Here is a 224,455-nt window from a genome sequence, read left to right as displayed (position 1 = left end):
GTTCGGAAAACTGGTGCAGAAACCCTTCCTGTGGCGAGGTCGTCACCACCGAGCGGCCGTCGCCCAAAAAGATCGGCTGGCGAAGCTGCCAGTTCCATTTGCGAAACGTCAGCTTCTGGCCCTTGAAAGCGGCGATGGAGAATTTGTCGTCGCGGATGAACGCCTCGATCTTGGCTGGATCTCCGCCCTGGGTGCGGGTGGCGGCGTCGCCGATGATGCGCGCCGCCGTCCACGCGGCCATGTCCTTCGACAGCATGCGCCGGCCGCTGGCCTTGGCAAAACGGTTCTGGATCTGCGAGCCGCCCCATTGTTCGCTGGCCGGGTGCCAGCCGGAAGGTGTGAGCCCCGCCGTGCCGGCGACCGGCCGCGGGATCCAGGTGCGGAAGGGGACGTAGGTGCCGAACACCTCGCTCTCGTCGGCGACAAGCACGACGTCATGGTCGGGCAGGTCCTGCATGAAGACGGGCAATTGACGCTGGATCTGTACCACGCCGGAATCGGTGCGCCGCGCCGTGCCGGTGTCCTTGAATTCCTTTTCCGCCACGATCTCGCCGCCGAAGCGGGTGGCGGCGCGGCGCAGCGCGTCTGCAAAAAGCTGGTCGCGCTCGTGCGAACCATAGACCAGCACCCATTTGCGCCATTGCTTCCAGATCAGGTACTGCGCCAGCCCGTCGGCCAGCATGCTGCGGGTTGGCGCGGTGTGGAAGACGTTCACCCGGCACTCTTCCTCGCGCAGACTGTCGTCGGTGGCGCCGACATTGAACAGCAGCACGCCATTGTCGCGGGCGATGTCGGCGATCGACAGAAGCTGTTTTGCCGAAAGATCGGTCAGCACGTAGCGATCGCCCTTGGCGACCATCTCGTTGAACACCGGAACGACGTCGGCGTCGGGCTTCACCTCGGTCACGTCAAGCGTAAACTTCTGGTTGAGGAACTTTCCGGTCGTGTTGTTGTCGGCGATCGCCACGTTGGCACCGGCCACGCCCTCGTCGCGCGGCGCGATGTCGAGCACCGACAGCGCCAGTTGCGGCTCGTAGGCTCTGAGATAGCCGAGCTTTATGTCGACCGCCGGTTTTTCGGGCTTCTTCGCCGGTGCTTCCGCCTTGGGCTGCGGCGCGGTTTCCTGGGCGACAACCGCGCATACGTTGACGCTCGCCAAAAAAAGTCCGATGAAGATGGCAAGAGTATTCGGCACCATGCTCTTCATATCCAAATGCCTCGCCGCCCCGCCTAAGCGGGGCAAAACGCTACGAAATTCCGGTGCCATGATGAGCTTAGCCAAGCTTCATACAATCGCAACCCCTATAAGTTCACTTTTTGCGGCAGCTTTCGGCATCTGCGTTTTGACGGGTGCGGCGGCCGCGGGGCAGAAGGTCGCGGTGTTCCCCTTCGAACTGGCGCAGGGCGATGTCGTGCCCGGCACGCCGGACAAGCATGTGGCCGAGCAGAAGCGGCTGGACGAGGTGACGCGGGATTTGCGCGATTCTCTGGCCAAGTCGGGCTTCGAGGTGATCGACACCGCGCCCGTCGCGGCAAAGGTTGCCGCCGCCAATCTGCAATCCTGCGGCGATTGCACCGACGATTTTGCGCGCGAACTCGGCGCTGACTATGCGGTGACCGGTGTCGTCTACAAGGTCTCCGAACTTGTGCTCAGCATGAATGTCCGGGTGCGTGACGCCGCGACGTCCACGCCGCTGACCAGTGCGGTGGTGGACATGCGCGGGAACACCGACGAATCCTGGCGGCGCGCCATCAGCTATCTCTATCGCAACGTGCTGTCCGCAAGGCTGGAGAAGTTCAAGAAATGACCAAGATGCTGGCCAGCGTCACCGGCGTCGCCGAAGCCGAGATCGCGATTTCCGGCGGCGCGGACATCATTGACTTGAAAGACCCGAAGGCGGGCGCGCTCGGCGCCGTGGCGACGGATGTGATCCGCGAGACGGTTTCAGCCGTGGGCATGCGCGCCGAGACGAGCGCCGTCTGCGGCGACCTGCCGATGCATCCCTATACGATCCGCACCAAGGCAGAGGAGATCGCGGCGACCGGCGTCGGCTACGTCAAGGTCGGGTTCTTCCCGTCCGACGAGGCGGCGGCCTGTTCCCGCACGCTGGCGCCGCTCGCCCGGCGCACGAAACTGGTCGCCGTGCTGTTCGCTGACCGGAAACCCGATTTCAACCTGCTGCCGGTGTTTGCGCAAAGCGGCTTCCATGCCGCGATGGTCGATACGGCCGACAAGGCAAACGGCCGGCTGCTCGACCATATGCCGCCGGAGCGCATGCCGGCTTTCGTGGCGAAAGTGCGCGAGCTTGGCATGAAGGTCGGCCTCGCCGGCTCGCTTGAAGCGCCGGACATTCCGAGGCTGCTGCCGTTCTCGCCGGATTTCCTCGGTTTTCGCGGCGCGCTCTGCGGCCAGTCGGGGCGGTCAGCCGCAATCGACGCGGAGGCGGTGGCCGGTATCCGCTCGCTGATTCCGGAAGAGCGGCAGCTCGACCAGTCGGCGACCGTGGACTACCGGCTGCTGGCGGCGCGCGGCTATTCGCCGGGCGCCAGCGATCCGGCGCTCGGCACCGACAAGATATTCGTGCGCGATTTCGTCCTGCCGGTGCAGATCGGCGCCTACAGTTTCGAGCACGGCCACACTCAAAAAGTGCGGTTCGACGTGTCCGCCGACGTGCAGCGCATGACCAGCAATCCCGAGGACATGCGCCACATCGTCTCCTACGACATCATCACCGACGGCATCCGCACCATCGTGGCGCGCGGCCATGTCGAGTTGAGCGAGACGCTGGCCGAACAGGTCGCGGCTGTCGTGCTGGAGGACCCGCGTGTCATGCGGGTGACGGTCAGCGTGCAGAAGCTGGAGCTCGGACCGGGCGGCGTCGGCGTCGAGATCGAACGCAAGCGCGCCAAGCAGCAATCGTCCAGCCTGTCGTCCGGCGGAACGTCGGGCGGCATTGCCGGCGACGACAAGACGTTCTCAGGCTTCGGCCAGAAGGGCATCGGTTCGTGAAGCCAACTGTCGTCAAGCTCGGCGGCAGCACGGCGCGTACGGCGGAACTGGACGCCTGGATTGCCGCGCTGATGGAAAGCGCCGCGCCGCTGGTCGTCGTGCCCGGCGGCGGTCCATTCGCTGACACGGTCCGGGATGCACAGCGCTCCATGGGCTTTTCCGATGCGGCTGCGCATAAAATGGCGATCCTTGCCATGGAGCAGTTTGGGCAGGTCATCCTCGACCGTCATCCGCGTTTCGTTCCGGCCCCCTCGGTCGATGATATCGAGGCGGCGTCGGCGACCGGCCGCATCCCGGTCTGGATGCCGTCGGAGATGGCCGTGTCGGCGCCGGAAATCCCGGTTTCATGGGACGTGACCTCGGATTCGCTCGCCGCCTGGCTCGCCGGCCGGCTTGAGGCGGAGACGCTGCTTCTGATCAAGCAGACGGACGGTTTTTCCGCTTCGGACGATGTTGCCAGCCTTTCGGCGCGCGGCGTGGTCGACGCGGCGCTGCCGTCGATGATGCCGGAAAACGTGGCGCTTCGTCTTGCCGGTCCGCGCGATGCGGCGACTGCCGCGGCGGATCTCGCGTCGGGAAAATTGCCCGGCACTTTGGTCGCTCTTGCATCCGGCCGGCTTCGCAGGACAGCTTAGGCCATGACCAAACTGCATACCCCGCGCTGGGCCTGGGTGCTGACCGGCTCCGGCCACTTTTTCACCGAGAGCTTCCAGATGATCCGCGATCTGGAGCATTGCGACGTGTTCGTGTCGCAGGCCGCGAACGAAGTCCTGCGCATGTACAAACTGAAGCTCGATTTTCCCGAGACGATGCGGGTGCTGCACGACAAGACGGCGAGCGCCATTCCCGTCGGCGAGTTCTATCACGGCGTCTACCACACGGTGGTCATAGCGCCAGCGAGTTCCAACACGGTCGCGAAATGTGTCTGGGGCATTTCCGATACGCTCGCCACCAACGTTTTCGCGCAGGCCGGAAAATGCCGCGTGCCGTCGATCGTCTTTGCCTGCGACACCGCGCCGGAACTGGAGACCATGGCCCCGCACGGGCTGGTAAAGGTCTATCCGCGCAAGATCGACCTCGACAACACCGAGCGGCTGAAAGCGTTCGAGCGCACGCAGGTGGTGGAATCGCTGGCCGAATTGCGGGCGGCGGTGGAGCGGCGCAGGGCGGAGCTGGAAGCCGATGGTTAGGCGACGCTCGGTGCTGGGGGACAGTTTACTTTTTTCCGCCCGAGCTAGCCTTGAAGCGGCCGCGCCTTTCTGCGGAAAGAAAGTAAACTGTCCCCGGCGCTTTTCCTCTCCAAACACCCATGCCTGAGCGGCTTGTCTTCCTCACCGGCCATCTCGCCAAAGCGCGGCTGGAGCGGCTTCTTTCCGGCCTCGGCGAAACGGCGTTCGCGTGGGAGATCGTCGACATCGGCGTGAAGGTGGCCGCGCTGATGACGGAAGAGATCATAAAACGCCGTCTGAAACTGCCGGAGGGCGCCGACCGTGTCATCCTGCCAGGCCGCTATCGCGGCGATCTCGACAAACTGTCCGCGCATTTCGGCGTGCCTTTCGTGCGCGGCCCGGACGAGATCGCCGACCTGCCGGCCTATCTGGGCCGCGCCGGCCAGCCGCCGGACCTGTCTCGGCACGCCATGCGCATCTTCGCCGAGATCGTCGACGCATCGGGGCTTTCGCTCGACGCCCTGTTGATCCGTGCGCGACAACTTGCCGCCGCCGGTGCGGACGTGATCGACATCGGTTGCCTGCCGGAAACGCCGTTCCCGCAGCTTGGCGAGGCCGTGCGTATGCTGAAGGCCGAGGGTCTTTCGGTCAGCGTCGATTCGGCTGATATCGAGGAACTGCGCACCGGCGCCGAGGTGGGCGCGGATTTCCTGCTCAGTCTGGATGAGAACACATTGCCGCTCGCCTTCGAGCATCCGGTCACGCCGGTGCTGATCCCGGCGGTTCCCGGCGACCTTGATTCGCTCGGCCGCGCCATCGAGGCGGCACAGAAGGCCGGCATAAAATTCATCGCCGACCCGGTGCTCGATCCGATCCATTTCGGTTTCGCCGACTCGCTCGGCCGCTTCATCGAGGCGCGCCGGCGCTGGCCGGAGGCCGATCTGATGATGGGCACCGGCAATTTGACCGAACTGACCGACGCCGACACGTCCGGTATCACGGCGGTGCTGGCGGGCATCTGCTCCGAGCTCGACATCGGCAACGTTCTGACCGTGCACGTCAGCCCGCACACGGTGCGCACCGTCGAGGAGCACGATCTCGCCCGCCGCATCCTGTTCGCGTCGCGGAGCGACGGTGCGCTGCCGCGCAGCTACCATCCCGGCCTGTTGCAGGTGCACGACCGAAAGCCGTTTCCGGCCACCATCGCCGACATCGAGGCGCTGGCCGCCGACGTGCGCGACGCCAATTTCCGCATTCTCACCGCTGAGGACGGCATCCACATCTTCAACAAGAACGGCCATGCAGTCGCCAGAGACGCCTTCGAATTGTTCGCTGGTCTTGGCGTCGAGGCGGACGGCGCGCATGCCTTTTATCTCGGTGCGGAACTGATGAAGGCCGAGATCGCCTGGCGGCTGGGAAAACGCTACGTGCAGGACGAGCCGCTGGCCTGGGGCGTCGCCGCGTCCGCGCCGCAGGAAGACCGCACGCGCCTAGCCGAGGCCGGCCATACGCTGAAGGCGAAGAAGGAGCGTTAGTTTTGCCTTACATTCGCGAGTCGATCGTCACCACCGTCGATGCGGCCGGCAAGGTCCACATCGCGCCGATCGGTATCATCGCCGAGCGCGACGGCTGGGTCATCGCTCCGTTCCGCCCCTCGATGACCCTCGACAATCTCGCAGCCGTACCTTTCGCGGTCGCCAGCTACACGGACGACGTGCGCATCTTCGCCGGTTGCCTGATCGGGCGTCGCGATTGGCCGACCGTCCCGGTCGAAAACTGCCCGGTGCCGCGCCTGGAAACTGCTCTCGCTCATTCGGTTCTCAAGGTCGAGAACGTCTCGGATGATCCACTACGGCCCCGGCATTTCTGCCGCGTCGTGAGCGAAGGGGTACATGCCCCGTTCACCGGCTTCAACCGCGCAAAAGCCGCGGTGCTGGAACTGGCGATCCTGGTCAGCCGGCTGACCATGCTTTCGCGTGAAAAAATCGAGGCCGAGATCGGCTACCTGACCATTAGCATCGACAAGACTGCGGGGCCGGAGGAACGAGAGGCGTGGGGCTGGCTGATGCAGCGCGTCGACGAGCATTTCGTCAACGAGGCGGGGAACAGCTAAGCGACTTGGCACAAGCAGTTGGGCGGCAGCTACCCACCCGACTTCAGGAAATCGACGATCACCTTCCTCTGCGCGGCATCGCTTATGCCGCCATAGGGTTTCATCGTGTTGCCGTTCACCACCTGCTCGGGATTGGCAATGAACTTGTCGAGATTGGCCTCGTCCCAAATGATTCCGGACTGCTTCATCGACGGCGAATAGTTGAAGCCCGGCTGCGATCCCGCCTTCCGGCCGAACACGCCAGCAAGGCTGGGGCCCTGGCGGTTGTCGTCCTCCTTCATGGTGTGGCACATGCGGCAGTTGGTGTTGAAGGCGGTCTGGCCTTCGTTCTGGGCGAACGCCGGAGCAGCCGTCGCGGCCAGCAGCAGGGCGACAAGGGAACGCATCATGCGAAGTCCTCCCGGAGTTCGGGGATGAACGCCCGGCCGCGAAGCCCGTTCCGCTTTTATGACACGGCACCCGCCAAAAGCGCGATGGCGGTTGCCGGACCGGCATTGCTCGCCTCGCCGCGAACCGCGTCGCCGGCCGGGATGATGTCGGCGAGGTCGAAGAAGCGGCGCCCCATACGTGCCGCCAGCCGTTTGATCTGCCGGCGGCCGGTGCCGGCGGCGACGATGGGCGCGTCTTCGGGCAGGGTTCCGGCCACCCGGAACGCCGCGTCATGCACCATGCGCAATTGCTGCTCGCTGAACCACGCTGCGATGTCGCGCCATTCGCGCGGCGAAAGATCGGCCGCGTCGCGCCCCACCATGCGCGCCAGCCTGGCGGTCGAGCCGGCAACCGTCTTCTCCCGGCCGTCGGCCGAAGTAAGCTTGTCGTCGGCTTCGTCGAGCACCCCGAGGATGCGGTGCGCGTCGGCGATCGAGGCGAAATATTCGTTCATCAACGGCGTCATCTGGCCGCGCACCGGCGCCGACGAGGCCACGCCGAACAGGAAGGTGCGGGTGAAGCCGGTATAGACGAGTTCTCCCGTCGAGAGCCGCTCGGCGTCGGTGTAGCCTTGGCTGGCGACGGCGCCGTCGCGCACCGGGATGATGTCGGTGGTGGTCGAGCCCATGTCGACGAACAGCGCGTTGCCGGCAAGCCGTGCGGCCAGCGAGGCGGTGGCATGCCAGTTGGCCGAGGCGACGTCGCCCGGCAGCGCCGCGGCGCGATTGACGCCGACGAAGCCGGAACGCCCGGCATAGATCAGTTTTTCGCCATCCGGAAAATGCGATGAGATCTGGCCGAGCAGCGCCGCCACGCCTTCGTCGCGCGACGGGAAGATGTCCGCCAATTCGCCTGTCATGGTGAAGGCGTTGAGGTCGCTGCCGGCATAGAGCGATGCGGTCTCGCGCAAGGCAGCGTCGAGCTTGTCGAGCCCCTGCCAAAGCGGCATGGCGACGGAGGCGGCGGCCACGACGCGGCCGTTCTCGACGCGGGCCACCTTGAGATGCGCGCCGCCGATATCGAAGCCGGCGATGATGGTCTTTCCGTTTGGCAAGCTTCAGGCTTTCATGACAAGGGTGGACGAATGGCAGCGTTGCGTATCATTCCGGTTCTGGACTTGAAAGGCGGGGTCGTCGTCCGCGCCGTGCGCGGCCGGCGGGAGGACTACAGGCCGATCGTCACGCCGCTCAGCGCCAGCCCGGACCCGGTGGCGGTCGCCAACGGGCTGCGGACGCTGCATCCGTTTTCCACTTTCTACATCGCCGATCTCGACGCCATAGAGGGCCGCCCGGCCAACGAGGCCGCGCTGACCGGGCTGCGCGCCATGCGGGAGCCGCCCGAACTCTGGGTCGACGCCGGTATCGCCGGCGAAGGCGAGCTTGCCTTGGCTTTGGCGATGCCGGGAAAATACGTGGTGCTCGGCTCCGAATCGCAGCGTGACGAAACCCTGCTGCGGCGCTTCTGCGACCGCCAAAACCTGATCCTGTCGCTGGATTTCTTCGCCGATGGATTTCGCGGTCCGCCATCCATTCTCGGCGATCCGGCACTGTGGCCGGACCGCGTGATCGTCATGACGCTGGCGAAGGTCGGAACCGCCGGCGGGCCGGATATGGCGCGGCTTGCGGAGATCAAGGCGAAGGCAGGCGAACGAGAGATCATAGCCGCCGGCGGCGTGCGCAACATGGGCGACATCAAGGCGCTGGCGTCGCTCGGGGTGACCGCTGCGCTGGTTGCTACGTCGCTGCACGACAACACTCTCACCGCCCAGCAACTGGCGTCGCTGGGCGAGGGGTAGCCACAACTCCAGCCGCCCAAAGGCCGCGGGGCCTTCGGGAGGGAAAGCCCCGAATGTCGCCATTCGAGGCCCGGTATCAGAGACCCAAGAGCTTTTTCAACCGGCGCAGCAGACCCTCCGGCTCCGCTGGGGGTTTTACCTGTGCGGGGTTGTCTCTTGTCTAGGCGCCGAACGGATGCTTCACCTTGTCCCGCTGGGCAGTCGCCTCGGCGGCGGTCGGCGTGCCGCTCACGGCGCGCTGGATCGCTTCCTTGGTGGCGCGATAGTTGAAGTCCTGGATCTTGGCGTCGTCGTTGGCTTCCCAGTGGATGAACACGCCGACGCAGATGAACACGTCGTCGGCTTCCTCGGCGGGAATGGTGCCGTCCGCGACGCTGTCCTGCACCGCCTTGGCGACCGCGAACTGCGCCGGGCCGAACATCTGCACCGCCTGCTTGGCGCCCTTGATCGTCACCTTGTTGAACATCACGGTGTTGGGCTTGCACTGCAGATTGGGTGCGATCACCGCGAGGAGGGAGGTAAAGCCGTCCTTGTTGTTGGTCAGCGCGTTGCAGAACGCCGATTCGACCGCGCTCCCCCGCGGGCCGATCAGAAGGTCGATATGGGCGACTTCATTGCCGTCGCCGATAAGCGACTCGCCGACCAGAACTTTAGAGATCTTTGCCATGCCAGTTTTCCTCCGAGACACAATTTATGGAGTCCAAGACGCCGCAACCGAGCGGACGCTCGATGGACGACTATCCTTGTTGGCAGCATCCGGATTTTTGCCCGGACCGGTTGGCTAGATAGCCGCGAGGTACTGTCCCTCGCTGCCAAAATTCAATCATCAACCACCCGATTGCGCAAGTTGATGAAGGAGGATGTGGACTAAAAGACAAGCCACCGTCAGGTCGGCCGAGGTGCCTGGATTGATGCCGCGCACCTTGAGATCGCGGTCGAAATCCGACAACAGCGTGACCCGCTCCACCTCGTCGGTTGCCGCATCGAGCGCGGCGCGGACGGCCTGCGCTTCCTCCAGCACCTTTTGGGCGATTTCGCTGCCATGCTTGCGGGTGACGTGGCTGTCAGGGAAGCTTGTCAGGAAGGCCATGTAGACGGCAATCGTCGGCCACATGCCGGTCTCGCCGCGCTCCAGCGACGCCTGCAGCGCCGGCACGCCGAGTTCGAAAATATCGTCGAAACCATTGGCATATTGACGGGCGATCAGGTCGCGTCCGGCAGCCTCTCGCATTGCCTCGACCAGCGTCACTTTCGGCGCCTCGCGCACGTCACTGCCGTCTGTCGAGCCCAGGCCACCGGGAGAAGCGGCGACGATCGCCTCGAACACCGCCCCGGTGTCGTCGAGGTCGATGGCATCGAGCACGGCCCGGAGGTTTTCGCGCAGGTTTCGGATTTCGGGAGAGCTATCGGATGTGGTAGACCAGAAGGCAGTGCCGCGCGGCGCACCCCCACCCCTAACCCCTCCCCACAAGGGGGAGGGGGACTTCGGTGTCGCACTGCCATGTAAGTTGGTTGACGATTGACGGTTGTCGAAGGGGTAACCCGGTCCCCCTCCTCCTTGTGGCGAGGGGTTAGGGGTGATCTCGCATGCGATAGTCCCGTCCATTTCAGCAGCGCGGATCAGAGGCGCGCAGAGCAGAATGATGCCGAGATTGGTGTTGGTGCCGACCGCCTGCCGGGTGGCGCGCACCGCCTCCAGCATGCGACGGCCTACGGGCAATGCCGGATCGGTCAGCGGCGGCGACGAGACGCGCGCACTCTCCAGGAACTGCGCGGCCGACATGCGGTGGCCGTCGGCGAAGACATGCACGTTGCCGGGCTTCAGCGCTTCGATCTCCAGACGGCAGGCGTCTTCGTAGGCGCCTGGCAGAACGTCGCGCGAAAGCATGTCAGGAATTCGCCGGCGCGGCGAAACGGTATGGGCGTGGCGTCGCCATGTGTTCGGCGCAGTCGGCGAGGAACTTCAGCAGCGCGGCGGCAATAGCGTCGGCGATGTCGACGCTGACCACTGATTGCAGCCCTGACCAGGCCGGCATGCTGTTGACCTCCAGCACCGTCAACTGCCCGTCGGCGGCGCGCATGACGTCGACGCCGGCAAAATCCGCGCCGACGGCGGCTGTAGCCGCGACCGCCAGGTCAGTCAGTTCCGCCTCGTCCGATCCGGCAAACGGCTCGGGGGTAGCTCCCCGGTTGACGTTGGTGATCCAGTCGCCGCCGCGCCGGCTCATCATCGCCACGGACTCGCCGCCGCAGACGAAAACGCGAAAATCGCGGAAGGGGGGGCCGGGGCGCGGCACGTAATGCTGGAGATAAAAGACGTCGCCGACTTCTTCCGAAGCAGGCAGGTCGGAAAGCTCTCGGATCAATTTTATGCCGCGCCCCTGCGCGCCGAACAGCGGCTTCAGCACCAGCGGACCGTTCGGCAGTTCACGTTCCGCGACCATTTGCGCGGCAGCCAGCCCCTCGACCGCGAAAGTTTTCGGCGTCGGCAGGCCGGCATTCTTGAGCAGGAACGTCGTCATCGACTTGTCGACGCAGCGCTCGATGGCCTGCGCCGAATTCCAGACAGGCACTCCGAGTTTTGCGAAGGCATGCAGCACGCCCAGCCGCCGCGTCACCGCCTCGAACGAGCCGCCTTCAATCGAGCGAACCAGCACGGCATGCGGCAACGCGCCGCCAAAGGCTGGAATGGCAAGCCCGGCCGGCGCCTGCGTGTCGAAGCCGATCGCGGCCAGCGGCACGCTCCGCACGATAGCACCGCGCTTGCGCAGCCACGAGGCGAGGCTTTTGGAGCGTGGGCCGGAGCGGTCGTTGACGATGAGGATGCGCGGGATCATGGGGTGGATGCTATGAGTGGAATGCGAGGTCGGCGTTTCGTCGCGCCCCCCTCTGTCCTGCCGGACATCTCCCCCGCAAGGGGGGAGATTGGCAGCGTTGGCCTTACCGCTCTTCCTTCAACGTCGCTGATTGGCGAAACCCTAGCGGCCGGCCAATCTCCCCCCTCGCGGGGGAGATGTCCGGTAGGACAGAGGGGGGCAACGTAGAGTGCCGACAATGAGATTTCTGCCTGCACCACCCTACCCAAGACTCCGTTCCAGCATCTCCGCATCGATCCGACCGGCGCGAAACGTCTCGCCGCTGTCGAGCGCCGCGACGATCGCCCGCGCCGGGCTGAACAGCAGCGGGTCGATGGCGTAAAAATCGCCCTTGAACTGCTTGAAGATATCCTTGAACGGTTTTCCGTGGTCGCGCGACGTATGGCTGGGCAGGCGTTCGGCGAGCGCCCGCGCCTCGTTCGCCGGTCCACGCACGAAAAGTTGCACGCTGCCGCCATAGATGATGGCGTCGTTGGTGCGGCCCATGGCGGTCAGAAAATCCGGGTGCGGTGCGGGCAGGGGGGCGGCGGCGATGCCGTCGACGATGTTGTCCAGCGGGAATTTCAGGTCGTTGGCCTTGTGCAGGGCGACCTCCAGCGAGCGCGCCACGATCTGCACCGTGCCGGAGAGACTCTGTGTCGGCGCGTAGAGGAAGGTCAGTTTATCCGTTGGCAGGCCGGTCGCCTTGGCGACCTTCTCGACGACCGGCGGCGGCGGCGGCGACGCCGTCTCCAGGATCAGCACGGCGGACGACGCGGTGTCACGGTAGGCCAGCGTCTCGTAGAGCGGTTCGACCCGCGCAAGCGCCCGCGCCGGGCCGGAGCCCATGGCGAAATAGCCGTCGCCGGAGAGGTTCCATCCCGCATATTGGGCGCCGAGGCAGGCGATCACCGGCTGCGACGAGCGCACTTCGATCGTATACGGCCATTTTTCCGACGCGCGGTCGAGCATAGCCGAGATCGTACCGAGCCCGCCCATCGACGCTTCCGCCATGCGCAATCCGGCCTCGATGCTGCCCTCGACCTTCGCACCGGCGTCGATCAGCGTCTCGCCGAGCGGCCCTTTTGCCACCGTGACCCGCAACCGCTCGGCATCGCGAATCATGCCGTCGGCGATGCGCTGGGCGTTGTCGTTGAGGAAAGCCGATCCGTTTTTCATGTCCGCTCTCCTTCCCATTGGCTCTGCAACTGCCTTGCCTGCGCCTGCGCTGCCCGCCGTGTTGCGCCGGCGCTGTCCCCGCGCGCGAAAACGGTGCAGATCGGGTCGCCGGCGGCAAGCGTGCTGCCGGCCGGCTGGCGGTCCGCCGTCCAGTCCGGCCAGGCGATTTTCGGAAACCGTTCGACCGGCCGCGAGGCATAGGTGACGAGCGCCGCCATGCAGTCGTCGAAACGCGGCACGCGGAATGGCTTTCCGCGACAGGCGTCGATATGCGCCCTCAAGAGGGGCGCCTCGGCGCTGTCGAAAATGTCGAGCGTCGCGCCGGGCCGGGGATTGATCTCGACCAGATGGTAGCCGCCGTCGCCGCGAATGAAATCGGCGCTGCACAGGCCGGTGAGCCCGGCGCGAAGCGTCAGCCCGGACAGCCAGCGGCCGATCTTGGCGGAGTCGTTCCGGTCGAAGCGGCGCAATCGCACCGCGCCGCCGTAACGATACGGCGCGCCGGGGGCGGGTGAGGTCCACTGCCGGCTGAAGCCGACGATGTCAGCCGTCCGCCCATCGGCTATGAACAGCACCGAGACGCTTTTGCCTCGCACGAAGAGCTGGAAATAGCGGCCGGGCTTCACGGCTGCGCCATTCGCCCGGGCGACATGGCCGCCGCCGGCGCCGCCCGCCGTCTTCACCAGCCAGTTTTCCGGGTCGGACGGCGTCTCCCAGCGGAATTTGGGGTGCGGGATGCCGAGTGCGGCGCAGTCATCCGCGAGCTTCCGCGGATCCTTCACATGGTCGATTGCAGCGGCGTTGTTGCCGGCCAGCGGAAAATGCCGTGCGAGATCATCGACGATTGCCGGCTCGCGCTCGAACCCCGAGCCGACCACCAGCGCCTCGACCGGTTCGCCGGCCGCCAGGTCCAGCAAGGCGTCGGGCAGCCGCTTGTGGTCGATGCCATGGGCGAGATCGCCGGGCAGCATGATTGCGCGCTCCGAAAGCGCCACTGTGTCGGTGTCGCGAAAAAGGTCGGCGACGAGCGGGCGATAACCGGCGCGCCTTGCGGCGGCGGCCAGCGCCCGTCCCGAGATCGCGGCGATCATGACGGCGCCGGCGCTATTTGGCGAACTCGCGGGCAAGGGAGAATGCATCCTGGAAATCGTAGGTGACGGTCTTGTCGGCTTCTATCATTCTTTTGAACAGGCCGGCCTCCACCTTGTATTTTACATTGCCGATAGCAAGCGGGCCGATGCCGACGGCGCTGCTGCCGTCGATCGGCTCGCCATTGGCATGCACGCCAAGCCCCTCGACGCCGGCCGGCGGCACGGCGTTGACGTCGGCGGCGATCAGCAATGTGCCGGCGGCCGCGAGTTGCGCTTTCGAGATTACCTGCACGCCTGCCTTGGCGGCAGTCAGGATCACCTCGGCGGCTTCCGCCAGCGCCGTCTTCTTCGCCTCGGACGAACCGTCTTCCGCCTCCACCGCGACCCCGAAGCGGCGCTTCATCTCGGCGGCAACCTTTTTCACACGCTCTGCACCATCGTGCCCGACGATGGTGACTTTCGCGCCCTCCCTGGCGGCGATCACCGCCGTGCAGAAGCCGACCACCCCGGTGGCTCCGAAGATGGTGATCCGCGTATCCTTCAGGGTCCGTTCGAATTTTTTCGCCAGCGCCTTCTCGACCTTGGCCACCATCGCCGCGGCGGTAGTGAACGAGCCGGCCGGGTCGGCGAACACCGAGACCTGGAACGGCGGCACCATGGATTTTTTCGCAGCGTCGAACATGTCGAGTGCCAGAGAAACATCCTTGCCGGCGATGAAGATGCCGGTGTCGGCGCCGGCGTCCGGCGGGCGCGAAAAAATCGCGTCCTGCACCAGGCCGGTCACCTCGTCGAGGCCGACGCCGACATAGGGAACGACCGCATCGAAGCCGGCATCGAGCGCCATGTTCACGTCGAACGGGCTCATATGCTTGAGCGGCGTGATCATATGAAGAATGTGTTTTCGCGCCATGTTCTTCTCCCTGACTGCGGGATGGACCGTCAACTACCGACGAGGTTCAGGCCGGTCGTGCTGATCGTTGCGCCGGCGTTCCTGCCGCGCACGATCCTCATCTCGATGCCGTCGCCGGCTGCCGGAGCGGCCGCCGCGACCATCTGTTCGGCGGCGGCCTGCGACGGGGCGAAGGCGAAGCCCGTCGGCCCCCACGAACTCTGGCCGATGCCGACTGCGCCGGCCTTCGCCAGCGCCTGCATGACGGCCTCGACGCGCTTCGAGGTGAAGACGCCGCCCTGTGCCGGCGCGAAATGATTGCCGACCAGGTGCTGGATCGCCGAAATGCCTGCGCCAAAACCCTGCATATCGTGCTCGACCAGCGCGGGCATCACCTCCGTCAATACCTGCCGGCAGATCTCGCCGGTGCCGGAGACGGGGAAGGGCGGCAGCGTGCGGAACGCCTGCATCTCTTCGTCGCCATGCAGCCCGTCGAGCGCGTCGTCGAGCACGAGGATGGCCCGCCAGACCTCCGGAAACGGCAGCCGCGCCACCACCGGCGGCGGCCGGCCGCTGCCGTCATTGCCGGCGTCGACGATCAGCCCGCCGCTGTCGAAGCTGGCGATGCCGATGCCCGACCGCCCGCCGCGCGCCAGGAGCGTGGCGTCGTCGTCGATGTCGAGCGGCATGCCGTGCAATGTCCTGAGCGCGGCGGCGACGGCCAGCGCGATCTGCGTGCCGGAGCCGAGGCCGGCATGGCGCGGAATGGCGTCCATGATCGTCAGCCGGTGCTGGGCGCGGATGCCGAGCCGTTTGGTCAGCGCCGCCAGATGCGAGGCAGCACGTTCGCTTTCGGGACCGATCACCACAGTCTCGGCGGCGCGCGACAGCGTCAGCACGGTTTCGGGCTCGCTCAGCGGCAGGCCAATGCTGCCGAACCGCCGCCCACCGTTGCCGCTGGGGTCGAGGAAGCCAAGATGAAGGCGGGCAGGCACTCGTATGGTAACAGAATTCGACATCCACCCCTCGATGGGTGCATGATGCATGCATCACGGTAGTTCAGGTGCCTGGCGGTCATGATAACCGCTTTCGACCGGGGAGCAAGCGGCGCAGACCGTTTCTGCTTCCTCTACTTTGGTGCCGGTTGAATCAGGCACGTAAGCGAACAGGGAGGCGGAAATGAGCGAAACGTCGAAAGAACGGGTCTATTCGGAGGCCGAGATCGCCGAGCGGCTTGAAAAGGAACTGCCGAAATGGCGCTACGAAAACGGCTGGATCAGGCGAAAGTACAAGACGCATAGCTGGAAGGGCACGCTGATGGTGATCAACACCGTCGGCCACCTGGCCGAGGCAGCCTGGCACCATCCCGACATCGCCGCATCCTACGCCTTCGTTGAGGTCAAGCTGCAGAACCATGCGGCCAAGGGCATCACCGACAAGGATTTCGAGCTGGCGAAGAAGATCGACGAGGTGGTGTTGTGGCAGCCGGCGAAGGACGGCGGGGCGCTGGAAGGCACACCGCCGACCGACCAGAGGTTTGCGTATATCAAGTACGATTGAGGGGTTGGTTTGAAGCCGCGTACGCCACGCCGCAAACCGGATTAGAGTTTTGGGCGAGAATTAAACACGGGCTCACACATCCGTCCTACATTGCCAAAATGATAATGTGGATCGGGTTCTGGGCCACGGTCGGCAGCGTGGCTTTTTTGGTTCTCGATTACCGGGTTGGTAAACAATCCGGCCGGCCTTTGCTGTCCAAGGGTTCGACCACGAGACTATACTACTATGCTCTCGTTGGCGGGGCATCCGGTGCCCTGCTGGCGGCCATTCCGGTCATGGTGTTTGATTTCGGAAAGGCCATCGTCGGCCTTGTCATTGATCCGCCGCCGCCCCGTTTGCTGCTGGGTTTGCCGCCTATCGCTGCCGGCGTTGCCGCAGGTTTTGTTCTGGTCACCGCAGCCAAAAAGAGATGGCAAACAGGTATTCGTGATCTTCGATCGGACAGCGCTGCCCAAGGAATCGGAAATCTGACGTTGGCGGTGTGTCTCTTTGCCCTCACGATGTTGGCCATATGGCTAGGCACCTTCATGGGCTTCCATATCGTGCGGGATGGGTGACAAATCGTAACTGTCCGAGATCGAAGCGGGGCCACGTCGCAGCCCGGCAAGTTCGCGCTCGCCGCCCCGCGACGGGTTTCGGCATCCTTTTTGACGGCGGGGGTTTTCGGCTCGGCGGCTTTCGTTTAGGCTATAGCCGGCACCAGAAAGTAGCGTAGTGAATGGCGGTTGCGTGGATAGGCAACCGGGAAGCGCCTTTGCAGCGCGCGGTGGAAGAAGCCGCGGCGCTTTTGCGATCGAGCCGGTGCCCGGTTTTCAGCTTCGATACGGATGTGCATGGCACGCGGGCGGCGATAGCGCTCGCCGAGCGCGTTGGCGCAGCCTACGACCATGTCGACGGCGTGGCGCTGGCGCATGAGACGGCGCTGCTGACCGACCGGGGCGGCACGACGGTCGCGCCCGGCGAGGCGCGCCGGCGCGCCGATGTCGTGGTGATCGTCGGCGAATTGCCGGAGGCGCACCGCCGTCTCCTTCTTGAATTCGCCGTGACCCAACCGGACCTGCCCGCCGCCGCCGAGCGCGCGTTCTTTTCAGTTGGCAACACCGCGGCGGCGCTCGACGGCAAGCGCAAGGCGACGCCGCTCACCTGCGAGGGCGACGGGCTTTCAGCCACGCTCGCCGGGCTCCGTGCCCAATGCGCCGGTCGCCAAGTCACCGCGCCGGTGAAAAATTTCGACCGTTTCGCCGCCGCACTTGCCAAGGCACGCTATCCGGTCTTCCTGTATTCCGGCCATTCCGCCGATGCGCTCGCGCTGGAAATGCTGCAGGGGTTGATCTCCGACCTCAACGCTTCCGGCCGCGCGTCCGGCCTGCTGCTGGCCGCCAGCGAAAGCGGCTGGGGCGCGGCTCTGGCCTCCGGCTGGATGACCGGTTTTCCGCCGCGCACCGGCTTTTCGCGCGGCTTTCCCGAATTCGATCCCTGGCGGTTTGACGTGGCGCGCATGATTGCCGACGGCGAGGCGGATTGCCATCTGTGGATTTCCGGCGATCCGGAGCGGCCGCCGCCAAAGGCCAGGAATGACCTGCCGCTCATCGTGTGCGCCCGGACGGATGGACCCGCTGCCGGCGCCGCCGTCACCATCGGCATCGGCCAGGCCGGTCTCGATCATGACGGCGTGGTTTATTCTGCGCAGGTCGGCACGTTGATCGCCGCCGGTGCCCGGTCGCGGTCGGAGCGTTCGGCGGCCGCCGACATCCTCCGCGCCATCGCAACTGCAATTCCCGCCGGAGCGGTGCTGCCATGCTGACGAGAATCGCCGGCGGCGACATCATCGATCCGGTCAACGGCCGCTCCGGAAAAGGCGACCTCTGGATCCGCGACGAGCAGATCGTCGAGCCGCCGGCGGGCGGCAAGGCCGACAAAACCTTCGACGCGTCGGGTTGCGTCGTCATGGCCGGAGCCATCGACATCCATTCCCATATCGGCGGCGGCAATGTGAACACGGCGCGGCTGCTGCTGCCCGAACAGCATGCGGCGCACCTTGCCCGGCCGGCTGAGACGCCGCTTTCCAATGCCGGCTGGTCGACCTTCGAGACCGGCTGCCTCTACGCAAAAATGGGTTTCACCACGGTGGTCGAGCCGGCGATGAATCCGGGTGCGGCGCTGCACACACATCTCGAACTCGCCGACATCCCGATCATCGACAAGGCGACGCTGGCGATCCTCGGCAATGATGATTTCCTGCTGTCGCTGATCCGCGACGGCGCCTCGGAGCAGGCGATCGACGACTATGTCGCCTGGACGGTGGGCACGACCCGCGCGCTCGGCGTGAAGGTCATCAATGCGGGGGCGGCTGCCGCCTTCAAGGAGAACGTCCGCAATTTTTCGCTGGACGATGTCGTGCCGTCCTACGGGGTGAGTTCACGCAACATCGTCAAGGCCTTGCAGGCCTCGGTCGGGCGGCTTGGCGTGCCGCATCCGCTGCATGTCCATTGCAACAATCTGGGCGCCGCCGGCGCGGCCGACACCGCCGCCGCGACCATCGCTGCCGCGGAAGGCCTTCCGCTGCACCTCGCGCATCTGCAGTTCTACGGCTACGGCACGGAGGGCAAGCGAAAATTCTCGTCGGAGGCGGCGCGCCTCGCCGAACTGGTGAACGCCACGCCGGAGGTCACCATCGACATCGGCCAGGTGATGTTCGGCCAGACCGTCACGGTCTCCTCCGACGTGATGCGGCAGTTCTCGGCGCGGGGCACCGCGCATCCCAAAAAATGGGTGATCTGGGACGGCGACGGCAATGGCGGCGGCATCGTGCCCTATCGCTACCGCGAGGATTTTTACGGCACGCTGCAATGGGCGATCGGGCTGGAACTGTTCCTGCTGATCACCGATCCGTGGCGCGTCTTCTTCACCACCGACCATCCCAACGGCGCGCCCTTCACCGCCTATCCAAAGCTGTTCGAACTGCTGATGCGCCGCGACGCGCGCACCGCCATGGCGTCGGGGCTGTCGAAATCAGCGATGGCGCTGTCGACGCTGGCCTCGATCGACCGCGAGTACACCTTTGACGAGATCGCCATCATGACGCGGGCGGCGCCGGCAAAACTGCTGGGGTTGAAGGATCGCGGCCATCTCGGCGCCGGCGCGCTGGCCGATGTGGCGGTCTACCGGCGCGGCGAGGACATCGCGAAAATGCTCGGCTCGGCGGCGCTGGTGTTCAAGAACGGCGATTTGGTCGTGAAGGACGGCGAGGTCACGCATTATCGCTGGGGCAGGGCGCTGAGGCTCAATCCCGCGCCGGACAAGGCGATGGTGCGGCGGATGGAGGGTTTTTATCAGGATCGCTACGGCCTGTCGCTCGACTGGTTCTCGTTCCCCGACTCCGCAATCGGGCGCGAAAAACCGTTCGCGGAGGTCGCATGAACCAGTTGGAGGTGAATGGCGTCCTGATCGACGACACCTTTGCCGAAGCCTTCGGCATGCGCGCCACGGCGATCGTCATCACCGGCCCGAACCGCAAATGGGCGCGGCAGGCGGCGGTGACCATGACCGGCTTCGCCACCTCGGTCATCGGCTGCGGCTGCGAGGCGGCGATCGACCTCGACCTTCCCGCCTCGGCGACGCCTGACGGAAGGCCCGGCTGCCGCGTCATGATCTTCGCCGTCAGCACCGACGAGTTGCAAAAACAGTTGCAGAACCGGCTCGGCCAATGCGTGCTGACCTCGCCCGGCAGCGCCTGTTTTGCCGGCATGGATGGGGCCAACCAGCTCAATCTGGGCTCGGCGCTGCGCTATTTTGGCGACGGCTGGCAGATATCGAAAAAACTCGGCGGCAAGCATTTTTGGCGCGTGCCGGTGATGGACGGCGAGTTTTTGTGCGAGGCGACCACTGGCATGACCAAGGAGGCGGTCGGCGGCGGCAATCTTCTGTTGCTCGCCGACAGCAATGCGAAGGCTCTTGCAGCGGCCGAGGCGGCGGTCGCAGCGATCGAAAAAGTGCCGGGCGCGATCATGCCGTTCCCGGGCGGCATCGTGCGGTCCGGCTCAAAAGTCGGCGGCAAATACAAGGGCATGATGGCCTCCACCAACGACGCCTTCGCGCCGACCCTGCGCGGCGTGACCCGCAGCGAACTGGGGCCGGACGTCAACGCCGTGCTGGAGATCGTCATCGACGGCGAGACCAGCGCCGCCGTCGCCGCCGCCATGCGCGCCGGCATCGCCGCCGTGACCGGGCTCGGCCCGCGGAAGGGCGCAAGCCGCATCAGCGCCGGCAATTACGGCGGAAAACTCGGGAAATTCCACTATCACCTGAAGGAGCTGCTGCCGTGAAAGCGCTGACCTTCAGCCTGAGAGAAGAACCGCCGGAGCGGCTCGACCTCTCGCCGCTGACCCCACAGAAACTTGGTGGAATGGCGCGCGGCGACATCGAAAAGATTCGCATCGGCATGTCGAAGCGCGCGCTTCTGGTCTGCGATGTCTTCAAACTGTCCGGCGCGGATTTCAAAGAAATAGTTTTCGAGGGCGGCAGCACACGTTTCGACCGCGTCGGCGCGGACTTGAGTGAAGGGGCCGTCCGCGTCGTCGGCAATGTCGGCGCGCAGGCTGGCCGGCTGATGTTGGGCGGTTCGCTGATCGTCGAGGGCGGCGCCGGGCCGCATGCCGGCTCGGGCATGAGCGGCGGCCGGCTGGAGATAAGAGGCGATGCGGGCGACCAGCTTGGCGGCCCGCTGGCCGGCGAAATGGCCGGCATGAAGGGCGGCGTGCTTATCGTGCGCGGCAAGGCGGGAGCCCGCGCCGGCGACCGCATGCGGCGCGGGCTGATCGCCGTGCTGAAAGGCGCCGGCGACCATGCCGGCTGCCGCATGATCGCGGGCACGCTGGTCGTCGTGGGTGGTGTCGGCGAGTTGCCGGGTTATCTGATGCGGCGCGGCTCCATCCTGCTCGACCGCGCGCCGCAAAACCTGTCGCCGAGTTTCGTCGAGAGCGGCGGGCCGGACATCAGCTTCGCCGCCGTGCTCGACCGCCATCTGATCGCCGAGGGCATTTTGAAGCGCCCGCTGCTTGGCCGCGCGCCGCGTAAATATGGCGGCGACAACGCCGTGCTCGGGCTGGGGGAGATATTGTTTCCGAGGTGAGAAGGCAGAGACCGGTAACTTGCAACACCCCCTCCCGACTCACCTCGCCTTAATTTGCGGGCTTTGGATTGATCGTCCCAATATTTTGGCGGTTTTCTGCTCGGCAATTGTTAAGCGCAGTGTAGGCCACGCCGACAGGGTCATCCGAATTTTTCGCACGAGCATCAGTCTCCGCCTTCGCCGCAACCATGATGCAGTGCTGCTCTATCATTGAACGCGCCCCTGCGCCTGACGCTGTTTTAAGGCGAAGTATGGCGGTCCCAGTTGGCTGGTCGGCGCTGGCCGAACTCGACAAGCTGAGCGCAACGAGTAAAGCCAACCCAAAGCAGGAGTGTTTCATCATCAACCACCTGAAGGGTTAAGCCGCTTCGCACCCAGCCGCTTATGCACCTGCCCGATAACAAGGATGATGCATATGGTGACAGAGATTGACAGCGCGGCCGAGGTCGCAATCTCGCGCACGCTATCACCGCGCAGGACCGTATTGACTATTTGGCCCAGAGCGCTCCCAATTGCCGCGCCTCGTCCAATCTTCAGCAGTTTGGGGTCCATGTCGCGTATGGTATCAAGCGCGCTGAAAATGTCGAGACATCACCGACGACGGCAGTTTCGAGCGTCCAGGTAACCGCCCTTAAAGGGAGGGAGCAAAAAAACGAGAACCGATGGTGGAGCCACTCCCCCTAACAACCGTCGACGCTTCATGCGCTTAGGGCCTGCCGCATTACGGTTGCTGTCTTGGCTCCACAGGACTCAAGCCGAACCTACCCATTCCGCGCAATAATATCCTTCAGCGCCGCCTCGAACCGCAAAATCTCCTCCACCGTATTGTAATGCACCAGCGACACGCGGATGCAGCCGCTGTCCATGGAGAGGTTGAGCCGTTTCATCAGGCGCGGCGCGTACATGTGGCCGTCGCGGATGCCGATGCCGATCGCGGCCATTTCTTCCACGACCAGTTGCGGAGACAGATTGCCGATGTTGAAGCAGAAGGTCGGCACGCGCTGGTCGACGCGTTTTTCGTCGCCGATGCCGTAGATCGTCGCGCCGACGCCGTTCAGCACGCGCAGCATCTCGCGGGCGAGGAAAATCTCGTAGGCGCGGATTTCGGCCATGCCGGCGACAATGTTTTCGCGGCGCGAGCGGTTGTTGGCAGGCGCGAAATTGCGGCCGATCGATTCGAGGTAGCGCACCGCCGCGTCCATGCCTGACACATTCTCATAGACGAAGGTGCCGGCCTCGACCTTGTAGGGCGGCTCGTCGGGGATGAAATCCTCGCGAAAAGTCGGCAGCCGCTTCAGCGTCTCGAAGCGGCCCCACAGGAAACCCATGTGCGGCGAAAAGTTCTTGTAGCCGGAGCAGACGAGATAGTCGCAGTCCCACATCTGCACGTCGATCAGCCCGTGCGGGCCGTAATGCACGCAGTCGAGAAAAACTTCGGCGCCGGCCGCGTGGGCGATTGCCGCCACGGCCGCGACATCGACGATCGAGCCGATCGAATGCGCCGTCACCGTGCAGGCGACGAGGCGCGTCCGCTCCGACAGCAGCGGCGCGAGGTCGTCGACATGCAGATTGCCGTCCTCGCGCATCCGCCACCATTTGAATTTTGCGCCCATCGGCTCCAGCGCCAGCCAGGTGGCGATGTTGGCGTCGTGGTCCATGTCGGTGACGATGATCTCGTCGCGCTGCGAAAGCATCTGGCCGATGCCGAGGCTGACGAGGCGGATGAAGGAGGTGGCGTTCATGCCGAAGCAGATTTCCTCCGGCCTGTAGGCGTTGATGAGCAGCGCCACACTCTCCCGCGCCTGCGCGACCGACTGGTCGACCTGCACGCTGCGCCCATAGCGGCCGCCGCGCTGCACATTGTGGCCGACGAGGTGGCCGGTGACCGCGTCGAGCACGCTTTGCGGGATCTGCGCGCCGGCGGCATTGTCGAAGAAGATGAAGTCGCCGGCCTGCTTCAGCGCCGGGAACATGGCGCGGATATCGTCGACGGGAAAGGATGCGGCGCTGTCCGCTTTCGCGGTCTGATGCTGGTTCATGCAAATGTCCTTGGACGGATAGATGGGGAGGGACGAAGCCGATCTCAGCGCGCCTTTTCGTCCTTGAAGCGGCGCTCCAGCAGGCCAACGAGACGCACCATCGGCCATAGGAAAATAAGGTAGGCGAGCGCCGCCCCGATCAACGGCGAGGGATTGGCGTACAGCGCCTGCGCGTTGTTGGCCTCCTTCAGCAACTCGGGCAGCGCGACCACCGACGCCAGTGACGTGTCCTTGAACATCGACACGCAATTGCTGGTGGTCGGCGGAATGACGAGGCGAACCGCTTGCGGAAGGATGACCATGCGCAGCGTCAGCAGGAACGGCAGGCCGAGTGCGTTCGCCGCCTCGAACTGGCCGCGCGGGATGCTTTCGATGCCGGACCGGAAGACCTCCGCCGAATAGGCCGACATGATGAAGGCGAACGCCATGGTCGCCGAAACCCATGACGACAGGCGGATGCCGATGAAAGGCAGCGCGTAATAGATCAGGATGAGCACGACCAGCACGGGCATGGCGCGAAAAATGTCGATGTAGCCGATGGCGAGCCAGCGGAACGGTTTTGGGGCATAGAGGCGCACCAGGCTGATCAGCAGGCCGACGGGAATGCCGATGCCGATGCTGAGGAAGCCGAGCAGCAGCGTGTTCAGGAATCCCCGCATCAGCGCCGGGAAGGCCGACAGCAAGACCTGGCCGTTGAAGAAGGTGTCGAGCAAAGTCATCGGCAGTCCAATCCGAGTCTAGTGCACTGCCCAAACGATCGTGCCGGCGGGAGCCGGCACCACTTATAGAAGCGGCTGTTGATTTTGACCGTCCGCGCCGCCCCTCATCCGCCTGCCGGCACCTTCTCCCCGTAAAGAACGGGGAGAAGGCCACTTGCCGCACTCGGTTTGCCTTCTGCGGCATGGGCGATTGGCAGAGCCGGCATTGAGAGCGTCTCTCCCCCGTTCTTCACGGGGAGAGATGCTGGGCAGGGCAGTGAGGGGCAGCGCTGACGGTCAAGGCAAAGATCTGGTAATTATCCCGAGAAGGTCCGGAAGCTCAGGCCTTCGGAAGCGGCGCCTCGGCGACCGTCGACGAATCGGCCGGCGCGTCGGTGCCGAACCACTTCTTGTGGATCGCCTGCAAGTTGCCGTCCTTCTTCATCTCGGTCAGCGCGCCGTTCAGCTTTTCGAGCAGGGGCGAGTCTTTTGTGACCATCAGACCGTATTGCTCGCCTGTCTTGATGCGCTCGACGACGGCGAGGCCCTTCATCTTGGTGAAGGCATATTCCATGCCGGGAACGTCGCTGACCACGCCGTCGACGCGGCCGGCGGCGAGATCGAGCAGCACGTCCTGCTGGGTGTTGTAGCCCTTCACCTCGGCGAAGCCCTGGGCATCCTTGTTGTCGTTGGCGTATTTCTCGCCGGTCGAGCCCGAGAGCACGCCGACGACCTTGCCCTTGAGGTCGGCGAGGCCCTTGACCGCGCCGTCCGTCTTGGCGGCGATGCCCATGTCGGAATCGTAGTAGGGCTGGGTGAACGACTGCGAGCCGAGCCGCTCCTTGGTGATGGTGATCGAGGAGATCGCCACGTCGACGCGGCCGGAGCTTGTCGCGGCAAACAGCGGCTGGAAGTCGTAGCCCTCGATGTTGACGGTCATGCCGATGCGCTTGGCCGCCTCGGTGACGATGTCGACCTCAAAACCCTCGAAATTGCCGCTCTCGGCCTTGAATTCGAAGGGCGGGTTGTTCGGATAGGAGGCAACGTTCAGCACGCCGTCGGCGTGCGCGGCGATCGGGCCGGCGGCAAAGCCGACCGCGGCGGCGAGGATCAGAAGGTTGCGGCGTGTAAAGCTCATTGTTCGTTCCCCTGGTTGTTGCCCGGTCGGGCTTCAGCCCGCACGGGTTGTTGCCGTCCCGCTTTCTGGCGGAGCGTCATTTCATCGTCTCGACCATCCGGTCGAGCGCGGTCTCGATCTGCCCGGCATCGCGGCACACGCACATGCGCAGGAAGGCGTTGGCCGAGCTGCCGAACAGATAGCCCGGCGCCAGCCCGACATGCGCCTTTTCGAGAATGTCCGCGCAGACCTTTCGCGAGTCGTCCTGCCCTTCGAAGGCGAAGAAGGCATACATGCCGCCGCGCGGTTTTGAGGGCAGGATGATGCCGGGCAGTTGCGCCAGCTTGCCGTAGGCGAGGTCGAGGCCCGTCTTGATGCGCTCGCGGATCTCATGGACCAGCGGCTCGCCCTGGCGGATCGCGGCGTTGGCTGCGGCCTGAATCGGGCCGGCCGACCCGCTGTTGATATATTGCGTCATGGCGCCAAGCTGGTCGGCGACGCCGGAGGGGTGCGTCAGCCAGCCCAGCCGAAAACCGGTCATCGCCCAGGCCTTCGAAAAACTGTTGACGGCCAGCACCCGGTCGCCGTCCTCGGCCACTTGCAGAATCGACGGCGCCACCTCGCCGTCGAAATAAAGCCGCGCATAGACCTCGTCGGAAATGATCCAGATGCCGGTGCGGCGGCTGAACTCCAGCAGCGCCAGCATCTCCTCGCGGCTTGCCGTCCAGCCGGTGGGGTTGGACGGCGTCGACAGGAAGATGGCGCGGGTGCGCGCGTTGCACATGGCGAACAGTTTTTCGAGGTCGAGCCGCCAGTCGCCGTCGAAATCGAGATGGCAGGGCCGCGGCTCGCCGCCGATCAGGTGGATGGCGTTGTGGATGTTCGGCCATTGCGGCGCGACGTAGACGACGTTGGTGCCGACATCGACCAGCAGTTCCAGCGCGAAATACAGCGCCTGCATGCCGCTCGGCGTCACCGTGGTGCGCGAGATCGGGATATGCTGGCTGTGCAGGCGGCTCTGGTATTCCGACAGCGCCTCGATCAGCGGCTCGTAGCCGCGCATGTTGGGGATGTAGAAGGTCAGGCCGTCGTCGAACGCCTGCTTGGCGGCGTCGCGGATGAAGGCGGGCGTCACCATGTCGCCTTCGCCGTACCACAGCGCAATGACGTCGCCGATTTCGCGGGCGCGCATGGCGAGGTTGGCGATGGTTTCGGTGTGCAGGTCGCGCATCTGGGCGCGGATGCCGTCGAATGCGTAGCGCGCCTTGGCCACGGACGACGACTGAGGCGGCATGAAAGACAAGGACAAAACCCTTCAAACGTACGGGACGCGTGTCGCTTCCGTCGGATGAAGTTCTCACGCGGCTGACGCGACTGACCAGGGAATGCTTATCCGAAGTGCGGCGGTTTTCAAGATGAAAGTTTTAAGCTTAAAAAGATGAGAGCCGATTTTGGTTCTTCCAGGCCGGATTGCGTGCACGTGCAACCTAGTGCCCGGTGCCGGAGCGTCCGGACGACTTGCCAGGGACGGGCGCTTGCCGGACCTCATTGCGGGCGGATTCGCACCCCGCCGCGATGGCCGCCCCCAAAAACATCGCGTCGCTGGCGAGGATGAAGAAGCTCGCGCCCTTGGCCGCCCAGCGCGCGGCGTCCTCCGGCTTGCCGCAGAAGATGCCCGCGACCTTGCCGGCCGCCAGTGTCGCTTCGATGATCGTGCCGATCGCCTGGCCAAGCTTTTCGGCCCCCTCTGGACCGATCGCGCCGAGCGAGACGGAGAGGTCTCCCGGCCCGACGAACACCACGTCGACACCGTCCGTCGCGGCGATTTCGGTGGCGTTGGTTAGACCTTCCGCCGTCTCCACTTGCACGGCGACGAGGATTTCGGCATTGGCGCGGCCGAGATAGTCGAAGATGCGGTAGCCATAGCCGGCGGCGCGCACCGGCCCGACGCCGCGCTCGCCTTGCGGCGGATAACGCGACGCCTTGACCACGGCGTGCGCCTGCTCGGCCGTTGAAACGCGCGGCACCAGCACGCCGGCCGCGCCGCTGTCGAGCGCGGCGGCGATTTCCTCCGGCGCATGGCCCGGCACGCGCACCATCGCCGGCACCTTGTGGATGTCGGCGGCGCGCACGAGGTTTTCGACGCCGTCGCGTCCGATCTGCGCATGCTCCCAGTCGATGCAGACGAAATCCGGCCCCGCCTGCGCCACCACTTCCACTGCGACGGGGTGCGGGATCGCCGCAAACGTTCCGACCATGGAGGATTTGCCGAGGCATTTTTCGCGAAAGCCGGTCATCTCTCTTCCCCTCGGTCCATCTCGGGTGAGTGATAAGCCCAGACGCCTGCGCTGCGAAGCCGGCAGACGTTTCATGCTTGAAATATTTTCGCCAGCCCGTAGCGTGCCGCCTTGGAGGAGCAATTCCATGACAAAACCGCATCCGCTGAAAGGCCCCAACCGGCTGAAGCTCGGCGTCTTTTCCACCAATGCCGACGGCGGACTTGCCATCACTGACGTGCCGGAGCGCTGGACGGCGACGTGGCCGGACAACCTCACTGCCGCTGAGATCGCCGACCGCGCCGGGCTGGATTTTTTCCTGCCGATCGCCCGCTGGAAGGGTTTTGGCGGCAGGAACAGGGTGCGCGAGCATTCCTTCGAGACCTTCACCTGGGCGGCCGGGCTGGCGGCGGCGACCGAAAATATCGGCCTGTTCATGACCGTGCATGTGCCGCTGGTGCATCCGCTCTATGCCGCGAAGGCGCTGGCCACCGTCGACCACATCAGTCAAGGACGCGCGGGGCTGAACATCGTCTGCGGCTGGAACCCGAAGGAATTCGGCATGTTCGGCACGCCGCTGGTCGAGAAGGGATATGACCAGGCGGCCGAATGGATCGACATCGTCGAAAAGCTCTACGCTTCGGACGAACCGCTCGACTATGACGGGACCTATTACCATCTCAAGGACGCCGTCAGCCGCCCCGCCAGCCTGCAGGCGCCGCGCCCGGTGACGATGAACGCGGCCTTCGGCGGCCCGGGCCGCGATTTCGCCGCTGCCCATTGCGACTATCTCTTCACCACCTTTTCCGAACTGGCCGATGCGGGAAAACACGTCGCCGACATCAGCGAGCGCGCCGACAAGGTCGGCCGCGCGGTCGGCTGCTATACGGTGGCCCACGTCGTCTGCCGCGAGACAATGGAGGAAGCGCGCGCCTATTATGACCGCTACGCCGTTGTTATGGCCGATCACGCGGCAGTCGACGCCCACATGGCGGGCAAGAAGGAGTTTTCGCAGTCTCACGACACACATGCCTACGACCGCTACCGCCAGCGTTTCGCCGGCGGCGCGGGCAGCTATCCGCTGGTCGGCACGCCGGAAGGCATCGCCGAGGAGATGGTCGCCATAGCCGGGCAGGGCTTTGACGGCATCGCGCTGTCCTTCGTCAACTACACTCGGGAATTGCCCTATTTCTGCGACCGCGTCCTGCCGCTGCTGAGGAAGGCGGGGTATCGCGGATAACCCTCCCCCTTGAGAAGAGGGTCGCGGAGGAAACCGAGCGGTACGCGAGGTCTTTCGACACGGGGTGGTTCAGTGATGAAGCGCTACGTCCTGAAGCGACCCCATCCCGTCGCCAGCTCGTCGCTTCGCTCCGAGCGCTCGCCGACCCTCCCTTCAAGGGCGAGGGTTACGGCGCCGGGCTCGCCAGCGGCTTGTCCGCCTCCACCACATAGGTCGCCAGCGCCTTGGCCGGTCTGTCACCAACCGCCTTCACGTCATGCGCGGCGCCGGCCGGGATCTGGTAGGAATCGCCGGCCTTCAGCGTCTGGTCGGGTTGGCCGTCGACCGACATCAGCACCTCGCCTTCCAATATGTATCCGGTCTCAATGCCGGGATGCGTATGCCGCCCGGCCGCACCCCCGGGCGGGATCTCGGCGGTGCCCATCATCACCGTGTAGCCCTCCGGATAGGCGATCTTCTGCAATGGCGTGCGCTTGATGCCGACGGGCGCGTCCTGTGCAGCCGAAACCACGGTCAACATGGCGAGCGAGACAGCGATGAGAGCAAGTCTCAGCATTGCGATTTCCTCCTCGGAAAGTGGCGTTGGCAGGCCAGTGTATGATCGTACGCCCGAGCACTAAGGCGCCGGGGTTGACAGCGGCTTGCCTCGTTCAATGACGTAGGTCGTAACGATCCTGGCCGCTTTGTCGCCCACGGCTTTCACATGGTGAACCGTGCCTGCCGATATCGTGTAGGACTCGCCGGCCTTCAGGACCATGTGCGCCTGGCCGGCGATGGAGATCGTCACCTCACCCTCGAGGACATAGCCCGTTTCAAGGCCGGGATGCGAGTTGGGGCTGGATTGCGCACCCGGTGGAACTTCGGTCACGCCGAGCAATGTCTCGTATCCAGCCGGAAAGTCCGCAGATTGCAGGGGTATGCGCTTGATGCCGGCCGGCGCGTCCTGGGCAAGCGCGGCTGCCGGCAGCAGCGCCAGCGACAATGCGGTCAAAAGTATTCTCAGCATGTGTGTCCTCCTCCGTGATGATGTCGGAAACCGTTTCCTGTTTCGGCCGCGCGACTTCTGAACTGCCTCGCCGTTCTGCCGAAAGAAAGTAAAAATCGTCCCCTGCGATTCCCTTGCAATTGCCTTGGTGCCTTCGCAGGGGTTCACCTCGGCCGATGGCGGTGTGTCGCGGCATTGCGCGCCGCCTGCTCGTAGATGCCGGTCATAGTGTCCAGCGTCCGCGCCGCGTCCTGAAGACGCTCCGCGAGGTCTGGCAGGCGCGTCACCGGGTCGATCAGCAGGTCGGCGCGTACGTCGGCATAGCGGTCGCACACGTCGCGGCCGAACTCGGTGGTTTCGTAGGTGACGCCGGAACGGCCGCTGCCGCTGCGCACCACCAGCCCGCCCTTGATCAGTTTGCGCAGGCTGTACTGGATGTTGGGAACGTCCTGGCGGTTGGCCATATGGGCGAGGTCGCGCACGCTTTTCGGCCGGTCGTTCATGCGGATCATGTGCAGCAGCGCGTTTTCCGGCCCGCTGGCGGCAAAATCGGCCACCGAGGCGAGGCATTCCGCCTGCCAGTGGCCGAACGCCTCGAAGCAGCGGATCAGCGCGTATTCGATTTCCGCGACATCCATCTCCTGCGGCGTGCGGGCGAGATGCCACGACCGGTCGAGCATTTTCTTCGGCTGATCGGCGGGCGTGGCGCGGCGGGTCATCAAGGTCTCCTCCGGGCGGAAGATGCCTCAGCCTTGACCTTGCGTCCACTTTGAAAATCAAATAGACTTTCTATCATAAAATTAAACATAAAAATGGGGTTTTGAGATGGAGGAGAATGCGATGCCACGTAACCGAATGTTCGACCGCGACCAGTTCCTGCTCGGCACCTTCGCGTCCAACTGCTCGGGCGGCATGACAGTGACCAAGCTTCCGGAGCGCTGGAAAAGCACCTGGGACAACAATCTGAAGCTGGCAAAGCTGCTCGACGCCGCCGGCATCGACTTCATGCTGCCGATCGCCCGCTGGATCGGCTACGGCGGCGAGACCAATTTCCACGGCAATGTGCTGGAAACCATCACCTGGGCCGCCGGCCTGCTGGCGCATACGCAGGACATCACGGTGTTCGCCACCACGCATACCGCCGCCAACCACCCGGTGGTCGTGGCAAAACAGCTTGCCACCATCGACCAAATCAGCGGCGGCCGCATCGGCCTCAACATTGTCGCCGGCTGGAACAAGCCCGAATACGAGGCGCTCGGCCTCACGCTCCCCGACGACCACGAGACCCGCTACGGTTATGCCCAGGAATGGTTCGACATCGTCGAGGCGCTGTGGAGCCGGACCGAAGCCTTCGACTGGGATGGAAAAATCTTCAAGCTGAAGAACGTGCTCGGCGACCCGCGCCCGTCAACGCCGCTGCCGATCCTCAATGCCGCGGGCTCCGAACAGGGCCGCGAATTCGCGGTGCGCAACGCCGATTTCCTGTTCACTCCGGCCATCGACCTGTCGCGCTCGAAGGACGAGATTGCGGCACTTAAGCAGCAGGGCAGGGAGGCCGGCCGCGACATAGACGTCCTGACCTTCTGCCATGTCGTCTGCCGCCCGACCGAGAAGGAAGCCAAGGACTATCTCCAGCATTTCGGCCAGACCAATGCCGACTGGCAGGCGGTGGACAATCTGGTGCGCCTGCAATTCGCCCACGCCCAGTCCTTCCCGCACGACCTGCTGGCGCTGATCCGCGACCGCATGGCGGCCGGCCATGGCGGTTTTCCGCTCACCGGCACGCCGGAGCAGGTGGCCGAAGGCATCGCCTCGCTGCATCAGGCGGGATTCAAGGGTACGACGCTGTCCTTCGTCGACTATGTCGAGGAGTTCCCGTATTTCCGCGATCACGTCCTGCCGCTGCTTGAACAGCGCGGCATCCGCGTCGCACAAAAGGCGTCGGCGGTCGCTGCCTAGAAGGAAGGGATCCCGGGGACAGTTTACTTATTTTCGCGGAAAGACGAGGCGTTTCAAGGCTCGCGCGGGCGGAAATAAGTAAACTGTCCCCAGCACTTAACCCATCACTTACGGTGCCGCCAGCGTCTCCGACACGATCCGCCATTCGCCGTCGCTCAGCACCAGCCCGAGCGAGACCCGCGACTTGCCGGCGATGCGGGCGCCGCCGCCGATCGGCTCATAATCGTAGCCCATCGAGAACACCGCGTCGGCGCGGTTCTCGCCGCGCGGCGTGACCTTCAGGCTGCCGGGATCGAGCGTCAGCGACCAAGATTTGAACTGTGCGAACCAGTCGCTCTTGGCCTTGACGATCGCCTCGATGTCCATAGGCGCACTGAGCAGCGTGACCTTGTCGGCATAGATCTGCCGCGCCGCCTCGGCGATCTTGCCGGGTTGCGGCGAGAGGTAGCCGTCGGTCAGCATGCGCTCGATCGCGGCGTCGTCGCCGACCGAGCGTTCGAGCGCGGCCACCTGGGTATTCTGCTGCGGCGCGCTCGCAACGGGCTTCTGTGCGGCGGCTGGCCCGCCGGCCGGCACGAATTCGAAGCGCTCCAGCAGCGAGCCTTGTTCGTACGGGCGCTGGAATTCGCGGGTAGCGGCGAGCACGTCGCGGCGCACCGCGATCATCATGTCGTTGATGCTCTGGCCGGGCTCGTCGATGTGGCGCAGCAGCGCTTCCGCGAAAGGCGAGTTGCGGCCCGTGCCGTCCATGGCGACGGCGCCCGGCGCGGTCGAGAAGGCGATGAAGGAGCCGCGCGTCGTGTCGAACTGCGCGAGGCCGGGCAGGGCGGTGGCCGAGCGCGTCGTCGCCTTGGCGCTCAGGCTGCGCGCGAACGGATTGTTGCGGCAGGCGTCGAGGAACACCAGGCTGGTCCTGGCCTGCTGCTCCATGATGTCGAGCACCTCGTCGATCGGCACGGCTTCCAGTCTCAGCTTGACCGGTACGTCGAGTTGTGCATCGACCGGCACGATGAAGTTGCGGCCGTCGACCTGCAGCCCATGGCCGGCGTAGAAGAACAGGCCTGTGTCGGCGCCTTGCAGCGCGTCGGAGAAGTCGCCGATCTTGCGCTCAAGGTCGCGCTTGCCGAGATCGTGCCCCTCGACCACTTCGAAGCCGACCTCGCGCAGTTTCGCGGCGATGTCCGCGGCGTCGTTCACGGGATTGGCGAGCGTGCCCGCATTCTCGTAGGTGCCGTTGCCGATGACCAGCGCCACGCGCCGCCCCGGCTGCGCGGAAGCGCCCAGCAGCATCAATCCCGCAAACATCAGCGCCAGGACGGCGAGCCTTTTCATGACGCCACTATAGCGCCCGAAAATCCCGGCTTGCCAAGGGATTCCAGCAGCTTTGCCCGCATATGGTGAAGCTGGCGCGAGCAGCATCCCGCCCCCGCCGCTTGGCAGAAAACTACTTCGCCAGTTCGCCCTTGACCTTGTCGACCTCCTCGGCGCTCATCTCGCCGACGGTGGTCACCTGGCCGTCCTTGATCCGCCACAGGCGGAACGGGCCGGTAATGTCGCCATACTGGTCGAAGGTGACCGGGCCGATGACGCCCTCGTATTTGATCGGCTTGCCTTCCTTGATCAGCCCGAGCGCCTTGGCGAACTCGTCCTTGCCTGCATGGATCGGCTCGCCGCCGGCCGCCGTGACTTCCGGGATTGCCGCCTTGATCGCAGCAGCGTCGCCCTTGCCGGCCTTTGCGATGGCGAGCGCCACGATGGCGCCGGCGTCATAGGAGCGGTCGGCGGCGGGTGCGTCCGGCTTGATGCCGCCCGAGAAGGCTTCGTAGCCGCCGTAGAAGTAGTCGGTGGAGGCGGTCTTGGCGGTGCCCGACGAGGTGCCGAAGGCGTCGTTGAGATACTGCGCGCCGACCGCGTCGATGAACTCGGACGAGTTCATGCCGTCGTTGAGCAGGAATTTCGCCGGGCCGCCGCCGGAGATCCAGGCGCGCGCGATGGTCGCGCCGTCGACCGGATAGCTGACGAGGTAGAGTGCCTCGGGCTCGCCCGCCATGGCGGCACTGGCTTCCGACGAATAGCTGGCCTGCTTCTCGTTGTAGGGCGTGGTCGAGGTGATGGTGCCACCGAGTTTGGTGAAGGCCGCCGAAAACTCCTTCATCATGTTGACGCCGAAATCGTTGTTGACATGGATGATGGCGAGTTTCTTCAGGCCTTGGTCGATTGCGTATTTCGCCGCCGCTGTGCCTTGCAGCGCGTCCGAGGTGATGGTGCGGAAGAACACGCCGTTGGTCTTGCCGTCGCGGGCAAGCTGCGTGAGCGTCGGCGAGGACGAGGCGGGCGACACCTGCACCACGCCGGCCGGCGCCGTCACCGAGGTCAGGATCGGGATCGACACCGACGAGATGATGCCGCCGATGACCACCGGCACCTTCTTGATGTTGACCAGTTGCGTGGCCTGGTCGACGGCGACGTTGCCCTGGCTCTGGCTGTCGCGCGTATCGGTCACAAGCTTGCAACCGCCGACCCCGCCGGCGTCGTTGAAGTCGCGAAAAGCCATCTCGACCGACTTCGCGCCGGCCTGGCCGTAGGCGCCGGCCGGGCCGGTCAGCTCCATGACGACGCCGACGGTGATGTCGCAGTCGGCGGCCATGGCCGGCAGTGTGGAGACGCCGGCGAGCAGCGCGGTGGTGAGCAGCAGTTTTTTCATGTTGTATTCCCCTTCTGGTTCTGGCCGACTCCCGGCGGCCGTTGGTTCATTTGCAGGCAAAAGTCGGTTCGGGCCACCCGGCGCGGGCGTCAGGCGGCTCCCTTGTTCAGATTGTATTTCATTATCGAGCCGTGGCGGCCGTGGCGGTCGCGCTCCAGCGTGTAGACATCGCCCTCGAGTTCCCTGGCCTGCGCCAGTACGGCGGCGATCTCCGCATTGTCCCGCTCTGTCAGCGCGACATCGGAAATGGCGAGGTTGGAATCCAGATGGTCGCGCGTCCGCGCCCCGACGATAACGCCGGCCACCGCCGGTTTTGTCAGCATCGCCGCACTTGCGACGGTGGCGATGTCGACGCCGTGCCGGTCGGCGATGCCGCGTAGCGTCTTCAGCAGTGCCTGGAAAAAATCCCAGCCGCCGATTTCGCCGATGATCAGTTTGTATTTGACCAGCGAGCGGTTCTCGAGCGCTTCCCCTGGTTCAGGTGTGCCCAGCCATCGATCGCCCAAAAAACCGCCAGCCACCGTGCCGTAGCAAAGCAGCGACACGCCGTGCTCCATCGCGGCGGCGGCCATGCGTTTGGCCGGGCGGCTGTCGAGCAGCGAATACTGCACCTGCATGGAGGTCAGCGGCACGCCGGCATCGATCATCGCCAGCATGCGGCCGGTGTCGAAATTGGTGGCGCTGACCTTGTGGATCTTGCCGGCCTTCCGCAGCTCTTCCAGCCACACCGCCGTTTCCAGCCAGCGGTCCGCCGCATAGTCCCACCAGTGGAACTGCACGAGATCGAGCCGTTCCATCTTCAGCCGCCTGAGCGACTGGTCGATCAGGCTTTCCACCTGGCTTTTGTTTATGCGCGGCAGGATTTCGAGGTCGGGCACGAATTTGGTGTGCACCTTGATGCGGTCCAGCGCCTCCTGTCCGCGCAACTCGCGGTAGCGAAGGCGGAAGCGGCCGATCAGGTCTTCGACGCCGGTATAGATATCGGCGCAGTCGAAGGTGGTAATGCCGGCGTCGGCGAAGGCGATCAGGTCGGCGACGGGATCGTCGCTGCGCACGGCGCCGTGGCCCGACGCCATCTGCCACCCGCCGCGGATGACCCGCGAGATCTCGTAGTCCGGCGCGAGTTTTATCCGTTGCATGGTCGTCGCCTCATTCGTCATCGAGCGGCACGGCCGTCGTCTCGGCATGGCTGAAGCGGCGCAGCCCGAGCCGCGTGATTTTGAGCCGCGAGCCGCAATGCGGGTCCGGGCAGGCGATCTCGGCGTCCGTGGTCATCCAGTCGTTCTTGTGCGTCGGCCGCTGCTTGGCGGCCAGCAGCGGCAGCACCGACGACAGCGAATAGATCGAAATCCCCTGGCCGGGCGGCAGGTGCAGCATCTCGCCGCGAAGTTCGAAATGATCGCCGACCTTGGCCCCGCAATAGATTTTCGCGCCTTCGTCGGCCACGACTTCGACTCGCAGATCGAACAGGTCGAAGGAATCGTCGCGCTCAGCCATAGGCGATGCTCCTCTCTTCCGTGTCGTCGGCATCGAGGCGGCTGCGCACCAGGTTGAACGACCGGGTGATGTCGTCGGTCAGTGCCCTGACCGCGGCGACCTCATCGCCGCGCTCCAGCGCCTCGATCAGTGCCCAGTGATAGTGCGTGGCCGAAATATCGCGATGCTCGTCATGGATCTGCGCGGCGGCGCGCACATAGGGTCCGGATTGCAGCCACAGGCTCTCGACGATCGGGATCAGCACGGCCGATCCGGCTGCCCGATAGATGTAGAAATGAAAATCGTGGTTGAGCTCCGACGTGTGATGCGCCTTGTCGTCATCCTCCCTGCGGAAGGCCGCCTCGCAATCCTCGGTCAGTTGGCGCAGGCGCGAAAAGTCGTCGCGCGTCAGCCGGGGCAGGGCGAGTGCCGTCACCTGGCCCTCGATCAGCCGGCGGGCGCGGGCGAGGTCGTCGAGCCTTTCGCGGGTGACCAGAGGCACGCGCACCGAGCGGTTGGGCAACGCCTCCAGCGCCTGCTCCGAGACCAGCCGCCCCAGCGCCTCGCGCACCGGCATGGTGCTGGTCTGCAGGGTTTCCGCAAGATCCTGGATGCGCAGCATGTCGCCGGCGTCGAACATGCCGTGGATCAGCGAACGGCGAAGCTCCGAATAGACGCGGTCATGTAGCGTCTCGCGTCCGACGGGAGAGAGAGGGCCACGCCGGCTCATCGCGCCGCCACGCGGTTGAGATCGTGCCAGTCTTCCCGATCGCGCATGGGTCGCCACCGTTCGAGGCAAGGAGAGCAGAAAGCGTCAACTGCGAATTTTCTAGTTGCAATATTCGATGATGTAAAGTTTGATCAAACATCATCGATCAAAATTTCTCGGTCACCGGATGTCATCCGCAGGCGCCCAAAACGGTTCGACGAATGCCGGCGAGCGCCCCCCACTGATCGAGGCGCGCGGCTTGGTGAAACAGTTCGGCGGTCTGCGGGCTGTCGACGATATGTCGATCTCCCTCCGGTGTGGCGAGATGCTCGGCCTCATCGGTCCGAACGGCGCCGGCAAGACGACCTTGTTCAATCTGCTCGCCGGCAGCCTGAAGCCAACCGCCGGCACCATCGTCGTCGGTGGAGAGGACCTGTCGCGGCGCGGTCCCGAACGGCGCATCGAACGCGGCGTCGGCCGCACCTTCCAGATCCCGAAACCCTTTGCCGAAATGACGGTGCTGGAAAACGTCCTGGCGGGCGGCCAGCGCCAGGCCGGCGAGAGCATTTTCATGAATTTTCTGCGCCCGAGCCGCGTGGCGCAAGAGGAGAGGGCGGCGGTCGACAAGGCGCGTTCGCTGCTCGATTTCGTGACGCTGTCGCATCTGGAAGGCGAGCCGGCGCGTGTGCTCTCGGGCGGTCAGCGAAAGCTGCTCGAGTTGGCGCGCATCCTGATGGCCGACCCTGAGGCGATCCTGCTCGACGAGCCGGCGGCGGGCGTCAACCCAACGCTGCTGGAACTGATCATCGACCGCGTGCTGGAGCTCAACGCGCGCGGGAAATCGATCCTGCTGATCGAGCACAATATGGAGATGGTGGCGCGGCTCTGCGGCCGCGTCGTGGTCATGGCGGCAGGCCGCCATCTGACCGAGGGGGCGCCCGAGGACGTGTCGCGCGATCCGGCGGTGGTGGATGCCTATCTCGGCGGGGCAGCGGCATGAACAAGGCTCCTTACGGGCTTATCGGGCAAATTCTGCTGCCAGACGCGGAAAACTTGATCGAGATTACCCCCACCCCTAGCCCCTCCCCACAAGGGGGAGGGGAACCCGGCGGCGTTTACGTTCAATGCCAACCCTTGACGGTATCGCTCGGCATAGCGGCCGCAGAGTTCCCCTCCCCCTTGTGGGGAGGGGCTAGGGGTGGGGGTCTTCCGCGTTCGGCTACGACGGTTGCGCTTGATAACATCGATCCATGCCAGGAACTGCCGGGATGACGGTCGCGGCCTCGATCGCCCTGTCCACGCAAAACCTTGTCGCCGGATACGAACGCGACCTCCCGATCGTGCGCGGCGTCGATTTTTCGGTCGCGACCGGTGAGTTGGTCGTGGTTCTAGGCCCCAACGGCGCCGGCAAGTCGACCTTCGTCAAGGCCATCGCCGGACTGGTGCCGATCCATTCCGGAACCGCGCTGCTCGTCGGCAACGACATCACCCACGTCCCGGCGCATGAGAAGATACGCCACGGCCTGGCCTTCGTGCCGCAGACCGAAAACATCTTTTCGACGCTGACCATCGAGGACAATCTGCGGCTGGCTGCGGATATCTTGCCCAAGGAAAGGCGCGCCCGCCGTATCGCCGACCTCTATGCGACGTTCCCGGACCTTGCAGCGCGGCCGTCGCTGCGGGCGGGGCAGCTTTCCGGAGGCCAGCGCCAGATGCTGGCGGTCGCCCGCGCGCTGATCGTCGAGCCGTCCGTGCTGATCCTCGACGAGCCGTCGGCCGGTCTGTCGCCAAAGATCGTCGCCGAGGTGTTTTCGCGGCTGAAGGCGATCAACCGCGCCGGCGTCACTGTCGTCCTGGTCGAGCAGAACGTGAAGGCCGCGCTCGCCATCGCCGACCGCGCCGTGATTCTGGTCGAGGGCCTCGTGCGCCACGAAGGTCCGGCGGCGACGTTGGCCGACGATCCGATCGTCGCCGAGCTTTATCTCGGCGCGCGCCACGAGCGGAGGGCGTCGTGAATCCGCAGGCGATCATGGACGGCCTCATCACCGGCTCGATGATCGGGCTCGGCGCGGTCGGCGTGACGCTGACTTATTCGATCCTGCGCTTCGCCAATTTCGCGCATGGCGAGTTCATCGCCTGGGGCGCCTATTTTGCGCTTGCCGTCGCAGGTCTGCTCGGCGCGATTTCCGGCGGGTTCCTGGCGCCGATCGGTCCGTTCTCCTTCGGCTGGGCTCTGCCAATCGGCCTGCTCGCCGCCGTGGCGTTCACCGGCGGCCTCGCGCTGGTGGTCGACGCGCTGCTGTTCGGCCGGCTGCGGAGCCAGCGCAGCACCGTCATCATCATGGTCATGGCGAGTTTTGGCGCGGCGCTGACGTTGCGCAGCCTGCTCGAATTCATCTTCACGTCGAAACCCGCCTATTACACCAAGGCCTTGCAGATCGCGCTGCCGCTCGGCGGCGGCATCCGCGCCACGCCCGACCAGCTCCTGTCGCTTGCCGTCGCGGCGGTCCTTGTCGTCGCCATCCACCTGCTCCTGACCCGCACCGCCATCGGCCGCTCGATGCGCGCCGTCAGCGAGAATCCGGCGCTGGCGGGCGTCGTCGGCATCGAGGTACGAAAGGTGATCCGCGTCGTCTGGCTGCTCGGCGCTGGGCTGGCGGCCGTCGCCGGCGTCATAGCTGGCCTGCTCGTCCAGGTCCGCCCGCAGATGGGGCTCGACCTCCTGCTGCCGCTGTTCGCCGCCGCCATCCTCGGCGGCATCGGCAGCGTGCCCGGCGCCATGCTCGCCGGGCTGATCGTAGGCCTGTCCGAAGCCTTTGCCGTGCAACTGATCGGCGCCGAATGGCGCGCGGCAATCGCCTTCGTCATCCTGGTCCTCGTCCTGCTTTTGCGCCCGCAAGGTATCTTCGGGAGGCCGGAATGAGCGTCGAACTGATCGCCTACGCGGCCTTCTTCCTGACCATGGCGCTGACCTACGCCATCATGTGCCTGGGGCTGAACGTGCAGTGGGGCCAGACCGGTCTCTTCAATGTCGGCGTCGCCGGCTTCGTGGCGATCGGCGCCTACGTCTCGGCGCTGCTGACCACGCCCGACACGCCGGAACGCTTCGGCGGCTTCGACCTGCCGATCGCCGTCGGCTGGCTGAGTGCCGCACTCGCCGCCGGGCTGGTCTCGTTTCTGATCGGCGCGCTGACCATCCGCCTGCGCGCCGACTATCTCGCCATCGCCACCTTCGGCGTCGCCGTCACCGTGCAGCTTGTCGCGCTCAACCTCGAGCCGCTGACCGGAGGACCGTTCGGTATCGGCTTCATCCCACGTCCGTTCGCCGAGCTCGCCGGCAATCCGCTTGCCTTCAGCCTGTCGAATCTCGCCCTGCTGGTGGCGGTCGTCGCAGCGCTTTATCTGGCGCTCGAACGCCTGGTGCGCAGCCCATGGGGCCGCGTGCTGCGCGCCATCCGCGAGGACGAGGCGGCAGCCCGCGCGCTGGGCAAGAACGCCACGAAATTCCGGCTCCAGGCCTTTGCCATAGGCGGCGGCATCATGGGACTGGCGGGAGCGGCCCAGGCGCATTTCATCGGCTTCATCGCCCCGGAAAACTACGTGCCGATGCTGACCTTCCAGGTCTGGGCGATGCTGATCGTCGGCGGCTCCGGCAACAACCGCGGCGCCATCCTCGGCGCGGTGCTCGTCTGGGGGCTCTGGGCGGGCTCGGCCGGTGCCATGGCAGGCCTGTTCCCGCCGGGCGAGCAGGCGCGCGCCGCCGCCCTGCAGATCGTGATGATCGGCGTGGGACTTTGCGCCGTCCTACTGCTTCGCCCGCGCGGCATTCTCGGCGAGGAACGGGTCGTCTCGCGCCATCTCGGCCGGTTGTCGCCGCTCCGCCGCGCCGCTCCGAAACCAACCGACAAGGAGACGTCCCGTGCCGGCAATCCCTGACCGCATCGCGCTTGGCGAAAACCTTTCCATCAGCCGCCTCGTCTGCGGCCTCTGGCAGGTCGCCGACCTCGAAAAGGGCGGCAGACTGCTCGATCCCGGGCAGGGCGCCGACGCGCTCCAGGCCTATGCGCAGGCCGGCTTCGACACATTCGACATGGCCGACCACTACGGCAGCGCCGAGCTGATCACCGGCCGGCTGCTCGCCCGCTATCCGCACGGCCAAAGGCCGATCGCCTTCACCAAATGGTGCCCGGAACCCGGCCCGATGACCGCCGACATCGTCCGCAAGGGGGTCCAGGAGCGGCTCGACAGGCTCGGTGTGAAAAAAGTCGACCTGCTGCAGTTCCACTGGTGGACGTTCGAGCATCCGGCCTGGCTGGATGCGCTGCACGAGATGACGCGGCTGAAGGAGGAGGGGCTGATCGGCGCCATCGGCGTCACCAATTTCGACGCTGCGCATCTGGCGCTGGCGCTGGCCGACGGCGTGCCGGTCGCCACCAATCAGGTGTCTTTCTCGCTGGTCGACCGCCGCGCCGCCGGCGCGCTCTCCGACCTGTGCCGCGCGAAAGGCGTCAGACTGCTGGCTTACGGAACGCTATGTGGCGGCTTCCTTGCCGACAAATGGCTCGGCCAAGCGGAACCAACTTCCATCGCCGACTGGAGCCGCTCGAAATACAAACGCTTCATCGACGCCGCCGGCGGCTGGGACGCCTTTCAGGGAATTTTGCGCGCCGCTTCGGCGATTGCCGAAAAGCATGGCGTTTCGGTCTCCAACGTCGCCACCCGCTGGGTTCTCGAGCACGACGCCGTCGCCGCCGCGATCGTCGGCGCCCGTCTCGGCGAAAGCGAACATCGCGCCGACAATCTCAAACTGTTCGGTTTTTCCCTCGACGCCGAGGATCGGGCGCTGCTCGAAACCGCCTTCGCCACCACGAAATCCATTCCCGGCGACTGTGGCGACGAGTATCGTAAGCCGCCCTACCTCACCGCCTCGGGCGATCTGAGCCACCACCTCGACGCCATCCCGTCGATCTATACGGCGGAGCCTGTACCCGGCCGCCCCGGCCGCAGCCGGGTCTCGTCGGGAAGCGTCTGGGAACCCATCGCCGGCTATAGCCGCGCCGTCCGCGTCAAGGACACCATCCGCGTGTCGGGCACCACCGCTACCCACGCCGCCGACCGCTGTGTTGCGCCGGGGGACGCCGGGGCGCAGACCACCTACATTCTGGACAAGATCGCCGCTTCAATCTCGGCGCTTGGCGGAAAAATGGAAGACGTCGTGCGCACCCGCATCTATCTGCGCGACGCCTCGCAATGGGAGCCGGTGTCCCGCGCCCATGGCCGCGTCTTCGGCGACATCAAGCCCGCCAACACATTGATCCAGGCCGGCGGATTGGTCGGCGACTACGAGGTCGAGATAGAAGCGGAAGCCGTGGTGGATTGAGCTTCCGTTGCAAGGCTCGAAATCGCCGGCCGGATTGCACCGGCGATCGGATCATCCTCAGTCCGGTACCACGGCAATTGCCTGGATCTCGATCTTGGCGCGGTCCTCGACCAGCGCCACCACCTGCACGGCGGCCATCGCCGGAAAATTGCGACCGATCACCTCCCGGTAGGCCTGGCCTATCCCTTTGAGATTGCCGAGATATTCGGCCTTGTCCGTGAAATACCAGGTCATCGTGGTGATATGCTCCGGCCCGGCGCCCGCCTCTTTCAGCACCGCCACCACGTTCTCCAGCGTCTGGCGCACCTGGCCGGCGAAATCGTCGGTCTCCCACTGGCACTGGCCGTTCCAGCCGACCTGGCCGGCGACGAAAACCTGCCGCCCTCGCGCAGAGACGCCGTTCGCGTAGCCCACCGGCTTCGCCCAGCCTTCCGGCTGCAGGATTGTGTGCATTTCGTCTCCCTATCGCCTTGAATTCTTCTTCTGCATCGATCGATCTAAAGTTCGGTTCTTACTTTCCACAGTTCCGGAAACAGCACGACATCCAGCATCCGGCGCAGATAGGACACGCCCGCCGTGCCGCCGGTACCGCGCTTCAGGCCGATGATGCGCTCCACCGTGGTGACGTGGTTAAAGCGCCAGCGGCGGAAATAATCCTCGAAGTCGACCAGCTTTTCGGCCAGTTCGTAGAGCAGCCAATGCTCTTGCGGCGCGGCGTAGACCGCCTTCCACGCCGCCAGAACCTTGTCGTTTTCGGCGCGCGTCTCGCGCCACTCGGTGCGGCTCGCATCCTCGCCGATGTCAAAACCGTTGCGGGCAAGCAGCAGCAGTGCCTCGTCGTAGAGGCTGGGGGCAGAAAGTATCTCCTCCAGCGTCGCGACCAGGTTCTCGCGGTGCGCATGCGGGCCGAGCATGGCAAGGTTGCGGTTGCCGGCCAGGAATTCGATCGCCCGGTATTGCCACGACTGGAAGCCGGAGGATTGGCCGAGCGAGCCGCGGAACTCCGTGTATTCGCTGGGCGTCATGGTACGCAGCACGTCCCAGGCGCTGTTCAACTGTTCGAAGATGCGGGCGACGCGCGTCAGCATCTTGAACGCCGGCTGCAACTCGTCGTCATGGATCGCCCGGATCGCCGAGCGGATTTCGTGGATGGCGAGCTTCATCCACAGTTCGGAGGTCTGGTGCTGAATGATGAACAGCAACTCGTCATGCGCCTTGGACAGCGGCTCCTGCGCGTCCAGAACGCGGTCGAGCCGCAGATAGTCGCTGTAGGACATGCGCCCCTGGAACGACATTTCGGCGCCCTCGCGCGCCGGATCGTAAGGTTTTGCGCTCACGTCACCGCCGCCTTGCGCAGATGGTCCGGCCGGTCCCACAACCGGTTCACCATGATGTCTTCCAGGATTTCGGCAGCCCGCACCACCTCGTCGCGCCCGAGATACAGCGGCGTCACGCCGAAGCGGATCGCATCAGGCGCGCGAAAATCCCCGATGACGCCGCGCGCAATCAGCGCCTGCATGATCGCGTAGCCCTGTGGATGCCGGAACGACACCTGGCTGCCGCGCTTTTGCCCGTCGCGCGGCGAAGCGAGCACGAGGTCGGGGCACCGCGCCTCCACCTCGGCAATGAACAGGTCGATCAGCTCGATCGATCTTTTCCGCACGTCCTGTATGGACACGCCGTCCCAGGTGTCGAGTGCTGCCTCCAGCGCCGTCAGCGCGATCACCGGCGGCGTGCCGCAGCGCATGCGCTCGATGCCGGGCGCGGGTGCGTAATCAAGGTCGAAGGCGAACGGCGCGGCGTGGCCCATCCAGCCCGACAAGGCAGGGCGGACGGCCTCGGCATGTTTCGACGCGACATAGATGAAGGCTGGCGCGCCCGGCCCGCCGTTCAGATATTTGTAGGTGCAGCCCACCGCGAAATCGGCTTGCGCCGCGGTCAGGTCGACGGGCAGGGCGCCGGCCGAATGGGCGAGGTCCCAGATGGTGATGACACCGGCCGCATGCGCTTTTTCGGTCAGCGCCTTCATGTCGTGCAGCCGCCCGGTTCGGTAGTCGACCTCGGTGAGCATCAGCACGGCAACGCTCTCGTCGATCGCCGCTTCGACCTCTTCCGGCTCGACCACCTTCAGCACATGATCCTTGCCGAGCGAACCGATCAGCCCCTGCGCCATGTAGAGGTCGGACGGAAAATTGCCGCTGTCCGACAGCACGACTTTTCGTTTCGGATTGAGCTCGAGCGCGGAGGCCAGTGCCTGATAGACTTTGATCGACAGCGTGTCGCCCATGACGACCGTGCCTTCCGGAGCGCCGATCAGTTTGCCGATGCGGTCGCCGACCTTGCGAGGCTGCACGTACCAGCCGGCGGAATTCCAGCCCTTGATCAGTTGCCCGCCCCATTCGTCGGCCAGCATTTTCGCGACGCGCTCCTTCGCGGCGATCGGCAGCGGCCCGAGCGAATTGCCGTCCATGTAGACGACGCCGTCCGGCAGATGGAACAGCGCGCGGGTTTTGGCGAAGTCGGTCATCGGCGGGCAGCCCGGGGACAGTTTACTTTTTTCGGCCCGCGCGACTTCTGAACCGCTGCGGCTTTTCTGCCGAAAGAAAGTAAACTGTCCCCTGCGTGTACACTGGCGACCATCATCCCTCCTCCCTCAACCGGAACCGCTGGATCTTCCCGGTCTGCGTCTTCGGCAGGACATCGACGAACTTCACCGAGCGCGGATATTTGTAAGGCGCGATCGTCGCCTTCACATGATCCTGCAGGATTTTGCGCGTCAGTTCGTCGCCGGAAACGCCCTCGGCCAGCACGACATGTGCCTCGACGATCTGGCCACGGTCGACATCGGCGACGCCGATCACCGCGCATTCCCTGACATGGATATGCGCCAGCAGCGCTGCCTCCACTTCCGGCCCGGCGATGTTGTAGCCGGACGAGATGATCATGTCGTCCGAGCGCGCCGCGAAGTGGAAGTAGCCGTCCTCATCCTGGATGAAGGAATCGCCGGTCAGGTTCCAGCCGCCGCGCACGTATTTGCGCTGGCGGTCGTCGGCCATGTAGCGGCAGCCGGTCGGCCCGCGCACCGCCAGCCGCCCGACTTCGCCGCGCGGTAGTTCGTTCATCTCCTCGTCGACGATTTTTGCCTCGTAGCCGCTCACCGGCCGGCCCGTGCTGGCGGGAGCGGCGTCGGCAAACCGGTTGGAGATGAAGATATGCAGCATCTCGGTGGCGCCAATGCCGTCGAGGATCGGTTTTCCCGTCTTTTTCGTCCAGTCCTCGAACACCGGCGCCGGCAGTGTCTCGCCGGCCGACACCGCGACGCGCAGCGACGACAGGTCGGCGCCCTGGTCCATGGCGGCGAGCATCGCCCGGTAGGCGGTCGGCGCGGTGAAAGAAACCGTCGCCCGGTACTTTTCGATGATCTCGATCATGTTCGGCGGCGAGGCGTTTTCAAGCAGCGTTGCCGCCGCGCCGAAGCGCAACGGGAAGATCGCCAGGCCGCCGAGGCCGAAGGTGAAGGCCAGCGGCGGCGAGCCGACGAACACGTCGTCGGACGTCACCTCCAGAACCTCCTTCGCATAGCCGTCGGCGATGATCAGCAGGTCGCGGTGGAAATGCATGGTCGCCTTCGGCACGCCGGTCGTGCCGGAGGTGAAGCCGAGCAGCGCCACATCGTCCCGTCCGGTCCGCACCGCCTCGTAGCGAACCGGCTTGTCCAGCGCCACGCGGTCGAGTTCGGCGTCGTGGTTGGCGGTGCCGTCGAAACCGATCACCGTTTTCAGGAAGCGGCTGTCCTTGGCGCAGCCGACCATCTCGTCCATCAATCGGGTATCGCAGAGCGCCAGCCCGATCTCGGCCTTGTCGATGATCTGCGTGAGTTCGCCGGCGCGCAGCATCGGCATGGTGTTGACCACCACCGCACCGGCCTTGGTGGCAGCCAGCCAGCAAGCCACCATGGCCGGGTTGTTCGCAGAGCGGATCAGCACGCGGTTGCCCGGCCTGACGCCGTAATTCTCGGTCAGTGCATGTGCCAGCCGGTTGGTCCAGTCCGACAGTTCCTTGTAGGTGCGCCGCCGCCCGTTGCCGATCAGCGCCGTATTGTCGCCAAACCCCTTTTCGACCATGCGGTCCGTCAGCTCGACGGCCGCATTGAGGTGGTCGGGATAGTCGAAGCCGTCGAGCAGGAAGTCCGGCCACTCCTCTGGAGGCGGCAGGTTGTCCCGCGCAAAAGTATCGGTGTGAGCGGAGGGCCCGAGCATTTTACGCGTTCGCTTCTTCCGGCAGGAAATCCACGTCGTGCTCGGCCGACAGCTTTATGATCGTGGGTATGTCGCTCTTGTCGTGCAGTTCCTCGAACAATTCCCTGAGCCGGCCCGCCGGCGACACCCAGAACAAAGCGCGGCAGGGCTTGTCAGACTTGTTGAAATAGCCATGCGGGATGCCGCGCGGCATGCGCACCAGATCGCCGGCTTTCGCCGTAGACCACACGCCGTCGAGCTTCAGTTCGAGCTGGCCCTCCTGCACCAGGATGAATTCCTCCTGGTCGGGATGGATGTGGACCGGCACGAACTGGCCGGGCGCACTGTTCGTCTCGAAAGCGAAGGTCGATTCGCAGACCGCCTTCGGAAAATAGGTCTGGCCGAGAATGTTCCACTTCACCCCGTCGAAGCCGGAGCCGTTCGCCGTAATGCCTTTCGCAAGATCCTTCGCCATTGTCTTTCCCCTTTTATGGTTGTTTGAATTCCGAAAGCACCTGCCGCGCGATCACCACCTTCTGCACGTCCGAAGCTCCTTCGTAGATGCGCAGCGCGCGGATTTCGCGGTAGAGGCTTTCGACGATATGGCCGCGCCGCACGCCGTCGCCGCCATGCAGTTGCACGGCCTTGTCGATCACTTCCTGCGCCTTGTCGGTGGCAAACAGTTTCGCCATGGCCGCCTCGCGGGTGACGCGCGGCGCGCCCATGTCCTTCGTCCAGGCGGCGCGGTAGATCAGCAGGGCCGCCGCGTCGACGTCCAGCGCCATGTCGGCGATGTGGCCCTGCACCATCTGCAGGTCGGCGAGCGGCGCGCCGAACAGCCTTCGCTCGGTTGCCCGCGTTATGCTTTCGTCCAGCGCCCGGCGCGCGAAGCCCAGCGCGGCCGCGCCCACCGTCGAGCGGAATACGTCGAGCACCGACATGGCGATCTTGAACCCGTCGCCCGGCTTGCCGATCATTGCGGAGGAGGGCACGCGTACCGCGTTGAAGGCAAGCCGCGCCAGCGGGTGCGGCGCGATCACCTCCAGCCGCTCGGCGACCTCAAGTCCTGCGGTGTTGGCCGGCACCAGGAAGCAGGAAATACCCTTCGCGCCCGGCGCCTCGCCGGTGCGGGCGAAGACGACATAAAGGTCGGCGATGCCGCCGTTGGAGATCCAGGTCTTTTCGCCGTTGAGAACATAGCTCTCGCCGTCACGGGTCGCCGTCATGTCCATGTTGGCGACATCGGAACCGGAGCGTGGCTCGGAAAGCGCGAAGGCCGAGATCGCCTGGCCGGCGCGCGTCTTCGCCAGCCATTTCTTGTGCTCGTCCGATCCGAAAAGGCTGATCGCGCCGGTGCCGAGCCCCTGCATGGCGAAGGCAAAATCCGCCAGCCCGTCATGCCTGGCCAGCGTCTCGCGGGTGATGCACAGCGTGCGCACGTCCAGCGGCGCGGGATTGTCCGTGTCGAGCGCCGTGGGTTTCAGCCAGCCGTCGCGCCCGAGCATTTTTACCAGTTCCCGGCAGGCGGCGTCGACGTCATGATGGTCGACCGGCAGGTTCTTCTGGCACCACGCTTCGAGACGCTCTGCCCATTCGCGATGGCGGTCCTCGAAGAACGGCCAGTTGAGGAAGGAGCGGTCAGGCATGGTTCGCCTCCCTGTTGATGCAAGCGCCCCCTCCACCACGCTTTGCGTGGTCCCCCTCCCCCGCTTCGCAGAGGAGGATCCAGGTCGTGCCGGCGGCGACGCTGCGGTTCCTCCCCTGCGAAGCGGGGGAGGGGGACCACGCGAAGCGTGGTGGAGGGGGCGCAAAGCGATCCAATCCTCAATCCCCCTGAAACACCGGCTTTTCCTTGGCTACGAATGCCCGATACGCCCGCTCGAAATCGCGCGTCTGCATGCAGATCGCCTGCGCCTGCGCCTCCGCCTCGATCGCCTGGTCCAGACCCATCGACCATTCGTGGTTCAACTGCGTCTTGGTGATACCATGGGCGAAGGTCGGCCCGGAAACGATGCGCGCCGCCATCTCCAGTGCGTCGGCCTCCAGCGCGTCCGCCGCCACTAGGCGATTATAAAACCCCCAGCGCTCGCCTTCGGCCGCTGTCATCGTGCGCCCCGTATAAAGCAGCTCGGCGGCGCGGCCCTGGCCGATGATGCGCGGCAGGATCGCGCAGGCGCCCATGTCGCAGCCGGCGAGGCCGACGCGGGTGAACAGGAAGGCGGTTTTTGCTTCCGGCGTGGCGATGCGGATATCGGAGGCCATGGTGATGATCGCGCCCGCGCCCACCGCTACGCCGTCGACCGCCGTTATGATCGGCTTGCCGCAGTTCAGCATCGCCTTGACGAGGTCGCCGGTCATGCGGGTGAAGGCGAGCAACTGCTTCATGTCCATGTCGACCAGCGGGCCGATGATCTCGTGCACATCGCCGCCCGAGCAGAAATTGCCGCCGTTGGGAAGGAATACCACCGCATCGACATCGTCGGCATAGACGAGGTCGCGAAACGTGTCGCGCAGTTCGGCGTAGGATTCGAAGGTCAGCGGGTTCTTGCGTTCCGGCCGGTCGAGCCGCACCCGCGCGATCCTGCCGTCAACCTGCCACAAAAAATGGTCTGGCTTCAGCCCGGCCATCTGGATACCCTTCATTCGCGTCCCTCCCAGTTGCTGCGGAAGGATTTAAGCATGCCCGCCAGCCGCCGCGTCTCTTCCTCTGTCACACCGCCCAGCAGCTCGCCGATCCAGCCTTCATGCGCCGACGCCATGTCGCGGAAGGACGAGGTGCCTGACTCCGTCAGCCGCACCATCGAGGTGCGGCGGTCGCCGTTGCGCCGCGCCCGCGTCACCAGCCCTTCGGAGACCAGCCGGTCGACGATGCCCGTGACATTGCCGTTGGACACCAGCAGGAAACGCGACAGGTCGCTCATCAGCATGCCCTCCGGCGCGCGGTACAGCGCCGCCATCACGTCGAAGCGGGGGAGCGTCGTGTCGAAATCCTTCTTCAGCCGCTCGCGCAGTTCGGCCTCGATGGTGCGCGAGGCGCGCAGCAGCCGGATCCACAGCCGCAGCCGCTCCTTGCTGTCCTTCGAGATATCGGGCGCGGAAAGCGGCGCGCTCACCATGTCTCGCCTCCCGACAGCGACAGTGCCTGCCCGGTGACCGAGCGCGCGGCATCCGAGCACAGCCACAGAACCGCGGCTGCCACCTCGTCCGGCTGGATGAAACGGTTTTGCGGATTGGTCGCGGCCAGCGATTTCCGCGCTTCCTCGACGCTGCGGCCGGTCTTTTCGACGATCCTCTGCACGGATTCTTCCAGCATGTCGGTCTCGACGAAACCGGGGCAGACGGCGTTGACGGTGATGCCGGTCTTCGCGTTTTCCGCGGCCAGCGCCCGCATCAGGCCTACCACTCCGTGCTTGGCCGCCACATAGGGCGCGACATAGCCGTAACCCTTGAGACCGGCGGTCGAGGCGACGAAGACGATGCGGCCGCTTTTGCGCGCGGCCATGCCGGCAAGCGCCGGTTGCACCGACAGGAAGGCGCCGGTCAGGTTGACTTCCAACGTCTTCTGCCAGTCGGCGAGCGAAACCTTGTGCGCCGGCGCGCTGCCCGCCATGCCGGCATTGGCGACGACGATGTCGAAAGGCCCGCGCGTGGCTTCGGCCTTTGCGTAGAGGGCCTTCATCGACGTTTCATCGGTCACGTCGGCGACAAGGCCATGCACCCGCTCGTTCTCCGCCGCCACGGCGTCAAGCTGCGCCGCGCGCCGCCCGCAGATCGTCACATCGATCCCGTCGTTCGCCAGCGCCAGCGCGATGGCACGCCCGACGCCCGACCCGCCGCCTGTCACCAATGCATGGCGGAAGGGGATCATGGAGCCGCCTCCCAAGGATTGCGCCGCCCCTCATCCCCCTGCCGGGACCTTCTCCCCGTGAAGGACGGGGAGAAGGAGGCTGGCCGCAACGTCGCCGCTTCCCCCTTCTCCCCGTCCTTCACGGGGAGAAGGTCCCGGCAGGGGGATGAGGGGCGGCGCTCAGGTTGCAGGGCGAGGATCATACCTTCAGCCCCATCGTCGCCGTGCGCTCGGCCAGGCGATAGATCTGGTCGCGGCCGGGCAGGTATGGATCGGGCCACTTCACGTCGCGGTCGTTCAATGTCACTGCCGCATGCAGCGTCCAGTAGGGGTCGGCGAGATGCGGTCGCGCCAGGCAGACGAGGTCGGCGCGGCCCGCCATCAGGATCGAGTTGACGTGGTCGGGTTCGAAAATGTTGCCGACGGCCATGGTCGCCATGCCGGTCTCGTTGCGTATGCGGTCGGAGAACGGCGTCTGGAACATGCGGCCATAGACCGGCCGCGCCCGGATCGAGGTCTGGCCCGCCGACACGTCGCAGATATCGACGCCCGCCAATTGCAGCATGCGCGCGATCTCAACCGCCTCGGCCGGCGTCACGCCTTCGGCGCCCACCCAGTCATTGGCGGAAATGCGCACCGAGATCGGCTTTTCCTGAGGCCACACGGCGCGCATTGCGTGAAAAACCTCCAGCGGATAGCGCATGCGGTTTTCCAGCGACCCGCCATAGTCGTCGCTGCGCCGGTTGGTTAGCGGCGTGATGAAGGACGACAGCAAATAGCCGTGGGCGGCGTGGATCTCCAGCATGTCGAAGCCGCAGCGCGCCGCCATCTCGGCCGAAGCCACGAACTGGTCGCGCACAAAATCCATGTCGGCGCGGGTCATCGGCTTCGGCGCCTGGTTGCGCGGCGACCACGGCACGTCGGATGCCGCCATGATCGGCCAGTTTCCGGCCGCCAGCGGCGCGTCGCTTTCTTCCCATCCGAGCTGGGTCGAGCCTTTCGGGCCGGAATGGCCGATCTGCGCACAGATCTTCGTGTCGGTCTCGCGGTGCACGAAATCCACCAGCCGCTTCCACGCGACCTCATGTTCAGGCGCATAGAAACCCGGACAACCGGGCGTGATCCGCCCCTCGGGGCTGACGCAGGTCATCTCGATATAGATCAGCCCGGCGCCGCCCTTGGCGCGCTCGGCATAGTGGGCAAAATGCCAGTCGGTCGGGCAGCCGTCGACGGCCTTGTATTGCGCCATCGGCGAAACGACGACGCGGTTGCGCACCACCATGTCGCGCAGCTTGAACGGCGCGAACATCGGCGCGCGGTGCAAATTGCCGGTGTTGCCCGCCTGCCGGTGGAACCATGCCTCGGCGTCGCCGAGCCATTCCGGGTCGCGCAGCCTGAGATTCTCGTGGCTGATGCGCTGCGAGCGGGTCAGCAGCGAATAGTTGAACTGCACCGGATCCAAATGCAGGTAGCGCTCCACCTCCTCGAACCATTCGAGCGAATTGCGCGCCGCCGATTGCAGCTTCAGCACCTCGGTGCGCCGCGCGCTTTCGTATTTCTCGAAGGCCGCCGGCAGGTTCGGCTCCGAATGCACGTAATCGGCCAGCGCCACCGCGCTCTCCAGCGCCAGCTTGGTGCCCGAGCCGATGGAAAAATGCGCCGACGCCGACGCATCGCCCATCAGCGCAAGGTTCTTGTGTGACCAGCGCTCGCACAGCACCCGCGGGAAATTGATCCAGGCCGAGCCGCGGATGTGGTTGGCGTTGGTCATCAGCGGGTGGCCGCCGAGATGCTTTTCGAAGATGCGCTCGCAGGTAGCGATCGATTCCTGCTGCGTCATCGCGCCGAATCCGAAGGCGTCCCACGTCTCCTGGCTGCATTCGACGATGAAGGTCGCCGTCTCCGGATCGAACTGGTAGGCATGCGCCCACACCCAGCCATACTCGGTTTCTTCGAAGATGAAGGTGAAGGCGTCGTCGAATTTCTGGTTTGTGCCCAGCCACACGAACTTGCATTTGCGCACGTCGATGTCCGGCTTGAACACTTCCGCGAAGGCCGCGCGCGAGCGCGAATTCAACCCGTCCGCCGCGACCACGAGATCGTGCGTCTCCATATAGGGTTTTGGGTCCGGCACTTCGGTTTCGAACTGAAGCTTGATGCCCAGTTCGCGCGCCCGCCTTTGCAGCAGGGTCAGCAGCCGCTTGCGGCCGATGCCGCAGAAGCCGTGGCCGGTCGAGACGGTCCGCACGCCCTTGTGGATGACGGCGATGTCGTCCCAATAGGCGAAATAGCGCTTGATCCACACGGCGCTGACCGGGTCGTTCCTGGTCAGGTTCTCCAGCGTCTCGGCCGACAGCACGACGCCCCAGCCGAACGTGTCGTCGGGCTTGTTGCGTTCCACCACGGTCACCTCGTGCGAGGAATTCCGCAGCTTCATCGATATGGCGAAATAGAGGCCGGCGGGACCGCCGCCGAGTACCGCAACCTTCATGATGCGACCTCCGCTGGATTTCAGATATCGAGTATCGGCGCGAGGAGAAATTATTTCAAGCTTAAAGTTTCTACCCAGCCATAATTGTGGCGGCTTCTGTCCTGCGACCCTGATCCGGTCCGCGGGTGGAAACGGGGCCACCTTCTTGAACACCGGCGCCGCCTCTCATGCCGAAGGCCTTTGATTCCGGCCGCTGGCTCCGCCCTCTTCTACGTCATGCTATGCGCGCCGAAAGAGGATAGGAAAAATTTCCTTGATCCTTCTCCTTTCTCGGCTATTATCCATGCCGAACGGAGGCTGGAATGGACAGGGCCGAAAGCCAAGACGAGCAGGAGACGCTGAAGAGCATCGCGCTCATGCTGCTTCGGCTCGCCGTCTTGGCCGAGCTGCTCTGCGTTCTGCCGCTCTCGCTCCGTGCCTTGCTGCTGCCGCTCATGCGATCCTCGGAGGCCGTCGCGCGGGCTTTTGCCACGGAGCGGGCAGGCGGCGCACTAGCCTTGCCGCCGGCCACGGTCCACGGGCCGGACGGCGACGGCCGCGCCGAGGCTTTGCGGCTCGCCCGCTGCCTGCGCGCGCTGGCCTCGATCTTCGGCGGCTTGCAGGATTTTGCCGGGCGGCTCTTTCGCGGCGGACCTGACGGGCGTCATACGCAACCCGCGCCGGCGATCGGATGGGGCCGTTTCATCACAGCGCGGCGCGTTTTGGCCTTCCGTGTGGCCATCGATACGTCATGACCGCTGGACGCCGGCTCAAGTCCTTGGGAGGTTCGAACGCCATGCACCATGCGTGCTTGGCGATAAAGGTTGTGGCATTCTGATACCTACGGAGGTCAAAGTTGACCGCCGCTGATGCCACCCTTACCCTCTGAGGGGCGGCATCGGCGTCAGCCGATTGTCTCGTTACTGAATCGAGCTTTCCCGCTCCTACTTCGCCGGCTCTTTCGGGCTCCACAGCACCGTCTCGGCGTCCTTCTCGTAGGCCATGCCGCCGGGATAGCTGATCGCCTCGAACTGCAAGCCCCACGGCGCCTGGAAGTAGAGAATGGTCTGGCCCGCCGCCGGCCCTTCGTTGACCGGCAGCGGCCCCATGCGGGTGGCCACGCCCTTGCCCTCCAGATAGGTTTTCGCGGCCGCCACGTCGTCGACATAGAAGGCGATGTGGAAGCCGCCGATATCGCTGTTCTTCGCCTGCACATCCTTCTGGTCGGGCGCGGTGTATTTGAACAGTTCGACATTCGAGCCGAAACCGCAGCGCACCAGCGTGATCTCCTCGATCACCGCCTTCGGATCGACGCCCAGCAGGTCGGTCATGAAGGTGCCCTTGTCGTCGGCGAACGGGCCGAACGACATCGCCTTCTTGCAGCCGATCACATCGGTGAAGAAATCGACCGCCTGCTTCATGTCCGGCACGGTGACGCCGGTGTGGTCGTGGCCGCGCATTCCGGGAATGGAATCGGCGGAGGCGATGCCGGCGCCGGCGGTGAGCGCGAGTGTGAAAACCGCGCCGCGAAGAAAATACTGCATGTCACGTCTCCCATTGGCGGGCGGTTGCCTTGCCGCGCCGGGCGCCCGCAGGCCCGACGCTTCGAAAAACGTCAGACCGCCTCCCTGCCATGGCGTTCGCCCAGCCAGCCGTCATCGATCTCCGGTAGCGGGATCGCGGCAATGAGTTCGCGCGTATAGGCGTCCTGCGGCGCGGCGAAAATCTCGTCGGTCGGTCCCGCCTCGACGATCTGCCCGTGGCGCATGACAATCACCTGCTTGCATAGTCGCCGGATCACCGACAGATCGTGGCTGATGAAGGCGACCGTCAGCCCCATTTCCGAGGCGAGTTTTTCGAGCAGCGTCAGGATCTGCGCCTGGGTCGACACATCCAGCCCCGACACGATCTCGTCGGCCAACACGAATTTCGGCGACAGCGCCAGCGCCCGCGCGATACCGACCCGCTGCCGCTGGCCGCCAGACAGTTCGTGGCGATAGCGTTTTGCAAAATTTTCCGGCAGGCCGACGCGCCGCAGCGCCTCCGCCACCCGCCCGGCGAGATCGTCGGCCATGCCGTTCTGCCTGAGCGGTGCGGCGATGATCGCGCCGATGGTGCGGCGCGGGTTGAGCGACGACATCGGGTCCTGAAAAATCATCTGCAGGTCGCGGCGCAGCGGCCGCAGTTCCGCCTCCGGCAAATGCGTGATGTCGCGCCCGTCGAAGGTCACGGTGCCCTCGCTCGGCTCCAGCAGCCGCACCAGCGCGCGGCCAAGCGTCGACTTTCCCGAACCGGACTCGCCGACGATGCCCGTCACCTGATGGCGCGGCAGGTCGAAATCGAGCCCTTTCAATATCTCGATTTTTGGCGCGCTGCCGAAGGCAGTCTTGCGCGTCATGTCGGGCAACGCGACTTTCAGGCCGCGCACGGAAAACAGCGCGTCAGCCATGATGAGGCGCCCTGAAATCCGGGGACAGTTTACTTAATTCCCCTCGAGCCCGGCTCGCAAACGCAAGGTGTAGATCAGGGGAATTAAGTAAACTGTCCCCGGATTTCCCGGCTTTCGCGAACTCAGCCATGCGGCGCCCTCCAGTCGCGGTCGACCGCGGCGATCTCCGCCGCCAATCCCACCAGCACCGCTTCATCGACCGGCTTCAGCGAGGCGAAGGGATCGGTATATTTCGGCGTCGCAGCCATCAGCGCCCGCGTGTAGGCGTGCTTCGGATCGGCGAACAGGGCAGGGGTGTCGGCCTCCTCGACCACCTTGCCGGCATAGAGCACGGAAACCTTCTGGCTGATCTTGGCGACCACGCCGAGATCGTGGGTGACGAACAGGATCGCCGTGCCGTGCTCGCGCTGTAGTGCCGCGATCAGCCTCAAAATCTGCTTCTGCACGGTGACGTCCAGCGCCGTGGTCGGCTCGTCCGCGAGGATCAGCCGGGGTTCTGCGGCAAAGGCGGCGGCGATCAGCACGCGCTGGCGCATGCCGCCCGAAAGTTCGTGCGGATAGCTGCGCAACACGCGCTCGGGGTCGCGGATCTGCACCTCGTCCAGCAACTGCCGGATGCGGGTGTCGGCCTTCGCGCCGTCCCAGCCGAGAATTTTGGTCAGCCGGTCTGTCGTCTGCGGGCCGATGCGCCGCGACGGATTCAACGCCGTCAGCGGGTCCTGAGGGATCAGCGCCGTCTTGGCTCCGATCAGCGTGCGCCGCGCCTTGGGCGACAGGCCGCCGAGGTCCGTGCCTTCCAGCCCGATCCGCCCTTCGGCGATCCGCACGCTGGGCGGCAGCACGCCCAGCACCGCCTTGCCGATCATGCTTTTGCCCGCGCCGCTCTCGCCCACCAGTGCCCGTACCTCGCCGGGTTCCACCGTCAGCGACACCGAGCGCAGCACCCGCGTGCCATTGGCGAGCGTGGCGCTGAGGTTGGCGATTTCGAGGGTGGGGGTCATGATGTGCCCTTGCTTGCCAGGCGTCGCTTGCCCCCTCCACCACGCTTCGCATGGTCCCCCTCCCCCGTGAACGGGGGAGGATCAAGCGGCGCCGCTGGTTCCTCCCCTGCGAAGCGGGGGAGGGGGACCACGCGTAGCGTGGTGGAGGGGGCGCAAGCGGTCGAAGAGAGGGGAGCCGCCGTAGGCGGTGGAGCAAACTGTTTGTTCATCTCAGCACCGGATCGAACCTTGCCTTCAGCCCCTCGCCGAACTGGCTGAACGACAGCACCGTGAGGAAAAGCGTGACCAGCGGGAACACCAGCACCCACCACGCCTGGTGGATCGACAGCCGTCCCTCGGCGATGATGCCGCCCCAGGTCGGGTCGTCGGTGGAGATCGACAAATTGACGAAGGACAGGATCGCCTCGACGATCACGGCGATGCCCATCTCCAGCGACAGCAGCGCCACGATCGACGGCAGCACGTTGGGCAGCACTTCCTTCAACATGATGTCGAGGCGGCCGAAGCCGGCGATGCGGGCGTTCTCGACATAGTCCATGCGCGCCTGGCCCATCGCCTCGGCCCTGACCACGCGGCAGAAGCGCGTCCAGTCGATGATGGCGATGGCGATGATCACCGAAGTTAATCCCGTGCCCAGCACGGCCACCAGCAGGATCGCGAACAGCACCGGCGGGAAGGCCATCCAGATGTCGACGATGCGCGATACGATGCGGTCGGCCCAGCCGCCGAAATAGCCGGCGATAAGCCCCAGCGTGGAGCCGACGATGCAGGCGGCGGCGGCTGCCGCGAAGGCGACGAGAAAAGCCACCCGCCCGCCATAGATGATGCGCGACAGCAGGTCGCGCCCGAGGCTGTCGGTGCCCAGCCAGAAGCCCGGTTCGGCGCCCTGCATCCAGAACGGTGGCAGGCGCTCGTACATCAGGTCCTGCGAAAGCGGGTCCTGCGGCGCCAGCAGCGGCGCGAAGACGGCCGCCAGCAGCGCGACAAGCAGCCAGCCGCCGGCCAGCCAGATGCGGGCGTTGAAGGATTTCGCCGTGCGCACGTCAGCCATGGCGCAGCCTCGGATTGAGCACGGCGTAGAGCATGTCGACGGCGAGATTGATCAGCACGAACAGCAGCGCGAACACCAGCACGATGCCCTGGATCAGCGGCAGGTCGCGGTTGACGACCGCGTCGATCGCCATGTTGCCGAGCCCCTCGTAGGAGAACAGTCTTTCGACGATGACGGTGCCGCCGATCAGGAAGGTGAATTGCACGCCGACCAGCGTCAGCGCCGGAAGTGCGGCGTTCTTCAGCGCCTCGCGCAGGATCACCTGCGTCTCCGAAAACCCTTTCACCCGCGCCAGCACGACATAATCAAGCGACAGCAGTTCCTTCAGCGACTGTTTCAAGAGTTGCGCGATGATCGCCGCCAGCGGCAGCGCCAGCGCCAGCGCCGGCATGAACATGTGGCTGATCAGATCCTTCGTCAGATCGAAGCGCAGCCGGAAAATGCTTTCGAACAGATAGAACTGCGTGACGAACGGCAGTTCGAGACGCGGCGACACGCGGCCGGAAATCTCGAACACCGGCATCAGCACGCCGAACAGCAGAATGAACAGTAGCCCCCACAGGAAATCCGGGATCGACAGCGCCGCGCCGTTAGCGACGTCGATGCCGGCCTCCACCGCCGTGCCGCGCTCGCGTGCGCCGATCACCGCCAGCGGCAAGCCGATCATGAGCGCCATCAGCAGCGCCACGATCGACAGTTCCAGCGTCGCCGGCAGCCGGTTGAGCACGAGCGAGAGTACGTCCTGGCGCAGCGAGATCGACGTGCCGAAATCGCCATGCAGAACGCCTGCCAGCCAGATGAAGAATTGCTCCACGATGCCCTTGTCGAGCCCGTACAGCGCGCGCAGGCGATCGATGTCGGCCTGCGTCGCGCCCGGCGGCAGCATCATGGCGATCGGGTCGCCCGGCGCGATGCGGATGACCACGAACACCACCACAGCCACGCCGAACAGCGTGATGGCCATGGTGAGCAGGCGGAGAAGGAAGCGTTGGAGGATCATGCAACCAGCCGCTTGCGCGGCTTGGCCACGCAAGTTCTTCGAAGTTTGAGCTGCCCCTCACCCTTACCCTCTCCCCGTGAAAAACGGGGAGAGGGGGGCCTCCACGTCGCCGCGTGCCCTTCTCCCCGTTTTTCACGGGGAGAAGGTGCCGGCAGGCGGATGAGGGGCAGCACGGTTTTTGGTGAAACGCGCCTAGGACGCCGGCGTCATCAGCGCCGGAAGCAGCGCTCCCGACTTGTGCGGCACGACCTTCACGCCCTTGGCGTGCACGATCGGCTGCGCATACTGGATCAGCGGCAGCACATAGGCGTTGTCGGCGATCAGCTTGCTGACGGCCTTCCAGCCGGCAACGCGCTTCGCCTCGTCGGGCTCGCCCCACAGCGGGTTGATCGCGTCGATCACGTCCTGGCCGTCCCACACCGAATGCGGGCTCGGCCCGTACATGGCGAATCCGGTCGAGGTGGTCGGGTCGCCGACGGCGTTGCCCCAATTGTAGAAGGCGGCGGGCGCCAGCTTGTCGGCGGCGCGCAGCTCGTAGTGTTTTGCGATCTCGTAGACCTCGATCGTCGCCTCGATGCCGACCTTGCGCCACATACCGACGATCGCCTGCACCATCTCGTAATCCTTGGGCTTGAAGCCCTTGGTCGTCTGGATGGTGAATTTCACCGGATTGTCGGGCGAGAAACCGGAGGCGGCCAGCAGTTCCTTGGCCTTTTCCGGATTGTACTCGACCTTGATCGACGGGTCGTAGGCTTCGTATTCCGGTGTTTCCAGCGTGTCGATCGGCAGGCCGTAGCCGCGCAGCAGGCGTTCGACGATCAGCTTCTTGTCGACCGACATGACAGCCGCCTTGCGCACATTGGCGTCCAGCATCGGCTCGATGTCGTTGAAGAACACCATGCCGATGTCCGAGACCGTGTCGCAGGTGCCGGCCAGCCCGTCCTTGGCGATCAGCCGGTCATATTCCTCGTAGGGGATTTCCAGCGTCACCTGCGAGGAGCCGGATTCGATCTCGGCGACGCGGCTGGCCGCGTCGGGCACGAACTTGATCGTCACGTTCTCGAAGGCCGGCTTGCCGCCCCAGTAATTCGGGTTGGCCTTCAGCCGCAGAAAAGCGTTGCGCTCGAACTTGTCGACCATATACGGCCCGGTGCCGATCGGCTTGGCCTCGAAACCCTCGGCGCCGACCTTCTCGTAATAGGCCTTCGGCAGCACGTAGCCGGTCAGGAACGACATCCACTTGAACAAAGTCGGGTCGAACTGGACGACGTCGCCGGTGATCGTGTTGCCGTCGATCTTGAAGTTGTTGACGTTCTTCCACACGAACTGGATCGGGTTGCCGGTCTTCTCGTCGCCGGCGCGCTGCAGCGACCAGACGATGTCCTCGGCTGTAAAGGACGAGCCGTCATGCCAGGTCACGCCGTCGCGCACCGTCATCATCACCTTGGTGCGGTCCTGGTTCCAGCCCCACTGCGTCAGCAGGCCGGGTCCGAAGGTCAGGTCCGGGGCCTGTGGAATGTACTGGTCGAACACCGACTGGTAGATGCCCTGGATGGTCGGGTTGACCGCCGAGGGTCCGGTCGTCGGGTCCCAGGACGGCAGGTTGACGTTATAGGCGATGGTGAGTTCGCTGGCCTGCGCCCGCGCTATGTTCGGCATGCCGATCGCCGCCGCGCCCAGCGCTGAGGCGCCGTAGCCGAGAAGTTCGCGTCTGTTCATTGTCATGATCATGTTCCCCATGTTGTTGATTATGAGCCGGAATTTTCAGTCTAGAACTGCTGTCGCCTCGATCTCGATCAGGAAATCGGGCATGGCGAGCGCCTGCACGCCGATCCACGTGTTGGCGGCCGGCACGGTGTCGCCATAGAAGGCAAGGATCTCTTCGGTGACCGGGCCGAGTTTGTCCGGCGTGTGGCCGACCACATAGGTCCTCAGCCGCACGATATCGGCCGGCGTGCCGCCCACTTCGGCCAGGACCTGCTTCAGATTGGCAAGCGCCTGCCGCGCCTGGGCGGCCAGATCGCCCTTGCCGACGAGTTCGCCTGCCGCGTTCCAGGCCACCTGGCCGGACATGTGCAGCGTGCGACCGCCATTCTGCTCCACGGCATGGGAAAACCCGTACGGTGTCGCCTTGTACATGGTTTCCGGATTGATCGGTTTGCGTTTCATCGGCGCCTCCAGTCGTTTCTCGCCGGCCCGTCGAGGCGGCGTCCCTGTTCGTTTGTCGTCTCAACCGCCCGCAAGCTGCCGGGCAAGCATGAAGCCCGATGCCGCGCCGGTGCCGGCACCGGGCCAGGTCGCAGCACCCGTCAAATGCAGCCGCTCCACCGGAGTATTCCACTTTGCGAAGCCGCGCGCTGGGCGGAACAGGAAATTCTGCGAAATGTGATGGCTGCCGCAAATCTGGTCGCCGCCGACCAGGTTCGGATTCTCGCGTTCGAGATCGAGTGGCGAGAAGATCGTGCGCCCGAGGATTTTTCCATGCAGCCCCGGCGCGTAGCGCTCGATGATGTCGAGCGCGCGCTCCGCGTAATGCTCCTTCACGGCCTCCCACGGCCCCGGCTCGATCCCGCCGGCCGCGTCGCCAGATATTTCAGCCGGCAGCGCCCGCACCTGCACCCACAGCACATGTTTTCCCGCTGGCGCCCGGCTTGGATCGATCGCCGTCGGCTGGCCGACCACCAGTACCGGTTCGTCGGGCAGCATTCCCGCAATCGCCTGCTGATAGGTCTTCGCCATCTGGTCGAGCGATGGCGCGATGTGGACATACGCGAAATTCTTTAGTTCGGCGCCAGCGCTCCAGTCCGCCAGTCCGTCCAGCGCCAGGTGGATCATCATTGTGCCCGGCGCATGGCGGAATTTCTTCATCGCCGTGTCGAAGCCGGCATCGCCGGACCCGTTGGGCAAAAGTCGGCCTGGCAGGGCTGCCGGTGCGACGCCGGCGATCACCGCCTTCGCCGCATTGTGCGTCACCCCCGAGGTGAGCCGGACGCCGGTGGCATTGCCGCCGGAAACAATGATCTCCGCGACGTCCGCATTGGTGAATATCTTGCCGCCGGCCTTGGTCACCATCTTCTCCAGCGCGCGGATCATCGTGTCAGCGCCGCCCTTGCCGATCACCATGCCAAAGCTCTGGTTGGCCATGGATTCGAGGTAGGGGAACACGGCGCCGCCGGAAATATCAGGCGCGAAGTCGAGATGCATGCCCCAGGCGGCCAGCGTCGCCTTCACATGTTGCGAGGTGAAAGTCTCGTCCAGCCAGGCGCGCGGCGAAGACAGCAGCAGCCGGGCGGTATCCAGCGCGCCGGACACGCCCTTCTTGCGCCAAAGATTCCAGCCGATGCCAGCCAGCGCGCGAAAACCCATCGGCGAGCCGAGCAGCCGGAACAGGTGTTCCGCTTCGCCCGGAAACGCCGCCACCAGCTTGCGCCAAACATCGGCATCGGGGGGCGAGAAAGCGGCGATGCGCGCAGCCGTCTTTTCGAGGTCGGTGCTCACTCCGAACCATTTCCCGTCGGGGAAAACGCTGGCGAAACAATCGGCCACGGGCGCGAATTCCAGCCCGTGCGATTTCAATTCATTTGCATACATCCGATGAAATGCCGAGCCGGCGAACAGGCTCAGATTCATCGCGCCGAAATCGTGGCGGAAGCCGGGAAGCGTATACTCCTGCGTGCGCACGGCGCCGCCGATCGTCGCATTGCGCTCGAAAACGCCGACTTTCCAGCCCTTGAGGGCCAGATGCGCGGCGCAGGCCAGACTGTTGTGGCCGGCCCCGACCAATATGGCGTCGAACTCGCTCACGCCCCCACCCAATTTGTTTTAGGCTTAAAGATAATTGCAGATGCATATGTTTTCGTCTAGTAGCATATTAACGGCCGACACGAGCCTTCGGACATTCCGATCAAGAGGGAACTGAACCATGGACACGCAGAAACTACTCGGCGAACTCGCCGGCCAGCTTCTTTCGGGCGGCATCGAGGTGGTCGACCTGACCGCCGTTCTCGGCCCCGACACCCCGCTGATCAAGCTGCCGCCGGATCTCGCCGTCGACACGCCGAAGGTCGAGATTCACAAGATCTCCGAATACGACAAGCAGGGTCCCTGGTGGGCGTGGAACTGGCTGAAGCTCGGCGAGCATTCCGGCACGCATTTCGACGCGCCGATCCACTGGATCTCCGGCAAGGACTATGCCGACGGCGCCACCGACACCATTCCCGTCCAGAAATTCGTCGGCCCGGTCAACGTCATCGACTGCTCGGCCGAATCCGCCGCCGACCCGGACTTCCTGCTCACCGTCGACCACATCAAGGCGTGGGAGGCAAAACACGGGGCCATCAATCCCGGCGAATGGGTGGTGATGCGCACCGACTGGTATAAGCGCAACGGCTCCGAGGCCGAGTTCCTCAACGCCAACGAGACCGGCCCGCATACGCCCGGCCCGACCGCGGAGGCGATCATGTACCTGATCTCCAAGGATGTCCGTGGCTGGGGCTCCGAGACGATCGGCACCGATGCCGGCAAGGCCGGCGGCATGGAGCCGCCGTTCCCGGCCCACACGCTGATGCACAAGGCCAACAAATACGGCCTCGCCAGCCTGTGCAACCTCGACAAGCTGCCGACCCGCGGCGCCATCCTGATCGTCGCGCCGCTGAAGATCGAACACGGCACCGGCAGCCCCATCCGCGCCATGGCGCTGGTGTCCAAGGGGTAAAGCAAGGTCTTCGGAGAAGATCATGGTTGCGGCCGAAGGCACCGCTGCTCACCCTGCCCCTTGTGGGGAGGGTCGGCGAGCGGCTGAAGCGAAGCGAAGGCCGCGCGACGGGGTGGGGGTAGGGGCGCAGGGATTGCAGTCCCGCGCAAATAATCCTGAACTGCTGGCGTTTTACCTGTACCCCCACCCCGCTTCGCAGACTTCACTTCGTTCCGTCTGCCCATCGACCCTCCCCACAAGGGGGAGGGTGGTAGGCGCATGCCCATGACCGCCCCCGACCACATCATCGTCGGCAGCGGCATCAATGCCCTCGTCTGCGCCGCGATCCTCTCCGGCAAGGGCCGCAAGGTTCTTGTGCTGGAGCGCAACGACCGCATCGGCGGCTGCATCCGCACCGAGGAGATCACTGCGCCGGGTTTTGTCCATGACGTGATGGCCACCACCTTCGTGCTGTTCATCACCTCGCCGGCCTATGCGGCGCTTGCCGCCGATCTCGCCCGCCACGGGCTGGAATTCTGCCACACCGCCACCCCCACCGGCGTGCTGACGCCGGACGGCGGGCACGCGATCCTGAAGATGGACCGCGCCGCCAACATCGCCGCTCTCAACGTTTTGTCCGCCGGCGACGGCGACAGCCATGGAGCAGATGTCGGCGGCATAGAGCGCAATGCCGGCCTGCTGTTCGGCCTGCTCGGGGGCAATCTCTGGAGCTATCCGACCTTCAAGCTGCTGGCCGGCGAAGCGTGGCGGCGTGGCCCGCGCGGGCTGGCCGCCTTCCTCGGCGAGGCGCTGGCGCCGGCGCGCGGCTGGCTCGAAAGCTCCTACCGTTCGGAAACCGCCCGTTCCTTGTGGGCGCCATGGGTGCTGCATGCCGGCCTAGGCCCGGAAGACGCCTTTTCCGGCCAGATCGCCAAGGTGATCGCCTTCGCGCTGGAGGCTGCCGGCGCGCCGATCGTCAAGGGCGGCGCGAAGAACCTGCTCGCCGCCTTCGAGGCGCTTATCAGAGAACGCGGCGGAGAGATCCGCACCGGCGCCGATGTCGCCTCGATCGTCCAGGCCAACGGCCGCGCCACCGGCGTCCGCCTCGCGTCCGGGGAAACGATCTCGGCCGCCAAGGGCGTCATCTGCTCGGTCACCCCGACGCAACTTTACGACCGCCTGCTCGCCGGCGCAAAACCCGCCGGCGAACCGGACGCGGTTAAAAACTATCGCTACGGCAAAGGCAATTTCCAGATCCATTACGCGCTCGACCGCCCGCCGGCCTGGAAGGGCGAAGGTCTTGGCCAGGTGGCGCTGCTGCATCTGACGCCCGGCCTCGATGGCGTGTCGAAGGCCTGCAACGAGGCCGCGCGTGGCATGCTGCCCGAAGTGCCGACCATCTGCGTTGGCCAGCCCCACGCGCTCGACCCGTCGCGCTGTCCTCCGGGCAAGGCGATCTTCTGGCTGCAACTTCCCGAGGCGCCGCGCCACATCAAGGGCGACGCCGCGGGAAAGCTGGTCGTCGCGGACGGCGGCTGGACCGAAAAGCTGCGCGAAGCCTATGCCGACCGCGCCGAGGCGATCCTTGCGAGCCATATCGACGGTTTCAGGGAAACCGTCATCGCACGAAGAAGCTATTCGCCGGCGGACCTCGAGGCCATGAACATCAACCTCGTCGGCGGCGACCCTTATGGCGGCTCCTCGACCATCGACCAGGCCTTCCTGTGGCGCCCCTTCAAGGGCACGCGCAACCACGAGACCGACGTGAAGGGCCTTTATCACATCGGCGCGTCGACACATCCCGGCGCTGGCCTCGGTGGCGGATCAGGCTTCCTTCTCGGGAGCAGGCTCTGATGGATCAAAAAGTCACGGAGCGCCGCGAGCGCATCTCGACGCTGGGCCAGATCGGGCTGCAACAGTTCGCGCCCTATCTGATGAACCGCATCATGGGCCGCTACAACGCCACGCTGCGCGAGGATTTCCGCCGCCAGCACCGCACCGTGCCGCAGGTGCGCACGCTGGCCGTGCTGTCGGTCAGCGATGGCGTCACCGTCGGCGACCTGTCCGTCTACACCGTCATCGAGCAGTCCACCCTGTCGCGCACCCTCGACGCGCTGGAGGCGCACGGACTGGTGCGCCGCGAATCCGGCGACACGGACAGCCGCGTGCGGAAAGTCTTCCTCACCGATGAAGGCCGCGCCGAGTTCGGCCGCGCCTGGCCGGCCATGCATGCCGCCTTCGAGGCGATGTTCGAGGACATCGACGAGGCCGAATATTCGGCCCTCATCGTGACGCTGCAGAAGATGCTGAAGAATATTCGCAAGCACGAGATTTGACGGTCATGAAGGCGCCAAGCTGGAACACCCCTCATCCGCCTCGCTGCGCTCGGCACCTTCTCCCACAAGGGGAGAAGGTGGAGCCTGGCATCGAGTTCTCTGCCAACCTCCAACGTTGGAAATTGGCAGAGGCGGAAAGTGCAACGCTCCACTTTCTCCCCTTGTGGAAGAAGGTGTCGCCCTCGGACTTGCGAAGCAAGTGCGAGATCAGGCGACGGATGAGGGGTGTTCCAGCTAGACGCGCACGTCACGGAGTCCATTCCCATGGCTGAACGTTCCTTCGCAGAGGAAGTCAAAAAACTCCGCCTCGGCGCCGGCGAGGAGTTTTCCGGCGAAGGCATCTTGGCCATCACCAAGGCGCTGCTTCAATGCGGCGTGGGCTATGTCGGCGGCTACCAGGGTGCGCCGATCAGCCATCTGATGGACGTGCTGGCCGACGCCCAGGACATTCTGGGCGAACTCGGCGTGCATTTCGAGGCCTCGGCCTCGGAAGCCACCGCCACCGCCATGCTCGCGGCCTCCGTCCATTACCCGATCCGCGGCGCCGCCACCTTCAAGTCGACCGTCGGCACCAATGTTGCCTCCGACGCGCTCGCCAACCTCGCCTCCGGCGGCGTCACAGGCGGCGCGCTGATCATCTGCGGCGAGGATTATGGCGAGGGCTCCTCGATCATGCAGGAGCGCAGCCACGCCTTCGCCATGAAGAGCCAGGTCTGGCTGCTCGACCCCCGGCCCAATTTGCCGTCGATCGTCAAGGCGGTCGAGGACGGTTTCGAACTGTCGGAGGCGTCCAACACGCCGGTGATGATGGAGGTGCGCATCCGCTGCTGCCACGTCCACGGCCAGTTCATCGCCAAGGACAACAAGCGTCCCACTATGACCGTCGCCGACGCGCTCGACGCGCCGCGCCGCGACACCGGCCGCATCGTCCTGCCGCCGGCCTCCTTCCTGCACGAGAAGGAGAAGGTGGAAAAGCGCTGGCCCGCCGCCGTCGACTTCATCCGCTCGCGCAAGATCAACGAGTTCTTCGGCGCCGAGGACGGCTCCATCGGCATCGTCATGCAGGGCGGCATGTACAACGCCGTCATCCGCGCCCTGCAGCGCATCGGGCTGGCCGACAATTTCGGCGAGACGGACATCCCGCTCTACGTGCTCAACGCCGTTTACCCGCTTGTCGACGACGAATTTCTGGCCTTCTGCGAGGGCAAGGACGCGGTGCTCGTCGTCGAGGAGGGCCAGCCCAACTACATCGAGCAGGCTTTTGCCGCGATGCTGCACAAGGCCCGGCGCGACACCAAACTCGTCGGCAAGGAATTTTTGCCGATGGCCGGAGAATACACCGGCCAGGTGATGCTCGACGGGCTCGGCGCCTTCCTGCGCGCCGAAGCGCCGCACATGCTGCCCGCCGCCGTGCGCGCGCCGAACAAGGCCGGCAACGGCCACGAAATTCCCGACCTGTCGCGCGTCGTGCCCGGCCGTCCGCCCGGTTTCTGCACCGGATGCCCCGAGCGCCCGATCTTCGCGGCGACGAAGCTTGTCGAGCAGGAACTCGGCAAGCACCACATCGCCTCCGACATCGGCTGCCACCTGTTCTCGATCATGCCGCCCTTCGAACTCGGCGCCACCACCATGGGCTACGGCTTGGGACCAGCTTCGGCGTCGGCCTTCAACTCGCCGGACGCGAAACGCCGCTCCATCTCCTTCGTCGGCGACGGCGGCTTCTGGCACAACGGCCTGACCTCCTCGATCGGCAATGCGGTGTTCAACAAGAATGACGGCGTCATCGTCGTCGTCGACAATTTTTATTCCGCCGCCACCGGCGGCCAGGACATTCTTTCCTCGCGCGCCGGCAACAAGACCAAGTCGACCAAACATCCGATCACGCAAGCCGTGAAAGGCATGGGCGTCAAATGGGTGCGCCACATCGACCGCACTTACGATGTGTCCAAGATGCAGGCGACCCTGAAGGAGGCGCTGACGACGGAAGAAAAAGGCCCAAAAGTCATTGTCGCCTCGTCCGAATGCATGCTGAATCGCCAGCGCCGCGAGCGGCCGCTGCTCGACAAGGCGATCAAGGGCGGTGAGCGGGTCGTGAAGCCGAAATTCGGCGTCGACGAGGACATCTGCACCGGCGACCACGCCTGCATGCGGCTTTCCGGCTGCCCGTCTTTGTCGGTGAAATCGCTCGACGATCCGCTTCGCGACGACCCGGTCGCCCATATCGACCAGAGTTGCGTCGGCTGCGGCAATTGCGGCGAGGTGGCGGACGCGGCCGTGCTCTGCCCGTCCTTCTACCGCGCCGACACGGTGCACAATCCGGGCGGCTGGGATCGTTTCCTCGACCGGCTTCGTCGCAAGGCGATCGGCGTGCTGCAGCGTTTCCGCGAGTCCCGGCGGCTGACCTTTGCAAATGTCTGAGCCCGCCATCATGCTGCCCGAAGGCACCCATGAGCCGGCAGAAGGCGAGATCATAAAGCTCGCCTTGCTGGCTGTCGGCGGCCAGGGCGGCGGCGTGCTCGGCGACTGGATCGTCGACACCGCCGAGCGTAGCGGCTACCTCGCCCAATCCACCTCCGTCGCCGGCGTCGCCCAGCGCACCGGTGCCACCATCTATTACATCGAAATGTGCCGCGACACCGGCCGCCGCCCGGTCTTCGCGCTGTCGCCGGCGCAAGGCGACGTCGACATCCTGATCGCCGCCGAGCTGATGGAAGCCGGGCGCGCCATCATGCGCGGCTTCGTCACGCCCGACCGCACGACGCTGATCGCCTCCTCGCACCGCATCGCCGCCGTATCCGAAAAGATCGAGCCCGGCGACGGCCGCGCCTCCTCGCCGAAAGTTCTCGCCGCCGCCGAGACCGCGTCAAAACGCTTCGTCACCTTCGACATGGAAAGGATCGCCGTCCAGGCCGGCTCCGTGGTTTCCGCCAGCCTGCTCGGCGCACTGGCCGGCTGCGGCGCGCTCCCGTTCCCGCGCGAAAGCTACGAGGCCGCGATCGGCGCCGGCGGGCGCGGCGTCAAGCAAAGCCTTGCCGCGTTTGCGGGTGCGTATGAGAGGGCGGGGGGTGGCGATGCGGCTGCTCGATTTGAAAGCAAGCCTGAAGTATCCGCGCAGCCCCTAATCCCCCTGCCGGGACCTTCTCCCCGTAAGGACGGGGAGAAGGGAGTTGTGGTCCCGCTGGCCGTCTCTTCTGCATCGCTGAAGATTGGCGAAGCCGCAGACCCCGCCGAAGCGAAAGTCTCCGGTCCCGCTTCGCAACTCGCCGCCTGGCAATCCCTCATCGCCCGCGTCGCGAAATTGCCCGAACCCGTCCGCGACATGGCGGCGCGCGGCCTGAAAAAGGTCGTCGACTACCAGGATCTCGCCTATGGCGGCGACTATCTCGACCGCCTCGCCCGCGCCGTCGCTTTTGACGGCCCCACCCACGGCTACACGCTGTCCATCGCCGCGGCAAAACACCTAGCAAACGCCATGTGTTACGACGACATGATCCGCGTCGCCGACCTGAAGACCCGCTCCACCCGCGGCGCGCGTGTCCGCCGCGAGGTCGGCGTCAAGGGCGGATCGATCCTCCAGGTCACCGAATATTTCCACCCGCGCATCGAGGAATTCTGCGGCACCATGCCGGCCGGCCTCGGCCGCTACATCGAGGCTCGGCCGAAACTCGCTGCCTGGCTCGACCGCCGCATCAATCGCGGCCGCCACGTCCGCACCGACGGCATGGCCGGCTTCGCCACGCTGTGGGTCATCGGCGGCCTGCGCCGCTGGCGCCGAAAACTGTTGCGCCATGCGGTGGAGACGGACCATCTCGAGCGCTGGTACGCGCTCGCGCTGGATCACGTTGCGACCGACTATGCGCTCGCCGTGGAAATCCTCGAGTGCCGCCGCCTGATCAAGGGCTATTCCGACACCCACCTCCGCGCCCAGTCGAAGTTCGACCGGGTCCTCTCCGGCCTCGACCTCGTCAAAGGCCGCCCCGATGCCGCCGACTGGCTCCGCCGCCTGCGCGAGGCAGCACTTAAGGACGAGAAGGGGGATATGCTCGACGGCGCGCTGAAGACGGTGGCGTCGCTGGACTGATCAATCCCCTTCCGCCTAAACAGCGCCTCACGGCTTGCCCGGCCGCTACAAGAAAGTCTGCCGATTGGGGCCGGATAACGTTCCGCTGCACCCTTGCCCGTTATTTAATGCATATGCAAAAATCTTGCAAAGCACAGAATTTTCGCATATACAGAAAATGCCGAGCGGGACGGGGCGGCATGCGGAAATTCATTTGGGATGAACGCAAGGCAAAAGACAATCTCGCAACTCATCGCGTTGCCTTTTCGGAGATCGAGCGTTTCGAGTTCGGCACGGCCATTGTCGCAACAGACGAGCGCTTTGAATACGGCGAGACACGCGAGGTCGCCATCGGCTTCATCGGCGTTGTGCTTCATGTCGCCGTTTACACGGTGCGCGGCGACGTGCTTCGTCTGATATCGCTGCGAAAGGCAAACCGTGGGGAGAACTTCCATTATGCCGAAAACGCTTGAAGAGGCGCGACGCCTCGCCCTCGCGGACGCGAAGTCGATGACCGACGAGGAAGACGCCGCGATCACCGCAGCCGCGCTGGCCGATCCGGACAATCCGCCATGGGACGAGCACTTCCGGAGCAAGCGCGGACGGCCGAAGCAGGACGTGGTGAAGGAGCAGATCGCTCTTCGTCTCGATCCCGAGGTGATTGCCCGGTTCAAGGCAGGCGGCCCCGGCTGGCAGACCCGCATGGGCGATGTGTTGCGCAAGGCCGTCGGGCTGTAGTAGCGCCCTGCATCGTTACACTTCGAGGAGCCTCGCTTGCCCATCACCATCTACGGTATCAAGACCTGCGACACGATGAAGAAGGCCTGGACGTGGCTCGATGGCCACGGCCAAAAATATCGCTTCCATGACTATCGCGCCGAGGGACTGGACGAGAAGACCTTGCGCGGCTGGGTGAAAAAGCTCGGCTGGGAAAAGCTGCTCAACAAATCCAGCACCACGTTTCGCGCACTGCCGGACGCCGACAAGGCCGGGCTCGACGAGGCGAAGGCGGTCGGCCTCATGCTGAAACATCCGACCATGATCAAGCGGCCGGTGCTCGACATCGACGGCAAGCTCACCGTCGGCTTCAAGCCGGACATTTACGAGCAGGCTGTCGGGTGATCGACGGGGAAACCCGCGCGGCAGTCGTCTCTCTCCCGCTTGCGGGGGTGAGGAGCGGTCGGCCGAAGGCCGAGAAAAAGCCAACGATTTGGCTTTTTCAGCAACGAACGCCCGAAGCGTAAGCGGAGGTCTTAATGCCCGGCAGGGCAGCGAGGGGCGGGTGCGCACGGTCACGGCAGATCGCTCCCGTCGTTGAACCTTGCCCAGCCATAAATCCGCCCGCCTCAGCCTCGCACCGCCGCGATCGCCTCTGCCAGCCGCTCGACGTTTTCCACCCGGCAGGTCTCGCCCATCAGGCCGATGCGCCAGATCTTGCCTGCCAGCGGCCCGAGCCCGCCGCCGATCTCGATGCCGAACTCGTCGAGTAGCCGACGCCGCGTCGGCGCGTCATCCACGCCCTGTGGTATCCAAACCGTGTTGAGTTGCGGCAAACGGTAGGGCGCGTCGACGACGAAGAAAAACCCCAATTCCTCCAGCCGTTCGGCCAGAAGTTCATGCGTCTCCCAATGCCGCGCCCAGGCCGCTTCCAGCCCTTCCGACAACAGCCGCCGCAGGCTCTCGTGCAGGCCGAACAGCGCATTCACCGGCGCGGTGTGGTGATAGGAGCGCGCACCCTCGCCGTCCCAGTAGCCGAGGATCAGGCCGAGGTCGAGGAACCAGCTCTGCACCGGCGTTCTGCGAGCCTTGACCGCCGCCACTGCCCGGTCGGAGAAAGTGACCGGCGCCAGCCCGGGCGGGGCCGACAGGCATTTCTGCGTGCCGGAATAGACGACGTCGGCGCCCCATTCGTCCACCGAAACCGGAACGCCGCCCAGCCCGGTCACCGTGTCGACCACGGTCATCATGCCCGCCTCGCGCGCCAGCCGGCACAGCGTCGCCGCGTCGGAAAGCGCGCCGGTCGACGTCTCCGCATGCACGAAGGCCAGAACTTTCGCGTGCGGCGCCTCGGCCAGCGCCGAGCGCACGTCGTGCGGGTCGACGGGCCGGCCCCATTCTCCGGCCACGAGTTTCACGACCGCGCCTGCCCGCCGTGCGATCTCCGCCATGCGGGCGCCGAACACGCCGTTCTGCGCGATAATGACCGTATCGCCGGGCTCCAGCAACGTCACCAGCGCCATTTCCATGGCGAGCGAAGCCGGCGCCGAAAGCGGAAATGTCACGCGGTTGTGGGTGCGGAAAGCCGCCTTCAACTGGTCCTTGATGCTTTCCATCAACTCGCCGAAAGCCGGGTCGAGATGGCCGATGGTGGCTTGCGCCTGCGCGGCCAGCACCTCCGGCGCGACATTGGACGGCCCCGGACCCATCAGCAGCCGGGCGGGTGGCGAAAACGCGGCAGTCGAAAACGCATTTTTGGAAAACGCATTCATGGTCCTGTCCTCCCGCCAGCGCGCCAGCGGCGCGGTTCGATGCGGGCATATGGGCGGACGAAACGGACTAAGTAAAATTTAAAGAATTTAGCAGAGCGCTAAAACGGATTTACTGCCTCTGGCGTGGAATCAAGATGATGCTTCCGAAACGACGAAGCCGGCCGCGTCAAAGGTCCTTACCGGCCCTAGTGTATTTCGAGCGACATGCCTCCCACGGCCTCCCGCGGAGCCTGGATGAACGCTCCGGTTCCGCGCTATTGAAGCGAAGTGCCCCTGCCGGACGGTAGCTGAACTTCCACTTGGAGGTACGTGCTTAGGGGGTCGGCCCGCGAACATGACCGCGCCCGAGACCGGTTTGGCAGTCTGCGGATGACCACGGGTCGCGCAGCTGGCGCGACGATCCGGTCCTGGCGCGAAGCGCGATCGACGAAAGCGAAAACAGAGGGGTGCCGCCTTGGGCTGAGCCACGGCGGCGGCCAGCCAGGGCGCCGGATGGCGCCCGTTTCCCGTCCGCGCCCCTACGCCCACTCGCCCTTGCGCATCACTGGCACCTTCGACCCGTCGGCGCGGATGCCGTCGATGTCGATCTGGCCGGAGCCGATCATCCAGTCGATGTGAATAAAACTCTTGTTGCCGCCCTGCGCCGCGATTTGCTCGGGCGTGATCGTGTCGCCGCCCAGGAAACATTTCGAATAGCATTGGCCGAGCGCGATGTGGCAGGCGGCGTTCTCGTCGAACAGGGTGTTGTAGAACAGGAGCCCGCTCTTGGAGATCGGCGAGGAATGCGGCACCAGCGCCACTTCGCCCAGCCTGCGCGCGCCCTCGTCGGTGTCCAGCACCTTGTTCAGCACTTCCTCGCCGCGCGTGGCTTTCGCCTCGACGATCTTGCCCTTTTCGAACCGCACCTCGATGTTGTCGATCAGCGTGCCCTGGTGCGACAGCGGTTTCGTACTGCGCACATAGCCTTCGACGCGGTGCGCATGCGGCGTGGTGAACACTTCTTCTGTCGGGATGTTCGGGTTGCAGGTGATGCCGTTCTTGGCGGTCGAGGCGCCGCCATGCCATTCATGGCCGTCTGCCAGCCCGACCGTCAGGTCGGTGCCGGGGCCGCTGTAGTGCAGGGCGCTGAAGCGTTCGCCGTTCAGCCATTTGCTCCGCCGGGCGAGTGCGGCATTGTGGTCGCGCCATGCGGCGACCGGATCTTCCACATCCACTCGCGATGCGGAAAAAATCGCGTCGGCGAGCTTTGCCACCGCGATGTCCTCGCTGTCGTCGGCAAACATCAGTTTTGCCCACGAGGCGCTGGGGTAGGAGACGATGTTCCAATTGATGTCGAAGCCGGCGATCTTCTCCAGCGCCGGCTGGTAGGCGATCGAGTTCGCCTTGTTGGCGCGCGCCACCTTGGCCGGGTCCTCGCCGGACAGCAGCATCGGGTTGTCGCCGACGATCGCCAGCCGCGCCGCGTTGTTGTCGAAGGCTTTGGCGATGCCTTCGTAGAGCCAGCCCGGCGCACGGTCGAAACTCTCGTCGGGACCGTTGCGGTAGCGGGCGAGCGTGATCTCCTCGTCGGAGAAGATAGGCGTCACCAGTCCCGCGCCGGCCGTGTAGGCGTGCACCACGATCCTTCTCACCAGCGGCAGCGCCGCCACCGGCGCCGTCATCACCAGATCCTGCCCGGCTTGAAGCTGCAGCCCGACCTTCACCGCCACTTCGGCCAGCCGGTCGAGTTTTACCGGATCGATCGACGCGGAGAGGGTGCCGGGGTGCGAGGTCATGGGCGATTACCTTTTCTGAAATGGGCTTGAGCATAGATAGGCCGGTCGAGCCGATCCCGCCACCGCAAAGCGGCGGCGTGTGTGTCGGTCAGGCAGCGGGCGAGCGTGGGGCACGGCCGTGAAGCGTTTTCGGCCCGCCATGAATGCGATGGGCCGTTGCGTGAAGCGAATCGACGCAAAAAACACCCGCGAATGAAGCCAATTGCGCTGCTCGGCGCATGTTTTCTAGACAGTGTCTTGAAAACATGGATTCTTCCGGAGTTCACGCGGTCCCGCGCCGCGCCTTCCCGCTCCTATTGCGCGCACACCAGCGGGCCGAACTGCTGGATGGTCTGGCTGATCTCGCTCTGTATCCATGCCTTGAATTGACTGACTTTTTTCGGCTCGCGCGCGGCTGCCGAGGTCACCATCCAGTAGCCGAGCCCGCTCGTCGCCCGCACGCCGAACGGCGCCACCAGCCTGCCGTCGGCCATGGCGTCGGCGGCGAGCAACTGCCAGGCCAGCGTCACGCCATGCCCGGCGATCGCCGAATCCAGGCAAAGCATCGGATCGGTGAAACGCGCGCCGGGCTGCATCCGCACGGGTTCGATGCCCGCCGCGCTAAACCATTGATCCCACGAGAACATCGAACTCTCGTCGATGATCTCCCACGTCCTGGCGAGGTCAGCCGGGGTCTTCAGCGTCGCGGCAAGCGCCGGCGAGCAGACCGGAAAGATCTCCTGCGCGATCAGCAGTTCCGCCCGCACCCTCGGCCATTTCCCGTCGCCCATTCGGATCGCGATATCGATGTCCGAATGGTCGAGATCGGACAATTTCGTCGAGGCGTCGATGCGCAGAAAAACTTCGGGATAGAGGGTGAAGTGTTTGGAAAGTCTTGGCAAAAGCCATTTCGATGCGAAGGCCGGCGCGACCGAGACGGCCAGCACGCAGACTTTCGCGCGCTCGGCCATGGCGACCGCCCGCTCCAGTTCGCGAAACCCGCTCGACAGCCGTGCCGTGAAATCCCGGCCGAAACCGGTCGCCTGGAGCCCAGAAGACGTCCGGTCGAAAACCACCTGGCCGATCTGCGCCTCCGTCCGCCCGACCTGCTGGCTGACCGCGCTGGGCGACACGCCGAGTTCTTCCGCCGCCTTCTGCAAGGAGCCTAGGCGCGCCACCGCCTCGACCGCGCGCAAGCCGTTGAGATGCACCGAATTGAGCTTCATGGTTTTAGTTTTTCTAAACTTGAGGGTGGGTCTTTCTGGATTGAACCCAACAGCCTTCCAGCCAAACTATCATGTCAGAAACGTTGCAAGGAGAACAGAGATGAAGTTTCTCTCAATCGTTAAAGCTCTCGGGCAGATGCTGTTCGAGCCGACGGACGGCCCGTCCGAAAGCCAGGAGTGGTGGCGCGATCCTTTGGCGCATCCGGCCGTTGCCGCCATGTCGCCGCGCGAACTGGCCGACCTGCCGTTCAACCGCCGTTACCGGCTGCCGCCCGAGCCATTCAAGGGACTTGCCCGCCTGCACCGACAGTCCCACCGGCGCGGCGACCCGGGCCTGCCGGATATCGGATGGCTGGACCAATCGAAGCGGATTGTGTTGCGATGCAACAAATCTAATGTCCGCGCATGCTGCCGATTTCCGCCTCGCCGCTTCGTTACGCCCTTGGCGGCATGGCCGCCATGGCGGTCGCCATGGGCATCGGCCGTTTCGTCTACACGCCGATTCTGCCGGGCATGATGGAACAACTTGGCCTGTCCGCCGCCGGGGCCGGCCTGATCGCCTCCGCCAACTATCTGGGTTATCTCGTCGGCGCCATTGCTGCCGCCGGCGCCTGGGCGCACGGCCGAGAACGATTGCTTGCCTTGCGCTGGCTTGCGGCGAGCGCGGCGCTCTGCGCCCTCATGGCGGTCACCGAGAGTTTTCCGCTGTTCCTGTTCGTCCGTTTCCTCGCCGGCATGGCCAGCGCCTTCGTCATGGTGTTCGTGTCCAGCATCGTCTTCAGTCAGTTGTCGGCGGCCGGCCGCGACGACCTCCAGGCCGTGCATTTCGGCGGCGTCGGCATCGGCATAGCGGCGTCCTCCGCGATGATGGCCGCGCTGATCGCGATCGACGCCGGCTGGCGCGCCGGCTGGATCGGCGCTGCCCTTCTGTCCGTGCTCGGTTTTGCGATTGCCACGCTTCTGGTCGACGCAGGCCCTGCAGCCAACGGCCCCCCGGGCAAGGAGCCGGCGCTGCCGCGCGACCGGCCGCTGGTGCTGATGATCCTCGCCTACGGCCTGTTCGGCTTCGGCTACATCATCACGGCGACCTTCCTGATCGCCATCGTCCGCAGCGGCGGTTTGAGCCACCTGTTCGAGACGGTGGTCTGGCTTGCGACCGGGCTTGCGGCCATCCCGTCGGCCCTCTTCTGGAACGCGGTGGCGCGGCGCATGGGTTTTGCCGCGGCTTTCGGCCTGGGCTGCGCGGTCGAGGCGGTGGGTGTCGCAGCCAGCGTGTCGCTCGGCGGCTATCTCGGCCCGTTGCTCGGCGGTGTTCTTCTCGGGGCGACCTTTATCGGCCTGACGGCGCTGGGGCTGCAGGCTGGGCGGCAACTGGCGCCGCTGTCGCGCCGGCGGGTCATGGCCCTGATGACCGCGGCATTCGGCACCGGCCAGATCCTCGGCCCGATCGCGGCGGGATTTGTAGCGGAATGGACCGGCGATTTCGTCATCGCATCGTTCGGCGCCGCCCTGGTGCTCATCGTCGCGGGCACGGTCGCGATGATCTCGAGGATCGCGCCAAAATCGCCATGATTGGCGGATTTCTGACGGACCGCGGCAAGTAATTCACGTTTCCCTTTCGCGATGAAATGTGACTTCCTGCCGGTGTGATCTCTGCGCGTCTGCGCCCGGCAAGGAAATCTCCAAAGTGTTCGTTTCCTTCTTTCCCAAACCAAAGTTGTTTTTCATTTCGGCTGTCCTGTGGAGCGCGGTACTGGTTACCGTGTGGTATCTTGGAGGCGCACGCCTTGGCGGACTTTTCGGCTTGCCGCAGGCCGCGCCTGATGCGCCGCCGATCATCGGCATCAGCGTTTTCTGGTCGGCGCCTTTTATCTGGTTCTACCTGTACTTTATCGCGGGCACGCTGATTTTCTACGCCTTCTGGCGTTGGTATTCCCCCCATCCCTGGATGGAATGGTCGATCCTCGTAACCTCGATCATCCTTTTCCTGCTCTACTTCAACGTTCAAGTCAGCGTGGCGGTGAACACTTGGTACGGGCCCTTCTTCGACTATGTTCAGGGCCTGATGGGGGGAACAACCAATTCGACCAATGCCGAGTTCTACGCGGGCGCGTCGAGTTTCGCCTGGTTGGCGCTGGTCGGGATGAATGTCTCCGTGGTCAACGCCTTCGTCGTCCAACACTGGATCTTCCGCTGGCGAACGGCCATGAACAGCTATTTCATGGAGAACTGGGGAAAGCTTCGCCACATCGAGGGCGCCTCGCAGCGTATCCAGGAAGACACGATGCGCTTCTCACAGATCATGGAGGATTTGGGATCCAGTTTCGTGACGTCGATCATGACGCTGATCGCCTTCGTGCCGGTGCTCATCGGTCTGGAACAGCATATCAGCGAACTGCCTGTCATCGGGGCTGTGCCGCATCCTCTCCTGGTGGCGGCCCTCGGCTGGTGTCTGTTCGGAACACTCTCGGTGATGCTCGCCGGCGTAAAATTGCCCGGCCTCCAATTCCGCAACCAGCGTGTCGAGGCCGCTTACCGCAAGGAACTGGTCTATGGCGAGGATCATGCCGACCGCGCCCAGCCGGTGACCACCACCGAACTCTTCGACAATGTGCGCCGGAATTACTTCCGGCTCTATGCCCACTATATCTACTTCAATATTGTCCGCTACACCTACCTCCAGGCCGACAACATCTTCGCCTTCATCATTCTCGGGCCGTCACTGGTCGCGCACAAGATCACCTTCGGTCCGCTCAACCAGATTTCGAATGCCTTCGGCCGCGTGACGTCGTCGTTGCAGTTCCTGCTCAATTCCTGGTCGACCATCGTCGAACTGCAATCGGTGCATAAGCGCCTGCGCGCTTTCGAGGCGACCCTTCGCGGCGAGCCGCTGCCCGACATCGACCAGCGCTATCTCGATCGCCGCACCACGCTCGGGCAGGAGGTGGCGGACCCAAAATAGGCCGGCCGGCCCGAGCGGGTTGCGGTTTGAAGAGTGAAGCGCGGGCGCGAGGCCTCACCCGCCCACGTCGCCAACCACAGTGCTGTCCGGCTTCTCGCGCCGCGCGACGAAATCGGCATAGCTGATGCAGTCGACGTCGGGGCGCGTGCAGACGTCGCGGGCGAACCGCTCCAGCGCGCGCCAGTAGGCGCCGTCGTTCATCAGCGTGAAATGGAAGCCGAACTGCAGCGGCGTGCGGTCTCCGCGATATTCCCTGTCGAACGCCGCGTCGAACGCCGCCAGTGTCCGCTGCTCGAAGGCGCCGTTGCTGTCGGTGCGCTCGAAGCCGCCGGAATGGCGGACGAAGAGATTGTAGTCCATGGCGATGACTTTTCGCCCCGCCGGCCCCTCGGGAATCTGCGGCAGCGCGAAGCCGAGGAGCCCGTCATGCTCCACCGGCGCGGCCGGGCCGCGCGAGACACCGCTGGCGTCGTAACGGTAGCCCGCCTGCGCGAGCGCTTCGTCGAGGTGCCTGCCGGCGGAGAGATACGGCGCGCGAAAACCCGAAATCTCGTGCTCGGCAAAATGCCGCCAGCCGCGCGGCTCGCCGTCCAGCCCGTTGATGCGCCAGGCATCGCGCAAGATCGTCGAGGCCGACAGAAGCTCGCGGCTCCACTCCGAAGCTGTCCATTTGCCGCCGTCGAAATGGCCGCAGGCGTGGCTCGCTATATCGTGGCCTTCGGAGCGTGCCAGCCATATCTGCTGGAGCCGCGCCTTCACGTCGTCCTTCGAGAGTGCGAAACCGACATTGGAACGGCCGCCTTTCTGTCCCGGCGCCTGGTAGATTCCCTTGGCCTCCGGCGACAGCAGGAAGACGCAGGACAGGAAATAGGTGAAGCGCGCGCCGGTGGTCGCCGCCAGCGTCCGGCTGCGCTGCCACAGTTCCACCGGATTGGAATTGTCGAAGGAGATGATGACGACCTGATGCGGCTTTGCCGGAATCTTCTCGGCCGTCGAAGGCCCGGCCGAAAGCGCCGTCGAGATCAAGGCAAGAGCAGAAGCGATGGAACGCGGCAACGCGGACATGGGCACTCGTGGGCGGCGGGCAGGGCGGGGTCTCATGACCGCTATGCCATGAATGTGGCGCGGATTGGAACGTCGAAACGGCGCTTCGCCGGCTACCGGCTGGCCGCGCAGTGCCGAATGTGGGCAAAACCCCTTCCATGCCGGCGAAATTACGCTACAAGGCGGGCTCAACGGCCCTCCGGGGCGAGAACGGCTTTCAGGCGATGTCGGACGACAGCTTTATCCGCGAAGTGAACCAGGAATACCGCCAGGCGCAAGCCCGTGCGCTGTGGGACCGCTATGGCCCCGCCGGGCTGGTGATCGCCGTGGCGATCGTGCTCGGCACCGCGGCCTGGGTCGGCTATGACTACTGGCAGACCTCGAAGGCGAACACTTCGGGCGACGCTTTCTCGCAGGCGCTGGCTCTGGCTAATGACGGAAAGCAGGACGAGGCGCTGGCCGCTCTCGACAAGCTGGAGGCTGACGGCTCCGGCGCCTATCCGCTGCTCGCTCGTATGCGTGCGGCCACCGTGCTCGCCGACAAGGGCGACTTCGCCGGCGCGGTTACGGAATTCGACGCGGTCGCGGCGGACACCTCGATACCGCAGGCGCTCCGCGACATGGCGCGGCTGCGCGCCGGCTACGTGCTCGTCGACAATGGCTCCTACCAGGACGTGTCGTCGCGGGTAGAGGCGCTGACCGCCGAGACCAATCCGCTGCGCCATTCCGCCCGCGAGGCGCTTGGCCTGTCGGCGTGGAAGGAAGGCAAGGCCAAGGACGCGCTCGCCCTCTTCGACCAGATCAACGGCGACGAGACGGCGCCGCGCAATGCCCGCGACCGCGCCTCGCTGATGGCGGAACTCATCCGCGGCTCCGGCGCTGCGTCTTGAGACGAAGATGAGCTTCAAGGTTGCCATCATCGGCCGGCCGAATGTCGGTAAGTCGACGCTGTTCAACCGCCTTGCCGGCAAGAAGCTGGCGCTGGTCGACGACACGCCGGGCGTGACGCGCGACCGCCGCATCCATCCCGCAAAGCTATATGACCTGAATTTCGAGGTGGTCGACACCGCTGGCTTCGAGACCGCCGCCCCGGAGACGCTTCAGGGCCGCATGCGCCAGCAGACGGACATCGCCATCCGCGAAGCGGATCTGGTGGTGTTCATGATCGACGCGCGCGCCGGCCTCTTGCCGGACGACAAGGCTTTTGCCGACATCGTGCGCCGTGCCGGCAAGCCGGTGGTGCTCGTCGCCAACAAGTCCGAATCGCGCGCCTCCGAAAGCGGGCTGCTGGAAGCATGGGAGGCCGGGCTCGGCGAGCCGATCGCGATTTCGGCCGAGCACGGGCAAGGGATGCCCGACCTGCGCGACGCCATCGTCGAGGCGCTCGGCGAGGAACGCTGCTTTCCCCAGGAAGCCGCCGAAGACGAATTTGCCGCCGAAAGCGACGTGCTGATCGGCGAGGATATCTCCGAGACGGACGCCGAGATCGAACCCGCCTATGACGAGACCAAGCCGCTCCGGATCGCGGTGGTGGGCCGCCCCAATGCGGGGAAATCGACGCTGATCAACGCGCTGATCGGTGAAGAGCGGCTGCTGACCGGACCGGAAGCCGGCATCACCCGCGATTCGATCTCGGTCGACTGGGACTGGCGCGGCCGGCTGGTGAAGCTGTTCGACACGGCCGGTATGCGCCGCAAGGCGAAGGTGCAGGAAAAGCTGGAAAAGCTCTCGGTTTCCGACGGCCTGCGCGCCCTGAAATTCGCCGAAGTCGTGATCGTCGTCTTCGACGCGACGATTCCCTTCGAGAAGCAGGATCTGCAGATCGCCGACCTGATCGTCCGCGAGGGCAGGGCGCTGGTCATCGCCTTCAACAAATGGGACCTCATCGACACGCCGCAGGCCACGCTTGCCGAGCTGCGCGAGAAGACCGAGCGCCTTCTGCCGCAGGTGCGCGGCCTGCGCGCCGTGCCGATCTCGGCCGAGACTGGCAGGGGCCTCGACAAGCTGATGGACGAGGTGGTCGAAACCCACCGCATCTGGAACCGCCGCGTCTCGACCGGCCGGCTGAACCGCTGGCTGGAAGGCATTTTGGCGCATCACCCGCCGCCTGCCGTCGCCGGCCGCCGGCTGAAGCTGAAATACATCACGCAGGTGAAGGCGCGGCCGCCGGGCTTCGTCGTCTCCTGCACGCGGCCCGATGCCGTTCCGCAGTCCTACATACGCTATCTCTCGAACGGCCTTCGCGAATCCTTCGACATGCCGGGCGTGCCGATCCGCATCGCGCTGCGCGCGTCGGACAATCCCTATGCGGGGAAGGCGAAGAAGCGGTAGAGGTCCACGGCAGGCCTAGCCTGAACTACGGTCAGACCGATCTCATCCCGTCCGGCGTTTGCCCTCGTCAGGGCGGATGGTGTTCATTTATTGGCAAGGGCTCTTTCCACCGTTTCCGGCGCGTGGCGAATGACCCGCAGCAAGTTTTCGGCGATCTTGTCTGGTTTGCGGCGCCCCTGCTCCCAATCCCGCACCGTAGCGGCGGAGAGATTGAATCGCTCGGCGAACCGACCCTGCGAAAGATTCATCGCCTTGCGAATGGCCGCGACATCGATGCCGGAGCCTTCGAACACGCGGGCGGGCTTCATTTCGCCCTTGGCGATGGCAAGCGCCTCGTTGGCACTTTGGACGAGTTCGCTTCCAAAATTGGTCATCTATCCCTCCTGTACTGGTCCGCGATTTGCGGAAGTATAGTGGCGAGCGCGTTGCGCTCCTTCTGCGATAGGTTGTCCTTTTGTCCCTTGCCATAGATTGCAAGCAGGAAAACCGGAACGTCGTCGCCGCCGAAATAGTGGATCGTCCGATAGCCGCCACTTTTGCCGTGACCGCGTCCGGCGTGACGCATCTTTCGGGCTCCTCCGGTTCCGACCATGACGTCGCCTGCGAGAGGATCGGCTGCGATGGCGGCAGCGATTTCGACAATCTCATCGTCGGCAAGGCCGGCGCGATCGGCTTGCTTCTGGAAGGTCGGCGTCAGGAGGACCGTCTGCACTGACCATATATACGGCATTGCCGTATGGTTCGTCAATGATTTATGCGGCTGTGCCGTATATCTGCGAGTTACTGCCGTGCTGGCTTCAGAAATCTGTTTCGTCTGTAAATCCAAGCGACACGGACGGAGGCGACGCCGCGTGCGTTCTTTCGTCCTGCCCTCCTTCACGGGTGTCGGAGCAGGATTTATGGCTAGCCACATTGCCGCCGCATCGCCCCCGTTAACCGCTCATCAAGGTTAATGCTTCACTCTCGCTCTCCAGTGGGTTGCTGTTGCGTCCTGGAGAGTCAGCTTTGTTTCGACGTCTTGTGCCGCAACGGTTTTCCGTTGCCCGCGTTCCCCTAAAATCCCTCCCTGCCATGCTGTTCCGCCGCGTCGCGCGTCTCGCCTTCGTGTGCACGATCGTCAGCCGGAACCTGGCAACCCTTCTGCTGCAACTCGTCTGGAGGCTGCTGGTTGTCGTGCTGCGGCCCAAAGCCGCCCTGCTTCCTTCCGCACTCGTCGGCCTAGGCATCTGGCTCGGTTTCCCGACCGTCGCCGCCTATCAGGACATGGCCAGCATGGTTTCCGGCATCGAGGCGCCGGCGGCCCGCTGGAACGGTTTTGTCGAAAAATCCGTCGCCGGCTCGGTGCATGCCGCCGAGATGCCTTTCGTCGATTCAAGCAGCACCGGCTCGATCTCCGGTTCCGGCGTCTTGGCGCCGGGCATCGGCGAGGTCGCCTTCCGCGGCAAGGGCGGCTCGGACGCGACGACGCCCGACGAGCAGCGCGTCAACCGCGCCGACAAGAAGAGCCGCATCGTCAACATCATGCCGGTGGCGCCGCCGAAATTCTTCAACGCCGGGTCGATCCTCGAGCGCACGTCGATGCTGCTGAGGCCGGCGATCGGGCCGGAACTGAAGATGGCTTTTGCCAGGCCGGACATCAAAGGCAAGGAGATCCAGATCGCCACCGCCTTTTACGTGAAGGAAGAGAAGAAGCCCGACCCCGCCATCCCCGCCTATCTCGCCGACCTCATCACCAGCGACAAGGCCGACGTGCTGGCCACCGCCTATGCGCCGCCCAAGCCGGACTACGCCAGCGCATCGCCCTTCGAGGCGCTGCTGCAGGACGAACTCGACAAGAGCAATGGCCGCTTCATCCCGCCGCTCGCCGAGGGCGATCACGCCTGGATGAGCGAGCCGCTGCCCGCATCCGTGTTCTCGGCGCCGGAACAGACATGCCTCGCCAACGCGGTTTATTTCGAGGCGCGGGGCGAATCGTCGCGCGGCCAGGCGGCCGTCGCACAAGTGGTGCTGAACCGCGTCCGCAATCCGGCCTATCCCGACACGATCTGCGGCGTCGTCTACCAGAACGATTCCTGGAAGAACCGCTGCCAGTTCTCCTTCGCCTGCGACGGCATCCCCGATCGCGTGCTGAGCCCCGGGCACTACAAGCGCGCGCAGGACATCGCGATGGCGGTCACCGCCGGCAAGATCTTCATCCCCGAGGTGGGTTCCTCCACCCACTATTACGCGCAATATGTCAGCCCCGGCTGGGCGCGCGCCATGAAGCGCATGACCCAGATCGGACTGCATATCTTCTACCGCACTTACGGCGGCGGCTGGAGCTGACTAACCGGCCTCTTGGGGGGCTCCGGCGGACGGCTGTGCCGCGGCGTGACGCCGAGTCGGGCCGCGCAAACTGCGGGTCAGTATGTCGCACTTCGATAAGATATTGATTTATCAATAGAAAATACATCTTCTGCCGAGCCGCTACGTGGCTTGACGGGGGAGGGCCCTCTAACTATGTTGCCGGCGACTTTGAAGCGGATCGACGATTGGTCGCATCCGGGCGAGGGGGTTGCGGTGGCTGGCGGAAAATTGCCAGGCGAAGCCGGAAAAACCGGGTCCGGAAACGGCGGTCGGCAGGGCGCTGCGGACGACGAGCTGGAGCGCCGCAGGCAGAAACTCGAAGCATCGCTGGCGGCGAAGGGCCACGGCGAGGGCGGCGGGGAGGGCAAAGCCAGGCAGTCTATCGTTGCCGGCTACGGACAGGCGCTGAAGCTGTCGAGCGAATTCATCGCTGGAGTGGCTGTCGGGGCCGGTCTTGGTTGGCTGCTCGACCGGTTGGCGGGAACATCGCCCTGGGGGCTGATCGTGCTCCTGCTGCTTGGGTTTGGAGCTGGCGTCCTCAATGTGATGCGCTCCGCCGGAATGGTTGCCGACGCCGGCATCAGGGTGCAGAAGCGCCCGGAGGACGGCGACAGGAATTGAGATTGACTGGCGCGTCGCGCCGCGAACGAGGGGGGCCGAATGGCCAACGATCCGATCCACCAGTTCCAGATCGCGAAGCTGATTCCGATCGAGATCGGCGGCATGGATTTTTCCTTCACCAACTCGTCGCTGTTCATGCTGGCGACGGTCGCCGCCAGCGGCGCGTTCCTCTACCTCACGACGTCGAGCCGCGGCCTGATCCCCACCCGGATGCAGTCGCTGTCGGAGATGTCCTACGAATTCGTCGCCAACATGCTGCGCGACGCCGCCGGTTCGCACGGGATGAAGTTCTTCCCGATGGTGTTTTCGCTGTTCATGTTCGTGCTGGTCGCCAACCTGATCGGCCTGTTCCCATATTTCTTCACCGTCACCAGCCACATCATCGTCACCTTCATGCTGGCGCTGCTGGTCATCGGCACCGTGGTCGTCTACGGCTTCATGAAGCACGGCTTCGGGTTTCTGAAACTGTTCGTGCCGCAGGGCGTGCCGGGCATCCTGGTGCCGTTGGTCGTGCTGATCGAGGTGATCTCGTTCCTGTCGCGGCCGATCAGCCTCTCCGTCCGTCTGTTCGCCAACATGCTTGCCGGCCACATCACGCTGAAAGTGTTCGCCGGTTTCGTGACGTCGCTGAGCGCGCTTGGCGCCGTCGGCGTCGCTGGTGCGATCCTGCCGCTGGCCATGACGGTCGCCATCACGGCGCTGGAGTTCCTGGTGGCTTTCCTCCAGGCCTACGTCTTCGCGGTGCTGACCTGCATGTATTTGAACGACGCGCTGCACCCCGGACACTGAGAACGGTGCGGCGGCGCGCTGCCGCGGCCCACGTGAATTTCAACCGGATTTCGATCCACTAAGGAGCTTGATATGGAAGTAGATGCAGCAAAGGCGATCGGCGCAGGCATTGCCTGCCTCGGCATGGGCGGCGCCGGTATCGGCCTCGGCACCATTTTCGGCAACTACCTGGCGGGCGCCCTGCGCAATCCGTCGGCTGCCGACGGCCAGTTCGGCCGCCTGATTTTCGGCTTCGCCGTGACGGAAGCGCTGGGCATCTTCTCGCTGCTCGTCGCCCTTCTCCTGCTGTTCACCTGATATCCATCGGGTAGATGTTGCCGGCCGCATGCCGCGGCCGGTTCCTGACAGGGGACGAAGATGTTTGTGACACCTGGCTACGCTCAGGAGGCCGCTCCGGCGGCAGGCGGCGCGCACCCGGAAGGCGAGGCGCATCCCGAGGGCGAAGCCCATCCGGGTCTCGAAGGCCATACAGAGGCAGGCGCCGAGCACGGCGGCGGGGCGTTCCCACCGTTCGACCCGACGCATTTCCCTTCCCAGATCCTCTGGCTGGCGATCACCTTCGGTCTGTTCTACCTGTTCCTGAAGAAGGTCGTCCTGCCGCGCATCGGTGGCATCCTCGAAGTCCGCAGCGACCGTATCGCCCAGGATCTTGAGCAGGCCGCGCGTATGAAGGGCGAGGCCGACGCCGCGGTTGCTGCCTACGAACAGGAACTGGCGGAAGCCAAGGCCAACGCCAACGCGATCGGCCAGAAGGCCCGCGACGGCGCCCGCGCCGATGCGGATGCCGAGCGCAAGCGCGTTGAGGCCGAGCTTGAGCAGAAGCTCGAGGCGGCCGAGGCGAACATCGCTTCGATCAAGGCCAAGGCCATGGGCGAAGTCGGCGGCATTGCCGAGGACACGGCGACGGAGATCGTGCGCGAGCTGGTCGGCGGCACCGTCGACAAGGCAAGTGTTTCCGCTGCGGTCAAGGCAGCGGGCTGAGGAGGCGACCATGGATGCCACATTCTGGGCTTTCATCGCCCTCGTCATTTTCCTCGCCATCGTCTTCTACATGAAGGTGCCGGGCACCATCGGCAAGTCGCTGGACTCCCGCGCCGTCAAGATCAAGGCCGAGCTGGAAGAAGCCCGCCGCCTGCGCGAGGAGGCGCAGCAGCTGCTGGCCGAATACCAGCGCAAGCGCAAGGAAGCCGAGAAGGACGCGGCCGACATCGTCGAGCACGCCAAGCGCGAGGCCAGCCAGCTGGTCGCCGAAGCCAAGCAGAAGACCGAGGACTATGTGGCGCGCCGCGCCGCATTGGCCGAGCAGAAGATCGGCCAGGCCGAGCGCGACGCCGTCAACGAGGTCCGCTCCAAGGCCGTCGACATCGCCATCGAAGCGGCCCGCACCGTGCTTGCCGGCAAGGTCGACGCCAAGGTCGGCGGCGAGCTGTTCAAGTCCTCGCTGAATGAACTGAAGACCCGCCTGAACTGACAGGCTTGATTTCCAAAAGTTTCGAAAAGCCGCCGCACTCCGGCGGCTTTTTTGATTCCGCAGCAGTCGCACAGATTTCGCCTTCGGCAGTTGTCCGCCTTCTTGGCGGGATGACAGGCCAAATCGGACAAGCTGGCCCGATCACGCCTCGATCAGCACTTCCACCGTCGTCTCCGCTTCCACCCGGAACGGCGCAAACGTGACGCGGTGGATGCGGGGCAGGGCGCCATGGGCGCCGATGGCGGTGCGGTGGCGAACCGTGGCGTAGCCCATGTGGCTTTCAAAACCGTAATGGGCGTGCACGCGCCCGCAATTCTCCATCATCCGGTCGCGCATCACCTTGGCGACGATCGAGGCGGCGGCGATGGACTGCGAGCGCTGGTCGCCCTTGACCAGTGCCTCGGCGCTGCAGTGGAGCCCCGGCGGCACGTCGCGGCCGTCGACCAGCGCGTGCAGCGGTTTCACATGCAGGCCGCATGCCGCCCGCCGCATCGCTTCGAGGCTGGCGCGCAAAATGTTGATGCGGTCGATGCCTGTCGCGCTGACCGAGGCGACCGAGACGCCGATCGCCGAGCCGAGAATTATGGCGAACAGGTCTTCGCGTGCCTGCGCCGAGAGCCGCTTCGAATCGTCGAGGCCGTTGGGGATGCGGTGGGGGTCGAGGATCACCGCCGCCGCCACGACCGGACCCGCCAGCGGGCCGCGGCCGGCCTCGTCGAGACCGGCCAGCGGCCACAGGCCACGCTTCATCGCCTTTCGCTCGAAGGAAAAATCCGGCTTGAACGCCAGATCGAAGAGGGGCGGAGAATCGGAAGACGGGCGAGCCATGATGCGGCGAGACTCGCATCCGCTCCGATTCTCCGCAAGGCCTTCCCGGCCATCGGGGCGGGGGCGGGGAAGGCGCCGCCGGGCTGGGGCGGCCCGGGGGACAGGAAGTAGGCAGTAGGGCAGTAGGGCAGTAGGGCAGTAGGGCAGTAGGGCAGTAGGGCAGTAGGGCAGTAGGGCAGTAGGGCAGTAGGGCAGTAGGGCAGTAGGGCAGTAGGGCAGTAGGGCAGTAGGGCTAGCCGCTCCCGGCATTCGCATTGAAATTCGTGTAGAGGCGAAGGCGCCGCAACTTCTGTTGACCGTCTGGAAAGGTCGCGCTCCCTTTCTACTGCCCTACTGCCCTACTGCCCTACTGCCCTACTGCCCTACTGCCCTACTGCCCTACTGCCCTACTGCCCTACTGCCCTACAAAAGCATCAACTGCTCCACCTTCTTTTCCGTGCCCTTGAACAGATCCGTCCGCAACCGCCTCCGCTCCTGGTTGAGGCCGAGTTTCTTGGCGGCGATCTCGAAGCGGCGGCCGATCTGCCAGGCGTAGGGGCCGGAGCCTTTCATGCGTTTTCCCCATTCCGAATCGTAATCCTTGCCGTCGCGCATCGAGCGGATCAACGACATCACATGGCGGTAGCGGTCGGGATAGTGGCGCAGCAGCCAGTCCTTGAAGATCGGGCTGACTTCCAGCGGCAGCCGCAGGATGACGTAGCCCGCCTCGCGCGCGCCGGCGTTCGCCGCCGAATCGAGGATGCGCTCGACCTCGTGGTCGTTGAGGCCGGGAATGATCGGCGCCACCATGACCGAGGCCGGGATGCCGGCGTCGCTCAGCATGCGCAGCGCTTCCAGCCGCTTGGTCGGCGTCGAGGCGCGCGGCTCCATGGTGCGCGCCAGCATGCGGTCGAGGCTGGTCACCGACAGCGCCACCTTGGCGAGGCCCCTTTCCGCCATGCGCGCAAGAATGTCGATGTCGCGCGTCACCAGCGCCGACTTGGTCACGATGCCGACGGGGTGGCCGAATGCTTCCAGCACTTCGAGGATCTCCCGCATGATGCGGTATTTCTTCTCGATCGGCTGGTAGGGATCGGTATTGGTGCCGATGGCGATGGTACGCGGCTGGTAGCCTTCCTTGGAAAGCTCCTTTTCCAGCAGTTTTGCCGCATCCGGCTTGGCGAAGAGCTTCGATTCGAAATCCAGACCGGGCGACAGGCCCATATAGCTGTGGGTCGGCCGGGCGAAGCAGTAGACGCAGCCATGCTCGCAGCCGCGATAGGGATTGATCGACCGGTCGAAGGAGATGTCCGGTGAATTATTGCGGGTGATGATGGTACGCGGCCTTTCGACCTGCACCTCCGTCTTGAAAGGCGGAAGCTCCTCCAGCGAGTTCCATCCGTCGTCGAAGACATGGCGGCTGACGGGCTCGAAACGGCCGGAAGGATTGACCCCCGCAGCGCGGCCGCGCCGGCGGTCCTCGCCGATCCGTACGCCGCTTTCCTCGATCATCGCATTGGCCATGTCCGACCTGCCGCTTCCAAAGGCGGCAATGTCGGCTCGCACGATGTGTTCCATCTTGGCGCGGTTCCAAGGGGTGTCGGAGCTATGGCGAATCGCGGTGTTCATGAAACTATTCCTATTTGTTCGAATGGAACAAAGCAAGAACTTTCTCTCCACGGAGGCGCCCTCGCGTCGATGGCGCGGTCTCCGGGAACCTGTCAACGCCAGGGAAAACGCCGTGTTGCGCCGCGATACTGGCCTTTGCCGGCGCGATCCGCTATTCGGCTAACAGATGCTCACCGTGCTGATCGAGACGAAGAACCACGAGGAAGCGTTGGCCCGCACCCTGGCCTCGCTGGTCGGCGCGGCGGTGGAGGGCATCGTGCGCGACGTGATCGTCTGCGACCGTGGCTCGACCGACCAGACCCATCGCGTCGCCGAGCATGCCGGCTGCCACTATGTGGCGGAAGGCGGCGTCGCGGCGGGCATCCGGCAGGCCAAGGGCGAGTGGTTGCTGATGCTGGAGCCCGGCGCGCGCCTGGTCGACGGCTGGACCGAGGCGGTCGTCGGCCATGTCGGAAAACTGTCGATGCCGGCCCGCTTCTCGCGCAGCCGCGCCGACCGCAAGCCGTTTTTTTCGCGCCTGTTCTCGGCCCCTAACGCGCTTGCCGAGGGGCTTGTCATCCGCAAGGGCCAAGCCGCCGCGCTCGCGAAGTCGGCGCAAAGCGCCGAGGCGATCGCGCGCGGGCTCGCCTCGCGCCGGCTGGACGCGGAGATCAGGGTGGCGGAGCCGCAACGCTGACGGCCGCTCGGCCGTCGCCATGATCGATCGGGCAACCGGTTCCCATTCGGCGTTGACCTGAACTGAAGTTGAGGTTTCACCAAGGCTCCTTGCAACTCAAGGGAGCAGGTCACGGCTGAAACACGCGCGATCCAGAAATATACGGCCGACAAGGCGACAGACTGGATGCGATGGTCGGGCATCGCGCTGGCCGATGTCGTCAACGAAGACGAGACGCCGTCGGCCGGCGACTGACCATCGCTCGCCTTGGTTGCCCAGGCTCCTTGTTTTTTCTCGTTACGTAAAACAACGGCCGCAGCATCGGTCGGATACATGACGCGCCTACTTGCGGTTGTCGATAAAACGAAACCGATTTCCTGCCAAAACGGCAGAAATCGAAAATAAGCGAAATGGAACGACTCTAAATGCCCAGCCTGATCCTTACCGAGTCACACAACTTCCGCGGCGAAACGGTGACCAACGTCAATGCTCTCGAATTCGGCGGGACCGGCTACATGTATGCCATATTCGACGGCGCCCAGTTCGGCGGAGGCTATATCTCCAATTCGCTCGGCATCGACGGCAACGGCCAGTCGTGCGAGATCGATATCCACTTCGCGGCGGGCAGCAGTTTTTCGGCCGCGGGCTGGACCTTCAGCAATTGGAAGGCGTCGAACACGCTCAACTATGTCGGAACCAGCAGCGCCGAAACGATTATCGGCACCAGCCAGTTGGATTACTTCTCCGGCGGCGGCGGCGCCGACACGTTGGACGGCGGCGCCGGCACCGACTTTTTTCGGTATCAGTCCCCGTCGGAGGTTGGCGCCGGATCGACCCTGAAGGGCGGCGACGGCATCGACACGATCTATATGGGCAATGAGGCGGGGACCTACGACTTCTCCACGTCGAGCATCTCGGGCGTCGAGATTCTGCGTTTCTACGGGACCGGCGTGTCGGCAAGGCTGACCGGCGACCAGATCGGCGCCGGCAAGATCGACCATGTAACCATCGACGAAGGCACCGCGCAGAAGCTGGTGGTTGCAGGCAACATCGTCGACCTGTCGGGCGTCACCTTCGCGGGCTGGGACGGTGGAAACAGGACCGTTACCGTCAACGGCACGGGCTTGGTGGACAAGCTCGTCGGCTCCAGCCAGGCGGACGTCATCAATGGCGGCGCTGGCAACGACTCGCTCTTTGGCGGCGATGGCGCCGATCAGTTGAACGGTGGCTCAGGCACGGACACCGTGGGCTATTCCGGTGCCGTGACCGGCGTCGTCGCCAGCCTGGCCAATGCGGCGATCAACACGGGTTTTGCGGCCGGCGATATTTACAGCTCGATCGAAAACATCACCGGCACGAAGTTCAGCGACAGCGTCTACGGCAACAAGGGCGCCAACGTCGTCAATGGCGGCGCCGGCGACGACTTCATCAAGGGTTATGACGGCAACGACACGCTGACCGGCGGATCGGGCAGCGACGCCTTCATCTTCAACACAGCGCTCAACGCCGCGTCGAATGTCGACCACATCACCGACTTCAACGCCGCCGCCGATACGATGTGGCTGGACGATGCCTTCTTCGCCAAGGCCGGCGCGGCCGGCACGCTGTCCGCCGCTGCATTCTGGACCGGAACGGCGGCGCATGACGCCTCGGACCGCATCATCTATGACGCGAATACCGGCCACCTCAGCTACGACGCCGATGGCAACGGCGCGGGCGCGGCGATCCAATTCGCGACCGTCGCGATCGGGCTGTCGCTGACCAATGCCGATTTCCTCATAATCTGAGGACTTGCAGACTGCGAAGGGAGGCGCGACCGGTTCGCCGGCAGCGTTGCCCTTCAGGTCGGTTTTGCGCCGCGCCTCAGATGTTCGTCGAGGCGCGGCATGATCTCCACGAAGTTGCACGGCATGTGCCGGTAGTCGAGCTGTGGCTTGATGATCCCGTCCCAGGCGTCGCGGCAGGCGCCGGGCGAGCCCGGCAGCACGAACACGAAGGTGGCGTTGACCACGCCGCCCGTTGCCCGCGACTGGATCGTCGAGGTGCCGATCTTGTCGTAGGAGATGCGGTGGAAAACTTCGGAAAACCCGTCCATGCGCTTTTCGAAGATCGGCTCCAGCGCCTCCGGCGTCACGTCGCGGCCGGTGAAGCCGGTGCCGCCGGTGGTGATCACCACGTCGATTTTTTCGTCGCGCGACCAGGCGAGCACCCTTTCGCGGATCTTTTCCCTGTCGTCGGTGACGATGGCGCGGTCGGCCAGCACATGGCCGGCCTCGGCGATGCGATCGGCGAGCGTCTGGCCGGATTTATCGTCGACCAATGTTCGCGTGTCGGAGACGGTGAGCACCGCGATGCCAACGGGGATGAAGGGGCGGTCGTTGGGCGCCATCAGTGCCTCGCCTGCGCGATTCCTCGCGTAAACTTTGAAATGCCGCGCTCCTTCGCACCCCCCTCTGTCCTGCCGGAAATCTCCCTCGCAAGGGGGGAGATTCGCCGGCCGCTCTGGTTTCGCCAATCGCTGACGATGCAGGACGGGCGGCGGGACTGAAGCTGCCAATCTCCCCCCTTGCGGGGGAGATGTCCGGCAGGACTGAGGGGGGTGTGAAGGAGCGCCATGCTCAAATCCCTGTGCCGGGCGGAGCCGAAGCAGTTGTTTCCGTCGCCGCGACGAACCAGTCCGGCCGCGCCGTCGAGATCGCGTTGGCAGCGCGCTGGGCTGCGGTGTTGTCGCTAAAAATACCGAAGCATGTAGCACCGGACCCCGACATCCGCGCAAAGGCGGCACCCGCGCCGCTCAGCGCGGTCAGCGTATCGCCGATCGCCGGCGCCAGGTCCAAGGCAGGTGCCATCAAGTCGTTGCGCGTCGTCGCCAACCAACCGAGGAGGCTGGTCGTATCCCTGCGGGCCGGCAGGGGAGGAAGCGGCGGATTTTCGCGGCGGGCAAGCGCGGCGAAAACCTGGGGCGTCGCGACGGCCACACTCGGATTGACCAGCACCAGCGCCAGCGACGGAAACTTTTCGAGCGGCTGGATCACCTCGCCGATACCGCGCGCCACCAGCGGCCGGGCATGCAGGCACATCGGCACATCCGCGCCGAGCGCCAGCCCGATACGGGCAAGCACGCCCGCATCGATATCGAGTTTCCAGAAGCGCTTGAGCGCTCTCAATACGGCCGCCGCATCGCTGGACCCGCCGCCGACGCCCGACGATGCCGGGACGTTCTTCTCCAGGAAGATCAGCGCCGGCGAAACGGCTGCCGATCCGGCGGCCTTGCGCAGCACGTCGCGCGCCCGGATGGCGAGATTGTCCACGCCGCCGGGGATGTCCTGCGCGAATGGCCCTGAAACCGTGAACAGGTCGCGCGGCGCCGGGCCGACGGCGACCTGGTCGCCGAACGCGGTGAACACGCAAAGGCTTTCGATCAGGTGATAGCCGTCCGGCCGCCTGCCGGTGACATGCAGGGCGAGGTTGATCTTGGCCGGCGCCGCCTCGGCGACCGCCGCAACTGTTTCCGACACGATGGACCGTCAGTCCTTGGCAGGGCGGTATTCGCCGGTCTTCGGATCGAACACCAGCGTGCCGTCGGCACGGGTCTTTGCCTGCTGCTCGTGGCGCTTGATCTTTGCGGTCACGCGCTCGGCCTCGCGCACGAAATGGCGGTAGCCGAAATAGGCGACCACGCCGACAACGGCGAAGAAGATGAGCTGCGGCATGACATTTCCCTCCCTGCATCGAACGGCCGGAAGGACCGTTCAGGTCGGCATACGACCATCATAGCGGTAAACCGCTTGCCATTCAAAGCCCGTATCGGCTCCACAGCGCGCGTTCCTCCGCCGCATCCAGCAGGCCCCCGGCGGCAGAGCTTGCGATGTCGGCTACAGAAAAGCCAGCGCTCGATCCGAACACACCCAGCCGGCGGCCGAAAAGCCCGCGCGGCTGGGTGATCAGTTTCATCTGCGTCCTGTCGCCGAACCGCGCCTTGAGCGTGCCGCGCATGTCGCCGATCGCATCGACGAGACCCAGCGACAGGCCTTTCCGGCCGGTCCAGAACAGGCCGGTGAACAGGTCGGGATCCTGCGACAGCCTGTCGCCGCGCCGGTCCTTCACCAGGTCGATGAAGGTCTCGTGGATTTCGAGCTGCAAAACCTTCAGCCGCTCGACATCCTCCGCCTTTTCCGGCTGGAACGGATCGAGCACAGCCTTGTTGCGCCCTGCGGTGTGGACACGGCGCTCGACGCCGATCTTCTGCATCAGTTCGGGAAAGCCGAACGAGGCAGAAACGACGCCGATCGAGCCGACGATGGAAGACGGGTCGGCGATGATCTCGTCGCCCGCCACCGCGATCATGTAGCCGCCCGAAGCCGCCACATCCTCCACGAACACCAGCACCTTCTTGTTCTTCTCGGTCGCCAGGTCGCGGATGCCCTGGTAGATCAGCCGCGACTGGACGGGCGAGCCGCCCGGCGAGTTGATCGAGATGGCGACCGCCGGCGCATCCTTCACCGCGAACGCCTTTTCGAGAATGCCGGCGGTGGAGGCGAGCGACAGGCTAGGACGGAACTGGCCGCCGCCGGCCATGATCGTGCCGCTGAGCCGCACCACCGGGATCGTGACTCCCTCCGACCGCATCGATTTCGGCAGCAGGCGGCGCAGGAATGACGTCACTGTGGATGGGCTCCGTTTCTCGGTGTCTCTGCAACGCATGTAGGCATTGGCGCGCGCCGCGCAAGCGCTGCCGGTATCAGTCGCCGAAAAGCGAGGCTTCTCCGGCATTTATCGCCTCGGCGCGCGGCGTGAAGCTGTTGTCGGCCGTCTCGTGCAGCATCAGCGGCGGCATCAGCGACGACAGACCGCGCGCGCCGCGAACCGCGCGGACAACGATACGGATGGCCGGCCGGTCGGCGGCGGCATGGATCGGCACGATCTCGGCGCTGCCGAAGCGGCCTTCCATGGCCGGCAGGATTTTGTAGAGCGAGGCCGGGCGTGCGATCAGCGCCAGCCTGCCGCGCGGCTTGAGGATCGCAGCCGCGCTGCGCAGCCATGTCTCGAACACTTGTTCGTCTGCGACATGCGCCTCGCGCCGAAGTGCGTCCGGTGTCGCGCGGTCGCGGCCGTCGTTGAAGGGAGGATTCATCAACACGAAGTCGGCCGACCGGTCTTTCAGGCCCGCTTCGGTCCGTGCCTTGCCGGACAGCACTACATCGGCCACCAGCAGGGAAACCCGCCCGGCCAGGACGAAATTGCCGGCGTGCGCCAGAGAGCGTTCGGCGTAGCCAGCCATCTCCTGCGACCGCTCGACCAGCAGCACGGAGGCGTTCGGGCATCTGGCGGCGACGGCAAGACCCACGGCTCCGGCACCCGCGCCGAAATCGACCGCCAGTCCGGCAAAGCCAGCCGGCACGGCCGCTGCCAGCACCAGCGCATCCATACCGGCCCGATGCCCGCCCTTAGCCGGTTGCACCAACGTGAAGCGGCCGCGATGAAAAGCGTCGATGGTGAAAGTCTCGCCCTCCGGTGGGGATGCCAAGCCGGTCACGGCAAATTCTCACCGTTCGCGCAGCTCGTTGCCGATGCCGGCGTCAGCGAAGATGCGGCGCGCCTGTTCGGCGTCGTCCTCAGAAACCAGGATGCGCCTCGGCAAAATGCCGATGGAGCCGTCCAGCACGCTCATGTTCTGGTCGGCCACCAGGCACTCTATCCCGGCGTCGCGGAGCAGCGATTGCGCGAAGGAGAGGACGACGGCGTCGTTGGTGCGGATGATCTCGATCATGGACAAAGGGTTGCAGGTTGCATGGACGGTGTAAACCGCAAATGCAGCCGCCGGGAACGCCGCTTGCCGCTGCTCATTTCTTGAAGTGCTGCTTGAGGCGCTCGATCTCCTCCGGCGTCCAACGCACATCCGTCACCGCTACCCAGGCGTCGATGTAATGCTGCGGCGCGTAGACATGCCCGTAGCCCATCGGCGTGGTCGTCGCCGTCATCACGTCGAGCAGCAGCTGGAAGAACGTCACCACGGGGTACCAGCGCAACTCCGGCGACACGTCGGGACCGCGCGGCTCCGCCATCCAGGCCGGCTCACGGTAGGCGGAGGCAGGCTCGAAGAAGGTGATCGCGTCGCTCGCATACTGCAGGTAGACGATCCGCATCGGCCCCCATTGCGCACCGGGGATGTCGAGCGCATCCTTCTGCGCGGTGAAGCGAATGACCGAGCCGTTGCCGAAGCGCGGCAGCCAGGCCGGTGAACCCGGCTCGCGCCGTCGCGTGACAGAATTCCACATGCTGCTGGGGAAGGGCGGTCCGCTCCACAACGCGCCCTGCAGCGGGTCGCCCAGCACGTCGAACAGGTCCGCTGAGCGCTGCGAGTTGAGCGCGCCGAGGCTGAGCCCGAAGAGATAGAGGCGCGGCCGCTTGTCCTTCGGCAGAGTGGTCCAGTATCCGTAGACCTGCGTGAACAGCGCCCGCGCCGCCTCGTTGCCGTAGTCGGGCTCCACCAGCAGCGACAGCCAGCTTGCCAGGTACGAATATTGAACGGCGACGCTCGCGACGTCTCCGCCATGCAGATATTCGACCGTGTTCATGGCCGGCGGGTCGACCCACCCCGTTCCGGTCGGCGTGATGAGGATCAGGACGGAGCGGTCGAATCCGCCGACGCGCTTCAATTCCTCCAGGGCGAGCTTTGCGCGGTCGTCCGGACTGTCCGCCGAATTCAGGCCGGCATAGACGCGGATCGGTTCGACGGCGTCGCGGCCGAGAAACGCCTGGATCGCATCCTTGCTCGGGCCTTGCGCCACGAACTCGCGGCCGGCGCGGCCAATTCCCTCCCAGTCGATCAGCGAAGCTTCGCTGCCGGTCTTGTTGGGGTCGGTGGGCCTGGCGCTGGCATCCTCCATAAGCTCGTCGATCGTCCGGAACGAGGAATCGGCGACGCGCAGCCCGGCCCGCAGCAATACGCCGTCTATGACCGACCAGAACAGCGTCGCGGCGACGACAGCGCCGACGATGTTGGCGACCGGTCGTGAGGCGAAACCGCCGATGCGCCGGGACAGGAGGCCGAACAGAAGGTTGAACAACCGGCCAATGCCGATGAGCAAGCAGAACACCAGGAGAGCGATGACGCCGACCTCGAAGGGATGCGCCGTGTCGACCGGCTCCATGCCCATCAGCGAGCGGATGGAATTCTGCCATTCCGCAGCTTTCCACAGAAACCGCACGGCCACGACGGCGAAGACAACGGCCGCGCCGGCCTTGAGGACGAGGTCGGCCCTTCTGCCCGGCTTCGGCAGTTCCAGCCGGGACCACAGCCATCGTATGAAAACGCCGGTGCCGTAGCCGGCCGCGAGCGAGCAGCCGGAGAGCACGCCTTGCAGCAGGAAGGATCGCGGGATCAGGCTGGGCGTGAGCGACGCCGCGAAGAACAGCGTGCCCAGAAGCAGGCCCACCGCTGAAAAGGACTTCCCGAACCTGACCGCCCAATCTCGCACCATCAAGCCCGCCCCTCTGCTGGAATCGGGGCATCTTATCGCAGGGATGGCGATGCGGAAGCAGGGCAGATCGAGCTCCTCGCCTGTGCCCGCGCCAATTCGCCTCTTGAGTTCGGTCCATATGCCGCACTAAATCGTCTGCGGGACATGGGCCGTTGGACGCGGCCGACCGGTGACGGGAGTGCTTGTTTTGGGTGTCGTACTGAACCTGGAAGACGGAAAGCGCGAAGTCTCGATCAAGGGACTGATCGATCTGACCGCCTCGGACATGGCCGCGGTGAACAAGCTGATCCTGTCCAAGGCGGGATCGGATGTCGAGATGATTCCCGAGATCGCCAATCATCTGATCTCGTCCGGCGGCAAGCGCCTTCGGCCGATGGTGACGCTGGCCGCAGCCCAGATGTTCGGCTACGCGGGCGAGGCGCATGTGAAACTCGCCACCAGCGTCGAGTTCATGCACACGGCGACGCTGCTGCATGACGACGTGGTCGATGAAAGCGATCTGCGCCGCGGCAAGAAGACGGCGCGCATGATCTGGGGCAACCAGGCCAGCGTGCTTGTCGGCGACTTCCTGCTCGGCCAGGCTTTTCGCATGATGGTCGACGTCGGCTCGCTGGACGCCCTCGACATCCTGTCGACGGCTGCCTCGATCATCGCCGAGGGCGAGGTGATGCAGCTTTCGGCGGCAAAGAATCTTGAGACCACCGAGGACGAGTATTTCTCGGTGATCAAGGCCAAGACCGCCGCGCTGTTCTCCGCCGCCGCCGAGGTTGGCCCTGTGGTTGCCGGCGCGGCGCGCACCGACCGGGCGGCGCTGCGCTCCTACGGCATGAATCTCGGCCTCGCCTTCCAGCTGATCGACGACGCGCTCGACTACGGCGGCGATTCCAAGAAACTCGGCAAGAATGTCGGCGACGATTTCCGCGAGGGCAAGGTGACCCTGCCGGTGATCCTCTGCTATCGCCGGGGAACCGCGACCGAGCGCGCCTTCTGGAAACAGGCGATCGAAGAGAACGTCGCCGACGACGAGGCGCTTGAGAAGGCGCTGAAGCTGATGACGCGCCACGGCGCCATCGCCGACACGATCGGCCGCGCCCGGCATTTCGGCGGCATCGCGCGGGACGCGCTGGCGCCGCTCGACGCCACGCTGCAGAAGGCCGCGCTGCTGGACGTTATCGATTTCTGCATCAGTCGCGTGGTCTGATCTGGGCCGATCACTCTGTCGCGAGAATCATCTTCGATCGCGGCGGATTGAACCGGGACCGCAAAAAGGCCATGCTTGCCGGCTTAAGCGGTGATGATTCATCCCGAGCGGCGCGGCTGTGCCTGAAAGGACTGTAATGCGGAAACGTCTCGTCTGGCTGGCAAGCGTGTCGGCGCTCACCGCTGCGATCCTTGTCGGCCCGCCGGCGCTGGCCAACCGTCCCGTCCAGCCCGTCGCCATCGGCTCCTTCACCGGCGCCTATCTCGCGGCGCGCGTTGCCGAGGTCGACAACGACATGGACAGCGCCATCGACTATTACCGGCGCGCGCTGGATTTCGACCCGGACAACCAGCAGCTCCAGCAGAGCCTGTTGCTGGTTCTGGTCTCGACCGGACGCTTCGACGAAGCGCTGCCGCTCGCCGAGAAGCTGAAGACCGTGCCGGAAGTCGAGCGTTTCTCCCGCGTCACGCTTGCCGTCGATGCGATCCGCAAGAAGCAGTACCGCGAGGCCGGCATCTGGCTGAAGCTGGCCCAGGAATCCGACCTGGACCGCCTGATCACCGGGCTGATGTCGGCCTGGACCGAGGCCGGGCAGAAGGATGGGGCCGGCGCCATCGCCAGCCTGCAGAAACTCGACGGCCCGGAATGGTTCGAGCTTTTCGCCTCCTACCACCGCGCGTTGATCGCCGAAAACGCCGGCATGAACGATGAGGCCGCCACAGCCTTCCAGGCGACGATTGACAATGTTGCGGCCGGCAGCGCCGCCCCCGAGACCTGGCTGCGCGCGGCGGAGGCCTATGCCGGCTTCCTGGCGCGCAGCGGCGACAAGGACAAGGCGCTGGCCATCCTCGATAAGGCCAGCGAATTCGCGAGCGGCCGCCTGCCGTTGATGTCGTTGCGCGACAAGATTGAGAAGGGCGAGAAGATCGAGCCGATGGTGGCGACGCCGGTCGACGGCGCCAGCGAGGTGCTGCTCGACCTGGGCGGCGCTCTGAACCGAGGCGGCGGCGAGCCTTTCGTAAAACTCTACCTGCAATTGGCGCTGGTGCTGCGGCCGGACAGCGACGCGGTTCTGCTCCAGCTAGCCGCGGTCGCCGAGCAGCAGCAGGATTCCGAGGAGGCGATCTCGCTCTACCGGAAGATACCGGCCGCCTCGCCGCTGAAGCGCGCCGCGGAGCTTCAACTCGGGCTGAACCTTGCCGATCTCAAGCGCCAGGACGAGGCGATCACCCATCTGAAGAAGCTGGTGGACGCCGACCCCGACGACATGCGCGCCTATCTGGCGCTCGGCGGCGTCTATGCCTCCAAGGAGGATTACAAGTCGGCCGCCGAAAATTACGACCGCGCCGTCGAGCGGCTGAAGCAGCCGACCAACGCCAACTGGAACATCTTCTACCAGCGCGGCATCGCCTATGAGCGGCTGAAGCAATGGCCGAAGGCGGAGCCGAATTTCCGCAAGGCGCTGGAACTGTTTCCCGACCAGCCGCAGGTGATGAACTATCTCGGCTACTCCTGGGTCGATATGAACGTCAATCTCACCGAGGGCCTCGACCTGATCCGCAAGGCGGTCGATCTGAGGCCCAGCGACGGCTACATCGTCGACTCCCTCGGCTGGGCCTACTATCGGCTGAACCGTTTTGACGAGGCGGTGGTCGAGCTCGAGCGCGCCGTGTCGCTGAAGCCCGACGACCCGGTGCTCAACGACCATCTCGGCGACGCCTACTGGCGCGCCGGCCGGCGGCTCGAGGCGACCTTCCAGTGGAGCCACGCCCGCGACCTGAAGCCGGAGCCAGACGTCCTGCTGTCCGTGCAGAAGAAACTCAGGGAAGGCCTGCCGCCGCTGGAAGGCAAGACCGCGCTCGAAGCCCCGGCCACCCCCGCCCCGAAGACCGCCGCCCCCGACACGAAGGGGTGAGCAGCCGGTTCGCGGAACGCGAATTCATCGTGCCAGTGGCACGATGAAAAGCTGCGAACGCCGGGGAGCTGCGAACGGTGAAAGCCCGATCCGCCTCGGGCGGATCGGAACGCCCAGTGGGCGTTTCGAAGGACTTGAACGCCCGAGGGGCAGGGAGCTGCGAAGCAGCAGGCCCGCCCCGGAGCCGGCCGCTGCCAAATCCCTTGCGAACCCCACCGCCCCCCGTTTTCGAAAAGCGTTCAGCTTCCCGTCAGCCGGCCATGCGAGTCGAGCGGCGGGAAGCCGGCTTCAGCCCGGCCTTCCATGTCGAAACCACTGGAAAGGTCGATGATATGAAGAGACTTGCGCGTGTCGGTGCTGTGGCATCGATCCTGGCCATGAGCGCCGCCGTGAACCCGCTATGGGCGGCAGGGACAATCAAGGTCACCGAGTCAGGCGAGGGCGGCGGCGCCATGAGCCTGAAACTGGAGCCGTCGACCGTCAAGGCCGGGCCGGTGACCTTCGAGGTGAAGAACGACGCTGTCGGGGAAGAGCACGAGATGCTGGTCGTGCGGCTCAAGTCGCCCGATCAGAAGGTGCTGGTCAACGCCTCGAAACACCGCGTCGACGAAGCCAAGCTGAAGAGCCTCGGCGAGGTTTCCGACCTGAAGCCCGGCGAATCCGGTGAGTTGAAGGTGACCCTGAAGCCCGGTACCTATCTCATTTTTTGCAACATCAAGAGCCACTACGAGGCCGGCATGGCCTCGACCCTCACGGTCACGCAATGACGGAGCTTTGCCGGGCGCCTTCGCTTGACGCCCGGACGCTGGTTGGATAGCGGAAGTCCGTGCTCGCGCACGGACTTCTCATAGGGAGCACCCATGTCCGCCACCCCGCCCGCCCAGCTCGACCCCCGCCGCTCGTTCCAGGGGCTGATCCTGACGCTCCACAATTACTGGGCGGCCTACGGTTGCGTGGTGCTGCAGCCCTACGACATGGAGGTCGGCGCCGGCACCTTCCACCCGGCCACCACGCTGCGGGCGCTCGGCCCCAACCGCTGGAACGCCGCCTATGTGCAGCCGTCGCGCCGCCCCAAGGACGGTCGCTACGGCGAGAACCCGAACCGGCTCCAGCATTATTACCAGTACCAGGTAATCCTGAAGCCCAACCCGCCGAACCTGCAGGAACTCTATCTCGGTTCGCTGGAGGCCATCGGCGTCGACCCGCTGCTGCACGACATCCGTTTCGTCGAGGACGACTGGGAGAGCCCGACGCTGGGCGCCTGGGGGCTCGGCTGGGAATGCTGGTGCGACGGCATGGAGGTTTCGCAGTTCACCTATTTCCAGCAGGTCTGCGGCATCGAATGCACGCCGGTCTCCGGCGAGCTGACCTATGGGCTGGAGCGGCTGGCCATGTATGTGCAGGGCGTCGACAACGTCTACGACCTGAACTTCAACGGACGCGAGGGTGACGAGAAGGTCACCTATGGCGAGGTTTTTCTGCAGGCCGAGCAGGAATATTCCAGGCACAATTTCGAGCATGCGGACACCGCGATGCTGCTGCGCCATTTCGAGGACGCGGAGAAGGAGTGCCAAGCGCTGCTCGCCGCCGGCGCGCCGACCCTCCCCCTCAAGGAGAGGGTAAGCGGGCACCGCATGGTCCTTCCCGCCTACGACCAGGCGATCAAGGCCAGCCACGTCTTCAACCTGCTCGACGCCCGCGGCGTAATCTCCGTCACCGAGCGCCAGAGCTACATTTTTCGCGTCCGCAACCTGGCGAAAGCCTGCGGCGAGGCGTTTTTGCTGACCGAGGCGGGCGGTTTTGCCGCCGCCGCCTGATCGGCCCGTCCTGTCCGACTTCGATTGAGAAATCAGATGCCCGACCTTCTTCTTGAACTTCGCTCCGAGGAAATCCCCGCCCGCATGCAGCGCAAGGCGGCGGTCGATCTGCGGAAAATGGTCACCGACGGTCTGGTCGAGGCGGGGCTGACCTACGAGGGCTGCCAAGAATACTGGACGCCGCGCCGCCTGACGCTGGACATCCGCGGCCTGACCGCGAAGTCGAAGGATGTGCGCGAGGAACGCAAGGGGCCGAGCACCAAGGCCCCCGAGCAGGCGGTTCAGGGCTTTCTGCGCTCCGCCGGGCTCACCGACATCTCGCAGGCGGAGATCCAGACCGATCCGAAGAAGGGCGATTTTTACGTCGCCCGCATCGTCAGGCCGGGCAGGGCGGCGGAAGACATCATCGCAGCACTCGTGCCGGAGGTGATAAAAACCTTCCCGTGGCCGAAATCCATGCGCTGGGGGCCTGCCTCCGGCCCGAAAGGATTTCGCTACGGCAAGACCGAAGGGCGCGGCGGCGAGGCGCTGCGCTGGGTGCGGCCGCTGCAATCGATCGTCTGCACCTTTGGGCCCGAGACCGAGGAGCCTGTGGTTGTCGACTTCGAGATCGACGGCATCCGCTCGGGCAACATCACCTACGGCCACCGTTTCCATTCGCCGGGCGCCATCACCGTGCGCCGCTTCGACGATTATGCCTCGAAGCTGGAAGCGGCCAAGGTGATCATCGACGCCGGCCGTCGCAAGGAGATCATCCTCGCCGATGCGAAAAACCTTGCTTTCGCCAACGGGCTCGACCTGGTCGAGGACGAGGGGCTGCTGGAGGAGGTGTCAGGGCTGGTGGAGTGGCCGGTGGTGCTGATGGGCGAGTTCGAGGAGGCGTTCCTCGACATCCCGGCGGAAGTCATCCGGCTGACGATCAGGGCCAACCAGAAGTGTTTTGTCACGCGGCAGTCTTTCTCCCCCCTCGAGGGGGAGATGGGCGGCAGCCCAGAGAGGGTTACCTCAGAAGGCACCGCCCGAACGTCGAGCACTGCCGCGGCGACCCCCACCGCCGCCTTCGGCGGCACCTCCCCCTCAAGGGGGGAGGGAAGTCTGGCGCAGCATTTCATCCTCACCGCCAACATCGACGCCAAGGACGGCGGGCGCGAGATCGCCCACGGCAACGGCAAGGTTGTTCGCGCCCGGCTGTCGGATGCCCTCTATTTCTGGAAGACCGACCAGGCCGACCTGCCCGACCTCGGCCGCCTCGACGCATCGGCCGAAAAACTCGGCCTGAAGCGCGATGCCAGCGGCAAGCTTTTGCCGCTCGACCAGCGCATGGCCCGCCTCGACCATCTCGGCGTGACGTTCCATGCAAAGCTCGGAACGCAAGGCGAACGTGTCGAGCGCATTGCGCGGCTGGCCGAGGAACTGGCGCCGATCGTGGCGCAGGCTTTCTCCCCCCTTGAGGGGGAGATGGGCGGCAGCCCAGAGGGGGTAACCTCAGAAGGCACCGCCAATAGGTCGAGCACTGCCGATGCGACCCCCACCGGCGGCTTCGCCGCCACCTCCCCCTCAAGGGGGGAGGGTAACGCGGCCACGCTCGCCCGCCGCGCCGCGCTGCTGGCCAAGGCGGATCTGCAGACGGAAGTGGTCGGCGAGTTCCCCGAACTGCAAGGCGCCATGGGCCGCAAATATGCGCTGCTCCAAGGCGAAAACCCGTCCGTTGCCGCCGCCATCGAGGACCACTACAAACCGCAAGGCCCGTCCGACCGCGTGCCGGCCGACCCGGTGTCGATCGCCGTCGCGCTGGCCGACAAGCTGGATACGCTGGTCGGTTTCTGGGCGATCGACGAGAAGCCGACGGGCAGCAAGGACCCTTATGCGTTGCGGAGAGCGGCGCTGGGGGTGATCAGGATTTTGGTCGAGAATGGGGTGAGAGCGACCCTTTCTGAAGTTTTGGCTCAAGCATACGTGCATGTCTTGAGTAATTTCCGGGACGACCATCATGAAGTTTTGGTACGTGATTTGAAGCGAGGTGGCCTCGCTTCGATCAATCACTTTTTTGCTGGACCCGAGTTCGGCGGCGATCCTGATCCACAATCAGAAGTTCTGGTGGCTCGTGAGTCCAATCCGCCACATACTCGACGTCGGTCAAGCTTTGCTCGGATCGATGCGGAGCCAGAGGACTTGAATATTGTGACGATCTATCCTCCGGTCGCCAAATTGGGTCCAGACCTCCTCTCCTTCTTCCACGACCGCCTAAAGGTCTACCTCCGCGACAAGGGCGCCCGCCACGACCTGATCGACGCCGTGCTGGCAAGCGGCAGCACCTCCCCTTTGGGGGGAGGTCGGACCGAAGGTCCGGGTGGGGTTGAACAGGCGCCTTCCTCTCAGCCCCCCACCCCGGCGCTTCGCGCCGACCCGCCCCACAAGGGGGAGGGTGGGAGCCAGAACGACGACCTCCTCACCATCGTCCGCCGCGTCGAGGCGCTGGGCACCTTCCTCGACACCGAGGACGGAAAAAACCTGCTGGCCGGCACGAAGCGCGCGGCGAACATTTTGGCCGCCGAGGAGAAGAAAGGCACAGCGGTCGCCGCCGCCGTCGAGCCGGTCCTGTTCCGGGAAGACGCCGAGAAAACGCTGTTTTCCGCGATGAACCGGGCTGAGAAGGAAGCCGGCGAAGCGATTCAGAACGAAGACTTTTCCGCCGCCATGCGCGCCCTTAGCGCGTTGCGCGAACCGGTTGATTCCTTCTTCGAGAAAGTCCTCGTAAACGACGAGGATGTGGCGGTGCGCGCCAACCGCCTGGCGCTGCTGTCCCGCATCCGCGCCGCGACGGGACAGGTGGCGGATTTCTCGAAGATCGCAGGATAAGGCAGTCGGCAATAGGCAGTCGGCAGTAGCGAAGACCGCTATGCAGACATGCCCGTAGCAGTGATCTTTCCTACTGCCTACTGCCTACTGCCTACTGCCTACTGCCTACTGCCCAATCACCGTCACCACCACGCTCGCCCGATACACATCCACCTGGATCACCGGATAGCCTCGCGTGATGGCGCGCTTGGTCGCGGAACTCATCGCCCGGCTGCTTTGCAGCATCTTCTCCAGCCGCGCCCGCGAAGCCGCCGTTCCGAACCACACATCGTTCTCGTCTTCGGCGTCGCCGCGACCGAACTTGTGCCAGTTGGCGCGATCCTGCCGCACCATCTGGGCCGCGGATTCCAGCGGGAAGCCGTCGCTCGCCGCTTTGTCGTCCTGCGAGATGCGCGCCACGTAGGAGCCGAGCAACTCGTCCGCCGATGCGCTGCCGATCGTCGTCAGCGATACGGCAAGCGCGCTCGCCGCAACTGTCAGGTGGAAAGATCTCATAATTGTGCCCGCTGCCTGAAAAGCCCCAAACCCATGCTCGCGGGTTCGCTTGGCGGAATTCGGGCAGGGCGTCAACCAGATGGAGTTTAGCCCGGCACAGCGAACTGCCGGCGTGATGTCGCCTCTGGCGGCGCCTCCGGCGCGGCCTGCGGTGGCGCTTCCTGCTGCCTGCGGTATTCGCGCTTGCGGTTGCGCGCGCTGTTGGGCTTGCCGTCCGCCGAGGCCGTCTGCGGCAGCACCACAGGCTCCGTGCGCTGGCTGAATGCATCGCCGACGAGGCCGCCGCGGATCACCAGGGGTTTCGGCTGCGGCGCCGGATGCGAAGCGCTGATCGCCGCGACCTTCTCGAAGGTCACGGGCGGCACAGTGCTTTCGAAGGCGAGTATGGACGGGCTGACGACCACAACCTTCGCCCGCCCGCCTTCCGGCAGCGGATAGGCCAGCGGCACCAGCATGTCGCCCTTGGCCGTCATTTTCGCCATGGCGGCATCCGGCCTCGGCTTGACGGACGCCAGCGCCGGCAGCCCGATCCTGACGATGGAGGGCGACTTGCCGGCCGGCGGCGGCGCGACATGGGCGAAGGACGAAGCCTGCGCCCCGCCCGCCATTGCGGCCCAGATGGCCAGTGTTGCAATTTTCAGCCGCAAGGCCGTTCCCCGAAAACCTTGGATTGACTTTATGCCGGTCGAAGTCGATGCGTGAATGCTGGCTGACCATGGCATCGGCGGGTTGAGGAAAACCTCACGAAGCAGGTTAAGCCGTGATTCCCAACGGCGTATTTTGCGAAAGGGTTAATTTTTGGTGGCTGAGGTCAAACCGGCGGCGCAGGCGTTGGAAAGTGCGCTGGCGCTGCTTGCCGCGGGCGCGGTTGTCGCCATCCCCACCGAGACGGTCTACGGGCTTGCCGGCGACGCCACCAATGGCGAGGCGGTGGCCCGCATCTTCGAAGCCAAGGGCCGTCCGCGCTTCAATCCGCTGATCGCCCATGTCGCTTCCATGGCGATGGCGGAAGGCATCGCCGATTTCGATCCGCTGTCCCGGCTTCTGGCCGGAAAATTCTGGCCGGGACCGCTGACGCTGGTCCTGCCGCTGCGTGCCGGCGCCGGCATCCATCCGCTGGTGACGGCGGGGCTGGACACGATCGCGCTGCGCATGCCGCGCGGTTTCGCGTCCGGCCTGATCGCCGCGTTGGGGCGACCGCTCGCCGCGCCCAGCGCCAACCGTTCCGGCCGCGTCAGCGCCACCACGGCGGCGGCGGTCGCCGAGGATTTGGGCGACCGCATCCGCCTCGTGGTCGATGGCGGGCCGGCCCCGGTCGGCGTCGAATCCACCATCGTCAAGGTAGAGGACGGCCGGCTCCGCCTGCTGCGTCCGGGCGGTCTCACCGCCGGCGAGATCGAGGCGGCCGCCGGCATCGCGGTGGAACGCCAGGCGGGCGCGGCGATCGAGGCGCCAGGCATGATGCTGTCGCATTATGCACCGGGGGCCGCAGTGCGGCTCGACGCTACCGATGTAAGAGGCGGCGAGGCGCTGCTCGCCTTCGGGCCGCGGCGGGCCGGGGGATCGGAAGGGGCGGTGGCGATCAAAAACCTGTCGGCGCGAGGCGACCTGCGCGAGGCCGCGGCAAATCTCTTTTCCTTCCTCAAGGATTTGGACCGCCACGGCGCCGACACCATCGCGGTCGAGCCGATCCCGTTCGACGGGCTTGGCGAAGCGATCAACGACCGGCTAAAACGCGCCGCCGCGCCGCGCGATGGCGCCGATGCCAACGGGAACTGACGTTATGCCGCTCTCCGACGATGCCGCCTTCGCCGCCGTGCTGGACCGTTTCGTCGCGATCGTCGGCGAGCACCACGCCTTGCGCGCCGAGACCGACATAAAACCCTTTGTCGCCGAACGGCGCGGGCTTTATCCCGGCCTGTCGCGGCTGGTGCTGAGGCCCGGCAGCGTCGACGAAGTCAGCCGCATCCTGAAGCTCGCCACGGAGACGAAGACCGCGATCGTGCCGCAGGGCGGCAACACCGGGCTGGTCGGCGGCGGCGTGCCGGACGGCAGCGGCCGTCAGATCGTGCTGTCGCTGTCGCGGCTGAACCGCATCCGCGAGGTCGATCCACTCTCCAACACCATCACCGTCGACGCCGGCGTCATCCTGCAGACGCTGCACGACGCGGCGGAAAAGGTGGAGCGCATGTTCCCGCTGTCGCTCGCCTCGCAGGGCTCCTGCGAGATCGGCGGCAATCTTTCCACCAATGCCGGCGGCACCGCCGTGCTGGCCTATGGCAATGCGCGCGAGCTTTGCCTCGGCGTCGAGGTCGTACTGCCCAACGGCGAGGTTCTGGACGACCTTCGCAAGCTCAAGAAGGACAATACCGGCTACGATCTGAAAAACCTGTTCGTCGGCGCCGAGGGCACGCTGGGCGTCATCACCGCTGCCGTGTTGAAGCTCTTTCCAAAACCGCGCGGCCGCGAGGTGGCGATTGCCGGACTGGATTCACCGCAGGCCGCTTTCGAGCTGTTCGGCCGCGCCCTCGACCGCGCCGGGGCCGGGCTGACCGCCTTCGAGCTGATCGGCAGGCGTCCCATCGAATTCGTACTGCGGCATCTGCCGGGCTCCATCGCGCCGCTGGCGGGCGACTGGCCGTGGTACGTGCTGATGGAAATCTCATCCGGCCGTTCGGCCGAGGATGCGCGCGCCACCATCGAGGAGGTGCTGGGCGAGGGGCTGGAGACAGGCCTGGTCGGCGATGCCGTCATCGCCGAAAGCCTGGCGCAGGCCGGCGCCTTCTGGAAGCTGCGCGAGGACATCTCGGATTCGCAGAAGCCGGAGGGCAGCTCGATCAAGCACGACATCTCCGTCCCAGTCGCCTCCGTGCCGGAATTCATCGAACGCGCCGCGGTGGCAGTGGCGTCGGTGAGCAGGGATGCCCGTGTCGTCTGCTTCGGCCACATGGGCGACGGCAATTTGCACTACAACGTCTCGCAGCCGGTCGGCGACGACCCGGCATCGTTCCTGTCGCTTTACCGGCCGATGAACAAGGCGGTCCACGACATCGTCCGCGACCTTAACGGCTCGATCTCCGCCGAGCACGGCATCGGCCAGCTGAAGCGCGACGAACTGGCGGCGACCGCGCCGGTGGTCGGGCTGGACCTGATGCGGCGCATCAAGGCTGCCTTCGACCCGGCCGGCATCATGAACCCCGGCAAGGTGATCTGACGCGCGTCGGCAGCAGGCGGCGCCGATAGTCTCAGCCCGGCGTGCGGACCGGCGGCACCGGGATCGGTCCGGTCGGCGGCACCGGCGACGGCGAAGGATCGGGCGCGGGGTCGGGGTCGGGAAAAGGCCGCGGCGGCATCGAGTGCATGGCAAGGCTCCTTTGCGCCACAACGTTTCTTGCCGCGCCCGGTTCCTGCCATGCCGGGCGGACGTGAACGCTCATACCCCTGGCTGATTGCCCGCCAACACGGATCGAAACGCAGCGTTTGCGGCATCCGGCCTATGCCTGCCAGAAGGGCTTGGCGACCTCCGCCTCGACCTGCCGTTCCGTCAGCCCGATATCGTCGATCAGATGCGGACTGGCCTTCGACTTCTGCTCCAGCTCCCAGCGGAAGCGTCTTCGCTCCTCCCAGGTCGCGAGCAGGTTTAGCAAGGTCGCCAGGCCGCCGTGCCGACGCGGCACTGCCTTCGGTCCCGCGGATATTCCGGGTCGCGTTGCCTGCAGGATCGGTGCAAAAATATCGTTCATGACAACCTCCATGGGTTTGCAGGCCCGAAGGCCCTCGAGCTGAAAGAAGGTGGATTCTGCCGGACATGAAGGGCGCCGTAATTAAGCCCTCCCAAAGAGTTCTAAAAACTTCCAAACCGGCTATATCAGCCGCATGCAGGGATCGCGCCTTGGCTTTGGTCCGTTCGTGCTTGATCCGGGTGCGGGAACGCTCCTTCGGGACGATGTCCCCGTAGCCATCGGCCACCGCGCGCTGGAGCTGCTTGCGGCGCTTGCGGGACGGCCCGGCGAAATCCTCGGCAAGGCCGAGCTGATGGACGCGGCATGGCCGGGCATGGCCGTCGAGGAAGGCAACCTCACCGTCCAGATCGCGCAGTTGCGCAAGCTGCTTGGCCCGGCCGGGGAGGGGACCGGCGAATGGATCGCCACGGTTCCGCGCGTCGGCTACCGTTTCGCCGGCGCCATCGAACGGCTTGGCGTTGGGCGAAATCCGTTGCCGCTGCCCGACAAGCCGTCGATAGCCGTGCTGCCTTTCGTCAATGTCAGCAACGATCCCGAGCAGGACTCCTTCGCCGACGGGTTGACCGAGGACCTGATCACCGACCTGTCCAGGACCGCCGGCCTGTTCGTCATCGCCCGCAACTCGGCCTTCGCCTACAAGGGCAAGGCGGCGGACATGGGTGCGATCGCCGGGGAGCTTGGCGTGCGCTACCTGCTGGAGGGCAGCGCGCGCCGCGCCGCGGGGCGGGTGCGCATAAACGCCCAGCTGGTCGACGCGGCGAGCGGCGAGCATCTGTGGGCGGAACGTTTCGACCGCGGCCTGGACGATATCTTTGCCGTCCAGGACGAGGTCGCGACCAGGATCGTGGAGGCGCTGCTCGGCCGGCTGCGCAGCCCGCCGCCGCGCCACCGGCCGAGCAATCTCGAGGCCTACGACCTCTGCGTGCGGGCGCGCCGGTTGATGGACGACACGCCGCAGGCCGCGCAGGAAGCGCATCTGATGCTGACGCGCGCCGTTTCCCTCGACCCGCATTATGCCGAGGCCTATCGCTGGCTGGCCGTGAACCACTGGATGGGATGGGTGCATTCGGGCGGGCCGACGGAACCCACCCGTGGCGTCGCCCTGGAACTGGCGCGAAAAGCCGTTGCGATCGACCCCAACGATGCCGGCTGCCGCTGGATCCTGGCCTACCTGCTCGCCTATGACGGCAGCTTCGCCGAGGCCGACGCGGAATTCGCCAGGGCGGTCGAGCTCGACCCCAACGAGGCCGACACCTTCGCGGCGCTGTCCGACGTCACGGTCCTGGCCGGGCGTGTCGCCGAGGGGCTGGAGTACATCCAGAAGGCGTTCCGGCTGAACCCGTTCCCCGCGAGCTGGTATTATCTGGCGCTCGGCCAGGCGCAATACGCCGCCGGCGACTACCAGGCCGCCGTCGAGACGCTGCGCCGCGACGAGACCTATCGCACAAGCTCGCGCCGCTTCCTGGCGGCAAGCCTTGCCCAACTCGGCCGGCTCGAGGAGGCACGCGCCGAGGCCGAACTCTTCCTCGTCGGCAACCCACATTTCTCCATCCGCCATTGGGCTGCGACGGAGCCTTTTCGCGACGAAGCGGTGCTGGCGCATTGCGTCGAGGGATTTCGCAAGGCCGGCCTGCCGGAGTGAGGCTCGGGCTCGGCAAGGCACGCATCCCGCCCGCCCAAAAGCGCCCCGCGCAGTCCGCGCCTACTCCTCGAAGCGGCTCCCAGTATCGCGGTCGCGCTCATACCGTCGCGCCAGCGGAAACGGCGGCAGCCAGGATTCGCGGCGCACGGTCCAGCTTTCGTAGGTTGGCCTCAACTGGTCCGGGGCGTCCAGCGATCCCAGGTTCACCTCGACCTCGTCCGCGCTGCGCCCGAAGACGGACGAACCGCAGCGCGGACAGAAGTGCCGCCCGGCATAGTCGCGCGTCTCGCCCTCGATCGTCACCGCATCCTGCGGGAAGATCGCGGAGGCGTGAAAAAGCGCCCCATGGTGCTTGCGGCAGTCGAGGCAGTGGCAGAGGCCGACCCGGTACGGTCGTCCCGACGCCACGAAGCGCACATTGCCGCACGAGCATCCGCCGGTGAATTCGTCCATGCCTGCGTCTCCTCCAGCATCGGGCGGTCGTACCGGTTACAACGAACCCTGCCGGACCGCAAACCGCGCGGCCCGGCCTGTTTCCCTGGACAGCCTGTTTACGGGATGCCGACCGCTTCCCCGCCGGCTTCCTTGAGATGTCTTGGGAGCAGGAAATCGACGACCGCGAACAGCACCAGCGCCAGTCCGGTCAGCGGGAAGGCCAGACAGACCGCCAGCGCTATGGCAAGGGACGCCGGCACGGAGCAGATCATACGCCTATGTCTGCTTCCACTCAGGTCACCGCGAAATCGGCAGCGGTCAGGGAAAGGCCGATCGAGACAGACGCGAACTTGACTTCCGCCGCTCCTCCGAGCCCGTCCGCGTCGTAAAACAGCGATCCGGTGTTGGAGTTGTAGATGATGCGATCGTCCGCATCCATTGGCGCCAGGGCGACGTCCTTGAAGGCGGATGTGTCCAGTGCGCCGAGGCCAAGCGCCGTGAATACAAAATCGTCCAGTGCAATCTGATCGTCGGAGACGATGAAGTCGGTGATTGTGTCGGCACTGCCGTCAAGCGCGGCCGAGAACACCACAACGTCGTTGCCGAGGCCGGTCTGGATCGTGTCGTTGCCGCCCTTGCCGTCCAGCCGGTTGTTGCCATCGTTACCGATGATCTGCTGGGCGAACTCGTTGCCGGTCAAGGCTATGCTGTATGTGGCATGCATGCTGGTCGTTCGCAGCGATTCGACCGCCACGCGTTCGCCGAGCGTATAGTTCACCCCTGCCGCCACACGGTCGAAGTCGCCCTGGCCCCTGCCTTCGACGATGATGGCAGCCGAATTATAGACCGTGTAATAGTCATTGCCCCCGCGGCCCCAAAGGCTATCGGCGCCGCCAACACCGCCGTCGTGAAGCCAGTTGTTGCCGTTGTTGCCGACGATCGTCTGGGCAAGTTCATTGCCCTTCAGGTTGATGCTGCGTACCGCACCGGAGTTGGTGGTGCTGAGCCATTCGATGTCCTGGCCCGCCCCAAGCGCATAGTCGCCTCGCGCCGCGACCTGGTCGGAACCCTCGCCGGCTGCTTCAAGGACCATGTCGCCGACATTATCGACGTAGAAGAGATCGTTGCCGCCGAAGCCCCTCAAAATGTCTGCGCCGGCGCGGCCGTCGAGCACATTATCCCCGAAGTCGCCGGTCAGTTGGTCAACCAGACCGCCACCTCTGAGGTTTTCAATGCCGGTCAGAATGTCGTCCTGGGCATCCCCGGACGAAATCTGAGGTATGGCGAGGTTGAGATTGACACTGACGCCGAGCGCGGACCCCGAATAGTCCGCGGTGTCGACGCCAAGGCCCCCGTCAATCGTGTCGCCGCCCGCGCCACCGCGCAGTATGTCGTTGCCCAATCCGCCGACGATGGTGTCGGCCGCCGCCGTGCCGCCGATGGTCTCGTCGACGATCTGCTCGACGGCGCCGATGTCGACCGTGGTGCCGACCACGCGCGTTCCGCCGCGCGCATCGAGCGGCAGGAGCTCCGTCATGTCGCCGTCGCCGTCGATGTCGAAGCTGTCGGCCGGCAGGCCGGCGTTGCCGCCCGCGCCGATCAGCGGCGAGCCGTCGAGCGGCGAAAGCGTCAGCACCGTGCCGCCATTGTCGAGCAGACCGCCAAGCACCGGGTCGCCGCCGCCGTTGATGGTGCCGCCCTTGTCCGTGTAGCTTGAGATTGTCGTGCCAAAGAAGCTGTGATCGGCGACAAGATCGCCGCTTCCGGCATACACGTCCGCGTCGGTTGTCGCCGTGTTGCCGGCGATCACCGAGTTGGTGATGGCGACGAGGCTATTCGAAAAATACAGCCCACCGCCTCCGGTGCCGGCGCTGTTGCCGGTGATGGTGCTGCTCTGGATCGTCAGTTCGTTGACAATGAGACCCAATTCGACGGCGATGCCGCCGCCGGCGAATTGGGTATGATTGTCAACGATGGTCGCGTTCACGAAGATGGCTTGAACGCCATTGGCGACATACACGCCGCCGCCAAGCTCCGCCGTGTTGCCGGAGATCGTGGACTTGACGACCGCCAGTGTGCCGGACATCACCCCAATACCGCCGCCGTTGGAGGCGGCAACGCTGTCCGAGATCGTGCTGTCGACCACGGTCAGGGTTCCGCCATTAAAAGCAACCGCCGCGCCATTGCTACCGCCAACGCGACCCTTGGTCAGGTCGAGGCTGGCCAGCGTGACGTCCGTTGAACCTCCGGTGATATTGAAGATCTGGAAGGCGTCGCTGCCCGAAATCGTGATGTCGGCCTTGTCGTCTCCGTTCACGTCGCCGTCGATGGTGATATCGGTCGAGACGTCGAGGCGGAGTGTCGTCAGCGCGATCGTCTGCCCGGCGAGCGCGGAGGCAAATTTGATGGTGTCCGGGTCGGCATTGGCGTTGGCGAGGCCGATCGCCTCGCGCAGCGAACCGCTTCCGGAATCGTTGGTATTGGTCACGATAAAAGTCGCCACGACGAACCCCCTCAAGATCGCGTTCGAATGGTCGCAAGACCATCATGTGCTGCCGGCTACGTCAAAGGTCCCGCCGAACGTTCTTTCGCAGTTGCATACCTGTACAGACCTGACCATGCACGATCGTGCCCGAACTTAGCCGGGCTCACAAGCCAGTCTTTTGTTGGCAGGGCTTATGCAACGTGTGAGTTGGCCAGTCCTTCTCTGGCGCCAGGAAGCCGGCGGCACTGTAAGCTTAAAACCCGTGCAACCCGAATTGTTGCGCCGCGCCATTCGAATTGTCGCGCTACGGCAGCTAAGGCAATTTACCGTGCGTAGACACACCTTTCCGCTTCCTTGCACCCGGTTGGATTCCGCTAACCATCGGACGGATCAGCAAAATTTAACCGACTTTCTTAAGCGGGCGGGGAGGGTCGCCGCGCTATCGTCATCTCCATAAAGAGCCCGGGACAACCGGGGCAGGGAGACCGGAAAACCGGCTCTCGGGAGTAACAGGAGACGGCAACACATGAGCACCGGGCTGAAGCCAGTCTGGGCGGGACGCAACATGCGCCTCGACCCATCCCGCCTGCCGCAGATGGTGAGCTACGCGACACGCGACGACTTTGGCGATGTCACCTTCACGATCGACCATCGCGGCGCGGTGTTGCGCCGCATCCTCGACAGGAGCGGCCTTCCGGTGACGGTCGCTCTGCCGGCGCGCGCTTTCCGCGGCGTGGCGGCGCGCGCTCTGGAAGACGATCGCGGCAGCGTCACGGTGACGCTGGAACTGATGCATGGCGACCCCATGCTGTCGGTGCCGCTGCTGGTGGCCGACGACCTCGACGACGTCGCCGCCGACTGGCGCGCCTGGTCGGAGGCCTACAGTCTTCCCATGCTGCTGGTCGAAGCCGACGGCGTCGCCCGCCCGCTGGAAGAATCGCTCGGCAAGGCGATCCGCCCGATGCCGCCGCAGATGCGCCGCCAGGGCAGGTCGACCAGCCAGCGCCGGCCTCGCTTCCTCATGCGCCGCCGGACCGGCAACCTCGGGTTGCGGCTGGTGGTGGAGGGCGAGGAGATCATCTCTCCGTCCTGAACGCACAAGGACCTTGCGGGCGACCTTCGCCCGCAGGCGCCGCCCGTCCGGGCAAGATAAAAATCGTCAACGCGAAATGCGCCGCCGGCACGCCGAATCGCTCCGAAAAGCGGGTCGTTCCGCAGTTTTGGGCATGTGTTTGAAGTCCAGTACGCGGTTTTCGCGGTGTGTGCCGGCCAGGCTTCTGAAATCACTTCATATTGTGGACTTCACGCCGTGAGGGAGGCGCCTTCCGCGCCGGTGATCGCACGACGACGACTGTGTTCCTTTTGTCGCGGTGGACGCCGGTAAGTCGCTGAATCGTTACGATAAATTAGTATAGAGCGACCGCGGGCTTGAGCGCGACCCAGACCGCGCCGCCGATCAGGCCGAGGAAAATCAGCAATCCGACGATTTTGTTGGAATGGAACAGCGCCAGGCACTGTTTCGGATCGTCTATGTCCAGCACCCACACCTGCCGCGCCATATGCGCTCCCGCCGCAACTAGCCCCGCCAGCGCCGGCAAGGGCGCTTCCGCCGCGGCGAAGGCCAATGCGAAACAGGCCAGCGCCCCGGCGTACAGTCCGATCAGCCAAGCCTTTGTATTCTCACCGAAAAGCCGCGCCGTCGAACGCACGCCCACCAGCGCGTCGTCTTCCTTGTCCTGGTGCGCGTAGATCGTGTCGTAGCCGATCACCCACATGATCGAGCCGGCATAGAGCAGGATCGCCGGCCCGTCGATGTCGCCGAACTCGGCCGCCCACCCCATCAGCGCGCCCCAGGAAAACGCAAGCCCCAGAACGAGTTGCGGCCAGTCGGTGATTCGTTTCATGAACGGATAGGCGGCCACCACCACGAGCGATCCGAGCCCGACCAGGACGGCGAAACTGTTGAACTGCAGTAACACGCCCAGCCCGGCAAGTGCCTGAATAACAAGGAAAATACAGGCCTGCCGCCGGCTCACGTGGCCCGACGGCAACGGCCGCGACCTCGTGCGCTCCACCCCCGCATCGATGTCCTCGTCGACGATATCGTTATAGGTGCACCCCGCCCCGCGCATGGCAACCGCCCCCGCCAGGAACAGGAAAAGCACCCAGGGCGACGGCAACAGGCTCTCAAGCGTGTCGCCCGGCCGCGCATAGGCGCTGGCCGCCAGCGCCGCCGACCACCAGCATGGCAACACCAGCAACTGCCAGCCGATCGGCCGGTCCCACCGCGCCAGTTGCGCATAAGGCCAAAGCCCTCGCGGCAACAGGCGATAGACCCAATGGCGGCTCGGCGTGTCGGCAACCCGGCCCTGGCCGGAACGGGACTGGATGGTTTCCATGGCCGATTGAGTGGCAGGGGGGGAGGGTCCCGTCAAGCAGCGCGTTGCCGCACACTTTCAGTAATGCTGCGACGCAAAATTTCATTTTGCATTGCAGCAAATTTCATGCAGTCTGCGAGCGGGAGGCAGATTCACTGGCTTGGGGTGAAGTGCATGCTCCGCATTCTGATACTCATCTGTTCCACGAACGTGTCGCCGCAGGACTGCCAGCGCGAGACCGCGCTCGACATGATCAGCGGCCCGCAGGTGACGAGCATCATGACCTGCGCCATGCAGGGGCAGGCGATTGTGGCCAGCACGGCGGCGATCGGCCGTCGGCCCGACGAATACATGAAAATCCGCTGCGAGCACCTGCCGGACCAGCGGTCGGCGCAAAGGTTCTGATCGGTTGTTTTCCGCAATCGGATAAGTCGGCGAATTAGGCGCGGGGCGCTTTCGTTTCCGGCATCGGCAATCCCGGTTCAGTCTTGCCGATCGAAATCTGTACGCATATATGTACAGAAACGAGCGGAGGGATATCCCTTGCCCTATGTCACATTCACCGATCTGCGCAACAACCTGGCCACGCATCTCGACAAAGTTGAGAATGACCGGGCCGAACTCATCGTGACCCGCCAGGGCCACGAGCCGGCCGTGATCGTTTCCCTTGCGGACTGGGAGGGGATGAAGGAGACAAGTTACCTTCTCAGCAGCCCGGCAAATGCAGAACGCCTTCTGGAATCGATCGCCGAACTTGATGCCGGCAAAGGAACCGAACGCGATCTGATCGACCCGTGAGGATCATCTTCTCCCGATCGTCCTGGTCGGACTATCTGCAATGGCAGGAACAGGATCGTGTTGTCGCCGAGCGGATAAACGAACTGATTTCGGACGCGACACGTCATCCGTTTGTTGGGCTGGGCAAGCCCGAGCCGCTTCGCAACGAAATGTCGGGCTGGTGGTCACGTCGCATCAATCACGAACATCGCTTGGTCTATCGTGTCGCCGGCACCGGTGAGACCCAGTCGATCGAGATCGCCTCGTGCCGCTTCCACTACAGGCGGTGATGTGCATCGGTCTTTCGCCGCATCAGGCTTGACCCGCCGCCGCATCGCCAATAGCGGGTGGGCCGCAACCGACTGCGAGGTGGTTTCGGCATGAATGTTCTTTTGATCGGCTCCGGCGGACGCGAGCACGCGCTTGCGTGGAAGCTTTCGGCGTCGCCGATGCTGACAAAACTCTATGCCGCGCCGGGCAATCCGGGCATCGCAAGAGAAGCCGAGATCGCCGCTCTCGACATTGGCGACCATGCGGCGGTTGCCACCTTCTGCAAGGAAAAGCGAATAGATCTGGTCGTGGTCGGCCCAGAAGCGCCGCTTGTGGCAGGGCTTGCCGACGATCTGCGCGCCGTCGGCATCCGTGTTTTCGGCCCCTCGAAAGCGGCGGCACGACTGGAAGGGTCCAAAGGTTTCACCAAGGATCTGTGCGCGCGGTTTGACATTCCGACGGCTGCCTATGGCCGCTTCGGCAATGCGGAAGATGCCGCCGCCTATGTGCGCAAGCAAGGTGCGCCGATCGTCGTCAAGGCCGACGGGCTCGCCGCCGGCAAGGGCGTGACGGTGGCGATGACGGTCGAGGAAGCCGTGGCGGCGGTGGCTGCCTGCTTCGACGGCAGTTTCGGCGCGGCCGGCGCCGAGGTCGTCGTCGAGGAATTCTTGACTGGCGAGGAGGCAAGCTTTTTCTGCCTGTGCGACGGCGTGACCGCCCTGCCGTTCGGCACCGCGCAGGACCACAAGCGGGTGGGCGAGGGCGACACCGGCCCCAACACCGGCGGCATGGGCGCCTATTCGCCCGCGCCGGTGATGACGCTGGAGATGGTCGACCGCACCATGCGCGAGATAATCGAGCCCACCATGCGCGGCATGGCAGAACTGGGCTCGCCGTTTTCCGGCGTGCTGTTCGCCGGCCTGATGATCGGCGCCGACGGGCCAAAACTGATCGAATACAACGTCCGCTTCGGCGATCCCGAGTGCCAGGTGCTGATGATGCGGCTGAAGGACGATCTTCTCGTGCTGCTGTCGGCCGCGGCGGACGGCCAGCTCGCGCATTTGTCGGCACGCTGGCGTGACGAGGTAGCACTTACAGTCGTGATGGCGGCAAATGGGTATCCCGGCACGCCGGAGCGGGGCAGCGTGATTTCCGGGCTGGACCGCGTCCCCGAAGGCGTCGAGGTCTTTCATGCCGGAACCGCGGAGAAGGATGGAAAACTTGTCGCCAATGGCGGCCGCGTGTTGAACGTCACCGCGACTGGCAAGACCGTCACCGAGGCGCAGGCGCGCGCCTATGCGGGAGTCGACGCAATCGACTGGCCGCAAGGATTCTGCCGCCGCGACATCGGCTTTCTGGCCATTGGAAGGGAGCAGAACGCATGAGCGTCACGATCTACCATCACCCGAAATGCACGTCGTCGCTGCTGGCGCTCGACCTGATCCGGCAGGCCGGCATCGAGCCGACGATCGTCGAATATCTGGTCACGCCGCCGACCCGCGAGAAATTGAAGGAGCTGATCGCCGCGCTCGGCATCAAGCCGCGCGGCCTGCTGCGCCAGAACGAGAAGGTTTTTGAGAAGCTCAACCTCGCCGATCCGAAATGGACGGACGACCAGATCATCGACTTCATGCTGAAGCACCCGATCCTGATCAACCGGCCGATCGTGGTGACGCCCAAGGGCACGGTTCTGGCGAGGCCGGGCGACAAGGTGAAGCCGTTTCTGCGGTGACCTCTGGCGCATAGCCTCATTCGCCGGAATGCAAACGGTCCTTCAGCGTTGCATCGTGCCAACGCAGAGCGACCAGGACGGCGGCGATACCGATGACAGGCACCAGCAGCAAGAGATAATTATAAACGCTCATCGGTCCGATCCGTCGCGCAATCAAGAGAGACAAGTTGCACTATTCATCATAGGGATCAATGAGGGCGCCGGAAGCAACATCCCGCCGCTCCCGACGTATAAGTGTTGCCCGTAATTCCCAATGGGGCATGAAGCGGTCAAAACGGAGCGCTTCCCTCAAAGACATATTCTTAACGAGTTCAACATGGCCAAACCGCTCCGAACGTTCAAGCACACCCTCTGCGGCGCTTGAGAGGTCGAAAACTTGGACTTTCCATGTATTGTCGTCGCCCCAAACGCATCCGGCAACAAAGCCGGTCGACAGAGATTGCCACGGGCTTACTGATATCAATTCGTGCCAATCGGAGTCCTTGGGTTCGCCATCCTTTTCAAGTAATTCCTCAAACCGCCAATCCTCCTTTTCCTCGCCGGTTTCCCTGATTTTCCAAGTCACCTTTTTGTAGATGGGCACATAGAGTTCGACAGGGCAGAAGCCGTGAGACGCAGGCTCTTCCCCACCAATGTCCTTGCAGTCAGGAAGGCTCATTATTCGTGTGGCAGTATAGTCCTGTGAATACAGCGCGTACCACGAGTCGCCTATTGGAAAAGGCTCAAACGTCGTTTTACCAAAACTGGGATAGTTTCGTTCGTATTCACCAACCTGGACATTGCCATCGAAAATCTTCATTAGTGTCGTTCCAGACCGGCCGCTCCGACCTGGGATTGCGACCGTCTCAACACCAAACCGTCTTGCACGTAGGGAAGAAGTCATCGTTAGAAGGCTTTGTCTTAGTGTCCGTCCGGGAGCTTTGTGAATCGGTAGAATCGGTTAGCGGATTTTGGGTTGCGGGGTTGGAATCGGTTGTGATTCCTTGATTGGCGGTGATTCGACAGGAGGCGCCGATGTGGACCGTTGAGAACCGCGCTCGCTACAACCGTGATCATCTACGCTACCCGAGCGATCTGACGGACGAGGAATGGGCGCTGATCGAGCCGCTGGTCCCGCCTGGTAAGCCGGGCGGCGGCAGGCGGCGGGTTGTGCTGCGCGAGGTGGTCAACGGGCTGATGTATGTGCTGTCGAGCGGCTGCCAGTGGCGGGCGATCCCCAAGGATTTGCCGCCACGCTCGACGGTCTACGACTATTTCGATCTGTGGACCTGGGACCGTACGCTCGACCGCATCCATCATGCCCTTTACGTCGCCTGTCGGGAGAGAGCGGAGCGGGATGCTTCCCCGACCGCCGCCATTATCGACAGCCAGAGCGTCAAAAGCGCCGAAAAAGGGGGCACACGACCCGCATGGCTACGATGCGGGCAAGAAGATCAAGGGCAAGAAGCGGCACATTCTCGTCGATACGCAAGGCTTCCTGATGCATGCGCTCGTGCATGCCGCCGATGTCCAGGACCGCGACGGCGGCGTGCTGGTGATGGCGAGCCTGTTCGGGCTGTTTCCCTTCCTGCTCAAACTCTATGCCGACGGCGGCTATCAGGGAGCGGTGTTCCGCGAAGGGGTGGGGAAGGCGATCAAGAAACTGAACGTCGAGATCGTCAAGCGCTGCGATCAGGCAAAGGGCTTTGTCGTGCTGCCGAAACGCTGGGTCGTGGAGCGCTCCTTCGCATGGTTCAACCGCTGCCGGCGTCTAGCCAAGGATTGGGAATGTCTCAATACCAAGGCGCTCGCCTTCCTCAAACTAGCTTCCATCCGGCTCATGATCAGAAGGCTTTGTAATCCTTTATGAAGATACCGGACAGACTCTTACTTTTTGGAGAGCGTCGCTTGGTCGCCGCTTTACCGCCCGAACTCGAACGGATTCGGCGCCGGCATCGACGGCTGCGTTCCCTCCGCTTCGCGGCGCTTGAAATGCGTCAGCGAGCAGGCGGGCGAGCACAATATGCCGCGATCCGACCAGTAGGCCGGGCCGTTCTCGATCTGGCCGTGGTGATAGTTGAAGCCCGGCATGGTGTAGGGCAGGCCGCATTCGATGCAGCGGCGGGTCTCGGGTCTTGCAAGCATTTTGCGGCCTCTGTCGATCGGACGAAACAGCGTCTCCCTTAGCGCAGAATCCCGCCGGTGCCGAGCCTCTTCAATTGACGTATACGTCAAAAATACCTATCGGAAAGGCATTGGGGCAGTCGTGTCCCGCGAGGAGGGACTACCGATGTATCGCGCGCCGGTCGAGGAAATCGCGTTCACGCTGAAGCATGTCGCCGGGCTGAAGGCTGCGCTGGATGCGGGCCTGCCAGGAGACCTCAGCGAGGATGTTGTCGACGCCGTACTGGCCGAGGCAGGCCGTTTCGCCACCGAGGAAATCGCCCCGCTGTCCGCCGCTGGCGACCGGCAGGGTGCGGTGCTCGAAGACGGCACGGTACGCATGCCCGACGGCTGGAAGGCGCTTTACCGCCGCTGGATCGAGGGCGGCTGGAACGCGCTGTCCGGTCCCGGCGAGTTCGGCGGGCAGGGCCTGCCCACCATGCTTGCCGTCGCGGCGATCGAGATGTGGAACTCCGGCTCCATGGCCTTCGGCATCGGCCCGACCCTGACCATGGGCGCTGTCGAAGCGCTGCACAAGCATGCCTCGCCCGAACTCCAGGCGACCTATCTGGCAAAACTGGTGTCCGGCGAGTGGATGGGGACGATGAACCTCACCGAGCCGCAGGCCGGCTCCGACCTCGCCGCGCTCCGTGCCCGGGCCGAGCGCGCCGGCGACGGCACCTACCGCATCTTCGGCCAAAAAATCTTCATCACCTATGGCGAGCACGATTTTACCGACAACATCGTGCATCTCGTCCTGGCGCGCCTGCCAGACGCGCCGGCCGGAACGCGCGGCTTATCGCTGTTCCTCGTGCCGAAATTCCTGGTCGACGGGGACGGATCGCCCGGCGCGCGCAACGACGTGTTCTGCTCGTCGCTGGAGCACAAACTCGGCATCCACGCCTCGCCCACCTGCACGATGATCTATGGCGACGGTTTCGCAAAGGATCGGCCCGCGGGTGCGGTCGGCTGGCTGGTCGGCGAGGAGAACAAGGGCCTCGCCTGCATGTTCACCATGATGAACAACGCCAGGCTGGCGGTCGGCATGCAGGGCGTGGCCGTTGCCGAGGCCGCGTTCCAGAAGGCGCTCGCCTATGCCAATGAGCGCCGGCAAGGCAAGGCGCCATCCTATCACGGCGACGGCATGGCGCCGATCGTCCATCATCCGGACGTGCAGCGCAACCTGTTGACCATGCAGGCGCTGACGCGCGTGGCGCGGGCCATCAGCTATTCCTGCGCCCATGCCATCGACATGGCGCGGGCCGGCGGGGACAGGGCGGCCTTCTGGCAGGAGCGCGCCAATCTTCTGACGCCGGTGGCCAAGGCGTTTTCCACCGATGTTGGCGTCGATGTCGCGTCCATCGGCGTACAGGTGCATGGCGGCATGGGTTTCATCGAGGAGACGGGCGCGGCCGCCCTGCTGCGCGATGCCCGCATCGCGCCGATCTATGAGGGCACCAACGGCATCCAGGCGATCGACCTGGTGACGCGAAAACTGCCGCAGTCGGGTGGCGACCATATGCGCGGCTATCTTGCGGAATTGCGGCGGGACGTCGATGCGCTGCGCGGGTCCAACTTCGCCGGGCTGGGTCGCAGTGCCGAAAAGCTCGAAGCAGCGATCGACGATCTGGCCGCCGCGACGGACGATCTGCTCGCGATGCAGGCGGATGGGCGCGGGCAGTCGGCGCTGGCCGGCGCCACGCCTTACCTCAGGCTGTTTGCCTTGGCGTCGGGCGGCGCTTTTCTGGCACGGGCGGCGGTTGCGTCCGCCGCGCCCGAGCGCATCGCGCTTTGCCGGTTCTTTGCCGAAAATCTTGTCGGTGAGAGCGCCGCGCTGCGCGAGCGCGCTGTCGACGGCGGCGCGAGCCTGGAAGCCGCCGCGAAGGCCCTTTTCGCCTGAGCCTGGGGAGATACGATGACCGACCACATCCTGATCGAACGGCGCGGCGCGGTTCAGATCATCCGCCTGAACCGGCCTGACAAGAAGAATGCCATCACCCGCGCCATGTATGCCGCCATGGCTGCCGCGTTGGCCGCCGGCGAAGCCGACCCGCCGGTGCGCGTCCATGTCTTCCTCGGTGTGCCCGGCGCGTTCTCCGCCGGCAACGACCTCGCCGATTTCATGGCGGTTGCCATGGGCGGCGAGGGCGGCAACGAGGTCTGGGATTTCCTCCTGGCCTTGGCGCAGGCGCAAAAGCCGCTGGTGTCCGGCGTCGACGGCATAGCGGTCGGCATCGGCGCGACGCTCAACCTGCACTGCGACGTCACGATCGCCACGCCGCGAACCGCCTTCCACACGCCCTTCGTCGATCTTGGCCTGGTGCCGGAAGCTGCCTCGAGCCTGCTTGCGCCAAAACTGCTCGGCCATCAGCGGGCCTTCGCGCTGCTGTGCCTCGGCGAGCCGCTGCCCGCCGAAAGCGCGCTGGCCGCCGGTCTCATCCATGCCGTCGTTGCCGAGGACCGGCTGGAGGCCGAGGCGCTCGCCATGGCTGAAAAAATCGCGGCGAAACCGCCGCAGGCGCTGAGGATCGCGCGCGACCTGATGCGCGGTCCGCGCGACGCGGTCGTCGCGCGCATCCAGGAGGAGGGCGAGCATTTTCGCGCCCGGCTGAAGTCCGACGAGGCGCGCAGCGCCTTTGCCGCGTTCCTGGCGCGCAAAAAGAGCGCCTGAGGAAATACCCGGCCCCGCTATGGCGCGGTTCGCCGGGTAACGATGTAAGCCGATCCTCAAGCCGCTGGGTAGCAGCGCTCGGCGTCCGGTCACGCTCAGGCGATCACACCGGCGCGTAGCACACATGCCGGTAGCCGTAACCGTCCCGGAACGTGTTGTTGTAGGGGTTGTAGCCGGCATGGTGCTCGTAGCACCAGCGGACATGCTCATTGCCGGCCGGCACGACCCTTTCATACACAGGCGGCGCGGCAAGCGCGTTGCCGATGATCGCGCCGGTGACGAAACCGGCTGCCGGCGGGACCCACCAGCCGCCATAACCGCCGCCCCAGCCGTGGCGATAATAGGGATGACGCCAGCCGCCGCCATGCCACCCGCCGCCGTGCCAGCCGCCGCCGCCATGCCAGCCATGGTCGAAGCGCACATCGGTGACGTAGGCTTGGTCGGAATTGAGGGAAGGTCCGCCCATCGCGTGGGCCGGAGCGGTGAAAGCCATTGCGGCGAGCGACATCGCCGCCGCGCAGGCAGTGCACAGGAGCTTGTTCATTTCGAACCTCATAGGACAGGCGCCCGCTGCGGGGCGCCTGAATCAACGGCGCCGAAACCCGCGGGTTGCCATTAAATCTTTGTAATCCGGGCGCACGAACCGAAACAGCGGGATGCGTGGCTGGCGGACACGACAAGTGTTGAACGCAACCGCCGCAGCGCCTATTTTCCAGGGGCTGCGGCGGGATGGCTGGAGAGGAAAAGCAGGACGATGGACACTGCCAACCGCAAGCTGACCACCGTTTTTTCCGCCGACGTTCAGGGCTTCTCGCGGCTGATGGAGGTCGACGAGGAAGGCACCTTCGCCACGCTGAAGACATATCGCGACGCGATGTCGCGGCTGATCGCTTCGCATAATGGCCGCGTGGTCAACACCTGGGGCGACGGCGTCATCGCCGAGTTCCCGAGCGTCGTGGCCGCCGTGCGCGCGGCGGTCGATGTCCAGAACGAGCTTGCCACCCACAATGCCGGGCGCCCGGACGGCACGCGCATGTTCTTCCGCATCGGCATCAACCTCGGCGACGTCATCGTCGACGGCACCGATATCTACGGAGACGGCGTCAACATCGCCGCTCGCCTGCAGAGCGAGGCGCAACCGGGCGGCATCCTGATTTCCAACACCGTCTACGATCAGGTGCGCAACAAGATGTCGGTCGGCTTCGAATTCCTCGGCAATCTCGCGGTTAAGAACATCGACGAGGCGATCCCGAGCTATGCGGTACGCATCGGCGCGCCGGTAGCGGCACCGGTGCAGTTCGGCAGCCAGCCGGCCGGGGCGGCGCCAGGGTTGCCAAGGCCGGGCGCGCAGTCCGCCGCGCGGCCCTGGTTCAGCGTCGCGGGAATCCGTATCGACAGGAAGTTCGCCACCTTGCTGGTGATCAGCGCCGGGCTGGTGGGCATAAACCTCGCTTCGTCTTCCCAAGTGTTCTGGGCGCGTTGGCCACTGCTGGTCATCGCCGTCGTGGCCGGCCTGTCCTGGGCGCGGCGGACCAGCCAGGTCGACAGGGCGCAGGCGACGACCGGCGTGATCGCCGTGGCGCTGGTGGCGATCAACATGTTCACCTGGCAGGGGCAGTTCTGGGCGGTCTGGCCGCTGCTTGTGCTGGCGTTTGTCGCCGGCCTGCGCTGGGCGATGCGCAGAAGCGCCTGACATCTCCACGTCGCGGATTGCGGCGCAATTTCAATCGCCCGCGGGCGACGGCCCTATTTTTCAGGAAAATGCCAGCCGTCGATGGTCATGCCGCTGAGCGCCTCGGCTTCTTCTTTCGGCACATGCCGGACCGTCTGCGCGAAGGTCCAAAGATGTCCTTCCGGGTCGACGGCGCGATAGGTCCGCTCCCCGTAGAACTGGTCCTCCGGTTCCTTCACGATCACCGCGCCGGCTGCCCGCGCCCGCTCGCAATGCGCGTCGAGGCCTTCCGACAACCGCAGATACACCGACTGCGTGTTGCGGCCGCCGACAGAGGCCGGGCTTGCGACCCGTTCCGTCCATTCCGAATCGACGATGATATAGGCGTCGCCGAAGCGCATCTCGGAATGCACCAGCCTGCCGGCGGCGTCGCTCACCACCATGCTGCGCCGGAAACCGAACGCAGCCTCCAGCCAGTCCAGCGCGGCGCGCGGATCCTTGTAGAAGATGCCCGAGCCAAGGGTCGCGTGACGGAACGGGTCGTCCATCCCCACCAGTTCCTACGGATAGAGCCGCGCCTTCGACCAGCCGTCTCCGTCGAGCGTAAAAACCACGCGGTCATGCAGGCGGAACGGCCGGTCGTGCCAGAACTCTATCGATGACGGCATGATGCGGAAGCCCGACCAGTGTTTTGGCCGCGGAATAGTCCCGATCGCATATTTCGCCGTGTATTCGGCGACCGCCTTTTCCAGCGCGAAGCGGCTTTCCAGCGGCCGCGACTGTTTCGACGCCCAGGCGCCGATGCGGCTGCCGCGCGGGCGGGTGGCGTAGTAGTCGTCAGCTTCCGAATCGCTGACGATCTCGACCGGCCCGCGAATGCGCACCTGCCGGCGCAGCGACTTCCAGTGGAAGCACATTGCCGCCTTCATGTTTCCCAGGATTTCGCGGCCCTTGGCGCTTTCGAAATTGGTGTAGAAGACGAAGCCGCGCTCGTCGAAACCCTTCAGCAGCACCATGCGCACGTCAGGCAGGCCGTCGGCATCGACGGTGGCCAGCGCGACGCCGTTGGGATCGTTCGTCTCGCTCTTCGTCGCGTCCTCCAGCCATTCGGCGAAAAGCCGGAACGGCTCGGTGCTTTCGGTGAAGTCACCTGTTGTTAACCCGCTCTGGCTCATTCTCCGCTTCCATTCGTTCCGGCAGTGCGGGGAGATTGCCGATTGTTGCGAGGCGCGCAAGCCTCTGTGGATATTGATTCGTGTCCGGCGCGCCGTGCCGGCCTCCTCGCAGCCGTTCTGGCGTCCCTCGCATTGGGCGGCTGCGCGGCCGGCGGTTTCAATCTTTCCAAGGCCGAGGTCGACCCGACGATCCTGACCGGGGCCGTGGGCGAAGCCGCTCCTGTCGCGGCCAGCCCGGAACAGCTGTCCGACGAGGCGACCATCCGCGACGCCGTGTCGTCCGCCGATGTCGAATCGCTGAAGGGCGCGCCGATCCCCTGGGCCAATGCCGATACGGGTGCGCGCGGCGCGATCAGCAGCGTCGTCGAGGACAAGAGCGCCGGCGTGCTTTGCCGCCGTTTCATAACCTCGCGCGAAAGATTCGATGGCGTGGCGCTGTACAACGGGCAGGCCTGCATGGTGGCGCCCGGCACATGGCGCATGGAGCGGTTCGGCGCGTCTTGACGGCGAAGGTTGCCGAAGCGCTTCTTTGCGTTCCTGCCTCTGGAATTTGTTCCTAGCTCGTCGCATATAAGGGACGACATCAACCCCATGCCGCAGGCAGTATGAATGCGCGATCCCTACGAGGTGCTGGGCGTTGCGAAGACCGCGACGGCCAAGGACATCAAATCGGCCTACCGAAAGCTGGCCAAGAAATACCATCCGGATCAGAATCCCGACGATCCGAAGGCCAAGGAGCGCTTTAACGCTGCGACCCAGGCCTACGACATCGTCGGCGACGACAAGAACCGGGGGGCTTTTGACCGTGGCGAGATCGATGCCGAGGGCAAGCCGAAGTTCCAGGGTTTTGAAGGGCAAGCCGGTGGCGATCCGTTTGCAGGGTTCCGGCGCGGCCCGCAGGGCGCCGGCTCGACGCGATTCGAATTCCGTGGCGGCGGCGATGCCGGCGACATTTTCAGCGAGATTTTCGGCCAGGGTGGCTTTCCCGGCGGCGGTCAGGGTTTCCCAGGTGGGCGCGGCGGCATGCGCCAGCCGCCCGTTGGCGAAGATTTGAACGCCACGCTCGACGTCACCATCGAGGAGCTCGCAGCGGCCTCGAAAGTCAGCGCCATCTTCCCAGACGGACGCAAGCTGGCGGTGAAGCTGCCGGCCTATGTCGAGGAAGGCCAGACGATCCGGCTCAAGGGCCAGGGCGAGCAGGGGCCGGGCGGTGCGGGTGACGCGCTGGTCAAGATCCATATCCGCAGGCATCCCCGCTACCGCATCGAGGGCCGCGACCTGCATGTCGACCAGCCCGTACCGCTCGAGGACGCCATCCTCGGCGAGAAGGTCGCCGTCGAGACGCCGACCGGAAAGGTTGCGGTCACCGTGCCGCCATGGTCCAGTTCGGACAAGGTGCTGCGCCTGAAGGGCAGGGGCTTGCCGGTCAAGACCGGCGGCCATGCCGATCTCTATGTGCACCTGCGCGTCATGCTGCCGGAAACGCCCGACCCTGATCTGGAAGCCTTGGCGCGCAAGCGTCGCGGCTGAGTTCAGGCTCGCTTCAAATCGTTTGAAATTCCCGGCCGGCTGTCATGGTAAGGGCAGCATCGGCGCTTGAAGGCACGAAACGCCTATGCGATAGGGCGGGCACAACCTTGCGGAGGTGTTTTCGATGGCGGGTGGACAGGGCCTGATGGCCGGCAAGCGCGGCCTGATCATGGGCGTCGCCAACAACCGGTCGATTGCTTATGGCATTGCCAAGGCCTGCGCCGACCAGGGCGCCGAAGTGGCGCTGACCTATCAGGGCGACGCCTTCAAGAAGCGCGTCGAGCCGCTGGCTGCCGAACTTGGCGCGCATGTCGTCGGCCATTGCGACGTGACGGACGCTTCGACCCTGGATGCGGTCTTCGGCGAGGTCCAGAAACTCTGGGGCAAGATCGACTTCGTCGTCCACGCCATCGCCTTCTCCGACAAGGAGGAACTCGACGGCCGCTATGTCGAAACGACCCGCGCCAATTTCCAGAAGACGATGGATATTTCGGTGTTCTCCTTCACAGACGTCGCCAGGCGGGCCGAGGCGCTGATGCCGGACGGCGGCTCGCTGCTGACGCTGACTTACTACGGCGCCGAAAAAGTCATGCCGCATTACAACGTCATGGGCGTCGCCAAGGCTGCCCTCGAGGCCAGCGTGCGTTATCTCGCCGTCGACCTCGGCGGCAAGAACATCCGGGTGAACGCGATCTCGGCCGGGCCGATCAAGACGCTTGCCGCCTCAGGCATCGGCGACTTCCGCTACATCCTGAAATGGAACGAATACAACGCGCCGCTGAAGCGTACGGTGACGCCGGAGGAAGTCGGCGATGCCGGCCTGTACTTCCTCTCCGATCTGTCGCGCGCCGTGACCGGCGAAGTCCATCACGTCGATTCGGGTTACCACGTCGTCGGCATGAAGGCGGTCGACGCGCCCGACATCAGCGTCGTGAAGGAGTGACCGGCGGCTGTCGGTCGCCGGCTTTGGGGCTTCCGGCATGCATCCGCTGATCTATTTCGTCCGGCACGGACAGACCTCCTGGAACGCCGAAGGGCGGCTGCAAGGGCAGGCCGAGAACGACATCACCGAGACCGGGCGCCGGCAGGCCGACCGCAACGGCGCCAAGCTGCGCGAACTGATCGCCGATCCTTCGGAATTTGATTTCGTCGCCAGCCCAATGCGCCGCACGCGTGAGACGATGGAGCGGGTGCGCACCGCGATGGGCCTAGCGCCCGGCGGCTACCGTACCGATCCGCGGCTGGTCGAGGTCAGTTTCGGCGACTGGCAGGGATTTACCTTCCTCGAACTCGAAGCGGCCGAGCCGGGCGTCACCTTGGCGCGCAAGCGGGACAAGTGGAACTTCGTCCCGCCGGGCGAGGGGGCTGAAAGCTACCAGATGCTGCTCGACCGCATCCGCCCCTGGCTCGACGCCGTAGACCGGCCCACCGTCAGCGTCACGCATGGCGGCGTCATGCGAACGATATTTCGAATCCTGGAAGACACGGCGCCCAAGCGCGCCGCGACACTCGAAATTTTTCAGGATCGTATCTTGCGCCTGGAAGACGGCAGGCTGGACTGGCTCTGACGCCCTTCCGCGCTACTCGGGCAACTGCATGTCGGTGATAAGGTTCTGGCCACCGATCTCGTCATAGGCGAGCAGCACGTCCATGCCGGTCTTGATCGAATCCATGTCGAACTCTCCCGGCAGCTTGTAGGATTTCCCGTCGTCCAGCGTGATCGTCTGGTCGTCCACGTTGATTGACTTGATCTTGCCTTCGGCTTCTGCGGCGAATGCGGCAACGGTGGTGAGAATGGCAACGCAAAGGGCGCCGATCAGGGTACGCATATCGATCCTCTTCAGTGATTTTCACCCGCTTCGCGCGGATCTTCCCCCGATTCAGGAGACCAGAAACAGGGGGAATGTGTCAAAACTATTTCTGCCCCCGCGCCGATTTGACCGCATGGGCAAAGGCCAATAGAAGGCGGTCGTCGGTTCGGGCCTGTTCATGTCGCACAACACTTTCGGCCATCTCTTCCGCGTCACCACCTGGGGTGAGAGCCACGGCGCCGCCCTCGGCTGCGTGGTCGACGGCTGCCCGCCCGGCATCCGCTTCACGCTCGCCGACATCCAGAACGACCTCGATCGCCGCCGCCCCGGACAGTCGCGTTTCGTCACCCAGCGTCGCGAGCCGGACGAGGTCAAGATCCTGTCGGGCGTCCTGATGGACGACGACGGTGACACGATGGTGACGAGCGGAACGCCGGTCTCCATGCTGATCGAAAACGTCGACCAGCGCTCCAAGGACTATGGCGAGATCGCAAAACAGTATCGGCCGGGCCATGCCGACTACACCTACGACGTCAAATACGGCCTGCGCGACTATCGCGGCGGCGGACGTTCGTCTGCCCGAGAGACCGCGGCGCGCGTGGCGGCTGGAGCGTTGGCCCGAAAAGTCGTGCCGGGCCTGGTTGTTCGCGGCGCGCTGGTTTCCATGGGCGAGAAGGAGATCGACCGCGCCAACTGGGATTGGGATTTCGTCCACGACGCCGAAAACCCCTTCTTCTCGCCGGATCGTGCCTCCGTGCCGGTCTTCGCTGGGTATCTGGACGGCATCCGCAAGGCCGGCTCGTCGGTCGGCGCGGTCATCGAGATCGTCGCCGAAGGCGTGCCGCCCGGCCTCGGCGCGCCGATCTATGCAAAACTCGACCAGGACATCGCCGGAAACCTGATGTCGATCAATGCCGTCAAGGGCGTGGAGATCGGAGAAGGTTTTGCCGCAGCTAAACTGCGCGGCGAGGAAAATGCCGACGAGATGCGCATGGGCAATGACGGCAAGCCGATCTTCCTGTCCAACCATGCCGGCGGCATTTTGGGCGGCATCTCGACAGGCCAGCCCATCGTCGCGCGCTTCGCCGTCAAGCCGACCTCCTCGATCCTGACCCCGCGCCAGTCGATCGACAGGGAAGGCCGCAACGTCGACATCCTGACCAAGGGCCGCCACGATCCCTGTGTCGGTATCCGCGCCGTGCCGATCGGCGAGGCAATGGTTGCCTGCGCGATTGCCGATCATTATCTGCGGCATCGAGGACAAACCGGAAGATGAGCGAATAGGGAGTAGCGAATAGCGAATAGGGTTGAAGCCGAGCTTTCCGCTATTCGCTACTCCCTATTCGCTCTAACAAGAGCGAAGCGAGCCCAATGCCCTACGATCAGAAAAAAGTCGTCGAAGCGATCCGCGCCTTCGAGCGCGGCGAGATCGTGGTCGTCACCGACGATGACGACCGCGAGAACGAAGGCGACCTGATCGTCGCGGCGGTGCATTGCACGCCGGAGAAGATGGCCTTCATCGTGCGCCACACCTCCGGCATCGTCTGCACGCCGATGACCCGCGAGGACGCTCGCCGGCTGAACCTTGCGCCGATGGTCGCCGACAATGATTCGGCGCACACCACTGCCTTCACCGTCAGCGTCGACTTCAAGCACGGCACCACCACCGGCATTTCGGCCGACGACCGTACGCTCACCGTGCGCAACCTCGCCAACGGCAACGCCGGCGCGTCGGACTTTTTGCGCCCTGGCCACATTTTCCCGCTGATCGCCCGCGAGGGCGGCGTGCTCATGCGTTCCGGCCATACCGAAGCCGCCGTCGACCTCTGCAAGCTCGCCAACCTTCCGCCGGTCGGCGTCATCTCCGAACTGGTCAACGACAATGGCACGGTCATGCGCGGGCCGCATGTCATGGCCTTCGCCGAGAAGAACAATCTGAAGCAGGTGTCGGTCGCCGACCTGATCGCCTACCGCCAGCGCCAGGAGACCCTCGTCCAGCGCCTCGCCTCTTCAGACATCGAGACGCCCGGCGGCAAGGCGAAGGTTTTCACCTATTCGGTTCCGTGGGATGTCATGCATCACGTGGCGGTGGTCTTCGGCGACATACGCGATGGCGAGAGCGTTCCGGTGCGGTTCCATTCCGAGGACGTCGTCAATGACATGTTTGGAACGGGGACCACGCTCAGGGACCTTCTGGCATCCTTCGGCGAGCGCAAGCGGGGCGTCATCGTCTACCTGCGCGAAGGCTCGGTCGGCGTCGCCCACACCGGCCGCATCCGGCCGGTCAGCGAGGACCGGGAGGGACATGAGGAAGCCCGCCGCCGCGAAGCCGAATGGCGCGAGATCGGCCTCGGCGCACAGATATTGAAGGATCTCGGCGTCCAGTCGATCGACCTCATCGCCTCGCGCGAACGTCACTATGTCGGCCTGGAAGGGTTCGGGATCAGGATCGTGCGGACGGAGATCCTGTAGCCGTTTTCCGCGTACGGGCGTTGATCCATGTGTTATCGTGTACTCCGCATGTAACACATCGGGTGCGCCAATGACCGACACCACATTCACGTTTCGCCTCGATGACGAACTGAAGACGGCATTTGCGGCGACCGCCAAGGCACAGGACCGCACGGCCGCCCAGCTTCTGCGCGTCTTAATGCGCGAAGCGGTCGAGCAGTCGCAGGCCAGGCGCGACTATGACAAATGGTTCGACGCGGAAATCGAGGCAGCGCTGAAGGAGGCCGACGATCCGAACACGGAATGGATCCCGCACGAGGTTGTCAAGCAGGATATGGCGAGACAGCGGGCCGAACTCCTTGCTCGGATCGAGGCCGATAAGAAGTGAAGGTCGTCTGGCTGACGCGGGCGCGGATCGAGAGGCAGAAGGCTATCGACTATATCGCCCGCGATAGTCCGCAGGCAGCTCTGGCCCAGCTCGAAGAAATTGAGCGGCAGACCGATACACTGTTTGACTTCCCTAAGATCGGACGTCCCGGCCGCAGGCGCGGCACCCGTGAACTGGTGATCACTGGCACGCCATTTCTGGCGGTGTATCGTATCGGCGGGAAAGTGGCGGAGGTACAGATCCTTCGCCTGCTTCACGGAGCGCAGCGCTGGCCGCCGCGCAAACGTTCGGATCATTGAGGGCTGCAAATGCAGGCTTCGACTGGATCGTCCCTCAACGTCAAAAAGACTCCGGCGTTCGTCCGGAGCCCTTTTCCGCCATGCGTCAGATCATTCCGCAGGCTGCGGCACCGCGGCGGACAAACTCCCGGTCCTTTCACCGGCGAGGCTCTTCTGGCCAAGCAGAACGGTCAGCAGCGCCACGGCGCCTGATGCCACCGACACCCAGAACCCGTTCTGCGCGCCGAACGTATCGACCACCCAGCCCGCCGCGAAGGCGCCGAGCGCCATGCCGATGCCGATGCCCGTCATGACCCAGGTGACGCCCTCGGTCAGCATGGCCTCCGGCACCCGCCGCTCGATCAGGCCGAAGGCGGTGATGAAGGTCGGCGAGATCGCCACGCCGCTGGCGAACACGGCAAGCGCCAGCAGCGGTACGGTATCGGCGACCAGCAGCGGCAGCGTCGTCAGGGCGATGATGCCGATGGCGATGGCAAGCTGGCGCTGCATCGGCATCCTCAGGTTCAGCGCGCCGACGATCAGGCCGACGACGAACGAACCGACCGCGTAGACGCCGATGACGAGGCTGGCAGCGCCCGGCTGGCCAAGTTCCTTGGTGATCGCCACGGCGCTGACTTCGGCGGTCGCGAAGATCGCACCGATGAAGATCAGGGCGAAGGTAATGATTTGCACCGGGCGCTGCCGGATCGCGGAGCCTTGCCCGCTATGGTCCATTGGCCTCACACGAGGTTCCGTCGAGCGCTGGACGATGAAGGCCGCCGATCCGAAGGCCAGGAACAGCGTGCTCACCAGCATCCCCGCCTCGGGAAACAGTGCGACGCTCAACCCGACCGAGAGCGACGCGCCAGCGATGTATACAAGTTCGTCCGCCGCCGATTCGAAGGCGAAGGCCGTGTTGAGCTCGGGACGGTCGCGAAAGAGCTCGCTCCAGCGCGCCCGCAGCATTGCCGGGATGCTGGGCATGAACGCCGCCAGAAGCGCCGACAGGAACAGCGTCCAGACAGGCCAGTCCTGGTTGGCAGCCGCGATCATTGCCGCGAAGGCGATCACCGAAACCATCGTTGCCGGCACGATCACCTTCGTCTGGCCGAGCCGGTCGACGAGCCGCGAGATTTGCGGCGCCAGGACGGCATTGGTCAGCGCGTAGGTGGCCGAGACGGCGCCGGCCAGCCAGTATTCGCCATAGGTCTGCGACAGCATGGCGACGATGCCGATCGGCGCCATGGCGATCGGCAGCCTGGCGAAGAAACCGGCCGCGGCGAAACCCTTGGCGCCGCGGGCCTTGAAGATCTCCGAATAGGGATTAGGCATTGGAACACCTCGCGGTATCACTTACATACGGTGCGTATGCCAAACGCAGATAATGACATACGATATGTATGTCAATTGGCATACGTGACGTATGCGAAGGGATTTTGAATGGCCCACCGGCCGCGCAGCGAAATGATCGCCGAGACCAGGGCAAAGCTGGTCGCCGCCGCCCGTCACGCCTTCGGCACGGTCGGCTATGCCGAAGCGTCGATGGACGACTTCACCGCCGAGGTGGGCCTGACGCGCGGCGCGCTCTACCACCATTTCGGCGACAAGAAGGGCCTCCTGCTGGCGGTCGTGCTGCAGATCGATTCCGAGGTGACGAAGCGGCTCCAGGAGGTGTCGGCAAAGGCGCCTACCCGCTGGCAAGGTTTCGTTGACGAATGCTCGGCCTATGTCCAGATGGCGCTCGAACCGGAAATCCAGCGCATCGTGCTGCGCGACGGGCCGGCGGTCCTCGGCGACCCCTCGAAATGGCCCAATGTCAACGGATGTATCGCGGCGATGACGGCGAACCTGACACGGCTGAAGGAAGAAGGCGTCGTGAAAAACATCGACCCGGAAGCGACAGCCCGTCTGGTCAACGGCGCGACCCTGCACGCATCGCAATGGATCGCCAACGCCGACGATCCGGAGGCGACTTCGAAGAAGGCCGTGGCGGCGTTCAAGGCGATGCTGGAGGGCTTTCTCGCCACGTCCGACATTCCCGCCGCCGAGCCTCTTCACTCCCTCGGAGCTTGATCGCAGGGGGCTCCTCACCTCGTCAGCCCGCCGCTGCGCCTACAGCCATGGCAGGGGCGGCGCGTTCGATTATAGTCCGGCCGAACGCTGGCTGGGGGCGATTCGCATGTGGGATTTCCGGATCGGCAGGACGATCGGCATCGTGCTGCGCACCTGGCCTTTCGTCGTGTTTCGCATGATCGTCTATTTCGGCATCACGCTGGCCTACATCCTGGTGACCGGGACGGCCGCAGGCGTCGGCTACGGCGTCGGCCACATCTTTGGTGGCCCGGATGGGCCGATAAGCCTTGGCTTCTGGGGCGGCGTCACCGGCTTCACCCTGGTCTCCGCAATCCTTTACTGGGCGCGTGAATACATCCTTTACATCGTCAAGGCTGGGCATATCGCCGTCATGGTGCACCTGATCGACGGGCGCGACGTTCCCGGCGGGCAGGGGCAGATCGCCTACGCGCGACAGGTTGTCACCGCCCGCTTCGGCGAGGCCAACACGCTGTTCGTGCTCGACCAGCTGATCAAGGGGGCGATCCTCGCGATCACCGGCCTGATCGGCGGCATCACCGCCTTCATTCCCATTCCCGGCCTCGGCACGCTGGTCAGCTTCGTTAACTCGGTCATCCGCATGTCGATGACCTATGTCGACGAGATTATCCTCGGCTACAACATCCGCCAGGACAGTTCCGAACCATTCCGCACCGCCTGCCAGGCGGTCGTGCTCTACGCGCAGAACGGCAAGGCGATGGTCAAGAACGCGCTGTGGCTGACCATCTTCATGTGGGCCATCGCCATCGTCGTTTTCCTGTCAACCCTCGCCCCCGCCGCAGCGGTTCTTTATTACATGCCGGGCCAGCTTGCCGGCTGGGGTTTTGTCCTGGCCATCGTCTTCACCTGGGCTTTCAGTTCGGCCTTCATCGAACCCTTTTGCATCGCCGCGCTGATGCAGGTCTATTTCCGCCGCATCGAGGGCCAGGTGCCCGATGCGGAATGGGATCGGAAGCTTTCCGGCGCCTCGAAGCAGTTTCGCGAGCTGAAGGAAAAGGCGCAGGCCTCTGTCGGCGGAGCAGCCTGGGGCAGGGCGCCGGGCGCGGCCTGATCTTTTCAACCACTCCGACCTGTAACCGGCAGCCAATAGATCAAACGGGACGATGACATGCGATACGGTTTCATCGGCTTGGGCAATCTCGGTGGCCCGCTGGCGCTCAACCTTTGCCGGGCCGGTTTCGACCTTCGCGTTCACGATCGCGATAAGGTGAACGCAGAGCGGCATTTGTCGGCGGGCGCCACATGGGCCTCTTCGCCGCAAAGCCTTGCCGCCGCTTGCGACACGATGATCACCTGCCTGCCTTCGCCGGCCGTCTCGGAGAGCGTGCTGAAGACAGTTATACCGAGCATGGCCGCAGGCTCGACCTGGATCGAGATGTCGACGCTCGGCCGCGATGAGATCCTGAGGCTGGCAGCGATGGCCGGGGAGCATGGCGTCAGGACGCTGGAACTGCCGGTCACCGGTGGTGTGCATCTGGCCGCGCGCGGCGAAATCACCCTGCTTGCCGGAGGCGATGCCGACCTCGTCGCGCTTCATCGCCCGGCACTCGATGCGCTTGGCGGAAGGCTTTTCCACATGGGGCCGCTGGGATCGGCGGCGGTGATAAAGGTCATCACCAACATGCTCGCCTTCATCCATCTGGTGGCCGACGGCGAGGCGCTGATGCTGGCGAAGCGTGGCGGGCTCGACCTCGCGCAGGCCTGGGCCGCGATCAAGGCGAGTTCCGGCAACAGTTTCGTGCACGAGACCGAGGGCCAATTGATCCTCAACGGCAGCTACGACATCGCCTTCACCATGGATCTTGCCATGAAGGATCTCGGCTTCGCTGCGGATTTCGGTCGCGAGTTCGGCGTCCCACTCGATCTCGCGGGCCTCACACTCGAAACCTTCAGCCGGGCGCGAAAGGCCTATGGCGGCGATGCCCAGTCCACCGCCGTCGTGCGCCTGCTGGAGGACGCGCTTGGCACCGATTTGCGCGCGCCGGGTTTTCCGGCGCGGCTCGAATAGATTGGCATCGAAGGCTCGAATCTGTTGATGCCGCCGTCCGGTATCGTCGCCAGACGTGGCCTTTCCCGGACTCAGCGCCTATATCGGGAGCATGGCCACCAAGCTCTACACGCATCCGGTCTTCCTCGAACATTTGACGCCGCCCGGTCATCCCGAGCGGCCCGATCGGCTTCGCGCCATCGAGCGTGTTCTTGAGGACGACGCCTTTGCCGATTTGATCCGCGTCGAGGCGCCGGAAGCCGACGAGCAGACGCTGACCTACGCCCATCCCGAGCGCCACATCGACAAGATCCGCGTGGCAATTCCCGAGACCGGCATCCGCTCGATCGACGCCGACACCTCCGTCAGCCCCCAAAGCTGGGAGGCCGCCATCCGCGCCGTGGGCGCGGCGAATTCAGCGGTCGACGACGTATTTTCCGGCAAGGCCGACAACGCCTTCGTCGCCGCTCGCCCGCCCGGCCACCACGCGGAAAAAACCACGGCGATGGGTTTCTGCCTGTTCAACACGGCAGCCATCGCCGCCCGCCATGCGCAGAGAAAACATGGCGCCGAGCGCGTTGCCATCGTCGATTGGGATGTGCACCACGGTAACGGCACGCAGGACATCTTCTGGGACGATCCCAGCGTGCTCTACTGCTCGACGCACCAGATGCCGCTCTATCCCGGCACCGGCGCCAAGGACGAGACCGGCGCCGGCAACATCGTCAACGCGCCGCTGTCGCCGCGCACCGGCAGCGACCTTTTCCGCGAAGCGTTTCGCGCCCGCGTGCTGCCGGCACTCGGCAATTTTTCGCCGGACCTGATCATCATCTCCGCCGGCTTCGACGCCCACCACCGCGACCCGCTGGCTGAGATCTATCTGACCGAGGAAGATTTCGACTGGGCGACCGGCCAGTTGCTCGACCGTGCGGGAAAGAGCGCCGGCAACCGCCTAGTCAGCCTGTTGGAAGGCGGCTACGACCTGGAGGGCCTGTCTTCCTCCGTCGCCGCCCATATCAGCCGCATGATGAGAGGATGAGAATGGCCGAGGAACCCAACGCCGACATCAAGGCCATGAGCTTCGAACAGGCGCTCGACGCGCTGGAGAAGATCGTCGACGATCTCGAGCGCGGCGACGTGCCGCTCGACCAGTCGATCCGCATCTACGAGCGCGGCGAGGCGTTGAAATCGCACTGCGACCGCTTGTTGAAGTCCGCCGAGGACAAGGTTGAAAAGATTCGCCTTTCTCGCGAAGGCAAGCCGGTCGGCGTCGAGCCGCTGGATGGAGAATGAGTTTGGTTGTATTTACTGGTCCTCACCGGGGATACAAGGCTCTCGCCTTCAGGCGAAGGGAAGGACGAGGAAGCCGCGAAGCGACAACTACTAAGAACAGCAGCGGTTTTGGGCAATTGACCGAACGTCCGGCTAGCGCTCTCCACAGAGCAGTCGGTTTCAAGTCGGCGCTTCTTTCGAACCCCTAGCCTTGCAGGCAAGGGTTGTTCAGTGACTTCTTTTAATTGGAATAGTGTATCGGCGGGTCAGTCTTTGTTTCTAGCTTGCAATCGAAGTTTTTTGTGATATTTTTGTTCTCTGTATTTGTCTTTTACGAGATGAATAAGATTCTTCAAAATAGATACGCTTTTAGCGGGCCGTTCGTATACAAGAACATAGCCATTCATAAAGTATCCCGCCTTGTGAAAAGGCTTCATGAAGTCAGTTCCGACCCGCCGAAACGGTCGCATTTTCTTGTCGTAGAAATCTAGCGGCCAAGCCCATCCCGACTTCTGGTATCGTACCATGAATGGGTGTTCCACAACGTGTAACAGAATGATGCCGTTGGGCCGGTGAACAATCTTTTTGATGTTTGCGTAGAATGTCTCAGCCTCTTCGGGGTGAATATGGCAAACTATATTTGCTGCAAAGAGTAGGTCGGCGTCAAATTTGACAGCGCTCTCAAGATCGTTACCGATTGTTCCAAGCTTGGCGCATCGATTTTGTACAACATCTCCGGCAAACTCTACACCTTGTTCAATAAAATCCCTAGTTACATCAAGTCCATAGTAGCATCCAGAATTTTGTTGTTTGATAAAATGTATGCCGATTCGCAAACTGCCGCAGCCGTAGTCGCATATTCTGGCATATCTTGGAATGTCAGCTAAGCGTCTAAGTCTTTTGAAGAAAGAAATACCGCCTGTGCTCCACTCGGCACCATACAAATTTCCTCCAAGGGTGTGATGTTTTCCGCCTTTATTTAATTTATTAACTGTATCCTGCACAGAATATTGTGAGAATACTCCGCCAGGATTGCTCTTCAACCATTCATGGAATTCTCGATCATACAAATCATTTTGGTCGACGGTCGATGCGCTAAAAGTGTTTGCTTTTGCAATACTGTTCACAACCTAGGCCCCCTCTGATCTGACGCAGGTATGGAAACGTCAGCATATTGTGCTGGTCTATCGCACATCTGATGACCTTGGCCAAGACTGCGAACGGCATCGGTCGGTCTTTTTTTGGGATGGCGCTTAGCTCCGCTGGCGCAGTCGTCTGTAGTCAACCCAGCAGCCTGGGCGAGATTCCAGGTGGCCGGAAGTCTTCGCTAACCTTCAGTGGCCGAGTATCTGCAAGTTGAAATCCATTATTTAATGACCGTAAATGCCAGGTGTCCGATATTGGGTATCAACGCGCAGTCCCAATCGCGAAAATACCTCTGGGAGAGTTGGCACAGGATGTGGCCTGTGCGTAGCGATCCGGCTGAGCGGCTTTTGATTGCGAAGGCATCAGCAAACCCTTGCAACCGGTTTCCTCGATCACCAGATTGCGACACGATCGTTCCCGTAATAGCGCCCGTCGCGCCGCTTTGAACAATGCTGACCCGTTGACTAGGTTAAGGCGTCGGGAGAGAAGGCAATCATGTGCCGCAACATCAAGACGCTGTTCAATTTCGATCCACCCGCGACCGACGAGGAGATCCGCGACGCCGCGCTTCAGTTCGTCCGCAAACTGAGCGGATCGAACAGGCCGTCGAAGCGCAACGAGGACGTTTTCAGTCTCGCGGTCGAACGGATTGCCTTCGCCGCGAAGGAACTGCTGGTCTCGCTCGAAACCAACCAGCCGCCGAAAGACCGCGAGGAAGAGGCCACCAAGGCGCGCGCCCGTTCGGCCCTCCGCTTCGCTAAGCAACCGGAGATCGTGTTCGAATGAGCTTTTTCCCAGGAAACGACCCGCATCCCGGCGATGCCTTGGCCTGCGACGGCATCGAGCTGATGGTCATCCCCAACGCCAAGGACCTCGGCGGTTTCCAGGTGCGCCGTGCCCTGCCGACGGCCAAGCGCCGGCTGGTCGGCCCGTTCATCTTCTTCGACCGCATGGGGCCGGCAATCCTGCGCGGCGACCAGGCGATGGACGTCCGTCCGCATCCGCATATCGGGCTGGCCACCGTGACCTATCTCTTCGACGGCAAGATCAGGCACCGCGATTCGCTCGGCACCGAGATGGTGATCGAACCCGGCGATGTGAACCTGATGACCGCCGGCCGCGGCATCGTGCACTCCGAGCGGACGCCGGAGGAGCTTCGCGGCGCGCCCATGTCGATGTCCGGCCTGCAGACCTGGATCGCCCTGCCGGAGGACAAGGAGGAAGTGGCGCCGTCCTTCGAAAACACCGGCCGCGCCGTCCTGCCCGTCTTCGATGATGCCGGCGTTTCGGGCCGCGTCGTCGTTGGCGGTTTTTCCGGCCTGAAATCCCCCGTGCGCACGGCGAGTGACACGCTCTACGCCGACATTTCGCTTGCTGCCGGCGCTCGCGTATCGATCCCGGCCGATGCCGAGGAACGCGCCATCTATGTGCTCGACGGCGAGGTCGACATATCCGGTGACCGTTTTCCCTCCGACCGCCTGCTGGTGTTCCGGCCCGGCGACGAGATCGTCGTGTCGTCGGAGCGCGGCGCGCATTTCATGCTGTTCGGCGGCGCGTCGCTGGGTTCGCCCCGCCACATCTGGTGGAATTTTGTCTCGTCCTCCAAGGAGCGCATCGAACAGGCCAAGGAGGAATGGCGCACCGGCCGCTTCGACATCGTGCCGGGCGACGCCGAGGAGTTCATTCCGCTGCCGGAAGGCTGAGCCGCGTCGCCGTCGCGCATTTACAGGGCACGCTTTAGTCTTTATCTCCGGTCAGGATAGTTGAGACCGAGGGTCCGCCAGACCTGAACACCGACGATATCCAGGCCAAAACCTGGTCGCAGGCGCAGAGAAATTGAACCAACCGCCCAAAACCCCGCTTCTCGACAGGGTTCGTATACCCTCGGACCTTCGCGCCCTGCCGGAAAGCGATCTGCCGCAATTGGCTGATGAACTGCGCTCGGAACTGATCGACGCCGTCTCGATCACCGGCGGGCATCTCGGCGCCGGTCTCGGCGTGGTCGAGCTGACGGTGGCGTTGCACTATGTCTTCGACACGCCCGCTGACCGCCTGATCTGGGACGTCGGCCACCAGGCCTATCCGCACAAGATCCTGACCGGCCGCCGCGAGCGCATCCGCACGCTGCGCACCGAGAACGGCTTGTCCGGCTTCACCCGTCGGGCCGAGAGCGAATACGATCCTTTCGGCGCTGCCCATTCCTCGACCTCGATCTCGGCCGGGCTCGGCATGGCGGTGGCACGCGACCTGAAGGGCGGCCGCAACAACGTCATCGCCGTCATCGGCGACGGCGCCATGTCGGCCGGCATGGCCTATGAGGCGATGAACAATGCCGGCGCGCTGAACGCCCGGCTGATCGTCATCCTCAACGACAACGATATGTCGATCGCCCCGCCGACCGGCGCCATGAGCGCCTATCTGGCGCGGCTGGCCTCCGGCCGCACCTATATGGGCTTCCGCGATTTCGGCAAGAAACTGACGTCCTATCTCGGCAAGCGCGTCGACCGCGCCGTCACCCGCGCCGTGGAACATGCGCGCGGCTACGTCACCGGTGGCACGATGTTCGAGGAACTCGGTTTCTACCACATCGGCCCGATCGACGGACACAATCTCGATCACCTGGTTCCAGTGCTGAAGAACGTCCGCGACAATGGCGACGGGCCGGTGCTGATCCATGTCGTCACCCAGAAGGGCAAGGGCTACGGTCCGGCCGAAGCCGCCAGCGACAAATATCACGGCGTCAACAAGTTCGACGTGATCACCGGCGCGCAGGCAAAAGCCCCTGCGAATGCACCGAGTTACACGAAAGTCTTCGCCGACAGCCTGATCCAGGAGGCTCGCGAGGACGACAGGATCGTTGCTATCACCGCGGCGATGCCGTCCGGCACAGGCCTCGATTTCTTCGGCGAGGTATTCCCGTCGCGCACCTTCGATGTCGGCATCGCCGAGCAGCATGCCGTCACCTTTGCCGCCGGCCTCGCCTCCGAGGGGCTGAAGCCCTTTGCGACCATCTATTCCACCTTTTTGCAACGCGCCTACGACCAGGTCGTGCACGACGTGGCGATCCAGAAGCTGCCGGTACGCTTCCCGATCGACCGCGCCGGTTTCGTCGGCGCCGACGGCCCGACGCATTGCGGCGCCTTCGACACGACCTACCTCGCCAGCCTGCCCGGTTTCGTCGTCATGGCGGCGGCCGACGAGGCGGAACTCCGCCACATGGTGCGCACCGCCGCTGCTTACGACGACGGCCCGATCGCCTTCCGCTATCCGCGCGGCAACGGCGTCGGCGTCGACATGCCGGAGCGCGGCAGCGTGTTGGAAATCGGCAAGGGCCGCATCCTGCGGGAAGGCACCAAGGTGGCGCTGCTGTCCTTCGGCACAAGGCTGCAGGATTGCCTGCTCGCCGCCGAGGAGCTTGGCGCGCTTGGCTTGTCGACGACGGTCGCCGATGCGCGCTTCGCAAAACCGCTCGACGAGGATCTGGTGCGCCGTCTGGCGGCCGGGCATGAGGTGCTGATCACCGTCGAGGAGAACGCCATCGGCGGTTTCGCAACGCAGGTCCTGCATTTCCTGGCGCGCGAAGGCATGCTGGAACATGGCCTGAAGATCCGTCCGCTGATCCTGCCGGATGCCTTCGTCGAGCATGCCAAGCCGGAAAAGATGTATGCCGATGCCGGGCTGGACAGTGACGGCATCGTGTCCACCGTCTTTCAGGCGCTTGGCCGTTCGGCACAATCCGCATCGGCCTAGCGCGATCCAGCCCATCCGTTAGGGTGCGAGATAAATGCCGGCATCTCATTTCGAGGCCGGATACCCGGCCGCGAGTTCATGAATGTGGCGGTCAATGGTCGGCATTGACTGTCATGTAAAGAGCCTCAAGGATTTGATCTCCTTCTGCCGAGATTGAAATCAGGCAAGGATCATCCCATTCGTTCTGAAAGAGGAAGCTGCATCCACCAAACCTGTACGTGGTCAAAGTCGGATACTGTTGCGCTTCAGCTTCGCCAAAGCGTTTGCGAATGGCCGACGCAACGGCGGGAAGGTCGCCGGTGTCGAATTCCAACGAACGATGTCCGGTTGACAGCTGGAGCAATGTGACCGCCATGGCCTATGGATGAGGTCAGGTTGTTCCTGGATCAAGCGATTTCGGTCTTCTTATGGGCGCCTTGGGTATCGTCTTAGTTCGGCGATTATTGATTTCCCTTTTGATTACCGTGTTTTTTGGCCGCTTGTTCATGCGTCTTCTGCATAGTCCCGCCCGGCGAGAGGGCGATGATGACTGGCAGATATTTGGTTTTCGGCGCGGCGATGCTGCCGGCTCTGTCGGCGGCCGCGATGGATCAGCCCAGATACGATTTGAAGCTGGAGAGAGCGGCGATGGACGTGATCGCAGCCAAGATCGGCGACATACGGCCGGGCTTCGGTTATGGCCAAAGACCGATATTCGTGATGCAAGCGGACCGTCCTGCAAACTTGGAGGAGCGCGCCGCATCCTGGCGCGCTCTCTCATCCAACCCCGAGTCTCAGGCGGCGGCGAACGGATCGATCTGGAATGCTCCCGATGGGTCGGAACTGGAAGCTCGAAGGCCAGCCCGCGTCATTCGGGATTGAGCCGTTGGACAGCCGGAATTGGGGAATAAAATTTCCCGCCGGGCAGAATGATTTTTGTGCGGGCGGCTTGAACCTCCGCTAACGGATTGAAATCGCTGACGCACGTTCCTCGTTCGCGGGCGTTTTGCCTGCCTCCCCCATCTTTCTTTTCCCCGCCCCTGACACCTTCCGCATAATGCCGTCAGTTTCTCCCGCCGGGAACGCTTCCGGAGTCGTTCGTTAGCGGGGAGAGACCGGCGCCTCCGTCATGTTGCCGACGAAGCAGCATGGCCGGGGAGGCTTTGTCCGAAGGTCCTCCCTCCGCAACTACGTGCGGTGTGCGCTGGACGACGCGCTTAAGCACGGCCAGCCGAGGCGAAAGCCGGAGCCGGAGCTGTCGCGAAGCAGGACGGGATGGAGCCCAAAGTCGCCGGCGGGGGTGAGGAATGGTCCGCGAAACGGACGAAAAGCCAACGATTTGGCTTTTCGAATGACGAACGCCCGTAGCGAAGGCGCAGGGCCGAATTAGCGCCACGTATTGATTAAATTAGGAGGCACGGCCTCGCGCCCCACTTCCCGGACCCCCTCGCCAATGAGGGTTTTCTCCCAACAATGGCCAGGGCGGATTTCCGCGGCGTGGCAACGGGGAGGGCTGCATGCAAGGCTGCATGCCGGGGACAGTTTACTTTTATCCCAGGAAAGGCTCTGCGCCGGACGGGTTGGCGCGAGGGGATAAAAGTAAACTGTCCCCGGCATTGTGGACGCGGGCCGCTCCGCTTGCCATCGCCGGCTGTATTCGCCAAGGAGACGCCATGACGGCGCAAAACACGACGGACACGAGAATGCGGCTGGACGAACTTCTCGTCCGGCGCGGCTTTTTCGCCAGCCGCTCGCGCGCCCGCGACGCGGTCGAGCGGGCCACGGTGAAGGTCGGGGGCATCACCGAGACCAGACCCGGCACAGCGGTCGACGCCGCGGTCACGATTGAGGTCGACGATCCCGCTCGCGCCTATGTCTCCCGCGCCGCGCTCAAGCTCGTGGCCGGCCTCGATCATTTCGGCCTGGACGCGGCCGGCGCCGTCGCGCTCGATATCGGCGCTTCGACCGGCGGTTTCACGCAGGTTCTGCTGGAGCGGGGCGCAAAGCATGTCCTTGCCGTCGACGTTGGCCACGGCCAGATCGCGCCCACGCTGGCTGCCGATCCCCGCGTGACCGTTCGAGAAGGCTTGAATGCGCGGGACCTGACCTCCGGCGATCTCGGCGGGAACGCGCCCGATTTCATCGTCTCCGACGTGAGCTTCATTTCACTGAAGCTCGCTCTGCCGCCGGCCTTGTCGCTGGCGCCGCCTGGCGCCAGGGGAGTTTTCCTGGTCAAGCCGCAATTCGAGGCAGGCCGCGAGGCGATCGGCAAGGGGGGCATCCTCAGGGATCCCGAAGAAGGCCCGCGGGTCGCCCGGACGATTTCGGCATGGCTTGATGGCGTGCCCGGCTGGCGCGCGCTCGGCCTGCATGATTCGCCGATCGCGGGCGGCGACGGCAACCGCGAATTCCTGCTCGGCGGGATCAAGGATCGACCATGACCGAATTGCTCATCGACCGTCTCGGCGCGCAGGCCGATGGCATCGCCGAAACGCCGCAAGGGACGGTCTACGTGCCGTTCGTCCTGCCGGGTGAGCGCGTCAACGCGGCGATCGAGGGCAGCAAGGGCACGCTGATGGCCCTGCTGGAAACCTCTCCGGATCGGATCGAACCGGCGTGCCGGCATTTCACCGAGTGCGGAGGCTGCGCGATCCAGCATCTGGCGCCAGTGCCCTATCGTGCGTGGAAGCGCGACAAATTGGTCCAGTCGCTCGCCTCGCGCGGCATCGATGTTCCTGTCCCCGACATCGTGCCGGCCGCACCGCGCTCGCGCCGTCGCGCCGTGTTTTCGGCGCGGCGCGCGGAGAGGGGAGCGGTTCTCGGCTACAACCGCGCCGCCTCGCACACCATCATCGACATCGAGGAATGCCCGATCGTCTTGCCGGAGATCGAGTCTTCGCTGGGCATGCTGCGCGCGCTGGCGGCAATTCTCGTGAACACGCGGGATGCGTTCCACCTGACCGTCACCTGGACAGCGACTGGCCTGGATATCGCGGCCGAGGGCGCCGGCAAGATGCCCGATGCGGCCCGCCGCCGCGCCTCGGATTTCGCGATCCGCGAGAACATCGCCCGCTTGTCGCTGGACGGCGAGATCGTCGTCGAGCAGAGGAAGCCCGTCGTTCAGTTCGGCACGGCCTCGGTGGTCCCGCCGTCCGGCGGATTTCTGCAGGCTGTCGAAGCGGCCGAGGATGCCATGGCCGGCATTGCGACCGCACACCTGCGCCGCGCGAAAAAGATCGCCGACCTGTTCGCCGGCGCCGGCGCCTTCGCCTTGCGGCTCGCGCAAACCGCCGAGGTCCACGCCGTCGAAGGCGAAGCCGCCGCCCTTGCGGCGCTCGATCGCGGCTTCCGTTCGAAGCCTGGTCTTCGGCGCGTGACGGTGGAGAAGCGCGACCTGTTCCGCCGGCCACTGACCTTCAAGGAACTGAACGCCTTCGACGGCGTGCTGTTCGATCCGCCGCGCGCCGGTGCTGAGGACCAGTCGAAGCAGATCGCGAAGTCGGATGTGCCCTACGTCGTCGCCGTCTCCTGTAATCCCGTCACCCTCGCCCGCGACCTGCGCATCCTGTTGGACGAAGGCTACGCGCTGAAATCCGTCACGCCGGTCGACCAGTTCCTGTGGTCGCCGCATGTCGAGGCGGTGGCGCTTCTGGAGAAGCCAAGGCGAAGGCGATAACCTTGAAAAAGACGCCGATTGATCGCATATTGAGCGCCAAGATATCAATTCGTGTAAGGAATATGTCATGAGCAGCGTGGCATTGGGAACCTCGACAGCACGGTTCGGCGCGGAAAACACACCTTTCCTGTCGGCGCGAAACGTCGCCGAGCGCCTTGGCGTGACCTTGACCGAACTGGCAGGCATGATCGGCGTCGCCCGCAACACGCTGGTCGCCAAGACCGGTGCGCGAAAAGTCGATTCGGCGCTGAGCCCGGTCGTGCGCATCCTGGCGATGGCGAGCGAAATGGCGGGCGGCGAGGACCGCGCGGCGATCTGGTTCAAGCACCAGCCGATCCCCGGCTGGGCCGGCAAGACGGCCTACGATCTGGTCAGCGAAGGCAAGGCGGACAAGGTGCTCGCCTATCTGGAGGCCGTGCGTTCCGGCGTCTATGCCTGAACCGGCGGCGCCTGGCCTGACGCTGTGGCGGGCCTTCGTCCCGCGCTGGTCCTACCTGCCGCTATCGGGCGAGGGGGCGGCGCGGTTCGGCGGCCGCTGGAACCCGGTTGGCGCGCCGACGATCTACGCGGCCCGCGAGCTTTCGACGGCCTGGGCGGAATACAATCAGGGTTTTGTCCAGCATCCGGCGCTGATCGCCCGGTTCGAACTGACCGGCGCAGCGCTCGCCGACCTGACCGATGCCGCGGAGATGAATCGGCTGGGACTTTCGCCAGATATCCACCGCTACGAATGGCGTGCGATCATGGATGCGGGCGAGGTGCCGGAAACCCACGCCTTGCGCGAAAGGCTGCTCGTCGCGGGGATGGACGGCGTGATCTACCCGTCCTTCATGTCTCCCGGCGGTACCTGCGTGGCGCTATGGCGCTGGGCGGAGCCGTCGAAGGCTCGGCTGGAGGTGGTGGACCCCGAAGGCAGGCTGCCGAAGTCGCCGGCCTCGTGGATATGAGCCGATCCGTTTCAGCCTTCCCTGTGGCCCTTCAGGATCGCGAACACCATGAACGCGGCGCAGGCCGCGGCGGCGAAGAAGGTCAGGCCGTGCGTCGTCGTCTGCATCGCCGCGCCGGCCAGCAGCGGGCCGGCGAGGGCTCCGACGCCCCACATCAGGCCCATGGCCGCATAGATGCCGACCAGTTCCGTCCCCTTGAAGCGGCTGCCGACGATCGTCAGCACGATCGTGTAGATGCCGACGAAGGCGCCACCCCAGAGGAACAGCACGGCATAGGTGACGATCTCGTTCTGAAGCGCGAGCGGCCAGATCAGGGCTCCGCCCGCGGCCGTGGCGGCGAGCGCGACCAGAAGCCTCCCCCGGTTCATCTTGTCGCCGAGCCAGCCGATCGGAAGCTGCAGCAGGATGGCCCCGATCATCATGCATGACATCAACTGCGTCGCCTGGCCTTCCGGCCAGCCGAGGTTGATGGCGTAGATCGCGAGGAAGGAGAGGCCCGCCGTCTCGATGGCGGCATTGAGCACGGTGGCTGCCATCGCCACCGGCGCGAGGCGCATGAAGCGCAGAACGCCGCCGGCCTCCGGCTTCTCGAACGCAGGTTCCTCCGCCAGCGGCGAGATGACGAACAGGATCGATGCCAGCGCGACCGCTGCCCCGATCGCATAGGGTGCGAATCCGCTCGTTCCCGCCACCGACAGGATGAGCGGACCGAGGGCAAACCCGACGGAGAGAGAGGCCGTGTAGGCGGCCATGGAGCGGGCGCGGGTCTCCTCCGTGCTGAGGCTGTTGGTCCATGTCTCCGACAGGACGAAAAGAATCTCCGACGCCATGCCGAGCACCAGGCGTAGCGGGAACCACAGCCAGACCAGCGGCAGGGCCGGAAAGGCGAGAAGCGCGAGCGCTGCCGTCACCAGCGCCACGACGACGAGCCGCCGCATGCCGACGATGGCGACGAGGCGAGGCAGGATGACCGCGACGATCAGCACGCCGACGGCATGCATCGCCGCATTGGCGCCCACAATCGCCTCACCCAGCCCGCGCGCCGTCAGGTCGAGCGCGATCAGCGCCGCGCTGAGGCTGTAGGTCAGGCCGAACATGGTGGCCGTCGCGATGACCGCGGCGCGCCCGGCCACGGTCGACCTGCTTTTGCGTTCCGCATCTGCGCTCATGAGGGCTGTTCCGCCTTTCCGTCCGACAGCCGGGCGCGTCGCACGAAGTCTGCGAAGCGTACTGTCCAGTTCGTTTCCCGGGCCTCGACGATCCGGGCCATCGTATTGGCGTAGTCGAGCACGAGGCCCGGCGTCCATGTCATCGAGTCGGCGCGCTGGCAGATCGCCGCGGCGATCCACATATCCGGGTTGAACATCAGGCCGACGAAACGCATCCAGGCGAACCTGCTCGCCAGCGCGCCCTCCAGCGCGGCGTCGAGCGCCGAGGCGACGAGAACCGAGCAGTTGCGGTTGGTCAGATTGTAGGAATCGTCCTGCTTGTAACCGGCCCAGAAGGCCCGGAGCCGGCGCGGATTGTAATTCCTGAACTCGACCGAGGCGTCCGCCGGGCACCACTCGCCGCATTCATGCTCGTAGCTCGGCTGGAACCGCCCCTTGAAGTCGTTCTCGGACGTGCCTCGAAGCATCGCCAGGAAATCGCTCCGCGACCTGTCGACTTCGTGGTCGGGATAGTGGCTGATGTAGAGGTCCGGCTGCATCTCGATCGCCGCATGGCCGGTCGAGATGACCCCGTTGCCGTCGATCGCGACGATATAGCGGTCGACCAGCAGGCGGCGTTCCGCCTTGTAGGCCGAGCCGACCGGTGTCCACACGCGGACGGTGAGCGGGTGTTCTACGGCCTCCATCTCGTCCGGATCGACCAGCACGGGCGCGTTGTCGTACCAGCCGCGGCCGGCGAACAGCGGCAGCGCCAGCAGCGCCACCTCGCTTTCCAGCGTGCGCAGCATCAGGCCCAGCCGCACCAGCAGCCAGCCCCACAGCGCCAGCAGCAGCCCCATCGAAAGATGCACGCCGCGGTCGTGCGAAACGGGCCATTGGACGACGATCGCCAGCGCGAGCAGCAGTTCCACCGCCGCTACCAGCACCATCATGCGCCAGCGCGGGTAGCGCACGACCAGCGCGAACGTCAGGCGCCACACCCCGTCCAGTCCGAATGCCGCGCCGAACAGAATGGCTGAGGCCGCGTCGGCATGCTCGGAAAGGCCTATCAGGAGTGCCCCGATCAGCACGAAACCCGCCGCCTTCAGGATCGTCGCCAGCCTTGCGGTGCCTTTCATGTGGCCGAGAAAACCGGCCGCGAGCGACAGGACGCCGTTGGCAATGAACACAAGGCCGAGCACGTCGCGCGTGAAGCCTGTGATCCCGGCGGATGCGTTGACCGCGAGGAGCAGGGCGAGCGCGATGAGCGCTGCGCCCAGGCCGGCCACGACATACCATCGCGACTGGAACGCCCGCGGCCCGATCAGCAAGAACGCCAGTTTGAGCATTTCCCCATCCGCAACGCCGGCTGGCAACCCAGGCCCGTCGGCACGGCTGCCATCACTTGGCAGTGGGGGCAAGCATGTCCAGCGTCCGTCGACCTACCGGGCATCAGTGATATTGGGGAAAGGGTTAAGGAAAAATGGCAGGCCGTCGATGCCGCGCCTTTGGGATGAAACGACGGGTGACGCCGCGGCCGATCCTCGCCTGCCCGCGGTGGCCTATTCGTTCTGGAATGCCATGAAGCGGATGATGCGCCAGACGCCGTCCGCTTCCTTGCGAAAAACATCGAGCCCGGACTCCGTCGAGGCCTCGTTTCCCGGCGAGACCGTCAGCGTCCATTGCAGCCGCACGATCGCGAGGTCGCCCTCGACAATCACCTCCTTGATGTCGGCGGCATAGCGGAATTTGCGCGCCGGATCGTGCATGACCCTTGAGATGAGCTTGCAGCGTGTCTCATAATTCGTCTCGCCCTGGCCCTGGGTGTCGGAAACCAGATCCTTGGAGAACAGCCCGCAGGCGGCGTCGGTGCGGCCTTCGTTGAAATCCTCCGCCCAATTATGCAACCGCGAGCGGATATCGGCCGCGTCGTCGGCCAAGGCCGACGGGGCCGATAATGCAAACAGGCAAAAACTCGCGGCGAGCGCGTGAAATTTCATGGCTTGGCCCATCGGCGCGTCCCGCAGGAGGCCCCGCAACGACACTACCACCGAAGCCGTGTTCGCTAAACCCGCGTCCCGCCCAGCGTCATCTGGTTCATGCGCAAATGCGGCTGGCCGACGCCGACCGGAACGCCCTGGCCGGCCTTGCCGCACATGCCGATGCCGGTGTCGAGTTTCATGTCGTTGCCGACCATCGACACGCGGTGCATAGCGTCCGGCCCGTTGCCGATCAGCATGGCGCCCTTGATCGGCTGCGTCACCTTGCCATCCTCGATCATGTAGGCCTCGGTGCAGCCGAACACGAATTTTCCCGACGTGATGTCGACCTGGCCGCCGCCGAAGGACACGGCGTAAACGCCGTTCTTCACCGAAGAAATGATCTCCTCCGGCGTATAGTTGCCGGCGGTCATGTAGGTGTTGGTCATGCGCGGCATGGGCTGGTGCGCATAGCTCTCGCGCCTGCCGTTGCCCGTGGCGTTCATGCCCATCAGCCGGGCGTTCTGCCGGTCCTGCATGTAGCCGACCAGCTTGCCGTCCTCGATCAGAACCGTGCGGTTGGTGGGCGTGCCTTCGTCGTCGACGGTGAGCGAGCCGCGCCGCTCGGAAATCGTGCCGTCATCGACGACGGTGACGCCCTTGGCCGCCACCTGCTGGCCCAGCAGGCCGGCGAAGGCGGAGGTCTTTTTGCGGTTGAAATCGCCTTCCAGCCCGTGCCCGACCGCCTCGTGCAGCATCACGCCCGGCCAGCCGGAGGACAGCACGATGTCGAAGGTTCCGGCTGGCGCCGGGATCGCCGCCAGATTGACCAGCGCCTGCCGCAGCGCCTCCTGCGAAGCGTGTTTCCAGGAATCCTCGACCAGGAACTCGCCGAACCCTTTTCGGCCGCCCATGCCGTAGGAGCCGGATTCCTGCCGGTCGCCTTCGCCGACGACGACCGATACGTTCATGCGCACCAGCGGCCTCACGTCGCGCACCACCTGCCCGTCGGCGCGCACGATTTCCACCTGCTGCCACGACGACACAAGCGACGCGGTAACCTGCCGCACGCGAGAATCCTCGGCGCGCAGCCAGGCGTCGATTTCCTGCAGGAGCTTCGCCTTGCCCTCGAAGGAGGGCGAACCGGTCGGGTTCTCCTCGCCGTAAAGGTGCCGGTTGGTGCGCGGCGGCGCGTCGGCTAGGGTGCCGGAATAGCCGCCCTTCACCGCCGAGACGGCGTCGGACGCCCGCAGCAGCGCCGCATGGGACAGTTCGCTGGAATGCGCGTATCCCGTCGCCTCGCCGGCCACGGCCCGCAGGCCAAAACCTTGCTCGGTGTTGAAATTGGCGGTCTTCAGCCGGCCATTGTCGAACATCAGCGCTTCGCTCTCGCTGTATTCGAGGAAAAGCTCGCCATCGTCGGCGCCGCGGATCGTCTTGGCGACGAGCGATTTCACGTCGTCTTCGTCGACGTCGAATCGGCTGAGCAGGCTGTCTTGCATGATGGTTGTCCGTGGCGGGTGTTTCTTCACGCAAAGATAGGGGAGAGCGCAAGCGATTCCCACTACCCTGGCGTTAGGTCGTCGTATCATTGACTATTTGTAGCCCATAGGCTACAAATAGTCATGTTCGAAGTCCGCCAGACCACCGAATATGCGACCTAGTAATCGAGGCTGCGGGATATCAACGCCAAGGCGAGAATTGACGTTCGCATCAGGCGGATGTCGCTGGGTAATCTGGGAGATTCGAAATTTTTCGGTGGCATCGGCGAGGTCAGAATCGACTATGGCCCCGGCTACCGCATCTATTTTCTCAAACGTGGCAATGCCTTGATTGTCCTGCTCTGCGGTGGCGACAAGTCGACCCAAGTTTCGGATATTGCATCTGCCAAGGTCATCGCAGGGGGATGGAAGGAATGAAAATGGCGCCCGAGACAACCAGATGGGACGCTGTGGAGCATCTCGACAGCCCCGAGGCCATCGCCGCCTACATCGACGCTGCGATGGAGGATGGCGACCCGGCACTTATTTCAGCCGTTTTGGGTGACGTCGCCCGCGCCATCGGCATGACCCAGATCGCCAAGGATACGGGGATGTCGCGAGAATCCCTCTACCGCGCCTTGAGCGAGGAGGGCCGCCCGGAATTTGCGACCGTCGCCAAGGTCATGAAGGCTCTAGGCCTGCGGCTGTCCGCTGTCCCGGCGACTTGAGTTCCTAACTCATTCCGGCGGCGGCGCAACGTCGAGCGGCCGCTCCCGGAAAATCTTGGATTAAGCTGAACGCCAAGCCGGGCCCATTCAGGAGGGGATGATTAGCCCGCTGTCTTCAGCCGGGGGTCCTCAATAATCGATCACGCCCTCCAGCGCGTAATGCTTGACCGTCTTGCGGTTGGCGATCAGGTCCTCGACCGTCGGCTCGCCCTTCATGGCGCGGGCGATGGCCAGCTTGGTGGCTTCGTAGTTGGTGCGGTAGAGATCCTTGCGGTCGAGATTCTCGTCCTCGGCGCAGCGCGGATCGAGCCAGACCGTGATGATCATGCACAGATCGTCCACCTGATCGCGGGGAAGGATGTCTTCCGAAAGGCAATCGACGATGGCGTCGCCCATCGCGGCCTGCACCACGCCGCCGAGCAGTTCCGCATAGGCCATGTTCTTGATCGTGACCTTGGTGGTCATCATCGTCGGCGGCTTGACCGCCTGGTTGAGGTCGCGCACCACGAACATGCGGGTATGCCCTTTGACCTGTCCCATCATCGAGGCGAAGGCCTGTCCGACCGGTCCACGGATCGAGCCGATCACGATTTCGGGCATGGCGTCGGTAGCCTGGCCTTCGGCGGCCAGAACGGTCGCTTCGCCGGTACGCAGCCAGATGTCGGTCATGAATTTTCTCTCGATTGCGGGTTGGTGGATCAATTCAATCAGCCGCGGTCCTGCGGCCACAGTCGTCAGACCGACAAAACGGCGTACGGAATCCCGCCGCTCAGGGCAGGGCGGCGAAACCATCGCCGAAGCCCGAAAGATCGACCGGGATGCCGATGCCTTCCTCGGGCGTCTGGAACACGATGAACGTCGCGGCCTTGCCGGTCTTCAGCGTGTCGAGCAACTGCTTTTCGAGGATCACCTCGGCATAACAGCCGTCGCCGAAGCAGCGCACGAAATAGGCGCGGCCGATGTCTTTTCCGTCGACGTTGAGCCCGAGGCCGTTGGGCAAGAGCACGCCGAGCGGCGCCAGTACGCGCAGAATCTCGGCCTTGTTGTCGGCGGTGCGCAGCACGACGACGGACAGGCCCATCTCGGGCCGGTCCTCGGCGATCACGTTCTGCATCATCACGCACTGTTCGGCGGTGGCGCCGGCCGGCGTGTCGCAGATGATCGACCATGCGCCATGGGTTTCCTTCACCTTGCCGCTCTGCTGGGCAGAAGCGGGCAGGGCGATAAACAGGCTCGCGGCACCCAGAAGGGTGGCCAGGGCTTTTGAAAGGCCGGGTCTCATGGAGGCTCCGTTGCGAATCAAGGCGCTTTCCGCCGCAATGATGGCAACTATAGGACAGTTGCAAGGTCCGACCAGCCACCGACGCCGATTTGAGCGGATTTCGCCAATCCCGCGTCGAGCGGCGCGCGCAAAAATGCCGCAGACCGCCCCACCCTCCTTCCTTGCGGTCGGAAACAGAGTATGGTTTGAACCAGCAAAACCGGCGCTCGGGATTCCATTCTCGGGACCATGTCGATGCGCGACGGGCATCGAAGGGAGTTGAAGAGGGTGATGAAGAGAATCCTGACCGGCGCCGGCGCTTCGGCACTCATCCTGGGTTCGGCCGTGGCCGCGCTCGCCGACCAGCCGCATCCGTGGCAATGGCGTTTCCAGGAAGCCGCGACGCCGATCATGGAGCAGATCGAGTGGTTCGAGCGCTACACGCTCTGGTTCATCGTTCCGATCACGCTGCTGGTGCTGGCGCTTCTCGCCTATTGTATCTGGAAATTCCGCGCTAGCGTGAACCCGGTTGCGTCGCGGACCAGCCACAACACGGTGATCGAGGTTATCTGGACCGTCGGTCCGGTGGTCGTGCTGCTGGCATTGGCGATCCCGTCGTTCCAGCTGCTCACCGCCCAGTACAACCCGCCGGAAGAAGCCAGGCTCACCATCAAGGCCACGGGCAACCAGTGGAACTGGGACTACGAATACCAGGTCGAGCAGCCGCTTTCCTTCAATGCGGCGATCCTGCAGGAAGAAGACCGCGCCGCTGCCGGCAAGGAGGACAAGGCCAGGTATCCGCGCCTGCTCGCCGTCGACAACGAGGTCGTGGTGCCTGTGAAGACCACCGTGCGCGTGCTGGTGACGGCTGCCGACGTGATCCATGCCTTCGCCATGCCGGCCTTCGGAATCAAGACCGACGCCGTGCCGGGCCGCATCAACGAGGTCTGGTTCAACGCCGAGAAGGAGGGCCTCTACTACGGCCAATGCTCCGAGCTCTGCGGCAAGGACCATGCCTTCATGCCGATCGCCATCCGCGTCGTGTCGGACGAGCAGTACACGACGTGGCTTGCGGCCGCCCGCACCGACATGAACGGCGCCAACAAGGCGTTGATGGCCCAGGTCGACGGGCCGCAGGCGGTTTCGGTCGCCGGAAACTGACGCAAAGCGCGGCAAGTACCAAGGATTAGGGAACGGAGCGGAACATGGCAGGCGCTGCAGCTCACGACGACCATCACGAACACAAGCCGTATGGCTGGACGCGCTGGGTCTATTCGACCAACCACAAGGACATCGGTACGCTCTACCTGATCTTCGCGATCATGGCTGGCATCGTCGGCGGCTTCCTGTCGGTGATGATGCGCTGGGAACTGGCCGAGCCGGGCATCCAGATCTTCACCGGCCTCGCCGAGATGGTCTACGGCGTCACCGGCGATGCGGCCATCGACGGCGGCAAGAGCATGTACAACGCCTTCACCACGGCGCACGCGCTGATCATGATCTTCTTCATGGTCATGCCGGCCCTCATCGGCGGTTTTGCCAACTGGATGGTGCCGATCATGATCGGCGCGCCGGACATGGCGTTCCCGCGCATGAACAACATCTCGTTCTGGCTGCTGCCGCCCGCCTTCATCCTGCTCATTCTCTCGGCCTTCGTGCCGAGCGCGGCGGGCGCCTACGGCGTCGGCGGCGGCTGGACGATCTATCCTCCACTGTCGACGTCGGGCCAGCCCGGCCCGGCGATGGATTTGGCCATCCTGTCGCTGCACATTGCCGGCGCCTCGTCGATCCTCGGCGCGATCAACTTCATCACCACCATCTTCAACATGCGCGCGCCCGGCATGACGCTGCACAAGATGCCGCTGTTCGCCTGGTCGGTGCTGATCACCGCCTTCCTGCTGCTGCTCTCGCTGCCGGTGCTCGCAGGCGGCATCACCATGCTCTTGACCGACCGCAATTTCGGCACGACGTTCTTCGACCCGGCCGGCGGCGGCGATCCGATCCTGTTCCAGCACCTGTTCTGGTTCTTCGGTCACCCTGAGGTCTACATCCTGATCCTGCCGGGCTTCGGCATCGTCAGCCACATTATCTCGACCTTCTCCAAGAAGCCGATCTTCGGTTATCTCGGCATGGCCTACGCCATGGTCGCCATCGGCGCTGTCGGCTTCGTTGTGTGGGCGCACCACATGTACACCACCGGCATCTCGCTCGACACGCAGCGCTACTTCGTCTTCGCCACGATGGTCATCGCGGTGCCGACGGGCGTGAAGATCTTCTCCTGGATCGCCACCATGTGGGGCGGGTCGATCTCGATGCGCACGCCGATGCTGTGGGCGATCGGCTTCATCTTCCTGTTCACCGTGGGCGGCGTCACCGGCGTCCAGCTCGCCAATGCCGGCCTCGACCGCTCGCTGCACGACACCTATTACGTTGTCGCGCACTTCCACTACGTGCTGTCGCTCGGCGCCGTGTTCGCGATCTTCGCCGGCTGGTACTACTGGTTTCCCAAGATGACCGGCTACATGTATTCGCCGCTCATCGCCCGCACCCACTTCTGGATCACCTTCGTCGGCGTCAACCTGGTGTTTTTCCCGCAGCATTTCCTCGGCCTCGCCGGCATGCCGCGCCGCTACATCGACTATCCCGACGCCTTCGCTGGCTGGAACATGGTGTCGTCCTACGGCTCGTACCTGTCGTTCCTCGGCGTGTTCGTGTTCCTCTACGGCATCTTCGAGGCCTTCTCGAAGAAGCGCATCGCCGGCGCCAATCCGTGGGGCGAGGGTGCCACGACGCTGGAATGGCAGCTTCCCTCGCCGCCGCCCTACCATCAGTGGTCGGAACTGCCGAGAATCAAGTGACGGCCGCTTGAAAGATCGCTGACCGCCGGCGCGTGCCGGCGGTCGCAGCCAAACGGAAAAGACTTCTTACGCATGGCTTTCGTCGAGAAAACAGCACTGGAAGACGGTAATGCCGGCATGTCGGAAGCGACGGCCGGCGACTTCTTCGCGTTGCTCAAGCCTCGCGTCATGTCGCTGGTGGTGTTCACCGCCTTCGTCGGCCTCATGGCCGCTCCGGTCGCCGTAAACCCGTTCATAGCGGTGACGGCGATCCTGTCCATCGCCATCGGCGCCGGCGCGTCGGGCGCGCTCAACATGTGGTACGACGCCGATATCGATCGGCTGATGAAGCGCACGGTCAGCCGGCCGGTGCCGAGCGGCCGCGTAAAACCCGGTGAGGCCTTGGCCTTTGGCCTCGTGCTTTCGGTGCTCTCGGTGATGACGCTCGGCGTGTTCGTCGACTGGCTGGCGGCCTCGTTGCTTGCCTTCACCATCTTCTTCTACGCGGTCGTCTACACGATGTGGCTGAAGCGCTGGACGCCGCAGAACATCGTCATCGGCGGCGCCGCGGGCGCGTTTCCGCCGGTCATCGGCTGGGCGGCCGCGACCGGTTCAGTCGGCCTCGAGCCGATCGTTCTTTTCCTGATCATCTTCCTGTGGACGCCGCCGCATTTCTGGGCGCTGGCCTTGTTCAAGGCCGACGAATACGGCCGCGCCGGCATCCCGATGATGCCGAACGTCGCCGGCGTGGCGTCCACCCGCCGCCAGATATTCGCTTACGCGCTCGTTGTCGCGGTGGTCGGCGTCCTGCCCTGGCTGCTGGGTTATGTTGGCGCGGGCTACGGCGTTGTGGCCGCGGTGCTCGGCGCCGGGTTCGTCTGGTATGCTTGGCAGGTGCTGCGCATGGCCGACGCCGACCGCGTGATGCGGCCGGCAAAAATGCTGTTCGCCTACTCGCTGCTCTATCTGTTCGCGATCTTCGCCGCTTACCTGGCCGACAAGGTCATAGAGCGCGCGCTGGCGATACCGGGAGTTTAGCGGACATGGAACTCGAGACCATCAAGCCGACCGCGGCCCAACTCAAGGCGCGCCGCAGCCGATCGCTGGCGATCGCGCTGGCTCTTGGCGCCTTTGTGGTCGTCGTCTATGTGGTCAGCATCGTGCGCCTCGGCCCCGCCGTCATCGAGCGGAGTTTCTGAACGATGGCTGACGCGATTCCCACGCTGGATATCAAGACGCAACGCTCCAACCGCATGGTCGCGGCCGTCTGCGTCGCCTTCTTCGCCAGCATGGTGGGCGCGGCCTACGCGGCGGTGCCGCTCTATGCGATGTTCTGCCAGCTGACGGGTTATGGCGGCACCACCCAGCGGGTGACGCAATATTCCGATCGTGTTCTCGACCGCAAGATGACGATACGCTTCGACGCCAACGTGTCCGGCGGCGTGCCGTGGGATTTTCAGCCGGTGCAGCGCGACGTCACCATGAAGATCGGCGAGACCACGCAGATCGCCTACAGGGCGACCAACCTGTTCGACCGGCCGTCGGCGGGCCGCGCGACCTTCAACGTCACGCCCGAACTGGCCGGCGCCTATTTCAACAAGGTCGAGTGCTTCTGCTTCACCGACACGACGCTGAAAGGCGGCGAGACTCTGAATATGCCGGTTGTGTTCTACGTCGATCCGGCGATAGACGATGTGCCGGAACTGAAGAACATCAACACGATCACGCTTTCCTACACGCTCTTCCCGGTCGAGCCCGCTGCCCCCAAGGCGGTGGACGCGACCGGCAAGTCCGGTAAAACTGCCGACGAAAATATCGGGGGCTGACATGGCAGACGCGCACGCGAAACCGAATCACGACTACCACATCATCGACCCCAGCCCGTGGCCGTTCATCGGTTCGGTCGGCGCATTGCTGATGGCGATCGGCGGCGTTGCCTGGATGCAGTTCATGAAGGGCGGGAGTCTGCACCTCTTCGGGCTCGAACTGTCCAGCGCCCGCTACTTCATCTTCGCGATCGGGCTGCTGGTGGTGCTCTACACCATGTATGCGTGGTGGTCGGACACGATCAGGGAAGCCCATGAAGGGCATCACACCCGCGTCGTGTCGCTGCACCTGCGCTACGGCATGATCATGTTCATCGCCTCCGAGGTGATGTTCTTCGTCGCCTGGTTCTGGGCCTTCTTCGACGCCAGCCTGTTCCCCAACGAGGTGCATCAATATGCCCGTGCCGAGTTCACCGGCGGCGTCTGGCCGCCGAAGGGCATCGAGGTTCTCGATCCCTTCCACCTGCCGCTCTACAACACCATCATCCTGCTGCTGTCGGGCACGACGGTGACCTGGGCTCACCACGCGCTGATCCACGGCGACCGCAAGGGCCTGATCAACGGCCTCGCGCTGACGGTCGCGCTCGGCGTGCTGTTCTCCTTCGTCCAAGCCTACGAGTACATCCACGCGCCGTTCACCTTCCATGACTCGATCTACGGCGCCACCTTCTTCATGGCGACCGGCTTCCACGGCTTCCACGTGATCATCGGCACCATCTTCCTGCTGGTCTGCCTGATCCGGGCCATGAAGGGCGACTTCACGCCGAAGCAGCATTTCGGCTTCGAGGCGGCCGCATGGTACTGGCATTTCGTCGACGTGGTCTGGCTGTTCCTGTTCGCCAGCATCTATGTCTGGGCCTCGTCGGGAGCGACGATCGCGCACGGCCATTGAGGTCACGAAATCTCCTCGATCTCTGCAAAGGCGGCTGCGGCCGCCTTTCGCTTTTTCGGCGCAATCCGCATGCAGCGTTGGCACTTTCCCGCCGGGTGCCGTGCTCTGTTCGATTTACACCGACTCCTCCCCGTACCGACGGCCATGGCATGTCTGCTGATCGCGGCTTTTCTCGCCTCGAATTCTGCCGTTGCCGCCGCCGAAAAAGTCACCCTGGTCCGCGCCGACAAGTCCGAACGCACGCTTGAACTCATCGCCGGCGACAGGACCGTCCGTACCTACTATTTCGCGCTCGGCGCAAATCCGGTCGGCCACAAGCAGCAGCAGGGCGACGAGCGCACGCCGGAAGGCCGCTACCTGCTCGACTGGCGCAACCCCGACAGCATCGCCTTCCGATCCATCCACATCTCCTATCCGAACCAGGCTGACCGTGCCGCCGCCGCAGCCCGCGGTGTCGACCCTGGCGGCGACATCATGATTCATGGCCAGCCCAATGGCTGGGGCTGGTGGTCGTGGGCGCTGCAGTGGGTCGACTGGACGGACGGCTGCATTGGTGTGACGGATCGCGACATGGCGGAAATCTGGGATATGGTTCAGGACGGAACACCAATCGAGATCAATCCCTGAGACCGCCATGAACAATGAAGACAAGGTACACTGGCCGCCGGTCGACCCCTTCGGCGCGGGCCTGAAGGGGCGCTGCCCGCGTTGCGGCGAGGGGCGGCTGTTCTCCGGCTTCCTGACGGTCGCGCCGCGCTGCGGCGTCTGCCGGCTCGACTATTCCTTCGCGGACGCCGGCGACGGGCCAGCGGTGTTCGTCATCCTCATCATCGGCTTCGTCGTCGTCGGCCTGGCGCTGTGGATGGAGGTGACGCTCAATCCTCCGCTATGGCTGCATTTCCTCCTGTGGATTCCGCTGACCATCGCCCTATGTCTCACGGCGCTTCGCCTGATCAAGGGCGTGCTGATCACGCTGCAATACCGCAACAAGGCGGCGGAAGGCCGGCTCGACCGGCCGGAGTGAGCATGGCCGTAAACGCAAAGCGTGCCGACAGACCAGTCCCTTGGCTGCTGATGGTATTGGCGCTGATCGCCTTTGCCGCGCTGGTGGCGCTCGGCAGCTGGCAGTTGCAGAGATTGCAATGGAAGGACGGCCTGATCGCCACCATCCAGCAGCGGATTTCCGCGCCGCCGTCCTCAGTCGACGCGATCGAAGCGCAGTACCGGAGAGGCGGCGATGTCGACTACTGGCCCGTTGAAGTCAGCGGCACTTTCGTCAACGGCGCCGAACGGCACTTCTTCGCGACCTATGAGGGACGCTCCGGCTTTTATATCTACACGCCGTTGCGGCTGCCCTACGGGCGCTTCGTCTTCGTCAATCGCGGCTTCGTGCCCTACGAACTGAAGGAGCCTGCCAGTCGTCCGGCCTCGGCGGTGGAAGGCGAGGTGACCGTCAAGGGCCTGTCCCGCAACCGGCTGGACGTCAAGCCGTCCTATCTGGTGCCCGACAACGACCTGGCCAAGAACATATTCTACTGGAAGGACCTCGACGTCATGGCCGCGACCGCCGGGCTGCCGCGCCGGGCGGTGGTGCTGCCATTCTTCATCGACGCCGATGCAACGCCAAATCCCGGCGGCCTGCCGATCGGCGGCGTGACCATCGTCGACCTGCCCAACAACCATCTGCAATATGCGCTGACCTGGTACGGACTGGCCGCGGCGCTGGTCGGCGTCGTCTTCCTGTGGCTCTACGGCCGGCGCAAGCCGCGCGACACAGCCACGCCTTGACAGGGCAGGGGTCGACCCTTCAAGTCGGCGCCGGAAAACAACCATGCTCGCACCCGCCATCAAGCCCCCCCTGACGATCCGGCTCTGCCAGCCGCGCGGTTTTTGCGCGGGCGTGGATCGCGCCATCCAGATCGTCGTGCTGGCGCTGAAGAAATACGGCGCGCCGGTCTATGTCCGCCACGAGATCGTGCACAATCGCTACGTCGTCGAAGGGCTCCAGCAGCTCGGTGCTGTGTTCATCGAGGAGCTTCACGAGATCCCGGCCGAGCATCGCGATGCGCCGGTCGTGTTCTCCGCCCACGGCGTGCCGAAATCGGTCCCGGCGGATGCCGTGGAGCGCAATCTCTTCTATCTCGACGCGACCTGCCCGCTGGTGTCGAAAGTCCACAAGCAGGCGATGCGCCACCAGCGCCTCGGCCGCCATGTGCTGCTGATCGGCCATGGTGGGCATCCGGAGGTGATCGGCACGATGGGCCAGCTGCCGCCCGGCGCCGTCACGCTGATCGAGACCGAGGCCGATGTAGCCGCCTTGGAGCCCGCCGATCCGTCGGCGCTGGGTTTCGTCACCCAGACGACGTTGTCGGTCGAGGATACCGCCGGGCTGATCCGTGCTCTTCGGCAGCGCTTTCCCGAGCTTCACGCGGCCGCTGCCGAATCGATCTGCTACGCCACCACCAACCGCCAGGAAGCGGTGAAGGAGGCAGCCCCTGGCTCCGACCTTTTCCTCGTCGTCGGTGCGCCAAACTCGTCGAATTCCAGGCGCCTGGTCGAAGTCGCCGAGCGCGCCGGCGCAAAGATGTCGCTGCTGGTGCAGCGGGCTTCCGAGATTCCGTGGGATGGGATCGGCGGCATCGCGACGCTCGGCCTGTCGGCGGGCGCATCGGCGCCGGAGATCATCGTCGACGAGATCATCGACGCTTTTCGGGCACGCTTCGACGTGACGGTCGATCTCGCCATCACGGCGACGGAACTCGAGAACTTTCCGGTGATGCGGGCGCTCCGCGACGTGGAACTGACAGCGGCCGACATGGCCTTCGTGAATGGTAACAATTGATGGCCGTCTACACCGACGTTTCGGAAGGAGAACTGGGCGCCTTCCTCAAGAACTATGAGGTCGGTGAACTCCTCTCCTACAAGGGGATCGCCGAGGGTTCGGAGAATTCCAACTATCTGCTCCACACCTCCACCGGTCCGTATATCCTGACGCTCTACGAGAAGCGGGTGGAGCGCGACGACCTGCCGTTCTTCCTCGGCCTGATGGATCATCTGGCGAAGAAGGGCATCGTCTGCCCGTTGCCGGTGCACCGCAGGGACGGCGCCGTCATCGGCGAGGTTGCCGGGCGCGCGGCGGCGCTGATCACCTTCCTCGAAGGCATGTGGATGCGCCGCCCGACCGTCGCCCAATGCCGCGAGGTCGGCAAGGCTTTGGCGGCGCTGCATGTCGCCGGTGCGGATTTCCCGCTGACAAGGCCGAACGCCTTGCAGATAGACGGCTGGCGAAAACTCTGGGCTGGCGCCCGCGACCGCGCCGACGAGGTCGAGCCGGGCCTCGTGGCGGAGGTGGACAGGGACTTTGCTGAACTGGACCGCAATTGGCCGAAGAACCTGCCGTCGGGCGTCATCCACGCCGATCTCTTTCCCGACAACGTCTTCTTCCTTGGCCAGAAACTGTCGGGCCTGATCGACTTCTATTTCGCCTGCAACGATTTTTTCGCCTACGATCTCGCCACCTGCCTCAACGCATGGTGCTTCGAGAAGGACCATTCCTACAATCTCACCAAGAGCACGGCGCTGCTGGCCGGCTATCGGAGCGTGCGACCGCTGGAAGCCGCCGAGATCGACGCGCTGCCGCTGCTGGCGCAGGGCTCGGCTTTGCGTTTCATGCTGACGCGCCTTTACGACTGGCTGACCATCCCCGACGGTGCGCTGGTGCAGAAGCGCGATCCCCACGAATTCATCCGCCGGCTGCGTTTCCACCGGCAGGTCCGCTCGGCGTCGGAGTACGGGTTATGAAGCAGATCGATGTTTTTACCGACGGCGCTTGTTCGGGCAATCCCGGGCCGGGCGGCTGGGGTGCGATTCTGCGCTTCAACGAAACCGTGAAGGAACTGTCGGGCGGCGAGGCGCTGACCACCAACAACCGCATGGAACTGATGGCGGCGATCGAGGGCCTGAACGCGCTCAAGGAGCCGTGCGCGGTGAACCTCTACACCGACAGCAAATACGTCATGGACGGAATCTCGAAATGGATTCACGGCTGGAAGAAAAACGGCTGGAAGACGGCTGACAAGAAGCCGGTCAAGAACGGCGAACTCTGGCAGGGGCTGGACGAGGCCAACAAGCGCCACAAGGTGACGTGGCATTGGGTGAAGGGCCATGCCGGCCACCCGGAGAACGAACGGGCCGACGAACTCGCCCGGATGGGCATGGCGCCGTTCAAGGGGGCGCCGTTCCGGCCTTCGCAGACGGTGTCCTCCGTGGCAGCGCCTGCCAAGCCGCGTCCGGCCGCTGTCGCCACGGGTGAGGCCGTCCCGGCAAGGCCCGCGCCGCGAAAGCCGCGGCGCTCAAGCCAGAGTTACTGAGGCCGATAGAATAATCTCAAAGCTGTTCGAGCAGCTTGGCGGCGCCGGACGCGACGGCCTGGCCGGGTGCGTCCTCAATGTTGAGCGTCTCGACCTTGCCGTCATTGACGATCATCGAAAACCGCTTGGAGCGCAGGCCGAGACCGCCGGCGCTCAGATCCAGGTCGAGGCCGATCGACTTGACGAAGTCGCCATTGCCGTCCGCCAGGAACAGGATCTTGCCTTCGGCGCCGGTGAAGCGCGCCCAGGCGGCCATGACGTGCAGATCGTTGACCGCGAGCACGGCGATCGTGTCGACGCCGCGCGCCAGGATGGCGTCGTGGTTTTCCAGGTAGCCCGGCAAATGGTTGTTGCTGCAGGTCGGCGTGAAGGCGCCGGGGACGGCGAACAGCACGACCTTCTTGCCGGAGAACACGTCCGCCGTCGTCAACGACTTCGCGCCGTCCGCGGTCAAAACCTTGAAGCTTGCCTCGGGCAGCTTGTCGCCAACGGATATCGTCATGGTTTCCTCGGGAGTTGGTTTCAGGAAGTTCGCGTCGGATTACCCGCTATCCAGCCGTTCCGCAATCGGCCGTGGCGGCCGGCCGTCAGAAGTAGGGCAGGATACCGCTTACCGCGCCCGCTTTCGTCACCAGCGTATAATGCAGCCCGCCGGATGACGGATGCGTGTCAGGCCTGGTCGCCGCCACTGTGAAATAGGTCCGCCCGTCCTTCAGCGACCTTGCCGGCTCCGCGAAGGAATACCCGTCTTCCCCGGCGAAGAAGACATCGGCGTCCTCCCCGCCGTCGGGCAGGATTGCCTCGACCACCAGCCTGTCCTCTTCGAACCCGATGGTCCGAAGGCCGAAATCCGCCGTCGCCGGCACCGGGAGGCTGGCCGATGCAGCCGAAACTGCCGCCGCGTCGTCGGGATTGTCGGGGTCGGCGGCGGGATCGATCGCGATGTCGGCCTTCACCGGCACGCAGATCGTCTCGCAGACGCCGAGGAAGATGCTTGCCCTGATCGAAACAGGTTTCGAAGGGTCGTCCAGCTTGAAGCTGACCGGCAGGCTGACCGGCCGGTCGTAGCCCGCCCAGGAAAAATCGCCCTCGTCGTGGCGCTGCGGCGCGGGGAAATCGAATTCGGCGCTCTTCACGTTGGTGCTCGCCGCAGCATCGATTGTCGGCGGAACGCCGGCGTCGCCGGGATCGCGCCAATAGGTCTTCCAGCCCGGCACGAGATTGATTTCGAGCGCCCCGCGCAGGACGCCGTCGGGATCGGCCGCGCCGCTGGTCACTAGGCGGATGCGGGCGCCTTCCACGCTGATCCACGGGCTGGACGACGCCGAGGCCGTTCCCGAAAAGCCGGCGACGATCGTCGCCGAAGCAAGAAGCGTCCGCCAAAGTGTCATCGGCGTGATTTGCCGATGCTGGATGGCTTTTGCAACGTGGTGTTCCCTGGTGCCGGTCATTTTTGCGTGAGAGTATGCCTGTCTTCGATGCCGCGTCGCACAAAGCCGTCTTTCAAGCGGACGAAAAAAACGTTAGCTTGCAGTATGGACCTTCTGAAGCACAAAGCCTCGGCCACCAAGCGGGGCTTCCTCGATGGGCACTTCCTGATTGCCATGCCAGGCATGAAGGACGACCGTTTCGTGCGTTCGGTCATCTACATCTGCGCCCATAGCGAGGAGGGTGCCATGGGCCTGATCATCAACCAGGCGCAGCAGATGCTTTTCCCGGATCTTCTCGTCCAGCTCGGCATCATGGACGAGAAGGAAGTGATCCGCCTTCCCGATTCCGCCCGCAATTTCGTGGTCCGCAATGGCGGTCCCGTCGACCGCAGCCGCGGCTTCGTGCTGCACAGCGGCGACTACAAGGTCGAATCCTCGCTGCCGGTGTCGACCGATATCTGCCTGACGGCCACCATCGACATATTGCGCGCCATCTCCAAGGGCAGGGGGCCTAGCAAGGCGCTGATGGCGCTCGGCTATTCCGGCTGGGGCGCCGGGCAGCTCGAACGCGAGATCCAGGAGAATGGCTGGCTCACCTGTCCGGCGCTCCCGGATTTGCTCTTCGACGCCGACATGGACCGCAAATACGACCGCGTCATCGCCTCGCTCGGCATTGACCTCGCGCATTTGAGCCCGGTCGCCGGTCACGCCTGAACGGCGGGATACTGATCCTTCAGCAGCTTCAGCACGGCGTCGGACTGGATAGGCGCGCCGAACATGTAGCTCTGCACGTATTCGCAGCCCATCTGCCTCAGTTCCAGCGCATCGCGCTCGTCCGATATGCCTTCGGCAACCACCGACATACCGAGCTCATGCGCCATGTTGACCATGGATTTCAGCAGAACGGCCCGCTTCGGCGAAGGATCATCGAGGAAACTCTTGTCGATCTTGATCGTATCGAACGGGAAGCGCGTCAGGTAGGACAGCGACGAGTATCCCGTGCCGAAATCGTCGATCGACAGGCCGATGCCGAGTTTCTTCAGCTTGTTCAGCACATGCGCGCTCTGCTCCGGATTGTCCATCACCAGCGACTCGGTGAGTTCGAGGCGGAAGCAGATCGGCTTGATGTTGGCGCGCGCCACCACCGATCGCACGTCGCTGACGAGGTCGCGCCGCAGCAACTGCCGGCTCGACAGGTTGACGGACACCGATAGCGGGCTGTCGCCGATCTGCTTCTGCCAGACGGCCAGATCCTCGGCCGCCCTCTGCATGGCGAAAAGCCCGAGCTGGACGATGAGCCCGCTACTTTCCGCCACGGGGATGAAGTCGGACGGCGGAATGGCGCCGCGGCGCGGGTGCTCCCAGCGAAGCAATGCCTCGAAGCCGGCGACCGACCGGTCCTCCAGCCGCACGATCGGCTGGTAGACAAGGGTCAGTTCCTTTCGCTCGACGGCGCGTTGCAGGTCGGATTCCAGTTGCACGCGGTCGGTGCCGACGGACCGGAACGCTGGCCGGAATGGCTCGATCCGGTCGCCGCCGAAGCGTTTTGCCTGCTGCATGGCCAGTTCCGCGTCCTTGACCATGTCGGGGGCCGCGCCTTGCGCCGCCGTCCAGCTGACGAGGCCGATCGAGGCGGTCAGCACGATCTCGCGCTTGGCGAAATTCACCGGCGCGCGGATCGCCTGCTTGATCGCGTCGGCGAAGGCGGCGATGCGCGCCGGATCCTGCTCGGAGAGCAGCATGAAGGCGAACTGGTCGCCGGAGAAACGCGAGAGCGCGTCGGACGGCTTCAGTAGTCGGTGCAGGCGTCGCGCGATGGTGAGCAGGATGGTGTCGCCGGCCGAAATCCCCAGTCCGTCATTGACCTGCTTGAAGCGGTCGATATCGATGACCAGCACCGTCGGCCGCACCGTTTCCTCGGTCTTGGCCACCGAGATGATCGCATCGAGGCGCGTCAGGAACAGCTCGCGGTTGGGCAGGCCGGTAAGGTTGTCGTGCACCGCGTCGTGCAGCAGCCTTTCTTCCGACTTCTTCTGCTCCGTCACGTCGACCAGCGTGCCGACGCAGCGGATCACCTCGCCGTCCGAGCCGACGACCGGGCGCGCCCTGAGCGAGAACCAGTGGTAGTGCCCATCCGCGCCGCGCAGCCGAAAATTCTGGATGACGCGCCCGCGCCGATGCTCCAGCACGACATCCAGCGTGGTGCGGAAACTGTCGCGGTCGTCGGCGTGCAATATTGGCAGCCAGTTGCGCGCCGGCCCGCCGAGGCTGTTCGGCGGCAGGCCGAGCTGGGCGCTGACATCCGGGCGGGTGGTCACGCGGTCGCGCAGCACGTCCCAGTCCCACACCGTGTCGCCCGAGCCCACCACCGCCAGCGCCTGGCGCTCGAGGTCGCTGAACAGTCCCTGGTGCAGCGCGCCGCCCGCGAAGGCGTGCTGGATGACGGTGAAGCCGATCAGCAGGATGATGAGGATGAGGCCGCCGCCGAGCGCCGGCTGCACGATGTCGTTGTTGAGGACGCCGGTGATCGCCATCCATGACGCCGTCAGCCAGGCAAGCACCATCACCCAGCTCGGCACCAGCATGATTGCCCGGTCATAGCCGCGGAAGCCGAGCATGATGATCAGGCCGAGGCCGACGACGGCGGTGGCGGCGAATGAGACCCGCGCGATGCCCGCCGCCACCGCCGGATCGACCACGGCGACCCCGGCGATCAGGAGCAGGCCGGCGATCCACAGCAGCGCGCCGTAGCTGAAATGCCCGTGCCAGCGGTTGAGGTTGAGATAGGCGAACAGGAACACCACGAAGGTCGCCGCCAGCGCCACCTCCGTGCCGGCCCGCCAGATCTGCTGGTTTCCCGGCGCGATGTCGATGACCTCGTTCACGAAGCCGAAATCGACGCAGATATAGGCGAGCACCGCCCAGGACAGCGCCGCCGTCGCCGGGAACATCGACGTTCCCTTGACGACGAACAGGATGGTCAGGAACAGCGCCAGCAGCCCGGCGATGCCGATGACGATGCCGCGGTAGAGCGTATAGGAATTGACGGAATCCTTGTAGGCCTCCGGCGCCCACAGATAGACCTGCGGCAGGCGCGGCGACGAGAGTTCCGCTATGAAGGTGACGACGGCGCCGGGGTCCAGCGTCACCTGGAACACGTCGGCGTCCTGGCTCACCTGCCGGTCGAGCGCAAAACCCTCGCTGGGGGTGATCGCGGCGATGCGGCTCGATCCGAGGTCGGGCCAGAACAGGCCGGAGTTCACCAATCTGAAATGCGGGGCGACGATCAGCCGGTCGATCTGCTGGTCTGTGGTGTTGGCCAGCGCGAACACGCCCCAGTCGCCGCTGGAACGTGTGTCGTTCGCCTCGACCTCGATGCGGCGCACGATGCCGTCCGGGCCGGGCGCCGTGGAAACCTGGAAATTCTGGCCCTGGTTCCGGTAGATCTGCACCGCTCCCGAAAGGTCGAGCGCCACGTCGTCGCGGGCGATCTTGATGGGTTCGATCGCATGGCCGGGCGAAGCCACAAACAGGCCGAGCAGGAGCACGGCGATGAACGCGGTCAGGGGACCTGTTCGTAGAGAAAAACGCAAAAATCAGTCCTTCGCGGTGGCCATGCCGGGATCATCCGCGATCAGGGCATAGAGATAATGGTCGTGCCAGATGCCGTTGATCCTCAAATAGGATCGGAGCAGTCCCTCGCGCCGGAATCCGGCTTTTTCAAGCACGCGGATGGAGCGTGCATTGTCGGGGATACAGGCTGCTTCCATGCGGTGCAACCTGAGCGTATCGAAGGCATAGCGGGCGACGAGGCGAAGTGCCTCGGGCATGTAGCCCATGCCGGCGTAGCGCTCGCCGATCCAGTAGCCGATCTGTCCGCTCTGGGCGACGCCGTAGCGAACGTTGCCGATGGTGATCCCGCCCATCAGCCTGCCCGACGCCGTTTCGAAAATGAAGAACGCCGCGCCTGTGCTCTGATTGAAATCATCGCGATAGCGCGCGAGCCGCTGGCGCCACGCCTGCCATTCCAGCTCGTCGGAAGACCATCTAGGCTCCCAGGGCTCGAGGAAACGACGGCTTTCCGCGCGGAGCGCCGCCCACTCGCGATAGTCGCCGGCAACCGGCATCCTCAGCGCGACGCGTTCACCTTTCAGCGACGGAAGGTCGCGGCGGAAGAACGGGAGCGCGATCATGCATCAGGTCACACCGCGAGCTTCCGCAGCACGGGGGCGCTGCCGGCAAGCGAGTCGCGGATCTGGTCGTAGGAGGCGAGCGTTCCCACCGGCCCGACGCCGGTTACGGTCGGCACGGTGGAGAACATGCGGCCCGACAGGTCGGTGAGCCGCTCGATTGTCAAGGCCGAAAGCCGGCCCATCAGCTCTTCCTTGGCGATAGGCCGGCCGAACAGCAGGATCTGGCGGGCGATCTGCGAGGCGCGGCTGGCGGCGCTCTCGGCCGACATGATCAGGCCGGCGCGATACTGCGCGCGCGCGCGGTCAAGTTCGGATTGCTCGATCTGCTCGCCGGCGCGCTGCAATTCCTCGATGATGACCGGCACCAGCTTGCCGATGTCACTCAGGCCGGTGGCGGCATGGATGCCGAAGATGCCGGTGTCGGAAAAACCCCAGTGGAAGGCATAGACTGAATAGCAGAGGCCGCGTTTCTCGCGCACTTCCTGAAACAGGCGGGACGACATGCCGCCGCCGAGGATCATCGACAGGACCTGCGAGGCGTAGAAATCGCGCACATGGTAGGCGCGACCCTCGAAGCCGAGCACCACCTGCGCATCCATCAGGTCGCGTTCCTCGCGGTAGTCGCCGCCGACATAGTGTGCGGTATCCGGCACGGTGCTCTGCGACTTGGCGCGGAAGCCGCCGAGTTTCTTTTCCACATCGCGCACGAACACGTCGTGTTTTATGTCGCCGGCTGCGACGATCACCATGTCCTCGGCATTGTACTGGCGATCCATGAAGGAGCGCAGCTGCTGCGAGGTGAAGGACTGAACCGTATCCGGCGTGCCGAGGATCGAGCGGCCGATGGTCTGGTCGCGATAGGCGGTCTCGGTGAAGCGGTCGAAGACGATGTCGTCGGGCGTGTCGTGGGCGGCGCCGATCTCCTGCAGGATGACGTTCTGCTCGCGCTCCAACTCATCGGGATCGAAGCTCGAATCCTGAAGAATGTCGGCGAGGATATCGACGGCGAGCGGCACGTCGTCGGCCAACACGCGGGCGTAGAAGGACGTCGTCTCGACGCTGGTCGCCGCGTTGATCTCGCCGCCGACATTCTCGATCTCGGAAGCGATCTGGAACGCGCTGCGGCCGCCAGTGCCCTTGAACGCCATGTGCTCCAGAAGGTGGGCCATGCCGTGTTCCTCGGCGCGCTCGTTGCGCGCGCCGGACTTGACCCATATGCCTAAAGCGGTGGTTTCGATGCTTGGAAGAGTTTCGGTCGCGACTGTCAGGCCGTTCGACAGACGGCTTACCTCAACATCCATGTAGATCAGACTCCCTGACGCGCCGCCCGTGCATGACGGCTAACATGATCTTCCACCATTTTCAGGTCGGAGGGAAGTACCGTGTACTTTTCCTCCGCTTCCATCAATCCCGACAGCCAATCGGGCAAGGCGGGCAGCACGCCGGACGCCGCCTTGACCGCGTCCGGGAACTTCGCCGGATGCGCGGTACCGAGTACGATCATCGGGCTGCCGGTCTGGTGCTTCGACGCTACGTGGACCGCTGTCGCCGTGTGCGGGTCGAGAAGGTAGCCGGCTGTCTTCAACGTCCCGGCGATGGTCCGCGCCGTCTCCTCCATCGAAGACCGCCCGGCGTCGAAATCCGCGCGGATCGCGGCAAGCGCGCCGGCGCCGATGGAAAAACCGCCCGACTGCTTCAGCCCGTTCATGCTGCGCACGACGTCCGCACTGTCGCGGCCGGAGGCTTCGTAGAGCAGCCGCTCGAAATTCGACGACACCTGGATGTCCATCGACGGCGAGGTGGTGGCGACCACGCCGCGCATCCGGTATTCGCCCGACGACAGGGTCCGCGCCAGAATGTCGTTGTCGTTGGTGGCGACCACCAGCCGGTCGATCGGCAGGCCCATCTTCTTGGCGACGTAGCCGGCGAAGATGTCGCCGAAATTCCCCGTCGGCACCGTGAAGGAGACAGGGCGGTCCGGGGCGCCGAGCGACAGCGCCGAGGTGAAATAATAGACGATCTGGGCCATGATTCGCGCCCAGTTGATCGAGTTGACCCCCGACAGCGATACGCCGTCGCGGAACCGGTGGTCGTTGAACATGTCCTTCACCAGCCCCTGGCAGTCGTCGAAATTGCCTTCGATCGACAGGGCATGGACATTCTCTGCCCTGGACGTTGTCATCTGCCGCTGCTGCACCGGCGAGACGCGACCATGCGGGAACAGTACGAACAGGTCGGTGCGGTCGCGGCCGGCGAAGGCTTCGATCGCCGCGCCGCCTGTGTCGCCGGAGGTGGCGGCCATGACCGTGGCGCGTTCGCCACGCTCGGCGAGGATATGGTCCATCAGCCGCGCCAGAAGTTGCATCGCCACGTCCTTGAACGCCAGCGTCGGGCCGTGGAACAGTTCGAGCACAAAGGTGTCGCTGCGGGTCTGGACCAGTGGGCAGACGGCTTCGTGGCGGAACGTCGCGTAGGCTTCCCTCACGATCTTCTCGAAGGTTCCTGCGTCGATCTCGCCGCCGAGATAGGGCGTCAGCAGCCTGATGGCGATGTCGGCATAAGAGAGCCCGCGCAGCGAACGGATTTCATCGGCAGATAGCACCGGCCATTCGGCGGGCACGTAAAGGCCTCCGTCGCGCGCCAGGCCGGAAAGCACCGCGTCGGAAAACCCGAGGTCGGGAGCGTTGCCGCGGGTGCTGACATATCTCATCGTCACATGCTCCTGCCGCTACCCGGGATCGGGGCGGTTTGTGCAAAACGCCAGTCTGCCGGTCGCAATTCGGCCGCGCGGTTGCTATAGAGCAACTGCTTTGCGCGTGTGAAGAGCAGCAGAGGGAGTTTCGTTTGGCTGATCGTCATATCTTGCCGGGCCTGTTGATTGCCGGCTTTATGCTCGCCGTCGCGGGCTGCCAGTCCGGCGACAGCGGAACGGTTCTTGGAGGGGGCAGCAAGGATACGCCGAAGCCTCCCACCGAGAAGGTGCTGGAAAGCGAATTGCGCGGCTATTGCCCGCTGGTCAATCTGCGCGACGGGACTGCCTACTTCAACAGCTATGCCAAGGGCGGGCAGGACGATCCGAGCAAACTGTCCTATCAGGCGTCGATCGCGGACGTAACCAGAAGCTGCACGCGCTCCAACGGCATGTTGAACCTCAACGTTGCCGTGGCCGGCAAGGTCGTCCCGGGTCCGGCCGGCGTGTCGGGCACGATCACCATGCCGATTCGGGTGGTCGTCATCCAGGGCGAGACGATCGTCTATTCGGAACTGAAAAAGCATCAGGTTTCCGTCACCGACCCCACGGCCGCCACGCAATTCCTCGTCAACGACCCGAACATCAGCCTGCCCGACCCGACGGTCCGCAACATCCGCATCTATGCAGGCTTCGACGAAGGTCCGCCGAAGAAGAAGGCGGCGGACGCCGAATAGCCTGCGGCGTCTCTCGGGAGCCAAGTCTCAGGCGTCCGACCATTCCGACAGCGCCGCCACCACGCCGGCAAAATCCGCCCAGCGCCGGATGACGGTTTCCGCGCCGGCATCGGTCAGCATGTCGGCGTGGCCCGGATAGGAATGCGCGGCGCCGGTAAAGCCGATCACCCGCATGCCGGCTGCCTTGGCGCCATGGATGCCGTGCACTGAATCCTCGACGACGAAGGTGTTGGCCGGATCGGCGCCGTAGTGCTGCGCCGCGTGAAGAAAGACGTCCGGCGCCGGCTTCGGCTTGCCGCTCGGCGTGCTCAGTGCGGAAAACACGTCGTCCTTGCCGAAGAACCGGTCTAGCCCGCATTTCTCCATCATGAAGCGGATGCGGTCGGTGCGCGAGTTTGAGCAGATGCACTTGGGCGACTGGAGACCGGCGACAGCGGCCACGGCCCCTTCGATCGGCCGCACGTCGGCGCGCAGGCGGCGGTCGACCAGCACTTCCGCCTCGCCGATCAGCGAAGCCTGCAGCGGCACATGCGACTCCTCCTCGATCCGCAGCATGATGTCCTTGAAGGTCAGGCCGGCATAGCGTTCGCTGAGTTCCTCGCCGGTGATCGGAAAGCCGGCCTTGGTCAGCAGGTCGGCCTCGATGCGGGCGGCGATGATCTCGGAATCGACGAGCGTTCCGTCGAAGTCGAAAATAACGAGGTCTGGCTTGGTCATGACGTCCGGATTGCGAAGGAGGGGGCGCGCGGTCTGCGCTTTGCGGGCGCGGCATACACTAAGCGCCGTTGATCAGCAAATTCGGCTCCGCCGCAATCGTAAATCGCTATCCCGCTTCACTAAAAATTTACGCGAACCGGTAACCATAACGGTCAGTAAACAGTCAGCGTTTTCGGGTAACAGCATGCTAGCCTTGCAGTCCTTTGCCGCCCCGTCCTTTCAAGCGGGGGAGGCAGCCTGGCGGGACACGATCATCAAGGGCGACTGCGTCGCCGCGCTCGATCGGCTGCCCGAAAAATCGGTCGACGCGATCTTCGCCGACCCGCCCTACAACCTCCAGCTCAACGGCGACCTGCACCGCCCCGACCAGTCCAAGGTCGACGCGGTCGACGACCATTGGGACCAGTTCGAGAGTTTTGCCGCCTACGACGCCTTTACCCGCGCCTGGCTGCTGGCGGCGCGTCGCGTGCTGAAGCCGAGCGGCACGATCTGGGTGATCGGCTCCTACCACAACATTTTCCGCGTCGGCGCGATCATGCAGGATCTGGGCTTCTGGATCCTCAACGACATCGTCTGGCGCAAGACCAACCCGATGCCCAATTTCCGCGGCCGCCGTTTCCAGAACGCCCACGAGACCATGATCTGGGCCTCGCGCGACGCCAGCGCCAAGGGCTACACCTTCAACTACGACTCGATGAAGGCGGCCAATGACGACGTGCAGATGCGGTCCGACTGGCTGTTCCCGATCTGCACGGGCTCGGAGCGGCTGAAGGACGAGAAGGGCGACAAGCTGCATCCGACGCAAAAGCCCGAGGCGCTGCTGGCCCGCATCATGCTGGCCTCGACGAAACCCGGCGACGTCATCCTCGACCCGTTCTTCGGCTCCGGCACGACAGGCGCGGTGGCGAAGCGCCTCGGCCGCCATTTCGTCGGCGTCGAGCGCGAGCAAAGCTATATCGATGCGGCCCGCGAGCGCATCGACGCGGTCGTGCCGATGGCCGCCGGCGACCTCTCGGTCATGACCGGCAAGCGCGCCGAGCCGCGCGTCGCCTTCGTCAGCCTGATCGACGCCGGCATCGTGCGCCCCGGCATGTTCCTCTACGATTCGCGAAAGCGCTGGGTGGCGAAGGTGCGTGCTGACGGCACCGTGGCGGCCGGCGACCGCGTCGGTTCGATCCACAAGATCGGCGCCGAAGTGCAGGGCCTCGACGCGTGCAACGGCTGGACCTTCTGGCATTACGAACGCAATGGCGGGCTGACGACGATCGACGAGTTGCGCCGCATCGCCCGGCTCGGCATGGAGCGGGCAGGGGCGTAGAAATCCGGGGACAGTTTACTTATTTCCGCAGAAGCGTCGAAGCATTTCAATGGCTTGCGCAAGCGGAAATAAGTAAACTGTCCCCGGATTCCTAGGCATCCTCCACATCGACCCGCGCGATCTTCCCATCGGCATTGAGGAAAATCGTCTCCTGCCCCTTGCGGATCAGCTTTTCGCCGGTCGTCGCGCTGGTCGCATCCAGATGCCAGCTCGATCTGGCCGATGCCTCGCTGAGTTTTTCGAAGCTGTCGTCATGCGCGACCTGGTCGGGATACTCCGAAAAGTATTTGCGGAACGCCGCCAGGATCGCCGGCTTGCCTTGCAGCGCGCCGACCTTGATCGAGCCGTAGGTCGCATCGTCGGCGAAAAAGCCTTCGATGGCCACAAAGTCCTGGGCGTTGACGGCGTCGTGGAAGCGCCGTAGCACGTCGACCGGATCGTTCATACCGAAATACCCCGTTCGGAAAGGTCACTGCGCAGCTTTGCGGCGTCCGTAAACAGCACGGACTGCCACCCCGCCGCGATCGCACCGTCCACATTCTTCTGGCTGTCGTCTATGAACAGCGAGGCCATTGGCTCCAGCCCGAACGTCGCGGCATGGTGTTCGTAGATGCCACGCTCCGGCTTGATCATGCGCACTTCGCCGGAAACTGTCACGCCGCGAGGCCGCTTGAGAAACGCGAACCGCTCCTGAGCCTCGACGAACGTGTCGGATGCAAAATTGGTCAGCATGGTGACGTCGTGGCCGTTGTCGATCAGCCCTTCCATGATCCCGACGCTGTCGTCATAGGCATGCGGCACCATCTCGTGCCAGTTGCGGCGGAAGCTGCGAATGCTGTCCTCATGTGCGGGATGCTTGGCGATAAGCAGCGCCTCCGCTTCTTCCCAGGTGCGGCCGCGGTCCTGCTCGATGTTCCAGTCCGGCGTGCAGACATTGTCGAAGAACCATCTGCGTTCCGCATGGTCCGGTATCAGCCGGCTGAAGGCCAGGTCCGGGTCGTAATGGATCAGCACCTTGCCGATGTCGAACACGATATGGCGGATTTCGCTCATAGGAACCTCAGGTTGCGGATCGTGGCTTCTTGGTCGCGCCGGGGATGGCGGCCTCGATAGCCTTTTTCATGACGGTCGGCAAAGCCTCGCCGGCAATGTCTGCGGCGGCGACCCAGCGATGACCGGCGGGCGCGGCCGCCCGGCCGAGGTCCGCCCGGCGGACCTCGAGGTCAAGCGCGAAATGCGTGAACACGTGCTCGATCGAACCGGCCTTGCGCCAGTCTGCTGCGAAGGGCGGCCTGGTGTCGCCGCCCAGACCGCCGCGACCCTCGCTCCAGCCGGTCGTCGGCACTTCCGTCATGCCGCCAAGCAGGCCTTTTTCTGCCCGCGTGCGCATCAGTACGGCGCCGTCGCTGCGGACGGCGACATAGGCGATGCCGCTCCGCTTCGGCTTGTCGCCCTTCGGCGCCTTCAGGGGCAGCAGCTCGGGGTCGCCGGAAAGGACCGCACGGCAGTCCTCGCGCAGCGGACAGAGCATGCAACGCGGCCGTTTCGGCGTGCAGATGGTCGCGCCGAGGTCCATCATCGCCTGGGCAAAATCGCCGGGTCGAGCGACGGGAACCAGCGTGGCCACGTGCTCCTTGATCTCGGGCTTGGCCTCGGGCAGCGGTGTCCTGATGTCGAACAGCCGCGCCGTCACCCGCTCGACATTGCCGTCGACCACGGCCGCCGGCCGGCCGAAGGCGATCGCCGCGATCGCCGCCGCCGTATAGGCGCCGATGCCGGGCAGGGCGCGGAGGCCGTCCTCGCTGTCGGGAAAGCTGTCCGGCAGAGTGGCGACGAGATTGGCGCAGGCTTTCAGATTGCGCGCCCGCGAATAATAACCGAGCCCGGCCCAGGCCCGCATCACGTCGTCGTTCGATGCGGCAGCCAGCGCTTTCACATCCGGCCATTTGACAAGAAAATCGCGAAAATACGGTTTTACCGCCTCGACGGTCGTCTGCTGGAGCATGACCTCCGACAGCCAGACGTGGTAGGGATCGGGGCGGACGCCGCGCGCCAGGTCGGCCGGCGAGACGCGCCATGGCAGGTCGCGATGGTGATCGTCGTACCAGGCGAGCAGCCGCGCAGCGACACCCCCGTCGACGGGGCGAGGTAGTGCATTGTTGCGGCTTGCTGTTGCCATTCGATCGGGAACGTGGCTTGGGGCTGGCTCAGGTTGGAGCAACGGACATGGCAGGGAAAAGGCCGTTCGGCAATCCGGTTCCGGTGAGCGATCTCGCCGCCGCGATCCTCGACCCCGTGTTGCGCAAGCGCGCCGGCCTGTCGACCGGCCTTGTCCAGTCCTGGGAAGAGATCGTCGGCCCGCGCATCGCCGCGAAATCGCGCCCGGAAAGGCTGCAATGGCCGCGCCGTATCGGCGAGGACGATCCGTTCCGCCCGGCGACGCTGGTCGTCGCCTGCGAAGGGCTGGCGGCGCTGCACCTCCAGCACGAGACCGGCGAAGTCATCGGCCGCGTCAATGCGTTTCTCGGCTTCGAGGCGGTCGACCGCATCCGCATCGTGCAGAAGCCGGTGCTTTCGACCGACAAGCCGCCGCGCCGCATGCCGCGTGCGCTCTCATCCGCCGAAAAGGCCGATATCGCCGCCAAGGTTCGGCCGATCGAGGATGAAGGCCTGCGCGCCGCGCTGGAGCGTCTCGGCGCCTCGGTAAGAGGATCGCTGCGCCGCTGATGCCGGAGGTTGCCGGGGCGGGAAAGTCGTGACCGGAACCGCTTGCACCGCTCCAACTCGCGCTTTCGTGAAGCTTTCCCTTGCGAACCCGCTTGGATTGGGACTGGCAATGCCTTATTTCGCGCCAACTCTCGCTTTTTCGTGAATTCCCGTCACATCATCCAAACACAGTTCAGGTGATTCGCATGCTTCGGTCCTTGTCGCGTAGAACCGTCCTTTCCTCGCTCGCGGTGCTGTCCGCCGGCGTGGTGCTGTCCGCGTGCAGCGACAGCGGCAAGGCCGAGGCCGAAACCGTTCCCGCCGAACCGGCTCAGCCTGCCGCCCCGGCGGATGCCGCCGCGCCCGCGACGCCGGCGCCTGCCGCTCCCGCTGCAAAGGCACCGGAAGCGTCCGGCTCCGTCGACATGGCCAAGCTGCTCGAGCCGGGCGCCTTGCCGGACATGATGCTGGGCAAGGCCGATGCGCCGGTGACCATCGTCGAATACGCTTCCATGACCTGCCCGCATTGCGCGCATTTCCACGAGACGACGCTGCCGGCGCTGAAGACCAAATACATCGACACCGGCAAGGCGCGTCTGATCCTGCGCGAATTCCCGTTCGATCCGCGCGCCGAGGCTGGTTTCATGCTGGCGCGCTGCTCCAACGACAATTATTTCCCGATGGTCGACGTGCTGTTCAAGCAGCAGCAGAACTGGGCTGGGGCGCAGGATGCCCGCACCGCACTGCTGCAGATCTCGAAACTCGCCGGTTTTACACAGGAGAAGTTCGAGGCCTGCTTGACGGACCAGAAACTTCTGGACGACATCAGGGCCGTGCGTGAGCGCGGAACCAAGGATTTCGGCGTGGACTCGACCCCCACCTTCTTCATCAACGGGAAGCAGTACAAGGGAGCTTTGTCGATTGAGGAAATGTCGGCGGTCATCGACGGCATGCTCTGATCGTATCTTCCGGCCGGCGCCTGCCGGCCGCTGCTTTTGTGCGTCCGGTGGTTGGCGCGCATGAAATTCAACCGCCTCCGCCTCCTCGGCTTCAAGTCCTTCGTCGAGCCCGGCGAATTCGTCATCGAGCGCGGCCTGACCGGTGTGGTCGGGCCGAACGGCTGCGGCAAGTCGAACCTTGTCGAGGCGCTGCGCTGGGTGATGGGCGAAAGCTCCTACAAGAACATGCGTGCGTCCGGCATGGACGACGTCATCTTCTCCGGCTCGGGCACGCGGCCGGCCCGCAACACCGCCGAAGTCACGCTTTTCCTCGACAATCTCGACCGCACCGCGCCGGCGCCGTTCAACGATGCGGACGAGCTTCAGGTGTCGCGCCGCATCGAGCGCGAGGCCGGTTCCGTCTACCGCATCAACGGCAAGGAAGCCCGCGCCCGCGATGTGCAGCTTCTCTTTGCCGACCAGTCGACCGGCGCCCGCTCTCCGTCCATGGTCGGGCAGGGGCGCATCGGTGAACTGATCCAGGCAAAACCGCAGGCGCGCCGCGCGCTGCTCGAAGAGGCCGCCGGCATTTCCGGCCTGCACACCCGCCGCCATGAGGCGGAGCTGCGGTTGAAGGCGGCGGAACAGAATCTCGAACGCCTCGACGACGTCGTCGGCGAGCTTGAAGCCCAGATCGAAAGCCTGAAGCGCCAGGCCCGCCAGGCGTCGCGTTTCAAGAACCTCTCGGCGGACATCCGCAAGGCCGAGGCGATCCTGCTGCATCTGCGCTGGACCGCGGCCAAGGCGCAGGAAGGCGAAGCCCAATCCGCGCTTGCCGTCGCGACGTCGCTGGTCGGCGAGCGCGCTGCCCAGCAGATGGAAGCCGCGAAAGCGCAAGCCATCGGCGCCCATCATCTGCCCGCGCTACGCGATGCCTCTGCCGCTGCCGCCGCGACGTTCCAGCGCCTGTCGATCGCCCGAACCCAGCTCGACGAGGAGGCCGGGCGTGTTCGCGCCCGTCAGGCCGAACTTGCCCGCCGGCTCGACCAGCTTGCCGCCGACATCGCCCGCGAGGAGCGGATGATCAGCGACAACGCCGACGTGCTTGCCCGTCTCGACACTGAGGAGGCGGGGCTGCGCGCCGAGGAGGCCGGAACCGGCGAACGCGAGGCCGAGAAGCAGGCGATCTTCGACCGGGCGTCGGCGGTGCTTGTGCTGAGCGAAGGCGCGCTCGCCGCGCTGACCGCCGAGCGCGCCGAGGCCAGCGCGGCCATCGGCCAGATCGAGCGCGCGCTGCGCGAGCACACCGAGCGGCGCGATCGTTTCACGCGCCAGCTGGCCGAGATTTCGCGCGATGCGGCCGACATCGCTGCAAGAATCGGCGCGCTGGCCGATCCCGCCGAAAAGCGCAAGCTGGTCGACGCGGCCATTGCCGCCGCCGATGCGTCCGAGAAGACGGCGGGCGCCGCCGAGACGGCGGTGGCACAGGCGCGCACGATCGAAACCACGGCGCGGCCGCCGGTGCAGGAGGCGCGCGCGGCCCTTGCCCGCATCGAGACCGAGGCACGCACGCTGGCGAAGATATTGAATGCCGGCGGCGGCGGGCGTTTCCCCGCGGTGCTCGAACAGATCGCGGTCGACCGGGGTTTCGAGACGGCCTTGGGCGCCGCGCTGGGTGAAGACCTCGACGCGCCGCTGGATGCCCGCGCGCCGGCGCACTGGGGCGAGAGCGCGGTCGCCGAAGGCGATCCGGCTTTGCCCGAGGGTGTTTCCAGCCTGGCGGCGGTCGTTCGTGCCCCGCCGCAGCTTGCCCGCCGTTTGGCGCAGATCGGTATCGTCGAGGACGCCAACGGCTTGCGCCTGCAAGGCCAGCTCAGGCCTGGGCAGCGGCTGGTGAGCCGCAAGGGCGCGCTGTGGCGCTGGGATGGTTTTGTCGCCAGCGCCGATGCGCCCACCGCCGCCGCGCAGCGGCTGGCACAGAAGAACCGGCTGCTCGAACTGGAGGGCGAGGCGCGCCAGTCGGCGGATCGGGTCAAGGCGACGGAAGCCGCGCTCGCCGCCGCCGAGGCGTCCGTGAAAGCCAAGGTCGAGGCCGAAAGGCAGTCGCGCGACGCCTGGCGCAACGCCCAGCGCCTGGTCGGCGAGGCACGAGACGCGCTGGCGCGGGCCGAGCGCGCCTCCGGCGAACTGGTCAGCCGGCGCGCGGCGCTGGATGAGGCGCAGGCGCGGGTCGGCGCCGACCTTGCCGAGGCCGGGGCCGCCGTCACCGAGACGCAGGCGCGCCGCGCCGCGCAGCCGGACGTTTCCGCCTTGCAGGCAAGGTTCGACCAGGCGGTGCAGACCGTTTCGCGTGACCGGGCCGCCGTTGCCGATGCGAGGGCGGTGTTCGATGGATTGAAGCGCGAGGCGGCGGCGCGGGTGCGCCGGCTGGAAGCGATTTCCGTCGAGCGGACCACTTGGAAGAACCGTGCCGAAAACGCCGACATGCAGATAAAATCGCTGACGGACCGGCGTGCCGAAGCCGATGCCGAGCGCGAGAAAATCGCCGACGCACCGGACGAGCTCGACCAGCGGCGCCGGGCGCTGCTTTCGGAACTTGCCAAGGCCGACGAGGCGCGCAAGCAGTCTTCCGACACGTTGCAGGTCGCCGAAAGCAAGCAGGTCGCGCTGGACAAGGCAGCCACCGAGGCGATCCAGATGCTTGCCAATGCGCGCGAAGATCGCGGCCGGGCGGAGGAGCGGCTGACCGCCGCCGACGACCGCCGCCGCGAGATCGAGACGCGGATCCAGGACGCGCTGAACACGCCGCCGCATCTGGTCATCCGGCTGACCGGGCTGGAGCCCGACGCCCGGCTGCCGGAAGTCGCGGAAGTGGAGCGCCAGCTCGACCGGCTGAAGGTCGAGCGCGAGCGGCTGGGCGCGGTCAATCTCCGGGCCGAGGAGGAGCAGCGCGAACTCTCCGAGCGGCTGGAGGCGATCGTTTCCGAGCGCGAGGACATCATCGAGGCGATCCGCAAACTAAGACAGGCGATCCAGAGCCTCAACCGCGAGGGCCGCGAGCGGCTGCTGGCCGCCTTCGATGTCGTCAACGAGCAGTTCAAGCGGCTGTTCACCCATCTGTTCGGCGGCGGCACCGCCGAGTTGCAGCTGATCGAGTCGGAAGACCCGCTGGAAGCCGGCCTCGAAATCCTCGCCCGTCCGCCCGGCAAGAAGCCGCAGACCATGACGCTGCTGTCCGGCGGCGAGCAGGCCCTGACCGCCATGGCCTTGATTTTCGCGGTGTTTCTGACCAACCCCGCCCCGATCTGTGTGCTCGACGAAGTCGACGCACCGCTGGACGACCACAATGTCGAGCGCTTCTGCAACCTGATGGACGAGATGGCGCGCACCACCGAGACGCGCTTCGTCGTCATCACCCACAATCCCATCACCATGGCGCGTATGAACCGGCTGTTCGGCGTCACCATGGCCGAGCAAGGTGTGAGCACGCTGGTCTCGGTCGACCTGCAGGCGGCCGAGCGTTTGCGCGAGGCGGGCTGATACCGCACCGGTTTGGCTTCTGCCGGCGGCGCATGGGGTCGAAGACTTGATAGCAGGCCCGCCTTCGCAAACGGATCACGGTGCGATTGAATGTCACCGTTGGATCGGCTGCGAATGTCGGCGTATTTGCCTTGACTGTCCGCGCCGCCCCTCACCTGCCTGCGTCCTTCGGACCCTCTCCCCGTGAAGGACGGGGCGAGGACGGCCTGCCGCAACTTCTTCGCAAATCTCCAACGGTCAAGGTTGGCGAAATCGGTGAAGCCTGGCCCTCTCGCCCCGTTCTCACGGGGAGAGATGTCCGGCAGTACAGTGAGGGGCGGCGCCAACGGTCGAGGCAAAGCGCCCATGGCAAGACGCTGGAATTGCACGGGATAGCTTCTTCAAGCAGATAGTCAGCCACCGTCGTTGTCAGCATCCGTCAGGACTATTTCCCCGAGAAATTCCCCCACCCCTTCCAACCCGAGCAATAATCCCAATCGCCTGTGCTGGAAGGAAGCGGCGATGGACTGGACTGCAGCAATCGACAAGAACCGGGAAGCGCTGAAGCGCGTGCTGGCCATGCTCGTCGCCATGGCCGGGCTTGGCGATGGGGGACCGTTTCCTTTCTTTCGGCAGAAGGACGCAGCCGCTTCAGGGTTTTCGCAAGCGGAAAAAAGCAGACTGTCCCCGGCGCTCACCCTTCCCCGAAACCTGCATCGCGCTATCGCAAAACTGCTGCGACCAGCCGAAGCGGCGGTGCGGCGGCTGATCATCGTGGCCGCGCGCGGCCTGGTGGTGACCTTGCCGCCAGCGCGTCCGCGAAAACCGACGCCGAAACCCATCGAGCCGCTGTTGCGCGGCTTCGGCATCGCCGTCACCGTGTCGCGTGCTGAACTGAGGCGCGCTGCTGCTGCCCGGCGTGCCGCCGAACGCCGCGCCGCCCGCCCGAAAAAGCTCAGCCTGCCGCTGTTCGATCCGCTGCGGCCCTGGAGTGTCCGCCCATGGCCGGTGGCGGCCGGCGGCGCGCCGTCCGGCATGCCGTTCCGCCGCCTCCCCGGCGACGATCCGGTCGACGCAACGCGGATTTCCCTGCGGCTGCAGGCGCTGGCCGCCGCCCTCGACGATTTGCCGGGGCAGGCCAGACGCTTCGCTCGCTGGCGGGCGCGCAACGCGGCGGCGGCCGCGAAGGAAAAGCAGCGCCGAGACGCAGGAATCGCGCCATTCAAGCGAACCGGCAAAGCGGCGCGGGCTCCCCGCCTATGGCCGCTAAAACCGGGCCGGCCGCCGGGCTGGCGGCCAAAATCCACCCACGAGGTTCAGGACGTTCTGGAGGTCGTTCACGGGCTGGCGCAGTGGGCGATGGAGAAACCGAACACGTCCTGACCGCGCGACCCCGGACGCCAAAGGCGAAGCATCGACCGCCAGCGCGGATTTTCCGCGGCCTGGGGATGATCCGTGCTGTTCGCGAGTAGCCCTTATGCGACACCGATCCCACACAAGCCCGACGGGTAGCCAGGTCGGGTAAACACGACGCCTGCAAAAAATCGCGCAATCGCTGTCGGTTTGCGGTCCGTTGCCTCGTCCTCGGATCGACTTCATTTTGCGCTACTTCCGCGATAATCCTGCGGTTCGCCGCCTGGCCACAGGGGAGGCGGGATGCCAATGCATTGCCGAGGGGCGTCAGGTGAAGCGACGTGACCTTTCGGGAGAAATTCGATGAGAAAAGTTATCGCAGCCACCTTCCTGAGCATCGACGGCGTCATGCAGGCGCCTGGCGGCCCGGAAGAGGATACGGATGGCGGCTTCGCGTTCGGCGGCTGGACCTTCCATTACTGGGACGAGATGATGGGCGGCGTGATGGGCGAGGCCATGGGCAAACCCTTCGACCTGTTGCTCGGACGAAAAACCTACGACATTTTCGCCGCCCACTGGCCGCGCGTGCCCGAGGACGATCCGATCGGCCAGAAATTCAATGCGATCACCAAATACGTCGCCACCTCGACACCGAAGACTCTCGACTGGCAGAACTCCGAGTGGCTCGGCGAAGATGCCGCTGCCGGCGCTACGAAGCTGAAGCAGCAGGACGGTCCCGACCTGCTCATCCAGGGCAGCAGCCAGTTGATCCAGACTTTGCTGAAGAATGACCTGATCGACGAATACCGTCTGTGGATATTTCCGGTGGTGCTGGGCGGCGGCAAGCGCATGTTCGGCGAGGGCTCGCTCTCCGGCGCCATGAAGCTCGTCGACAGCAAGGCCTCGACCACCGGCGTGGTCATCAGCACCTATGTGCGCGACGGTGACGTTAGGCAGGGCTCGTTCGCGCTGGAATAGGGTTTTGCCCGTCGGAGACTGCCGCCCGGTCCGCAAGCCGGGCCTTTCGTTAATGCTTATGGCACGTTCCGCCACAATTGCCGCCGACCTGCGGCAATTGTGGCTTGTTCAAGCGGCTTTCACATTATTTTTCCGTTATTTGAAAAGCCCCCGATACGGCTCTAGTTCTCATTGCGGAAGCCGGACAGCGGGAACCCGCGCCAATGCGGTCAACCGGCCTCGCCCGCGATGATTGGCACCGCGTGCGCGGCGCCCGGCCGATGATCGGGGACGTCATGTCACATATCGCAGCGGCCGCCGGCGTCGTTTCAGTCCGGCAGGGTTCTGCATCGTCGAGGGGCTCCGGCCCGCGGTGGCGTCTCGCCGCCATGGCGCGCGCCTGAACGGCCTCCCGCGATCGGGATTGGAAAAAGACATGCAGCAGGCGGAGACGACCGTCGAGGAAGCGCGCGGCCAGAGGAGCATCCAGCAGTTCCTGGTGGGCCTGCTGGAGCCGCGCGTGCTCGGCCCGATGTTCGGCGCGGCGCTCGTGGTCGTGGCGCTCGTGGTCATCCATCAGATCACCGGCCGCGTGCACCTCGACGACATCTCCGCCGCGCTGGCCGCGACCATGCCCGGCGCGGTCGTCCAGTCGCTGGCGCTGACCGTCGTCAGCTTCGCGGCGATGGCGCTTTACGACGTGATGGCGGCGCGGCGCGTCGCCCCCGGCCGGGTGCCGGACAGGCTGGCCGCCTTCGCCGGCATGATCGGCTACGGCATTTCCAATGCCATAGGCTTCAACGTCTTCATCGGCGGCCCGGTGCGCTACCGCATCTACCAGTCCGCCGGGCTGGACGCGGCGGATGTCGGCCGCATCGTCGGCGTCTCCTTCCTCACCTTCGGCTCCGGCATCGTTGTACTGGCCGGGCTGGCGCTGGTCATCGACCCGGCAGGCGTCGCGTTGCTGAAAAGCCTGTCGCCCATCGCCGACCGCCTGATCGGCGGCGCGATCCTTTTGGCGGTCGCCGCCCTCCTGCTCTGGCTGGCCGGCGGCGAACGGGAAGTGGGGCTGTTCGGATGGCGCCTGCCGCTGCCCTCCGCCGGCAGCGCGTTCGCACAGATCCTTGTCGGCGCCGTCGACATCGCAGCCGCCGCCGGCGCGCTCTACGTGCTGCTGCCGGCCGATGTCGCGCCCGGCTTCGCGACATTCCTGCTGCTGTTCGTCGCGGCGATCGCCGCCGGGGTGCTCAGCCATGCGCCGGGCGGGCTGGGCGTGCTGGAGGCGACGATCCTGGTCGGTCTGGGCGCGGGCACGCGGCCGGATGTCGTGGCGGCGCTGATCGTCTTCCGCCTGGTTTATTACGCGATCCCGCTCGCTTTCGCCGGCGTCGCCCTGCTCGTCTTCGAGACCTACCGGGCGCGCGCCGCCGTGCTTTCGGTCTCCGGCCGCGCCGCCTCGATCGTGCGGCCGATCGTGGCCCCGCTCTCGGCGACCCTGGTGTTCTGCGGCGGGGTGGTGCTGCTGCTTTCGGGCAATTTGCCGGCCGAAAACGACCGCATCGGCTTTTTGAGCGACGTGCTGCCACTGCCCTTCGCCGAGGCGTCGCACCTGCTGGCGAGCCTCGTCGGCCTGGCGCTGATCGTGCTGGCGCGCGGGCTCTACCGGCGCATCGCACTGGCCCGCATCGTCTCGATCCTGCTGCTGGCGGCGGGCGCCTCCTTCTCGCTGCTCAAGGGGCTGGACTGGGAGGAGGCGACCATCCTCATGCTCGTCGCCGGGCTCCTGTTTGCATACCCGAAGGTGTTTTATCGAAAAGGCAACTGGCGCTCGTTCCGGCCGACGCCGACCTGGCTGGCGCTGATCGTCATCGTGCTCGCCGTGCTGACGCTGATCGGTTTCCTCGCCTATCGCCATGTCGAGTACCAGTCGTCGCTGTGGTGGGAGTTTGCCTGGGGCGGCGACGCGCCGCGTTTCCTGCGCGCCACGCTGGTCCTCGTCATCGTCGCAGCCGCCCTTTCCGGCGACGCGCTGATCAACCGGCCGCATTTGCCCCGCGCGGCCAGGGCGCCGCAGCCTGTTCCGGATGCCGTCCGCCGGTTGATCGCCGAAAGCCGCGATACCCATCCGGCTCTGGCGCTGCTCGGCGACAAAAGGTTCATGCTGTCGCCGGACGAAAAGGCCTTCGTCATGTATGGGATTGCCGGCCGCAGCTGGATCACGCTGTGCGACCCGGTCGGCGAGCCCGAGGCGGCGCGTGGGCTGGTCTGGCAGTTCGCCGAGGCGGCCGACCGCGCCGGCGCGCGCGCCGTCTTCTATGCGATCGGCCCCGACCTGCTCACCACCTATCTCGACCTCGGCCTGGCGATCCTGAAGACGGGTGAAGTGGCGCGCGTCGACCTTGCGCAATTCTCGCTGCAGGGCGCGGCGCGGCAGGATTTCCGCTATGCCGAGAAGCGGGCGGAACGCGAGGGGCTAAAATTCTCCGTCGTGCCCAAGGGCGAGGTGCGGGCCATCCTGCCGGATCTGCGCGCCGTCTCCGATGCCTGGCTCGCCACCAAGGCGGGCCGCGAGAAAAGTTTTTCGCTCGGCCGCTTCGACGAAAGTTATCTCAGCGAATTCGACTGCGCCGTGATCCGCCGGGATAAGGAAATCGTCGCCTTCGCCAATCTTTGGCGCAGCGGCAGCATGAGCGAACTGTCGGTCGATCTCATGCGCTACCGCCATGGCGTCTCGAAGATCCTGATGGATGCGCTGTTCGCAAAGCTGCTGCTCTACGGCAAGGCCGAGGGCTATCGCTGGTTCAACCTCGGCGCCGCGCCGCTGGCCGGCCTTGCCGACCACCCGCTGGCCTCCACCTGGAACCGCATCGGCACCTTCATCTACAGGCGTGGCGACGAGTTCTACAATTTCGAAGGGCTGCGTGCCTTCAAGCAGAAGTTCGACCCCGTCTGGACACCGCAATACCTCGCCTGCCCGAACGGCCTCGCCCTGCCGCAGGTGCTGGTCGACGTGACGAACCTCATCTCCGGCAATCCGATCAGGATATTCAAGCGATGAACATTCTTCTCCTTCCCGTCGTCCTTACCGCGGTCGGCGCAGGCCTGGCGCTGGCCGCCCCCGCCTTTGCCCAGGCGGCCGCGCCTGGCGCGCAGACGGTTTCCGCCGGACGGCTGGAGAATATCCCGATCCACGCGCCCGACAGTCCCCCCACGGCGCTGGTCGTCTATCTGTCGGACCGTGGCGGCTGGCAGGCCTCGGACGACGCGGCGGTCGATGCGCTGACGGCGCAAGGCGACCTGGTGCTGGCCGTCGACCTCGCGCGTTATGCCGAAAAACTCGACGCCGACACAGGCGAATGCCTCTATGTCGTCGGCGAGATCACCGACCTTGCCCAGACCGCGCAGCGGCAGCTCGACATCCAGACCTACCTGCCGCCGATCCTCGCCGGCTCGGGGCAGGGGGCGACCTTCGCCTATGCGGCGCTGGCCGATTCGCCGGCCAACACGCTGGGCGGCGCCGTCGCCTCCGGCTTCGTGAACCGGCTCGACCTGAAGCTGCCCTTCTGCCCCGGCGCCTCCTCCAAGAAGCGTGACGATGGCGGATACAGTTACGGTTTCGACATCGACGTTCCCGCTCCCGCCTATCTTTTCGTGCCGTCCGACGCGCTCGACGACGCGATGAACCGCGTCCACGCCCGGCAGGACATCACCGTCGATGCCGTCGACGTCGGCGGCGAGCCGGCGCAGATCGCCGACGCGGTCGCGCAGATCGACGATGCAGAACAGCCGTTCGGCGACCTGCCCGCCGTCGACCTGCCGGCGGAAGGCACGCCCAAGGCAGTGGCTGTGCTGGTCTCCGGCGACGGCGGCTGGCGTGACCTCGACAAGTCCATTGGCGAATGGCTTTCCACCCAGGGCGTGCATGTCGTCGGGCTCGACGCGCTGCACTATTTCTGGGCCAAACGCACGCCGCAGGAACTCGCCACTGACATTGCCGAGATACTGAAGGAAGCCGATCCGGACCAGAAACTGCCGGTCATGCTGATCGGCTATTCGTTCGGCGCCGACACGATCCCCTTCGCCTATCCGCTGCTGCCAAAACCTTTGCAGGACCGCACGAAACTGATCGCGCTGATGGCGCCGGGCCAGACGACCTCGTTCCAGGTCACCATTTCCGGCTGGCTCGGCATCGACGACAGCGGCTACCAGATCGTGCCGGCGATCGCCGCGCTGCCGGCCGCCAATGTCATATGCGTCTATGGCGAGGACGAGGACGACAGCGCCTGTCCCGACCCGGCGCTGAAAGACACCACCGTCGTAAAAACCTCCGGCGGCCATCATTTCGATGGTAACTACGAAGCCCTCGGCCAGCAGTTTCTGGATCGCATGGGGAGTTAGGCCGTAGGACAGGAACTGGCCGGGGCGCCTGGGCTAGAAGCAGGAGATCGCGGTACCTGCTTGCCTTACCCCTGGCGCCCATCAGTCCGGGGCGGGCTGGAAGTACTGCCCTGCAAGCAGCGCTGTTTATCGGAAATAACCCGCTTTCCGTACCTGGCCGGCCGCTTGCCAACGACCGGCGAACCACATCTGGGCTTGAATGCTCCGTTCGTCCCATGATATTCTGGTCAACATGACTAGAAAAGCTGCATCTTCCGCCAAGAGGCGCGCGCCGGGTGGCGGGCAATGGGCCTTGCAGGACGCCAAGGCGCGTTTCAGCGAACTTGTGCGCCTCGCGCACAGCGAGGGTCCGCAGCATGTCACCGTGCATGGGCGGCAGGAGGTCGTGGTGATTGCCGCAGAGGAGTTTTATCGTCTCAAGGGCGCTCCCACGGGCGCGGCGCTGATTGCCGCCATGCAAGCCTCACCCCATCCCGACCTCGACCTTGCGCCGAGCCGCGTGCCCATGCCGGTGCGTGACGTCGTCCTGTGAGCGGCTGGCTCCTTGACACGAACATCCTCTCCGAATTGCGGCGGCCGAAGCCCGAGCCGAAGGTGATCGCCTTCGTCGCGGCCCAGCCGCTGGAGGCGCTGTTCATAAGCTCGGTCACGCTTGCGGAAATCCGCTTCGGCATCGAACGCCTCGACGATCCGGGCCGCCGCGCCGAACTGACCGACTGGCTATCGCACAAGGTGAGACCGATGTTCGAGCGGCGCGTCCTGCCGGTCACCGAGGACATCATGCTCAAATGGCGCCTGCTGGTGGAGGAAGGCCGCAAATCGCGCCACACCTTTTCGCAGCCCGACCTCATCATCGCCGCCACGGCCTTGCATCATGGCCTGACCCTGGTGACGCGGGACACCGCCGATTATGAAAAGGCGCGTGCGCAAATCCGCAATCCATGGCTGGATTGAAGTCGTCCAGAATGAGCCGGTCGGCTTGGCTGGGGCGCCTGGATTCGAACCAGGGGATGGCGGTACCAAAAACCGCTGCCTTACCACTTGGCTACGCCCCAGCAGCCGGCGCGAACGCCGGAAACGCCGCCTTATAGGCAGAGTGCCGATGAAGTGCAATTGGGATATCGCGGCGTTCGGCCTCGTTCCCATCCCTCGCCGCTTAGCGGACAGGCATGGAAAAACGCCCTCTATTCTCCCCACATCGCCAGTTCGTTGCCGGCGGGGTCGAGGAAATGGAAACGCCGTCCGCCGGGGAAAGGGAAGATCGGCTTGACGATCTTGCCGCCGGCGTTTTCCACGGCCTCGAAGGTTTCGTCCAGCGCCTCCGAATAGAGCACCGGCAGGGGTTTTGCCGGCGCCTCGGCGCTGTCGGCCTGGAAACCGCCTTCAAGTCCTTCGTCGAAGGCCGAATAGGTCGGCCCGTAATCGGTGAAGGACCAGGAGAAGGCGGCGCTGTAAAAAGCCTTCACGCTGTCCAGCGTGCCGTGGGCGGCCGGCAGTTCGAGATAGTCGAGCTTTCCAGTCTGTTTCATGGCAAACCTCTCGTTCCTGATATGTTCTATAGCTGCACCCGCTATTTTGCAAGCCGCAGGAATGCCGGAATTTCTAATCGATTGTAGCACTTACCGCCATCGCGACGCGCCTTGCCTTTCGCAGCGCAGCATCCTATCGCTGCCTCTCGGGGGGGCTGTCCGATCCATGCGAAACGGTTGCGAGGAGTTGGCATGACCAAATGGGTCTATACCTTTGGCGACGGCGCGGCCGAGGGGCGTGCGGGCGACCGCAACCTGCTCGGCGGCAAGGGCGCGAACCTTGCCGAGATGTGCAGCCTCGGGCTGCCGGTGCCGCCGGGTTTCACCATCACGACCGAAGCCTGCAACTGGTACTATGCCAACGGCAACAACCATCCGGCGGAACTGGCCGGCGAGGTGAAGGCGGCGCTCGCCGAGGTGGGACGCATTGCCGGCAGGCGTTTCGGCGATCCCGAAAACCTGCTTCTGGTCTCGGTGCGCTCCGGTGCTCGCGCCTCCATGCCGGGCATGATGGACACGGTGCTCAACCTCGGCCTCAACGACGTGACCGTCGAGGCGCTGGCGAAGGATTCGGGTGACGCGCGATTCGCCTATGACAGCTACCGGCGCTTCATCCAGATGTATTCGGATGTGGTGCTCGGCCTCGACCACGAGGTGTTCGAGGAGATCCTCGAGGATGAGAAAGGCCGGCTCGGCTACGAACTCGATACCGAGTTCTCGGCAAAGGACTGGCAGGGCGTGATCGCGCTCTACAAGGCCAAGGTCGAGGAGGAACTGGAAAAGCCGTTTCCGCAGGATCCCGATGAGCAGCTCTGGGGCGCCATCGGCGCGGTTTTCTCCAGCTGGATGAATGCGCGCGCCATCACTTACCGCCGGCTGCAGGACATCCCCGAAAGCTGGGGCACAGCGGTCAATGTCCAGGCCATGGTGTTCGGCAACATGGGTGAGACCTCGGCCACCGGCGTCGCCTTCACCCGCAATCCCTCGACCGGCGAGAAGGCGCTCTACGGCGAATTCCTCGTCAATGCCCAGGGCGAGGATGTGGTGGCGGGAATTCGCACGCCGCAGAACATTACGGAGAAGGCGCGTATCGCCGCGGGATCCGACAAGCCGTCGCTGCAAAAACTGATGCCCGAGGCGTTCGCGTCTTTCGTCAAGATCTGCGAGCGGCTTGAAAAGCACTACCGCGACATGCAGGACCTCGAATTCACCATCGAGCGCGGCAAGCTCTGGATGCTGCAGACGCGCTCCGGCAAGCGCACCGCCAAGGCCGCCCTGAAGATCGCGGTGGACATGGCCAATGAAGGGCTGATCTCGCAGAAGGAGGCCGTGGCGCGCATCGACCCGGCCTCGCTCGACCAGCTGCTGCATCCGACGATCGACCCGAAGGCGGAACGCGACGTCATCGGCGTCGGGCTTCCGGCCTCGCCGGGGGCTGCGACCGGCGAGATCGTGTTTTCCTCGGCCGAGGCCGAGGACGCGAAGAAGGCCGGCCGCAAGGCGATCCTGGTTCGCGTCGAGACCAGCCCGGAAGACATCCACGGCATGCACGCCTCCGAAGGCATCCTGACCACGCGCGGCGGCATGACCAGCCACGCGGCGGTGGTGGCCCGCGGCATGGGAAAACCCTGCGTCTCGGGCGCCGGCACGCTGCGCGTCGACTATCGCGCTGGCACGCTGGTCGCCATGGGCCATACGCTGAAGAAGGGCGACATCGTCACCATCGACGGCGGCACCGGCCAGGTGCTGAAGGGCGCCGTCGCCATGCTGCAGCCGGAGCTTTCCGGCGACTTCGCCGCGATCATGGAATGGGCCGACAAGTCGCGGCGCATGAAGGTGCGCGCCAATGCCGAGACGCCGGCCGATGCGCGCATGGCGCGCTCCTTCGGCGCCGAGGGCATCGGGCTCTGCCGTACCGAGCACATGTTCTTCGACGGCGACCGCATCATCGCCATGCGCGAGATGATTTTGGCCGACAACGAGAATGGGAGGCGCGCCGCGCTTGACAAGCTTCTGCCGATGCAGCGCTCGGATTTCGTCGAGCTGTTCGAGATCATGGCCGGGCTTCCCGTCACCATTCGCCTGCTAGACCCGCCGCTGCATGAATTCCTGCCGAGGACCGAGAAGGAATTCGAGGAGGTGGCGGCGGTGCTGAAGGTGCCGGCCGAAAAACTCCGCCACCGCACCGAGGCGTTGCACGAGTTCAACCCGATGCTCGGCCATCGCGGCTGCCGGCTGGCGATTTCTTATCCCGAGATCGCCGAGATGCAGGCCCGCGCCATCTTCCAGGCGGCGGTGGAGGCGGCCGAAAAAACCGGCAAGCCGGTGGTGCCGGAGATCATGGTGCCGCTGGTGGGGCTGAAGACGGAGCTGGATTTCGTCAAGGCGCGCATCGACGCGGTAGCGGCCGAGGTGATGAAGGAAAGCGGCACCACCATCGACTACCTTACCGGCACGATGATCGAGCTGCCGCGCGCCGCCATCCGCGCGCATGTGATCGCCGAAAGCGCCGAATTCTTCTCCTTCGGTACCAACGATCTGACGCAGACCACCTTCGGCATATCGCGCGACGACGCCGCGATGTTTTTAGAGAGCTACCGGCAGAAGGGCATCATCGACAAGGATCCGTTCGTGTCGATTGATGTCGATGGCGTTGGCGAACTGGTGCGCATCGCCGCCGACAAGGGCAGGGCGACACGCCCCGGCATAAAACTCGGCATCTGCGGCGAGCACGGCGGCGACCCGGCCTCGATCCATTTCTGCGAAGGGGTCGGGCTCGACTACGTCTCCTGCTCCCCGTTCCGCGTGCCGATCGCGCGGCTGGCGGCGGCGCAGGCGGCGGTGGGCAAGGGGTAGGCCGAGCCAGCCTCAGCCCAAGCCGTTCCTGACGATCTCCACCTTCGTCCAGTGCGTGTCGCTCTGGACGTGGCCTTCCCTGACATATTTGCCCATCCGCGCAGGCATGTCGGTTTCCGCAAAGGCGTCGGCGACCCTCGCTACAAAACCCTCCTGGCGGCGAAGGTCGAGCGATGCGGCAAGGTCCTCGAACAATCGCGGGCGATAGGCGCCCCGATACAGGACAGGCACCGGCGTGACGCCGAGGCCTGCAAAACGTTCGATCGTGTCGTCCCAGGCTTGAACGATATCGCCGACAATCCAGGCGAAACCCAGGAAGTAGGACGGCAGCCGGTCGTAGACGACGGAATGCCGGGCGAACAGATATTCGCCCACGACGCGTTCGTCCTCCGACAACCGCGACGATATTCCGGCTGCGAAGGCTTTCAGCCAGTCGCGCGAAGGGTGATGGCGGCTGTCGGGACTCCGGGCATAGGTGCCGCCGTGATGCAGGGTCGTGTTTTCGCCGTCCATCTTTTCCGTGACGACCATATCGCCGGCGATGAGCGCGTCGATGTTCTGCATCACCTTGTCGTCGCTCGTTGCGCCAGGTGAAACCGGCAGGTGATGGGTTCTTCCGTATTTTTTCATTCGCGCGGCGTCCGGGCTTGGGTGCGCGCCAGTTCTGGGCGACCGGAAACAGACTTTGCAAGGGGCTGAGCGCCTGAAGAGTTCCCTTTCGCTGCCGGGGCGAGGATTTCCCGGCCTTGCCGGATTCCGTGCTTGGCCGCCATTCGGCTGCAGGCCCCTTGGCAGCTTCGGCCGGATGCGCAACATACGCGCGGTCAGCGGTTTCGTGGCAACAGCCGGGGGGCGGGCAAAAATGGCGCGGTTCAGCCGGTATCTGTTTGCGATTGCCGCGGGTTTTTTGATCCTGCTCGCCGCTTCGCTGATGGGTTTTGCCGCCTATCAGGTCGGCGCGGCCTTCCTGACGCTGCCGAAAATCCTGACCTCGGGCGACTTCGGCTACACGATCATCGATTCGATCGGTTATGTCGTCATCGCCATTGCCATCATCGATGTCGCAAAACATCTGATCGAGGAGGAAGTGATGGGCCGCCATGACGCGGCGTCCGGCTTCCGCGAGAATTTTCCAAAGTTCATCTCCATCATCTCCATCGCCATCTTCCTCGAAGGCCTGGTGCTGGTCTTCAAGACCACGCAGGACGACATCAAGCTGCTGGTCTATCCGGTGCTGCTGCTTCTGGTCGGCGTGGCGATGACGGTCGGCCTGGCCATATTCCAGCGGTTCGGCGCGGCGTCTGCGCGCGGGGAAGCCAGGTCGCGGCGGGACTTGGAGTAGGGGGCAGTTCATCGAAATGCGCGGGACGCCGATGACGCTATACCGTTGGGCGAAGTGACCCTCGCTCCGGTCAGGCCAGGAAGCCCTGGTGCGGCAAGTTGGAAATGCCATTTGCCGCAAATTCGACGCGATGCGGTCGTTGGAGTTCCGCCGCTTCCATAAGGCTCCGGCTCATGCGCCAGCTCTCGAAATTCCTCATCGCCGCCGCGGTCGTCCTCGGCGTTTCCGCGACCGCGCAGGCGGGCGGGCTGCAGGAGCCGTCCCTGCATCTGAAGAAGTCCGCGGCCGGCGAAACCCGTGTCGCGCTGACGCTCGACGCCTGCGGCGGACACACCGACAGCCGCATCCTGACGGCATTGGTAGACAACAGGATTCCGGCGACGATCTTCGTCACCGGCCTGTGGCTGAAGCGCAATGCCGTGGCCTTCGCCATCATGCGTGCCCATCCCGACCTGTTCGAGATCGAGAACCACGGCGCCCGCCACATCCCGGCGGTGGATTCAGCCGTCCGCGTCTACGGCATCAGGGCGGCCGGCAGCCTCGAGGTGGTCGATGCCGAGGTGAAGGGCGGGGCGGCCGCGATCGAAAAAGCCGGCGGCGAGGCTCCCCATTGGTTTCGCGGCGCGACCGCGAAATACAGCGCCACCTCGCTGAAGCAGATCGAAGCGCTCGGCTTCCGCATCGCCGGCTATTCGCTGAATGCCGACGGCGGTTCGCTGCTGCCGGCCGCCACGACCGCACGCCGCGTGGCGGCCGCCAGGGATGGCGACGTCATCATCGCCCATATCAACCAGCCGACGCACAGCGCCGGCGCCGGGCTGGTCAAGGGGCTGCTCGACCTGAAGGCGCGCGGCGTGACCTTTGTGCGGCTACAGGATGCCGAGGAGATCGGCAGTTAGGCTGAGACCGCCGGGGCTACTTTCGACCGTGCCGAATTCGCGAATTGACTTGACGATGCTAAGGCTGAAATCGACCGGCTTATCCGAAAACGGCGTTTTTCGGATAATTGAGGACTTTCCATCTGATGCCGGGTAACTGGCGCGTGCCGCCCGAGGATTGGCGATGGCGCCCCGAATCCACGAGCGTTATAGGAAAGTGACACTTTTCCTATAACGCCTGTTTTCGTTGCAAAATCTGCTGACAGCGGTTAGTTATAGGAAAATCAAGATTTTCCTATAACTGTCATGCATTCGATCGACCAGGCGACCCAAACCATATTCGCCGATCTCAATCAGCGCCTCATGGATGCGGCGTTTGACGTGGATTTCCCGGAAAACGGCAGCTTTACGAAAAGCACGGTCAAGGGGAGAGCCTATTGGTATTACGAAGGTTACGACCCGGTCTCTGGCAAGAAATCCAGGAAGTATGTTGGGCCGGTGGCCGATGCATCGATCACTTCAAGGGTCGAGTCCTTCGGCCAGACAAAAACAGCGCTCAAGGCTCGCCTCGAAACCGTCCGCATGTTGCGGGCCGCCGGACTGCCCGAGCCTGACGGCATGACCGGCGCGATCGTCGACCGGCTTGCGAGGGCAGGCTTCTTCCGCCTGCGTGGTGTTCTGGTGGGAACGATCGCCTTCCAGACATATCCCGGCCTCGTCGGCGCGCGAGCCGATAGGTTCCTCCAGACGGGTGACGTGGACCTTGCCCAGGACCATGGAATATCGGTGGCCATCGAAGACACGATGGAGCCCGCGCTTGATCAGATGACGGAGATCGATCCGACATTCCGGCCCGTTCCCAGCATGCAGGGCGGCGGCAGGACATCGGTTTTCGTCAATGCGAAGGGTTACAGGGTCGAGTTCCTTGTTCCCAATCGCGGCTCGGACGATTATCAGGGAGATCTGACGCGGATGCCGGCATTGGGAGGCGCCGCGGCACAGCCGCTGCGGTTCCTGGATTTCCTCATCCGCAGCCCCGTCCGCTCGGTGCTGCTATACGGCGGGGGCGTATCGGTCACCGTGCCCGCGCCTGAACGTTATGCCGTTCACAAGCTGATCGTGGCGACACGCCGAAAAGATCGCGAGAAGATCGCCAAGGACATCGGGCAATCTGCTTTTCTGATCGAGGCATTGGCGACGTTCCATGCATTGGAACTGACGGACGCCTGGATCGAAGCCTGGCAACGGGGACCGAAATGGCAGGAGGCGCTCACGCGCGGAAAAACGATGCTGGCGCCCGAGAACGCGGCCATTCTCAGGGATGTCGTAGCGAAAGCCGCCCCCCACCTCGACGCCAGTCCAGCGGCCATCGGATTCGCGTAAGGGCAGCGCCTCGCGAAACAGGCTTGGATATCCGCCGTTCAGCGCTTACCGAACTTCGATTTGCACCTTGTTCGCATAAAACGCGCCATGATCCTTGATCGCGACGGTCTCGTCATAGGGCGCCTCATAGGCCCACATGGCGTTCCTGCCGGTTTCGCCGATCGGCTCGACGCTCCAGTAGCTGGCGTCGCCCTTGTAGGGGCAATGCGTCGAATGCTCGGCCTTCGAGAGTTTTTCGAAGTCGATATCGGCGAAGGGAATGTAGATGACGGAGGGGTATGGCGTCTCGGTCAGCACCTTGGCATGCGACGATCGCGCGATCTCGACGCCGCCGGCCTTGATGGTGACCACGCCTTGATGCGGCTCGATGGTGATGATTTTCGACGGGTTCTGCGCGAAGCCGGGGGCGGGGTTGGGGGCTTTCATCTGGCAACCTTTGCTGTCGGGCTAAAGACGCCGGCCTGATGGTCGGGGCGACTGATGTGGGTTCTTGCGTCGACCGCCGCAAGCCCGGGCATCCCAGCAGGTTGTCCAAACCGTCACCGGCTGAACGAGGCCGATTGGGTGCGATCGGCTTTATCGCCCGGGTTCAGCCGATATCCCTGCGCCTGTCCATGTCCTCGAACGGAAGATCGAAGTCCGGCCCTTGATACTGGCTATTGCCGGAGCGCTGCCGCGCCACCGCCGCCCATTGGTAATAAAAGAAGAAACGCCCGGCCAGGCCGAGAGGCAGAGCTATCATGCCGGCATAGACCTGCCAGGGCAACTCTCCCCGGCCGAACAGCAGGAAGCCAGCGGCCAGCGCATAGAGAATTCCTGCAATGCCGATGCCGATCCATTTCACAGCTTTCAGCATTTCCTGGGCGTATCCCAATGAATGGCGGGCGAAGAAGACATCATCCTATCGACAGCGGCAAGTTTCAACCGGTCGCTAAAAAACGCTATGCCGCCGTCGCGAACGCTTCCGCCAGACCGGCATAGGACGCGGCGATGCCGGCAACGGGGCTCTTGCTGTTCGCCGCCTGCTCGACCCGAAGCTGGCCGCCTGCGACCGGCAGCGAAAGGATGAGGAAGTGGCGGGTCGCCCCGTCTCCGACCGAGGCGGCGGCGACGTGCTGGTCGTCTCCCGCCTCGTCGATCCGCATCCTGAACAGCATGGTGCCGTCGACGCCGTCGAGCGCCGCCGATACGAGTTGCTCGAAGCGCTCCTCGCTGACGGCTGCGGCATCTTCCGAAGCCGCCGGGGTCTCCTCGCTGATCGATTTGTCGAGTTTCTCGACGATTTTCTGCGCGTCCATGACAAACCTCGCGCTTGTCGACCAATACTGCCGCCCGCCGCCATGCTTGGCGCGGACATTGGCCGGAATGTGACGTTCCCGCCTGACGGCGGGTCATGCGGGCCATTGGTACGAGGTTCGTCGCGGGCTCTGGACATCGCGGCGGCTTCGACCCAAAACTCATGGCCAAGAAAAGTTGGGAGGAACCTGATGCTCGGTCTCATGCAGCCTTGGCCGCTGCTCTGCCACAAGATCCTCGACCATGCCGCAAGCCAGCACGGGGGCCGCGAGATCGTGTCGCGCTCGGTCGAGGGGCCGATCGTGCGCACCACCTATACGGAACTGCGGGCCCGCGCGCTGAAGGTCGCGCAGCGGCTGGAGCGCGACGGCTACGGCCTCGGCGACCGGATCGCCACGCTGGCCTGGAACAGCGCCCGGCACATGGAAGTCTGGTACGGCATCATGGGCATCGGCGCCGTCTATCACACGCTCAATCCTCGGCTGTTTCCCGACCAGATCGTCTGGATCATGAACCATGCGGAAGACCGGCTGCTGTTCGTCGACCTGACATTCCTGCCGATCGTCGAGAAACACTGCCCCGGCGTGAAATCGGTGCAGAAGGTGGTCGTGCTGACGGATGCCGCGCACATGCCGCAGACCTCGCTGCCGAACGCCGTCGCCTATGAGGAGTGGCTGGCCGAGGCGGACGGCGATTTCCGCTGGAAGAGTTTTGACGAAAACACCGCCGCCGGCATGTGCTATACCTCCGGCACGACAGGCAATCCCAAGGGCGTCGTCTACAGCCACCGGTCGAACGTGTTGCACGGCATGATCGCCTCGATGCCGGACGCCATGGGCATCTCCACCCGCGACACCATGATGCCGGTGGTGCCGATGTTCCACGCCAACGCCTGGGGTCTGGCACAGGCCGGGCCGATGGTGGGCACAAAGATCGTCATGCCCGGCGGCAAGATGGACGGCGCCTCGATCTACGAACTGCTAGACACCGAGCAGGTCACCTTCACGGCGGCGGTGCCGACGGTTTGGCTGATGCTGCTCCAATATCTGGAGGATACGGGCAAGAAGCTGCCCTATCTCAAGAAGGTGGTGATCGGCGGCTCGGCCTGCCCGCTGGCGATCACCGAGAAATTCCAGCGCAACTACGATGTCGAAGTCATCCACGCCTGGGGCATGACCGAGATGTCGCCGTTGGGCACGCTGTGCACGATGAAGCCGGAATATGACGGCCTCGAAGGCGACGAGCGCCTCGCCATCCAGCAGAAGCAGGGACACGCGCCCTTCGGCGTCGAGATGAAGGTCACCGACGACGAGGACCGCGAGCACCCGTGGGACGGCAAGACGTTCGGCCGGCTCAAGGTGCGCGGGCCTGCGGTCGCGGGCGCGTATTATGGCGGGGCGGCCGAGGAGCAGTTCGACGACAATGGCTGGTTCGACACGGGCGATGTCGCCCATATCGACCCGAATGGCTACATGCAGATCACCGACCGCGCCAAGGACGTGATCAAGTCCGGCGGCGAATGGATTTCCAGCATCGACCTCGAAAACCTCGCGGTCGGGCATCCCGATGTCGCCGAGGCTGCGGTGATTGGCATCCGCCATTCCAAATGGGACGAGCGGCCTTTGCTGGTTGTCGTGCGCAAGCCGGGCAGAGAGCCGGAGAAAGCCGACATCCTCTCCTTCATGCAGGGCAAGATCGCCAAATGGTGGATGCCGGACGACGTCGCCTTCGTCAGCGAGATCCCGCACACGGCGAGCGGAAAAATCCAGAAGATGACGCTGCGCGAGCAATTCAAGGATTACCGCCTGCCGACCGAGGCATAGCCGGAGGCGCGGTCGGGGAGGAACAGGCTCGTCCGGGTCAGCCCGGGCGGAATTCGCCGGTGAGCGCGGCGGGGCCGTCGGTCGAGATCGCGCCGCGTGCGACAAGATCCTCGAGATGCGCCAGCACCGACATCCCGGCCGCGCCGAACAGGCGCGGGTCGGTGTCGCGGTAGATCGCCGCGACGATCTCGGGGATCAGGCGGTCGCCCTGCACGATGCGTTCGAGGATGGCGCGCTCCCGCATCTTGCGGTGTGTCCTCAGCCCGCGCACGAAGGCTGCCGGGTTCTCGACCGGCCCGCCATGGCCCGGAAGATAACGGCTGTCGTCGCGCTCAAGCAGCCGGTCGAGCGAATTCATGTAGTCGGGCATCGAGCCATCCGGCGGCGCGACGATGGTGGTCGACCAGCCCATGACGTGGTCGCCGGAAAACAGAATGCCGGTGCCTTCCAGCGCAAAGGCCGCGTGGTTGGCGGCATGGCCGGGCGTCAGCACCGTGCGCAGCGCCCAGTCGTCGCCCTCCACCACCTCCTGGTCGGAAAGCGCATGGTCGGGGTGGAAGTCGACATCGTTGCTGGCGTCGAGCCGGTAGTCCTCACCGTCATGCACGTCGCGCGCCGGCCGGTGCGGCCCTTCGGCCACCATCGTCGCGCCGGTCGCCTCGGCCAGCGGCCGCGCCAGCGGCGAGTGGTCGCGATGCGTGTGGGTGACGAAGATGTGGCTGACCGGGCGTCCGCCGATCGCCCTGAGCAGTGCCGCCAGTTGCGAATCGTCGGCCGGGCCGGGGTCGATCACCGCCAGGCTGCGTTTGCCGATTATGTAGCTGTTGGTGCCGTGGAAGGTGAACGGGCTGGCGTTCGGCGCGGTCACGCGCACAATGTTTTCAGCGACTTCGACCGCCTCGCCGTGCCTGGGGTCGAACCGCATATCGAATTCCAACGCCATCGGACTGCATTCCGTCGTTGCGGGGCGCTGCCCCGAAGAACGGTTTGCCGCTTAACACGGAAGCCAACGTACCGGAAGCGACCGCCGGCTCGCCGGCAGTGATTTCGAAGATAGCCATGGCAACTGCGATCGCCGTTCGCCAGCTCGTTTCGCTGGCACTACCCGGGGGACCGCGTCCAGAGCCAGCGCCCGCCTCGCGCGCCCTCTGGTCTCAGGCGCGCTCACGCCCCTCGACATCGAGATGGTATGGCTTGACCAGTTCGTCGGCCGGAAGCTTCCAAGCGCGGGAAATTGCAAACACCTGCGCGACATTGAGCGCGCGCTTTCGGTTCATGATCTCCGACGCTCTCGATCGCGATCCGATGATTTCGGCCAACGCAGCCTGCTTCTTGCCGGTTCGCTCGATGTAGTCGGCTATCAGCGAGATCGGATCGGGAGCCTCGATCGGATAGTGCCTGTCCTCGTACGCCTCGATAAGATCGGTGAGCAGCACGAAACGGTCCGCGTCGGCAGTGCCCACGGCAGGTTCCTTCTCGAAATATTTCGTCACCTCGGCGATCGCCCAGTCGTAATCGTCCTCGCTGCGGATAGGGCGCACGTTCTCCATCATATTGTCTCCGGGTCTAACCTGTCGTACTCGGCATGCGTGCCGACGAACTTGATGAGCAGGCTCTTGTAGGTGTAGCTCACATGCGTGATCAGCCGGTAATTGTTGCCGCCGATGTTGAAGATGACCCGGTTGTCGCCGACGAAATCGACGGAATTGAAATCGTTGCGGACGTCCTGCGGAGACTTCCATTCCGCTGCTTTTGCGGCAACGAACCAATTCGACAAAGGAGCTTCGGCTTTCGGGTGCTTTTCCCAGAAATCTGTCAGCGTTCTGCGGCTCACGACCTGCATGACGACTGTATAGCGCGTTCCCATATGTGGAACAATAGAAAGGTTCCAATTTCTGGAACTTTTGCTGTCGCTCTCCCCTAGGCAATGCAATTGTTCAAGGCTCGGGAAGAGAGGAGCGCGACAATGACGAAAAACATCACCCAAAAGGCCGTCCTCGTCGTGGGCGCCGGCCCCGTGGGCCTCTCCATGGCCGCCGAACTCGCCCGGCATGGCGTCCGCTGCCGGCTGATCGATCGTGCGCCCGGCCCGCTTCCCTATTGCCGGGCCGTCGGCGTCACACCGCGCACGCTCGAAGTCTGGGAGGACATAGGCATCGCGCGAAAGATGATCGAGCGGGGGTTGTGGCTGTCCGGCCTGCGCTCGGTCATTGCCGATCAGCCCGCGCAGGACATGCTGGCGCCGCCGCTCGGACTGCCGTTCGCGCAACTCGGCTTGCCGCAGTATGAGACCGAGCGGGTGCTTGCCGAGCATCTTCAAGCTTTTGGCGTGGAAATCGAGCGCGCTTGCGAACTTTCCAGGCTCGAACAGGATGACGACGGTGCCGCCGTCACGATCCGAAAGGGCGATGGATCGTCGGAAGACACGCGGTTCGATTTTGTCGTCGGCTGCGACGGAGCCCACAGCACGGTCCGCAAGGCCCTGGGCATCGGCTTCGAGGGCGAAGCCTATCCGTGGCCGTTCATGCTGGGCGACGTGCACATCGGCTGGGACCTGTCTTATGGCATGGCGTTCCGGGCTGTGCGCCCGGTCGAGGGCGGTCCGCCGGACATGTTCATCGCGATCCCGCTTCCCGAACCGGGACGGTATCGGGTCTCGATGCTGGCGCCGCCCGCCCTCGTTCCCTCCGGCGGCACGGAACACGGTATCCAGGCCGAGATGAAGGGGCCGTCGTTGGCCGACCTGCAGGCCATCGCCGACGACCTCGTTCCCGGCAAGCCGCGCCTCTCCGACCTGCGCTGGTCGTCGGTCTTCCGCATCAGCATGCGGCTGGCGTCGCACTATCGGACTGGCCGCGTCTTCATCGCAGGCGATGCCGCCCACATTCATCCGCCGACCGGAGGGCAGGGGATGAACACCGGCATCCAGGACGCCTACAATCTCGCCTGGAAGCTGGCCCTGGTCATCCGGGGCGCTGCCCGGACCGAACTGCTCGACAGCTACGAGGCTGAGCGCCGCCCCGTCGGCGCCGACGTCGTCGAGCGCACCAAGGCGGCGAGCGAGAATTACGGCCGCGAGCGCGGCAAGGCGCCGGACCGCCTCGCCGACACGCAGATTCTCGTCTCCTATCGCGGCACGCGCTACGTCGGTGACGAGCAATCCGTAGCGATGACTGGTCCGGTCGCTGGAGACCACGCACCCGATGTACAGGGATTGAGCCAGAACGGCCTTGGCTTCCCGCTGCGGCTCTTCGACATCCTGCAAGGGACCGGGCACGTCCTGCTGATCCAGTTGGCTGATTCGGATACGGCCGACGAACTGGACGATGCCGTCTCGTTTGCGCGAGGATTGCAGCAGCGATGGCCAACGTTCGTTCGGATCGCCGCGATTAGTCGGACCCCGCGCGCCGAGATGCCTTTCCTAACGGCCCTTGTCGACGGCGAGGGCCATTTCGCGGAAGCCTACGGACACGACGCCCGCGCCGTCCTGGTTCGTCCGGATGGCTATATAGGCTGGCGTGGGCCTTCCTGGCGCTCGCCGGGGCTTGCTGCCTATTTTGAGCGGGTTTTATCAATGCCCGGATGAAAAGGAATACGCGGCTGTGCGGTGTGACGACAGTCACCGGAACACCTCCCGCAGATCATCCTCGGCCGTTCCCGGCTCGAACAGTCTGCTGACCGGAGACCAGTACGCGGCTGCGAGCGTGGCCCCGGTGAGAGCGGAAGACAGATCGTAAAGTGTTCTGGCGATCGGGTCGGTATATTGAACGTCGCCGAATGCGGACCAAATGACCGAAACTGCCGTGAACCAAAGAGCCACCGGCCTCGACCATCGCGCGAAAAGGCACAGCCCAATCGACGACGCCACGAAGGTGACGAGGAACACGAGAAAAATCGCGAGTTGGACGCCTACCCATGGTGTAAGTGGCCCGTCATACGGCGCAGGCGGTGATCGCGCAATATCGAAGCCGAGGCCGATGAAGGGAGTGACCAGATTGGCCACAGCCAGTCGCTTGAACAGCGAAGGCGTCATGGCGATCATCAATATTCCACCCTCGCTGTTGCGCGCAACATTACGGAATTTGCAGGGTGAAAAGCTGCCTGTCTATCCTCCGGATACATCTCGCCAGCACGGTCGGTGTCGCGCGCCCTCGCTCCGCTTTCGCTGAACGCTTTTTCCAACTCTCCAACGTCGCCGCTGCAATGGCGAAAATACATTCCAAGCTTTCAAGCCTGGCCGAAACGTCTGCCCGCGATACGCACACAATTTGGTAGCGATCTCCTTGAGAGAACCGCGCTTTCTGCGAAACTCCGCAAAATCCGGATTCTTAGGACAGGTCGCGATGCGGGGCGCGGCTTTCCGCCTCGCAATTGGACCACCATGCTGGCAAAACTCTCCCATCTCGACCGGCTCGAAGCCGAGTCGATCCATATCTTTCGCGAGGTCGCCGCGACCTTCGCCAAGCCGGTGATGCTTTATTCCGTGGGCAAGGATTCGTCCGTGCTCATGCATCTGGCGATGAAGGCGTTCTATCCGGCAAAGCCGCCGTTCCCGTTCCTGCATGTCGATACGACGTGGAAGTTCCGCGAGATGATCGCCTTTCGCGACGAGATGGCGCGAAAGCTCGGCTTCGACCTTCTGGTCCACATCAACCAGGACGGCGTGCGCGACGGCATCGGCCCGTTCACCCACGGCTCGAACACGCACACCCACATCATGAAGACGGTGGCGCTGCGCCAGGCGCTCGACAAATACGGTTTCGACGCGGCCTTCGGCGGCGCGCGCCGCGACGAGGAGAAGAGCCGCGCCAAGGAGCGCATCTTCTCCTTCCGCAACGCGCAGCATGTCTGGGACCCGAAGAACCAGCGCCCGGAAATGTGGAGCATCTACAACACCCGCGTCGCCCCGGGCGAGTCGATCCGCGTCTTCCCGCTGTCCAACTGGACCGAGGCCGACATTTGGCAATACATCCAGCGCGAGTCGATCCCCATCGTGCCGCTGTATTTCGCCAAGGAGCGTCCCGTCGTCGAGCGCGACGGCATGCTTATTTTGAAGGACGACGACCGCATGGAACTGCGTCCGGGCGAGGTCGTCGAGAACCGCTTGGTGCGTTTCCGCACGCTCGGCTGCTACCCGCTGACGGGCGCCGTCGAGTCGGATGCCGCCGACCTCGACAGCATCGTCGGCGAGACGCTGGCCGCCGCCACTTCGGAGCGCCAGGGCCGCGCCATCGACCGCGACGAGGCGGGCTCGATGGAAAAGAAGAAGCGTGAAGGGTATTTCTGACAAATGCGCCACCTTAACGCAGAGGCGCTGGTCGGCATGGCCGTCGAGCCGATCGTGCAGCCCTTGATCAAGGACCAGAAGTCGCTGCTCCGCTTCCTGACCTGCGGCTCCGTCGACGACGGCAAGTCGACGCTGATCGGTCGGCTGCTTTCCGACACGCGCCAGATCTTTGAAGACCAGCTTGCCGCGTTGGAACGCGACTCGCGCCGCCACGGCACCACCGGCGAGGATGTCGATTTCGCGCTGCTGGTCGACGGGCTGGAGGCCGAGCGCGAGCAGGGCATCACCATCGATGTCGCCTACCGCTTCTTCTCGACGCCCAAGCGCAAATTCATCGTCGCCGACACGCCCGGCCACGAGCAGTACACCCGCAATATGGCGACCGGCGCCTCGACCTCGGATCTGGCCATCGTGCTGATCGACGCCCGCCAGGGCGTGCTGAAGCAGACCCGCCGGCATTCCATCATCGCCTCGCTGCTCGGCATCCGCCACCTCGTGTTGGCGATCAACAAGATCGATCTCGTCGGCTTCGACCAGAAGGTGTTTGACAGCATCATCGCCGATTATGCGGTCTTCGCCCGAGGACTGGGTTTCTTGAGCGTGACCCCGGTACCGATCTCGGCGCGTTATGGCGACAACGTCTCGGCGCGCTCCGAAAACACGCCATGGTATTCCGGTCCGACGCTGCTGGAGCATCTTGAAACCGTCGATGTCGACGGTTCGCCGGAAGAGCGGCCGTTCCGCTTTCCCGTGCAATATGTGAACCGCCCGAACCTCGATTTCCGCGGCTTTGCCGGCACAGTCGCGTCCGGCTCCATTGCTGCCGGCGACGAGGTCGTTGTGGCCAAGTCCGGCCAGAAGTCGCGGGTTCGCCGCATCGTCACCGCAGACGGCGACCTGAAGCGCGCCGTCGAGGGGCAGGCGGTCACGCTGCTGCTCGAGGACGAGGTCGAGGTGTCGCGCGGCAACATCCTGGTGACGCCGGCGTCGCGTCCGGACGTGGCCGACCAGTTCGCGGCCACGCTGGTCTGGTTCGACGAGCAGGCGCTCCTGCCCGGCCGCTCCTACATCGTGCGCACCGCCACCGACCAGGCGAGCGGCACGATCACCGAGCTCAAGCATAGGCTGGACATCAACAGCCTGGCGCATCAGCCGGCGAAGTCGCTGGCCATGAACGAGGTCGGCGAGGTCAAGATCGCGCTGCAGGCGCCGATCGCCTTCGACAGCTTTGCCACCAACCGCACAACCGGCGCCTTCATCCTGATCGACCGCATGACCAATGCGACCGCCGGCGCCGGCATGATCCTGCATCCGCTACGTCGGGCCGACAACATCCACTGGCAGTCGCTGGACGTAACCCAGAAGTCGCGCGCCGCGGCCAAGAACCAGAAGCCCGCCGCGCTCTGGCTGACCGGCCTGTCGGGGTCCGGCAAGTCGACCGTCGCCAACCTGCTCGAAAAGAAGCTGCACGCCGCCGGCCGCCACACTTACATCCTCGACGGCGACAATGTCCGCCACGGGCTGAACCGCGACCTCGGCTTCACCGAGGCCGACCGCGTCGAAAACATCCGCCGCGTCGCCGAAGTGGCGAGGCTGATGGTCGACGCCGGGCTGGTGGTCATCGTCTCCTTCATCTCACCCTTCCGCGCCGAGCGCGACATGGCGCGAAACCTGTTCGGGGAAGGGGAGTTCGTCGAGGTGTTCGTCGACACGCCACTGGAGGAATGCGCGCGGCGAGACCCGAAGGGGCTCTACGCAAAAGCCTTGGCAGGCGAGATCAAGAATTTCACCGGCATCGATTCGCCTTACGAAGCGCCGGCCAAACCGGACCTGCATCTGAAGACGCTCGGCCGCGCCCCGGAAGACATGGTCGAGGAGATCGAGCGCTGGCTCGACCGTCGCGACGAAGCCGACACGCAGTTCGACGACGGAGGCGGCATCTGAAGCATCCTTCGGGCCGCTGCCGGATATCCTGCATCGTGTGAACTTCGTCGCGCCGAAATGCCGGTGGCGTGGGTCCAAAATGCTGAAAAGACAGCGCGCAGGCCCGAAAAAGGCGTCAAAGTGAAGCCCGACTCGCTATTTGCGCGGGTCATTCACGGCAAGGTGCTGGAAATATTCGATATTCCGGACTTCATGCGAAGCCAGCGGACGTTTTTCGAAGCTTTCTGCAGAAGGCGCTTTCGCTGTCGCCACCGCAAATTCTAAACAAAAATGCCAGCTTTCTCAGCGGTTTAAATCATCTCACGGCGCCACGGTGGATTAGCGCCTGCGCGTGAAACCGTGATCGCCGCCGCCTTGCCGCTGAAGGCGAGCACCGATCGTATCTGCTCTTCGCTCAGCGCCGCGATTGCTCCCTTGGTCAGCAGTCCCTGGTCACGCAGCGAGGCCAGAATGCCCGCATTCACGGTGTCGCCGGCGCCGACAGTGTCGACCACAGTGACCCGTTCCGCTGGCACCGAAACCTTGCAACGCTTTGAAAATGCTATCAATCCATCGCCGCCACGGGTCACCACCATGAGCTTCGGCCCGAGATCCAGCCAGCGTGCGGCGATCTCCTCGGTCGTGCCTTCCTCGCCGAACCAGTCGAGGTCCTCGTCGGAAAGCTTAACGATATCAGCCATTTCGAGCATGCGTTTCATGCGGGCCAAGTGCGAAGGCTTGTCCGTGATGAAGTTCTTTCGGATGTTCGGGTCGAACATCATGATTCTCTTGTCTTTTTCCCGGCGCATCAGCGCCTCGTAGGTCGAGCCGCAAGGCTCCGGGATCAGGCTGATGCAGGAAAAATGCATGGCCTCCACATCGTCCCCGATCGCCGGCAGATCGGTTTCGAACAGCATGCGCCCGGCCGTATTCTCGTCGTAAAACAAGTAGTTGGCATGACCATCCTGAAGCCGCACGAAAGCCAGCGTGGTCGGGCGATTGGAGAATTTGACATAGTCGAGCCCGACATTGCTGGCGCTCAGAGCCTCCTTGAGAAGGCCGCCGAAAAAGTCGGTTGAAATGCCGGTGAAAAAGCCGGCCGGAATGTCCAATCTGCCGAGCGCCACCGCCGTATTGAACACCGCGCCGCCGACATAAGGAGCGAAAACGGGCTCGCCGCCGCGGCTCTCGCGGGGCAACATGTCGATCAGCGCTTCGCCGCAGCAGACGATCATGTTCGGTTCGCTCCCTCGGGAATCATTGCGTTTTTCCGGCTTGCCCAGCCGCCATACAACCGCGCCCGGCCTGCCGCAACGGCCATGGTCATAGCCGGCGCTTCAAGGCGTCAGGCCTCCTTGGACGGCGTCGAGCCGCCCAGCAGGAACCGCTCCGACAGCGGCAGGCTGGCGCCGCCCAGCGCGCGCGCATGGATGCCGACGGTCCCTTCGCGCACCTGCGGAACGGCCAGCCCCTCGACGTCGATCTTGCGCAGCGCCTCCGCAACCATCGCAACCAGCCGCGCGCGGATCGAGGACGGCATCCAGCCGTCGATCACCGCCGCCTCGAAGTCGATGACGGCGGAAGCCGAGACGATCGCATAGGCGAGTGCATTGCCGGCACGGTCGATCCAGTGGTCGAGTTCGGGGCCGACCTCACCCCAGTCCTGCGGGGATGTCCACAGATAGGTTGCATCAAACCCTTGTTGTTTAAGCGCTTTTTCGAGAATCGCGATAGACGCGACATCAATCAGTTGCGCCGGCCGGCCGTCCATCCCCGGAACCGGCATGGAGCCAAGCGCGCCGGCATTGCCGGTCGGTCCGCCATAGAGCCTGCCGTTCAGTACCACGCCGCCGCCGGCGAACGCGCCGATGTAGAAGTAGACGAAATCCCGCAGATTGCCGCTGCGGCCGAAGACGAGTTCGGCCCCGCAGGCTGACGTCGCGTCGTTCTGCAAATAGACCGGAAAGCCGAATTCGGCCTGCAACTCGGTGCGGATATCGAGGCTCCGCCACTGGTCCATGGCACCGCGCGGCGCGCCGACCGCATCTGCCCAGTTCCAAAGTTCGAAAGGCATCGCTATGCCCAGCCCGGCGATGCGCCGGTCCTGCTCGGGCGAAAGTGTGGCCCGCAGCGAACGGATGCCGTCGCGCACGAAGGCCATGGTCGCGTCGGGGGCAGGGTAGAGGTACGAACTGTGCAGCATGCCGCGCACCGTGCCGACGAAGTCGATCAGCACCAGTTCGGCGCTCCTGCGCCCGATCTTGAGGCCGAGGAAGAAGGCGCCTTCCGGGTCGAGCGACATCGGCACCGAAGGCTGGCCGATCTTGCCGCGGATAGGCTCCTCGCGCAGCAGCAACCCGTCCTGCTCAAGCTCGCGCATGATAACGGAAACCGTCTGCGCCGAAAGCTTGGTCATGCGGGCGATATCGGACTTGGCGAGGCTGCCATGCTGGCGCAGCAGCGAGAACACGAGGCGCTCGTTGTGCGCACGCATGCCGCTCTGATTGGTGCCCAATTGGAATCGGCTGTCGCCGAATTCCTGGGAGCCGAGCTTTTGGCCGCCGGTCTCCAAAGTTCCTCCTCCCGCAGCATATGAAAATACCCGGCCAGAATGACTTCGAGGCGAGGTGGTGTCAATAATAAATAAGAGTGATTTAATTATTGACAAAGGCGTTTGGATGCTGTTTTTTGAAGGAGGATACTCGCGGCGAAAACGCGGTCGCGGTGTTCGTTCGATGCCCCGTGAGGGCGTCCTGTCTATTCCATTGGGAGGATAATCGTGACCAAGATTGCGTTCTTGAAGAGCACCGTGTTTGCTGCAGCCACAACCGGCCTGATGGTCCTCGCTTCGTCCGCTTCGGCGGCGGACGTCAGCGCCTGCCTGATCACCAAGACCGACACCAATCCGTTCTTCGTCAAGATGAAGGAAGGCGCCACCGCCAAGGCAAAGGAACTCGGCGTCGAACTGAAGGCCTATGCCGGCAAGATCGACGGCGACAATGAAAGCCAGGTAGCGGCCATCGAGTCCTGCATTGCCGATGGTGCCAAGGGCATCCTGCTCGTCCCGTCTGACTCCAAGGCCATCGTTGACTCGGTTAAGAAGGCGCGCGACGCGGGCATACTCGTCATCGCGCTCGACACCCCGCTCGACCCGATCGATGCTGCGGACTCGACCTTCGCGACGGATAACTTCAAGGCCGGTGAACTGATCGGCGCCTGGGCGAAGGCGACGCTTGGCGAGAAGGCGGCCGATGCGAAGATCGCCTATATGGATCTGAATCCCAGCCAGCCGACTGTCGACGTGCTTCGCGACCAGGGCTTCATGACGGGCTTCGGGATCGATACCAAGGACGTGAACAAGATCGGCGACGAGGACGATCCCCGCAACGTTTGCCACGACGTGACCAATGGAAACGAGGAAGGCGGCCGCAAGGCGATGGAAAACTGCCTGACCAAGGATCCAGGTATCAATGTCGTCTACACGATCAACGAGCCGGCCGCCGCTGGTGCCTACGAGGCGCTGAAGGCCGTTGGCATGGAGTCTTCAGTTTTGATCGTCTCCGTCGATGGCGGCTGCCCTGGCGTCAAGAATGTCGCCGAGGGCGTTATCGGCGCGACCTCGCAGCAGTACCCCCTTCTGATGGCGGCGATGGGCATCGAGGCAATCAAGAAGTTTGCCGACTCTGGAGAGAAGCCCGCCAACACCGAAGGCAAGGCGTTCTTCGATACGGGCGCAACGCTCGTTACCGACAAGCCCGCTTCGGGTGTCGAATCTGTCGATACCAAGAAGGGCCTGGAACTCTGCTGGGGTTAAGATCACTCAAAGATAGTTGCTGACAAGTTGGAGGAGCGGCCCATAGGCTGCCCTCCAACAAACGAGAGACGCATAGAAGCGTCCCGCAACGGAGGAGCCGTCCATGTCGACCGCACAGGAATTCGAGAAGGTTCTCGACAAAAGCGACACCACGGTCGCCTCCTTCGAGAAACAGCGAACGCCAGTCGAGCGGGCCCAGCATTTCCTGCACGCCAATCCAGCGGCGGTGCCGCTGATTGTTCTCGTGCTGTCGGTGTTCCTCTTCGGCGCTGTTCTGGGTTCCAAGTTCTTCGTGGCGCTGCCGCTTATTCTGCAGCAGGTCGCCATATCCGCAATCATCGGCGCCGCGCAGACGCTTGTTATCCTCACAGCCGGCATCGACCTTTCCGTGGGCGCCATCATGGTGCTTTCCTCGGTGGTCATGGGACAGTTTACGTTCCGTTACGGCATTCCCGCGCCCCTCTCCATTCTATTCGGCTTTGCCTGCGGTGCGGCGTGTGGTTGGCTGAACGGGTTTCTCATTGCCCATATGAAACTGCCGCCATTCATTGTAACGCTGGGTACCTGGCAGGTTATCCTTGCGACCAACTTCCTGTATTCTGCCAATGAGACGATCCGAAGCCAGGACATCGCGCAGACCGCGCCGATCCTGCAACTCATCTCCGGCAACAGGATCATCGTCGTCATGTTCCTGCTGGTAGGGTTGCTCTGGTACGTGCTCAATCATACTGCGTGGGGGCGCTACCTCTACGCCATCGGCGACGATCCGGACGCCGCTGAATTGTCCGGCGTGCGAACGAAACGAATGCTGGTGCAGGTCTACATGCTGTCCGGCTTGATCTGCGCATTGGCCGGATGGGTGCTTATCGGCCGCTTGGGATCGGTCTCGCCGACGTCGGGCCAGTTCGCCAACATCGAATCCATCACCGCTGTTGTGATCGGCGGCATATCGCTTTTCGGCGGACGTGGCTCGATCCTCGGCATGATCTTCGGAGCGTTGATCGTCGGCGTGTTCCAACTCGGCCTGCGCATGATCGGCACCGACCCGCAATGGACCTATTTCCTGATCGGCGTCCTCATCATCGCCGCGGTTGCCATCGATCAATGGATCAGAAAGGTTTCAGGCTAATGGAACGCGAACCTCTTCTCACCGCTCGTGGCCTGGTGAAGCGCTATGGCCGCGTCACGGCCCTGAACAACGCCGATTTCGATCTTTATCCCGGCGAAATCCTGGCGGTTATCGGCGACAACGGGGCCGGCAAGTCGTCTCTGATTAAGGCGATCTGTGGCGCTATAACACCCGACGAGGGTGAGATAAAGCTCGAGGGCAAAGTGCTTAAGTTCCGTTCGCCGATGGAGGCGCGGGACGCGGGCATAGAGACGGTTTATCAAAATCTGGCGCTATCGCCGGCCCTGTCGATTACCGACAACATGTTCCTCGGACGCGAGATACGGAAACCCGGCGCACTTGGACAGTATTTCCGGATGCTCGATCGGCCCGCAATGGCGAAGGTCGCGCGTGCCAAACTCTCCGAACTCGGCCTGATGACCATCCAGAACATCAACCAGGCAGTGGAAACGCTGTCGGGTGGTCAGCGTCAGGGCGTGGCGGTGGCGCGCGCCGCGGCCTTCGGTTCCAAGGTCATCATCATGGACGAGCCTACGGCCGCACTTGGTGTCAAGGAATCGCGCCGCGTGCTCGAGCTGATACTGGATGTGCGGCGGCGCGGCATTCCGATCGTGCTGATCTCGCACAATATGCCGCACGTCTTCGAGGTTGCCGATCGCATCCACATCCACCGTCTCGGCCGGCGGCTTATGGTGATCGACCCGAAGGAATACACGATGTCCGACGCGGTCGCCTTCATGACCGGCGCCAAGTCGCCGCCGGAAACGGTGCTTGCCGCTTAGCCAGACAGACCCTGAAACAAAAAAGCTGGACCTCCCTGCCTAATCGATTGAAGTTCCTGCGGCTTCGGTTAGCATGGGAATGGGAGGTAGCCGATCAACTGGCGCTCGGATACGAGCGGGCGCCAACCCGTGGGGTATGATGTTGAAAGCTATGGCGGCCGAAATCCCAGACCAGAGCCTTAAATCCGATCCGAAATCGCTGTCAGCGGACATTCTGAATGTCCTGCGCTACCGTGTCGGTAAGGATCCCTCCGTTGCCACCCAGCATGACTGGCTCTCCGCGGCGATCAAGGTGGTGCGCGACCGCATCATCGACCAGTGGATCGAATCCACCAAGGAGACCTACGAGCACGGCAAGAAGCGGGTCTATTACCTGTCGCTGGAATTCCTGATCGGCCGGCTGATGCGCGACGCCTTCTCCAACATCGGCCTGATGGACGACATGCGCACAGCGCTGTCGACGCTGGGCGTCGACATCGACCTGATCGCGACGCTGGAGCCCGACGCGGCGCTGGGGAATGGCGGCCTGGGGCGCCTCGCCGCCTGCTTCATGGAATCGATGGCGACGGTGGGCGTGCCCGGCCATGGCTACGGCATCCGCTACGTCAACGGCATGTTCCGCCAGGAAATCCATGATGGCTGGCAGGTGGAACTGCCGGAGACATGGCTGGACCACGGCAACCCGTGGGAGTTCGAGCGGCGTGAACGCGCCTTCGAGATCGGCTTCGGCGGTACGGTCGAATCGATCACCGACAAGGCCGGACGGCTGGAGCGCCATGTCTGGAAACCGCAGGAACGGGTGCTGGCGGTGGCCTATGATACGCCGGTGGTCGGCTGGCGCGGCACTCGCGTCAACACCTTGCGGCTGTGGTCGGGTTTCCCGGTCGATCCGATCCTGCTCGCCGCCTTCAACGCCGGCGACCATATCGGCGCGCTTTCCGAAAGCAACAAGGCGGACGCGCTGTCGCGTGTGCTCTATCCGGCGGATTCGCATCAGGCGGGGCAGGAACTGCGGCTGCGGCAGGAATATTTCTTTTCCGCCGCCTCCCTGCAGGACATCGTCCAGCGCCATCTCAGCGCCTATGGCGACTTGGCGACGCTGCCCGACAAGGCCGCGGTGCATATGAACGACACGCATCCGTCCGTGGCGGTGGCCGAACTGATGCGGCTGCTGATGGACGTCCACGGCATGGATTTCGACAAGGCCTGGGCAATCACCAAGGGTACCTTCGCCTATACCAACCACACGTTGCTGCCCGAGGCGCTGGAAAGCTGGCCGGTGCGGCTGTTCGAGCGGCTGTTGCCGCGCCACATGCAGATCATCTACGCGATCAACGCCGAGGTGCTGCTGGAGGCGCGCGCCATCGGCAGGTTCGGCGAAGAGCAGGTGCGCCGCATATCGCTGATCCAGGAGGACGGCGACCGCCGCGTGCGCATGGGCAACCTCGCTTTCGCCGGGTCGCATTCGATCAACGGCGTCTCGGCGCTGCATACGGAGTTGATGAAGGAGACGGTGTTCGCCGATCTCCACAAGCTCTATCCCGACCGCATCAACAACAAGACCAACGGCATCACGCCGCGTCGCTGGCTGTTCCAGAGCAACCAGGGCCTGACCTCGCTCATCCGCGAGGCGATTGGCGAAAAATTCCTCGACGATGTCGAACTGTTGAAGGAACTGGACAATTTTGCCGACGACGCCGCCTTCCGCGAGAAATTCGCGGCGGTGAAGCGGGCGAACAAGGAGAAGCTGGCGGCCGTCACCACCGAGCGTCTTGGCATCCGCGTCGACCCGTCGGCGCTGTTCGACATCCAGATCAAGCGCATCCACGAATACAAGCGCCAGTTGCTGAATATCGTCGAGGCTGTGGCGCTCTATGACCAGATCCGCTCGCATCCCGAGCGCGAATGGATGCCGCGCGTAAAATTCTTCGGCGGCAAGGCCGCACCCAGCTACCACAATGCCAAGCTGATCATAAAGCTCGCCAACGACGTGGCGCGCGTCATCAACCGAGACCCGGCTGTACGCGGCCTGCTCAAGGTCGTGTTCATGCCGAACTACAATGTCAGCCTGGCCGAGGTGATGATGCCGGCCGCAGACCTGTCGGAGCAGATATCGACGGCCGGCATGGAGGCTTCCGGCACAGGCAATATGAAGTTCGCGCTGAATGGCGCCTTGACGATCGGCACGCTGGACGGCGCAAATGTCGAGATCAAGGAATGCGTCGGCGACGATAATATCTTCATCTTCGGCCTGAAGGCCCACGAAGTGGCGGAGCGTCGCGCCAACGGCTACGCGCCGCGCGACGTCATCGAGAAATCGCCGGAACTGTCGCAGGCGCTGGCCGCCATATCGTCGGGCGTGTTCTGCCCGGAGGAGCCCGACCGCTACCGGGCGCTGATCGACGGTATCTTCCAGAGCGACTGGTTCATGGTCGCGGCCGATTTCGACGCCTATGCCGACACGCAGCGCGAGGTCGACGCGGTCTGGCGCAACAGTCCCGACTGGCAGCGCAAGGCAATCCACAACGTCGCCCGCGTCGGCTGGTTCTCTTCGGATCGCACGATCCGCCAATATGCCGAGGAAATATGGGGCGTTCCCTTGTAATCTGAATTCGGGAAAGCTGCCGCAAGAGCAGTTTCCGCCGAAGGGAGGAAAGTCGGACGATGAAGCAGGCGCGTCGACCTGTCGCGGCTCCGAAATCGGCGGTTTCCGCCGCCCAGCGGGACGTCGACGCCATTGTCGCCGGCCGGCACCGCGATGCCTTCGCGGTGCTTGGCCTCCAGGACATCGAAGCCGGGCTGGTGGCGCGCTGCTTCGTGCCGCATGCCGAATCCGTCACGGCTTACACTCTGCAGGGCAAGAAGATCGGCGAGCTTTCGTGCCGGCATGATACCGGCTTCTTCGAAGGCAAGCTTACCATCCGCAAGCGCCAGCCGATCAGATATCACGCCCGCAACGCTACCGGCGACTGGTGGTTGACGGACCCTTTCTCGTTCGGCCCCGTACTGGGGCCGATGGACGACTATTACATCGCCGAGGGCACGCATCTCAGGCTCTTCGACAAGCTCGGCGCGCATCTGATCGACCATGAAGGCGCGTCCGGCGTGCATTTCGCGGTCTGGGCACCGAACGCTCGCCGTGTCTCGGTCGTCGGCGACTTCAACGACTGGGACGGCCGCCGCCATCCGATGCGGTTTCGCCAGGATACAGGCATCTGGGAGATTTTCCTGCCCGACATCGGGGCAGGGCGCGCCTACAAATACGAGATCCTGGGGCCGAAGGGGCAGAGGCTGCCGCTGAAGGCTGATCCCTTCGCTTTCCATTCGGAACTTCGCCCGGCCACCGCTTCCATCACCACCGCGCCGCTCGCCCACAAATGGGGCGACGAGGCGCATAAATCATACTGGGCGCGCGCCGATGCCCGGCGCGAGGCGATGTCGATCTACGAGGTGCATGCCGGCTCGTGGCAGAGGCGCGACGACGGCACTTTCCTGTCATGGGACGAGCTTGCCGACCGGCTCATCCCCTATGTCGTGGAGACCGGCTTCACCCACATCGAGTTCCTGCCGATCACCGAGCATCCCTACGATCCATCGTGGGGGTATCAGACCACCGGCCTCTATGCTCCGACCGCACGGTTCGGCGACCCCGACGGTTTCGCGCGTTTCGTCGATGGCGCCCATCGCGCCGGCGTCGGCGTCATCCTCGACTGGGTGCCGGCGCACTTCCCGGTCGACGAGCACGGGCTTGTCTGGTTCGACGGCACCGCGCTTTACGAGCATGCCGATCCGCGCAAGGGATTCCATCCCGACTGGAACACGGCGATCTACAATTTCGGCCGCCGCGAGGTGGTGTCGTTCCTCGTCAACAATGCCATCTACTGGGCTGAAAAATTCCATCTCGACGGCCTGCGTGTCGATGCCGTCGCCTCGATGCTCTATCTCGACTACTCGCGCAAGCAGGGCGAGTGGATACCCAACGAGAAGGGCGGGCGAGAAAACCTGGAGGCGGTAAAATTCCTCCAGCAGATGAATGTCGCGGTCTACGGTACTCATCCCGGCGTGGTGACGATCGCCGAGGAATCCACATCCTGGCCGAAGGTTTCCCAACCCGTCTATGAGGGCGGCCTCGGCTTCGGCTTCAAGTGGAACATGGGTTTCATGCACGACACCCTGGAGTATTTCGCCAAGGAGCCAATTTTCAGGAAACATCATCACGACCAGATCACTTTCGGCCTGGTCTATGCCTTCAGCGAGAATTTCGTATTGCCGCTTTCCCACGACGAGGTCGTGCATGGAAAAGGCACGCTGATCTCGAAAATGTCCGGCAGCGACGACTGGCAGAAATTCGCGACGTTGCGCGCCTATTACGGGTTCATGTGGGGTTATCCCGGCAAGAAGCTGTTGTTCATGGGGCAGGAATTCGCGCAGCGCCGCGAATGGAGCGAGGAGCGCGCGCTCGACTGGTTCATGCTGGACCATGCCGCGCATCGCGGCGTGCATTCCACGGTTCGCGACCTCAACTATCTCTACCGTTCGCGGCCGGCTCTGCATGCCCGTGACTGCGAGCCCGAAGGTTTCACCTGGTTGATCGTCGACGATCGGCAGAACTCGGTGTTCGCCTGGGCGCGCAATGCGCCGGAACACGATCCGATCGTGGTCGTCTGCAATTTCACGCCCGTGCAGCGTGATTTCTACGAGGTGCCAATGCCCCGGGCGGGCAAGTGGCGCGAAATCATGAACACCGATGCGGCCGACTACGGCGGCTCGGGAAAAGGCAATGGCGGCGCCGTCGAGGCGCGCGCCGCGGAAGGGGGAGTGAAAGTGACGATGCTGCTGCCGCCGCTTTCGACGATAATGCTGGAATTCGCCGGCGAATGAGCAAGCTTGGGAGGATCTAGATGGCGGAACTCAAGAGAAACCAGCCCCTGGCGCGCGACGCCATGGCCTATGTGCTGGCCGGCGGGCGCGGCAGCCGTCTCAAGGAACTGACCGACCGGCGCGCAAAGCCGGCGGTGTATTTCGGCGGCAAGACGCGCATCATCGACTTCGCGCTGTCGAACGCGCTGAATTCCGGCATCCGCCGTCTGGCCGTCGCGACCCAATACAAGGCGCATTCGCTGATCCGCCACTTGCAGCGCGGCTGGAATTTTCTACGACCCGAACGCAACGAAAGCTTCGACATCCTGCCGGCCAGCCAGCGTGTTTCGGAGACGCAATGGTACGAGGGCACGGCTGACGCCGTGTTCCAGAACATCGACATTATCGAGGCCTATGGCCCTGAATACATGGTCATCCTTGCCGGCGACCACATCTACAAGATGGATTATGAACTGATGCTGCGTCAGCATGTCGACGCCGGCGCCGACGTGACGGTGGGCTGCCTGGAAGTGCCGCGCATGGAAGCGACCGGCTTCGGCGTGATGCATGTCGACGAAAAGGACAACATCGTCGCCTTCATCGAGAAGCCGGCCGAACCACCCGGCATTCCGGGCAATCCCGACTTCGCGCTCGCCTCGATGGGCATCTACGTCTTCAAAACGAAATTCCTGATGGACCAGTTGCGCCGCGACGCCAACGATTCCTCGTCGAGCCGCGATTTCGGCAAGGACATCATCCCCTACATCGTCGACCACGGCAAAGCCGTGGCGCATCGCTTCACAAAATCCTGCGTGCGCTCGAGCGCCGAGAACGAGGCCTACTGGCGTGATGTTGGAACGGTGGACGCCTATTGGGAGGCCAATATCGACCTGACTGACGTGACGCCGGAACTCGACCTCTACGACCGCGACTGGCCCATCTGGACTTATGCCGAGTTGAAGCCGCCGGCGAAATTCGTCCACGATGACGATGGGCGGCGTGGCATGGCGGTTTCGTCGCTGGTCTCAGGCGACTGCATCATTTCCGGCGCATCGCTGAAGCGCAGCCTGATCTTCACCGGCGCGCGTATCAATTCCTACTCGACCCTGGACGAGGTGGTGATGCTTCCGGACTGCGTCGTCGGCCGCAAGTCGCGCCTGAAGCGCGCGGTGCTCGACCATGGCGTGGTCATACCCGAGGGTCTGGTCGTCGGGGAGGATCCGGTGCTTGACGCCAAGCGGTTCCGGGTTTCGGAGAAGGGCATCTGCCTGATAACCCAGCCGATGATCGACAGGTTGAGCTGATGAAGTCGGGTGCCGGGGACAGTTTACTTTCTTTCCGCGGAAGGGCCGAAGCGCATCGAGGCTGGCGCGGGCGGAAAAAAGTAAACTGTCCCCTGCGCTTGCATGGGAGATGCTGAATGCAGGTTCTCGCCGTCACGCCGGAAATCTATCCTTTGATCAAGACTGGCGGCCTGGCCGACGTGACCGGCGCCCTGCCGATCGCATTGGGCAAGCACGGCGTGACGACGCGGACGCTGGTGCCCGGCTATCCCGTCGTCATGGCAGCCTTCAAGAAAAAGAAGCCGATCCATCAATATACCGAACTGCAGGGCGGCAAGGCGGCGATCCATGTGGCGAAAGTCGGCGAACTCGACTTGTTCGTGCTTGATGCGCCGCATCTCTTCGACCGCATCGGCGGGCCATATGGCGACGCTGGCGGCAAGGACTGGCCGGACAACTGGCGACGCTTCGCCGCGCTTAGCCAGGTCGGCGCAGACATCGCGGCCGGGGCGGTTCCCGGTTATGCACCAGACCTCGTCCACGTTCACGACTGGCAGGCAGCGCTGACGCTGGCTTACATGCGTTTCGGCAAGGCGGTCGGCGTGCCGTCCGTCATCACCGTTCACAATTTGGCCTTCCAGGGGCAATTCGGCGCCGCGATCTTCCCCGAACTCGGGCTGCCGCCGCAGGCGATGGCGCTGGACGGCGTCGAATATTATGGCGGCGTCGGCTATCTGAAGGCCGGCCTGCAATCCGCCTGGGCGATCACCACGGTGAGCCCGACCTATGCGCAGGAGATCAGGTCGCCGCAGTTCGGCATGGGTCTCGACGGGCTGATCAACAGCCGCGCCGTCGACCTGCATGGCATCGTCAACGGCATCGATCCTGAAACCTGGGACCCGGCAAGCGACCACTATCTCGTGTCGCGGTTTTCACACAAGGCGCTGAAGGCCCGCGAGCCCAACCGGCTGGCGGTGGAACAACGCTTCGGCCTCGATGCCGACAAGGCTCCGCTGGTCTGCGTCATCAGCCGGCTGACATGGCAGAAGGGCATGGACGTGTTTGCCGCCGTGATCGACCAGATCGTGTCCACCGGCGTCAAGATCGCCGTGCTCGGCTCCGGCGATTCCGGGCTGGAGGGCGCGCTGCACGCCGCTGCCGCGCGGCATCGGGGCAGGGTGGGCGTCGTCATCGGCTATGACGAGGCGCTCTCGCACATCATGCAGGGCGGCTGCGACGCGATCGTCATCCCATCGCGTTTCGAGCCTTGCGGCCTGACGCAGCTCTATGGTCTGCGCTACGGCTGCGTGCCGATGGTGGCGCGCACCGGCGGGCTGGCAGACACGATCATCGACGCCAACGAGGCCGCGGTTGCGGCCGGCGTGGCAACCGGGCTGCAATTCGCGCCGGAGAACGGCGCCGCGTTGATGCAGGCGATGCGCCGCATGGTGGACCTGCATTCCGACCGCGCTACATGGGGCACGATCCAGAAGCAGGGAATGAAAGCGGATGTCTCCTGGCATAGGAGCGCCGCCAAATACGCTGAACTCTACAAATCACTGATCGCAAGGAAAGCGGCCTGAGGCATGACGCGAACCGTCGAAACCACCCCCTATGCCGACCAGAAACCCGGAACCTCCGGCTTACGCAAGAAAGTGCCGGTCTTCCAGCAAAAGAACTATGCGGAGAACTTCATCCAGTCGGTGTTCGACGCGCTGGAGGGTTTCGCCGGCAAGACGCTGGTGATCGGCGGCGACGGCCGGTTCTATAACCGCGAGGTGATCCAGAAGGCGATTGCCATGGCCGCCGCCAATGGATTTGGCAAGGTGATCGTCGGTCAGGGCGGCATCCTGTCGACACCGGCTGCGTCCAACGTCATCCGCAAATACAAGGCGTTCGGCGGGCTTATCCTGTCGGCCAGCCATAATCCCGGCGGGCCGCATGAGGACTTCGGCATCAAATACAATATCGGCAACGGCGGACCGGCGCCGGAAAAGATCACCGATGCGATCTTCGCGCGGACGCGGGCGATCTCAAGCTACAAGATCGCCGATATCGGCGCGGTCGACATTGATACGGTGAAGACTTTCGATGTCGCCGGCATGACCGTAGACGTCATCGATCCGGTCAAGGACTATGCCGAACTGATGGAGACGCTGTTCGATTTCGACGCGATTCGCGTCATGTTCAAGGGCGGCTTCCGCATGCGCTTCGACGCCATGCATGCCGTGACCGGTCCTTACGCTAAGGAAATCCTGGAGAATCGATTGGGCGCGGCGAACGGCACGGCGCGAAACTTCAAGCCTCTGGAGGATTTCGGCGGGCATCATCCAGACCCGAACCTCGTTCATGCAAAACATCTCTACGACGAGATGATGGGACCGAACGCGCCTGACTTTGGTGCCGCCTCGGACGGCGACGGCGACCGCAACCTGATCATCGCCAAGGGCATGTTCATTCCGCCGTCGGACTCGCTGGCGATGCTCGCGGCCAACGCGCATCTGGCGCCTGGCTATAAGGCGGGGCCGAAAGGCATCGCCCGCTCGATGCCGACGAGCGGCGCGGCGGACCGGGTCGCGGCAAAGCTCGGCGTCGGCATGTACGAGACGCCGACCGGCTGGAAATTCTTCGGCAATCTGCTCGACGCCGGCATGGCGACGATCTGCGGCGAGGAAAGCGCGGGCACCGGCTCCGACCATGTGCGCGAGAAGGACGGGCTGTGGGCGGTGCTGCTGTGGCTGAACATCCTCGCGGTGCGCAAGGAGAGCGCCAAGGCGATCGCCGAGCAGCATTGGACCACCTACGGCCGCAACTATTACTCGCGCCACGACTATGAGGAGGTGGATTCCAACGCCGCCAACCAGCTCGTGTTGGAACTGCGCGCAAAGCTGGATTCGCTGCCCGGAACGAAGCTGCGCGGGCTGACGGTCGAGAGAGCGGACGACTTCGCCTATCACGACCCGGTCGACGGCTCTATCAGCGAGCATCAGGGCATCCGGGTGCTGTTCGAGGGCGGCTCGCGCTTCGTCATCCGCCTGTCCGGTACCGGCACCTCCGGCGCGACACTGCGGCTCTATGTCGAGCGCTACGAGCAGTCGCGGCTTGATCTCGACACGCAGGAAGCGCTTGCCGATCTGATCGGCGCGGCTGATGATATCGCCGGAATCCGCAGCCATACCGGACGGAACAAGCCGAGCGTCATCACCTGATGAGTGACAAAATCTCCGCTCCAGCGGAGCCGAGATTTGGAGCACGTCCGACCGGAACGGGCGTTGACTTCGCCGTGTGGTCGGGCGCGGCGGAGCGTGTCTGGCTCTGCCTTTTCGATGGCGACGTCGAGACTGCCCGCATCGACATGGATGCAGGCGAAGGAGGCGTGTTCAGCACGAGCGTTGCGGGGCTTCGCGCCGGACAACGTTACGGCTTTCGCGCAGACGGCCCCTATCAGCCTGAACGCGGCCTCTGGTTCGATCCCGACAAGCTGCTGATGGACCCCTATGCGGTCGCAATCGACCGGCCCTATGCGTATGACGCGCGGCTGGCGCTGAAGCGTAGCGCGGGCGGCGACACGGCGGCGCTGATGCCAAAGGCGGTCGTCACTGTTCTGCCGGAGCCGGTGAAGGCCGAACCGCCGCTGTTCTCACCGGGCGGCTTGATCTACGAGGTCCAGGTCCGGGCCTTCACGAAACTGCATCCGGATGTGCCGGAGGAACTTCGCGGAACAATCGCCGCGCTTGCTCATCCGGCGATCATCGAGCATCTCGTCAAACTAAACGTGTCGGCAATCGAGCTGATGCCGGTAACCGCATGGATCGACGAGCGGCATCTTGGGTCGCTCGGATTGACCAATGCCTGGGGCTACAACCCCGTCTCCTTCATGGTGCTCGACCCGCGCATCGCGCCAGGTGGCATCGGCGAATTGCGGGAGACGGTGGCGGCGTTGCGGAAAGCCGGCATCGGCGTCATCCTCGATCTCGTCTTCAATCATACCGGAGAGAGCGACGAATTCGGCCCGACGCTGTCGCTGCGAGGTCTCGACAACCGCACCTACTATCGGCATGCGCCCGATGACCCCGGAAAACTGGTGAACGACACTGGCACCGGCAACACGCTCGCCTGCGACCATCCGGTGGTGCAGGAACTGGTTCTCGACACGCTGCGGCATTTCGTTCGCTACGCCGGCGTGGACGGGTTTCGCTTCGATCTCGCGCCGATCCTCGGACGCAACGATGACGGCTTCGACCCTGACGCGCCCCTGCTGAGGGCGCTGCGCGAGGACGCTATTCTCAATGACCGGGTGATGATCGCCGAGCCGTGGGACATTGGGCCGGACGGTTATCAGCTCGGCAATTTTCGGCAGCCCTTCCTCGAATGGAACGACCGGTTCCGCGATGACATCAGACGCTTCTGGCGCCGCGACCGCGGCATGGTCGGCACGCTGGCGACGCGGCTGGCCGGTTCGTCAGACGTGTTCAAAGGCGCAGCGACCCGAACCGTGAATTTCCTCGCCGCGCATGACGGATTTTCGCTCGCCGACCTCGTTGCCTATGAGCGCAAGCACAACGAGGCCAACGGCGAGATGAACCGCGACGGCCACAACGAGAATTTCTCGTGGAACAACGGTGTCGAGGGCGCGACGGGCGATGCGGTGATCCTCGCCGAGCGCCGCCGCGACCTGATGGCGCTGCTGGCGACGCTGTTTTTCTCGCGCGGCACGATCATGCTGACGGCCGGCGACGAATTCGGCCGCTCGCAACAGGGCAACAACAATGCCTATGCGCAGGACAATCTGATCTCCTGGCTCGACTGGAGCAATCGTGACCGCGTGCTGGAAGAGTTCGCATTCGCGCTTGCCGCGATCCGTAAGCAACTACCGACGTTGCGTGACTACGCGTTTCTGACTGGCGAGACAAATGAAGCGGGCCTGCTTGATGTCGAATGGCTGACCGAGGCCGGCAGACCGATGGCCGAGCAGGACTGGAATGATGGCGGCCGCAGCCGGCTGATGATGGTTCTTGCCGCGAAAGACGGCTCGCGCATTGCCGCCGTCGTTAACGGCGACCGTCGCGCGACTGCGATTGTGCTGCCGGACCGCGCCGGCTTTTGTTGGACGAACCTTACGGCCGAGCAGCGATCCGATCCTGCCGGTCCGCCGGTGATAGCCGGCCGCACATGCGCCTGGTTTTTGGAGAAAGCCGAATGAATGCATTGTCCGACTGGTGGCGTGGCTGCGCGATCTACCAGGTCTATCCGCGCTCCTACCAGGACACGACCGGCGACGGCAGCGGCGATTTGAAGGGCATCACCCGCCGTCTCGGGCACATCGCCTCGCTCGGCGTCGACGCAGTGTGGCTGTCGCCGTTCTTCAAGTCGCCGATGGCGGACATGGGCTACGACGTGTCGGATTATTGTGCGGTCGATCCGATGTTCGGCACGCTCGATGATTTCGATGCAATGATCGCCGAGGCGCACCGGCTCGGGCTCAGGATCATCATCGACC

Annotated in this window: 223 protein-coding genes, 1 tRNA gene and 1 pseudogene (2 of these 225 only partly in view); 124 read left to right on the top strand and 101 right to left on the bottom strand. The window is 64.5% G+C overall.

The genetic code is table 11. The features are described from left to right. Positions 1-1,207: the 5' portion of an ABC transporter substrate-binding protein gene (locus tag ACSBOB_RS25255; protein ID WP_442583825.1), read on the bottom strand. The gene continues 50 nt to the left of window position 1, outside the view; only the first 1,207 of its 1,257 coding nucleotides appear in the window; the start codon lies at positions 1,205-1,207; its stop codon lies beyond the left edge, outside the window. A 172-nt stretch (positions 1,208-1,379) separates the two neighbouring features. Here ACSBOB_RS25255 and ACSBOB_RS25250 point away from each other — a divergent pair, with 172 nt between their 5' ends. The 6 genes from ACSBOB_RS25250 to ACSBOB_RS25225 all read left to right on the top strand — a co-directional run bounded on the left by ACSBOB_RS25250 (position 1,380) and on the right by ACSBOB_RS25225 (position 6,292). Next, positions 1,380-1,808, top strand: coding sequence for a DUF3280 domain-containing protein (locus ACSBOB_RS25250; protein WP_442578803.1), 429 nt, complete (start codon positions 1,380-1,382; stop codon positions 1,806-1,808). Then, on the top strand, positions 1,805-3,010 hold the full coding sequence (locus ACSBOB_RS25245; RefSeq protein ID WP_442578802.1) for a (5-formylfuran-3-yl)methyl phosphate synthase: 1,206 nt from the start codon (positions 1,805-1,807) through the stop codon (positions 3,008-3,010). Before ACSBOB_RS25250 ends, ACSBOB_RS25245 begins: the two co-directional genes overlap by 4 nt. Further along, entirely contained in the window at positions 3,007-3,645 is a 639-nt protein-coding gene (locus ACSBOB_RS25240) for an amino acid kinase family protein (RefSeq protein WP_442578801.1), read from the top strand. Before ACSBOB_RS25245 ends, ACSBOB_RS25240 begins: the two co-directional genes overlap by 4 nt. A 3-nt stretch (positions 3,646-3,648) precedes the next feature. Further along, the gene (locus tag ACSBOB_RS25235) at positions 3,649-4,200 is read left to right on the top strand and encodes a flavoprotein (protein WP_442578800.1); all 552 of its coding nucleotides are present in this window, start codon (positions 3,649-3,651) and stop codon (positions 4,198-4,200) included. A gap of 119 nt (positions 4,201-4,319) precedes the next feature. Continuing rightward, entirely contained in the window at positions 4,320-5,714 is a 1,395-nt protein-coding gene (locus ACSBOB_RS25230) for a DUF6513 domain-containing protein (RefSeq protein WP_442578799.1), read from the top strand. A 2-nt stretch (positions 5,715-5,716) separates the two neighbouring features. Further along, positions 5,717-6,292, top strand: coding sequence for a DUF447 domain-containing protein (locus ACSBOB_RS25225; RefSeq protein WP_442578798.1), 576 nt, complete (start codon positions 5,717-5,719; stop codon positions 6,290-6,292). A gap of 29 nt (positions 6,293-6,321) precedes the next feature. Here ACSBOB_RS25225 and ACSBOB_RS25220 read toward each other — a convergent pair whose 3' ends face one another. Beyond that, the gene (locus ACSBOB_RS25220; protein ID WP_442578797.1) at positions 6,322-6,681 is read right to left on the bottom strand and encodes a c-type cytochrome; all 360 of its coding nucleotides are present in this window, start codon (positions 6,679-6,681) and stop codon (positions 6,322-6,324) included. 56 nt (positions 6,682-6,737) lie between these two features. Continuing rightward, entirely contained in the window at positions 6,738-7,775 is a 1,038-nt protein-coding gene (locus tag ACSBOB_RS25215) for a hydantoinase/oxoprolinase family protein (RefSeq protein WP_442578796.1), read from the bottom strand. Positions 7,776-7,805: 30 nt separating this feature from the next. Between ACSBOB_RS25215 and ACSBOB_RS25210 the strand changes: the two genes are divergently transcribed. Then, the gene (locus ACSBOB_RS25210; RefSeq protein ID WP_442578795.1) at positions 7,806-8,516 is read left to right on the top strand and encodes a HisA/HisF-related TIM barrel protein; all 711 of its coding nucleotides are present in this window, start codon (positions 7,806-7,808) and stop codon (positions 8,514-8,516) included. Between the two features lie 160 nt (positions 8,517-8,676). Here ACSBOB_RS25210 and fae (ACSBOB_RS25205) read toward each other — a convergent pair whose 3' ends face one another. The 7 genes from fae (ACSBOB_RS25205) to ACSBOB_RS25175 form a co-directional block, all read right to left on the bottom strand. Next, a complete protein-coding gene (fae, locus tag ACSBOB_RS25205) occupies positions 8,677-9,183 on the bottom strand; it encodes a formaldehyde-activating enzyme (RefSeq protein ID WP_442578794.1) in 507 nt (168 codons plus the stop codon). Positions 9,184-9,342: 159 nt separating this feature from the next. Then, positions 9,343-10,404, bottom strand: coding sequence for a triphosphoribosyl-dephospho-CoA synthase (locus ACSBOB_RS25200; RefSeq protein ID WP_442578793.1), 1,062 nt, complete (start codon positions 10,402-10,404; stop codon positions 9,343-9,345). A 1-nt stretch (position 10,405) separates the two neighbouring features. After that, positions 10,406-11,353 carry an ATP-grasp domain-containing protein gene (locus tag ACSBOB_RS25195; protein WP_442578792.1) on the bottom strand — a complete coding sequence of 316 codons (948 nt, stop codon included), beginning with the start codon at positions 11,351-11,353 and terminating at the stop codon, positions 10,406-10,408. Between the two features lie 240 nt (positions 11,354-11,593). Beyond that, positions 11,594-12,550, bottom strand: a complete 957-nt coding sequence (gene mch / locus ACSBOB_RS25190) for a methenyltetrahydromethanopterin cyclohydrolase (protein WP_442578791.1) — start codon at positions 12,548-12,550, stop codon at positions 11,594-11,596. Then, complete coding sequence (locus ACSBOB_RS25185) at positions 12,547-13,641, bottom strand: ATP-grasp domain-containing protein (RefSeq protein ID WP_442578790.1); 1,095 nt, start codon at positions 13,639-13,641, stop codon at positions 12,547-12,549. The genes mch and ACSBOB_RS25185 overlap by 4 nt, the downstream gene beginning before the upstream one ends. Before the next feature lie 13 nt (positions 13,642-13,654). Next, positions 13,655-14,551, bottom strand: coding sequence for an NAD(P)-dependent methylenetetrahydromethanopterin dehydrogenase (locus ACSBOB_RS25180; protein ID WP_442578789.1), 897 nt, complete (start codon positions 14,549-14,551; stop codon positions 13,655-13,657). Positions 14,552-14,580: 29 nt separating this feature from the next. Next, entirely contained in the window at positions 14,581-15,549 is a 969-nt protein-coding gene (locus tag ACSBOB_RS25175; protein ID WP_442578788.1) for a beta-ribofuranosylaminobenzene 5'-phosphate synthase family protein, read from the bottom strand. 160 nt (positions 15,550-15,709) lie between these two features. On the opposite strand from ACSBOB_RS25175, the gene ACSBOB_RS25170 reads away from it, so the two are divergent. From ACSBOB_RS25170 to ACSBOB_RS25145, 6 genes are all read left to right on the top strand, one after another. Then, the gene (locus ACSBOB_RS25170) at positions 15,710-16,090 is read left to right on the top strand and encodes a 4a-hydroxytetrahydrobiopterin dehydratase (RefSeq protein WP_442578787.1); all 381 of its coding nucleotides are present in this window, start codon (positions 15,710-15,712) and stop codon (positions 16,088-16,090) included. Positions 16,091-16,194: 104 nt separating this feature from the next. After that, complete coding sequence (locus tag ACSBOB_RS25165; protein ID WP_442578786.1) at positions 16,195-16,647, top strand: hypothetical protein; 453 nt, start codon at positions 16,195-16,197, stop codon at positions 16,645-16,647. Positions 16,648-16,808: 161 nt separating this feature from the next. Then, the gene (locus tag ACSBOB_RS25160; RefSeq protein ID WP_442578785.1) at positions 16,809-17,894 is read left to right on the top strand and encodes a tungsten formylmethanofuran dehydrogenase; all 1,086 of its coding nucleotides are present in this window, start codon (positions 16,809-16,811) and stop codon (positions 17,892-17,894) included. Then, positions 17,888-19,510 (top strand): formylmethanofuran dehydrogenase subunit A, encoded by a 1,623-nt coding sequence (locus ACSBOB_RS25155; protein ID WP_442578784.1) that lies wholly within the window; start codon positions 17,888-17,890, stop codon positions 19,508-19,510. Before ACSBOB_RS25160 ends, ACSBOB_RS25155 begins: the two co-directional genes overlap by 7 nt. Further along, positions 19,507-20,415 (top strand): formylmethanofuran--tetrahydromethanopterin N-formyltransferase, encoded by a 909-nt coding sequence (gene fhcD / locus ACSBOB_RS25150; protein ID WP_442578783.1) that lies wholly within the window; start codon positions 19,507-19,509, stop codon positions 20,413-20,415. Before ACSBOB_RS25155 ends, fhcD begins: the two co-directional genes overlap by 4 nt. Next, the gene (locus ACSBOB_RS25145) at positions 20,412-21,221 is read left to right on the top strand and encodes a formylmethanofuran dehydrogenase subunit C (RefSeq protein WP_442578782.1); all 810 of its coding nucleotides are present in this window, start codon (positions 20,412-20,414) and stop codon (positions 21,219-21,221) included. Before fhcD ends, ACSBOB_RS25145 begins: the two co-directional genes overlap by 4 nt. Positions 21,222-21,982: 761 nt before the next feature. On the opposite strand, the gene ACSBOB_RS25140 is transcribed toward ACSBOB_RS25145, so the two are convergent. The 5 genes from ACSBOB_RS25140 to ACSBOB_RS25120 form a co-directional block, all read right to left on the bottom strand. Continuing rightward, a complete protein-coding gene (locus ACSBOB_RS25140) occupies positions 21,983-23,260 on the bottom strand; it encodes a cysteine desulfurase-like protein (RefSeq protein ID WP_442578781.1) in 1,278 nt (425 codons plus the stop codon). A 44-nt stretch (positions 23,261-23,304) separates the two neighbouring features. Next, positions 23,305-23,979: an amino acid ABC transporter permease gene (locus ACSBOB_RS25135; protein WP_442578780.1), complete on the bottom strand. Its 675-nt coding sequence runs from the start codon at positions 23,977-23,979 to the stop codon at positions 23,305-23,307. Positions 23,980-24,298: 319 nt separating this feature from the next. Next, positions 24,299-25,096 (bottom strand): ABC transporter substrate-binding protein, encoded by a 798-nt coding sequence (locus ACSBOB_RS25130; RefSeq protein WP_442578779.1) that lies wholly within the window; start codon positions 25,094-25,096, stop codon positions 24,299-24,301. Between the two features lie 76 nt (positions 25,097-25,172). Further along, positions 25,173-26,369: a pyridoxal phosphate-dependent aminotransferase gene (locus ACSBOB_RS25125; RefSeq protein WP_442583824.1), complete on the bottom strand. Its 1,197-nt coding sequence runs from the start codon at positions 26,367-26,369 to the stop codon at positions 25,173-25,175. A gap of 193 nt (positions 26,370-26,562) precedes the next feature. Further along, positions 26,563-27,372 carry an HpcH/HpaI aldolase family protein gene (locus tag ACSBOB_RS25120; RefSeq protein WP_442578778.1) on the bottom strand — a complete coding sequence of 270 codons (810 nt, stop codon included), beginning with the start codon at positions 27,370-27,372 and terminating at the stop codon, positions 26,563-26,565. A gap of 127 nt (positions 27,373-27,499) precedes the next feature. Between ACSBOB_RS25120 and ACSBOB_RS25115 the strand changes: the two genes are divergently transcribed. Further along, positions 27,500-28,591: an LLM class flavin-dependent oxidoreductase gene (locus ACSBOB_RS25115; protein ID WP_442578777.1), complete on the top strand. Its 1,092-nt coding sequence runs from the start codon at positions 27,500-27,502 to the stop codon at positions 28,589-28,591. Positions 28,592-28,757: 166 nt separating this feature from the next. Here ACSBOB_RS25115 and ACSBOB_RS25110 read toward each other — a convergent pair whose 3' ends face one another. The 3 genes from ACSBOB_RS25110 to ACSBOB_RS25100 all read right to left on the bottom strand — a co-directional run bounded on the left by ACSBOB_RS25110 (position 28,758) and on the right by ACSBOB_RS25100 (position 30,295). Further along, positions 28,758-29,147 (bottom strand): cupin domain-containing protein, encoded by a 390-nt coding sequence (locus tag ACSBOB_RS25110; protein ID WP_442578776.1) that lies wholly within the window; start codon positions 29,145-29,147, stop codon positions 28,758-28,760. A gap of 60 nt (positions 29,148-29,207) precedes the next feature. Then, entirely contained in the window at positions 29,208-29,597 is a 390-nt protein-coding gene (locus ACSBOB_RS25105) for a cupin domain-containing protein (RefSeq protein WP_442578775.1), read from the bottom strand. 143 nt (positions 29,598-29,740) lie between these two features. Continuing rightward, positions 29,741-30,295: a winged helix DNA-binding protein gene (locus ACSBOB_RS25100; protein WP_442578774.1), complete on the bottom strand. Its 555-nt coding sequence runs from the start codon at positions 30,293-30,295 to the stop codon at positions 29,741-29,743. 121 nt (positions 30,296-30,416) lie between these two features. Here ACSBOB_RS25100 and ACSBOB_RS25095 point away from each other — a divergent pair, with 121 nt between their 5' ends. Then, entirely contained in the window at positions 30,417-31,535 is a 1,119-nt protein-coding gene (locus ACSBOB_RS25095; RefSeq protein ID WP_442578773.1) for an LLM class flavin-dependent oxidoreductase, read from the top strand. A gap of 108 nt (positions 31,536-31,643) precedes the next feature. Here ACSBOB_RS25095 and ACSBOB_RS25090 read toward each other — a convergent pair whose 3' ends face one another. The 5 genes from ACSBOB_RS25090 to ACSBOB_RS25070 all read right to left on the bottom strand — a co-directional run bounded on the left by ACSBOB_RS25090 (position 31,644) and on the right by ACSBOB_RS25070 (position 36,445). Then, the gene (locus tag ACSBOB_RS25090) at positions 31,644-32,867 is read right to left on the bottom strand and encodes a caspase family protein (protein ID WP_442578772.1); all 1,224 of its coding nucleotides are present in this window, start codon (positions 32,865-32,867) and stop codon (positions 31,644-31,646) included. A 112-nt stretch (positions 32,868-32,979) separates the two neighbouring features. After that, positions 32,980-34,239: an ABC transporter substrate-binding protein gene (locus ACSBOB_RS25085; protein ID WP_442578771.1), complete on the bottom strand. Its 1,260-nt coding sequence runs from the start codon at positions 34,237-34,239 to the stop codon at positions 32,980-32,982. A gap of 89 nt (positions 34,240-34,328) precedes the next feature. After that, a complete protein-coding gene (locus tag ACSBOB_RS25080; RefSeq protein WP_442578770.1) occupies positions 34,329-35,378 on the bottom strand; it encodes an aldo/keto reductase in 1,050 nt (349 codons plus the stop codon). 10 nt (positions 35,379-35,388) lie between these two features. Continuing rightward, on the bottom strand, positions 35,389-35,736 hold the full coding sequence (locus ACSBOB_RS25075) for a TIGR04076 family protein (RefSeq protein WP_442578769.1): 348 nt from the start codon (positions 35,734-35,736) through the stop codon (positions 35,389-35,391). Continuing rightward, a complete protein-coding gene (locus tag ACSBOB_RS25070) occupies positions 35,729-36,445 on the bottom strand; it encodes a GntR family transcriptional regulator (RefSeq protein WP_442578768.1) in 717 nt (238 codons plus the stop codon). The genes ACSBOB_RS25075 and ACSBOB_RS25070 overlap by 8 nt, the downstream gene beginning before the upstream one ends. A gap of 166 nt (positions 36,446-36,611) precedes the next feature. Here ACSBOB_RS25070 and ACSBOB_RS25065 point away from each other — a divergent pair, with 166 nt between their 5' ends. From ACSBOB_RS25065 to ACSBOB_RS25045, 5 genes are all read left to right on the top strand, one after another. Continuing rightward, positions 36,612-37,424, top strand: coding sequence for an ABC transporter ATP-binding protein (locus ACSBOB_RS25065; RefSeq protein ID WP_442578767.1), 813 nt, complete (start codon positions 36,612-36,614; stop codon positions 37,422-37,424). Positions 37,425-37,692: 268 nt separating this feature from the next. Next, complete coding sequence (locus ACSBOB_RS25060) at positions 37,693-38,439, top strand: ABC transporter ATP-binding protein (protein WP_442578766.1); 747 nt, start codon at positions 37,693-37,695, stop codon at positions 38,437-38,439. Further along, the gene (locus ACSBOB_RS25055; protein WP_442578765.1) at positions 38,436-39,347 is read left to right on the top strand and encodes a branched-chain amino acid ABC transporter permease; all 912 of its coding nucleotides are present in this window, start codon (positions 38,436-38,438) and stop codon (positions 39,345-39,347) included. Before ACSBOB_RS25060 ends, ACSBOB_RS25055 begins: the two co-directional genes overlap by 4 nt. Beyond that, positions 39,344-40,360 carry a branched-chain amino acid ABC transporter permease gene (locus tag ACSBOB_RS25050; protein ID WP_442578764.1) on the top strand — a complete coding sequence of 339 codons (1,017 nt, stop codon included), beginning with the start codon at positions 39,344-39,346 and terminating at the stop codon, positions 40,358-40,360. The genes ACSBOB_RS25055 and ACSBOB_RS25050 overlap by 4 nt, the downstream gene beginning before the upstream one ends. After that, positions 40,344-41,804 (top strand): aldo/keto reductase, encoded by a 1,461-nt coding sequence (locus ACSBOB_RS25045; RefSeq protein WP_442578763.1) that lies wholly within the window; start codon positions 40,344-40,346, stop codon positions 41,802-41,804. Before ACSBOB_RS25050 ends, ACSBOB_RS25045 begins: the two co-directional genes overlap by 17 nt. A gap of 57 nt (positions 41,805-41,861) precedes the next feature. Here ACSBOB_RS25045 and ACSBOB_RS25040 read toward each other — a convergent pair whose 3' ends face one another. The 10 genes from ACSBOB_RS25040 to ACSBOB_RS24995 form a co-directional block, all read right to left on the bottom strand. After that, positions 41,862-42,257, bottom strand: a complete 396-nt coding sequence (locus tag ACSBOB_RS25040) for a RidA family protein (RefSeq protein ID WP_442578762.1) — start codon at positions 42,255-42,257, stop codon at positions 41,862-41,864. Between the two features lie 44 nt (positions 42,258-42,301). Further along, positions 42,302-43,141, bottom strand: coding sequence for a tryptophan 2,3-dioxygenase (kynA, locus tag ACSBOB_RS25035; RefSeq protein ID WP_442578761.1), 840 nt, complete (start codon positions 43,139-43,141; stop codon positions 42,302-42,304). Continuing rightward, complete coding sequence (kynU, locus tag ACSBOB_RS25030; protein ID WP_442578760.1) at positions 43,138-44,331, bottom strand: kynureninase; 1,194 nt, start codon at positions 44,329-44,331, stop codon at positions 43,138-43,140. Before kynU ends, kynA begins: the two co-directional genes overlap by 4 nt. A 112-nt stretch (positions 44,332-44,443) precedes the next feature. Continuing rightward, positions 44,444-46,063: an AMP-binding protein gene (locus ACSBOB_RS25025; protein WP_442578759.1), complete on the bottom strand. Its 1,620-nt coding sequence runs from the start codon at positions 46,061-46,063 to the stop codon at positions 44,444-44,446. Between the two features lies 1 nt (position 46,064). Then, complete coding sequence (locus ACSBOB_RS25020; RefSeq protein ID WP_442578758.1) at positions 46,065-46,517, bottom strand: cupin domain-containing protein; 453 nt, start codon at positions 46,515-46,517, stop codon at positions 46,065-46,067. A gap of 13 nt (positions 46,518-46,530) precedes the next feature. Further along, positions 46,531-47,688 (bottom strand): acyl-CoA dehydrogenase family protein, encoded by a 1,158-nt coding sequence (locus ACSBOB_RS25015; protein ID WP_442578757.1) that lies wholly within the window; start codon positions 47,686-47,688, stop codon positions 46,531-46,533. Positions 47,689-47,866: 178 nt separating this feature from the next. Next, the gene (locus ACSBOB_RS25010) at positions 47,867-48,670 is read right to left on the bottom strand and encodes an enoyl-CoA hydratase family protein (RefSeq protein ID WP_442583823.1); all 804 of its coding nucleotides are present in this window, start codon (positions 48,668-48,670) and stop codon (positions 47,867-47,869) included. A gap of 11 nt (positions 48,671-48,681) precedes the next feature. Then, entirely contained in the window at positions 48,682-49,158 is a 477-nt protein-coding gene (locus ACSBOB_RS25005; RefSeq protein WP_442578756.1) for a MarR family winged helix-turn-helix transcriptional regulator, read from the bottom strand. Further along, positions 49,152-49,910, bottom strand: coding sequence for an SDR family NAD(P)-dependent oxidoreductase (locus tag ACSBOB_RS25000; protein WP_442578755.1), 759 nt, complete (start codon positions 49,908-49,910; stop codon positions 49,152-49,154). The genes ACSBOB_RS25005 and ACSBOB_RS25000 overlap by 7 nt, the downstream gene beginning before the upstream one ends. A gap of 178 nt (positions 49,911-50,088) precedes the next feature. After that, entirely contained in the window at positions 50,089-52,380 is a 2,292-nt protein-coding gene (locus ACSBOB_RS24995) for a bifunctional salicylyl-CoA 5-hydroxylase/oxidoreductase (RefSeq protein WP_442578754.1), read from the bottom strand. 302 nt (positions 52,381-52,682) lie between these two features. On the opposite strand from ACSBOB_RS24995, the gene ACSBOB_RS24990 reads away from it, so the two are divergent. After that, positions 52,683-53,114 carry a hypothetical protein gene (locus ACSBOB_RS24990; RefSeq protein WP_442578753.1) on the top strand — a complete coding sequence of 144 codons (432 nt, stop codon included), beginning with the start codon at positions 52,683-52,685 and terminating at the stop codon, positions 53,112-53,114. Between the two features lie 189 nt (positions 53,115-53,303). Here ACSBOB_RS24990 and ACSBOB_RS24985 read toward each other — a convergent pair whose 3' ends face one another. The 8 genes from ACSBOB_RS24985 to ACSBOB_RS24950 form a co-directional block, all read right to left on the bottom strand. Next, positions 53,304-53,903, bottom strand: a complete 600-nt coding sequence (locus tag ACSBOB_RS24985; RefSeq protein WP_442578752.1) for a VOC family protein — start codon at positions 53,901-53,903, stop codon at positions 53,304-53,306. Positions 53,904-53,974: 71 nt separating this feature from the next. Further along, positions 53,975-54,808, bottom strand: coding sequence for an ATP-binding cassette domain-containing protein (locus ACSBOB_RS24980; RefSeq protein ID WP_442578751.1), 834 nt, complete (start codon positions 54,806-54,808; stop codon positions 53,975-53,977). Positions 54,809-54,930: 122 nt separating this feature from the next. After that, the gene (locus ACSBOB_RS24975) at positions 54,931-55,809 is read right to left on the bottom strand and encodes an ABC transporter ATP-binding protein (protein ID WP_442578750.1); all 879 of its coding nucleotides are present in this window, start codon (positions 55,807-55,809) and stop codon (positions 54,931-54,933) included. A gap of 205 nt (positions 55,810-56,014) precedes the next feature. Beyond that, positions 56,015-56,860: an ABC transporter permease gene (locus ACSBOB_RS24970; protein WP_442578749.1), complete on the bottom strand. Its 846-nt coding sequence runs from the start codon at positions 56,858-56,860 to the stop codon at positions 56,015-56,017. Continuing rightward, complete coding sequence (locus tag ACSBOB_RS24965; protein ID WP_442578748.1) at positions 56,853-57,860, bottom strand: ABC transporter permease; 1,008 nt, start codon at positions 57,858-57,860, stop codon at positions 56,853-56,855. Before ACSBOB_RS24965 ends, ACSBOB_RS24970 begins: the two co-directional genes overlap by 8 nt. Before the next feature lie 192 nt (positions 57,861-58,052). Continuing rightward, on the bottom strand, positions 58,053-59,585 hold the full coding sequence (locus ACSBOB_RS24960) for an ABC transporter substrate-binding protein (RefSeq protein ID WP_442578747.1): 1,533 nt from the start codon (positions 59,583-59,585) through the stop codon (positions 58,053-58,055). A gap of 39 nt (positions 59,586-59,624) precedes the next feature. Further along, positions 59,625-60,029: a RidA family protein gene (locus tag ACSBOB_RS24955; protein WP_442578746.1), complete on the bottom strand. Its 405-nt coding sequence runs from the start codon at positions 60,027-60,029 to the stop codon at positions 59,625-59,627. Positions 60,030-60,089: 60 nt separating this feature from the next. Then, complete coding sequence (locus ACSBOB_RS24950) at positions 60,090-61,664, bottom strand: phytoene desaturase family protein (protein ID WP_442578745.1); 1,575 nt, start codon at positions 61,662-61,664, stop codon at positions 60,090-60,092. Positions 61,665-61,782: 118 nt separating this feature from the next. On the opposite strand from ACSBOB_RS24950, the gene ACSBOB_RS24945 reads away from it, so the two are divergent. From ACSBOB_RS24945 to ACSBOB_RS24910, 8 genes are all read left to right on the top strand, one after another. Next, a complete protein-coding gene (locus tag ACSBOB_RS24945; protein ID WP_442578744.1) occupies positions 61,783-62,574 on the top strand; it encodes a cyclase family protein in 792 nt (263 codons plus the stop codon). Between the two features lie 264 nt (positions 62,575-62,838). Further along, positions 62,839-64,407 carry a phytoene desaturase family protein gene (locus ACSBOB_RS24940; protein WP_442583822.1) on the top strand — a complete coding sequence of 523 codons (1,569 nt, stop codon included), beginning with the start codon at positions 62,839-62,841 and terminating at the stop codon, positions 64,405-64,407. Beyond that, positions 64,407-64,889, top strand: a complete 483-nt coding sequence (locus ACSBOB_RS24935; RefSeq protein WP_442578743.1) for a MarR family winged helix-turn-helix transcriptional regulator — start codon at positions 64,407-64,409, stop codon at positions 64,887-64,889. The genes ACSBOB_RS24940 and ACSBOB_RS24935 overlap by 1 nt, the downstream gene beginning before the upstream one ends. A 264-nt stretch (positions 64,890-65,153) precedes the next feature. Continuing rightward, positions 65,154-67,307, top strand: a complete 2,154-nt coding sequence (locus ACSBOB_RS24930) for a thiamine pyrophosphate-dependent enzyme (protein WP_442578742.1) — start codon at positions 65,154-65,156, stop codon at positions 67,305-67,307. After that, a complete protein-coding gene (locus ACSBOB_RS24925) occupies positions 67,300-68,970 on the top strand; it encodes an indolepyruvate oxidoreductase subunit beta family protein (RefSeq protein WP_442578741.1) in 1,671 nt (556 codons plus the stop codon). Before ACSBOB_RS24930 ends, ACSBOB_RS24925 begins: the two co-directional genes overlap by 8 nt. Before the next feature lie 179 nt (positions 68,971-69,149). Further along, positions 69,150-69,422, top strand: coding sequence for a BrnT family toxin (locus ACSBOB_RS24920; RefSeq protein ID WP_442578740.1), 273 nt, complete (start codon positions 69,150-69,152; stop codon positions 69,420-69,422). After that, positions 69,406-69,687 carry a BrnA antitoxin family protein gene (locus ACSBOB_RS24915; protein ID WP_442578739.1) on the top strand — a complete coding sequence of 94 codons (282 nt, stop codon included), beginning with the start codon at positions 69,406-69,408 and terminating at the stop codon, positions 69,685-69,687. Before ACSBOB_RS24920 ends, ACSBOB_RS24915 begins: the two co-directional genes overlap by 17 nt. A 36-nt stretch (positions 69,688-69,723) precedes the next feature. After that, positions 69,724-70,071, top strand: a complete 348-nt coding sequence (locus tag ACSBOB_RS24910) for an ArsC family reductase (RefSeq protein ID WP_442578738.1) — start codon at positions 69,724-69,726, stop codon at positions 70,069-70,071. Positions 70,072-70,295: 224 nt separating this feature from the next. On the opposite strand, the gene ACSBOB_RS24905 is transcribed toward ACSBOB_RS24910, so the two are convergent. The 4 genes from ACSBOB_RS24905 to ACSBOB_RS24890 form a co-directional block, all read right to left on the bottom strand. Beyond that, positions 70,296-71,438 carry a pyridoxal-phosphate-dependent aminotransferase family protein gene (locus ACSBOB_RS24905; protein WP_442578737.1) on the bottom strand — a complete coding sequence of 381 codons (1,143 nt, stop codon included), beginning with the start codon at positions 71,436-71,438 and terminating at the stop codon, positions 70,296-70,298. A gap of 518 nt (positions 71,439-71,956) precedes the next feature. Next, positions 71,957-73,213, bottom strand: a complete 1,257-nt coding sequence (locus ACSBOB_RS24900) for an aminopeptidase (protein WP_442578736.1) — start codon at positions 73,211-73,213, stop codon at positions 71,957-71,959. 293 nt (positions 73,214-73,506) lie between these two features. After that, the gene (locus tag ACSBOB_RS24895) at positions 73,507-74,418 is read right to left on the bottom strand and encodes a LysR substrate-binding domain-containing protein (RefSeq protein WP_442578735.1); all 912 of its coding nucleotides are present in this window, start codon (positions 74,416-74,418) and stop codon (positions 73,507-73,509) included. Between the two features lie 112 nt (positions 74,419-74,530). Beyond that, a complete protein-coding gene (locus tag ACSBOB_RS24890) occupies positions 74,531-74,779 on the bottom strand; it encodes a hypothetical protein (protein ID WP_442578734.1) in 249 nt (82 codons plus the stop codon). A 44-nt stretch (positions 74,780-74,823) separates the two neighbouring features. On the opposite strand from ACSBOB_RS24890, the gene ACSBOB_RS24885 reads away from it, so the two are divergent. Then, on the top strand, positions 74,824-75,990 hold the full coding sequence (locus ACSBOB_RS24885; RefSeq protein WP_442578733.1) for a YbfB/YjiJ family MFS transporter: 1,167 nt from the start codon (positions 74,824-74,826) through the stop codon (positions 75,988-75,990). 115 nt (positions 75,991-76,105) lie between these two features. Next, positions 76,106-77,380, top strand: coding sequence for a peptide antibiotic transporter SbmA (sbmA, locus tag ACSBOB_RS24880; RefSeq protein ID WP_442578732.1), 1,275 nt, complete (start codon positions 76,106-76,108; stop codon positions 77,378-77,380). Positions 77,381-77,434: 54 nt separating this feature from the next. Here the strand turns inward: sbmA and ACSBOB_RS24875 are convergent, their stop codons facing one another. Continuing rightward, positions 77,435-78,445, bottom strand: a complete 1,011-nt coding sequence (locus tag ACSBOB_RS24875; RefSeq protein WP_442578731.1) for a polysaccharide deacetylase — start codon at positions 78,443-78,445, stop codon at positions 77,435-77,437. 203 nt (positions 78,446-78,648) lie between these two features. Between ACSBOB_RS24875 and ACSBOB_RS24870 the strand changes: the two genes are divergently transcribed. Then, entirely contained in the window at positions 78,649-79,314 is a 666-nt protein-coding gene (locus ACSBOB_RS24870; RefSeq protein WP_442583821.1) for a tetratricopeptide repeat protein, read from the top strand. A gap of 7 nt (positions 79,315-79,321) precedes the next feature. Next, positions 79,322-80,755 carry a ribosome biogenesis GTPase Der gene (gene der, locus ACSBOB_RS24865; protein ID WP_442578730.1) on the top strand — a complete coding sequence of 478 codons (1,434 nt, stop codon included), beginning with the start codon at positions 79,322-79,324 and terminating at the stop codon, positions 80,753-80,755. Between the two features lie 83 nt (positions 80,756-80,838). On the opposite strand, the gene ACSBOB_RS24860 is transcribed toward der, so the two are convergent. Together ACSBOB_RS24860 and ACSBOB_RS24855 are read right to left on the bottom strand one after the other, a co-directional pair. After that, positions 80,839-81,129 (bottom strand): helix-turn-helix domain-containing protein, encoded by a 291-nt coding sequence (locus ACSBOB_RS24860; RefSeq protein ID WP_442578729.1) that lies wholly within the window; start codon positions 81,127-81,129, stop codon positions 80,839-80,841. Continuing rightward, complete coding sequence (locus tag ACSBOB_RS24855) at positions 81,126-81,485, bottom strand: type II toxin-antitoxin system RelE/ParE family toxin (RefSeq protein ID WP_442583820.1); 360 nt, start codon at positions 81,483-81,485, stop codon at positions 81,126-81,128. Before ACSBOB_RS24855 ends, ACSBOB_RS24860 begins: the two co-directional genes overlap by 4 nt. 275 nt (positions 81,486-81,760) lie before the next feature. On the opposite strand from ACSBOB_RS24855, the gene ACSBOB_RS24850 reads away from it, so the two are divergent. The 6 genes from ACSBOB_RS24850 (at position 81,761) to ACSBOB_RS24825 (ending at position 85,982) form a co-directional block, all read left to right on the top strand. Then, a complete protein-coding gene (locus ACSBOB_RS24850; RefSeq protein ID WP_442578728.1) occupies positions 81,761-83,080 on the top strand; it encodes a cell wall hydrolase in 1,320 nt (439 codons plus the stop codon). Between the two features lie 234 nt (positions 83,081-83,314). After that, positions 83,315-83,722, top strand: a complete 408-nt coding sequence (locus ACSBOB_RS24845; protein WP_442583819.1) for an AtpZ/AtpI family protein — start codon at positions 83,315-83,317, stop codon at positions 83,720-83,722. Positions 83,723-83,761: 39 nt separating this feature from the next. Next, on the top strand, positions 83,762-84,511 hold the full coding sequence (locus tag ACSBOB_RS24840) for a F0F1 ATP synthase subunit A (protein ID WP_442578727.1): 750 nt from the start codon (positions 83,762-83,764) through the stop codon (positions 84,509-84,511). 72 nt (positions 84,512-84,583) lie between these two features. Beyond that, the gene (locus ACSBOB_RS24835) at positions 84,584-84,808 is read left to right on the top strand and encodes a F0F1 ATP synthase subunit C (RefSeq protein WP_091918644.1); all 225 of its coding nucleotides are present in this window, start codon (positions 84,584-84,586) and stop codon (positions 84,806-84,808) included. 60 nt (positions 84,809-84,868) lie between these two features. Beyond that, on the top strand, positions 84,869-85,492 hold the full coding sequence (locus tag ACSBOB_RS24830) for a F0F1 ATP synthase subunit B (protein ID WP_442578726.1): 624 nt from the start codon (positions 84,869-84,871) through the stop codon (positions 85,490-85,492). Between the two features lie 10 nt (positions 85,493-85,502). Then, positions 85,503-85,982 carry a F0F1 ATP synthase subunit B gene (locus tag ACSBOB_RS24825; protein WP_442578725.1) on the top strand — a complete coding sequence of 160 codons (480 nt, stop codon included), beginning with the start codon at positions 85,503-85,505 and terminating at the stop codon, positions 85,980-85,982. A gap of 141 nt (positions 85,983-86,123) precedes the next feature. Here the strand turns inward: ACSBOB_RS24825 and ACSBOB_RS24820 are convergent, their stop codons facing one another. Further along, positions 86,124-86,810, bottom strand: a complete 687-nt coding sequence (locus ACSBOB_RS24820; RefSeq protein ID WP_442578724.1) for a ribonuclease HII — start codon at positions 86,808-86,810, stop codon at positions 86,124-86,126. Positions 86,811-87,212: 402 nt separating this feature from the next. Further along, positions 87,213-88,367: a PA0069 family radical SAM protein gene (locus tag ACSBOB_RS24815; RefSeq protein ID WP_442583818.1), complete on the bottom strand. Its 1,155-nt coding sequence runs from the start codon at positions 88,365-88,367 to the stop codon at positions 87,213-87,215. A gap of 217 nt (positions 88,368-88,584) precedes the next feature. On the opposite strand from ACSBOB_RS24815, the gene ACSBOB_RS24810 reads away from it, so the two are divergent. Both ACSBOB_RS24810 and ACSBOB_RS24805 read left to right on the top strand, forming a co-directional pair. Next, complete coding sequence (locus ACSBOB_RS24810) at positions 88,585-89,094, top strand: glycosyltransferase (RefSeq protein ID WP_442578723.1); 510 nt, start codon at positions 88,585-88,587, stop codon at positions 89,092-89,094. A 404-nt stretch (positions 89,095-89,498) separates the two neighbouring features. Continuing rightward, a complete protein-coding gene (locus tag ACSBOB_RS24805) occupies positions 89,499-90,860 on the top strand; it encodes a calcium-binding protein (RefSeq protein WP_442578722.1) in 1,362 nt (453 codons plus the stop codon). Between the two features lie 53 nt (positions 90,861-90,913). Here ACSBOB_RS24805 and moaB read toward each other — a convergent pair whose 3' ends face one another. The 7 genes from moaB to ACSBOB_RS24770 all read right to left on the bottom strand — a co-directional run bounded on the left by moaB (position 90,914) and on the right by ACSBOB_RS24770 (position 96,557). Next, on the bottom strand, positions 90,914-91,462 hold the full coding sequence (gene moaB, locus ACSBOB_RS24800; RefSeq protein WP_442578721.1) for a molybdenum cofactor biosynthesis protein B: 549 nt from the start codon (positions 91,460-91,462) through the stop codon (positions 90,914-90,916). A gap of 229 nt (positions 91,463-91,691) precedes the next feature. Further along, the gene (locus tag ACSBOB_RS24795) at positions 91,692-92,591 is read right to left on the bottom strand and encodes a 4-(cytidine 5'-diphospho)-2-C-methyl-D-erythritol kinase (RefSeq protein ID WP_442578720.1); all 900 of its coding nucleotides are present in this window, start codon (positions 92,589-92,591) and stop codon (positions 91,692-91,694) included. A gap of 9 nt (positions 92,592-92,600) precedes the next feature. Continuing rightward, positions 92,601-92,786, bottom strand: a complete 186-nt coding sequence (locus ACSBOB_RS24790) for a hypothetical protein (RefSeq protein ID WP_442578719.1) — start codon at positions 92,784-92,786, stop codon at positions 92,601-92,603. Positions 92,787-92,868: 82 nt separating this feature from the next. Then, positions 92,869-93,777: a S49 family peptidase gene (locus ACSBOB_RS24785; protein ID WP_442583817.1), complete on the bottom strand. Its 909-nt coding sequence runs from the start codon at positions 93,775-93,777 to the stop codon at positions 92,869-92,871. 37 nt (positions 93,778-93,814) lie between these two features. Next, the gene (locus ACSBOB_RS24780; RefSeq protein ID WP_442583816.1) at positions 93,815-94,600 is read right to left on the bottom strand and encodes a tRNA1(Val) (adenine(37)-N6)-methyltransferase; all 786 of its coding nucleotides are present in this window, start codon (positions 94,598-94,600) and stop codon (positions 93,815-93,817) included. A gap of 18 nt (positions 94,601-94,618) precedes the next feature. After that, entirely contained in the window at positions 94,619-94,843 is a 225-nt protein-coding gene (locus ACSBOB_RS24775; protein WP_442578718.1) for a putative signal transducing protein, read from the bottom strand. A gap of 73 nt (positions 94,844-94,916) precedes the next feature. Then, positions 94,917-96,557 carry an alpha/beta hydrolase gene (locus tag ACSBOB_RS24770; RefSeq protein ID WP_442583815.1) on the bottom strand — a complete coding sequence of 547 codons (1,641 nt, stop codon included), beginning with the start codon at positions 96,555-96,557 and terminating at the stop codon, positions 94,917-94,919. 187 nt (positions 96,558-96,744) lie between these two features. On the opposite strand from ACSBOB_RS24770, the gene ACSBOB_RS24765 reads away from it, so the two are divergent. The 5 genes from ACSBOB_RS24765 (at position 96,745) to ACSBOB_RS24745 (ending at position 104,349) form a co-directional block, all read left to right on the top strand. Then, complete coding sequence (locus tag ACSBOB_RS24765) at positions 96,745-97,758, top strand: polyprenyl synthetase family protein (protein WP_442578717.1); 1,014 nt, start codon at positions 96,745-96,747, stop codon at positions 97,756-97,758. 136 nt (positions 97,759-97,894) lie between these two features. Further along, positions 97,895-99,673, top strand: a complete 1,779-nt coding sequence (locus ACSBOB_RS24760) for a tetratricopeptide repeat protein (RefSeq protein ID WP_442578716.1) — start codon at positions 97,895-97,897, stop codon at positions 99,671-99,673. Positions 99,674-100,005: 332 nt separating this feature from the next. Beyond that, entirely contained in the window at positions 100,006-100,440 is a 435-nt protein-coding gene (locus ACSBOB_RS24755; RefSeq protein WP_442578715.1) for a plastocyanin/azurin family copper-binding protein, read from the top strand. A gap of 93 nt (positions 100,441-100,533) precedes the next feature. Beyond that, positions 100,534-101,490, top strand: a complete 957-nt coding sequence (locus ACSBOB_RS24750; RefSeq protein WP_442578714.1) for a glycine--tRNA ligase subunit alpha — start codon at positions 100,534-100,536, stop codon at positions 101,488-101,490. 36 nt (positions 101,491-101,526) lie between these two features. Further along, positions 101,527-104,349 (top strand): glycine--tRNA ligase subunit beta, encoded by a 2,823-nt coding sequence (locus ACSBOB_RS24745; protein WP_442578713.1) that lies wholly within the window; start codon positions 101,527-101,529, stop codon positions 104,347-104,349. Positions 104,350-104,454: 105 nt separating this feature from the next. On the opposite strand, the gene ACSBOB_RS24740 is transcribed toward ACSBOB_RS24745, so the two are convergent. Both ACSBOB_RS24740 and ACSBOB_RS24735 read right to left on the bottom strand, forming a co-directional pair. After that, complete coding sequence (locus tag ACSBOB_RS24740; RefSeq protein WP_442578712.1) at positions 104,455-104,844, bottom strand: hypothetical protein; 390 nt, start codon at positions 104,842-104,844, stop codon at positions 104,455-104,457. A gap of 86 nt (positions 104,845-104,930) precedes the next feature. After that, positions 104,931-105,491 (bottom strand): hypothetical protein, encoded by a 561-nt coding sequence (locus ACSBOB_RS24735; protein ID WP_442578711.1) that lies wholly within the window; start codon positions 105,489-105,491, stop codon positions 104,931-104,933. A 154-nt stretch (positions 105,492-105,645) separates the two neighbouring features. On the opposite strand from ACSBOB_RS24735, the gene ACSBOB_RS24730 reads away from it, so the two are divergent. Further along, positions 105,646-106,623 carry an L-threonylcarbamoyladenylate synthase gene (locus ACSBOB_RS24730; RefSeq protein WP_442578710.1) on the top strand — a complete coding sequence of 326 codons (978 nt, stop codon included), beginning with the start codon at positions 105,646-105,648 and terminating at the stop codon, positions 106,621-106,623. A gap of 4 nt (positions 106,624-106,627) precedes the next feature. Then, positions 106,628-108,058: an FAD-binding oxidoreductase gene (locus ACSBOB_RS24725; protein WP_442578709.1), complete on the top strand. Its 1,431-nt coding sequence runs from the start codon at positions 106,628-106,630 to the stop codon at positions 108,056-108,058. A gap of 280 nt (positions 108,059-108,338) precedes the next feature. Here the strand turns inward: ACSBOB_RS24725 and ACSBOB_RS24720 are convergent, their stop codons facing one another. Then, positions 108,339-108,587, bottom strand: a complete 249-nt coding sequence (locus tag ACSBOB_RS24720; protein ID WP_442578708.1) for a DUF1127 domain-containing protein — start codon at positions 108,585-108,587, stop codon at positions 108,339-108,341. 133 nt (positions 108,588-108,720) lie between these two features. Here ACSBOB_RS24720 and ACSBOB_RS24715 point away from each other — a divergent pair, with 133 nt between their 5' ends. Then, a complete protein-coding gene (locus ACSBOB_RS24715) occupies positions 108,721-110,229 on the top strand; it encodes a winged helix-turn-helix domain-containing tetratricopeptide repeat protein (RefSeq protein ID WP_442578707.1) in 1,509 nt (502 codons plus the stop codon). Positions 110,230-110,289: 60 nt separating this feature from the next. On the opposite strand, the gene ACSBOB_RS24710 is transcribed toward ACSBOB_RS24715, so the two are convergent. The 3 genes from ACSBOB_RS24710 to ACSBOB_RS24700 all read right to left on the bottom strand — a co-directional run bounded on the left by ACSBOB_RS24710 (position 110,290) and on the right by ACSBOB_RS24700 (position 113,167). Next, a complete protein-coding gene (locus tag ACSBOB_RS24710) occupies positions 110,290-110,682 on the bottom strand; it encodes a GFA family protein (RefSeq protein ID WP_442578706.1) in 393 nt (130 codons plus the stop codon). Positions 110,683-110,780: 98 nt separating this feature from the next. Then, on the bottom strand, positions 110,781-110,924 hold the full coding sequence (locus ACSBOB_RS24705) for a hypothetical protein (RefSeq protein ID WP_442578705.1): 144 nt from the start codon (positions 110,922-110,924) through the stop codon (positions 110,781-110,783). Positions 110,925-110,956: 32 nt separating this feature from the next. Then, complete coding sequence (locus ACSBOB_RS24700) at positions 110,957-113,167, bottom strand: choice-of-anchor Q domain-containing protein (RefSeq protein ID WP_442578704.1); 2,211 nt, start codon at positions 113,165-113,167, stop codon at positions 110,957-110,959. A 508-nt stretch (positions 113,168-113,675) separates the two neighbouring features. Here ACSBOB_RS24700 and ACSBOB_RS24695 point away from each other — a divergent pair. Beyond that, entirely contained in the window at positions 113,676-114,242 is a 567-nt protein-coding gene (locus tag ACSBOB_RS24695) for a DUF6101 family protein (RefSeq protein WP_442578703.1), read from the top strand. 313 nt (positions 114,243-114,555) lie between these two features. Here ACSBOB_RS24695 and ubiA read toward each other — a convergent pair whose 3' ends face one another. Continuing rightward, positions 114,556-115,548 (bottom strand): 4-hydroxybenzoate octaprenyltransferase, encoded by a 993-nt coding sequence (gene ubiA / locus ACSBOB_RS24690; protein ID WP_442578702.1) that lies wholly within the window; start codon positions 115,546-115,548, stop codon positions 114,556-114,558. A 153-nt stretch (positions 115,549-115,701) separates the two neighbouring features. Here ubiA and ACSBOB_RS24685 point away from each other — a divergent pair, with 153 nt between their 5' ends. From ACSBOB_RS24685 to arsC, 5 genes are all read left to right on the top strand, one after another. Then, positions 115,702-115,932: a hypothetical protein gene (locus ACSBOB_RS24685; RefSeq protein WP_442578701.1), complete on the top strand. Its 231-nt coding sequence runs from the start codon at positions 115,702-115,704 to the stop codon at positions 115,930-115,932. 138 nt (positions 115,933-116,070) lie between these two features. After that, positions 116,071-116,325, top strand: coding sequence for a type II toxin-antitoxin system Phd/YefM family antitoxin (locus tag ACSBOB_RS24680; protein WP_442578700.1), 255 nt, complete (start codon positions 116,071-116,073; stop codon positions 116,323-116,325). Continuing rightward, positions 116,322-116,594: a Txe/YoeB family addiction module toxin gene (locus ACSBOB_RS24675; protein ID WP_442578699.1), complete on the top strand. Its 273-nt coding sequence runs from the start codon at positions 116,322-116,324 to the stop codon at positions 116,592-116,594. The genes ACSBOB_RS24680 and ACSBOB_RS24675 overlap by 4 nt, the downstream gene beginning before the upstream one ends. A 90-nt stretch (positions 116,595-116,684) precedes the next feature. Next, complete coding sequence (gene purD / locus ACSBOB_RS24670) at positions 116,685-117,959, top strand: phosphoribosylamine--glycine ligase (RefSeq protein WP_442578698.1); 1,275 nt, start codon at positions 116,685-116,687, stop codon at positions 117,957-117,959. Continuing rightward, complete coding sequence (gene arsC / locus ACSBOB_RS24665) at positions 117,956-118,306, top strand: arsenate reductase (glutaredoxin) (RefSeq protein WP_442578697.1); 351 nt, start codon at positions 117,956-117,958, stop codon at positions 118,304-118,306. Before purD ends, arsC begins: the two co-directional genes overlap by 4 nt. A 172-nt stretch (positions 118,307-118,478) precedes the next feature. Here arsC and ACSBOB_RS24660 read toward each other — a convergent pair whose 3' ends face one another. Then, on the bottom strand, positions 118,479-119,105 hold the full coding sequence (locus ACSBOB_RS24660) for a hypothetical protein (RefSeq protein ID WP_442578696.1): 627 nt from the start codon (positions 119,103-119,105) through the stop codon (positions 118,479-118,481). A 215-nt stretch (positions 119,106-119,320) separates the two neighbouring features. Here ACSBOB_RS24660 and ACSBOB_RS24655 point away from each other — a divergent pair. Then, positions 119,321-120,155 (top strand): annotated as a pseudogene (locus tag ACSBOB_RS24655) (IS5 family transposase). A 50-nt stretch (positions 120,156-120,205) separates the two neighbouring features. Here the strand turns inward: ACSBOB_RS24655 and ACSBOB_RS24650 are convergent. Further along, positions 120,206-120,430 carry a hypothetical protein gene (locus ACSBOB_RS24650; RefSeq protein ID WP_442578695.1) on the bottom strand — a complete coding sequence of 75 codons (225 nt, stop codon included), beginning with the start codon at positions 120,428-120,430 and terminating at the stop codon, positions 120,206-120,208. A 145-nt stretch (positions 120,431-120,575) separates the two neighbouring features. Between ACSBOB_RS24650 and ACSBOB_RS24645 the strand changes: the two genes are divergently transcribed. Together ACSBOB_RS24645 and ACSBOB_RS24640 are read left to right on the top strand one after the other, a co-directional pair. Then, entirely contained in the window at positions 120,576-122,348 is a 1,773-nt protein-coding gene (locus ACSBOB_RS24645) for an acyl-CoA dehydrogenase (RefSeq protein ID WP_442578694.1), read from the top strand. A gap of 15 nt (positions 122,349-122,363) precedes the next feature. After that, a complete protein-coding gene (locus tag ACSBOB_RS24640) occupies positions 122,364-123,119 on the top strand; it encodes a crotonase/enoyl-CoA hydratase family protein (RefSeq protein WP_442578693.1) in 756 nt (251 codons plus the stop codon). 103 nt (positions 123,120-123,222) lie between these two features. Here ACSBOB_RS24640 and ACSBOB_RS24635 read toward each other — a convergent pair whose 3' ends face one another. Then, positions 123,223-123,663 (bottom strand): BA14K family protein, encoded by a 441-nt coding sequence (locus tag ACSBOB_RS24635; RefSeq protein WP_442578692.1) that lies wholly within the window; start codon positions 123,661-123,663, stop codon positions 123,223-123,225. 210 nt (positions 123,664-123,873) lie between these two features. Here ACSBOB_RS24635 and ACSBOB_RS24630 point away from each other — a divergent pair, with 210 nt between their 5' ends. Beyond that, the gene (locus ACSBOB_RS24630) at positions 123,874-124,812 is read left to right on the top strand and encodes an adenylate/guanylate cyclase domain-containing protein (RefSeq protein ID WP_442578691.1); all 939 of its coding nucleotides are present in this window, start codon (positions 123,874-123,876) and stop codon (positions 124,810-124,812) included. Between the two features lie 53 nt (positions 124,813-124,865). Here ACSBOB_RS24630 and ACSBOB_RS24625 read toward each other — a convergent pair whose 3' ends face one another. After that, positions 124,866-125,339: a VOC family protein gene (locus ACSBOB_RS24625; RefSeq protein ID WP_442578690.1), complete on the bottom strand. Its 474-nt coding sequence runs from the start codon at positions 125,337-125,339 to the stop codon at positions 124,866-124,868. A gap of 12 nt (positions 125,340-125,351) precedes the next feature. Beyond that, the gene (pdxH, locus tag ACSBOB_RS24620) at positions 125,352-125,966 is read right to left on the bottom strand and encodes a pyridoxamine 5'-phosphate oxidase (protein ID WP_442578689.1); all 615 of its coding nucleotides are present in this window, start codon (positions 125,964-125,966) and stop codon (positions 125,352-125,354) included. A 66-nt stretch (positions 125,967-126,032) separates the two neighbouring features. On the opposite strand from pdxH, the gene ACSBOB_RS24615 reads away from it, so the two are divergent. The 4 genes from ACSBOB_RS24615 (at position 126,033) to ACSBOB_RS24600 (ending at position 129,064) form a co-directional block, all read left to right on the top strand. Beyond that, positions 126,033-126,470 (top strand): RT0821/Lpp0805 family surface protein, encoded by a 438-nt coding sequence (locus tag ACSBOB_RS24615; protein WP_442578688.1) that lies wholly within the window; start codon positions 126,033-126,035, stop codon positions 126,468-126,470. 105 nt (positions 126,471-126,575) lie between these two features. After that, a complete protein-coding gene (locus ACSBOB_RS24610; RefSeq protein ID WP_442578687.1) occupies positions 126,576-127,496 on the top strand; it encodes a DnaJ C-terminal domain-containing protein in 921 nt (306 codons plus the stop codon). Positions 127,497-127,620: 124 nt separating this feature from the next. Further along, entirely contained in the window at positions 127,621-128,439 is an 819-nt protein-coding gene (gene fabI / locus ACSBOB_RS24605) for an enoyl-ACP reductase FabI (RefSeq protein WP_442578686.1), read from the top strand. Between the two features lie 37 nt (positions 128,440-128,476). Further along, entirely contained in the window at positions 128,477-129,064 is a 588-nt protein-coding gene (locus ACSBOB_RS24600) for a histidine phosphatase family protein (protein ID WP_442578685.1), read from the top strand. A 12-nt stretch (positions 129,065-129,076) separates the two neighbouring features. Here ACSBOB_RS24600 and ACSBOB_RS24595 read toward each other — a convergent pair whose 3' ends face one another. Next, positions 129,077-129,325, bottom strand: a complete 249-nt coding sequence (locus ACSBOB_RS24595; protein ID WP_442578684.1) for a DUF1344 domain-containing protein — start codon at positions 129,323-129,325, stop codon at positions 129,077-129,079. A gap of 160 nt (positions 129,326-129,485) precedes the next feature. Between ACSBOB_RS24595 and aroC the strand changes: the two genes are divergently transcribed. The 4 genes from aroC (at position 129,486) to ACSBOB_RS24575 (ending at position 132,445) form a co-directional block, all read left to right on the top strand. Further along, on the top strand, positions 129,486-130,583 hold the full coding sequence (aroC, locus tag ACSBOB_RS24590) for a chorismate synthase (protein ID WP_442578683.1): 1,098 nt from the start codon (positions 129,486-129,488) through the stop codon (positions 130,581-130,583). 95 nt (positions 130,584-130,678) lie between these two features. Beyond that, the gene (gene ribB, locus ACSBOB_RS24585) at positions 130,679-131,779 is read left to right on the top strand and encodes a 3,4-dihydroxy-2-butanone-4-phosphate synthase (RefSeq protein ID WP_442578682.1); all 1,101 of its coding nucleotides are present in this window, start codon (positions 130,679-130,681) and stop codon (positions 131,777-131,779) included. Positions 131,780-131,849: 70 nt separating this feature from the next. Continuing rightward, positions 131,850-132,146, top strand: a complete 297-nt coding sequence (locus ACSBOB_RS24580; RefSeq protein WP_442578681.1) for a hypothetical protein — start codon at positions 131,850-131,852, stop codon at positions 132,144-132,146. Continuing rightward, on the top strand, positions 132,143-132,445 hold the full coding sequence (locus ACSBOB_RS24575; RefSeq protein WP_442578680.1) for a type II toxin-antitoxin system RelE/ParE family toxin: 303 nt from the start codon (positions 132,143-132,145) through the stop codon (positions 132,443-132,445). Before ACSBOB_RS24580 ends, ACSBOB_RS24575 begins: the two co-directional genes overlap by 4 nt. A 90-nt stretch (positions 132,446-132,535) precedes the next feature. Here ACSBOB_RS24575 and ACSBOB_RS24570 read toward each other — a convergent pair whose 3' ends face one another. Continuing rightward, positions 132,536-133,756, bottom strand: a complete 1,221-nt coding sequence (locus tag ACSBOB_RS24570) for an MFS transporter (RefSeq protein ID WP_442578679.1) — start codon at positions 133,754-133,756, stop codon at positions 132,536-132,538. A 108-nt stretch (positions 133,757-133,864) separates the two neighbouring features. Between ACSBOB_RS24570 and ACSBOB_RS24565 the strand changes: the two genes are divergently transcribed. From ACSBOB_RS24565 to ACSBOB_RS24545, 5 genes are all read left to right on the top strand, one after another. Then, positions 133,865-134,497 carry a TetR/AcrR family transcriptional regulator gene (locus ACSBOB_RS24565; protein ID WP_442578678.1) on the top strand — a complete coding sequence of 211 codons (633 nt, stop codon included), beginning with the start codon at positions 133,865-133,867 and terminating at the stop codon, positions 134,495-134,497. 106 nt (positions 134,498-134,603) lie between these two features. Further along, positions 134,604-135,587 carry a hypothetical protein gene (locus tag ACSBOB_RS24560; protein WP_442578677.1) on the top strand — a complete coding sequence of 328 codons (984 nt, stop codon included), beginning with the start codon at positions 134,604-134,606 and terminating at the stop codon, positions 135,585-135,587. A gap of 57 nt (positions 135,588-135,644) precedes the next feature. Next, complete coding sequence (locus ACSBOB_RS24555; RefSeq protein WP_442578676.1) at positions 135,645-136,544, top strand: NAD(P)-dependent oxidoreductase; 900 nt, start codon at positions 135,645-135,647, stop codon at positions 136,542-136,544. A 91-nt stretch (positions 136,545-136,635) separates the two neighbouring features. Further along, the gene (locus ACSBOB_RS24550) at positions 136,636-137,562 is read left to right on the top strand and encodes a histone deacetylase family protein (protein WP_442578675.1); all 927 of its coding nucleotides are present in this window, start codon (positions 136,636-136,638) and stop codon (positions 137,560-137,562) included. 2 nt (positions 137,563-137,564) lie between these two features. Continuing rightward, positions 137,565-137,816, top strand: coding sequence for an exodeoxyribonuclease VII small subunit (locus ACSBOB_RS24545; protein WP_308058327.1), 252 nt, complete (start codon positions 137,565-137,567; stop codon positions 137,814-137,816). 245 nt (positions 137,817-138,061) lie between these two features. Here ACSBOB_RS24545 and ACSBOB_RS24540 read toward each other — a convergent pair whose 3' ends face one another. Further along, positions 138,062-138,922, bottom strand: coding sequence for a class I SAM-dependent methyltransferase (locus tag ACSBOB_RS24540; protein ID WP_442578674.1), 861 nt, complete (start codon positions 138,920-138,922; stop codon positions 138,062-138,064). Between the two features lie 514 nt (positions 138,923-139,436). Between ACSBOB_RS24540 and ACSBOB_RS24535 the strand changes: the two genes are divergently transcribed. The 3 genes from ACSBOB_RS24535 to dxs all read left to right on the top strand — a co-directional run bounded on the left by ACSBOB_RS24535 (position 139,437) and on the right by dxs (position 142,691). Continuing rightward, on the top strand, positions 139,437-139,727 hold the full coding sequence (locus ACSBOB_RS24535; protein ID WP_442578673.1) for a DUF2277 domain-containing protein: 291 nt from the start codon (positions 139,437-139,439) through the stop codon (positions 139,725-139,727). Next, positions 139,724-140,644: a pirin family protein gene (locus ACSBOB_RS24530; protein WP_442578672.1), complete on the top strand. Its 921-nt coding sequence runs from the start codon at positions 139,724-139,726 to the stop codon at positions 140,642-140,644. Before ACSBOB_RS24535 ends, ACSBOB_RS24530 begins: the two co-directional genes overlap by 4 nt. A 133-nt stretch (positions 140,645-140,777) precedes the next feature. After that, positions 140,778-142,691, top strand: a complete 1,914-nt coding sequence (dxs, locus tag ACSBOB_RS24525) for a 1-deoxy-D-xylulose-5-phosphate synthase (RefSeq protein ID WP_442578671.1) — start codon at positions 140,778-140,780, stop codon at positions 142,689-142,691. Positions 142,692-142,782: 91 nt separating this feature from the next. Here the strand turns inward: dxs and ACSBOB_RS24520 are convergent, their stop codons facing one another. Beyond that, positions 142,783-143,004 carry a hypothetical protein gene (locus tag ACSBOB_RS24520; RefSeq protein WP_442578670.1) on the bottom strand — a complete coding sequence of 74 codons (222 nt, stop codon included), beginning with the start codon at positions 143,002-143,004 and terminating at the stop codon, positions 142,783-142,785. 227 nt (positions 143,005-143,231) lie between these two features. Between ACSBOB_RS24520 and ACSBOB_RS24515 the strand changes: the two genes are divergently transcribed. The 5 genes from ACSBOB_RS24515 (at position 143,232) to ACSBOB_RS24495 (ending at position 147,293) form a co-directional block, all read left to right on the top strand. Next, positions 143,232-143,552, top strand: coding sequence for a hypothetical protein (locus tag ACSBOB_RS24515; protein ID WP_442578669.1), 321 nt, complete (start codon positions 143,232-143,234; stop codon positions 143,550-143,552). Positions 143,553-144,343: 791 nt separating this feature from the next. Then, positions 144,344-145,111 (top strand): TlyA family RNA methyltransferase, encoded by a 768-nt coding sequence (locus ACSBOB_RS24510; protein ID WP_442578668.1) that lies wholly within the window; start codon positions 144,344-144,346, stop codon positions 145,109-145,111. Beyond that, complete coding sequence (locus tag ACSBOB_RS24505) at positions 145,108-146,346, top strand: class I SAM-dependent RNA methyltransferase (RefSeq protein WP_442578667.1); 1,239 nt, start codon at positions 145,108-145,110, stop codon at positions 146,344-146,346. The genes ACSBOB_RS24510 and ACSBOB_RS24505 overlap by 4 nt, the downstream gene beginning before the upstream one ends. Before the next feature lie 67 nt (positions 146,347-146,413). Next, the gene (locus ACSBOB_RS24500) at positions 146,414-146,785 is read left to right on the top strand and encodes an MbcA/ParS/Xre antitoxin family protein (protein ID WP_442578666.1); all 372 of its coding nucleotides are present in this window, start codon (positions 146,414-146,416) and stop codon (positions 146,783-146,785) included. Further along, positions 146,778-147,293 (top strand): RES family NAD+ phosphorylase, encoded by a 516-nt coding sequence (locus ACSBOB_RS24495; RefSeq protein WP_442578665.1) that lies wholly within the window; start codon positions 146,778-146,780, stop codon positions 147,291-147,293. The genes ACSBOB_RS24500 and ACSBOB_RS24495 overlap by 8 nt, the downstream gene beginning before the upstream one ends. 11 nt (positions 147,294-147,304) lie before the next feature. Here the strand turns inward: ACSBOB_RS24495 and ACSBOB_RS24490 are convergent, their stop codons facing one another. The 4 genes from ACSBOB_RS24490 to tldD all read right to left on the bottom strand — a co-directional run bounded on the left by ACSBOB_RS24490 (position 147,305) and on the right by tldD (position 151,922). Further along, the gene (locus tag ACSBOB_RS24490) at positions 147,305-148,462 is read right to left on the bottom strand and encodes an MFS transporter (RefSeq protein ID WP_442578664.1); all 1,158 of its coding nucleotides are present in this window, start codon (positions 148,460-148,462) and stop codon (positions 147,305-147,307) included. Next, positions 148,459-149,790, bottom strand: coding sequence for a protease (locus ACSBOB_RS24485; protein ID WP_442578663.1), 1,332 nt, complete (start codon positions 149,788-149,790; stop codon positions 148,459-148,461). Before ACSBOB_RS24485 ends, ACSBOB_RS24490 begins: the two co-directional genes overlap by 4 nt. 213 nt (positions 149,791-150,003) lie before the next feature. Further along, a complete protein-coding gene (locus tag ACSBOB_RS24480; protein WP_442578662.1) occupies positions 150,004-150,441 on the bottom strand; it encodes a YybH family protein in 438 nt (145 codons plus the stop codon). Positions 150,442-150,506: 65 nt separating this feature from the next. Next, positions 150,507-151,922 (bottom strand): metalloprotease TldD, encoded by a 1,416-nt coding sequence (tldD, locus tag ACSBOB_RS24475; protein ID WP_442578661.1) that lies wholly within the window; start codon positions 151,920-151,922, stop codon positions 150,507-150,509. A 219-nt stretch (positions 151,923-152,141) separates the two neighbouring features. On the opposite strand from tldD, the gene ACSBOB_RS24470 reads away from it, so the two are divergent. Both ACSBOB_RS24470 and ACSBOB_RS24465 read left to right on the top strand, forming a co-directional pair. Next, positions 152,142-152,339 carry a type II toxin-antitoxin system RelE/ParE family toxin gene (locus ACSBOB_RS24470; protein WP_442578660.1) on the top strand — a complete coding sequence of 66 codons (198 nt, stop codon included), beginning with the start codon at positions 152,142-152,144 and terminating at the stop codon, positions 152,337-152,339. Between the two features lie 2 nt (positions 152,340-152,341). Continuing rightward, positions 152,342-152,629, top strand: a complete 288-nt coding sequence (locus tag ACSBOB_RS24465) for an addiction module antidote protein (protein ID WP_442578659.1) — start codon at positions 152,342-152,344, stop codon at positions 152,627-152,629. A 129-nt stretch (positions 152,630-152,758) separates the two neighbouring features. Here the strand turns inward: ACSBOB_RS24465 and fae (ACSBOB_RS24460) are convergent, their stop codons facing one another. Next, complete coding sequence (fae, locus tag ACSBOB_RS24460; RefSeq protein WP_442578658.1) at positions 152,759-153,298, bottom strand: formaldehyde-activating enzyme; 540 nt, start codon at positions 153,296-153,298, stop codon at positions 152,759-152,761. Positions 153,299-153,398: 100 nt separating this feature from the next. Further along, entirely contained in the window at positions 153,399-153,911 is a 513-nt protein-coding gene (locus ACSBOB_RS24455) for an invasion associated locus B family protein (protein WP_442578657.1), read from the bottom strand. A gap of 270 nt (positions 153,912-154,181) precedes the next feature. Here ACSBOB_RS24455 and coxB point away from each other — a divergent pair, with 270 nt between their 5' ends. The 12 genes from coxB (at position 154,182) to rnhA (ending at position 163,815) form a co-directional block, all read left to right on the top strand. Next, positions 154,182-155,051, top strand: coding sequence for a cytochrome c oxidase subunit II (coxB, locus tag ACSBOB_RS24450; protein ID WP_442578656.1), 870 nt, complete (start codon positions 154,182-154,184; stop codon positions 155,049-155,051). A gap of 44 nt (positions 155,052-155,095) precedes the next feature. Next, positions 155,096-156,748 carry a cytochrome c oxidase subunit I gene (gene ctaD / locus ACSBOB_RS24445; protein ID WP_442578655.1) on the top strand — a complete coding sequence of 551 codons (1,653 nt, stop codon included), beginning with the start codon at positions 155,096-155,098 and terminating at the stop codon, positions 156,746-156,748. A gap of 72 nt (positions 156,749-156,820) precedes the next feature. Beyond that, positions 156,821-157,765, top strand: coding sequence for a heme o synthase (locus ACSBOB_RS24440; protein ID WP_442578654.1), 945 nt, complete (start codon positions 156,821-156,823; stop codon positions 157,763-157,765). Between the two features lie 5 nt (positions 157,766-157,770). Beyond that, positions 157,771-157,926 carry a hypothetical protein gene (locus ACSBOB_RS24435; protein ID WP_442578653.1) on the top strand — a complete coding sequence of 52 codons (156 nt, stop codon included), beginning with the start codon at positions 157,771-157,773 and terminating at the stop codon, positions 157,924-157,926. Positions 157,927-157,929: 3 nt separating this feature from the next. Further along, positions 157,930-158,553: a cytochrome c oxidase assembly protein gene (locus ACSBOB_RS24430; protein ID WP_442578652.1), complete on the top strand. Its 624-nt coding sequence runs from the start codon at positions 157,930-157,932 to the stop codon at positions 158,551-158,553. Between the two features lies 1 nt (position 158,554). After that, a complete protein-coding gene (locus ACSBOB_RS24425; protein WP_442578651.1) occupies positions 158,555-159,445 on the top strand; it encodes a cytochrome c oxidase subunit 3 in 891 nt (296 codons plus the stop codon). 144 nt (positions 159,446-159,589) lie between these two features. Further along, positions 159,590-160,072, top strand: coding sequence for a L,D-transpeptidase family protein (locus ACSBOB_RS24420; protein ID WP_442578650.1), 483 nt, complete (start codon positions 159,590-159,592; stop codon positions 160,070-160,072). 7 nt (positions 160,073-160,079) lie between these two features. Beyond that, complete coding sequence (locus ACSBOB_RS24415) at positions 160,080-160,469, top strand: DUF983 domain-containing protein (RefSeq protein ID WP_442578649.1); 390 nt, start codon at positions 160,080-160,082, stop codon at positions 160,467-160,469. 2 nt (positions 160,470-160,471) lie between these two features. Continuing rightward, positions 160,472-161,233: an SURF1 family protein gene (locus ACSBOB_RS24410; protein WP_442578648.1), complete on the top strand. Its 762-nt coding sequence runs from the start codon at positions 160,472-160,474 to the stop codon at positions 161,231-161,233. A gap of 43 nt (positions 161,234-161,276) precedes the next feature. Continuing rightward, complete coding sequence (gene ispH / locus ACSBOB_RS24405; RefSeq protein ID WP_442578647.1) at positions 161,277-162,287, top strand: 4-hydroxy-3-methylbut-2-enyl diphosphate reductase; 1,011 nt, start codon at positions 161,277-161,279, stop codon at positions 162,285-162,287. Then, positions 162,287-163,246 carry a homoserine kinase gene (locus tag ACSBOB_RS24400; protein WP_442578646.1) on the top strand — a complete coding sequence of 320 codons (960 nt, stop codon included), beginning with the start codon at positions 162,287-162,289 and terminating at the stop codon, positions 163,244-163,246. Before ispH ends, ACSBOB_RS24400 begins: the two co-directional genes overlap by 1 nt. Beyond that, complete coding sequence (gene rnhA / locus ACSBOB_RS24395) at positions 163,243-163,815, top strand: ribonuclease HI (RefSeq protein ID WP_442578645.1); 573 nt, start codon at positions 163,243-163,245, stop codon at positions 163,813-163,815. Before ACSBOB_RS24400 ends, rnhA begins: the two co-directional genes overlap by 4 nt. 16 nt (positions 163,816-163,831) lie before the next feature. Here rnhA and ACSBOB_RS24390 read toward each other — a convergent pair whose 3' ends face one another. Next, positions 163,832-164,317 carry a peroxiredoxin gene (locus ACSBOB_RS24390; RefSeq protein ID WP_442578644.1) on the bottom strand — a complete coding sequence of 162 codons (486 nt, stop codon included), beginning with the start codon at positions 164,315-164,317 and terminating at the stop codon, positions 163,832-163,834. Between the two features lie 85 nt (positions 164,318-164,402). Continuing rightward, positions 164,403-165,206: a protein-disulfide reductase DsbD domain-containing protein gene (locus ACSBOB_RS24385; protein ID WP_442578643.1), complete on the bottom strand. Its 804-nt coding sequence runs from the start codon at positions 165,204-165,206 to the stop codon at positions 164,403-164,405. A gap of 144 nt (positions 165,207-165,350) precedes the next feature. On the opposite strand from ACSBOB_RS24385, the gene ACSBOB_RS24380 reads away from it, so the two are divergent. Then, the gene (locus ACSBOB_RS24380; RefSeq protein ID WP_442578642.1) at positions 165,351-165,959 is read left to right on the top strand and encodes a YqgE/AlgH family protein; all 609 of its coding nucleotides are present in this window, start codon (positions 165,351-165,353) and stop codon (positions 165,957-165,959) included. Here the strand turns inward: ACSBOB_RS24380 and ACSBOB_RS24375 are convergent. The 4 genes from ACSBOB_RS24375 to thrC are packed head-to-tail and all read right to left on the bottom strand — an operon-like array spanning position 165,950 to position 172,148. Then, entirely contained in the window at positions 165,950-168,838 is a 2,889-nt protein-coding gene (locus ACSBOB_RS24375; protein WP_442578641.1) for an EAL domain-containing protein, read from the bottom strand. The two genes, ACSBOB_RS24380 and ACSBOB_RS24375, sit on opposite strands and share 10 nt — an antisense overlap. Before the next feature lie 3 nt (positions 168,839-168,841). Then, on the bottom strand, positions 168,842-169,438 hold the full coding sequence (locus tag ACSBOB_RS24370) for a GNAT family N-acetyltransferase (RefSeq protein WP_442578640.1): 597 nt from the start codon (positions 169,436-169,438) through the stop codon (positions 168,842-168,844). 8 nt (positions 169,439-169,446) lie between these two features. After that, complete coding sequence (locus ACSBOB_RS24365) at positions 169,447-170,739, bottom strand: M16 family metallopeptidase (RefSeq protein ID WP_442578639.1); 1,293 nt, start codon at positions 170,737-170,739, stop codon at positions 169,447-169,449. 5 nt (positions 170,740-170,744) lie between these two features. Next, positions 170,745-172,148 (bottom strand): threonine synthase, encoded by a 1,404-nt coding sequence (gene thrC / locus ACSBOB_RS24360; protein WP_442578638.1) that lies wholly within the window; start codon positions 172,146-172,148, stop codon positions 170,745-170,747. A 134-nt stretch (positions 172,149-172,282) separates the two neighbouring features. Between thrC and ACSBOB_RS24355 the strand changes: the two genes are divergently transcribed. After that, positions 172,283-172,864 (top strand): hypothetical protein, encoded by a 582-nt coding sequence (locus ACSBOB_RS24355; protein ID WP_442578637.1) that lies wholly within the window; start codon positions 172,283-172,285, stop codon positions 172,862-172,864. A gap of 27 nt (positions 172,865-172,891) precedes the next feature. On the opposite strand, the gene ACSBOB_RS24350 is transcribed toward ACSBOB_RS24355, so the two are convergent. Continuing rightward, positions 172,892-173,581 (bottom strand): HAD family hydrolase, encoded by a 690-nt coding sequence (locus ACSBOB_RS24350; RefSeq protein WP_442578636.1) that lies wholly within the window; start codon positions 173,579-173,581, stop codon positions 172,892-172,894. A gap of 184 nt (positions 173,582-173,765) precedes the next feature. Between ACSBOB_RS24350 and ACSBOB_RS24345 the strand changes: the two genes are divergently transcribed. Further along, positions 173,766-174,899 carry a site-specific DNA-methyltransferase gene (locus ACSBOB_RS24345; RefSeq protein WP_442578635.1) on the top strand — a complete coding sequence of 378 codons (1,134 nt, stop codon included), beginning with the start codon at positions 173,766-173,768 and terminating at the stop codon, positions 174,897-174,899. A 91-nt stretch (positions 174,900-174,990) separates the two neighbouring features. On the opposite strand, the gene ACSBOB_RS24340 is transcribed toward ACSBOB_RS24345, so the two are convergent. From ACSBOB_RS24340 to ACSBOB_RS24330, 3 genes are read right to left on the bottom strand one after another with little or no spacing between them, the layout of a single operon-like run. Then, positions 174,991-175,344, bottom strand: a complete 354-nt coding sequence (locus ACSBOB_RS24340; protein WP_442578634.1) for a nuclear transport factor 2 family protein — start codon at positions 175,342-175,344, stop codon at positions 174,991-174,993. Then, positions 175,341-175,952 carry an HAD family hydrolase gene (locus tag ACSBOB_RS24335; RefSeq protein WP_442578633.1) on the bottom strand — a complete coding sequence of 204 codons (612 nt, stop codon included), beginning with the start codon at positions 175,950-175,952 and terminating at the stop codon, positions 175,341-175,343. The genes ACSBOB_RS24340 and ACSBOB_RS24335 overlap by 4 nt, the downstream gene beginning before the upstream one ends. 7 nt (positions 175,953-175,959) lie before the next feature. Continuing rightward, positions 175,960-177,078, bottom strand: coding sequence for an A/G-specific adenine glycosylase (locus ACSBOB_RS24330; protein WP_442578632.1), 1,119 nt, complete (start codon positions 177,076-177,078; stop codon positions 175,960-175,962). Between the two features lie 47 nt (positions 177,079-177,125). On the opposite strand from ACSBOB_RS24330, the gene ACSBOB_RS24325 reads away from it, so the two are divergent. The 9 genes from ACSBOB_RS24325 to ACSBOB_RS24285 all read left to right on the top strand — a co-directional run bounded on the left by ACSBOB_RS24325 (position 177,126) and on the right by ACSBOB_RS24285 (position 189,724). Then, complete coding sequence (locus ACSBOB_RS24325; protein WP_442578631.1) at positions 177,126-177,626, top strand: DUF721 domain-containing protein; 501 nt, start codon at positions 177,126-177,128, stop codon at positions 177,624-177,626. Positions 177,627-177,811: 185 nt separating this feature from the next. After that, positions 177,812-178,564 carry a DsbA family protein gene (locus ACSBOB_RS24320; RefSeq protein ID WP_442578630.1) on the top strand — a complete coding sequence of 251 codons (753 nt, stop codon included), beginning with the start codon at positions 177,812-177,814 and terminating at the stop codon, positions 178,562-178,564. 60 nt (positions 178,565-178,624) lie between these two features. After that, positions 178,625-182,083: a chromosome segregation protein SMC gene (gene smc, locus ACSBOB_RS24315; RefSeq protein ID WP_442578629.1), complete on the top strand. Its 3,459-nt coding sequence runs from the start codon at positions 178,625-178,627 to the stop codon at positions 182,081-182,083. 501 nt (positions 182,084-182,584) lie between these two features. Continuing rightward, positions 182,585-183,445 (top strand): hypothetical protein, encoded by an 861-nt coding sequence (locus ACSBOB_RS24310; protein WP_442578628.1) that lies wholly within the window; start codon positions 182,585-182,587, stop codon positions 183,443-183,445. A gap of 333 nt (positions 183,446-183,778) precedes the next feature. Then, positions 183,779-184,393 (top strand): dihydrofolate reductase family protein, encoded by a 615-nt coding sequence (locus tag ACSBOB_RS24305; RefSeq protein WP_442578627.1) that lies wholly within the window; start codon positions 183,779-183,781, stop codon positions 184,391-184,393. A gap of 415 nt (positions 184,394-184,808) precedes the next feature. Next, positions 184,809-187,430 carry a bifunctional lysylphosphatidylglycerol flippase/synthetase MprF gene (gene mprF / locus ACSBOB_RS24300; RefSeq protein WP_442578626.1) on the top strand — a complete coding sequence of 874 codons (2,622 nt, stop codon included), beginning with the start codon at positions 184,809-184,811 and terminating at the stop codon, positions 187,428-187,430. Further along, the gene (locus tag ACSBOB_RS24295) at positions 187,427-188,770 is read left to right on the top strand and encodes a virulence factor family protein (RefSeq protein ID WP_442578625.1); all 1,344 of its coding nucleotides are present in this window, start codon (positions 187,427-187,429) and stop codon (positions 188,768-188,770) included. The genes mprF and ACSBOB_RS24295 overlap by 4 nt, the downstream gene beginning before the upstream one ends. 232 nt (positions 188,771-189,002) lie before the next feature. Then, positions 189,003-189,302 carry a type II toxin-antitoxin system prevent-host-death family antitoxin gene (locus tag ACSBOB_RS24290; protein ID WP_442578624.1) on the top strand — a complete coding sequence of 100 codons (300 nt, stop codon included), beginning with the start codon at positions 189,003-189,005 and terminating at the stop codon, positions 189,300-189,302. Beyond that, the gene (locus ACSBOB_RS24285; RefSeq protein ID WP_442578623.1) at positions 189,299-189,724 is read left to right on the top strand and encodes a type II toxin-antitoxin system VapC family toxin; all 426 of its coding nucleotides are present in this window, start codon (positions 189,299-189,301) and stop codon (positions 189,722-189,724) included. Before ACSBOB_RS24290 ends, ACSBOB_RS24285 begins: the two co-directional genes overlap by 4 nt. A 26-nt stretch (positions 189,725-189,750) precedes the next feature. On the opposite strand, the gene ACSBOB_RS24280 is transcribed toward ACSBOB_RS24285, so the two are convergent. After that, positions 189,751-189,825 (bottom strand) — tRNA-Gln (locus tag ACSBOB_RS24280). A 129-nt stretch (positions 189,826-189,954) separates the two neighbouring features. Next, on the bottom strand, positions 189,955-190,299 hold the full coding sequence (locus tag ACSBOB_RS24275) for a VOC family protein (RefSeq protein WP_442578622.1): 345 nt from the start codon (positions 190,297-190,299) through the stop codon (positions 189,955-189,957). Positions 190,300-190,491: 192 nt separating this feature from the next. Between ACSBOB_RS24275 and ppdK the strand changes: the two genes are divergently transcribed. Further along, positions 190,492-193,155, top strand: coding sequence for a pyruvate, phosphate dikinase (gene ppdK, locus ACSBOB_RS24270; RefSeq protein ID WP_442578621.1), 2,664 nt, complete (start codon positions 190,492-190,494; stop codon positions 193,153-193,155). 12 nt (positions 193,156-193,167) lie between these two features. Here the strand turns inward: ppdK and ACSBOB_RS24265 are convergent, their stop codons facing one another. Further along, positions 193,168-193,785: an RNA ligase family protein gene (locus tag ACSBOB_RS24265; protein WP_442578620.1), complete on the bottom strand. Its 618-nt coding sequence runs from the start codon at positions 193,783-193,785 to the stop codon at positions 193,168-193,170. Positions 193,786-194,017: 232 nt separating this feature from the next. Between ACSBOB_RS24265 and ACSBOB_RS24260 the strand changes: the two genes are divergently transcribed. The 3 genes from ACSBOB_RS24260 to ACSBOB_RS24250 all read left to right on the top strand — a co-directional run bounded on the left by ACSBOB_RS24260 (position 194,018) and on the right by ACSBOB_RS24250 (position 196,758). Continuing rightward, positions 194,018-194,497: a GNAT family acetyltransferase gene (locus tag ACSBOB_RS24260; protein ID WP_442578619.1), complete on the top strand. Its 480-nt coding sequence runs from the start codon at positions 194,018-194,020 to the stop codon at positions 194,495-194,497. A gap of 173 nt (positions 194,498-194,670) precedes the next feature. Continuing rightward, positions 194,671-195,396 (top strand): polysaccharide deacetylase family protein, encoded by a 726-nt coding sequence (locus ACSBOB_RS24255; protein ID WP_442578618.1) that lies wholly within the window; start codon positions 194,671-194,673, stop codon positions 195,394-195,396. Positions 195,397-195,681: 285 nt separating this feature from the next. Continuing rightward, entirely contained in the window at positions 195,682-196,758 is a 1,077-nt protein-coding gene (locus ACSBOB_RS24250) for a nucleotidyltransferase family protein (protein ID WP_442578617.1), read from the top strand. A 45-nt stretch (positions 196,759-196,803) separates the two neighbouring features. On the opposite strand, the gene ACSBOB_RS24245 is transcribed toward ACSBOB_RS24250, so the two are convergent. From ACSBOB_RS24245 to ACSBOB_RS24235, 3 genes are all read right to left on the bottom strand, one after another. Continuing rightward, positions 196,804-197,184 carry a DUF427 domain-containing protein gene (locus ACSBOB_RS24245; RefSeq protein WP_442578616.1) on the bottom strand — a complete coding sequence of 127 codons (381 nt, stop codon included), beginning with the start codon at positions 197,182-197,184 and terminating at the stop codon, positions 196,804-196,806. A gap of 163 nt (positions 197,185-197,347) precedes the next feature. After that, the gene (locus ACSBOB_RS24240; RefSeq protein WP_442578615.1) at positions 197,348-197,614 is read right to left on the bottom strand and encodes a hypothetical protein; all 267 of its coding nucleotides are present in this window, start codon (positions 197,612-197,614) and stop codon (positions 197,348-197,350) included. A gap of 85 nt (positions 197,615-197,699) precedes the next feature. After that, on the bottom strand, positions 197,700-198,056 hold the full coding sequence (locus ACSBOB_RS24235; RefSeq protein ID WP_442578614.1) for a hypothetical protein: 357 nt from the start codon (positions 198,054-198,056) through the stop codon (positions 197,700-197,702). A gap of 189 nt (positions 198,057-198,245) precedes the next feature. Here ACSBOB_RS24235 and ACSBOB_RS24230 point away from each other — a divergent pair, with 189 nt between their 5' ends. Next, a complete protein-coding gene (locus tag ACSBOB_RS24230; RefSeq protein ID WP_442578613.1) occupies positions 198,246-199,877 on the top strand; it encodes a fatty-acid--CoA ligase in 1,632 nt (543 codons plus the stop codon). Between the two features lie 37 nt (positions 199,878-199,914). Here ACSBOB_RS24230 and ACSBOB_RS24225 read toward each other — a convergent pair whose 3' ends face one another. From ACSBOB_RS24225 to ACSBOB_RS24215, 3 genes are all read right to left on the bottom strand, one after another. Then, the gene (locus ACSBOB_RS24225) at positions 199,915-200,820 is read right to left on the bottom strand and encodes an MBL fold metallo-hydrolase (RefSeq protein WP_442578612.1); all 906 of its coding nucleotides are present in this window, start codon (positions 200,818-200,820) and stop codon (positions 199,915-199,917) included. Between the two features lie 211 nt (positions 200,821-201,031). Continuing rightward, complete coding sequence (locus ACSBOB_RS24220; RefSeq protein ID WP_442578611.1) at positions 201,032-201,427, bottom strand: helix-turn-helix domain-containing protein; 396 nt, start codon at positions 201,425-201,427, stop codon at positions 201,032-201,034. Continuing rightward, the gene (locus ACSBOB_RS24215; protein WP_442578610.1) at positions 201,427-201,654 is read right to left on the bottom strand and encodes a type II toxin-antitoxin system HigB family toxin; all 228 of its coding nucleotides are present in this window, start codon (positions 201,652-201,654) and stop codon (positions 201,427-201,429) included. Before ACSBOB_RS24215 ends, ACSBOB_RS24220 begins: the two co-directional genes overlap by 1 nt. A gap of 189 nt (positions 201,655-201,843) precedes the next feature. Between ACSBOB_RS24215 and ACSBOB_RS24210 the strand changes: the two genes are divergently transcribed. Beyond that, the gene (locus tag ACSBOB_RS24210) at positions 201,844-203,463 is read left to right on the top strand and encodes an FAD-dependent monooxygenase (RefSeq protein ID WP_442578609.1); all 1,620 of its coding nucleotides are present in this window, start codon (positions 201,844-201,846) and stop codon (positions 203,461-203,463) included. A gap of 33 nt (positions 203,464-203,496) precedes the next feature. Here ACSBOB_RS24210 and ACSBOB_RS24205 read toward each other — a convergent pair whose 3' ends face one another. Next, entirely contained in the window at positions 203,497-203,919 is a 423-nt protein-coding gene (locus tag ACSBOB_RS24205) for a hypothetical protein (RefSeq protein WP_442578608.1), read from the bottom strand. Between the two features lie 339 nt (positions 203,920-204,258). On the opposite strand from ACSBOB_RS24205, the gene cysD reads away from it, so the two are divergent. Together cysD and cysN are read left to right on the top strand one after the other, a co-directional pair. Next, positions 204,259-205,164 (top strand): sulfate adenylyltransferase subunit CysD, encoded by a 906-nt coding sequence (gene cysD, locus ACSBOB_RS24200; RefSeq protein WP_442578607.1) that lies wholly within the window; start codon positions 204,259-204,261, stop codon positions 205,162-205,164. A gap of 3 nt (positions 205,165-205,167) precedes the next feature. Continuing rightward, on the top strand, positions 205,168-207,108 hold the full coding sequence (gene cysN, locus ACSBOB_RS24195) for a sulfate adenylyltransferase subunit CysN (RefSeq protein WP_442578606.1): 1,941 nt from the start codon (positions 205,168-205,170) through the stop codon (positions 207,106-207,108). A gap of 290 nt (positions 207,109-207,398) precedes the next feature. Here the strand turns inward: cysN and ACSBOB_RS24190 are convergent, their stop codons facing one another. Both ACSBOB_RS24190 and ACSBOB_RS24185 read right to left on the bottom strand, forming a co-directional pair. Then, complete coding sequence (locus ACSBOB_RS24190) at positions 207,399-208,322, bottom strand: carbohydrate kinase family protein (RefSeq protein ID WP_442578605.1); 924 nt, start codon at positions 208,320-208,322, stop codon at positions 207,399-207,401. Positions 208,323-208,432: 110 nt separating this feature from the next. Continuing rightward, a complete protein-coding gene (locus ACSBOB_RS24185; protein ID WP_442578604.1) occupies positions 208,433-209,659 on the bottom strand; it encodes an ROK family transcriptional regulator in 1,227 nt (408 codons plus the stop codon). A gap of 264 nt (positions 209,660-209,923) precedes the next feature. Here ACSBOB_RS24185 and ACSBOB_RS24180 point away from each other — a divergent pair, with 264 nt between their 5' ends. From ACSBOB_RS24180 to bglA, 10 genes are all read left to right on the top strand, one after another. Next, on the top strand, positions 209,924-210,901 hold the full coding sequence (locus ACSBOB_RS24180) for a sugar ABC transporter substrate-binding protein (RefSeq protein ID WP_442583814.1): 978 nt from the start codon (positions 209,924-209,926) through the stop codon (positions 210,899-210,901). 103 nt (positions 210,902-211,004) lie between these two features. After that, on the top strand, positions 211,005-212,030 hold the full coding sequence (locus tag ACSBOB_RS24175) for an ABC transporter permease (RefSeq protein ID WP_442578603.1): 1,026 nt from the start codon (positions 211,005-211,007) through the stop codon (positions 212,028-212,030). After that, on the top strand, positions 212,030-212,812 hold the full coding sequence (locus tag ACSBOB_RS24170; protein WP_442578602.1) for an ATP-binding cassette domain-containing protein: 783 nt from the start codon (positions 212,030-212,032) through the stop codon (positions 212,810-212,812). The genes ACSBOB_RS24175 and ACSBOB_RS24170 overlap by 1 nt, the downstream gene beginning before the upstream one ends. Before the next feature lie 139 nt (positions 212,813-212,951). Beyond that, entirely contained in the window at positions 212,952-215,417 is a 2,466-nt protein-coding gene (locus tag ACSBOB_RS24165; protein WP_442583813.1) for a glycogen/starch/alpha-glucan phosphorylase, read from the top strand. Positions 215,418-215,476: 59 nt separating this feature from the next. Continuing rightward, positions 215,477-217,693, top strand: a complete 2,217-nt coding sequence (gene glgB, locus ACSBOB_RS24160) for a 1,4-alpha-glucan branching protein GlgB (RefSeq protein WP_442578601.1) — start codon at positions 215,477-215,479, stop codon at positions 217,691-217,693. A gap of 20 nt (positions 217,694-217,713) precedes the next feature. Beyond that, on the top strand, positions 217,714-218,976 hold the full coding sequence (gene glgC, locus ACSBOB_RS24155; protein ID WP_442578600.1) for a glucose-1-phosphate adenylyltransferase: 1,263 nt from the start codon (positions 217,714-217,716) through the stop codon (positions 218,974-218,976). A gap of 116 nt (positions 218,977-219,092) precedes the next feature. Then, positions 219,093-220,538: a glycogen synthase GlgA gene (glgA, locus tag ACSBOB_RS24150; protein ID WP_442578599.1), complete on the top strand. Its 1,446-nt coding sequence runs from the start codon at positions 219,093-219,095 to the stop codon at positions 220,536-220,538. Between the two features lie 3 nt (positions 220,539-220,541). Then, positions 220,542-222,164 carry an alpha-D-glucose phosphate-specific phosphoglucomutase gene (locus tag ACSBOB_RS24145; protein ID WP_442578598.1) on the top strand — a complete coding sequence of 541 codons (1,623 nt, stop codon included), beginning with the start codon at positions 220,542-220,544 and terminating at the stop codon, positions 222,162-222,164. Further along, the gene (glgX, locus tag ACSBOB_RS24140; RefSeq protein WP_442578597.1) at positions 222,164-224,158 is read left to right on the top strand and encodes a glycogen debranching protein GlgX; all 1,995 of its coding nucleotides are present in this window, start codon (positions 222,164-222,166) and stop codon (positions 224,156-224,158) included. The genes ACSBOB_RS24145 and glgX overlap by 1 nt, the downstream gene beginning before the upstream one ends. Next, positions 224,155-224,455: the beginning of a beta-galactosidase BglA gene (gene bglA, locus ACSBOB_RS24135; RefSeq protein WP_442578596.1), read on the top strand. The gene runs 1,325 nt beyond the window's last position; only the first 301 of its 1,626 coding nucleotides appear in the window; it begins with the start codon at positions 224,155-224,157; its stop codon lies off the right edge, out of view. Before glgX ends, bglA begins: the two co-directional genes overlap by 4 nt.

The organism is Mesorhizobium sp. KACC 23794 (genome assembly GCF_052180275.1).
Classification (GTDB): domain Bacteria; phylum Pseudomonadota; class Alphaproteobacteria; order Rhizobiales; family Rhizobiaceae; genus Kumtagia.
This window is presented reverse-complemented; position numbering and strand designations above follow the sequence as displayed.

Coding starts and splice junctions, on each gene's coding strand:
- ACSBOB_RS25075 (WP_442578769.1), bottom strand. CDS start 35,736: ATGGCTGAGCGCGACGATTCCTTCGACCTGTTCGATCTGCGAGTCGAA.
- ACSBOB_RS24900 (WP_442578736.1), bottom strand. CDS start 73,213: ATGACCTCGCACCCCGGCACCCTCTCCGCGTCGATCGATCCGGTAAAA.
- ACSBOB_RS24920 (WP_442578740.1), top strand. CDS start 69,150: ATGCGGAAATTCATTTGGGATGAACGCAAGGCAAAAGACAATCTCGCA.
- ACSBOB_RS24895 (WP_442578735.1), bottom strand. CDS start 74,418: ATGAAGCTCAATTCGGTGCATCTCAACGGCTTGCGCGCGGTCGAGGCG.
- glgC (WP_442578600.1), top strand. CDS start 217,714: ATGGCGGAACTCAAGAGAAACCAGCCCCTGGCGCGCGACGCCATGGCC.
- pdxH (WP_442578689.1), bottom strand. CDS start 125,966: ATGAGCCAGAGCGGGTTAACAACAGGTGACTTCACCGAAAGCACCGAG.
- ACSBOB_RS24340 (WP_442578634.1), bottom strand. CDS start 175,344: ATGAACGATCCGGTCGACGTGCTACGGCGCTTCCACGACGCCGTCAAC.
- ACSBOB_RS24970 (WP_442578749.1), bottom strand. CDS start 56,860: ATGGCTGACGTGCGCACGGCGAAATCCTTCAACGCCCGCATCTGGCTG.
- ACSBOB_RS25135 (WP_442578780.1), bottom strand. CDS start 23,979: ATGACTTTGCTCGACACCTTCTTCAACGGCCAGGTCTTGCTGTCGGCC.
- ACSBOB_RS25050 (WP_442578764.1), top strand. CDS start 39,344: ATGAGCGTCGAACTGATCGCCTACGCGGCCTTCTTCCTGACCATGGCG.
- ACSBOB_RS24830 (WP_442578726.1), top strand. CDS start 84,869: ATGTTTGTGACACCTGGCTACGCTCAGGAGGCCGCTCCGGCGGCAGGC.
- ACSBOB_RS24725 (WP_442578709.1), top strand. CDS start 106,628: ATGCCGCTCTCCGACGATGCCGCCTTCGCCGCCGTGCTGGACCGTTTC.
- ACSBOB_RS24745 (WP_442578713.1), top strand. CDS start 101,527: ATGCCCGACCTTCTTCTTGAACTTCGCTCCGAGGAAATCCCCGCCCGC.
- ACSBOB_RS24440 (WP_442578654.1), top strand. CDS start 156,821: ATGGCTTTCGTCGAGAAAACAGCACTGGAAGACGGTAATGCCGGCATG.
- glgB (WP_442578601.1), top strand. CDS start 215,477: ATGAAGCAGGCGCGTCGACCTGTCGCGGCTCCGAAATCGGCGGTTTCC.
- ACSBOB_RS24380 (WP_442578642.1), top strand. CDS start 165,351: ATGGACCTTCTGAAGCACAAAGCCTCGGCCACCAAGCGGGGCTTCCTC.
- ACSBOB_RS25095 (WP_442578773.1), top strand. CDS start 30,417: ATGCCACGTAACCGAATGTTCGACCGCGACCAGTTCCTGCTCGGCACC.
- ACSBOB_RS24535 (WP_442578673.1), top strand. CDS start 139,437: ATGTGCCGCAACATCAAGACGCTGTTCAATTTCGATCCACCCGCGACC.
- fhcD (WP_442578783.1), top strand. CDS start 19,507: ATGAACCAGTTGGAGGTGAATGGCGTCCTGATCGACGACACCTTTGCC.
- ACSBOB_RS24740 (WP_442578712.1), bottom strand. CDS start 104,844: ATGAGATCTTTCCACCTGACAGTTGCGGCGAGCGCGCTTGCCGTATCG.
- ACSBOB_RS25025 (WP_442578759.1), bottom strand. CDS start 46,063: ATGCTCGGGCCCTCCGCTCACACCGATACTTTTGCGCGGGACAACCTG.
- ACSBOB_RS24530 (WP_442578672.1), top strand. CDS start 139,724: ATGAGCTTTTTCCCAGGAAACGACCCGCATCCCGGCGATGCCTTGGCC.
- ACSBOB_RS24985 (WP_442578752.1), bottom strand. CDS start 53,903: ATGCAGTATTTTCTTCGCGGCGCGGTTTTCACACTCGCGCTCACCGCC.
- ACSBOB_RS24320 (WP_442578630.1), top strand. CDS start 177,812: ATGCTTCGGTCCTTGTCGCGTAGAACCGTCCTTTCCTCGCTCGCGGTG.
- ACSBOB_RS24555 (WP_442578676.1), top strand. CDS start 135,645: ATGCGATACGGTTTCATCGGCTTGGGCAATCTCGGTGGCCCGCTGGCG.
- ACSBOB_RS25060 (WP_442578766.1), top strand. CDS start 37,693: ATGACGGTCGCGGCCTCGATCGCCCTGTCCACGCAAAACCTTGTCGCC.
- ACSBOB_RS24885 (WP_442578733.1), top strand. CDS start 74,824: ATGCTGCCGATTTCCGCCTCGCCGCTTCGTTACGCCCTTGGCGGCATG.
- ACSBOB_RS24400 (WP_442578646.1), top strand. CDS start 162,287: ATGGCCGTCTACACCGACGTTTCGGAAGGAGAACTGGGCGCCTTCCTC.
- ACSBOB_RS24870 (WP_442583821.1), top strand. CDS start 78,649: ATGTCGGACGACAGCTTTATCCGCGAAGTGAACCAGGAATACCGCCAG.
- ACSBOB_RS25235 (WP_442578800.1), top strand. CDS start 3,649: ATGACCAAACTGCATACCCCGCGCTGGGCCTGGGTGCTGACCGGCTCC.
- smc (WP_442578629.1), top strand. CDS start 178,625: ATGAAATTCAACCGCCTCCGCCTCCTCGGCTTCAAGTCCTTCGTCGAG.
- ctaD (WP_442578655.1), top strand. CDS start 155,096: ATGGCAGGCGCTGCAGCTCACGACGACCATCACGAACACAAGCCGTAT.
- ACSBOB_RS24645 (WP_442578694.1), top strand. CDS start 120,576: ATGTATCGCGCGCCGGTCGAGGAAATCGCGTTCACGCTGAAGCATGTC.
- ACSBOB_RS25015 (WP_442578757.1), bottom strand. CDS start 47,688: ATGCCTGACCGCTCCTTCCTCAACTGGCCGTTCTTCGAGGACCGCCAT.
- ACSBOB_RS24960 (WP_442578747.1), bottom strand. CDS start 59,585: ATGACAATGAACAGACGCGAACTTCTCGGCTACGGCGCCTCAGCGCTG.
- glgA (WP_442578599.1), top strand. CDS start 219,093: ATGCAGGTTCTCGCCGTCACGCCGGAAATCTATCCTTTGATCAAGACT.
- ACSBOB_RS24915 (WP_442578739.1), top strand. CDS start 69,406: ATGCCGAAAACGCTTGAAGAGGCGCGACGCCTCGCCCTCGCGGACGCG.
- ACSBOB_RS24490 (WP_442578664.1), bottom strand. CDS start 148,462: ATGAGCGCAGATGCGGAACGCAAAAGCAGGTCGACCGTGGCCGGGCGC.
- ACSBOB_RS24720 (WP_442578708.1), bottom strand. CDS start 108,587: ATGAACGATATTTTTGCACCGATCCTGCAGGCAACGCGACCCGGAATA.
- ACSBOB_RS24220 (WP_442578611.1), bottom strand. CDS start 201,427: ATGGAGAACGTGCGCCCTATCCGCAGCGAGGACGATTACGACTGGGCG.
- ACSBOB_RS25105 (WP_442578775.1), bottom strand. CDS start 29,597: ATGCTGAGAATACTTTTGACCGCATTGTCGCTGGCGCTGCTGCCGGCA.
- ACSBOB_RS25165 (WP_442578786.1), top strand. CDS start 16,195: ATGTGGATCGGGTTCTGGGCCACGGTCGGCAGCGTGGCTTTTTTGGTT.
- ACSBOB_RS24550 (WP_442578675.1), top strand. CDS start 136,636: ATGGCCACCAAGCTCTACACGCATCCGGTCTTCCTCGAACATTTGACG.
- der (WP_442578730.1), top strand. CDS start 79,322: ATGAGCTTCAAGGTTGCCATCATCGGCCGGCCGAATGTCGGTAAGTCG.
- ACSBOB_RS24715 (WP_442578707.1), top strand. CDS start 108,721: ATGCAGGGATCGCGCCTTGGCTTTGGTCCGTTCGTGCTTGATCCGGGT.
- ACSBOB_RS24455 (WP_442578657.1), bottom strand. CDS start 153,911: ATGAGACCCGGCCTTTCAAAAGCCCTGGCCACCCTTCTGGGTGCCGCG.
- ACSBOB_RS24955 (WP_442578746.1), bottom strand. CDS start 60,029: ATGAAACGCAAACCGATCAATCCGGAAACCATGTACAAGGCGACACCG.
- ACSBOB_RS24485 (WP_442578663.1), bottom strand. CDS start 149,790: ATGCTCAAACTGGCGTTCTTGCTGATCGGGCCGCGGGCGTTCCAGTCG.
- ACSBOB_RS25090 (WP_442578772.1), bottom strand. CDS start 32,867: ATGAAAAGGCTCGCCGTCCTGGCGCTGATGTTTGCGGGATTGATGCTG.
- ACSBOB_RS24660 (WP_442578696.1), bottom strand. CDS start 119,105: ATGAAGATTTTCGATGGCAATGTCCAGGTTGGTGAATACGAACGAAAC.
- ACSBOB_RS25040 (WP_442578762.1), bottom strand. CDS start 42,257: ATGCACACAATCCTGCAGCCGGAAGGCTGGGCGAAGCCGGTGGGCTAC.
- ACSBOB_RS24630 (WP_442578691.1), top strand. CDS start 123,874: ATGGACACTGCCAACCGCAAGCTGACCACCGTTTTTTCCGCCGACGTT.
- ACSBOB_RS24815 (WP_442583818.1), bottom strand. CDS start 88,367: ATGGAACACATCGTGCGAGCCGACATTGCCGCCTTTGGAAGCGGCAGG.
- mprF (WP_442578626.1), top strand. CDS start 184,809: ATGCAGCAGGCGGAGACGACCGTCGAGGAAGCGCGCGGCCAGAGGAGC.
- fae (WP_442578658.1), bottom strand. CDS start 153,298: ATGACCGACATCTGGCTGCGTACCGGCGAAGCGACCGTTCTGGCCGCC.
- coxB (WP_442578656.1), top strand. CDS start 154,182: ATGAAGAGAATCCTGACCGGCGCCGGCGCTTCGGCACTCATCCTGGGT.
- ACSBOB_RS24265 (WP_442578620.1), bottom strand. CDS start 193,785: ATGAAAAAATACGGAAGAACCCATCACCTGCCGGTTTCACCTGGCGCA.
- ACSBOB_RS25245 (WP_442578802.1), top strand. CDS start 1,805: ATGACCAAGATGCTGGCCAGCGTCACCGGCGTCGCCGAAGCCGAGATC.
- ACSBOB_RS25000 (WP_442578755.1), bottom strand. CDS start 49,910: ATGATCCCCTTCCGCCATGCATTGGTGACAGGCGGCGGGTCGGGCGTC.
- ACSBOB_RS24990 (WP_442578753.1), top strand. CDS start 52,683: ATGGACAGGGCCGAAAGCCAAGACGAGCAGGAGACGCTGAAGAGCATC.
- ispH (WP_442578647.1), top strand. CDS start 161,277: ATGCTCGCACCCGCCATCAAGCCCCCCCTGACGATCCGGCTCTGCCAG.
- ACSBOB_RS24860 (WP_442578729.1), bottom strand. CDS start 81,129: ATGACCAATTTTGGAAGCGAACTCGTCCAAAGTGCCAACGAGGCGCTT.
- ACSBOB_RS24415 (WP_442578649.1), top strand. CDS start 160,080: ATGAACAATGAAGACAAGGTACACTGGCCGCCGGTCGACCCCTTCGGC.
- ACSBOB_RS24995 (WP_442578754.1), bottom strand. CDS start 52,380: ATGAAGGTTGCGGTACTCGGCGGCGGTCCCGCCGGCCTCTATTTCGCC.
- ppdK (WP_442578621.1), top strand. CDS start 190,492: ATGACCAAATGGGTCTATACCTTTGGCGACGGCGCGGCCGAGGGGCGT.
- ACSBOB_RS24295 (WP_442578625.1), top strand. CDS start 187,427: ATGAACATTCTTCTCCTTCCCGTCGTCCTTACCGCGGTCGGCGCAGGC.
- ACSBOB_RS24775 (WP_442578718.1), bottom strand. CDS start 94,843: ATGATCGAGATCATCCGCACCAACGACGCCGTCGTCCTCTCCTTCGCG.
- ACSBOB_RS24145 (WP_442578598.1), top strand. CDS start 220,542: ATGACGCGAACCGTCGAAACCACCCCCTATGCCGACCAGAAACCCGGA.
- ACSBOB_RS24165 (WP_442583813.1), top strand. CDS start 212,952: ATGTTGAAAGCTATGGCGGCCGAAATCCCAGACCAGAGCCTTAAATCC.
- ACSBOB_RS24750 (WP_442578714.1), top strand. CDS start 100,534: ATGTCCGCCACCCCGCCCGCCCAGCTCGACCCCCGCCGCTCGTTCCAG.
- ACSBOB_RS24250 (WP_442578617.1), top strand. CDS start 195,682: ATGCATTCGATCGACCAGGCGACCCAAACCATATTCGCCGATCTCAAT.
- ACSBOB_RS24940 (WP_442583822.1), top strand. CDS start 62,839: ATGACCGCCCCCGACCACATCATCGTCGGCAGCGGCATCAATGCCCTC.
- ACSBOB_RS25080 (WP_442578770.1), bottom strand. CDS start 35,378: ATGCAACGGATAAAACTCGCGCCGGACTACGAGATCTCGCGGGTCATC.
- ACSBOB_RS24820 (WP_442578724.1), bottom strand. CDS start 86,810: ATGGCTCGCCCGTCTTCCGATTCTCCGCCCCTCTTCGATCTGGCGTTC.
- ACSBOB_RS24975 (WP_442578750.1), bottom strand. CDS start 55,809: ATGACCCCCACCCTCGAAATCGCCAACCTCAGCGCCACGCTCGCCAAT.
- glgX (WP_442578597.1), top strand. CDS start 222,164: ATGAGTGACAAAATCTCCGCTCCAGCGGAGCCGAGATTTGGAGCACGT.
- ACSBOB_RS24425 (WP_442578651.1), top strand. CDS start 158,555: ATGGCAGACGCGCACGCGAAACCGAATCACGACTACCACATCATCGAC.
- moaB (WP_442578721.1), bottom strand. CDS start 91,462: ATGGCGCCCAACGACCGCCCCTTCATCCCCGTTGGCATCGCGGTGCTC.
- ACSBOB_RS24435 (WP_442578653.1), top strand. CDS start 157,771: ATGGAACTCGAGACCATCAAGCCGACCGCGGCCCAACTCAAGGCGCGC.
- ACSBOB_RS25170 (WP_442578787.1), top strand. CDS start 15,710: ATGAGCGAAACGTCGAAAGAACGGGTCTATTCGGAGGCCGAGATCGCC.
- ACSBOB_RS24225 (WP_442578612.1), bottom strand. CDS start 200,820: ATGGCGTTGGAATTCGATATGCGGTTCGACCCCAGGCACGGCGAGGCG.
- ACSBOB_RS24805 (WP_442578722.1), top strand. CDS start 89,499: ATGCCCAGCCTGATCCTTACCGAGTCACACAACTTCCGCGGCGAAACG.
- ACSBOB_RS25005 (WP_442578756.1), bottom strand. CDS start 49,158: ATGGTGAGCGCGCCGCTTTCCGCGCCCGATATCTCGAAGGACAGCAAG.
- ACSBOB_RS24760 (WP_442578716.1), top strand. CDS start 97,895: ATGCGGAAACGTCTCGTCTGGCTGGCAAGCGTGTCGGCGCTCACCGCT.
- ACSBOB_RS24545 (WP_308058327.1), top strand. CDS start 137,565: ATGGCCGAGGAACCCAACGCCGACATCAAGGCCATGAGCTTCGAACAG.
- ACSBOB_RS24330 (WP_442578632.1), bottom strand. CDS start 177,078: ATGGCAACAGCAAGCCGCAACAATGCACTACCTCGCCCCGTCGACGGG.
- ACSBOB_RS24205 (WP_442578608.1), bottom strand. CDS start 203,919: ATGATCGCCATGACGCCTTCGCTGTTCAAGCGACTGGCTGTGGCCAAT.
- ACSBOB_RS24180 (WP_442583814.1), top strand. CDS start 209,924: ATGGTCCTCGCTTCGTCCGCTTCGGCGGCGGACGTCAGCGCCTGCCTG.
- ACSBOB_RS24595 (WP_442578684.1), bottom strand. CDS start 129,325: ATGCGTACCCTGATCGGCGCCCTTTGCGTTGCCATTCTCACCACCGTT.
- ACSBOB_RS24410 (WP_442578648.1), top strand. CDS start 160,472: ATGGCCGTAAACGCAAAGCGTGCCGACAGACCAGTCCCTTGGCTGCTG.
- ACSBOB_RS24430 (WP_442578652.1), top strand. CDS start 157,930: ATGGCTGACGCGATTCCCACGCTGGATATCAAGACGCAACGCTCCAAC.
- ACSBOB_RS24625 (WP_442578690.1), bottom strand. CDS start 125,339: ATGGACGACCCGTTCCGTCACGCGACCCTTGGCTCGGGCATCTTCTAC.
- ACSBOB_RS24755 (WP_442578715.1), top strand. CDS start 100,006: ATGAAGAGACTTGCGCGTGTCGGTGCTGTGGCATCGATCCTGGCCATG.
- ACSBOB_RS24470 (WP_442578660.1), top strand. CDS start 152,142: ATGTCGCTGGGTAATCTGGGAGATTCGAAATTTTTCGGTGGCATCGGC.
- ACSBOB_RS24500 (WP_442578666.1), top strand. CDS start 146,414: ATGAGCAGCGTGGCATTGGGAACCTCGACAGCACGGTTCGGCGCGGAA.
- ACSBOB_RS24420 (WP_442578650.1), top strand. CDS start 159,590: ATGGCATGTCTGCTGATCGCGGCTTTTCTCGCCTCGAATTCTGCCGTT.
- ACSBOB_RS24210 (WP_442578609.1), top strand. CDS start 201,844: ATGACGAAAAACATCACCCAAAAGGCCGTCCTCGTCGTGGGCGCCGGC.
- ACSBOB_RS24980 (WP_442578751.1), bottom strand. CDS start 54,808: ATGGCTGACGCGCTGTTTTCCGTGCGCGGCCTGAAAGTCGCGTTGCCC.
- ACSBOB_RS24610 (WP_442578687.1), top strand. CDS start 126,576: ATGCGCGATCCCTACGAGGTGCTGGGCGTTGCGAAGACCGCGACGGCC.
- ACSBOB_RS24335 (WP_442578633.1), bottom strand. CDS start 175,952: ATGAGCGAAATCCGCCATATCGTGTTCGACATCGGCAAGGTGCTGATC.
- ACSBOB_RS25155 (WP_442578784.1), top strand. CDS start 17,888: ATGCTGACGAGAATCGCCGGCGGCGACATCATCGATCCGGTCAACGGC.
- cysD (WP_442578607.1), top strand. CDS start 204,259: ATGCTGGCAAAACTCTCCCATCTCGACCGGCTCGAAGCCGAGTCGATC.
- ACSBOB_RS24695 (WP_442578703.1), top strand. CDS start 113,676: ATGAGCACCGGGCTGAAGCCAGTCTGGGCGGGACGCAACATGCGCCTC.
- ACSBOB_RS24370 (WP_442578640.1), bottom strand. CDS start 169,438: ATGATCGCGCTCCCGTTCTTCCGCCGCGACCTTCCGTCGCTGAAAGGT.
- ACSBOB_RS24770 (WP_442583815.1), bottom strand. CDS start 96,557: ATGGTGCGAGATTGGGCGGTCAGGTTCGGGAAGTCCTTTTCAGCGGTG.
- ACSBOB_RS24235 (WP_442578614.1), bottom strand. CDS start 198,056: ATGGACGCGCAGAAAATCGTCGAGAAACTCGACAAATCGATCAGCGAG.
- ACSBOB_RS25175 (WP_442578788.1), bottom strand. CDS start 15,549: ATGTCGAATTCTGTTACCATACGAGTGCCTGCCCGCCTTCATCTTGGC.
- ACSBOB_RS25210 (WP_442578795.1), top strand. CDS start 7,806: ATGGCAGCGTTGCGTATCATTCCGGTTCTGGACTTGAAAGGCGGGGTC.
- ACSBOB_RS24495 (WP_442578665.1), top strand. CDS start 146,778: ATGCCTGAACCGGCGGCGCCTGGCCTGACGCTGTGGCGGGCCTTCGTC.
- ACSBOB_RS24825 (WP_442578725.1), top strand. CDS start 85,503: ATGGATGCCACATTCTGGGCTTTCATCGCCCTCGTCATTTTCCTCGCC.
- ACSBOB_RS24785 (WP_442583817.1), bottom strand. CDS start 93,777: ATGCGTTGCAGAGACACCGAGAAACGGAGCCCATCCACAGTGACGTCA.
- tldD (WP_442578661.1), bottom strand. CDS start 151,922: ATGCAAGACAGCCTGCTCAGCCGATTCGACGTCGACGAAGACGACGTG.
- ACSBOB_RS25140 (WP_442578781.1), bottom strand. CDS start 23,260: ATGAACCAGCATCAGACCGCGAAAGCGGACAGCGCCGCATCCTTTCCC.
- ACSBOB_RS24935 (WP_442578743.1), top strand. CDS start 64,407: ATGGATCAAAAAGTCACGGAGCGCCGCGAGCGCATCTCGACGCTGGGC.
- thrC (WP_442578638.1), bottom strand. CDS start 172,148: ATGAGATATGTCAGCACCCGCGGCAACGCTCCCGACCTCGGGTTTTCC.
- kynU (WP_442578760.1), bottom strand. CDS start 44,331: ATGACCGACTTCGCCAAAACCCGCGCGCTGTTCCATCTGCCGGACGGC.
- aroC (WP_442578683.1), top strand. CDS start 129,486: ATGTCGCACAACACTTTCGGCCATCTCTTCCGCGTCACCACCTGGGGT.
- ACSBOB_RS25130 (WP_442578779.1), bottom strand. CDS start 25,096: ATGAGCTTTACACGCCGCAACCTTCTGATCCTCGCCGCCGCGGTCGGC.
- ACSBOB_RS24965 (WP_442578748.1), bottom strand. CDS start 57,860: ATGATCCTCCAACGCTTCCTTCTCCGCCTGCTCACCATGGCCATCACG.
- ACSBOB_RS24310 (WP_442578628.1), top strand. CDS start 182,585: ATGGACTGGACTGCAGCAATCGACAAGAACCGGGAAGCGCTGAAGCGC.
- ACSBOB_RS25010 (WP_442583823.1), bottom strand. CDS start 48,670: ATGGCCGGGCTGAAGCCAGACCATTTTTTGTGGCAGGTTGACGGCAGG.
- ACSBOB_RS25110 (WP_442578776.1), bottom strand. CDS start 29,147: ATGCTGAGACTTGCTCTCATCGCTGTCTCGCTCGCCATGTTGACCGTG.
- ACSBOB_RS24190 (WP_442578605.1), bottom strand. CDS start 208,322: ATGATCGTCTGCTGCGGCGAAGCGCTGATCGACATGTTGCCCCGCGAG.
- ACSBOB_RS25070 (WP_442578768.1), bottom strand. CDS start 36,445: ATGAGCCGGCGTGGCCCTCTCTCTCCCGTCGGACGCGAGACGCTACAT.
- ACSBOB_RS24510 (WP_442578668.1), top strand. CDS start 144,344: ATGACGGCGCAAAACACGACGGACACGAGAATGCGGCTGGACGAACTT.
- ACSBOB_RS24290 (WP_442578624.1), top strand. CDS start 189,003: ATGACTAGAAAAGCTGCATCTTCCGCCAAGAGGCGCGCGCCGGGTGGC.
- ACSBOB_RS24390 (WP_442578644.1), bottom strand. CDS start 164,317: ATGACGATATCCGTTGGCGACAAGCTGCCCGAGGCAAGCTTCAAGGTT.
- ACSBOB_RS24600 (WP_442578685.1), top strand. CDS start 128,477: ATGCATCCGCTGATCTATTTCGTCCGGCACGGACAGACCTCCTGGAAC.
- ACSBOB_RS24835 (WP_091918644.1), top strand. CDS start 84,584: ATGGAAGTAGATGCAGCAAAGGCGATCGGCGCAGGCATTGCCTGCCTC.
- ACSBOB_RS25125 (WP_442583824.1), bottom strand. CDS start 26,369: ATGCCGCCTCAGTCGTCGTCCGTGGCCAAGGCGCGCTACGCATTCGAC.
- ACSBOB_RS24685 (WP_442578701.1), top strand. CDS start 115,702: ATGCTCCGCATTCTGATACTCATCTGTTCCACGAACGTGTCGCCGCAG.
- ACSBOB_RS24905 (WP_442578737.1), bottom strand. CDS start 71,438: ATGAATGCGTTTTCCAAAAATGCGTTTTCGACTGCCGCGTTTTCGCCA.
- ACSBOB_RS24810 (WP_442578723.1), top strand. CDS start 88,585: ATGCTCACCGTGCTGATCGAGACGAAGAACCACGAGGAAGCGTTGGCC.
- ACSBOB_RS24245 (WP_442578616.1), bottom strand. CDS start 197,184: ATGAAAGCCCCCAACCCCGCCCCCGGCTTCGCGCAGAACCCGTCGAAA.
- ACSBOB_RS24635 (WP_442578692.1), bottom strand. CDS start 123,663: ATGAACAAGCTCCTGTGCACTGCCTGCGCGGCGGCGATGTCGCTCGCC.
- ACSBOB_RS24325 (WP_442578631.1), top strand. CDS start 177,126: ATGGCAGGGAAAAGGCCGTTCGGCAATCCGGTTCCGGTGAGCGATCTC.
- fae (WP_442578794.1), bottom strand. CDS start 9,183: ATGGCAAAGATCTCTAAAGTTCTGGTCGGCGAGTCGCTTATCGGCGAC.
- arsC (WP_442578697.1), top strand. CDS start 117,956: ATGAGCGTCACGATCTACCATCACCCGAAATGCACGTCGTCGCTGCTG.
- ribB (WP_442578682.1), top strand. CDS start 130,679: ATGCCCTACGATCAGAAAAAAGTCGTCGAAGCGATCCGCGCCTTCGAG.
- ACSBOB_RS24840 (WP_442578727.1), top strand. CDS start 83,762: ATGGCCAACGATCCGATCCACCAGTTCCAGATCGCGAAGCTGATTCCG.
- ACSBOB_RS25200 (WP_442578793.1), bottom strand. CDS start 10,404: ATGCTTTCGCGCGACGTTCTGCCAGGCGCCTACGAAGACGCCTGCCGT.
- ACSBOB_RS24240 (WP_442578615.1), bottom strand. CDS start 197,614: ATGCTGAAAGCTGTGAAATGGATCGGCATCGGCATTGCAGGAATTCTC.
- ACSBOB_RS25220 (WP_442578797.1), bottom strand. CDS start 6,681: ATGATGCGTTCCCTTGTCGCCCTGCTGCTGGCCGCGACGGCTGCTCCG.
- ACSBOB_RS25180 (WP_442578789.1), bottom strand. CDS start 14,551: ATGGCGCGAAAACACATTCTTCATATGATCACGCCGCTCAAGCATATG.
- ACSBOB_RS24175 (WP_442578603.1), top strand. CDS start 211,005: ATGTCGACCGCACAGGAATTCGAGAAGGTTCTCGACAAAAGCGACACC.
- ACSBOB_RS24255 (WP_442578618.1), top strand. CDS start 194,671: ATGCGCCAGCTCTCGAAATTCCTCATCGCCGCCGCGGTCGTCCTCGGC.
- ACSBOB_RS25065 (WP_442578767.1), top strand. CDS start 36,612: ATGTCATCCGCAGGCGCCCAAAACGGTTCGACGAATGCCGGCGAGCGC.
- ACSBOB_RS25185 (WP_442578790.1), bottom strand. CDS start 13,641: ATGATCGCCGCGATCTCGGGACGGGCGCTGGCCGCCGCCGCAAGGCGC.
- ubiA (WP_442578702.1), bottom strand. CDS start 115,548: ATGGAAACCATCCAGTCCCGTTCCGGCCAGGGCCGGGTTGCCGACACG.
- ACSBOB_RS24385 (WP_442578643.1), bottom strand. CDS start 165,206: ATGACACTTTGGCGGACGCTTCTTGCTTCGGCGACGATCGTCGCCGGC.
- ACSBOB_RS25115 (WP_442578777.1), top strand. CDS start 27,500: ATGACAAAACCGCATCCGCTGAAAGGCCCCAACCGGCTGAAGCTCGGC.
- ACSBOB_RS24790 (WP_442578719.1), bottom strand. CDS start 92,786: ATGCCGCAGCTCATCTTCTTCGCCGTTGTCGGCGTGGTCGCCTATTTC.
- ACSBOB_RS24465 (WP_442578659.1), top strand. CDS start 152,342: ATGGCGCCCGAGACAACCAGATGGGACGCTGTGGAGCATCTCGACAGC.
- ACSBOB_RS24560 (WP_442578677.1), top strand. CDS start 134,604: ATGTGGGATTTCCGGATCGGCAGGACGATCGGCATCGTGCTGCGCACC.
- mch (WP_442578791.1), bottom strand. CDS start 12,550: ATGAAAAACGGATCGGCTTTCCTCAACGACAACGCCCAGCGCATCGCC.
- ACSBOB_RS24275 (WP_442578622.1), bottom strand. CDS start 190,299: ATGAAACAGACTGGAAAGCTCGACTATCTCGAACTGCCGGCCGCCCAC.
- ACSBOB_RS24480 (WP_442578662.1), bottom strand. CDS start 150,441: ATGAAATTTCACGCGCTCGCCGCGAGTTTTTGCCTGTTTGCATTATCG.
- ACSBOB_RS25195 (WP_442578792.1), bottom strand. CDS start 11,353: ATGATCCCGCGCATCCTCATCGTCAACGACCGCTCCGGCCCACGCTCC.
- ACSBOB_RS25160 (WP_442578785.1), top strand. CDS start 16,809: ATGGCGGTTGCGTGGATAGGCAACCGGGAAGCGCCTTTGCAGCGCGCG.
- ACSBOB_RS24930 (WP_442578742.1), top strand. CDS start 65,154: ATGGCTGAACGTTCCTTCGCAGAGGAAGTCAAAAAACTCCGCCTCGGC.
- ACSBOB_RS25120 (WP_442578778.1), bottom strand. CDS start 27,372: ATGACCGGCTTTCGCGAAAAATGCCTCGGCAAATCCTCCATGGTCGGA.
- ACSBOB_RS25020 (WP_442578758.1), bottom strand. CDS start 46,517: ATGGCGAAGGATCTTGCGAAAGGCATTACGGCGAACGGCTCCGGCTTC.
- ACSBOB_RS24365 (WP_442578639.1), bottom strand. CDS start 170,739: ATGGATGTTGAGGTAAGCCGTCTGTCGAACGGCCTGACAGTCGCGACC.
- purD (WP_442578698.1), top strand. CDS start 116,685: ATGAATGTTCTTTTGATCGGCTCCGGCGGACGCGAGCACGCGCTTGCG.
- fabI (WP_442578686.1), top strand. CDS start 127,621: ATGGCGGGTGGACAGGGCCTGATGGCCGGCAAGCGCGGCCTGATCATG.
- ACSBOB_RS24565 (WP_442578678.1), top strand. CDS start 133,865: ATGGCCCACCGGCCGCGCAGCGAAATGATCGCCGAGACCAGGGCAAAG.
- ACSBOB_RS24640 (WP_442578693.1), top strand. CDS start 122,364: ATGACCGACCACATCCTGATCGAACGGCGCGGCGCGGTTCAGATCATC.
- ACSBOB_RS24305 (WP_442578627.1), top strand. CDS start 183,779: ATGAGAAAAGTTATCGCAGCCACCTTCCTGAGCATCGACGGCGTCATG.
- ACSBOB_RS24570 (WP_442578679.1), bottom strand. CDS start 133,756: ATGCCTAATCCCTATTCGGAGATCTTCAAGGCCCGCGGCGCCAAGGGT.
- ACSBOB_RS24710 (WP_442578706.1), bottom strand. CDS start 110,682: ATGGACGAATTCACCGGCGGATGCTCGTGCGGCAATGTGCGCTTCGTG.
- ACSBOB_RS24230 (WP_442578613.1), top strand. CDS start 198,246: ATGCTCGGTCTCATGCAGCCTTGGCCGCTGCTCTGCCACAAGATCCTC.
- ACSBOB_RS24170 (WP_442578602.1), top strand. CDS start 212,030: ATGGAACGCGAACCTCTTCTCACCGCTCGTGGCCTGGTGAAGCGCTAT.
- ACSBOB_RS24345 (WP_442578635.1), top strand. CDS start 173,766: ATGCTAGCCTTGCAGTCCTTTGCCGCCCCGTCCTTTCAAGCGGGGGAG.
- rnhA (WP_442578645.1), top strand. CDS start 163,243: ATGAAGCAGATCGATGTTTTTACCGACGGCGCTTGTTCGGGCAATCCC.
- ACSBOB_RS24505 (WP_442578667.1), top strand. CDS start 145,108: ATGACCGAATTGCTCATCGACCGTCTCGGCGCGCAGGCCGATGGCATC.
- ACSBOB_RS24260 (WP_442578619.1), top strand. CDS start 194,018: ATGGCGCGGTTCAGCCGGTATCTGTTTGCGATTGCCGCGGGTTTTTTG.
- ACSBOB_RS24350 (WP_442578636.1), bottom strand. CDS start 173,581: ATGACCAAGCCAGACCTCGTTATTTTCGACTTCGACGGAACGCTCGTC.
- ACSBOB_RS25100 (WP_442578774.1), bottom strand. CDS start 30,295: ATGACCCGCCGCGCCACGCCCGCCGATCAGCCGAAGAAAATGCTCGAC.
- ACSBOB_RS25230 (WP_442578799.1), top strand. CDS start 4,320: ATGCCTGAGCGGCTTGTCTTCCTCACCGGCCATCTCGCCAAAGCGCGG.
- ACSBOB_RS24855 (WP_442583820.1), bottom strand. CDS start 81,485: ATGCCGTATATATGGTCAGTGCAGACGGTCCTCCTGACGCCGACCTTC.
- ACSBOB_RS24925 (WP_442578741.1), top strand. CDS start 67,300: ATGTCTGAGCCCGCCATCATGCTGCCCGAAGGCACCCATGAGCCGGCA.
- ACSBOB_RS24945 (WP_442578744.1), top strand. CDS start 61,783: ATGGACACGCAGAAACTACTCGGCGAACTCGCCGGCCAGCTTCTTTCG.
- ACSBOB_RS25085 (WP_442578771.1), bottom strand. CDS start 34,239: ATGAAAAAACTGCTGCTCACCACCGCGCTGCTCGCCGGCGTCTCCACA.
- ACSBOB_RS24580 (WP_442578681.1), top strand. CDS start 131,850: ATGACCGACACCACATTCACGTTTCGCCTCGATGACGAACTGAAGACG.
- ACSBOB_RS24650 (WP_442578695.1), bottom strand. CDS start 120,430: ATGCTTGCAAGACCCGAGACCCGCCGCTGCATCGAATGCGGCCTGCCC.
- cysN (WP_442578606.1), top strand. CDS start 205,168: ATGCGCCACCTTAACGCAGAGGCGCTGGTCGGCATGGCCGTCGAGCCG.
- ACSBOB_RS24875 (WP_442578731.1), bottom strand. CDS start 78,445: ATGTCCGCGTTGCCGCGTTCCATCGCTTCTGCTCTTGCCTTGATCTCG.